This window comes from Bradyrhizobium sp. PSBB068 (genome assembly GCA_016839165.1).
In the GTDB taxonomy this organism is placed as follows: Bacteria; Pseudomonadota; Alphaproteobacteria; order Rhizobiales; family Xanthobacteraceae; genus Bradyrhizobium.
On sequence record CP069300.1, the window covers coordinates 6497759 to 6728444 of the forward strand.

At 65.0% G+C, this 230686-nt stretch carries 212 protein-coding genes, 1 tRNA gene, 1 other RNA gene, 2 pseudogenes and 1 riboswitch (2 of these 217 cut by a window edge); of the genes and pseudogenes, 111 read left to right on the top strand and 105 right to left on the bottom strand.

The window, feature by feature from the left end; genetic code table 11:
- The 3 genes from JQ507_30165 to JQ507_30175 all read left to right on the top strand — a co-directional run.
- Nucleotides 1–555 carry the 3' portion of a response regulator gene (locus JQ507_30165; GenBank protein QRI69098.1) on the top strand. 183 nt of this gene lie to the left of the window's left edge, so only the last 555 of its 738 coding nucleotides appear in the window; its start codon lies beyond the left edge, outside the window; its stop codon occupies nt 553–555.
- Nucleotides 556–684: 129 nt separating this feature from the next.
- Nucleotides 685–3732 (top strand): DNA polymerase I, encoded by a 3048-nt coding sequence (gene polA / locus JQ507_30170; GenBank protein ID QRI69099.1) that lies wholly within the window; start codon nt 685–687, stop codon nt 3730–3732.
- A gap of 237 nt (nt 3733–3969) precedes the next feature.
- Complete coding sequence (locus JQ507_30175; GenBank protein ID QRI69100.1) at nt 3970–4605, top strand: LysE family translocator; 636 nt, start codon at nt 3970–3972, stop codon at nt 4603–4605.
- 122 nt (nt 4606–4727) lie between these two features.
- Here JQ507_30175 and JQ507_30180 read toward each other — a convergent pair whose 3' ends face one another.
- The 4 genes from JQ507_30180 to JQ507_30195 form a co-directional block, all read right to left on the bottom strand.
- Entirely contained in the window at nt 4728–6122 is a 1395-nt protein-coding gene (locus JQ507_30180; GenBank protein QRI69101.1) for a hypothetical protein, read from the bottom strand.
- A 90-nt stretch (nt 6123–6212) separates the two neighbouring features.
- On the bottom strand, nt 6213–6353 hold the full coding sequence (locus JQ507_30185; GenBank protein ID QRI69102.1) for a hypothetical protein: 141 nt from the start codon (nt 6351–6353) through the stop codon (nt 6213–6215).
- Nucleotides 6354–6359: 6 nt separating this feature from the next.
- On the bottom strand, nt 6360–6653 hold the full coding sequence (locus JQ507_30190) for a hypothetical protein (protein QRI69103.1): 294 nt from the start codon (nt 6651–6653) through the stop codon (nt 6360–6362).
- Nucleotides 6654–6849: 196 nt separating this feature from the next.
- The gene (locus JQ507_30195; protein ID QRI69104.1) at nt 6850–7476 is read right to left on the bottom strand and encodes a glutathione S-transferase N-terminal domain-containing protein; all 627 of its coding nucleotides are present in this window, start codon (nt 7474–7476) and stop codon (nt 6850–6852) included.
- 201 nt (nt 7477–7677) lie between these two features.
- On the opposite strand from JQ507_30195, the gene JQ507_30200 reads away from it, so the two are divergent.
- On the top strand, nt 7678–8241 hold the full coding sequence (locus JQ507_30200) for an orotate phosphoribosyltransferase (protein QRI69105.1): 564 nt from the start codon (nt 7678–7680) through the stop codon (nt 8239–8241).
- A gap of 179 nt (nt 8242–8420) precedes the next feature.
- Nucleotides 8421–9209, top strand: a complete 789-nt coding sequence (locus tag JQ507_30205; GenBank protein ID QRI73578.1) for a DUF2865 domain-containing protein — start codon at nt 8421–8423, stop codon at nt 9207–9209.
- On the opposite strand, the gene JQ507_30210 is transcribed toward JQ507_30205, so the two are convergent.
- Complete coding sequence (locus tag JQ507_30210; protein ID QRI69106.1) at nt 9206–9637, bottom strand: hypothetical protein; 432 nt, start codon at nt 9635–9637, stop codon at nt 9206–9208. The genes JQ507_30205 and JQ507_30210 overlap by 4 nt on opposite strands.
- 194 nt (nt 9638–9831) lie before the next feature.
- Between JQ507_30210 and JQ507_30215 the strand changes: the two genes are divergently transcribed.
- From JQ507_30215 to rocF, 4 genes are all read left to right on the top strand, one after another.
- Nucleotides 9832–10122 (top strand): GIY-YIG nuclease family protein, encoded by a 291-nt coding sequence (locus JQ507_30215; GenBank protein ID QRI69107.1) that lies wholly within the window; start codon nt 9832–9834, stop codon nt 10120–10122.
- A gap of 567 nt (nt 10123–10689) precedes the next feature.
- Nucleotides 10690–13200 (top strand): glycogen/starch/alpha-glucan phosphorylase, encoded by a 2511-nt coding sequence (locus tag JQ507_30220; GenBank protein ID QRI69108.1) that lies wholly within the window; start codon nt 10690–10692, stop codon nt 13198–13200.
- Between the two features lie 175 nt (nt 13201–13375).
- Nucleotides 13376–14197, top strand: coding sequence for a thioesterase family protein (locus JQ507_30225; GenBank protein ID QRI69109.1), 822 nt, complete (start codon nt 13376–13378; stop codon nt 14195–14197).
- A 162-nt stretch (nt 14198–14359) separates the two neighbouring features.
- Nucleotides 14360–15337, top strand: coding sequence for an arginase (gene rocF / locus JQ507_30230; GenBank protein QRI69110.1), 978 nt, complete (start codon nt 14360–14362; stop codon nt 15335–15337).
- Nucleotides 15338–15561: 224 nt separating this feature from the next.
- Here rocF and JQ507_30235 read toward each other — a convergent pair whose 3' ends face one another.
- The gene (locus tag JQ507_30235) at nt 15562–17178 is read right to left on the bottom strand and encodes a phosphoenolpyruvate carboxykinase (protein ID QRI69111.1); all 1617 of its coding nucleotides are present in this window, start codon (nt 17176–17178) and stop codon (nt 15562–15564) included.
- A gap of 828 nt (nt 17179–18006) precedes the next feature.
- Nucleotides 18007–18741, bottom strand: a complete 735-nt coding sequence (locus tag JQ507_30240; protein QRI69112.1) for a HugZ family protein — start codon at nt 18739–18741, stop codon at nt 18007–18009.
- Nucleotides 18742–18982: 241 nt separating this feature from the next.
- Between JQ507_30240 and JQ507_30245 the strand changes: the two genes are divergently transcribed.
- The 5 genes from JQ507_30245 (at nt 18983) to JQ507_30265 (ending at nt 22976) form a co-directional block, all read left to right on the top strand.
- Nucleotides 18983–19684 carry a response regulator transcription factor gene (locus JQ507_30245; protein ID QRI69113.1) on the top strand — a complete coding sequence of 234 codons (702 nt, stop codon included), beginning with the start codon at nt 18983–18985 and terminating at the stop codon, nt 19682–19684.
- 110 nt (nt 19685–19794) lie between these two features.
- Complete coding sequence (locus JQ507_30250) at nt 19795–21600, top strand: sensor histidine kinase (protein ID QRI69114.1); 1806 nt, start codon at nt 19795–19797, stop codon at nt 21598–21600.
- The gene (locus JQ507_30255; GenBank protein QRI69115.1) at nt 21597–22037 is read left to right on the top strand and encodes an HPr kinase/phosphatase C-terminal domain-containing protein; all 441 of its coding nucleotides are present in this window, start codon (nt 21597–21599) and stop codon (nt 22035–22037) included. The genes JQ507_30250 and JQ507_30255 overlap by 4 nt, the downstream gene beginning before the upstream one ends.
- 214 nt (nt 22038–22251) lie before the next feature.
- Nucleotides 22252–22653 carry a PTS sugar transporter subunit IIA gene (locus JQ507_30260; GenBank protein QRI73579.1) on the top strand — a complete coding sequence of 134 codons (402 nt, stop codon included), beginning with the start codon at nt 22252–22254 and terminating at the stop codon, nt 22651–22653.
- Nucleotides 22650–22976 (top strand): HPr family phosphocarrier protein, encoded by a 327-nt coding sequence (locus JQ507_30265; protein ID QRI69116.1) that lies wholly within the window; start codon nt 22650–22652, stop codon nt 22974–22976. Before JQ507_30260 ends, JQ507_30265 begins: the two co-directional genes overlap by 4 nt.
- 26 nt (nt 22977–23002) lie before the next feature.
- Here JQ507_30265 and JQ507_30270 read toward each other — a convergent pair whose 3' ends face one another.
- The 3 genes from JQ507_30270 to JQ507_30280 all read right to left on the bottom strand — a co-directional run bounded on the left by JQ507_30270 (nt 23003) and on the right by JQ507_30280 (nt 26928).
- The gene (locus JQ507_30270; GenBank protein QRI69117.1) at nt 23003–24616 is read right to left on the bottom strand and encodes a glycosyltransferase family 39 protein; all 1614 of its coding nucleotides are present in this window, start codon (nt 24614–24616) and stop codon (nt 23003–23005) included.
- 173 nt (nt 24617–24789) lie between these two features.
- Complete coding sequence (locus JQ507_30275) at nt 24790–25557, bottom strand: M15 family metallopeptidase (protein ID QRI69118.1); 768 nt, start codon at nt 25555–25557, stop codon at nt 24790–24792.
- Nucleotides 25558–26928, bottom strand: a complete 1371-nt coding sequence (locus JQ507_30280; protein ID QRI69119.1) for a YARHG domain-containing protein — start codon at nt 26926–26928, stop codon at nt 25558–25560. It abuts the gene before it with no gap.
- Between the two features lie 161 nt (nt 26929–27089).
- On the opposite strand from JQ507_30280, the gene lepA reads away from it, so the two are divergent.
- From lepA to JQ507_30315, 7 genes are all read left to right on the top strand, one after another.
- Entirely contained in the window at nt 27090–28901 is a 1812-nt protein-coding gene (lepA, locus tag JQ507_30285; protein QRI69120.1) for an elongation factor 4, read from the top strand.
- A 209-nt stretch (nt 28902–29110) separates the two neighbouring features.
- Nucleotides 29111–29443: a hypothetical protein gene (locus tag JQ507_30290; GenBank protein ID QRI69121.1), complete on the top strand. Its 333-nt coding sequence runs from the start codon at nt 29111–29113 to the stop codon at nt 29441–29443.
- A gap of 129 nt (nt 29444–29572) precedes the next feature.
- Nucleotides 29573–30799 (top strand): MFS transporter, encoded by a 1227-nt coding sequence (locus JQ507_30295; GenBank protein ID QRI69122.1) that lies wholly within the window; start codon nt 29573–29575, stop codon nt 30797–30799.
- A gap of 140 nt (nt 30800–30939) precedes the next feature.
- The gene (locus JQ507_30300; GenBank protein ID QRI69123.1) at nt 30940–32112 is read left to right on the top strand and encodes an acyl-CoA dehydrogenase family protein; all 1173 of its coding nucleotides are present in this window, start codon (nt 30940–30942) and stop codon (nt 32110–32112) included.
- Between the two features lie 109 nt (nt 32113–32221).
- Nucleotides 32222–32485, top strand: a complete 264-nt coding sequence (locus JQ507_30305) for a hypothetical protein (protein ID QRI69124.1) — start codon at nt 32222–32224, stop codon at nt 32483–32485.
- Between the two features lie 516 nt (nt 32486–33001).
- Entirely contained in the window at nt 33002–34969 is a 1968-nt protein-coding gene (locus JQ507_30310; protein QRI69125.1) for a HAMP domain-containing protein, read from the top strand.
- Nucleotides 34970–35043: 74 nt separating this feature from the next.
- Nucleotides 35044–35499, top strand: a complete 456-nt coding sequence (locus tag JQ507_30315) for a DUF1801 domain-containing protein (protein ID QRI69126.1) — start codon at nt 35044–35046, stop codon at nt 35497–35499.
- Between the two features lie 291 nt (nt 35500–35790).
- Here JQ507_30315 and JQ507_30320 read toward each other — a convergent pair whose 3' ends face one another.
- A complete protein-coding gene (locus tag JQ507_30320) occupies nt 35791–37995 on the bottom strand; it encodes an EAL domain-containing protein (GenBank protein QRI69127.1) in 2205 nt (734 codons plus the stop codon).
- A 337-nt stretch (nt 37996–38332) separates the two neighbouring features.
- Nucleotides 38333–38812: a GNAT family N-acetyltransferase gene (locus JQ507_30325; GenBank protein ID QRI69128.1), complete on the bottom strand. Its 480-nt coding sequence runs from the start codon at nt 38810–38812 to the stop codon at nt 38333–38335.
- Between the two features lie 158 nt (nt 38813–38970).
- On the opposite strand from JQ507_30325, the gene mepA reads away from it, so the two are divergent.
- The 6 genes from mepA to JQ507_30355 all read left to right on the top strand — a co-directional run bounded on the left by mepA (nt 38971) and on the right by JQ507_30355 (nt 44125).
- Nucleotides 38971–39918: a penicillin-insensitive murein endopeptidase gene (gene mepA, locus JQ507_30330; GenBank protein QRI69129.1), complete on the top strand. Its 948-nt coding sequence runs from the start codon at nt 38971–38973 to the stop codon at nt 39916–39918.
- A gap of 146 nt (nt 39919–40064) precedes the next feature.
- Complete coding sequence (locus JQ507_30335; protein QRI69130.1) at nt 40065–40574, top strand: hypothetical protein; 510 nt, start codon at nt 40065–40067, stop codon at nt 40572–40574.
- A 189-nt stretch (nt 40575–40763) separates the two neighbouring features.
- Nucleotides 40764–41564: a molybdate ABC transporter substrate-binding protein gene (gene modA / locus JQ507_30340; protein QRI69131.1), complete on the top strand. Its 801-nt coding sequence runs from the start codon at nt 40764–40766 to the stop codon at nt 41562–41564.
- Nucleotides 41564–42259: a molybdate ABC transporter permease subunit gene (modB, locus tag JQ507_30345; GenBank protein ID QRI69132.1), complete on the top strand. Its 696-nt coding sequence runs from the start codon at nt 41564–41566 to the stop codon at nt 42257–42259. The genes modA and modB overlap by 1 nt, the downstream gene beginning before the upstream one ends.
- 2 nt (nt 42260–42261) lie before the next feature.
- The gene (gene modC, locus JQ507_30350; GenBank protein QRI69133.1) at nt 42262–42933 is read left to right on the top strand and encodes a molybdenum ABC transporter ATP-binding protein; all 672 of its coding nucleotides are present in this window, start codon (nt 42262–42264) and stop codon (nt 42931–42933) included.
- A 94-nt stretch (nt 42934–43027) separates the two neighbouring features.
- Nucleotides 43028–44125, top strand: a complete 1098-nt coding sequence (locus JQ507_30355) for a hypothetical protein (GenBank protein QRI69134.1) — start codon at nt 43028–43030, stop codon at nt 44123–44125.
- Nucleotides 44126–44233: 108 nt separating this feature from the next.
- Here the strand turns inward: JQ507_30355 and JQ507_30360 are convergent, their stop codons facing one another.
- Nucleotides 44234–46027: a potassium/proton antiporter gene (locus JQ507_30360; protein QRI69135.1), complete on the bottom strand. Its 1794-nt coding sequence runs from the start codon at nt 46025–46027 to the stop codon at nt 44234–44236.
- A 216-nt stretch (nt 46028–46243) separates the two neighbouring features.
- Between JQ507_30360 and JQ507_30365 the strand changes: the two genes are divergently transcribed.
- Entirely contained in the window at nt 46244–47560 is a 1317-nt protein-coding gene (locus JQ507_30365; GenBank protein ID QRI69136.1) for a mechanosensitive ion channel, read from the top strand.
- Nucleotides 47561–47941: 381 nt separating this feature from the next.
- The gene (gene map, locus JQ507_30370) at nt 47942–48766 is read left to right on the top strand and encodes a type I methionyl aminopeptidase (protein ID QRI69137.1); all 825 of its coding nucleotides are present in this window, start codon (nt 47942–47944) and stop codon (nt 48764–48766) included.
- A 17-nt stretch (nt 48767–48783) separates the two neighbouring features.
- Here map and JQ507_30375 read toward each other — a convergent pair whose 3' ends face one another.
- The 3 genes from JQ507_30375 to JQ507_30385 are packed head-to-tail and all read right to left on the bottom strand — an operon-like array spanning nt 48784 to nt 51433.
- Nucleotides 48784–49983: an MFS transporter gene (locus JQ507_30375; protein QRI69138.1), complete on the bottom strand. Its 1200-nt coding sequence runs from the start codon at nt 49981–49983 to the stop codon at nt 48784–48786.
- A gap of 49 nt (nt 49984–50032) precedes the next feature.
- Nucleotides 50033–50656, bottom strand: a complete 624-nt coding sequence (locus tag JQ507_30380; protein QRI69139.1) for a TetR/AcrR family transcriptional regulator — start codon at nt 50654–50656, stop codon at nt 50033–50035.
- Between the two features lie 36 nt (nt 50657–50692).
- The gene (locus JQ507_30385) at nt 50693–51433 is read right to left on the bottom strand and encodes a DNA-3-methyladenine glycosylase I (GenBank protein ID QRI69140.1); all 741 of its coding nucleotides are present in this window, start codon (nt 51431–51433) and stop codon (nt 50693–50695) included.
- A 117-nt stretch (nt 51434–51550) separates the two neighbouring features.
- On the opposite strand from JQ507_30385, the gene radC reads away from it, so the two are divergent.
- The 5 genes from radC to dapD (JQ507_30410) all read left to right on the top strand — a co-directional run bounded on the left by radC (nt 51551) and on the right by dapD (JQ507_30410) (nt 59466).
- Nucleotides 51551–52264, top strand: a complete 714-nt coding sequence (gene radC, locus JQ507_30390; protein ID QRI69141.1) for a DNA repair protein RadC — start codon at nt 51551–51553, stop codon at nt 52262–52264.
- 53 nt (nt 52265–52317) lie between these two features.
- Entirely contained in the window at nt 52318–53679 is a 1362-nt protein-coding gene (locus JQ507_30395) for a prenyltransferase (GenBank protein ID QRI69142.1), read from the top strand.
- A 381-nt stretch (nt 53680–54060) separates the two neighbouring features.
- Entirely contained in the window at nt 54061–56175 is a 2115-nt protein-coding gene (glgX, locus tag JQ507_30400; protein QRI69143.1) for a glycogen debranching protein GlgX, read from the top strand.
- A 270-nt stretch (nt 56176–56445) separates the two neighbouring features.
- Complete coding sequence (locus JQ507_30405; protein ID QRI69144.1) at nt 56446–58311, top strand: sigma-54-dependent Fis family transcriptional regulator; 1866 nt, start codon at nt 56446–56448, stop codon at nt 58309–58311.
- A 150-nt stretch (nt 58312–58461) separates the two neighbouring features.
- Nucleotides 58462–59466, top strand: a complete 1005-nt coding sequence (dapD, locus tag JQ507_30410) for a 2,3,4,5-tetrahydropyridine-2,6-dicarboxylate N-succinyltransferase (GenBank protein ID QRI69145.1) — start codon at nt 58462–58464, stop codon at nt 59464–59466.
- Between the two features lie 94 nt (nt 59467–59560).
- Here the strand turns inward: dapD (JQ507_30410) and JQ507_30415 are convergent, their stop codons facing one another.
- The 3 genes from JQ507_30415 to JQ507_30425 all read right to left on the bottom strand — a co-directional run bounded on the left by JQ507_30415 (nt 59561) and on the right by JQ507_30425 (nt 64039).
- Nucleotides 59561–60115 carry a flavin reductase family protein gene (locus JQ507_30415; GenBank protein QRI69146.1) on the bottom strand — a complete coding sequence of 185 codons (555 nt, stop codon included), beginning with the start codon at nt 60113–60115 and terminating at the stop codon, nt 59561–59563.
- 82 nt (nt 60116–60197) lie between these two features.
- A complete protein-coding gene (locus tag JQ507_30420; protein ID QRI69147.1) occupies nt 60198–61298 on the bottom strand; it encodes an LLM class flavin-dependent oxidoreductase in 1101 nt (366 codons plus the stop codon).
- A gap of 386 nt (nt 61299–61684) precedes the next feature.
- Complete coding sequence (locus tag JQ507_30425) at nt 61685–64039, bottom strand: mechanosensitive ion channel (protein ID QRI69148.1); 2355 nt, start codon at nt 64037–64039, stop codon at nt 61685–61687.
- A 324-nt stretch (nt 64040–64363) separates the two neighbouring features.
- Here JQ507_30425 and JQ507_30430 point away from each other — a divergent pair, with 324 nt between their 5' ends.
- Nucleotides 64364–66097, top strand: coding sequence for an ATP-dependent Clp protease adaptor ClpS (locus JQ507_30430; GenBank protein ID QRI69149.1), 1734 nt, complete (start codon nt 64364–64366; stop codon nt 66095–66097).
- Nucleotides 66098–66104: 7 nt separating this feature from the next.
- Here JQ507_30430 and JQ507_30435 read toward each other — a convergent pair whose 3' ends face one another.
- Nucleotides 66105–68219, bottom strand: coding sequence for a tetratricopeptide repeat protein (locus JQ507_30435; protein QRI69150.1), 2115 nt, complete (start codon nt 68217–68219; stop codon nt 66105–66107).
- Nucleotides 68220–68349: 130 nt separating this feature from the next.
- On the opposite strand from JQ507_30435, the gene JQ507_30440 reads away from it, so the two are divergent.
- Entirely contained in the window at nt 68350–68814 is a 465-nt protein-coding gene (locus JQ507_30440) for an Rrf2 family transcriptional regulator (GenBank protein QRI69151.1), read from the top strand.
- A gap of 46 nt (nt 68815–68860) precedes the next feature.
- On the top strand, nt 68861–69619 hold the full coding sequence (locus tag JQ507_30445; protein ID QRI73580.1) for a class I SAM-dependent methyltransferase: 759 nt from the start codon (nt 68861–68863) through the stop codon (nt 69617–69619).
- Between the two features lie 377 nt (nt 69620–69996).
- Here the strand turns inward: JQ507_30445 and JQ507_30450 are convergent, their stop codons facing one another.
- The 8 genes from JQ507_30450 to JQ507_30485 all read right to left on the bottom strand — a co-directional run bounded on the left by JQ507_30450 (nt 69997) and on the right by JQ507_30485 (nt 75838).
- Entirely contained in the window at nt 69997–70173 is a 177-nt protein-coding gene (locus JQ507_30450; protein QRI69152.1) for a hypothetical protein, read from the bottom strand.
- A gap of 72 nt (nt 70174–70245) precedes the next feature.
- A complete protein-coding gene (locus JQ507_30455) occupies nt 70246–70524 on the bottom strand; it encodes a hypothetical protein (protein ID QRI69153.1) in 279 nt (92 codons plus the stop codon).
- A gap of 82 nt (nt 70525–70606) precedes the next feature.
- Nucleotides 70607–71017: a DUF3597 domain-containing protein gene (locus JQ507_30460; GenBank protein QRI69154.1), complete on the bottom strand. Its 411-nt coding sequence runs from the start codon at nt 71015–71017 to the stop codon at nt 70607–70609.
- Nucleotides 71018–71289: 272 nt separating this feature from the next.
- Nucleotides 71290–71802 (bottom strand): GTP-binding protein, encoded by a 513-nt coding sequence (locus tag JQ507_30465; GenBank protein QRI69155.1) that lies wholly within the window; start codon nt 71800–71802, stop codon nt 71290–71292.
- Nucleotides 71802–73544 (bottom strand): OmpA family protein, encoded by a 1743-nt coding sequence (locus tag JQ507_30470; protein QRI69156.1) that lies wholly within the window; start codon nt 73542–73544, stop codon nt 71802–71804. Before JQ507_30470 ends, JQ507_30465 begins: the two co-directional genes overlap by 1 nt.
- A 2-nt stretch (nt 73545–73546) precedes the next feature.
- A complete protein-coding gene (locus JQ507_30475; protein ID QRI69157.1) occupies nt 73547–73909 on the bottom strand; it encodes a hypothetical protein in 363 nt (120 codons plus the stop codon).
- A 160-nt stretch (nt 73910–74069) separates the two neighbouring features.
- On the bottom strand, nt 74070–74726 hold the full coding sequence (locus JQ507_30480) for a response regulator transcription factor (GenBank protein ID QRI69158.1): 657 nt from the start codon (nt 74724–74726) through the stop codon (nt 74070–74072).
- A 41-nt stretch (nt 74727–74767) separates the two neighbouring features.
- Nucleotides 74768–75838 (bottom strand): two-component sensor histidine kinase, encoded by a 1071-nt coding sequence (locus tag JQ507_30485; protein QRI69159.1) that lies wholly within the window; start codon nt 75836–75838, stop codon nt 74768–74770.
- A 137-nt stretch (nt 75839–75975) separates the two neighbouring features.
- Here JQ507_30485 and JQ507_30490 point away from each other — a divergent pair, with 137 nt between their 5' ends.
- Entirely contained in the window at nt 75976–76395 is a 420-nt protein-coding gene (locus tag JQ507_30490) for a hypothetical protein (protein QRI69160.1), read from the top strand.
- A gap of 148 nt (nt 76396–76543) precedes the next feature.
- On the opposite strand, the gene JQ507_30495 is transcribed toward JQ507_30490, so the two are convergent.
- From JQ507_30495 to JQ507_30505, 3 genes are all read right to left on the bottom strand, one after another.
- Nucleotides 76544–76852 (bottom strand): hypothetical protein, encoded by a 309-nt coding sequence (locus JQ507_30495; GenBank protein ID QRI69161.1) that lies wholly within the window; start codon nt 76850–76852, stop codon nt 76544–76546.
- Nucleotides 76853–77065: 213 nt separating this feature from the next.
- The gene (locus JQ507_30500) at nt 77066–77884 is read right to left on the bottom strand and encodes a hypothetical protein (GenBank protein ID QRI69162.1); all 819 of its coding nucleotides are present in this window, start codon (nt 77882–77884) and stop codon (nt 77066–77068) included.
- Nucleotides 77885–77894: 10 nt separating this feature from the next.
- The gene (locus JQ507_30505; GenBank protein QRI69163.1) at nt 77895–78851 is read right to left on the bottom strand and encodes an alginate lyase family protein; all 957 of its coding nucleotides are present in this window, start codon (nt 78849–78851) and stop codon (nt 77895–77897) included.
- Between the two features lie 238 nt (nt 78852–79089).
- On the opposite strand from JQ507_30505, the gene JQ507_30510 reads away from it, so the two are divergent.
- From JQ507_30510 to JQ507_30525, 4 genes are read left to right on the top strand one after another with little or no spacing between them, the layout of a single operon-like run.
- Nucleotides 79090–79542, top strand: coding sequence for a MarR family transcriptional regulator (locus tag JQ507_30510; protein ID QRI69164.1), 453 nt, complete (start codon nt 79090–79092; stop codon nt 79540–79542).
- 53 nt (nt 79543–79595) lie between these two features.
- Entirely contained in the window at nt 79596–80171 is a 576-nt protein-coding gene (locus tag JQ507_30515; GenBank protein ID QRI69165.1) for an isochorismatase family protein, read from the top strand.
- The gene (locus JQ507_30520) at nt 80158–80487 is read left to right on the top strand and encodes a hypothetical protein (GenBank protein QRI69166.1); all 330 of its coding nucleotides are present in this window, start codon (nt 80158–80160) and stop codon (nt 80485–80487) included. Before JQ507_30515 ends, JQ507_30520 begins: the two co-directional genes overlap by 14 nt.
- Nucleotides 80484–81731 (top strand): MFS transporter, encoded by a 1248-nt coding sequence (locus tag JQ507_30525; GenBank protein ID QRI69167.1) that lies wholly within the window; start codon nt 80484–80486, stop codon nt 81729–81731. The genes JQ507_30520 and JQ507_30525 overlap by 4 nt, the downstream gene beginning before the upstream one ends.
- Nucleotides 81732–81878: 147 nt before the next feature.
- On the opposite strand, the gene phaP is transcribed toward JQ507_30525, so the two are convergent.
- The 7 genes from phaP to JQ507_30560 are packed head-to-tail and all read right to left on the bottom strand — an operon-like array spanning nt 81879 to nt 87123.
- Nucleotides 81879–82307 carry a TIGR01841 family phasin gene (gene phaP / locus JQ507_30530; protein QRI69168.1) on the bottom strand — a complete coding sequence of 143 codons (429 nt, stop codon included), beginning with the start codon at nt 82305–82307 and terminating at the stop codon, nt 81879–81881.
- Between the two features lie 15 nt (nt 82308–82322).
- Complete coding sequence (phaZ, locus tag JQ507_30535; GenBank protein QRI73581.1) at nt 82323–83210, bottom strand: poly(3-hydroxyalkanoate) depolymerase; 888 nt, start codon at nt 83208–83210, stop codon at nt 82323–82325.
- Nucleotides 83211–83265: 55 nt separating this feature from the next.
- Nucleotides 83266–83460 (bottom strand): hypothetical protein, encoded by a 195-nt coding sequence (locus tag JQ507_30540; GenBank protein ID QRI69169.1) that lies wholly within the window; start codon nt 83458–83460, stop codon nt 83266–83268.
- The gene (locus JQ507_30545; protein QRI69170.1) at nt 83457–83927 is read right to left on the bottom strand and encodes an alpha/beta fold hydrolase; all 471 of its coding nucleotides are present in this window, start codon (nt 83925–83927) and stop codon (nt 83457–83459) included. Before JQ507_30545 ends, JQ507_30540 begins: the two co-directional genes overlap by 4 nt.
- Nucleotides 83927–84955: a hypothetical protein gene (locus tag JQ507_30550; protein ID QRI69171.1), complete on the bottom strand. Its 1029-nt coding sequence runs from the start codon at nt 84953–84955 to the stop codon at nt 83927–83929. Before JQ507_30550 ends, JQ507_30545 begins: the two co-directional genes overlap by 1 nt.
- Nucleotides 84952–85428, bottom strand: a complete 477-nt coding sequence (locus tag JQ507_30555; GenBank protein QRI69172.1) for a MaoC family dehydratase — start codon at nt 85426–85428, stop codon at nt 84952–84954. Before JQ507_30555 ends, JQ507_30550 begins: the two co-directional genes overlap by 4 nt.
- A gap of 42 nt (nt 85429–85470) precedes the next feature.
- Complete coding sequence (locus JQ507_30560; GenBank protein ID QRI69173.1) at nt 85471–87123, bottom strand: fatty acid--CoA ligase; 1653 nt, start codon at nt 87121–87123, stop codon at nt 85471–85473.
- A gap of 435 nt (nt 87124–87558) precedes the next feature.
- Between JQ507_30560 and JQ507_30565 the strand changes: the two genes are divergently transcribed.
- Complete coding sequence (locus JQ507_30565; protein ID QRI69174.1) at nt 87559–88617, top strand: AraC family transcriptional regulator; 1059 nt, start codon at nt 87559–87561, stop codon at nt 88615–88617.
- A gap of 59 nt (nt 88618–88676) precedes the next feature.
- Here JQ507_30565 and JQ507_30570 read toward each other — a convergent pair whose 3' ends face one another.
- From JQ507_30570 to JQ507_30645, 16 genes are all read right to left on the bottom strand, one after another.
- The gene (locus JQ507_30570) at nt 88677–88868 is read right to left on the bottom strand and encodes a hypothetical protein (protein QRI69175.1); all 192 of its coding nucleotides are present in this window, start codon (nt 88866–88868) and stop codon (nt 88677–88679) included.
- A 100-nt stretch (nt 88869–88968) separates the two neighbouring features.
- Nucleotides 88969–89163, bottom strand: coding sequence for a hypothetical protein (locus JQ507_30575; protein QRI73582.1), 195 nt, complete (start codon nt 89161–89163; stop codon nt 88969–88971).
- 347 nt (nt 89164–89510) lie between these two features.
- Nucleotides 89511–90392: a lytic transglycosylase domain-containing protein gene (locus JQ507_30580; protein QRI73583.1), complete on the bottom strand. Its 882-nt coding sequence runs from the start codon at nt 90390–90392 to the stop codon at nt 89511–89513.
- A gap of 59 nt (nt 90393–90451) precedes the next feature.
- Nucleotides 90452–90985 carry a YbjN domain-containing protein gene (locus JQ507_30585; GenBank protein ID QRI69176.1) on the bottom strand — a complete coding sequence of 178 codons (534 nt, stop codon included), beginning with the start codon at nt 90983–90985 and terminating at the stop codon, nt 90452–90454.
- 13 nt (nt 90986–90998) lie between these two features.
- Nucleotides 90999–92048: a peptidylprolyl isomerase gene (locus JQ507_30590; protein QRI69177.1), complete on the bottom strand. Its 1050-nt coding sequence runs from the start codon at nt 92046–92048 to the stop codon at nt 90999–91001.
- Entirely contained in the window at nt 92045–92638 is a 594-nt protein-coding gene (locus JQ507_30595; protein ID QRI69178.1) for a hypothetical protein, read from the bottom strand. The genes JQ507_30590 and JQ507_30595 overlap by 4 nt, the downstream gene beginning before the upstream one ends.
- Nucleotides 92639–92640: 2 nt before the next feature.
- Nucleotides 92641–94539 carry a putative porin gene (locus tag JQ507_30600; protein QRI69179.1) on the bottom strand — a complete coding sequence of 633 codons (1899 nt, stop codon included), beginning with the start codon at nt 94537–94539 and terminating at the stop codon, nt 92641–92643.
- A 71-nt stretch (nt 94540–94610) separates the two neighbouring features.
- Nucleotides 94611–95402, bottom strand: coding sequence for a TonB C-terminal domain-containing protein (locus JQ507_30605; GenBank protein QRI73584.1), 792 nt, complete (start codon nt 95400–95402; stop codon nt 94611–94613).
- 8 nt (nt 95403–95410) lie between these two features.
- The gene (locus tag JQ507_30610; protein ID QRI73585.1) at nt 95411–95776 is read right to left on the bottom strand and encodes a hypothetical protein; all 366 of its coding nucleotides are present in this window, start codon (nt 95774–95776) and stop codon (nt 95411–95413) included.
- A 185-nt stretch (nt 95777–95961) separates the two neighbouring features.
- On the bottom strand, nt 95962–96366 hold the full coding sequence (locus JQ507_30615; GenBank protein QRI69180.1) for a biopolymer transporter ExbD: 405 nt from the start codon (nt 96364–96366) through the stop codon (nt 95962–95964).
- 5 nt (nt 96367–96371) lie between these two features.
- Nucleotides 96372–98405 (bottom strand): DUF2341 domain-containing protein, encoded by a 2034-nt coding sequence (locus JQ507_30620; GenBank protein QRI69181.1) that lies wholly within the window; start codon nt 98403–98405, stop codon nt 96372–96374.
- 5 nt (nt 98406–98410) lie between these two features.
- Nucleotides 98411–100219, bottom strand: a complete 1809-nt coding sequence (locus JQ507_30625) for a ShlB/FhaC/HecB family hemolysin secretion/activation protein (protein ID QRI69182.1) — start codon at nt 100217–100219, stop codon at nt 98411–98413.
- A gap of 179 nt (nt 100220–100398) precedes the next feature.
- Nucleotides 100399–101553 (bottom strand): DUF4880 domain-containing protein, encoded by a 1155-nt coding sequence (locus JQ507_30630; protein QRI73586.1) that lies wholly within the window; start codon nt 101551–101553, stop codon nt 100399–100401.
- Between the two features lie 295 nt (nt 101554–101848).
- Nucleotides 101849–102391 carry a sigma-70 family RNA polymerase sigma factor gene (locus tag JQ507_30635; GenBank protein QRI69183.1) on the bottom strand — a complete coding sequence of 181 codons (543 nt, stop codon included), beginning with the start codon at nt 102389–102391 and terminating at the stop codon, nt 101849–101851.
- 187 nt (nt 102392–102578) lie between these two features.
- Entirely contained in the window at nt 102579–103292 is a 714-nt protein-coding gene (locus JQ507_30640; GenBank protein ID QRI69184.1) for a TonB family protein, read from the bottom strand.
- Nucleotides 103289–104059 (bottom strand): secretin and TonB N-terminal domain-containing protein, encoded by a 771-nt coding sequence (locus JQ507_30645; protein ID QRI69185.1) that lies wholly within the window; start codon nt 104057–104059, stop codon nt 103289–103291. Before JQ507_30645 ends, JQ507_30640 begins: the two co-directional genes overlap by 4 nt.
- A gap of 416 nt (nt 104060–104475) precedes the next feature.
- Here JQ507_30645 and JQ507_30650 point away from each other — a divergent pair, with 416 nt between their 5' ends.
- The 6 genes from JQ507_30650 (at nt 104476) to JQ507_30675 (ending at nt 112023) form a co-directional block, all read left to right on the top strand.
- Nucleotides 104476–105183, top strand: coding sequence for a TetR/AcrR family transcriptional regulator (locus JQ507_30650; protein ID QRI69186.1), 708 nt, complete (start codon nt 104476–104478; stop codon nt 105181–105183).
- Nucleotides 105184–105202: 19 nt separating this feature from the next.
- Nucleotides 105203–106174: an ABC transporter permease gene (locus JQ507_30655; GenBank protein QRI69187.1), complete on the top strand. Its 972-nt coding sequence runs from the start codon at nt 105203–105205 to the stop codon at nt 106172–106174.
- 41 nt (nt 106175–106215) lie between these two features.
- The gene (locus JQ507_30660) at nt 106216–107235 is read left to right on the top strand and encodes a sugar ABC transporter substrate-binding protein (protein ID QRI69188.1); all 1020 of its coding nucleotides are present in this window, start codon (nt 106216–106218) and stop codon (nt 107233–107235) included.
- A 77-nt stretch (nt 107236–107312) separates the two neighbouring features.
- The gene (locus JQ507_30665; GenBank protein QRI69189.1) at nt 107313–109436 is read left to right on the top strand and encodes an SMP-30/gluconolactonase/LRE family protein; all 2124 of its coding nucleotides are present in this window, start codon (nt 107313–107315) and stop codon (nt 109434–109436) included.
- A complete protein-coding gene (locus JQ507_30670) occupies nt 109433–110530 on the top strand; it encodes a hypothetical protein (GenBank protein QRI69190.1) in 1098 nt (365 codons plus the stop codon). The genes JQ507_30665 and JQ507_30670 overlap by 4 nt, the downstream gene beginning before the upstream one ends.
- Nucleotides 110527–112023: a sugar ABC transporter ATP-binding protein gene (locus JQ507_30675; protein QRI69191.1), complete on the top strand. Its 1497-nt coding sequence runs from the start codon at nt 110527–110529 to the stop codon at nt 112021–112023. The genes JQ507_30670 and JQ507_30675 overlap by 4 nt, the downstream gene beginning before the upstream one ends.
- Before the next feature lie 19 nt (nt 112024–112042).
- Here the strand turns inward: JQ507_30675 and JQ507_30680 are convergent, their stop codons facing one another.
- The 9 genes from JQ507_30680 to JQ507_30720 are packed head-to-tail and all read right to left on the bottom strand — an operon-like array spanning nt 112043 to nt 121499.
- Entirely contained in the window at nt 112043–113116 is a 1074-nt protein-coding gene (locus tag JQ507_30680) for an acyltransferase (protein QRI69192.1), read from the bottom strand.
- 8 nt (nt 113117–113124) lie between these two features.
- Nucleotides 113125–114390: a cellulase family glycosylhydrolase gene (locus JQ507_30685; protein ID QRI69193.1), complete on the bottom strand. Its 1266-nt coding sequence runs from the start codon at nt 114388–114390 to the stop codon at nt 113125–113127.
- A gap of 20 nt (nt 114391–114410) precedes the next feature.
- Nucleotides 114411–115301 (bottom strand): hypothetical protein, encoded by an 891-nt coding sequence (locus JQ507_30690; GenBank protein QRI69194.1) that lies wholly within the window; start codon nt 115299–115301, stop codon nt 114411–114413.
- The gene (locus JQ507_30695) at nt 115298–116518 is read right to left on the bottom strand and encodes a glycosyltransferase family 4 protein (protein ID QRI69195.1); all 1221 of its coding nucleotides are present in this window, start codon (nt 116516–116518) and stop codon (nt 115298–115300) included. Before JQ507_30695 ends, JQ507_30690 begins: the two co-directional genes overlap by 4 nt.
- Nucleotides 116518–117747: a glycosyltransferase family 4 protein gene (locus tag JQ507_30700; GenBank protein QRI69196.1), complete on the bottom strand. Its 1230-nt coding sequence runs from the start codon at nt 117745–117747 to the stop codon at nt 116518–116520. The genes JQ507_30695 and JQ507_30700 overlap by 1 nt, the downstream gene beginning before the upstream one ends.
- Entirely contained in the window at nt 117744–118559 is an 816-nt protein-coding gene (locus JQ507_30705) for a polysaccharide deacetylase family protein (protein QRI69197.1), read from the bottom strand. The genes JQ507_30700 and JQ507_30705 overlap by 4 nt, the downstream gene beginning before the upstream one ends.
- Nucleotides 118552–119877, bottom strand: a complete 1326-nt coding sequence (locus JQ507_30710; protein ID QRI69198.1) for an O-antigen ligase family protein — start codon at nt 119875–119877, stop codon at nt 118552–118554. The genes JQ507_30705 and JQ507_30710 overlap by 8 nt, the downstream gene beginning before the upstream one ends.
- The gene (locus JQ507_30715; protein QRI69199.1) at nt 119874–121304 is read right to left on the bottom strand and encodes a GumC family protein; all 1431 of its coding nucleotides are present in this window, start codon (nt 121302–121304) and stop codon (nt 119874–119876) included. The genes JQ507_30710 and JQ507_30715 overlap by 4 nt, the downstream gene beginning before the upstream one ends.
- Before the next feature lie 45 nt (nt 121305–121349).
- Nucleotides 121350–121499 carry a hypothetical protein gene (locus JQ507_30720; GenBank protein ID QRI69200.1) on the bottom strand — a complete coding sequence of 50 codons (150 nt, stop codon included), beginning with the start codon at nt 121497–121499 and terminating at the stop codon, nt 121350–121352.
- 546 nt (nt 121500–122045) lie between these two features.
- Here JQ507_30720 and JQ507_30725 point away from each other — a divergent pair.
- A complete protein-coding gene (locus tag JQ507_30725) occupies nt 122046–123380 on the top strand; it encodes a lipopolysaccharide biosynthesis protein (GenBank protein ID QRI73587.1) in 1335 nt (444 codons plus the stop codon).
- On the opposite strand, the gene JQ507_30730 is transcribed toward JQ507_30725, so the two are convergent.
- From JQ507_30730 to JQ507_30750, 5 genes and pseudogenes are all read right to left on the bottom strand, one after another.
- Nucleotides 123303–124301: a glycosyltransferase gene (locus tag JQ507_30730; protein ID QRI69201.1), complete on the bottom strand. Its 999-nt coding sequence runs from the start codon at nt 124299–124301 to the stop codon at nt 123303–123305. The genes JQ507_30725 and JQ507_30730 overlap by 78 nt on opposite strands.
- Before the next feature lie 13 nt (nt 124302–124314).
- Nucleotides 124315–125388: a GNAT family N-acetyltransferase gene (locus tag JQ507_30735; GenBank protein QRI69202.1), complete on the bottom strand. Its 1074-nt coding sequence runs from the start codon at nt 125386–125388 to the stop codon at nt 124315–124317.
- A 437-nt stretch (nt 125389–125825) separates the two neighbouring features.
- A complete protein-coding gene (locus tag JQ507_30740; GenBank protein ID QRI69203.1) occupies nt 125826–126203 on the bottom strand; it encodes a hypothetical protein in 378 nt (125 codons plus the stop codon).
- Nucleotides 126204–126515: 312 nt separating this feature from the next.
- Nucleotides 126516–127091: pseudogene (locus JQ507_30745) on the bottom strand (sterol desaturase family protein).
- 190 nt (nt 127092–127281) lie between these two features.
- Complete coding sequence (locus JQ507_30750) at nt 127282–128184, bottom strand: LysR family transcriptional regulator (GenBank protein ID QRI69204.1); 903 nt, start codon at nt 128182–128184, stop codon at nt 127282–127284.
- 126 nt (nt 128185–128310) lie between these two features.
- Here JQ507_30750 and JQ507_30755 point away from each other — a divergent pair, with 126 nt between their 5' ends.
- Nucleotides 128311–129087, top strand: coding sequence for an SDR family oxidoreductase (locus tag JQ507_30755; GenBank protein QRI69205.1), 777 nt, complete (start codon nt 128311–128313; stop codon nt 129085–129087).
- A 34-nt stretch (nt 129088–129121) separates the two neighbouring features.
- Entirely contained in the window at nt 129122–130144 is a 1023-nt protein-coding gene (locus tag JQ507_30760; protein QRI69206.1) for a glutathione S-transferase family protein, read from the top strand.
- 146 nt (nt 130145–130290) lie between these two features.
- On the opposite strand, the gene JQ507_30765 is transcribed toward JQ507_30760, so the two are convergent.
- From JQ507_30765 to JQ507_30775, 3 genes are all read right to left on the bottom strand, one after another.
- The gene (locus JQ507_30765; GenBank protein QRI69207.1) at nt 130291–131424 is read right to left on the bottom strand and encodes a helix-turn-helix transcriptional regulator; all 1134 of its coding nucleotides are present in this window, start codon (nt 131422–131424) and stop codon (nt 130291–130293) included.
- 155 nt (nt 131425–131579) lie between these two features.
- Nucleotides 131580–132176 (bottom strand): hypothetical protein, encoded by a 597-nt coding sequence (locus JQ507_30770; protein ID QRI69208.1) that lies wholly within the window; start codon nt 132174–132176, stop codon nt 131580–131582.
- Between the two features lie 17 nt (nt 132177–132193).
- A complete protein-coding gene (locus JQ507_30775) occupies nt 132194–133513 on the bottom strand; it encodes a YadA-like family protein (protein QRI69209.1) in 1320 nt (439 codons plus the stop codon).
- A gap of 732 nt (nt 133514–134245) precedes the next feature.
- Here JQ507_30775 and JQ507_30780 point away from each other — a divergent pair.
- The 3 genes from JQ507_30780 (at nt 134246) to JQ507_30790 (ending at nt 138224) form a co-directional block, all read left to right on the top strand.
- The gene (locus JQ507_30780) at nt 134246–136252 is read left to right on the top strand and encodes a YgiQ family radical SAM protein (GenBank protein QRI73588.1); all 2007 of its coding nucleotides are present in this window, start codon (nt 134246–134248) and stop codon (nt 136250–136252) included.
- 63 nt (nt 136253–136315) lie between these two features.
- Complete coding sequence (locus tag JQ507_30785; GenBank protein QRI69210.1) at nt 136316–136969, top strand: alpha/beta hydrolase; 654 nt, start codon at nt 136316–136318, stop codon at nt 136967–136969.
- 112 nt (nt 136970–137081) lie between these two features.
- Nucleotides 137082–138224: a helix-turn-helix transcriptional regulator gene (locus tag JQ507_30790; protein QRI69211.1), complete on the top strand. Its 1143-nt coding sequence runs from the start codon at nt 137082–137084 to the stop codon at nt 138222–138224.
- A 151-nt stretch (nt 138225–138375) separates the two neighbouring features.
- Here the strand turns inward: JQ507_30790 and JQ507_30795 are convergent, their stop codons facing one another.
- The 5 genes from JQ507_30795 to JQ507_30815 form a co-directional block, all read right to left on the bottom strand.
- Nucleotides 138376–138786 carry a hypothetical protein gene (locus JQ507_30795; GenBank protein ID QRI69212.1) on the bottom strand — a complete coding sequence of 137 codons (411 nt, stop codon included), beginning with the start codon at nt 138784–138786 and terminating at the stop codon, nt 138376–138378.
- Between the two features lie 272 nt (nt 138787–139058).
- Nucleotides 139059–140348, bottom strand: a complete 1290-nt coding sequence (locus tag JQ507_30800) for a hypothetical protein (protein QRI69213.1) — start codon at nt 140346–140348, stop codon at nt 139059–139061.
- A gap of 152 nt (nt 140349–140500) precedes the next feature.
- A complete protein-coding gene (locus JQ507_30805; GenBank protein ID QRI69214.1) occupies nt 140501–141646 on the bottom strand; it encodes a LuxR family transcriptional regulator in 1146 nt (381 codons plus the stop codon).
- Nucleotides 141647–142314: 668 nt separating this feature from the next.
- Nucleotides 142315–142391, bottom strand: a tRNA-Arg gene (locus JQ507_30810).
- A gap of 151 nt (nt 142392–142542) precedes the next feature.
- Nucleotides 142543–144021 (bottom strand): HAMP domain-containing histidine kinase, encoded by a 1479-nt coding sequence (locus tag JQ507_30815; GenBank protein QRI69215.1) that lies wholly within the window; start codon nt 144019–144021, stop codon nt 142543–142545.
- Between the two features lie 363 nt (nt 144022–144384).
- On the opposite strand from JQ507_30815, the gene rpmH reads away from it, so the two are divergent.
- The 10 genes and pseudogenes from rpmH to dapE all read left to right on the top strand — a co-directional run bounded on the left by rpmH (nt 144385) and on the right by dapE (nt 153177).
- Complete coding sequence (gene rpmH / locus JQ507_30820; GenBank protein ID QRI69216.1) at nt 144385–144519, top strand: 50S ribosomal protein L34; 135 nt, start codon at nt 144385–144387, stop codon at nt 144517–144519.
- 31 nt (nt 144520–144550) lie between these two features.
- The gene (rnpA, locus tag JQ507_30825; protein ID QRI69217.1) at nt 144551–144961 is read left to right on the top strand and encodes a ribonuclease P protein component; all 411 of its coding nucleotides are present in this window, start codon (nt 144551–144553) and stop codon (nt 144959–144961) included.
- Between the two features lie 3 nt (nt 144962–144964).
- Nucleotides 144965–146825 (top strand): annotated as a pseudogene (gene yidC / locus JQ507_30830) (membrane protein insertase YidC).
- A gap of 129 nt (nt 146826–146954) precedes the next feature.
- Nucleotides 146955–147608, top strand: coding sequence for a YihA family ribosome biogenesis GTP-binding protein (locus JQ507_30835; protein QRI69218.1), 654 nt, complete (start codon nt 146955–146957; stop codon nt 147606–147608).
- A complete protein-coding gene (locus JQ507_30840; protein QRI69219.1) occupies nt 147605–147973 on the top strand; it encodes a DUF423 domain-containing protein in 369 nt (122 codons plus the stop codon). Before JQ507_30835 ends, JQ507_30840 begins: the two co-directional genes overlap by 4 nt.
- A 111-nt stretch (nt 147974–148084) precedes the next feature.
- The gene (argB, locus tag JQ507_30845) at nt 148085–148978 is read left to right on the top strand and encodes an acetylglutamate kinase (protein QRI69220.1); all 894 of its coding nucleotides are present in this window, start codon (nt 148085–148087) and stop codon (nt 148976–148978) included.
- Between the two features lie 59 nt (nt 148979–149037).
- Nucleotides 149038–150024 (top strand): DUF1036 domain-containing protein, encoded by a 987-nt coding sequence (locus JQ507_30850; protein QRI69221.1) that lies wholly within the window; start codon nt 149038–149040, stop codon nt 150022–150024.
- Between the two features lie 181 nt (nt 150025–150205).
- The gene (locus JQ507_30855) at nt 150206–150904 is read left to right on the top strand and encodes a pyrimidine 5'-nucleotidase (GenBank protein QRI69222.1); all 699 of its coding nucleotides are present in this window, start codon (nt 150206–150208) and stop codon (nt 150902–150904) included.
- 154 nt (nt 150905–151058) lie between these two features.
- Nucleotides 151059–151904 (top strand): 2,3,4,5-tetrahydropyridine-2,6-dicarboxylate N-succinyltransferase, encoded by an 846-nt coding sequence (dapD, locus tag JQ507_30860; GenBank protein QRI69223.1) that lies wholly within the window; start codon nt 151059–151061, stop codon nt 151902–151904.
- Between the two features lie 118 nt (nt 151905–152022).
- Nucleotides 152023–153177 carry a succinyl-diaminopimelate desuccinylase gene (dapE, locus tag JQ507_30865; GenBank protein ID QRI69224.1) on the top strand — a complete coding sequence of 385 codons (1155 nt, stop codon included), beginning with the start codon at nt 152023–152025 and terminating at the stop codon, nt 153175–153177.
- A 95-nt stretch (nt 153178–153272) separates the two neighbouring features.
- Here the strand turns inward: dapE and truA are convergent, their stop codons facing one another.
- From truA to JQ507_30880, 3 genes are read right to left on the bottom strand one after another with little or no spacing between them, the layout of a single operon-like run.
- The gene (gene truA / locus JQ507_30870; GenBank protein QRI69225.1) at nt 153273–154010 is read right to left on the bottom strand and encodes a tRNA pseudouridine(38-40) synthase TruA; all 738 of its coding nucleotides are present in this window, start codon (nt 154008–154010) and stop codon (nt 153273–153275) included.
- Entirely contained in the window at nt 154010–154945 is a 936-nt protein-coding gene (locus JQ507_30875; GenBank protein QRI69226.1) for a methionyl-tRNA formyltransferase, read from the bottom strand. The genes truA and JQ507_30875 overlap by 1 nt, the downstream gene beginning before the upstream one ends.
- 33 nt (nt 154946–154978) lie before the next feature.
- Nucleotides 154979–155506 (bottom strand): peptide deformylase, encoded by a 528-nt coding sequence (locus tag JQ507_30880; protein ID QRI69227.1) that lies wholly within the window; start codon nt 155504–155506, stop codon nt 154979–154981.
- A gap of 170 nt (nt 155507–155676) precedes the next feature.
- On the opposite strand from JQ507_30880, the gene rmuC reads away from it, so the two are divergent.
- From rmuC to JQ507_30895, 3 genes are all read left to right on the top strand, one after another.
- The gene (gene rmuC, locus JQ507_30885) at nt 155677–156897 is read left to right on the top strand and encodes a DNA recombination protein RmuC (GenBank protein QRI69228.1); all 1221 of its coding nucleotides are present in this window, start codon (nt 155677–155679) and stop codon (nt 156895–156897) included.
- 75 nt (nt 156898–156972) lie between these two features.
- Nucleotides 156973–157278: a GIY-YIG nuclease family protein gene (locus tag JQ507_30890; protein ID QRI69229.1), complete on the top strand. Its 306-nt coding sequence runs from the start codon at nt 156973–156975 to the stop codon at nt 157276–157278.
- Nucleotides 157279–157504: 226 nt separating this feature from the next.
- A complete protein-coding gene (locus JQ507_30895) occupies nt 157505–158881 on the top strand; it encodes an AmpG family muropeptide MFS transporter (protein ID QRI69230.1) in 1377 nt (458 codons plus the stop codon).
- Between the two features lie 193 nt (nt 158882–159074).
- Here JQ507_30895 and JQ507_30900 read toward each other — a convergent pair whose 3' ends face one another.
- The 5 genes from JQ507_30900 to ffs form a co-directional block, all read right to left on the bottom strand.
- Nucleotides 159075–159503, bottom strand: coding sequence for a hypothetical protein (locus JQ507_30900; protein ID QRI69231.1), 429 nt, complete (start codon nt 159501–159503; stop codon nt 159075–159077).
- A 147-nt stretch (nt 159504–159650) separates the two neighbouring features.
- Nucleotides 159651–160256: a recombination protein RecR gene (recR, locus tag JQ507_30905; protein QRI69232.1), complete on the bottom strand. Its 606-nt coding sequence runs from the start codon at nt 160254–160256 to the stop codon at nt 159651–159653.
- Complete coding sequence (locus tag JQ507_30910) at nt 160257–160577, bottom strand: YbaB/EbfC family nucleoid-associated protein (GenBank protein ID QRI69233.1); 321 nt, start codon at nt 160575–160577, stop codon at nt 160257–160259.
- A 21-nt stretch (nt 160578–160598) separates the two neighbouring features.
- A complete protein-coding gene (locus JQ507_30915; GenBank protein QRI69234.1) occupies nt 160599–162443 on the bottom strand; it encodes a DNA polymerase III subunit gamma/tau in 1845 nt (614 codons plus the stop codon).
- A gap of 110 nt (nt 162444–162553) precedes the next feature.
- Nucleotides 162554–162650, bottom strand: an RNA gene (gene ffs / locus JQ507_30920) — signal recognition particle sRNA small type.
- A gap of 121 nt (nt 162651–162771) precedes the next feature.
- On the opposite strand from ffs, the gene JQ507_30925 reads away from it, so the two are divergent.
- The 4 genes from JQ507_30925 (at nt 162772) to JQ507_30940 (ending at nt 165753) form a co-directional block, all read left to right on the top strand.
- Nucleotides 162772–163191 carry an HIT domain-containing protein gene (locus JQ507_30925; GenBank protein QRI73589.1) on the top strand — a complete coding sequence of 140 codons (420 nt, stop codon included), beginning with the start codon at nt 162772–162774 and terminating at the stop codon, nt 163189–163191.
- A 7-nt stretch (nt 163192–163198) separates the two neighbouring features.
- Nucleotides 163199–164149, top strand: coding sequence for an NAD(+) diphosphatase (nudC, locus tag JQ507_30930; protein ID QRI69235.1), 951 nt, complete (start codon nt 163199–163201; stop codon nt 164147–164149).
- Nucleotides 164150–164228: 79 nt separating this feature from the next.
- Entirely contained in the window at nt 164229–165176 is a 948-nt protein-coding gene (locus tag JQ507_30935; GenBank protein ID QRI69236.1) for a sugar kinase, read from the top strand.
- Nucleotides 165177–165252: 76 nt separating this feature from the next.
- Nucleotides 165253–165753: an Lrp/AsnC family transcriptional regulator gene (locus JQ507_30940; GenBank protein QRI69237.1), complete on the top strand. Its 501-nt coding sequence runs from the start codon at nt 165253–165255 to the stop codon at nt 165751–165753.
- A 143-nt stretch (nt 165754–165896) separates the two neighbouring features.
- Here JQ507_30940 and JQ507_30945 read toward each other — a convergent pair whose 3' ends face one another.
- Nucleotides 165897–167396 (bottom strand): phosphomannomutase/phosphoglucomutase, encoded by a 1500-nt coding sequence (locus JQ507_30945; GenBank protein QRI69238.1) that lies wholly within the window; start codon nt 167394–167396, stop codon nt 165897–165899.
- Nucleotides 167397–167962: 566 nt separating this feature from the next.
- On the opposite strand from JQ507_30945, the gene JQ507_30950 reads away from it, so the two are divergent.
- The 8 genes from JQ507_30950 to JQ507_30985 all read left to right on the top strand — a co-directional run bounded on the left by JQ507_30950 (nt 167963) and on the right by JQ507_30985 (nt 174347).
- Nucleotides 167963–168757, top strand: coding sequence for a hypothetical protein (locus JQ507_30950; protein ID QRI69239.1), 795 nt, complete (start codon nt 167963–167965; stop codon nt 168755–168757).
- 57 nt (nt 168758–168814) lie between these two features.
- Nucleotides 168815–169489 (top strand): hypothetical protein, encoded by a 675-nt coding sequence (locus JQ507_30955; GenBank protein ID QRI69240.1) that lies wholly within the window; start codon nt 168815–168817, stop codon nt 169487–169489.
- A gap of 313 nt (nt 169490–169802) precedes the next feature.
- Nucleotides 169803–170381, top strand: coding sequence for a hypothetical protein (locus JQ507_30960; GenBank protein ID QRI69241.1), 579 nt, complete (start codon nt 169803–169805; stop codon nt 170379–170381).
- A 613-nt stretch (nt 170382–170994) separates the two neighbouring features.
- Entirely contained in the window at nt 170995–172002 is a 1008-nt protein-coding gene (locus tag JQ507_30965; GenBank protein QRI69242.1) for a hypothetical protein, read from the top strand.
- Nucleotides 171999–172274, top strand: coding sequence for a hypothetical protein (locus JQ507_30970; protein QRI69243.1), 276 nt, complete (start codon nt 171999–172001; stop codon nt 172272–172274). The genes JQ507_30965 and JQ507_30970 overlap by 4 nt, the downstream gene beginning before the upstream one ends.
- A gap of 357 nt (nt 172275–172631) precedes the next feature.
- Nucleotides 172632–173357: a hypothetical protein gene (locus JQ507_30975; GenBank protein ID QRI69244.1), complete on the top strand. Its 726-nt coding sequence runs from the start codon at nt 172632–172634 to the stop codon at nt 173355–173357.
- A 9-nt stretch (nt 173358–173366) separates the two neighbouring features.
- The gene (locus JQ507_30980) at nt 173367–173852 is read left to right on the top strand and encodes a hypothetical protein (protein ID QRI69245.1); all 486 of its coding nucleotides are present in this window, start codon (nt 173367–173369) and stop codon (nt 173850–173852) included.
- 108 nt (nt 173853–173960) lie between these two features.
- Nucleotides 173961–174347: a hypothetical protein gene (locus tag JQ507_30985; protein QRI69246.1), complete on the top strand. Its 387-nt coding sequence runs from the start codon at nt 173961–173963 to the stop codon at nt 174345–174347.
- A gap of 30 nt (nt 174348–174377) precedes the next feature.
- On the opposite strand, the gene JQ507_30990 is transcribed toward JQ507_30985, so the two are convergent.
- The 3 genes from JQ507_30990 to hrpB all read right to left on the bottom strand — a co-directional run bounded on the left by JQ507_30990 (nt 174378) and on the right by hrpB (nt 179281).
- Nucleotides 174378–174890 (bottom strand): TIGR02281 family clan AA aspartic protease, encoded by a 513-nt coding sequence (locus tag JQ507_30990; protein ID QRI69247.1) that lies wholly within the window; start codon nt 174888–174890, stop codon nt 174378–174380.
- A 177-nt stretch (nt 174891–175067) separates the two neighbouring features.
- The gene (locus JQ507_30995) at nt 175068–176519 is read right to left on the bottom strand and encodes an NCS1 family nucleobase:cation symporter-1 (GenBank protein ID QRI69248.1); all 1452 of its coding nucleotides are present in this window, start codon (nt 176517–176519) and stop codon (nt 175068–175070) included.
- A 161-nt stretch (nt 176520–176680) separates the two neighbouring features.
- On the bottom strand, nt 176681–179281 hold the full coding sequence (hrpB, locus tag JQ507_31000) for an ATP-dependent helicase HrpB (protein ID QRI69249.1): 2601 nt from the start codon (nt 179279–179281) through the stop codon (nt 176681–176683).
- A gap of 212 nt (nt 179282–179493) precedes the next feature.
- Between hrpB and JQ507_31005 the strand changes: the two genes are divergently transcribed.
- The 9 genes from JQ507_31005 (at nt 179494) to JQ507_31045 (ending at nt 187599) form a co-directional block, all read left to right on the top strand.
- Nucleotides 179494–180561, top strand: coding sequence for an acyltransferase family protein (locus tag JQ507_31005; GenBank protein QRI69250.1), 1068 nt, complete (start codon nt 179494–179496; stop codon nt 180559–180561).
- Between the two features lie 245 nt (nt 180562–180806).
- Entirely contained in the window at nt 180807–181418 is a 612-nt protein-coding gene (locus JQ507_31010) for a sigma-70 family RNA polymerase sigma factor (protein QRI69251.1), read from the top strand.
- 402 nt (nt 181419–181820) lie between these two features.
- Nucleotides 181821–182528, top strand: a complete 708-nt coding sequence (locus JQ507_31015) for a cytochrome c biogenesis protein CcdA (protein QRI73590.1) — start codon at nt 181821–181823, stop codon at nt 182526–182528.
- Between the two features lie 18 nt (nt 182529–182546).
- On the top strand, nt 182547–183125 hold the full coding sequence (locus JQ507_31020) for a thioredoxin family protein (GenBank protein ID QRI69252.1): 579 nt from the start codon (nt 182547–182549) through the stop codon (nt 183123–183125).
- 76 nt (nt 183126–183201) lie between these two features.
- Nucleotides 183202–184608 (top strand): cytochrome ubiquinol oxidase subunit I, encoded by a 1407-nt coding sequence (locus JQ507_31025; protein ID QRI69253.1) that lies wholly within the window; start codon nt 183202–183204, stop codon nt 184606–184608.
- On the top strand, nt 184605–185606 hold the full coding sequence (cydB, locus tag JQ507_31030; protein ID QRI69254.1) for a cytochrome d ubiquinol oxidase subunit II: 1002 nt from the start codon (nt 184605–184607) through the stop codon (nt 185604–185606). Before JQ507_31025 ends, cydB begins: the two co-directional genes overlap by 4 nt.
- Nucleotides 185606–185734 carry a DUF2474 domain-containing protein gene (locus JQ507_31035; protein QRI69255.1) on the top strand — a complete coding sequence of 43 codons (129 nt, stop codon included), beginning with the start codon at nt 185606–185608 and terminating at the stop codon, nt 185732–185734. The genes cydB and JQ507_31035 overlap by 1 nt, the downstream gene beginning before the upstream one ends.
- 172 nt (nt 185735–185906) lie before the next feature.
- Nucleotides 185907–186500: a L,D-transpeptidase gene (locus JQ507_31040; protein ID QRI69256.1), complete on the top strand. Its 594-nt coding sequence runs from the start codon at nt 185907–185909 to the stop codon at nt 186498–186500.
- Nucleotides 186501–186561: 61 nt separating this feature from the next.
- Nucleotides 186562–187599, top strand: a complete 1038-nt coding sequence (locus tag JQ507_31045; protein ID QRI69257.1) for an amino acid ABC transporter substrate-binding protein — start codon at nt 186562–186564, stop codon at nt 187597–187599.
- 115 nt (nt 187600–187714) lie between these two features.
- On the opposite strand, the gene JQ507_31050 is transcribed toward JQ507_31045, so the two are convergent.
- Nucleotides 187715–188854: an acyl-CoA dehydrogenase family protein gene (locus JQ507_31050; GenBank protein ID QRI69258.1), complete on the bottom strand. Its 1140-nt coding sequence runs from the start codon at nt 188852–188854 to the stop codon at nt 187715–187717.
- Nucleotides 188855–189011: 157 nt separating this feature from the next.
- Nucleotides 189012–190196: an acyl-CoA dehydrogenase family protein gene (locus JQ507_31055; protein QRI69259.1), complete on the bottom strand. Its 1185-nt coding sequence runs from the start codon at nt 190194–190196 to the stop codon at nt 189012–189014.
- 168 nt (nt 190197–190364) lie between these two features.
- On the opposite strand from JQ507_31055, the gene JQ507_31060 reads away from it, so the two are divergent.
- Both JQ507_31060 and JQ507_31065 read left to right on the top strand, forming a co-directional pair.
- The gene (locus tag JQ507_31060) at nt 190365–190910 is read left to right on the top strand and encodes a carboxymuconolactone decarboxylase family protein (GenBank protein QRI69260.1); all 546 of its coding nucleotides are present in this window, start codon (nt 190365–190367) and stop codon (nt 190908–190910) included.
- A gap of 135 nt (nt 190911–191045) precedes the next feature.
- A complete protein-coding gene (locus tag JQ507_31065; GenBank protein ID QRI69261.1) occupies nt 191046–191540 on the top strand; it encodes a VOC family protein in 495 nt (164 codons plus the stop codon).
- 99 nt (nt 191541–191639) lie between these two features.
- Here JQ507_31065 and JQ507_31070 read toward each other — a convergent pair whose 3' ends face one another.
- The gene (locus tag JQ507_31070; protein ID QRI69262.1) at nt 191640–192143 is read right to left on the bottom strand and encodes a DUF2938 domain-containing protein; all 504 of its coding nucleotides are present in this window, start codon (nt 192141–192143) and stop codon (nt 191640–191642) included.
- A gap of 141 nt (nt 192144–192284) precedes the next feature.
- On the opposite strand from JQ507_31070, the gene JQ507_31075 reads away from it, so the two are divergent.
- A complete protein-coding gene (locus JQ507_31075) occupies nt 192285–192722 on the top strand; it encodes a helix-turn-helix domain-containing protein (protein ID QRI69263.1) in 438 nt (145 codons plus the stop codon).
- Here the strand turns inward: JQ507_31075 and JQ507_31080 are convergent.
- From JQ507_31080 to JQ507_31090, 3 genes are all read right to left on the bottom strand, one after another.
- Nucleotides 192717–193949 (bottom strand): MFS transporter, encoded by a 1233-nt coding sequence (locus JQ507_31080; protein ID QRI69264.1) that lies wholly within the window; start codon nt 193947–193949, stop codon nt 192717–192719. The two genes, JQ507_31075 and JQ507_31080, sit on opposite strands and share 6 nt — an antisense overlap.
- Nucleotides 193950–194115: 166 nt before the next feature.
- Nucleotides 194116–195360, bottom strand: coding sequence for an MFS transporter (locus JQ507_31085; protein QRI69265.1), 1245 nt, complete (start codon nt 195358–195360; stop codon nt 194116–194118).
- Nucleotides 195361–195554: 194 nt separating this feature from the next.
- Nucleotides 195555–196052 carry a type II toxin-antitoxin system HicB family antitoxin gene (locus JQ507_31090; GenBank protein ID QRI69266.1) on the bottom strand — a complete coding sequence of 166 codons (498 nt, stop codon included), beginning with the start codon at nt 196050–196052 and terminating at the stop codon, nt 195555–195557.
- 80 nt (nt 196053–196132) lie between these two features.
- Here JQ507_31090 and JQ507_31095 point away from each other — a divergent pair, with 80 nt between their 5' ends.
- Nucleotides 196133–197005 carry a methyltransferase domain-containing protein gene (locus tag JQ507_31095; GenBank protein ID QRI69267.1) on the top strand — a complete coding sequence of 291 codons (873 nt, stop codon included), beginning with the start codon at nt 196133–196135 and terminating at the stop codon, nt 197003–197005.
- 99 nt (nt 197006–197104) lie between these two features.
- On the opposite strand, the gene JQ507_31100 is transcribed toward JQ507_31095, so the two are convergent.
- A complete protein-coding gene (locus JQ507_31100) occupies nt 197105–197794 on the bottom strand; it encodes a DUF938 domain-containing protein (protein QRI69268.1) in 690 nt (229 codons plus the stop codon).
- Between the two features lie 262 nt (nt 197795–198056).
- On the opposite strand from JQ507_31100, the gene soxX reads away from it, so the two are divergent.
- From soxX to JQ507_31140, 8 genes are all read left to right on the top strand, one after another.
- Nucleotides 198057–198347, top strand: coding sequence for a sulfur oxidation c-type cytochrome SoxX (gene soxX, locus JQ507_31105; protein ID QRI73591.1), 291 nt, complete (start codon nt 198057–198059; stop codon nt 198345–198347).
- A 26-nt stretch (nt 198348–198373) separates the two neighbouring features.
- Nucleotides 198374–198868: a thiosulfate oxidation carrier protein SoxY gene (soxY, locus tag JQ507_31110; protein ID QRI69269.1), complete on the top strand. Its 495-nt coding sequence runs from the start codon at nt 198374–198376 to the stop codon at nt 198866–198868.
- 30 nt (nt 198869–198898) lie between these two features.
- Nucleotides 198899–199210: a thiosulfate oxidation carrier complex protein SoxZ gene (gene soxZ / locus JQ507_31115; GenBank protein ID QRI69270.1), complete on the top strand. Its 312-nt coding sequence runs from the start codon at nt 198899–198901 to the stop codon at nt 199208–199210.
- The gene (gene soxA, locus JQ507_31120) at nt 199207–200064 is read left to right on the top strand and encodes a sulfur oxidation c-type cytochrome SoxA (GenBank protein QRI69271.1); all 858 of its coding nucleotides are present in this window, start codon (nt 199207–199209) and stop codon (nt 200062–200064) included. The genes soxZ and soxA overlap by 4 nt, the downstream gene beginning before the upstream one ends.
- Nucleotides 200061–200375: a hypothetical protein gene (locus JQ507_31125; GenBank protein QRI69272.1), complete on the top strand. Its 315-nt coding sequence runs from the start codon at nt 200061–200063 to the stop codon at nt 200373–200375. Before soxA ends, JQ507_31125 begins: the two co-directional genes overlap by 4 nt.
- Before the next feature lie 34 nt (nt 200376–200409).
- A complete protein-coding gene (gene soxB / locus JQ507_31130) occupies nt 200410–202158 on the top strand; it encodes a thiosulfohydrolase SoxB (protein ID QRI69273.1) in 1749 nt (582 codons plus the stop codon).
- Entirely contained in the window at nt 202155–202610 is a 456-nt protein-coding gene (locus tag JQ507_31135; GenBank protein ID QRI69274.1) for a hypothetical protein, read from the top strand. The genes soxB and JQ507_31135 overlap by 4 nt, the downstream gene beginning before the upstream one ends.
- A gap of 196 nt (nt 202611–202806) precedes the next feature.
- On the top strand, nt 202807–203847 hold the full coding sequence (locus JQ507_31140) for an MBL fold metallo-hydrolase (GenBank protein QRI69275.1): 1041 nt from the start codon (nt 202807–202809) through the stop codon (nt 203845–203847).
- A gap of 190 nt (nt 203848–204037) precedes the next feature.
- On the opposite strand, the gene JQ507_31145 is transcribed toward JQ507_31140, so the two are convergent.
- The 3 genes from JQ507_31145 to JQ507_31155 form a co-directional block, all read right to left on the bottom strand.
- Nucleotides 204038–204829 (bottom strand): ABC transporter substrate-binding protein, encoded by a 792-nt coding sequence (locus tag JQ507_31145; protein QRI69276.1) that lies wholly within the window; start codon nt 204827–204829, stop codon nt 204038–204040.
- A gap of 224 nt (nt 204830–205053) precedes the next feature.
- Nucleotides 205054–205827 carry an ABC transporter ATP-binding protein gene (locus JQ507_31150; protein ID QRI69277.1) on the bottom strand — a complete coding sequence of 258 codons (774 nt, stop codon included), beginning with the start codon at nt 205825–205827 and terminating at the stop codon, nt 205054–205056.
- Nucleotides 205824–206867: an iron ABC transporter permease gene (locus JQ507_31155; protein ID QRI69278.1), complete on the bottom strand. Its 1044-nt coding sequence runs from the start codon at nt 206865–206867 to the stop codon at nt 205824–205826. Before JQ507_31155 ends, JQ507_31150 begins: the two co-directional genes overlap by 4 nt.
- A gap of 112 nt (nt 206868–206979) precedes the next feature.
- Nucleotides 206980–207178: riboswitch (cobalamin riboswitch) on the top strand.
- Nucleotides 207179–207285: 107 nt separating this feature from the next.
- Between JQ507_31155 and JQ507_31160 the strand changes: the two genes are divergently transcribed.
- Together JQ507_31160 and JQ507_31165 are read left to right on the top strand one after the other, a co-directional pair.
- Nucleotides 207286–209547 carry a TonB-dependent receptor gene (locus tag JQ507_31160; protein ID QRI69279.1) on the top strand — a complete coding sequence of 754 codons (2262 nt, stop codon included), beginning with the start codon at nt 207286–207288 and terminating at the stop codon, nt 209545–209547.
- Nucleotides 209548–209658: 111 nt separating this feature from the next.
- The gene (locus JQ507_31165; GenBank protein QRI69280.1) at nt 209659–209829 is read left to right on the top strand and encodes a hypothetical protein; all 171 of its coding nucleotides are present in this window, start codon (nt 209659–209661) and stop codon (nt 209827–209829) included.
- Between the two features lie 115 nt (nt 209830–209944).
- Here the strand turns inward: JQ507_31165 and JQ507_31170 are convergent, their stop codons facing one another.
- On the bottom strand, nt 209945–211234 hold the full coding sequence (locus JQ507_31170) for a hypothetical protein (GenBank protein QRI69281.1): 1290 nt from the start codon (nt 211232–211234) through the stop codon (nt 209945–209947).
- A 231-nt stretch (nt 211235–211465) separates the two neighbouring features.
- Here JQ507_31170 and JQ507_31175 point away from each other — a divergent pair, with 231 nt between their 5' ends.
- Nucleotides 211466–212698, top strand: coding sequence for an MFS transporter (locus JQ507_31175; protein QRI69282.1), 1233 nt, complete (start codon nt 211466–211468; stop codon nt 212696–212698).
- A 33-nt stretch (nt 212699–212731) separates the two neighbouring features.
- On the opposite strand, the gene JQ507_31180 is transcribed toward JQ507_31175, so the two are convergent.
- Together JQ507_31180 and JQ507_31185 are read right to left on the bottom strand one after the other, a co-directional pair.
- On the bottom strand, nt 212732–214300 hold the full coding sequence (locus JQ507_31180; GenBank protein ID QRI69283.1) for a CHAD domain-containing protein: 1569 nt from the start codon (nt 214298–214300) through the stop codon (nt 212732–212734).
- A 193-nt stretch (nt 214301–214493) separates the two neighbouring features.
- Complete coding sequence (locus JQ507_31185) at nt 214494–214730, bottom strand: hypothetical protein (GenBank protein ID QRI69284.1); 237 nt, start codon at nt 214728–214730, stop codon at nt 214494–214496.
- A gap of 28 nt (nt 214731–214758) precedes the next feature.
- Between JQ507_31185 and JQ507_31190 the strand changes: the two genes are divergently transcribed.
- Nucleotides 214759–216477: an amidohydrolase family protein gene (locus tag JQ507_31190; GenBank protein ID QRI69285.1), complete on the top strand. Its 1719-nt coding sequence runs from the start codon at nt 214759–214761 to the stop codon at nt 216475–216477.
- Nucleotides 216478–216537: 60 nt separating this feature from the next.
- Here JQ507_31190 and JQ507_31195 read toward each other — a convergent pair whose 3' ends face one another.
- Nucleotides 216538–217854 carry an MFS transporter gene (locus JQ507_31195; protein ID QRI69286.1) on the bottom strand — a complete coding sequence of 439 codons (1317 nt, stop codon included), beginning with the start codon at nt 217852–217854 and terminating at the stop codon, nt 216538–216540.
- A gap of 212 nt (nt 217855–218066) precedes the next feature.
- On the opposite strand from JQ507_31195, the gene JQ507_31200 reads away from it, so the two are divergent.
- From JQ507_31200 to JQ507_31220, 5 genes are all read left to right on the top strand, one after another.
- The gene (locus JQ507_31200) at nt 218067–218819 is read left to right on the top strand and encodes a class I SAM-dependent methyltransferase (GenBank protein ID QRI69287.1); all 753 of its coding nucleotides are present in this window, start codon (nt 218067–218069) and stop codon (nt 218817–218819) included.
- Between the two features lie 36 nt (nt 218820–218855).
- On the top strand, nt 218856–219509 hold the full coding sequence (locus tag JQ507_31205) for an ABC transporter ATP-binding protein (protein QRI73592.1): 654 nt from the start codon (nt 218856–218858) through the stop codon (nt 219507–219509).
- The gene (locus tag JQ507_31210; GenBank protein ID QRI69288.1) at nt 219506–221977 is read left to right on the top strand and encodes an FtsX-like permease family protein; all 2472 of its coding nucleotides are present in this window, start codon (nt 219506–219508) and stop codon (nt 221975–221977) included. Before JQ507_31205 ends, JQ507_31210 begins: the two co-directional genes overlap by 4 nt.
- Entirely contained in the window at nt 221967–223052 is a 1086-nt protein-coding gene (locus tag JQ507_31215) for an iron ABC transporter permease (protein QRI69289.1), read from the top strand. Before JQ507_31210 ends, JQ507_31215 begins: the two co-directional genes overlap by 11 nt.
- A 103-nt stretch (nt 223053–223155) precedes the next feature.
- Complete coding sequence (locus JQ507_31220) at nt 223156–223545, top strand: MAPEG family protein (protein QRI69290.1); 390 nt, start codon at nt 223156–223158, stop codon at nt 223543–223545.
- A 174-nt stretch (nt 223546–223719) separates the two neighbouring features.
- Here JQ507_31220 and JQ507_31225 read toward each other — a convergent pair whose 3' ends face one another.
- The 3 genes from JQ507_31225 to JQ507_31235 form a co-directional block, all read right to left on the bottom strand.
- On the bottom strand, nt 223720–224910 hold the full coding sequence (locus JQ507_31225) for an ABC transporter substrate-binding protein (protein ID QRI69291.1): 1191 nt from the start codon (nt 224908–224910) through the stop codon (nt 223720–223722).
- A 241-nt stretch (nt 224911–225151) separates the two neighbouring features.
- Entirely contained in the window at nt 225152–228322 is a 3171-nt protein-coding gene (locus JQ507_31230; GenBank protein ID QRI69292.1) for an efflux RND transporter permease subunit, read from the bottom strand.
- A complete protein-coding gene (locus JQ507_31235; protein QRI73593.1) occupies nt 228319–229554 on the bottom strand; it encodes an efflux RND transporter periplasmic adaptor subunit in 1236 nt (411 codons plus the stop codon). The genes JQ507_31230 and JQ507_31235 overlap by 4 nt, the downstream gene beginning before the upstream one ends.
- Before the next feature lie 799 nt (nt 229555–230353).
- On the opposite strand from JQ507_31235, the gene JQ507_31240 reads away from it, so the two are divergent.
- Nucleotides 230354–230686 carry the 5' portion of a hypothetical protein gene (locus JQ507_31240; GenBank protein QRI69293.1) on the top strand. 7116 nt of this gene lie beyond the right edge of the window, so only the first 333 of its 7449 coding nucleotides appear in the window; its start codon is at nt 230354–230356; its stop codon lies off the right edge, out of view.

Consider the following 230686-nt stretch of genomic DNA (forward strand, 5'->3'; position numbering starts at 1 on the left):
GACGGGCTGTCGATCATTCGCGACCTCAAGAGCAAGATCAACGTCCCCGTCATCATGCTGACAGCTACTGCCAGCCCGATCGACCGGGTGGTCGGGCTCGAGATCGGAGCCGACGATTACGTGGCCAAACCCTGCGAGCTGCGAGAGCTGATGGCGCGCATCCGCTCGGTGCTGCGCCGGAGCGGGCCGGCCAAGTCTGCCGCGCCGGAACCGGCGAGCGCGAAGGCCGAGAAGGAGCAATTGGTGCGGTTCGGCACCAAATGGCTCGATCTCGAGGCCCAGGCGCTACGCGACGACGAAGGCAACGAGCATCCGCTGACCGCCTCCGAATTCGGCCTGCTGAAGGTGTTCGCGGCCAATCCGAAGCGGGTCTTGTCGCGCGAGCGGCTGCTGGAACTCGCCAATGCCCGCGATGCGGAAGCCTTCGACCGCGCCGTCGACCTGCGCATCATGCGCATCCGCCGCAAGATCGAGTTCGATCCGACCAAGCCATCGGTGATCCGCACCATCCGCGGCGGCGGCTACCTGTTCTCGCCGACCGGGGACAAGGCGTAGCGTCGCGAAAATTATCCCGCCTCTCAATGTCGTCCTGGCCTTCGCCAGGACGACAAATCGTTGTGTGGCAAGAGCGAATTCATCGACACAAAGGCTGTCAATCCGCGCAAAAATCCCTAAGTTTCGGCCATGCCGAAAACAGCCTCCAAAGACCCCGCGAAGCCCACCCCGAACACCGCCCCGAAGCCCGTCGCCGCCAAACCGGTTGCAAGCAGGGCGGCGGCGAAGGGCGACCATATCTTTCTGGTCGACGGCTCGGGCTACATCTTCCGCGCCTATCACGCGCTGCCGCCGCTCAACCGCAAGTCCGACGGGCTGCAGGTCAACGCCGTGCTCGGCTTCTGCAACATGCTGTGGAAGCTGCTGCGCGACATGCCCGAGGACAACCGGCCGACCCATCTGGCGATCATCTTCGACAAGTCGGAGATCACGTTCCGCAACAAGCTCTATCCGGACTACAAGGCGCACCGGCCGCCGGCGCCGGACGATCTGATCCCGCAATTCGCGCTGATCCGCGAAGCGGTGCGCGCCTTCGACCTGCCCTGCCTCGAGCAGGCCGGCTTCGAGGCCGACGATCTGATCGCGACCTATGCGCGGCTCGCGACCGAACGCGGCGCGACCACGACCATCGTCTCGTCAGACAAGGACCTGATGCAGCTCGTCACCGACAAGGTCGTGATGTACGACACGATGAAGGATCGCCGCATCGGCATCCCGGAGGTGATCGAGAAATTCGGTGTGCCGCCGGAGAAGGTGGTCGAGGTGCAGGCGCTGGCCGGCGATTCCACCGACAACGTGCCCGGCGTGCCCGGCATCGGCATCAAGACCGCAGCGCAGCTGATCATCGAGTATGGCGATCTCGATCAGCTGCTGTTCCGAGCCACCGAGATCAAGCAGCCGAAGCGGCGCGAGGCGCTGCTCGAGAATGCCGAGAAGGCGCGGATCTCGCGCCAGCTGGTGCTGCTCGACGACAAGGTCGACCTCGAGGTGCCGCTCGACGACCTCGCAGTGCATGAGCCGGACTCGCGCCGGCTGATCGCCTTCCTCAAGGCGATGGAGTTCACCACCCTCACCCGTCGCGTCGCCGACTATGCGCAGATCGATCCCGCCAATGTCGACGCCGACGCGAGCAACAAGAGCGGCGCGAGCACGAAATCCGCTGCGGCCGACGGGCCTGCCAAGGCGGCCGGCTCGTCCGGCGATCTCTTTGCAAGCCCCGCCCCGACTGCAAAGAGTGGCAGCAAGGGCGACAAGTCCTCGAGTTTCAAGGGCACGCCGGCCGCGCTGACCGAGGCGCATGCGGACGCGATGCGGAAGCTGCCGTTCGATCGCAGCAAGTACCAGACGATCCGCAGCATCGAGGCGCTGCAGGCCTGGATCGCCCGCGTGCCCGACGTCGGTCATTTCGCGATCGAGGTGATGAGCGACCAGATTGATCCGATGCAGGCGGAGATTTCCGGCATCGCGCTCGCGCTCGCCGCCGGCGATGCCGGTTACGTCCCGCTCGGCCACAAGCAGGCCGGCGGCGGCGCCGGGCTGTTCGATGCCGGACTGGCGCCCGACCAGATCAAGGCTTCAGACGCGCTCGCGGCACTCAAGCCGCTGCTGGAGTCCCCGGGGCTTCTCAAGGTCGGCTTCAACGTCAAGTTCGCAAGCGTGCTGCTGGCGCAACACGGCATCACCCTGCGCAATACCGACGATGCGCAGCTGATGTCATACGCGCTCGATGCCGGCCGCGGCTCGCACGCGCTGGAAGCGCTCGCCGAGCGCTCGTTCGGCCATGCCATGATCGCCTATGGCGCGCTGGTCGGCAGCGGCAAGGGCAAGCTCACCTTCGACCAGGTCACCATCGACAGGGCGACCGAATATTCGGCCGAGAGCGCCGATGCGACCTTGCGGCTGTGGCGTATCCTCAAGCCGCGCCTGGTCGCCGACCGCATGGGGACCGTCTACGAGACGCTGGAGCGGCCGCTGGTCGCGGTGCTGGCGCGAATGGAGCGCCGCGGCATCTCGATCGACCGCCAGGTGCTGTCGCGGCTGTCGGGGGATTTCGCCCAGACTGCCGCACGCGTGGAAGCCGAGATCCAGGAGATCGCCGGCGAGCCGGTCAATGTCGGCAGCCCCAAGCAGATCGGCGACATCCTGTTCGGCAAGATGGGATTGTCCGGCGGCACCAAAACCAAGACCGGCGCGTGGTCCACGACCGCGCAGGTGCTCGACGACCTCGCCGAGCAGGGCCACGCGCTGCCGAGCAAGATCCTGGAGTGGCGCCAGGTCTCCAAGCTGAAGTCGACCTACACCGACGCGCTGCCGACCTATGTCAACCCGCAGACCCATCGCGTGCACACCACCTACGCGCTGGCCGCGACCACCACGGGGCGGCTGTCGTCGAACGAGCCGAACTTGCAGAACATCCCGGTTCGCACCGAGGACGGCCGCAAGATCCGCCGCGCCTTCATCGCGACGCCCGGGCACAAGCTGGTGTCGGCGGACTACTCGCAGATCGAATTGCGGCTGCTTGCGGAGATCGCCGACGTGCCGGTGCTGCGCCAGGCGTTCCGCGACGGGCTCGACATTCACGCGATGACCGCCTCCGAAATGTTCGGCGTGCCGATCAAGGACATGCCGAGCGAGGTGCGGCGCCGTGCCAAGGCGATCAATTTCGGCATCATCTACGGCATCTCGGCGTTCGGCCTCGCCAACCAGCTCGGCATCGCCCGCGAGGAAGCCTCGGCCTACATCAAGAAGTATTTCGAGCGCTTCCCGGGCATCCGCGCCTATATGGACGAGACCAAGGAGTTCTGCCGCAGGAACGGCTACGTCACCACGCTGTTCGGCCGCAAAATGTACTACCCCGAGATCAAGGCATCGAACGCCTCGCACCGGGCCTTCAACGAGCGCGCCGCGATCAACGCGCGCTTGCAAGGCACCGCGGCCGACATCATCCGCCGCGCCATGATCCGGGTCGAGGACGCGCTCGCCGAGAAGAAGCTCTCGGCGCAGATGCTCTTGCAGGTGCATGACGAACTGATCTTCGAGGTGCCCGACAACGAGGTCGCGGCGACGCTGCCGGTGGTGCAGAAGGTGATGCAGGACGCGCCGTTCCCGGCCGTGATCCTGTCGCTGCCGCTCCAGGTCGATGCCCGCGCCGCCAACAATTGGGACGAGGCGCATTAGAGTCTACCTTGCCTCGGCCTCATCGTCATTCCGGAGATCGCCGAAGGCGAGAGCCCGGAATCCATTCATCCGCACGTTATGTGGCCCGATGGATTCCGGGCTCGTGCTTCGCACGCCCCGGAATGACGGCGAGAGATCGGGGAGAGCTGCAATCCACATTGCTCCGAGAGCAATTCCAGCATGGCCGCGCGGCGGATGACGCGCTAGAAGTGCGTGCATCCCCTCGCGAGACCCATCATGCCCCACACATCCGCGTTGCTCGGCTTTGCGCTCGTCTGCCTCGGCATGGTGCTGACGCCGGGACCGAACATGATGTACCTGATCTCGCGCTCGATCACGCAGGGGCCGGCGGCCGGCATCGTCTCGCTCGGCGGCGTCGCGCTCGGCTTCGTGTTCTACATGCTGTGCGCAGCGTTCGGCATCACTGCACTCTTGTTCGCGATCCCCTACGCTTATGACGCGCTGCGCTTCGCCGGTGCGGCCTATCTGCTCTGGCTGGCATGGCAGGCCGTGAGGCCCGGCGGCCGCTCGCCGTTCCAGGTCAAGGCGATGAAGGTCGACGGCCCGCGCAAATTGTTCGCAATGGGCTTCCTCACCAATCTGCTGAATCCGAAGATCGCGATGCTCTATCTGGCGCTGCTGCCGCAGTTCATCGATCCCGCCGGCGGCAGCGTGCTGACGCAGTCGCTCGCGCTCGGCTCGATCCAGATCGTGATCAGCGTCAGCGTCAACGCGATGATCGCGCTCGCCGCCGGCTCGATCGCGGTGTTCCTCGGCACCCGCCCGACCTGGCTCCTGGTGCAGCGCTGGCTGATGGGCACCGTGCTCGCAGGGCTTGCGATGAAGATGGCGCTTGAAGCGCGGCGGGCCTAATAAGTACCCTCTCCCCTTGTGGGAGAGGATGGCACAATCGAGCGGAGCGAGATGAAGCCGGGTGAGTTTGCATCCGCGGAGAGAACTCCCTCATCCGGCTCGCATCTTTCGGACGCGGCGGATCACAATAAGCGGCGCTCGATGAGCTTCTTGACTAGGTCCTCGGTGGTGATGATGGGCACAGTTGCACCGTCAAAAGCGGCAAATAGGCGCTTTGTCGCTTCATCGACAAATTGAGGAAGAGCTGAAAGCGGCGTCTCAAGCGGGAATTGAACGCACGTTTCGACAACGTCATCGTGCGCTTTGCCACCATCCCGAAAGATGTATTGCTGGTTTGCCCAATTGGTCAGCGATCTACCTGATAGCTGGTGCCACCGGAAGGCAAAACCAAGAGTAGTTTTCTCCGGCTCGCAGCCCAAAGCTTTCGACAGCGCAATGCCGACCGCCATTGCTTCTGCCACTCGCAAGATCATTAGCGTCGGATCGAGTACACGGCCCGGCCGAATTCGGGCAGGCACGCCATCATCCTGTAAAAGCCGGTGAAGAAAGAACTCACCTTTAGGGTCAAGGCGCGCAAAATCGATGTGGTCCGAAAATTCCGGTGACGCGGACACGACGAGGTATTCAAATGCGTCCTCCCGCACCTTCGTGCGATTCTCTGCATCGGACATCGTTCTAGCGTCCATCCAGATAGGCCATCCAGTATACCGAGGATTGCTGACAGCTAAGCGATCTAGGACCTCCTGATTGGCGATGGCGTTCTGCCGAGGTGGATCAACGACGAGGGCAACACTCCAAAAGGCGCGGCCGACAAGTGGCTTCTCCTCGGCAGAAAGCTTCCGATTTTTTATGCGCTCTTTGTATCGGCTTTCACCCGCATCTATGACGCTCAACGCTCGATCACAGAGCGTGGGTGCCTGTGGCTGGCTCGTCGAAAACTTCAACAATGAACCTAAATCAAGCCCCGGCAAATGGCGGCGAATGAACCGTCCTACGTCCGCTTCTCGATTATCAAAGCAAATCTCAACTATTTCTGGCCAATCGCGTGCTAGCGCCTCAGTGGTACTTACAGTGCCATTCGATGAAAGTGACCGGAAATAGACGGTATTGTTTCTTATCAGGATTTGCGAACCGTCTTTCAACTCGCGTTTAGCCGCGACAGGTACTTTGACGCCGGATGGCACGGATAGCACTGGGTACGATGCCCCCTGGCGTTCGCTCCAATTCACCGTGACCTCAAATGGCTCAGAGGCATATTTTGAGATTATCCCCTGAATGACATCGACATGGAAAAGCGCCTCAGCGTTCGCTGGTCGCTTGGCCGTATCTGGCGTCAAGGTCTTGTCGTCGAAGCCGATAACAAAAAAGCCCCCATTACGATTGCGAAGCGCCATTGCTCCCTTAGCGATTTTTGCAATTCCTGCGGGCTGCGTCGGATCAATCCAAGTCTTGATCTCCACCGTTAAGCTCTCAGAGGGTGATGCGACTATTGCATCGACCACTGACTTTTCTGCCATGTAAATTTCCGTCCTTTGGCCAGGAGTTCGCTATCGCCTCATCGGAAAGGGCGGCATTCAAGCGTAGCACCGCCGCTCGCGCAAGGTGCATCATTCCTCTGCCACAGCTATTGTGATCCACGGATCGCGCGCCGCCCAACCCGCGATGTGCGCGAAAACTTCATCAAGTGCGTGCAGCGAGCCGAGCACCTCGCCGGTCAGCCCGCGAGCGGCGAGTAAGACAGACAGCATGGTCCGTCATCCCGGCCTTCGCGCTTTCAATTTGTCGCGCTGCCGTGCGGCCATCGCCGACAGAAAGTTTGGAGCTTCCAGATCGGTAAGACTATAACTGTGGTCGTAACCCTCGATCTCTCTTGGGCGCGCAGCAATTCTTACGTTGTCCGCAAACGTGCAAAGATAGATCTGTTTCGACTTCCAGAACCAACGTTCTTCGGCAATGCCGGTTACAATACCTGGCTGCCCCTCTTTCACAGGCCCAAAATTCCGAACTGCAATAACCCTTGCGCCGATCTCTAGAGATGTAGTGCTCATTGGTTGTTCCGCGCACCCCTATCAGGGCACTGACCTGACCATAGCAGGTTAAGTCGAGTACCATTTCCCACCAGTATCAGCGGAATTTCTGTTTTTGCACAGGCAATACATTCCGAACGACCGTAGATTGATGTTGCTAAGTTATTTCCACTACTGACTTTCCCACGGGGGAGAAGGGAAGAGCGCCCACCGCCCCTCAATCCAGCTTCGCTTCCATCCCGCGCTTGGTCGCGGGGCGGGCCATCAGCGTCTCATACCAGCGCTTGACGTTGGGGAAGTCTGATAGCTCGACCTTGTGGCGCGGATGGCGCCAGGCCCAGCCGAGGATGGCGAAATCGGCAACCGAGAGCTCGCCGGCGACGAAGTCGCGGCCATCCAGCCTGCGATCCAGCACGCCATAGAGCCGTCGCGTCTCGGCCATGTAGCGCTTCAGGCCGTAGGCGCGGTCCTGCTCGTTCTCCAGCGCGATGAAATGATGCACCTGGCCCGGCATCGGGCCGAAACCGCCCATCTGCCACATCAGCCATTCATAGACCGGAATCCGCTCGGCGAGCGGTTTCGGCAGGAACTTGCCGGTCTTCTCGCCGAGATAGAGCAGGATCGCGCCGGACTCGAAGATGCTGACCGGCTTGCCGCCGGGACCATCGGGATCGACGATCGCCGGGATCTTGTTGTTCGGGCTGATCGCGAGGAAGGCGGGCGCCATCTGCTCGCCCTTGCCGATGTTCACCGGGATCACCTTGTAGGGCAGCCCCATCTCCTCCAGCGCCACCGAGATCTTGAGGCCATTGGGCGTGTTCCAGGTGTGCAGCTCGATGGTCATTTCCGCTTCCCGTGCAAGTGTTTGGCAGAGTGTTTGGTGCCTGCTTACGGGGATTGGAACGGCCGCACAACCGCGCTTTCCGGAAAGCTCGCCCGCGGAAATCGCGGCATGGGCGCTGTTGACGGCCCGATTTCCGCGCTGGAATGTGCCGGTCAGCGTGGATAGATTGCCGCCCGCCTCAAACCCTCAAGGGAAAAGTCTTTGTCCAAATCAGCCTCCCGCGCCCGCCTCGCCGAGATCATCCGCAAGCGCTCGTTCGGCCGCGGCGAGATCACGTTGGCGTCGGGCCGCAAGAGCGACTTCTATTTCAACCTGAAGCCGACGATGCTCGATCCCGAGGGCGCAGCGCTGCTCGCCGAGCTCACTTACGAGGCGCTGAAGGACGACAAGCTCGATTTCGTCGGCGGGCTGGAGATGGGCGCGGTGCCGCTCGCCGGCGCGATCGCGCAGCTGTCCTGGCTGAAGGGTCATCCGATCGCGGCCTTCTTCGTGCGCAAGAAGCCGAAGGAGCACGGCGCGCGGCTCGCGGTGGAAGGCCTCGCCAAGGGCGAGAGCCTGGCCGGCAAGCGCATCGTGATCGTCGAGGACGTCACCACGACCGGCGGCTCGGCGCTGAAGGCGGTGGAAGCGGTGCGCGAGGCCGGCGGCGAGATCGCGCTGGTCTTCACCATGGTCGACCGCGAGGAAGGCGCCACCGAAACGTTCGCCGAGGCCGGCCTGCCGTTCCGCGCGCTGTACAAGGCCGGCGAGTTCCTGAAGGACTGAGGTTCTTTCGCAGCCGTCGCGGCCAGATGCATAGGCCGCGCCATCCCCGTTTCTTGTGACGCCGTCACGCCCGATCAATCGCTCGTTTACCATCCCACCGTAGGGTGAATCCGCCGGGGCACCTTGCCGCGGCGCGTCGGGTGGAGTTGGCGTTGCGTACAGAGTTGAGTGATCGGCGCGTGCGGCGCTGCGTGATGCTTGCCGCCGCAGCCATTGCGGGTTCCGTCCTGGTCGTGCCCGCTCCCGTCTCGGCCGAAGGGCTGTTCGACTTGTTCTTCGGCGGTGCCCAGAAGCAGCAGGGCCGGCAGGCTCCGCCGCAGGCCAATTTCTTCGCCGATCCGTTCGGCCTCAACCAGCAGCCGGAACGGCAGCAGTCCGCGCCCGCCTCGGCGCCGCGCGTCGCGGGTTCCGGACCGGCCTATTGCGTGCGCAGCTGCGATGGCAAATATTTTCCGCTGACGATGCGCGGCAACGCGACGCCGGCGCAGCTCTGCCAGGCGTTCTGTCCGGCGAGCGCCACCAAGGTCTATTACGGCAGCCATATCGACAGCTCCGCATCGAGCACCGGCGAGCGCTACACCGACAGCGAGAATGCCTTCGCCTATCGCAAGGCGCTGCGCGCCGACTGCACCTGCAACGGCCGCGACCCGGCGGGGCTCGCCCCGGTCGATCTCGCGCTCGATGCCTCGCTGAAAGCCGGCGACGTGATCGCGACCACCGACGGTCTCGTCGCCTATACCGGCGTCCGCGTCGGCAACGAGCAGTCGTTCGACTTCACGCCGGTCGCGTCCTATCCCGGGCTCACCGCAGCGGTCCGCGCGCGGCTCGGCGAAATGAAGGTTGCGCCCGTCAGCGCCGAACTCGCGAGCGACGCGCCGCTGCCGGAGACCGGCCGCGATGTCGCGCCGTCGTCCGTCGCGCCGAAGGGCAACGCGGCAAAGTCCGGCAAGCGCGCCGAGGCGAATTAACGCGCCACGATCACGCCGATAACGTTCGGCGCGGCCAGGTATTTCTCCTCGATCGCGGCCCGCGCGGCGGCGCGGTTCTCCGGGTTGAGGAGCCCGCGCTTCTCGGCGAGGATCATCCAGCAATAGCCCCACCAATCCGTCAGCATGCCGTGATCGTCGACCAGGTCGTAGCCCTGCTCGGCGGCGAACAGGCGCGCATGCGCCTCGTCGAGCGAATCGAGCCAGGCGTGATCCTCGAGCGAAAACAGCTCGTCGCTGAAATCATCCGTGGTGTAGCCCCAGATCGACATGCAGACCGCGTTGAACTCGCGATCGAGCTGATCGTCGTCGATCGGCTGGCGCCGCGAGACCTGGTGCAGTCGCGACAGCGAGCGGGCGAAATCCGCGATGCGGGTGAGAGCGAACTGATCGAAGGCGATGGTGGACATGTAGTCCTCGCGAAGGCTGGGAGACCCTAGATATTGTATCGGCGCAGCGCCGAATCATGATGATATATCAAAGACTTGCTAAAGTGTTCTTAATTCGTTCTAGTTGGTTTGCAAATTATCTGCAACGTCGCCCCGGCGAAGGCCGGGGCCCATAACCACCGCAATCCGACATCTCACGTGAGAGGTGCCGCAAAATGAACGCCACAGTCTATTACGTCTACATTCTCGCGAGCCGTCGCCACGGGACACTCTACATCGGCGTCACCAACGATCTTCTCAATCGGCTGACGCTCCATCGCTCCGGACGCGGCTCGCAATTCGTCAAGAAGTACGGCGTCACACGTCTGGTTTACACGGAGGCCTACGCTTCACCGCAGGAGGCGATCGCGCGGGAAAAAGCGCTCAAGGAATGGCGCCGCGACTGGAAGATTCGCCTGATCGAGCAAGACAATCCGGAGTGGGGCGACCTGTCCCACCTTCTCTGATGGCTGTGGTTATGGGCCCCGGCCTTCGCCGGGGCGACGAATTTGCGGTGACTGTCTTCGCCTCATGAAAAGGCGGCCGCAATGAAACTGCCAGCCCCCCAAAAGCAATTCGGGCCGCTGACTTAAGTCAGCGGCCCGTTGAAAATGGCTTCGAAATGAAATGCGTCGGAGCTAAAATATGTGCCCGCCCCACGAGCGACTGCTCTGGTTGTAAAGACCTCGTTAAACCTTGGAAATCCGTATCATCACGGTGTTTCCGACCCGCGCATGAAGCCGCGTTGCGCGGTGTTCAATTCGCCGACAGCAACCTGTCGCCGCAAGCGTTCGCGTCAAACTTGCCGCCGCATTGTCGCTTGATGGCGGCGCAGCGCGCGGCCGGCAAAATTGTCGCAAAATCTCGGCGCTCACGGACGACGACAGCACTGCAACCAGCAGGCCCGAATGCCTGAAATCGGCCCGGTCCTTGCATAAAATCGCGGCAGGTGCGGTGCATGGCGGCTCTCGACGGTTTCGGTTGCAGCGCAACGCGCGTATCATTGCGGTGAGTTTGAACGGCGGGGATTGGCGTTGCAGGAACAGACAAACTACCCGGCACTGAACCAGCCGATCGACGAGCTGGCGCTGACCGAGATCAAGGGTGCGATCCTGGCCAAGCTGCGGCTTGCGATCGGCAAGGACGCCACTGTTGCGACCAGGCGCGACTGGTACAAGGCGGCGACGCTGGCGCTGCGCGACCGCATCGTGCACCATTGGCTGACCGCCGAGAAGCAGAGCTACGATGCCGGCGCCAAGCGCGTCTACTATCTCTCGCTCGAATTCCTGATCGGCCGGCTGTTCACCGACGCGCTGAACAATATGGGACTGCTGCCGCTGTTCGAGGCCGCGCTCGGCGACCTCGGTGTCGATCTCTCGGACCTGCGCAAATGCGAGCCGGACGCCGCGCTCGGCAATGGCGGCCTCGGGCGGCTCGCGGCCTGCTTCATGGAGAGCATGGCGACGCTGGCGATCCCCGCAACCGGCTACGGCATCCGCTACGATTTCGGTCTGTTCCGCCAGATCATGAACCAGGGCTGGCAGCAGGAATATCCCGACGAATGGCTGGCGTTCGGCAACCCCTGGGAATTCCAGCGGCCGGAGGTGGTCTACAACGTCCATTTCGGCGGCCATGTCGAGCATGTCGACGACCGCGGCCGCGACTGCGCCACCTGGCATCCGGCGGAAACCGTCGAGGCGATGGCCTACGACACGCCGATCGTGGGCTGGCGCGGCCAGCACGTCAACGCGCTGCGGCTGTGGTCGGCGCATGCGCCCGACCCGCTCAAGCTCGACGTCTTCAACACCGGCGACTACGTCTCGGCCAGCGCCGAGCAGGCGCGCGCGGAGGCGATCTGCAAATTCCTCTACCCGAACGACGAGAGTGCGGCGGGCCGCGAGCTGCGGCTGCGCCAGGAATATTTCTTCGTCTCGGCCTCGTTGCAGGATCTCATCAACCGCCATCTCGCCTCCGACGGCGGCCTGCGCAATCTCGCGCAGAAGGCGGCGGTGCAGCTCAACGACACCCATCCGAGCCTCGCCGTCACCGAGCTGATGCGCATCCTGGTCGACCTGCACAATTTCCGCTGGGACGAGGCCTGGAAGATTACGGTAGCAACCCTGTCCTACACCAACCACACGCTGCTGCCGGAGGCGCTCGAGACCTGGCCGGTCGAACTGTTCGAGCGGCTGTTGCCGCGGCATCTCGAGATCATCTACCGCATCAACGTGGCGCATCTCGCGCTCGCCGAGGAGCGCTTCCCGGGCGACATCGAGTATCGTGCGTCGGTCTCGCTGATCGACGAACGCAGCGGCCGCCGGGTGCGGATGGGCCAACTCGCCTTCGTCGGCTCGCATCGCATCAACGGCGTCTCGGCGATGCATTCCGACCTGATGAAGGAGACCGTGTTCCACGATCTGCATCATCTCTATCCCCAGCGCATCACCAACAAGACCAACGGCATCACCTTCCGCCGCTGGCTGATGCTGGCCAATCCGCGGCTGACCGCGCTGTTGCGCGAGACCTGCGGCGAAGCCGTGCTCGACGACTTCTCGCTGCTCGATCGGCTCGAGGCGCATTCGAGCGACCTCGAATTCCAGAAGCGGTTCCGCGACGTCAAGCATCACAACAAGCTGGCGCTGGCGCGGCTGATCGGCGAGCGCAACCACGTCAAGGTCGACCCGTCGGCGCTGTTCGACGTGCAGATCAAGCGCATCCACGAATACAAGCGGCAGCTGCTCAACATCCTGGAGACGATCGCGCTGTATCACGCGATGAAGGACGACCCGGCCGCAAACTGGGTGCCGCGGGTAAAAATCTTCGCCGGCAAGGCGGCGGCGAGCTATCGCTACGCCAAGCTGATCATCAAGCTGATCAACGACGTCGCCGAGGTGGTCAACAACGACGCCTCGCTCGGCGGCAGGCTGAAGGTGGTCTTCCTCGCCGACTACAATGTTAGCCTTGCCGAGGTGATCATTCCGGCCGCCGATCTCTCCGAGCAGATCTCGACCGCCGGCATGGAGGCCTCCGGCACCGGCAACATGAAGCTCGCGCTGAACGGCGCGCTGACCATCGGCACGCTCGACGGCGCCAATATCGAGATCCGCGACGCGGTCGGCCCCGAGAACATCGCGATTTTCGGGCTGGAGGCCGGCGACGTCATGGTCCGCCGCAAGCAGGGGCTCGATGCCAGTGACGTGATCCGCAAATCGCCGCGGCTCGAGCGCGCGATCCGCGCCATCGAGAGCGGCGAGTTCTCGCCGGGCGATGCCGCGCGCTTCGCCTCGATCGGGCACGCGCTGCGCTATCTCGACCACTACATGGTCTCCGCCGACTTCGATTCCTACTACGATGCGCAACGCGGCATCGACGCCCGCTGGCAGGTGCCGCCGGCCTGGACCCGCGCCTCGATCCTCAACGTGGCGCGCATGGCGTGGTTCTCCTCCGACCGCACCATCCGCGAATACGCCGAGGACATCTGGCACGTTCCAGTGCATCCGAGCGCCGCGCCGCAGCTGGGTAACCAGCGCGAGGCGAAGGGGTAATCCCGGGGCACGGAAATCGATTACGTGCGACATCATTGAATTCGGCGCGACGGCCCGCGATATTCATTGTGAACGCACGCCGTCGTTGCGAGGAGCGAAGCGACGAGCAATCCACCCATCCGGATATGCGGCACGCTGGATTGCTTCGCCGCGCATTTTCGATCCAAGGATTTACATGCTCACCAAGACCCCGCACCTTTTCGATGAAGCCACCGCCGTGACTGCCGGCGACAGCCGCTGGCAGGGACGCACCAGCCCGGATTACTGGGCCTTCGTCGGCCCGTTCGGCGGCTGCACAGCGGCGACCATCCTGCGCGCGTTGATGCAGCATCCGCAGCGCGCGGGCGATCCGCTGGCGCTGACGGTCAATTACTGCGCGCCGGTCGCCGAGGGCGTGTTCGATCTCGATGTCCGCCTGGTCAAGGCCAACCGCTCGAGCCAGCATTGGTCGGTCGAGATGACGCAAGGCGGCGGTGAGGTCACGACGCTGGCGACCGCGGTGTTCGCTGAGCGTCGCCCCTCCTGGTCGCACCAGCCGGCGCAATTTCCGGGCGCCGTGCCGTTCGAGCAGCTGCGGCCCTATCCGAAGCTCGCGATGACCTGGCCCAACCAGTACGATTTCCGCTTCGCCGAGGGCGAGCCGAAATTCGCCGGTGGCGGCGGTGCAAAGGTGCCGTCGAGCCCCTATTCGAAGCTGTGGATTGCCGACCGCGTGCCGCGCAAGCTCGACGCGCTGTCGCTGATGTCGATGTCGGATGCGTTCTTCGGCCGCGTCTTCCACGCCCGGCATGAGCTGGTGCCGTTCGGCACGGTGTCGCTGACGACCTATTTCCACGCCGACGCGGCCGACCTCGATGCCGAGGATACCACCCGCGTGCTCGCCACGGCCGACGCAAAGACCTTCCACAAGAGCTATGGCGACCAGCACGGCGAATTGTGGTCGCCCTCCGGCCGCCTGCTCGCCACCACGACGCAGATCGCCTATTTCAAGGCGTAGCGTTTTCGAGCGAAGTGGGTACCGGTTCGCGTGAAGAAAACGCGTCAAGTCAAGGCGTAGTCAAATATCCACATTGGTCTGCTGGGACCGCATTGCCTATTTCAAGGGTTGGGGGAACATTGGCGCGTCGCTTCTGTTCCACACCCTTGGGAGCACTGCCGCATGTCCGAAGCCGACACTTCGAAGCCCTCGCGCATCGCGCTGCTTGGCGTTCCCATCGAGATCGGCGCATCGCAGCCCGGTCCGCTGATGGGACCGGACGCGCTGCGCACCGCAGGCATCGCGCGCCTGCTCGAGCAGCTCGACTTCCAGGTCGACGACCACGGCAACCTTGCGATCCCGGCTGTGGTCGCCGACGGCCCGGTGCCGGCCAACACCAAGTTCTATGACGAGGTGAAGACCTGGACCCGCGCGGTCTCCGAGCGCGCCTACTGGCTGGCGCATTCCGGCGCGATCCCGATCTTCATGGGCGGCGATCACTCGCTGTCGATGGGGTCGATCAACGGCGTTGCCCGCTACTGGAAAGAGAGAGACCGGCCGCTGTTCGCGCTGTGGGTCGACGCCCATGCCGACTACAACACACCGGCCACGACCATCACCGGCAACATGCACGGCATGTCGGCGGCGTTCCTGTGCGGCGAGGACGGGCTGGACGACCTGCTGGGCGGATTGCCTCGCGCCTCGATCCCATCGGATCAGCTGGCGCTGATCGGCACCCGGTCGGTCGATCCGCTGGAGCGCAAGCTGCTGCGGCAACGCAACGTCTCGATCGCGGACATGCGCCAGATCGACGAGTTCGGCGTCGCTGTGCTGACCCGCCGCGTCATCGAACGCGTCAAGGCCAAGAACGGCGTGCTGCATGTCTCGTTCGACGTCGACTTCCTCGATCCCGACATCGCGCCGGGCGTCGGCACCACGGTTCCGGGCGGCGCGACCTATCGGGAAGCGCATCTCATCATGGAGCTGCTGCATGATTCCGGGCTGGTGCGCTCGCTCGATATCGTCGAGCTCAATCCGTTCCTCGACGAGCGCGGCCGCACCGCGCGCGTCGCGGTCGAACTGACCGGCAGCCTGTTCGGGCTTCAGATCACCGACAGGCAGACGCCGAGCAACGCGGTGCTGCCGGAGATGGGCGAGTAGCGGAATAACACACTCGATGTCGTCCCGGCGAAGGCCGGGACCCATACTCCGCAGCGGATGTTGTGGGTGGGACTCGTCATTCCGCCGACGCGCAACAATGACTATCGGTGGTTATGGGTCCCGGCCTTCGCCGGGACGACAGCGGAATATTTGGCGAGCCGACTAGGCAAACAAAAAGGCGGCCACGAAGGCCGCCCTTTCCAATCGCGTATCGTTTGCGCGGCTTACTCCGCCGCGAGCTTCACTTCCGGCGCGGCGGCGCGGACTTCGGCGTCGACCTGCGCTTCGAACTTGGCGAAGTTCTTCTGGAACATGCCGACCAGCGCACGCGCGGTCTTGTCGAACTCGGCCTTGTCGGCCCAGGTCTTGATCGGATCGAGGATGTGCGGCTCGACGCCCGGCAACGAGGTCGGCACCGCGAAGCCGAAATACTTGTCAGTGCGGAAGTCGGCGTTGCGCAAGCTGCCGTTCAGCGCCGCGGTGAGCAGCGCGCGGGTCACCTTGATCGGCATGCGGCGGCCGGTGCCGTACTTGCCGCCGGTCCAGCCGGTGTTGACCAGCCAGCAATCGACATCGTGTTTTGCAATCAGCTCGCGGAGCAGATTGCCGTAGACCGACGGATCGCGCGGCAGGAACGGCGAGCCGAAGCAGGTCGAGAATTCCGGCTGCGGCTCGTTGCCGAGACCACGCTCGGTGCCGGCGACCTTCGCGGTGTAGCCGGACAGGAAGTGATACATCGCCTGCGCCGGCGTCAGCTTGGCGATCGGCGGCATCACGCCGAAGGCGTCGGCCGCGAGCATCACCACGTTCTTCGGATGCGGCGCGCGGCCGGTGCGCGAGGCGTTCGGGATGAAATCGAGCGGATAGGCCGAGCGGGTGTTCTCGGTCTTCGAGCCGTCGTCGAAGTCAGGCACGCGATCATTGACGCCGAGCACGACGTTCTCCAGCACCGCGCCGAAGCGCTTGCTGGCGGCATAGATCTCCGGTTCGGCCTCGCCCGACAGCTTGATGCACTTGGCGTAGCAGCCGCCTTCGAAATTGAAGACGCCGTCCTCGCTCCAGCCATGCTCGTCGTCGCCGATCAGCGTGCGCTTCGGATCGGCGGACAGCGTGGTCTTGCCGGTGCCGGACAGGCCGAAGAAGATCGCGGTGTCGCCGTCGGGGCCGACATTGGCCGAGCAGTGCATCGGCATCACGCCCTTCTCGGGCAGGTAGAAGTTCAGCGTGGTGAACACGCTCTTCTTCATTTCGCCGGCATAATAAGACCCGCCGATCAGGACGATCTTGCGGGCGAAATCGATCGCGACGACGTTCTCCGACTTGCAGCCGTGACGTTTCGGATCGGCGCGGAAGCTCGGCAGATCGATGATCGTGAGCTCCGGCACGAAGCCCGCGAGCTCGGACGTCTCAGGACGAATGAGCAGCGTGCGGATGAACAGAGAGTGCCAGGCGAGCTCGGTGAAGACGCGCGTCTTGATGCGATGCTTCGGATCGGCGCCGCCATAGAGGTCCTGCGCGAACAGCGTCATGCCTTCGGCATGCTTGATGAAGTCGGCATGCAGCGTTGCGAACTGCTCCGAGGTGATCGACTGGTTGCCGGCCCACCACATGCTCTTGTCGGTCAGGCCGTCGCGGACCGTGAACTTGTCCTTCGGGCTGCGGCCGGTGAACTCACCGGTGTCAGCGCAAAGCGCGCCATCGGCCGAGAGCACCGCTTCGCCATTGCGCAACGCGTGCTCGTAGAGCTGCGGCGCACCATAGTTCCAATGCACGCCCTTGAGATTTTTTAAGCCGAATTTGTCGGCGCCGAAGGCACCGTTATGCACGCCCGTCTCTTGCACGAAGAACCTCCTCGAACCCGCGTATCCTTGTTCGCGCGAATGTCGCTAGTCGCGCCCCGTCGCGGTGATGACCGTCATCAGAATATAGCCTCTCGGCCCCGGTCCGGCGACCTAATAGTGGGGATCGCCGGGCTTGCCAAGCCAGTCGATCGGCTTTTGGTTTATTCCAACAGGGGTACATCATCCGGCGCAAATACCGCAGCGCGAAACCCTTTCGCTTCGCTTTCGCTTTCGTATTGTTTTCACCGCGTTCGAGCGACGTTTCGCCGCTTTCCCGCTGCGAACGAGGCCTTGCGATGCACAAAGAGTGCCAGCGATTAGCGTGTGCGTTCGCCGATTGCTGCATAAGACAAGGGGAATGCCGGGTATGCGTTTCGCGCTGAGGATGTGTCGTTGCAATGGACTGCCGCGAGTTGACGCTGCGCTGCGCTGCCGAGGACGTCGCCCACGATCGTGGTGCACGTGGATCGAGCTGCGTTCGGTTGAGCTCAGCATGCTTCGTCGAAGCTGGGTGAGTTCAATGCCCGGCATCGGCCAATGTTCCGCAACGCCCTTTGGACAGATCGCGGGCCGTTACGATCGATGGTAACGCAATCAACATCTGACGCCCGCGTGTCGTCGCGGCCTGAGCCCCGGGGTCCGAATGATTTTCCGATGCTGCAGAAAATCCCACATGCGCATCGAGCCGATCAGCGATGACGTGCCGCGCCGGGACCGAATTGATCGCGCTATCAAAAGCCCCGCACGCAGCCTCTGCCTGCACGCATCATGCGACACGATGCCTCGCCAGGCGCAGCACCATCGTCGGCGCCGCCAGCGCGCATTCCCCTAGCCCTTGGCCCGCGCTTCGCCGGCGAGCCGCACCAGCATCTTGCGCAGCTCGGTGCCGTTGCTGACCCGCTCGGGGAAATCGAGCCGCAGCGTGGCGCGGCCGGCCTGCATGTCCATGCCGTCGGGGTCGCAGCCGGTGCACAGCCAATCGGCGCTGTCGGCGCCGAGCAGCCGCGTGGCGTAGAGGTTCATCGCCTCGCGGTGGTCCTCGTTCATGTGCGCCACCGCGCCCGGCTCGGCCTCCAGCAGCGCCTCGGCGCCGCCGAGATCGGTCAGGAATTGGGCGGGCTTGAGGTCGACGATGCGGCCGAACCCGGCGACCAGATGGGCGCCGCTCGGCCGGATCACGAAGAACGAAAAATCCTTAAATTCTACAAAGACTTCCGCCGACGGCTGGGCAGCGAGATAACGCCGTTGGGCGAGCTCACGCCCGGCCTCGGCGACCTCCTCGGCCTTTCCCGCCAGCATGATCCGGGCGCCCTCCAAGGGATCGCCCTCGGCACGCTCGTCCAGCATCAGGGACACCCGGCTGTCGGCCAGGATGTTCCTGGTGTGCAGCGCCAGCCGGGAAATCAGCAGGATCGGCGAGCCGTCCGGATGGCTGGCGAGGTTGACCAGGGAGCAATAGGGATCGCCGGAGCCGGCCGTCAGCGTGGCGAGCGCGCCCTGGCGGCTGCGCCGAAGCAGCGAGCGGGCAAGGTGGGCAGGATCGAAGTCGGTGGTCGGTTGCATAGGCCTGTCGGGTCATTTTGAGGGCGAATCGGGCCGGTTCCGCATGAAAAAAGGGCCTGTTTTCATGGTCTCAGGGTGGTATATGGGGTCCATCGCATGGGTCGCAGAAGCGTATTTTTTGCGGAACTCGGTCACACTTCAGCCCAGCTTGCATTGCTCGTTGACCGCGTTCGAAGCCCATTTCCACGGCGCGTCGCCCGAGTGCCCGCCGTTTAAGCCACTCTCATTGTGAAAGCAGCTCATGCCCACAATCGCCCTGGTCGACGACGACCGCAACATTCTCACTTCGGTCTCGATCGCGCTTGAAGCCGAAGGCTACCGCATCATGACCTACACGGACGGTGCGTCGGCGCTGGATGGGTTTCGCACGTCGCCCCCCGATCTTGCGATCCTCGATATCAAGATGCCGCGCATGGACGGCATGGAAACGCTGCGCCGGCTGCGCCAGAAGTCCGACCTGCCGGTGATCTTCCTCACCTCGAAGGACGAAGAGATCGACGAATTGTTCGGCCTGAAAATGGGCGCCGACGATTTCATCCGCAAGCCGTTCTCGCAGCGCCTCTTGGTCGAACGCGTCAAGGCCGTGCTCCGCCGCGGCCAGCCCAAGGACCCGACTGCCGCGCCGAAGGAGCCGGACGCCCGCGCGCTCGACCGCGGCCTGCTGCGGATGGATCCGGAGCGCCACACCTGCACCTGGAAGAACGAGCCAGTGACGCTCACCGTGACCGAATTCCTGATCCTGCAGGCGCTCGCCACCCGCCCCGGCGTGGTGAAGAGCCGCAACGCGCTGATGGACGCGGCCTATGACGACCAAGTCTATGTCGACGACCGCACCATCGACAGCCACATCAAGCGGCTGCGCAAGAAGTTCAAGGTGGTCGACGACGACTTCGAGATGATCGAGACGCTGTACGGCGTCGGCTATCGCTTCAAGGAAGCCTGATCTGCGCTTCCCGGGCGGCTTGTTGACTGACAGGCTCCGCACGGCTGAGGTAAGCTCGGGCCATCAAATGCTTCGCGGGACGACATCCATACCAACCGGCAGCTTTGCCAGTGCTTGATCGAACGCAGCTCGAGCAGGGCCTGAACACCGAGGACGCCTCACAGCTCCTCGATCACGAGGCCGTGGCCGACGATCCGACGGAGAAAGGCTGGCGCCGGCCGCTCGGCTGGCTGCGCCGCGCCGGCCAGTTCTTCTTCGCGCTGTCGTTCTCGAGCCTGACGCGCCGCATCGTCTCGCTCAACCTCGCCGGTCTCGTCGCGCTGGTCGCGAGCATCCTCTATCTGTCGCAATTCCGCGCCGGCCTGATCGAGGCCCGCACCCAGAGCCTGCTGGTCTATGCCGAGATCATCTCGGAGGCGATCGCGGCGTCTGCGACCGTCGAAGGCAACACCGTCACCATCGATCCCGACCGGCTGCTCGACCTCAAGCCCGGCGAGAGCTTCGGCCAGCCGGATGAATCGGCTGACTTCCCGATCAATCCCGAACGCGTCGCGCCGATCCTGCGCCGCCTGATCGCGCCGACCAAGACGCGGGCCCGCATCTTCGACCGCGACGGCGGCCTGATCCTCGACAGCCGCAACCTGTTCGCGCGCGGCGACGTGCTGCGCATGGAGCTGCCGCCGCCGTCCGAGAAGCCGTCGCTGTATGAGACGACCAAGGCCACCATCAAGACCTGGCTCAACCGCGGCGACCTGCCGATCTACCGCGAGCTCGGCCCCGAGGGCGGCAAGGGCTACTCCGAAGTCGCGCAATCGCTCGAGGGCATGAAGGGCAGCGCCGTGCGCGTCACCGACCGCGGCGCGATCATCGTGTCCGTTGCGGTTCCGGTGCAGCATTTCCGCGCCGTGCGCGGCGCATTGATGCTGACGACGCAGGGCGACGACATCGACCAGCTGGTGATGTCGGAGCGCCTCGCCATTCTCAAGATCGGCGGGGTCGCCTCCGCCGTCATGATCATGCTGTCGCTCTTGCTCGCGAGCACGATCGCGGGCCCGGTGCGGCGGCTTGCCGAAAGCGCCGAGCGCGTCCGTCACCGCATCCAGACCCGCGTCGAGATTCCCGACTTCACCGGGCGGCGCGACGAGATCGGCCATCTCTCCGGCGCGCTGCGCGACATGACCAACGCGCTGTACAGCCGCATTGAAGCGATCGAGATGTTCGCCGCCGATGTCGCCCATGAGCTGAAGAACCCGCTGACCTCGCTGCGCTCGGCGGTCGAGACGCTGCCCTTGGCGCGCAACGAGAACAGCCGCGCACGGCTGCTCGCCGTGATCGAGCATGACGTTAAGCGGCTCGACCGCCTGATCTCCGACATATCAGATGCAAGCCGGCTCGATGCCGAAATGCAGCGCCAGGATATGGCGCCGGTCGATCTGCGCCGGCTGCTGACGACGCTGACCAGCGTCGCCAATGAGACAAGGCTCGGCCACGACGTCGCCGTCGAGGTCCGCTTCGAGGGCCGTGGACCGACCGACACGCTCTCGGTGCCCGGCCATGATTCCCGGCTCGGCCAGGTGATCTCGAACCTGCTGTCGAACGCGCAATCATTCTCCAAGCCGGGCGACAAGGTGCGCATCGTCTGCCGCCGCACCCGCGGCGAGGTCGAGATCGTGGTCGACGATGACGGGCCCGGCATCGGCGAGGACGCGCTGGAGCGGATCTTCGAGCGCTTCTACACCGACCGGCCGCACCAGGGCTTTGGCCAGAACTCCGGCCTCGGGCTCTCGATCTCCAAGCAGATCATCGAAGCGCACGGCGGACGGATCTGGGCGGAGAACCGCCCCGGCCCCGCGGACGAAGACGGCAAGCCAACAGTGGCCGGCGCACGCTTCGTGGTCAGGCTGCCGACCCTATGAGCGACAATTCAAGCGTGCACGCATCCGCCGTTCTGGTCGGCGAGCGTGCGGTGCTGATCCGCGGCCCGTCGGGCGCCGGCAAGTCGCGCCTGGCCTTCGATCTGATTCTCGCCGGGCGCACCGGAGCCCTGCCGCCGGCCATTTTGGTGGGGGATGACCGTGTCCATCTCGACACAGCCGGCGAACAATTGTGGGTGCGTCCGGTGCGGCAATTGGCCGGTCTGATCGAGATCCGGGGCCTCGGAATCCGCCATTGTCCGTTCGCGGACGAGGCCGTGCTCGGCCTGGTCGTCGACCTTGCCGCCGGAGATGCCGAGCGGCTGCCGCCCCCCGAGGCGCTCCAGGCTCGGCTTAATGGTGTTTTGATACCGCGAATTCCCGTTGCGGCAGGCTTCCAACCCCTGCCGCTGGTTGTCGCTGCGCTGACGACAACCTGAAAGTTCATCGTCCCGTAATCTTGCGGCCAATTGTGGGAAGGGAATTGGTAACCATATCACATCCACAATCGCGTCGGATTTTGCCGGCGCAGCCTCCCCTCTCTACCGCCAGGAACCGGGAGACTAGCCAAGATGCCCTCTTGCGCAGGGCCTCTGGATGGTCAAAGTGGCGCGTTCGTGCGGTGCACCAATGGGCGCCCGCGAGGAGTTTCCGATGATTGGTCTAGTGCTGGTGACCCATGGGCGCCTTGCCGACGAGTTCAGGGCGGCGCTCGAACACGTCATGGGTCCGCAGAAACAAATTGAAGCGATTACGATCGGTGCCGAGGACGATTCCGATCTCTGTCGAAGCGACATTATCGAGGCGGTGAACCGCGTCGATAGCGGCGACGGCGTTGCGATCCTCACCGACATGTTCGGCGGCACGCCGTCGAACCTCGCGATCTCCTGCATGAGCCGCCCGAAGGTGGAAGTGCTCGCGGGCATCAATCTTCCCATGCTGGTCAAGCTTGCCAAGGTTCGCGAGGAGCGTTCGCTGCCCGACGCGATCGCGATGGCGCAGGAAGCCGGCCGCAAATACGTCACCATCGCCAGCCGCGTTCTCGCAGGCAAATGAGCGACGAGGCCCCGGGCGAAAACCATGTCGGCCCGGGCGTGCCAGCGGGCGCCATTTCCCGTGAACTGTTGATCGTCAACAAGCGCGGCCTGCATGCGCGGGCATCCGCGAAATTCGTGCAGCTGGTCGAGCGCTTCAACGCCGAGGTCTGGGTCACGCGCGGCGGCGAGACCGTCGGCGGCACTTCGATCATGGGCCTCATGATGCTGGCCGCAGGGCCCGGCACCACCGTCGTTGTCTCCGCCAAGGGCGAAGAGGCGCAACAAGCGCTCGACGCCATCGCTGAACTCGTCGCCAGCAAGTTCAACGAGGAAGGCACGTAACGGCGCGCTCGACCCGTGAGGAAACCCTACTTCGCCGGCGGCACCAGATAGACTTTCCACGCCGTCGACGGACCGGGATGGCCGTTGAAGAAGCGCATGGTGGTCATCACCAGCGGCTCGGCATCCTTGGCATGCTCGGCCATCCACGCCTCGCATGGTTGCAGGAACACCGGATCGGTGGTGTCGCAGATGCCGATGAAGCCGAGACGCCTGGCTTCGTCGAGCGACGTCAGCCCCGATGACCATGCTTCGCCCGGCACCAGCGATGCCGGATGATCCGGACTGTAGAACGTCATCGGCTCGCCGATGTCCGAGCGTGCGATGACCACGGCCCAGCGCGAATGGAAGTTCGCCTGCCAGGTCTGGGTGAGCTCGCGCGCCAATTCGGAGCGCGCGGCGTAGGTCGAGCCGCCGGTACGGTTGGACGCGATCTCCTGCGTGGCGATCGAGGGCGCGGCCATCAGCGTCGCGATCGTGGCCACCAACCAGACCGCAATGATCGAGAACAGCGCCATGCGGGGGAAACGCAGCGAGGGGATCGCAACCAGCGCCAGCGGCACCAGGAAGAACAGCGGAATGCCCCAGTCGGTCTTGATATAGACGGTGAATGCCAGCGCGCCGAGCGGCGGCCCGATCGCGACGATCGCCTGGATGATCCAGACGTTGAACGCCTGCGGAAGGTTGACGGCCGGATTGGGTCTGCGCGACCAGATCCGCGCCAGCACGTCCGACGGCCGCCATGGCACCGAGCCCAGCAGCAGCGCGACGAGGCCCAGCACGACGGGAATCGCGAGCAGCCCGAGATTGTGGATGATATACCCGATCACGAGCTGGACGTTGAGCTCGCGGCTCGACAGCGCATAGACGTCGCCGGCATAGGTGAACGGCACGAAGTTCACCTCCTCGAGCCACACCAGGTGCGGAATCATCGCCACGATCATCGTGCCGATCGCAACCCATGGCGCCGGCGAGCGCAGGAACTGGGCCCGCTGCGGATGGATCAACGCGGCAAGCCCGATGGCGCCGATCATCGTCACCCCCCAGTACTTGGTCATCAGCGCCAGCATGCCGGCGAAGCCGAGCCAGAGACCCGATTTGAAGCTGCGCTTCTCGAACGCGTTCAGATAGGCCAGCACCAACAGCGGCAGCGGCACCAGCTGCGCGAGGTCGGCATTGTATTTGAAGCCCTTGAAGTTGAAGATCGGGTAGAGCGCGAGCATCACCACCATGAAGAACGCGCGGCGCCGATCCACGACGCGCAGCGCGATCAGCCAGCACACCACGAGCGCGAAGCTGACGGTCGCCATCGCAAGCGCATAGGTCGACCAGTTGGTGACCGGGAAGATCCTGAACCAGACCCCGGCGATCCAGCCCGACAGCGGCGGATGCTTGCCATAGCCGAGCAGGAAACGCTGCCCCCAGGCATAGGCCTCCGCGACGTCCATATGGACGTCCTGCGCGGCCTTCAGCTTGACCAGGATAAGCGTCCAGAGAAACGCGTGGACCAATGCGAAGCCGATCACGAACCACAGGCTGGCTCTGGGATCGATGGCCCGTGAGGCAATCCAGGCCGCGATCCGGCGGATCGTCAGCCTGCGAGTGGTGCGCCGGGCGGCAGGAAGAATGGAAGCGGTCGACATGGCCTGTGCCTGAGGCATGACCCGGAAAAGGGGAGCGTGGCTTTCCGGAGGGATCATACCGAGTGGAAGCGGACGTGCGATGAGTGATTGCTCACCAGCACATCGGCGCGCTTTAGCGCGTTTTTGTGGCCAGTGAAATCAGCTTGGCGTGAGAACGCCTCCAACGAGCCCGTTCACTTCTCGAGAAGCTCAGGCCGGTACTCGAAATGCATGGTATCGTAGTGATACCACCTGCCGCCCCAGATGAAGCCGTGGCGCTCGAAGATGTCGACGATCTCTTGCGGCATCCGGTTCTTGTAGGGGATGGTTTTACCTTTGCCCGCCCACAGCCAGTAGTCCGAGACCTTCAGGTTGAGGTCGATCGCGGCGGCATAGCCATGCATGCTCATCCGCCCGGTATCGGCGACGGCGCGACAAGATAGCACACCCGCGATCGGAAACGCCGCGGCGCGCAGCGCCGGATCGAGCGCGTCGATCTCGGCGGAGACCTGCTTCAGCCGCTCGGCGACGCCGTTGGCCCGTGTGACCTGAACCGGCTTGCCCCAGGATTTCGGCAGCCAGGTGATCGTCACCAGGTTCCGCTTGACCTCACCGGTGTTGCAGTCGCCATACATCTTCTTGAAGAAGGCCTCGTTGCGGAAGCGGCCGGGATCGACATCCACAGCCGGCGGCGCCGCCGGCCCCAACGGATAGGGCAGCCGCATCTGGTCGAGGATCGATGCATTGCGCAGCATCTGATCGAACGGCTTGTCGGAGACGCCATCGTCGACCGGCATCACCGTGCCGTCCCGCCAGGTGATCGTGGTGTCGTCATGGGTGGCGAGCGCATCGGGATAGGCGCGCACCAGGCGGTCGAGCAGTTCGCTTTTGCTCTGAGCATGCGCAAGCGGCGGCAGCAGCGCCAGCAGGGCAACGATGCAGGCCGCCCCTCGCGCGGCCATTCAGCGTTTCCCGACCTGATCGATCAGCGCGACATTGGCCTCCTCGATCGCGTTCAGCTTCGGATTCCAGCTGTTCGGCGCATACCAGGGGAAGCGCGAAAAATACGCTTTGAGATCGGCGGAATCGAAATAGCGGCCCCTGCGGGCAAAGATCTCGTTGCGGGCAATCCGCAATTCATCGCGCGACAACCGCCGCAGATCGGCCGGCGTCAGCAGACGCCGGTCGGAATCCGGGAAGATGAATCCGCTTGGTGCGCCGCCGCCGGATTCAAAGCGATCGATCAGCGCGACATTGGCGCTCTCGACCGCATTGAGCGGCGGATCCCATGAGCGTGGGACGTACCAGGCGAACCTGCTGAAGCGCGCGGTCAGGTCCGGCGCGTTGAAATAGCGTCCGCGCCGCGCGAAGATCTCGTTGCGGGCAATCCGCAGATCGTCCTTGCTGAGCGCGCTGAGATCGATCTCCGACAGCAGGCGGCTGTCGGAATCCGGAATGATGAAGTCCGATTGCGTGCGCGCCACTTGCGGCGCCGACGGCGACGCACTTGGCGGCGGCAGGTTCTGCTGCGGCGGAATCACCGTTGCCGGCGGATCGGCGGTCGCGACCTGTGCCGGCGCATTGCCGGCGAAATAGAACGAGCCGTCGATCGGCGAGGTCGAGACCCAGGGCTGCTGCGCGCTGCCGGTCGCGCGCTTGACGACGAGCCCGACCTGATTGAAGGCCTGCAGCACGTCGAGCCCGGGCTTCTGCATGGTGTCGACCAGCGCGCGCGTGTAGGGGCTGTGGCCGTCATCGCCGTCCAGCGCGACGTTGCCGGGCTGGGTCGCATAGGACAACAGCGTGCCCTCGGGCGCGCGGATCTGGGCGAGGCCGCCGTCGGCGGCGCGCAGGCCGCGCCCGCCGAACGGATTGTTCCGGCAGGCGTCGAGGACGACGATGTTGAGCCGCGTGCCCGCGCCTTCCATCTGCCGCAGCACCAGGCCGACATCGACCATCTGGAAATCGACATCGGCCTCGCGTGTCGGATTGGCCGACACCGGCACCAGATAGTTCGTGCCGCGAACCTGGATGCCGTGGCCGGCGTAATAGAACAGCGCGACGTCCGCGCCCATCAGCTGGCTGCCGAAGCGCTGGATCGCGGCATCGAAGCCGGCCTTGTCCAGATCCACCTGGGCCTGCCCGCCGACCAGCGCAAAGCCCAGCCGCTGCAGCGTCTCGGCCACCAGCTGCGCGTCGCCTTTCGGGTTCTGCAGCCGCGACACGTTCTGATAGGTCGAATTGCCGACCACCAGCGCCACGCGCTTGTCGGCGGCCGCGGGCGCCGCGAACAAGATGGCGAGCAATCCGGCGGCGAGAAGGGTCCAGCGCATCGTCAGATCCACGGATTTCGGGCCGAAAGACCTAGCAGAAACATGCCCGGAAATCGATCATTGCAAGGCTACGGGAAACACCCCGTGATTCGCCGTCACATCCCTGCAAAATACCGCAATATGGTTGCCCGCGCGGGGGTGCGGATGCTATCCCGCGCCCCATGACAACTGCCCCGATTTCCAACATCCGCAACTTCTCCATCGTCGCCCATATCGACCATGGCAAATCGACCCTGGCCGACCGCCTGATCCAGATGACGGGCGGCCTGTCGGATCGTGAAATGGCGGGCAAGGAGCAGGTGCTCGATTCGATGGATATCGAGCGCGAGCGCGGCATCACCATCAAGGCGCAGACCGTGCGCCTCAACTACCGCGCCAAGGACGGCAAGGATTACATCTTCAATTTGATGGACACGCCCGGCCACGTCGACTTCGCCTACGAGGTCTCGCGGTCGCTGGCGGCCTGTGAAGGTTCCCTGCTCGTGGTCGACGCCAGCCAGGGCGTCGAGGCGCAGACGCTCGCCAACGTCTACCAGGCGCTCGACAACAATCACGAGATCGTGCCGGTCCTGAACAAGGTCGACCTGCCCGCGGCCGAGCCCGAGAAGGTCAAGCAGCAGATCGAGGACGTGATCGGCATCGACGCGTCCGACGCCGTGATGATCTCGGCCAAGACCGGAATCGGCGTGCCCGACGTGCTGGAGGCAATCGTCACCCGCTTGCCGCCGCCGAAGGGCGACCGCGACGCCACGCTCAAGGCGCTGCTGGTCGACAGCTGGTACGACGTCTATCTCGGCGTGGTCGTGCTGATCCGCGTCGTCGACGGCGTGATGAAGAAGGGTAGCCGCATCCGCATGATGGGCACCGGTGCCGCCTACGACATCGAGCGCGTCGGGTTCTTCACGCCGAAGATGCAGCAGGTCGAGGAGCTCGGCCCCGGCGAGATCGGGTTCATCACCGCGGCGATCAAGGAAGTCGCCGACACCCGCGTCGGCGACACCATCACCGACGACCGCAAGCCGGTCACCGAAATGCTGCCGGGCTTCAAGCCCGCCATTCCAGTCGTGTTTTGCGGCCTGTTCCCGGTCGATGCCGACGACTTCGAGACGCTGCGCGCAGCGATGGGCAAGCTGCGCCTCAACGACGCCAGCTTCTCCTTCGAGATGGAAACCTCGGCCGCGCTCGGCTTCGGTTTCCGCTGCGGCTTCCTCGGGCTGCTGCATCTGGAAATCATCCAGGAGCGGCTGTCGCGCGAATTCGACCTCAATTTGATCGCGACCGCACCGAGCGTCATCTACAAGATGAAGCTGACCGACGGCACCGAGCTCGAAATCCACAACCCGGTCGACATGCCCGATGTGGTCAAGATCGCCGAGATCCAGGAGCCGTGGATCGAAGCGACGATCCTCACCCCGGACGAATATCTCGGCAGCGTGCTGAAGCTGTGCCAGGACCGCCGCGGCGCACAGAAGGAGCTGACCTATGTCGGCTCCCGCGCGATGGTGAAATACGATCTGCCGCTCAACGAGGTGGTGTTCGATTTCTACGACCGGCTGAAGTCGGTCTCCAAGGGCTATGCCTCGTTCGACTATCACCTGACCGACTACAAGCCGGCGGATCTGGTCAAGATGCAGATTCTGGTCAATGCCGAGCCGGTCGACGCGCTGTCGATGCTGGTGCATCGGACCCGCGCCGAAGGCCGCGGCCGCGCCATGGTCGAGAAGATGAAGGAGCTGATCCCGCCGCACATGTTCCAGATCCCGATCCAGGCGGCGATCGGCGGCAAGGTGATCGCGCGCGAAACCGTCCGCGCGCTGCGCAAGGACGTCACCGCGAAGTGCTACGGCGGCGACATCACGCGCAAACGCAAGCTTCTGGAGAAGCAGAAGGAAGGCAAGAAGAAGATGCGGCAGTTCGGCAAGGTCGACATCCCGCAGGAAGCCTTCATCGCCGCGCTCAAGGTGGATAGCTGAGGCGACGTCACGGACTGTCGCCGGCCTGCCTGATATGATCGCGCCAGCCCGGCTCTCAGCAAAAATCTCGAAAACAACCCCATGCAAAGCAGCTGGAGGCGGATAGCGACACGCCGCCGCATGCGCGCATGTTGCCCGTTCTTGTCCCAGCAACAAAACGCACCATGATTTGAATCGCCTTCGCAGGACGGCCCGACTAAGCTCCTGCCATGTTGCGCATCTTGTCCCTCCTCGTCGTCATCCTCGCATTGCTGCAGCCGGACCCGAGTTCGGCCGCGTCCTCGAAAAAGCGGCAGAGCGCGCGCTGGCATGGCTATGGCTTCCTGCCCGGCTACCGGCAGCCGCCCAATCAGACCATTCCGGTGCTCGGCCCGCGCGGCGCCGCCCGGGGCTACCCGGACTTTTCACCGCAATATTGGTATGGCGGCGACTGGCATTACTTCGGCCGCCCCGGATTCCATGGCGGGGGACGCTACAATGGCGGCAGCTACGGCCCGTGCTGGGTCTGGACACCGATCGGGCGCGCCTGGGAGTGCGGCTAGGCTAATCGCCGTCCATGCATAGCGGGAAGTCCGGCCGTCGAGCAGGCCAGCTTGCCCGCGGCGGACGGATGCGCCACGATCACCCTAAGCGCGGACCAACAACAGCAAGACCGCGCAACGGGGAAACGCATGAGCAAGGCCGCTCGGTTCGATTATGGCTGGGTCGTCGTCGGCGCGGGCGCGCTGATGACCTGCGTCGGCTTCGGCACCATGCTGTCGCTCGCCGTGTTCCTGCAGCCGATCTCCGATGCGATGGGCTGGTCGCGCGCCGGGGTGTCGGCCGCGGCGACGCTGGATTTCCTCTGCATGGGCTTTGCGGCGTTCGCCTGGGGCGCGCTGTCGGATCGCTTCGGCACCCGCATCGTGGTGCTGGCCGGCAGCCTGCTGCTCGGGCTTGGCTTGGTGACCGCAAGCCAGGCGCAGAGCCTGTGGCAATTCCAGCTCTGCTTCGGCGTGCTGATCGGGATCGCCGCCGGCAGCTTCTATGCGCCGATGATGGCGCTTGCGAGCGCCTGGATCGACAAGCATCGCAGCCTCGCCGTCGCGCTGGTGTCGGCCGGCATGGGCGTTTCGCCGCTGACGGTCGCCCCCTCCGCAAGCTGGCTGATCACGGCCTATGATTGGCGCTTCGCGATGCTCGTGATCGGCATCGCCGCATGGGTGCTGCTGATCCCTGCCTCGTTCCTGGTGCGCCCGGCGCCGCAGGGAACGAACGTCGCGATGCCAACGGCTGCGAGCGCGCCGCAAACCGAATGGACCGTGGCGCAGGCGCTGCGCACGCCGCAATTCATCACGCTGGCGCTGGCGCATTTCGCCTGCTGCGCGGCGCATTCGGGGCCGATCTTCCACATGGTGTCCTACGCCATGGTCTGCGGCATCGCGCCGCTCACCGCGGTCACGGTCTACAGCCTCGCCGGCTTCTCCGGGCTCGGCGGCCGGCTGCTGCTTGGTGTGCTGGCGGATCGGCTCGGCGCCAAGCCGGTGCTGGTCGGCGGCCTGCTGGTGCAGGCACTGTCGATCGCGACTTATCTCGCGGTGGCGCAGCTCGGCGAGTTCTACGCGCTGTCGGTCGTGTTCGGCCTCGCCTATGGCGGCGTGATGCCGCTCTATGCCGTGCTGGTGCGCGAGTTCTTCGGCGCGCGCATCATGGGCACGGTGTTCGGCGCGGTGTCGGCGTTCGCGAGCCTCGGCATGGCGCTCGGGCCGTGGGCCGGCGGCTACGTGTTCGACACGTTCCATGGCTATACGTGGCTGCACGCCGGTTCCTTCGCGATCGGCCTCGCCGCCGTCGCCGTGGCGCTGAGTTTCTCGACCAAGCACCGACCCTCGCTCGATCTCGGCCGCGCTGCCGCCTGAGCGCGGATGCGTCAGCCGCGCTCGCGCGTCGGTGATGGATAGCCGGCCTGCATCGGCGCCGTCCCGCCTTGCCCTCCCCTGCCGGATGGGTCACCATCGCGCGCCCTCAACAAGAATGTCAGAACGGGCCGAGGACACGCATGAACAGGCCGCAGGGAGTAGACCTTGTCGAGCGGGCGCGCGCGCTGGCGCCGCTGATCATCAGCGAGGCCGACGAGATCGAACGGACCCGGCGACTGACACCTGCCGTCACGGCGGCGCTGGTCGAGAACGGACTGTACCGCGCGCTGCTGCCGAAGCGTTTCGGCGGCGCCGAGGCGACGCTGGACGCCTTCATGCAGATGCAGGAGGAGATCGCCAAGGCTGACGCATCGACCGCCTGGTGCCTCGGCCAATGCAGCGTCTGCGCCATGACCGCGGCCTATCTCGAGCCCGACGTGGCCGACGAGATCTTCAACACCGCGCCCGGGATTCTCGCCTGGGGCGCGATCGCCCATGAAGTCCGCGCCGAGCCCGGTGGCTACCGCGCCAGCGCGCGCTGGGATTTCGCCTCGGGCTCGCGGCAGGCGAGCTGGCTCGGCGCCCATGTCCGCATCGTCGAAGCGGATGGTTCGCCGCGCAAGAAGGCCGACGGCTCGCCGGAGATCCGCACCATCCTGTTCCCGATGTCGCACGCTGTGATGTACGACGTCTGGGATGTGATCGGCCTGAAGGGCACCGGCACCGATTCCTATTCGGTCGACAACCTCTTCATCCCTGAAAAATTCGCCGCGCTGCGCGACGATCCCAGCGCGTGCCGCGAGGGAGGGCCGCTCTACAAGCTCTCCACCAACATGGTGTTCAGCATGGGCTTCGCCGCGACCTCGCTCGGCGTCGCGCGCGCCATGCTGGATGCGGCGACCGAGTTGGCGCGGGGCAAGACCCCGCAGGGCCTGAAAGCGATGCGCGACAACAATTCGGTGCAGGGCCAGATCGGCCGCACCGAAGCCAGCCTGCGCGCCGCGCGCGCCTATCTGTACGCGACCGCCCACGAGGTCTGGAGCGATCTTGCGAGCGGCGGTCCCATCACCGAGGCGCACCGCATCGCGATCCGCATCGCCTCGACCTGGACCATCCACCAGTCGGCCGCGGTGGTCGACATCGCCTATCACGTGTCGGGCGCGACCGCGGTATTCGCGAAAAATCCGTTCGAGCGACGGTTTCGCGACATGCACGCGATCGCACAGCAGATCCAGGCCCGCGACACGCAGTATGAAGACGCCGGCAAGGCAATCCTGTCGGGCAATCTCGCAGCCCCGCCCACGGCGCGCTGAGGCGCGATGAAATCGGATTGAACCGGAGCGCGCGCTCATCTGCCATGTCGGCCCTGCCCCTAAATCCGAACATCGCCGGGTGCGCACGGACTACGCAGGGAGGTGCGCTATGAGCCGCGCAATCGAGCTGTCCTTCTCGGATAAGGCTGACAGCTTCAAGGTCTGGATCTTCGCGGAGGACTTGAGCCGCGAACTCGAAAGGTCAGAGCTGGGATTTCTGCCTATGACTGAGGCCGATGCTGTGACGAACTTCCTGCGAATTCGGGAGATAAAAGCGAGCAAGCTGAAAAGGTGCGTCGAACTTGTCGATAAACTTGTCGACAAACACTACATGCGTGAGCACGTGACCATTCAGCAAAGGAAGACGGACTGAGTGAGCGCTTCCGCTTCAGGTCATTTTCGAACCATATCAGCAAGCGTAGCCCGGAAGAGCGAAGCGACATCCGGGACCGGCACGCAGATCGCAAGATCAATCCCGCATATCGCTTCGCTCACGCGGGCTACTCACTAGGCGGCTGCGCACGTATTCGGCCTCGTGGTTCGAGACGCACCGCAAGCGGCGCTCCTCACCATGAGGGTCTACTACCATGCCGCAAATCCAGACCTCATCCTGAGGAGCCCGCCAAAGGCGGGCGTCTCGAAGGATGGCCACAGGAACGCTCCTCACCGATTTCTCCCATACGCGATTGCCCTGCCGCTTGCAGGGAGCGGCGAAGCGAGTCTGCCGTCCGATTGAGGCAACCGGACTCATCTCGACTCAGCCGCATGGTACGAAAGTAGGCCCCGGCGACGCTGGTCCGGGCACGAATTTCGGCGGCGCAACATACGGTTGTTAAGCTTTTTCTGAGACCTTCCCGGCGGCGCAAATGCCTGGAGTTCCGCTGGTCCCATGTTCAAGCTTCGATCGATTGCCGCTCGCCTGATTCTGGCGATTTCACTGACCGTCGCGGTCGCCTGCGCCATCCTCGGCGGCTTCTCGATCAGCCAGCAGCGTGCGCTGACCCGGCTCGCGCTCGATCAGCAGCTCAAGCTGCAATATGACAGCGTGATCGCCGCCATCGACTATGAAGGCCGCACCGCGCTTGCGGTCTCCGCCGTCATCGCTGCCCTGCCGCCGGTCGAAGAGGCGATCGCCAAGGGCGACCGCGATGGGCTCGGCAAGCTGCTCGGCGCCCCCTGGGCGGCGATCAAGGCGCAGGGCATCCCGCTGATCTCGTTCTGGCAGGCCCCGGCGACGAGCTTCTACCGGATCCACACCCCGAAAATCTTCGGCGACGACGCCTCCACACGGCGCATCACCGTGGTGGAATCGATCAAGGCCGGCAGACCGATCGTCGGCGTCGAGCCCGCCCGCGAGGCGCTTTCGATCTTCGGCATGACCCCGGTCATGCGTGACGGCAAGACGCTGGGCAATGTCGATATCGGCGTCGCCTTCGGCAAGGAATTCGTCGACCGCGCCAAGAAGCGCTTCGGCATCGACCTCGCCGTGCATTCGTTCGACGGCCAGAACTTCAAGCGGCTGTCGTCCACCTTCGGCGACAGCGTGGTCGCGACCCCGGACGAGCTCAAGAGCGTGATGAACGGCGCGGCCGTGCTGCGCGACGCCGTTCTCGACGGCCATGCGGTGGAGCTCTATCTCGGCCAGATCAAGAACTATGCCGGCGAGCCCGTCGCCGTGCTCGAGATCATCAAGGACACCAGCGACTATGCCGCCGCTGCGGCGAGCGCGCAACGCAATCTGATCCTCGGCGTGGTCGCGATCCTGGCCGCCGCCATATTGCTCGCGTTCCTGCTCGGCCGCGGCCTGTCGCGGCCGCTCACCGCGATCACCGCCATCATGAACCGGCTGTCCAGCGGCGACACCGACGTCACCATCCCCGGCAGCGAGCGCCGCGACGAGCTCGGCACGATGGCGAAGGCCGTCGATGTGTTCCGCCGCAGCATGATCGAGACCTCGTCGCTGCGCGACGCGCAGGAGGCCGACAAGGTGAAGGCCGCGGCCGACAAGCAGGCGCTGCAGCGGCAGATGGCCGACCGCTTCGAAGCCGACGTCAAGGGCATGGTCGCCGCCGTCGCGCGCTCGTCGGGCGACATGCAGCGCGTCGCAGGCGAGATCACGGCCAGCGTCAACGGCACCTCGGAACGGACTTCCGCGGCAGCCGCCGCATCCGAGGAGGCGTCGGCCAGCGTCAACGCGGTCGCCGCGGCGACCGAGGAGCTGGCGTCGTCGATCACCGAGATCGGCCGCCAGGTCACCCATTCCAGCCGCGTCGCCGACAGCGCGGTCGCCAAGGCTGCGGAGACCACCGAGATGGTGACGAGCCTTGCCGCATCCGCGGAGAAGATCGGCGACGTGCTGCGCCTGATCAGCGCGATCGCGAGCCAGACCAATCTCCTGGCGCTCAACGCCACCATCGAGGCCGCGCGTGCCGGCGAGGCCGGCCGCGGCTTCGCCGTGGTTGCCGCCGAGGTGAAGGGATTGGCGAGCCAGACCGCGAAGGCGACCGACGAGATCGCCGGCCAGGTCGGTGCGATCCAGTCCGCCACCGGCAATTGCGTCAGCGCGATCGGCGACATCAGCGGCACCATCCGCGAGATCTCCGGCATCGCCACCGCGATCGCGGCCGCCGTCGAGCAGCAGGACTCGGCGACCCGGGAGATCGCCCGCAGCGTGCAGCAGGCCTCCTCCGGCACCGTCGAGGTCTCCGCCAATATCGCAGGCGCGAGCGAGGCCGCCGGCCAGTCCCGCGCGCTCACCGGCAACGTGCTGGATACATCAGGCCAGCTCGGCGACCACGCCGCCGCGCTGTCGCACAGCGTCGACACGTTCCTCGCCGGACTGCGCAACGCGGCCTGACCGGTGGGGCTGCGCTATGTGACGTACAGGGCACTGTGGTAGATAGACGCCACACGCCCTCGCGGAGCCTCTCCATGCGCAAGCCGGCAACATCGACCAGCAAGGCGGCAGGGCGTGCGCAAGCAAGATCGGCAGATGCGCTGTTCGGCGCCTACCCTGCCCCCGTCAAAGCCAAGCTGCTGGCGTTGCGGCGGCTGATCTTCGAGACCGCGAAGGCGACCAAAGGCGTCGGGGCGCTGGAAGAGACGCTGAAATGGGGCCAGCCGAGCTATTTGACGCCGGAGACCGGCAGCGGCAGCACGGTCCGGATCGATCAGGTGAAGCCGGCCGCCGATCAGGTCGCGCTGTACTTCCACTGCCAGACCAATCTGGTCGAGACCTTCCGCGAGCTCTATCCCGAGCTCAGCTACAGCGGCAACCGCGCGATCCTGCTCGATGTCGGAGGCAAGCTGCCGGAGGCGGCGTTGCGCCACTGCATTGGGCTGGCGCTGACGTATCATTTGCGGCGGAAGGCGAGCCCCAACGAGTGATCTCGCAGGGCGGGCAAAGGAGGCAGCGACGTGCCCACCATTCACGTGGTGCTCACCATGGTGGGCGCCCACGCCTTGTTCACCCTGCAAGGTCGGCTTCGCCAGCACGACTGAGAAATAATCGTCGTCCCGGCGAAGGCCGGGACCCATACGCCGCGGCGGATGTTGTGAATGGGACTCGTCATTCCGGCGGCGCGCAACGACCGGCATTTGGGGTTATGGGTCCCGGCCTTCGCCGGGACGACGCTGAATTTGTGGCACGATCCAGCGCAACGACGTTGTGGCAGCTTCCTACGCCACCAGCGCCGTGGCGACCCGCTGCGCCTTCAAGAGGCTGATGACCTCGGCGTTCGGCCGGGCGCGGCTGAACAGGAAGCCCTGGCCCTCGTGGCAGCCCTCGGCGCGCAGGCAGCTCAGCTCCGCCTCGGTCTCGACGCCCTCGGCGGTGATGGTGACGCCGAGCCCGACGCCGAGGCTGACGATCGACCGCACGATCGCCTGCGCGTCCGGGTTGGCGCCGAGGTCGCGCACGAAGGACTGGTCGATCTTGATCTTGTCGAACGGGAAGCTGCGCAGATAGCTGAGGCTGGAATAGCCGGTGCCGAAATCGTCCATCGACATCCGCACCCCGAGCGCGCGCAGCGCGTGCAGCGTCGCCAGCACCTGGCTGCTCTTCTCGAGCAGCAGCGTCTCGGTGATCTCGAGCTCGAGCCGCCGCGCCGGCAGGCCGGATTGCCGCAAGGCATCGGTGACCAGCGCCAGCAGATTGCCGGTGCGGAATTGCAGCGGCGACAGATTGACCGCGACGCGCACGTCGTCGGGCCATTGCGCGGCGTCCATGCAGGCACGATGCAGCATCAAGCTGCCCAACGGATTGATCAGGCCGGTCTCCTCGGCCACCGGGATGAACTCTCCGGGCGAGATCATGCCGCGTTCCGGATGCGGCCAGCGCACCAGCGCCTCGAGCCCGGTGATGCGTCCGCTGCTGAGATCGACCAGCGGCTGGTAGTACGGCTGCAGGCCTTCGTTCTGGATCGCATCGCGCAGGTCGATCTCGATCTTGCGGCGGCTCTGGGCGCGCGCATCCATCTCGGCCTCGAAGAACGAGAAGGTGCCGCGGAAATCGCTCTTGGCGCGCGACAGCGCCATGTCGGCGCTCTTCAGCAGCTTTTCGGAATCCTCGCCGTCGCCGGGCGACATCGCGATCCCGATGCTGGCGCCGATCACCACCGAATGCCCCTCGAGCAGATAGGGCTCGCTGATCGCATCCAGGATCCGCCGCGCCAGCAGCACGGCGTCCTCGGGCCGCATCACGCCGCCCTGCACGATGGTGAATTCGTCGGAGTTGAGACGGGCCAGCGCATCTTCCTCGCGCAGCGTCGAGCGCAGACGCTTGGCGACGGCGCGCAGCAGCTTGTCGCCGATGCCGTGGCCGAGCGTCTCGTTGACCGCCTTGAAATTGTCGAGCCCCAGCATCAGCACCGCGACCTTGTCGGTCGAGCGGCGGGTATGCTGCAGCATCTCGTCCATCTGCTGGCGCAGCAGGTTACGGTTGGGCAGGCCGGTCAGGCTGTCGTGCTGGGCCATGAAGGCCAGCCGCGCCTCGGCGCGCTTGCGCTCGGTGATGTCCATCAGCGCGAGCAGCATCGCCGGCTGGTCGCCGTGCATCAGCTGGCGCGAATAGATCGCAAGGTCGATCAGCGTGCCGTCCGCGCGCACATGCTTCCAGGTCCGCGCCGCCTGCTCGTCGCTGCTGCGGCCGGCGGCCCAGGGCAATTCGGCGTCGAACGCCTGAAGGCTCTTGATCGTCATCTTCTCGAACTCGGCACGCACATAACCATAATGCGCGATCGCGGCGTCGTTGACCGCGAGGATCCGTTCGCCGTCGAGCGCGCACAGGATCATCGGCACCGGATTGCCGTCGAACAGCAGGCGGAACGACGCCTCGCGCTGTTTCAGTTCGGTGATGTCGACACGCAGGCCGACGATGCCGCCATCAGAGGTCAACCGCTCCTCGATCAGGACCACACGGCCATCGGCCAGGACCTGCTCGTGCCGCTCGCCCGGCTGGTACATCTTCTGCAGTCGCTCGGCGATCCACTCTTCCTCGCGCCCGGCGGCCTCGGGATAGTCGCCGCGCGCGACGCCGATGCGGATGGTGTCTTCGAGGCGCGCACCGCGCTCGAACAGGTCGGAGCTGCGCTTGTAGATTTCCGAGTATTTCCTGTTCCAGAGGGTGTAACGGCCTTCGGGGTCGAGGAACACGATGCCTTGCGGCAGGATGTCGATCGCCTCACGCAGGCGCGCGTTCGACTTGCGCGCCTCGGCGATCGCCGCCTCGGCCTGCGCGCGCTGGCGCACCAGTTCACCGATCTCGACCGCGGGACGGCGTGAACGGCCCGACATTTTCGGCACCGGCTTGGACCGGCGGCCCGGCGGGACCGACAGTTTGGCCTGCTTTGGTTTCTTGATCTTCTTCGGCCGCATCATCGGCATCGCACGCCCCACGCGCATTCCAGTTCGGCGACATTTCTGCGATAAGTCTCTGAAAAATTGGTATCTCTTGACGAATAGCTGCGCGCGTTGAGAAGCCGCAGCATGCCTGCTTAGGAGGCGAGTTCGTGCCGGGAGCGACTTGCTGCCGGTATGCAAGTGACGCACGGCGCGGATTTGCGGCGTGGCAGAGCCGGCGCGTGGTGAAGGAAGCGTAAATCCACGCGCGGCTGCACAATGAATGCACCGAAAGTGCCTCGAGCGCTCGAATGTTTGCCAATGTGTGACAGGGTTATCGCAGGGTTAAGGCAGCACCCAAGCGGCGACTTCCGATTGCGGGCTATAGCGGTTTGACCATGCGGATCGTCTCCGAACGAAAACCACCGCGCTCATAGAAATCAATCGCGCGCCGATTGTCGGCGAACACATCGAGACTGAGGAACCGATACTTCATGTCGCGCGCCCAATCCTCGGCGTGGCTCATCAACAGTTTCGCGATGCCCTGCCCCTCCGCCTCCTCCGTGAGGGCAAGGATCGCGACGTAGCCACATGCCTCGTCGGTGACGCCATCCTTTCCGGGCTGCATATGGATGTAGCCCAACCGCACATCATCGTCCGACACGGCGATGAGCGTCCGGGAGTTTTCGACGGCCTGGTTCACGGTGGCGGCCATGTAGCGGTCTTGAAACTGTTCCATCGCTTCCAAGCCATGCCACGCGGGACCGGGGACGCCTGAAAGACGCGGAGAGAGCGCGGACAGAAAGTCGCGGTCTGATCGGGTTGCCTCTCTCACTCGAACCGAACCTGTGTCAATCGGCATTTCATTCTCCCACCATGGCTCTCACGAAAGCCAGAGCAACTACAGCAGATCGCCGCAGGCAAGCTCAATCCGCCCTGTGGGCGATCAAGCAAATGGGATGGGAGTGCGGTTCGTCTGCCACGAATCCGTGCTAGCCTTGCGTGGACAGAGTGATCCAAATGACATCCTGCCTGCGTCTGATCCCGCTCCTGATCTCCGCCCTCGTCGCCTGCACCATCTCCGCGCGGGCGCAGGACAAGGGCTCGCTCAATCCGCAGCCATTGCCGCCGCTCGCCAACCCCAACGATCCGACGATCGGAGCGAAGCAGCTGTTCGCACGCAAGGTGCTGCCGGCAGCGATGCCGACGAGATCGATCGGCGGCTACACCAAGGGCTGTCTCGCCGGCGCCGCACAGATGCCGCTCAACGGCGACACCTGGCAGGTGATGCGCCTGTCGCGCAACCGCTATTGGGGCCATCCCGACATGATCGCGCTGTTGAAGCGGCTGGCCGCCAACGCGCACAGGGACGCCGGCTGGCCCGGCATCCTGGTCGGCGATATCGGCCAGCCGCGCGGCGGCCCGGCGCTGTCCGGTCACGCCAGCCACCAGATCGGGCTCGACGCCGACATCTGGCTGACGCCGATGCCCGATCGCAAATTGTCGCGCGAGGATCGCGAGGAGATGTCGGCCGTCATGATGGTGCGCGACGACCGGCTCGATATCGATCCGCGCGTGTTCACATCAGGTCATGTGCTGGTCATCCGCGACGCGGCGCGCGAGCCGGCGGTGCAGCGGATCTTCGTCAATCCGGCGATCAAAAAGGCGCTGTGCCGTGAGGCCAAGGGCGACCGCAGCTGGCTGTCGAAGATCCGGCCGTGGTGGGGCCACGACTACCACTTCCACATCCGCATGCGATGTCCGGCCGGCAGCCCCGCCTGCGAGGGACAGAAGCCGCAGGCGGAGGGCGAAGGCTGCAAGCCGTCCGATCTCGCCTTCTGGTTCAAGGATTCGGTGCTGCATCCGAAGCCGCCGCCGAAGCCGCCGAAACCGCGCCCGCCGATGACGCTGGCGCAGATGCCGGCGGACTGCAGGACGGTGCTGAACGCAGCCGACGCCAAGCAGTGACATCCAAGCAATAACATCTTCGTCAGGCGGCTATGCCGGCCGGCTGGAAGTACGTTATGATCCCGCGTCGTCGCGCCGTAAGCGCGATCGAGCCATGGATCGCGGCGCCGATCTGTTTCATCCGTCATAATTGCATTGGATCAGACATGCGCAAATCGCTCATCGCCGCATCGCTGCTGCTCGTCTCGGCTCCCGCCTTCGCGGCAGAGGAGCCGAGCGGTTGCGACAAGTTCAAATGGTCGATCGACCGCGCCCGCGCCGCGCTCACCGCGCCGGATCGCGCCAAGCTTGCCTCGGGCAGCGAACAGGCGGCGCTGCCGCCGACCGCCATCACGCTGGCGCTGGTTGCTCCTACCGATGCCAAATTGCCCTCGCCGCCGGAGCGCGCGCCGAAGGACGGCACCTTCGCCGGTTTCACCAGTTTCAAGGCCGCGCCAAAGGCCGGGCTCTATACCGTCAGCCTCTCGGCCGGCGCCTGGGTCGACCTGGTGCAGGACGGGCATGTCCTGAAGCCGAAGGCGTTCAGCGGCGCGACCGATTGCGACGGCATCCGCAAGACCATGAAATACGACCTCGCCGCCAGCCCGTTCGTGCTGCAGGTCAGCGGCTCAAAGGAGAACGCGCTGTCGATCGCGATCCAGCCGTCGAGTGAATAGGACGATCCGTTCGACAAAGAGTGGCTTTACCGTAAGCCCCAGCCTGCTATGTTTTCCGAGCGATATCCCCGAGGACCGTAAGTCCGTCGGGGACCCGCGGAACAGCGCTTCCGTGCGTCGCGCCCAGACCTCATTGAACGCCTGATTTGCGCGCGCTCGCTTGCGCGCGATCTCGCACGGAGCGCTTCCATGCCACGACTTTCCGTTTCAAGGCTCGCCGGCCTTCTCACTGCCTTCGTCATCCTGCTCGGCGCGATCGATTCGCCGGTGCGCGCCGAGGACAAGACGCTCACCGTCTTCGCCGCCGCCTCGATGAAGAACGCGCTCGACGAGATCGATGCGGCCTATACCGCCAAGACCGGCGTCAAGATCAGCGCCAGCTATGCGGCGAGCTCGGCATTGGCGAAGCAGATCGAGCAGGGCGCGCCGGCCGACGTGTTCGTCTCCGCCGACACCGACTGGATGGACTATGCGGTCAAGCAGAAGAACATCAACGAGCCGACGCGGGTCAATCTGCTCGGCAACTCGATCGTGCTGATCGCGCCGAAGGATTCCAGGATCGACAACGTCAACATCGGACCCGGCTTCGACCTCGCCAAGCTCGCCGGTGACGGCAGAATCGCCACCGGCGACGTCAAGGCGGTGCCGGTCGGCAAATATGCCAAGGCCGCGCTGGAGAAGCTCGGCGCCTGGCAGGCCGCCGAGCCGAAATTCGCGATGGCCGAGAGCGTGCGCGCGGCGTTGACGCTGGTGGCGCGTGGCGAGGCCGTGCTCGGCATCGTCTATTCGACCGACGCCAAGGTCGAGCCCGGCGTCAAGGTCGTCGGCACCTTCCCGGCCGACACCCATCCGGCGATCATCTATCCGGTGGCGGCGACCACGACTGCAAAGCCCGAGACATCAGACTATCTCGTCTTCCTGCGCTCGTCCGCGGCGAAGACGATCCTCGAGAAATACGGCTTCAAGTTCCTGATCAGTCCGACGACCTGATGTTCGAGATCTCGCCGACCGAATGGACGGCGATCCTGCTGTCGCTGCGGGTCGCCGTCATCGCAACGCTGGTGGCGACCCCGTTCGGGATTGCGCTCGCCTGGCTGCTGGCGCGGCGCGATTTCTGGGGCAAGTCGCTGCTCGATGCCGCCGTGCACCTGCCGTTGGTGCTGCCGCCGGTCGTCACCGGCTACCTGCTGTTGCTGACGTTCGGCAAGCGCGGACTGGTCGGCGGCTGGCTCGCCGATCATCTCGGCATCGTGTTCGCGTTCCGCTGGACCGGCGCGGCGCTCGCCTGCGGCGTGATGTCGTTTCCGCTGCTGGTGCGGCCGATCCGCCTGTCGATCGAAGCCGTCGACCGCCGCCTCGAGCAGGCCGCCGAGACGCTCGGCGCCGCGCCGTGGCGGGTGTTCGCGACGGTGACGCTGCCGCTGGCGCTGCCGGGCGTGCTGGCCGGCATGGTGCTCGGCTTCGCCAAGGCGATCGGCGAGTTCGGCGCGACCATCACCTTCGTCTCCAACATACCCGGCGAGACCCAGACCATCTCGTCGGCAATCTATTCGCTGATCCAGACGCCTGACGGCGATACCGCCGCGGCACGGCTCGTGATCGTCTCGATCGTGATCGCGATGGGCGCGCTGATCGGGGCCGAAGTGTTTGCACGCCGCGCCACCGCGCGCCTGCACGGGCAATAACCATGCTGCGCGTCGACATTCAAAAGCAGCTCGGCGAGTTCTCGCTCGCGGCAGCGTTCGCCAGCGAGGGCCGCGTCACCGGCTTGTTCGGCGCATCCGGCTCCGGCAAGACGTCGCTGATCAACACCATCGCGGGGCTGCTGCGTCCAGATCGCGGCACCATCATGATCGACGGCGAGACGGTCGACGATACCGCTTCCGGCATTCATGTGCCGACCTGGCGCCGCCGCATCGGCTACGTGTTCCAGGACGCGCGGCTGTTTCCGCATCTCGATATCAGGCAGAATCTCGACTACGGCCGCCGCATGAACGGCCTCACTGAAGACCCCGCGCAGCACAAGCGCGTCGTCGATTTGCTCGACATCGGCGCCCTGCTCGACCGCCGCCCCGGCAAGCTCTCCGGCGGTGAGCGGCAGCGCGTCGCGCTCGGCCGGGCGCTGCTGTCCAAGCCGCGGCTCTTGCTGCTCGACGAGCCGCTGGGTGCGCTCGACGAAAGCCGCAAGCTCGAGATCCTGCCCTATCTGGTGCGCCTGCGCGACGAGGCCGGCGTCCCGATGGTCTATGTCAGCCACGACGCGGCCGAGCTGCGCCAGCTCGCCACCCAGATCGTGATGCTGCGCCGCGGCCAGGTCACCGCGTTCGGCGGTGTTAAGGTGTTGACGGCGGGCGGGTAGCTGGCCGTTTTTCCGAAACTCGGCATAAGATAGCCCATCTTGTCTGCTAGGCCCGCGTCGGGGCATCCCGATCAGGCATGGGGAAAGGTGCATCGTGCGACTGACTGGCTGGGTATTGCTGCTGATCGGCGGGCTGCTATGCGCCACGATTTCGTGGGCAGCGCTCGGCTTCCTGCTGATGGGCATCGGCCTGATCTCGCTGCAGGTCGCCGAGCGTCGGCGACGCCGCGAGGATCGTGCCGTGCCGGCCGGGACCACAGGATTTACCCCTCCGCGTCTCAGCCCGGGGCTGCAGCCGCCCACCCTCGACCCGGTCGCCGGCCAGGACACCGGGCCCCAACGTCAGCCCCGCCGGGTGGCCTGGCCGGACAAGAAGGGGGAGGCGCCCTATGATCGGCAGGCCTGGCGCCGGCTGGTCGAAAGCGATCCCGATCTCGCCCAGATCGCCAAGGTGCTGTCCGATTACGGCCCGCAATATGTCGACGAGCTCGCGACCAGCTATCTGGCCGCGCCCGACAAGAGCCGCCTCTCGGCCATCGTCGACGGCATCATCGCGCGAGCCCGGGGCGGCCAGCCGGCCCCGCCGCCCGCGCCGGTCGAAGGATCGCGGCCACCGCCCTTGCCGCCCCGGCCGGAGCCTCAGGCGCCCGCTCCTGCCGCCAAGCCGACGGCTTCGCCGAGCAATCCTGCCGATGCGCTGGAAGCATCCCTGCTCGCCACGGTCGAGGAGGCTACCGCCAGGATCGCCGCCGAACGCGCCGGTCTCTTCAAGCCTGCCAAGGACAAGGCCAGCGACAGCCGGTCGTCGACGGCGAGCCAGCGGGAGCCGCTGTTCGGTCGTGCCCCCCGGGACGCGAAGCCCGCCGAGCCACCACCAATGCCGGCTGCACGACCGGCCATGCCGATGGAGACATCCGCCAACCTCGAAGCGTCGCCGATCGCCGCCGTCAGCGAGGCCGCCACCAGGCGGGCGGACACAACCAGCCCGGCGGCCGCGAAGACAGCGCCTGCGAAGACAGCTGCGGACAATCTCGACGAGACGCTGCTCGCAGCGCTGGCCGAGATTTCCGGCCAAAAGCTCAAGGGCGAGTCCAAGCCGGACGCCGCCTCCAAGGACCCGCCGGCCGACGACGGGCTGTCCGACATGGTCAAGAAATTCGCGCCGGATTCGAACTTCCTGCGCAAGCAGTGACGGCGACCTAAAGCGCGATAAGATTGGGTTGAATCGTCATCGCGCCTCAGTTGCTTGTTTGTGCATGATCTTGTCGGAAAACCGCTTCGCACTTTTCCGGATCATGCTCTAAACCCCCGCCACCGACGCCCAGATGTCGGCGAGCTTACGCCGCACGGTCTGCATCCGCGTCTGCGGCACGACCACCTCATCCTCCTCCGGCAGGCGCAGGCCGACGACGTTGACGCGGCCGCCGCTGATGCTGCGCGCCACCAGCACGATCTCATCGAGCGCAAGCTCGGCCCCTTCCTTCGGCGCGCGGTCGAGATTGATGTCGAAATAATCCGCGAGCGTCAGCTTGGCGGCGTTCTCGTCGACCTTGACACCGTAGATCTCGGCGAGCTCGCCGAGCGTATGCTCACCCGACACCATGAAGTCGCCGAGCAGATGCGGATCGGGCGCACTCGACGGCGCCATGTCGACGAAGAAGCGGTCGAGCGCCTCGGCGCGCTCCGGCGGCGCCAGCAGATAGATGTAGTCGCCGGGCGCGACCGGATCGGCCTCGACGGGCGTCAGGATGCGTTCCTCGCGGATCACCAGCGTCGGCTTCGACCAGGATGGGATCAGCCCGCGACGGAAATACAGGCTCTTCGGCCGCACCGGATAGCCGACCAATTGCTGCTCGAGCTGGCCGGGCAGATCCAGTTCGACGCGGCGCGGGCCGCGTTCGGCGCGCGGCAGCGCGACATGCAGACGGCGCGCCGCCGGCGCCAGGGTCCAGCCCTGCAACAATAGCGAGATGATGACGACGACGAAGGCGACGTCGAAATACAGATAGGCCTTCGACAGGCCGACCAGCATCGGGATCGAGGCGAGGAAGATCGCGACCGCGCCGCGCAGGCCGGTCCAGGCGATGAAGACCTTCTCGCGCCAATTGAACTTGAACGGCGCGAGGCAGATCAGAACCGCCAGCGGGCGCGCCACCAGCATCAGCGCGAATGCCACCAGCACCGCGCCGCCGGCGCTGGAGAGCAGGCGATGCGGCGACACCAAGAGGCCCAGCAGCACGAACATCACGATCTGGGCCAGCCAGGTCGCGGCGTCGAGGAAGGTCACCACCGAATTATGCGCGCGCGTCGGCCGATTGCCGATGATGATACCGGCGAGGTAGACCGCGAGGAATCCGGAGGCATGCACGATCTGCGAGCCGCCAAAGATCACCAGCGCCGCCGTGGTGACGAACGGCGCATGCAGGCCCTGCGGCAGCGCCACATAGTTTAGTGCGATCACCACCAGCCGGCCGCCGATCACCCCGATGATGGCGCCGAACACGGCCTCCTGGATGAACTCCATCGCGATGTGCGACGCCGAGCTCTGGCCGACCGAAATGAACTCGACCAGCATCAAGGTGAGGAAGATCGCAAACGGATCGTTGGTGCCGGATTCCGCTTCCAGGGTGGCGCCGACGCGGGGGCGCAGCCGCAGGCCCTGGGTATGCACCAGGAGGAACACCGCCGCGGCGTCGGTCGAAGCCACGACGGCGCCGACCAAGAGCGACTCGGTCCAGTTGAGGTCGAGCACATAGCGGGCGACCGGCGCCGTGATCAGCGCGGTCAGCAGCACGCCGGCGGTCGCCAGCATCATCGAGGGCGCCAGCACGGTGCGAATGCTGGCAAACCGCGTCTTCAACCCGCCGTCGAACAGGATCAGCGCCAGCGCCACCGAGCCGACCAGATAGGTGGTTCGGACGTCGTCGAACTGGAGATGGCCCGGCCCGGCATCGCCCGCCAGCATGCCGACCAGCAAGAACACCAGCAGCAGGGGGGCGCCGAACCGCAACGCCAGCAGGCTGGACAGGATGCCGGCCATCACCAGCACCGCGCCGAGCAGGATCGCTATACTGACGGAGTCGAGGGATGCCATGCGCCTTCGGAAGTCTCAAATACTTGCAATTGCATCCTTATCGTCGCCACACTGGGACGCCAACCGATTTCTGCCGTCAGCGGCAATCCGCCCGCCTTGCCCTAGGTCACCCCGACACTGTGGTGTATCGATGGTCGGGTGAGCGCCGTTGCGGGATTCTCCCCTCGCATTCGAATCACATTTGCCTGACCCGCGCTTCAAGTTGAGACTTTGCCGATGGACATGAGCTGGAAGGACATCCTGGAATCGATCCAATTGGCGGCGCGCTCGGTCGGCGCCGAGGTCGCCTCGCCGTGGTTCTATCTGCAGTTCGGCATCATCCTCGCCGCCGCTGGCCTCGCCTATGCCGCCGATACCGCCATTCATGCGCGGGTCAACATGGCGACACTGGCGAGCCGCTGGCCGCTGCCGCTCCGGCACTTCGCCCGCGTGATGGTATCGAGCGCCTCGACGGCGGTGTTCGCGGTGTTGATGGTGATCTCGCGCATCGTGATGTGGCACGCGACCTGGCCGAGCCGCAGCTATCTGATCGCGGTTTCCGCCAAGCTGGCGCTGGCCTGGCTCGTGATCCGCCTCGTGACCTCGGTGATCGACAATGCCTTCATCGTCAAACTGGTCTCGATCGCGGCCTGGGTGGTCGCCGCGCTCAGCATCGTCGGCCAGCTCGACTGGGCGGCCGATACGCTGGATTCGTTCGCCGTCGTGGTCGGCGGCCTGCGCCTGACGCCACTGCTGCTGATCAAGGCCGGCGCGCTGCTGATCGTGGCACTGTGGCTGAGCAATATCGCCAGCAATTTCATCGACGGCCAGATCACGCGCTCGACCGACCTGACCCCGTCGATCCAGGTGTTGCTGGTCAAGATCATTCGCATCGGCCTGATGGTGATCGCGGTCGCCATTGCGTTGAGCGCGGTCGGCATCAACCTGTCGGCGCTTGCGGTGCTGTCCGGCGCGGTCGGCGTCGGCATCGGTTTCGGCCTGCAGAAGATCGTCGCCAACTTCATCTCGGGCATCATTCTGCTGGTCGACAAATCGGTGAAGCCGGGCGACCTCGTCACCATCGGCGACAGCCAGGGCCGTATCAGTGCGATGAAGACCCGCTACATCTCGGTCGCCGCCGGCGACGGCCGCGAGTTCCTGATCCCGAACGAGGACCTGGTGACACAGAAGGTCACCAACTGGACCTACACCGACAAGAATACGCTGGTGAAGATCGCCTTCGCCGCCAACTACGACGCCGATCCGAGGCTGGTCTGCAAGCTCGCGATCGATACCGCGACGGCCCACGCCCGAGCGCTCAAGGGCAAGCCGCCGAACTGCATCCTGACCGAATTCGCCGAACTCGGCATGAAGTTCTCGCTGACCTTCTGGATCGCCGATCCCGATGGCATGGACGGTGTGAAGAGCGACGTCATGCTGTCGCTGTGGGACGCCTTCAAGCAACAAGGCATCAAGGTGCCCTACCCGGTGCGGGAACTCCGCATCCGCGGCGGCGCGCTGCCGGTCGAGAGCGTGGTCGAGGTCTCCAGTTAAAGCTCGGCAAGAGCCGAGCTGGAACGGCGTCGGAAGTTCACCTCTCCCTTTGGGAGAGGTCGATTTGCGAAGCAAATCGGGTGAGGGGTTGCGGCCTAACGAGAGAGCAGGTGCCCTCACCCGGATTGCTTCGCAATCCGACCTCTCCCTGACGGGGAGAGGTGAACCGAGGCCACGCCAAGCCGATTCAGCTAGACTCATCGCGCTTTGGCGGTTCAAGTGTGGCTTGTTTTGGGATGGCGGCCGCCGCCGTTCCGGTTCAAGCTGGGAAATCAAGCCGTTTCGACATTGTCCCCATGCCCAAGCTTGGCTTGCGCCGGGCGCGCCGATCATTAAATTAGAGCCTGAAATCAGCCTCTTGCCCGCAGAAACATCCCGCCCATGAGCTATATCGACGCCACCGACACCTCGCTTCGCAAGACCGGACAGATCAAGCTGCACGGACCGAGCGGCTTTGCCGGCATGCGCAAGGCGGGTGCGCTGGTGTCGAAATGCCTCGATGCGCTGACCGACATCGTCAAGCCGGGCGTTCCGACCTCCGAGATCGACGAGTTCGTCCGCAAGTTCGCCTTCGACCACGGCGCCTATCCGGCGACGCTGATGTATCGCGGCTATCGCTACTCGACCTGCACCTCGATCAATCATGTGGTCTGCCACGGCATGCCGGGCGACCGCCCGCTGAAGGAAGGCGACATCGTCAATGTCGACGTCACCTTCATCGTCGACGGCTGGTACGGCGACTCGAGCCGCATGTATGCGATCGGCGCGATCGCGCGGAAGGCGGAGCGGCTGATCGAGGTGACCTATGAAGCGATGATGCGCGGCATCGCCGCGGTGAAGCCCGGCGCCACGACAGGCGATATCGGCCACGCCATCCAGAGCTTCGTCGAACCGCAGGGCATGAGCGTGGTGCGCGACTTCTGCGGCCATGGCCTCGGCCGCCTGTTCCACGACGAGCCGAACATCATCCATATCGGCCGCCCCGGCGAAGGCGCGCCGCTGAAGCCCGGCATGTTCTTCACCATCGAGCCGATGATCAATCTCGGCAAGCCGCATGTGAAGATCCTGTCCGACGGCTGGACCGCGGTGACCCGCGACCGCTCGCTGTCAGCCCAGTTCGAGCACTCGGTCGGCGTCACCGCCGACGGCGTCGAGATCTTCACGCTGTCCGAACGCCATGGCGAGAAGCCGTGGGTTCAGGTGTAACGGCCACGCTTCGCATCTCAGTCACGCTCCGTCGCAAGATAGATCAGCGCGCATAACGGCAGAGTAGCGCCGATCGCGGTCGCGAGCATCCAGCCGCCCACGGCATAGGCCCAGGCGCCGACCGCCGAGCCCGCCGCACCGGCGAGGAAGAACGTCGCCATATAGAGTCCGTTGAGCCGGCTGCGCGCTTCGGCGCCCAGCACGAACAGCGACCGGAAGCCGAGCACGACGTTGGCCTGCACGCCGAAATCGATCGCGATCGCGCCGGCAACGAACAAGGCCAGCGAGAGCGTCGAACCCGGCCGACCGAGCGAAGTGAGCAGGAAGCCGCCGCTGGTCAGCAACATCGCCCCTGCCGTCGCCGGACGGGTCCAGCCGCGATCCGCGACGCGTCCCGCGATCGGCGCGGCCACGGCGCCGGCGACACCCAGAAGCGCGAAGATCGCGATGCCGGATTGCGACAGGCGATAGGCGGGGCCGGCAAGGACCAGCGGCACCGTGGTCCAGAACAAGCTGAAGACGCCGAACAGGCTGGCCTGATAGAGCGCGCGCCGCCGCAGCGCCGGGGTATTGCGGACGAGGTGCACCATCGAGCTCAGCAACGTGCGATAGCCGAGCCTGGTGCGCGGAACGCGCGGCGGCAAAGTCCTGCGCAGCAGCAACGCGAGCAGCACCATCAGCGCCGACGACATCCAGTAGACCACGTGCCAGGACGACGCCGAGGCGATGAAGCTCGACGCCGGTCGGGACAGCATGACGCCGATCATCAACCCGCTCGTGACGTTGCCGACCACTTGCCCCCTGATGCGCTCGGGCGCGAGATGGCCCGCATAGGGAATCAGGATCTGCACGGCGACCGAAGAGAAACCGACCGACAGCGCCGCGGCGAAGAACTGCAACGGATGCCGCGAAAGCGCCGCCGCGGCCAACGCGACCGCTGCGACCGCGATCGTGGTCGTGACCAGCCGGCGGTTTTCGATCAGATCGCCGAGCGGCACGATCAGCAGCAATCCCGCGCCGTAGCCTAGCTGCGTCATGGTCACGAGCAGGCCGGCATGCTCCGGCTGCAGACCAAGCTCGGTCGCGATCGGTCCGGCCAGCGGCTGGGCGTAGTAGATGTTGGCAACCACCAGCCCGCAGGACAGCGCCAGCAGGAAGGTGAGCCAGGTCGAGACCGAATCCGGCTCGGGCCGGGTATCGGATGTGATCGTCGTCATGGGGTCTCCAATTTGGGAATATTCATTTCCTAAATAGCCAAACCAAAAATCACCCGACCAGTCGCATCGCGACCTCGACCGCAGCCGGCGTATCCGCCGGCGCACGACCGGAGCGTCCGACGACGCGCAGGCCCTGGGTGAGACACACCATCATGCGCGCCGTGTCCTCCGCATCGATGCCGTCCACGATCGATCCGTCCGCCTGCCCTTGCCGGATCAGGTCAGCCAGGAACGCCTCGTTGCGCGCCAATGTCGCGCCGACCCGCACGGCGACTTCGCGGTCCGCGATGGCCAGTTCGACGGCGCTGCCGACAATCATGCAGCCGCGCCGTCCCTCGATCCCTTTCGCCGACTCGACATAAAAGCCGAGCACGGCGCGCAGCCGCTCGCGTGCCGATCCCTGCGTTCGGGCAACCGACGCAATCTGCTCGTTGCGCAGGCGCATGTAGCGATCGAGTGCGGCCAGGAATACCGCCCGCTTGTCCTTGAACGCCTTGTAGATGCTGCCGGAGGCCAGCCCCATCCCCGCCGCCAGATCCTCGATCGAGGTGGCGTTGTAGCCGTGTTCGCGAAACACCCGGATCGCCTTGTCGAGCGCGACGTCGACGTCGAATTCCCGCGGCCGCCCGCGTGGGCGCCGCGCCTGCTCCGACAATCTGGCCATCGTCCTCATGCTCCCATTTAGGAAAAGATCATTCCCTAAATCAATTCACATCTTTGTGCGCTGCAAGATCAATAATCGCCGCGTGCGCCGCTCGATCTCCTCGGGCGTGTGGTTGTCGCCGATCGACATCGCGCAGATCCGCGACAGGTGCAGATAGGGCAACCCGGTCTCTTCCGCCCAGGCGTTGAACTGCGCCTGCACCTTGGCAAGATCGCGCTTCGACTTGACCTCCTCGGCAATATCCACGCCTGCATCGCGCAGGCAGGCCGCGACGTCGCGCGAGGTGACAAAACCGTCCCAGCCGAGGAAACGCAGCAGCATCTGCCCGGTGTTGCCGCCGAGCCGGCTGCCGCGCTTGGCGAGCAGCTCCAGCAGCCCGATCTCGTTCGATGACGGCCATGCGCTAAGGAACCTGCCGAAGCTGCCGTGCTCGCGCGCGATCTCCTGCACGAAGCGGCCATTGTCGCGCACCGACATGATCTTGGCGCCGTTGCGCACGATCCTGGCGTCGCTCGTGAGCTTCTCCCAGAATTCATCGGGCCTGAAGGCGAGCTTGGTCGGCTGGAAGCCGAAGAAGGCTTCCTCGAAGCCCGGCCATTTGGCGTCGATCACGCTCCAGGCAAAACCCGCGCAGAACACGCGTCTGGTCATTTCAGCCAGCACGCGGTCGTCGCCGAGCTTGGCCAGTGCCTTGGCGCCCGCCGGCGGGTGCAGCAGCTTCTCCAGCGCCTTCGGTCCGCCCTTGCGCTTTTCGGCACGCGCGCGGATCACCTTGAATGACGTCACGCCGCCCTCCTCCTTTCGATCTCGCTGCAGGCAACGGTAATTCGCTCGCCGCGCGGTGGCAAATCTCGACAGCATCAGCCCTTGCAAAACGCGGCAGGCACGGCAAGGTTGTGGCCGATGCCCGCCAAGCCCGATGCCAGCACCGGAGAGCCCGACGAGACGCCGCACTATCACGGCCACCGCGAACGGCTGCGCGAGCGCTTCTACGCGGCGGGGCCCGACGCGCTGACCGACTATGAGCTCTTGGAGATGGCGCTGTTCGCCGCCATCCCACGCCGCGACACCAAGCCCTTGGCCAAGGCGCTGCTGAAGAAATTCGGCTCGTTCGCCGAGGTGGTGCACGCGCCGGTGGCGCGGCTGCGCGAGGTCGAGGGCGTCAAGGATGCCTCGATCAACCAGCTCAAGCTGCTCGCCGCCGCCGCCGGGCGGATCGCCAAGGGCGAGATCAAGCGCAGCATCGCGCTGTCGTCGTGGAACGACGTGATCGCCTATTGCCGCACCAGCATGGCGTTCGCCGACAAGGAGCAGTTCCGCCTGCTGTTCCTCGACAAGCGCAACCAGCTGATCGCCGACGAGGTGCAGCAGACCGGCACCGTCGATCACACCCCGGTCTATCCGCGCGAGGTGATCAAGCGCGCGCTGGAATTGTCCGCGACCGCGCTGATCCTGGTGCACAACCATCCCTCCGGCGATCCGACGCCGTCGCAGGCCGACATCCAGATGACGAAAGCGATCGTCGACATCGCCAAGCCGCTCGGGATCGCCGTGCATGACCACATCATCGTCGGCAAGAACGGGCATACCAGCTTCAAGGGCATGAAATTGATGTAGTCTTGCGGCGTTGAGATACGTCACACACCGGGGCGCCTCCACGGAGACAGATGATGTCGAAAGGTCCCAGCGCGGCTCTCACTTCCGACGAGATTGGTGCGATGGCACGCGACGCCATCGCAGAGGGACAGGCGGACCGCAAGCAGGCGGCATCGCAGAAAATTCAACCGCTGCGAGAGGCCCAGCGTCACCAGCCGGAGGCGGCGATGGCGCTGGTATGGATTGTCGACCAGCACAGCCTCGCAAGGGACGAGGCGGCAGGTCTGCTGCTGGAGATCGCGGATGCCCATGATGACGATATCGGTGTCCTCTCGGCGCTTGGACAATGCCTCGAAGCGGTGCGCGACATCGACGATCTGAACGCGCCGCCGCCGGACCACCCGATCTTCCGGACCATGGTCGAGAAGCTGGGCCGCCTGGCGAAGCTCCATGAGGGGCCGCGTGAACAGGAATGGATCCTGCGCGGGCTCGCCACGGCCGCGCGAATGATGGCGCGCCAGAACGATGCAATCGCCGAGCATTGTCTTCGCAAGCTGGTCGAAATCGATCCGCGCAAGAGCCCGCCGCACTACAATCTGGGCCTCTTCTACAAGACACGCGGCAGGTTCGCGGAAGGCGTGGCGGCCAACCAGGCCGCCGCAAGCCTGTCGCAAGAGGTGATCGACAGCCACCAGTGGAATCTCGGGATCTGCGCTACGGGCGCCGGGAACGCGGAGATCGCTATGGATGTGTGGAAGCGGATGGGCCAGAAAATCGAGCCTGGACGATTCGGGTTGCCAGAAGGCGGATATCCGGCCTGCAAGGTGAAGCTCGCCGAGCGGCCGCTTGCCGAGCGGGCCGCGGACTCAGACGATCCGGGCCAGGAGGAAACGGTGTGGATCGAACGGCTGAGTCCGTGCCACGGCATCATCCGCAGCGTGCTGTACGGCAAGCTCGGCGTCGACTATGGCGATGTCATCCTGACGGATGGCGCCCCGATTACGCATCACACCTATGGCGAGCAGCAGATCCCGGTCTTCCCGCATCTCGCGACGCTGCTGCGTCGAAACTACCGGTTCTTCGATTTCGCCGGCACGCAGGAGACCGCACGGCAATTGGCCGACATCACCGACGAGCTGGACGGGGACGCCGTGATCTATTCGCACTCGGAGGGCTTCAAGATCATGTGCGCGAATTGCTGGCGCAACCCGGATATCGATCACGCCGATCACGAGCAAATGGAGACGCACGTCGTCGTCGGCCGCATTGCCGCGCCTCCCGACATCGCGCCTGCGCGACTTTTGCACCTGATCGACACCGCCATCGAGAAGCGGGCAACCTGCCAGCTCTACGCGCCCGATCTTTGCGCGGCGGCCGGACAAGCGGCGCGCGAGCGGATCGACCGACGCCGGTTTGCGCTGTTGGCGAACAATTAGGCACGCCGCGGTCCTGGTGAATGCCGGACGACGGTGAAACAGCTTGTTCGGCGTCACCACCTGCGCATGCGGGCGATCCGGTATTCCAGAGGCGCCAGTGCTTGAGGGGAGAGGACGTGGCTGCTCCCGTCATTCCGGGGCATCGCAAAGCGATGAGCCCGGAATCCATTGGGCCGCAAACCAAACGGTGGAATGGATTCCGGGCTCGACGCTGCGCGTCGCCCCGGAATGACGATGGAGAGAACGATCGCGCCGACACGCCGAGCATCCCCCCACGTCATACAGCCATCGGCTCTTCCCGCTAACATCGCCCATGCAACGTTTTCCGCGCGGCGGCGTTTGTTGCAGGTTGATTTGTCAGCTCCAGACTTTGGGGGACCGATGTCCGACTATGTCATTGAGGAAGGACTACCCTACCCGTTGGGCGCCCATTGGAGTGGCCACGGCACCAACTTTGCGGTGTTCTCCGCCAACGCCACCAAGGTCGAGGTCTGCCTGTTCGACGGTGAGCGTGAGACGCACCGCTTCGAGCTGCCCGAATATACCGACCAGGTGTTTCACGGCTTCATCAACGGCGTGCAACCGGGCACGTACTACGGCTATCGCGTCTACGGCCCGTACCAGCCCGACGGTGGCCACCGCTTCAATCCGAACAAGCTGCTGCTCGATCCCTACGCCTGCGCCCATGCCGGCGGGCTCACCTGGAATCCGGCCGTGTTCGGCTACAAGATGGAGACCGGCGACGACTTGACCTTCGACGAGCGCGACAGCGCCCCGTTCATGCCGAAATGCGTGGTGGTCGACCCCAATTTCGACTGGGTGCAGGAGGCCCAGCGCCAGGACGTGCATTGGGACGAAACCGTGGTCTACGAGACCCACGTCAAGGGTTTTACCAGGCAGCATCCGGGCGTCCCCGAAAACCTGCGCGGCACCTATGCCGGCTTCGGCTCGGACGCCGCGATCGATCACCTGAAGGCGCTCGGCATCACCTCGGTCGAGCTGCTGCCGGTGCATTCCTTCATCAACGACAGCAACCTGCTGGACAAGCACCTCACCAACTACTGGGGCTACAACACGATCGGCTTCTTCGCGCCGGACCCGCGCTACGCCGCCGACGTCGCCAACAGCCTGCGCGAATTCAAGGAGATGGTGTCGCGGCTGCATGGCGCCGGGCTCGAGGTGATTCTCGATGTGGTCTACAACCACACCGCCGAAGGCAATGAACGCGGCCCGACGCTGTCGTTCAAGGGCATCGACAATGCGAGCTATTATCGCCTGCTGCCCGACAAGCGGCGCTACTACATCAACGACACCGGCACCGGCAACACGGTAAACCTGTCGCATCCGCGGGTGATCCAGCTGGTGATGGACAGCCTGCGCTACTGGGCCGGCCACATGCATGTCGACGGCTTCCGCTTCGACCTCGGCACCATCCTTGCGCGCGAGGTCTACGGCTTCGACGAGCAGTCCGGCTTCCTGAAGGCTGTCAACCAGGACCCGCTGCTCGCCACCGTCAAGCTGATCGCCGAGCCCTGGGACTGCGGCCCCGGCGGCTACCAGGTCGGCGGCTTCCCGCCGGGCTGGGCAGAGTGGAACGACAAATACCGCAACACCGTGCGCGACTTCTGGCGCGCGGAGGCAACACCGGCCGCGCTGGCGCCGCGGCTGCTCGGCTCGCATGACGTGTTCAACCGCGAAGGCCGCCGCACCTGGGCCAGCGTCAACTTCGTCACCGCCCATGACGGCTTCACGCTGAACGACTGGGCGAGCTACGACGCCAAGCACAATGAGGCCAACGGCGAGCACAACAACGACGGCTCGTCGGACAACCACTCCTGGAATTGCGGCGCCGAGGGCCCGACTGATAACCCCGAGATCCGGACTTTACGCGAACGCCAGAAGCGCAACATGCTGGCGACGCTGCTCGCCTCGCAGGGCACGCCGATGCTGCTCGGCGGCGACGAGTTCGGCCGCACCCAGCGCGGCAACAACAACGCTTATTGCCAGGACAACGACATCTCCTGGCTCGACTGGAATTTCTCCGACGACGCCGAAAAGCTGCTCGCCTTCACCAAACGAATGATCAAACTGCGGCGCGACTATCCGATCCTGCGCCGGAGCCGCTTCCTCTCCGGCGATCGCGATCCGCAGCTCGAGATCCGCGATGTGGTCTGGATCAACGCCTCGGGCGCCGAGATGTCGCAAGGCGACTGGACCACCGGCTGGATCAAGTGCTTCGGCGTCGTGCTCGACGGCCGCGCCCGCAAGACCGCGATCGCCCGCCAGGGCGAGGACGACACCGTGCTCGTCATCCTCAACAGCTATGAAGGCGAGGTCGACTTCAAGCTGCCGCCGACCACGGCAGGCCCGCATTGGTCGCTGCTGCTCGACACCAATGCGCCGGAGCAAGCCGCGGGTGCGCAGTTCGCGTTCGAGAGCACCTACAAGGCGGCCGGGCGTTCGTTCGTCCTGCTGACGGCCGGCGAGGTGAAGTAGGGACGGGCGCAACTGCCCACCCTCGTCATTCCGGGGCTCGCGAAGCGAGAGCCCGGAATCCATTCATCGGCAGAATCGGCGGCCCGATGGATTCCGGGCTCGTGCTGAGCCTGTCATCGGGCGCGCGTTCGCGCGACCCGTTGGCACGCCCCGGAATGACGGAAGGAGCACGTCTCCCCAAAGGGCCCCCTCCCCGCGACCCCGGCGGCCAATTGACATTCGCTCGCCGAGTGCCAGACTTCGCGGAAAATTAGGGGTGGAGACCGCTGGATGGCCAATCTTTCGGCCTCAAATCATGTCGCCCGTGTCTTGTCAGCGGCCAACCAGGTGGCCGGCGTCGATACCGAGGCGCGGATTGCGGCGTCCTGGCGGCGCTGCGTGGTCAATCACAACCTCGATCCGGCGCGGCGCGGGCCGCCGCAGACCCTGACCGAAGCCGAGGTCCGGCACATTGCCGAGCCGATGGAGGATTTGATCCAGGTCGCGATCCCGGAACTCGAGGATCTTGCCCGCGTGCTCCATGACGCCGGCTACTGCGTCAACCTCGCCGACCCCAACGCCACCATGCTGGTGAGCCGCCTGCCCGGAGGCGACTACGACCGGATGTTCCTGGAATGGAAGATCTACACCGGCTCGAACTTCGCCGAGACCTTCGAGGGCACCAACGGGCTCGGCACCGCGCTCGCCGAGCAGCGGCCGATCATCGTGCATGGCGACGAGCATTTTCGCGAGCAGTGGCACATGTTCACCTGCGCGGTGTCGCCGCTGTTCGATCATGCGGGCCGGCTCGCCGGCGCCGTCAACATCTCCTCATGCCGCAGCGATCTCGGCCGCAGCGCGCATGAACTGGCGCTCGCCGTCACCACGGAAGCGACGCGGCGGATCGAGCAGTCGTTCTTCCGCCGGCGCTACCGCGCCTCCTGGATCGCAACCCTGCCCGACGACGGGCATGGCATGCTGGCCTATGACGACGACCGCCGCGTGGTCGGCGCCTGCCGCACCGCGCGCGGCATGTTCGGCCTGACCGACGCGATGATCGACGACGGCATCGACCTGTCGCATCTGATTCAACTGGACGACCGCGCGACACGCGCCGCGGATGATCCGGTCACGCTGCGCCGGGCCGACGGCACGCCCTGGGGCCGCGGCCGCCTCGCACCGCCGGTACGCGTACGCTCGCCGCGTCCGATGCCTGCACCGCCGCGCCAACAACCGGCCGGACAGTTCAGCGGCCTGCACCGGCTGGCCGGCCGCGATCCCGTGCTGATGAAGGGTGTGAAGCGGCTGATGACGGTCGGCAATCTCGATCTGCCGATCCTGCTGCATGGCGAGACCGGCGCCGGCAAGGACGTGTTCGCGCGCGCCATCCACGCGGCCAGCAATCGCGCGGCCCGCAACTATGTCGCGCTGAACTGCGCGGCGATGCCGGAGAGCCTGATCGACGCCGAGCTGTTCGGCTACGAGGCCGGCGCGTTCACCGGCGCGCGGCGCGAGGGATCGAGGGGGCTGATCGTGCAGGCCAGCGGCGGCACGCTGTTCCTCGACGAGATCGGCGACATGCCGCTGACGCTGCAGACGCGGCTGCTGCGCGTGCTGGAGAACCGCGAGGTCTGGCCGCTCGGCGCGCTGAAGCCTGTCCCGGTCGACATCCGCCTGATCAGCGCCACGCACCGTGACCTGGCGCGGATGGCCGAGGACGGCAGCTTCCGCTCCGACCTGTATTACCGGCTGCGCGGCATGGAGATCCGCCTGCCCGCCTTGCGTGAGCGCGCGGATCGGCGCGAGGTGATCGCACAGATCGCCGACGAGGAAGCCCCACACTGCCGCATCGCGCCAGATGCATGGGCGCAACTGATGGCCTATCCCTTCCCCGGCAACATGCGCCAGCTTCGCCACGTGCTGCGGCTCGCCGGCGCGACCTCCGAGGACGGCGTCATCACCGAGGCCGATCTCGATCTGCCGTCTTTCGCCGCGCGCGACGTGACCGCCGATCATACCGCGGCCGAGCGCGCCGCGATTGTCGAGGCGTTACGCACCAATGGCGGCCGCGTGACGGAAACGGCGAAAGCGCTCAAGCTCAGCCGCGCGACACTGTACCGGAAGATCAAGGCGCTGAAGATCGCGCTGGACGGTTAAAGCGGGATGAGATTTGGTTGAATCGTCATCGCGCTTTAGCCCTTTGTCTGAGCATGATCTTTTCGGAAAACCGCTTCGCACTTTTCCGGATCATGCTTTAGATGACGGCTCGTTGCCGCGGCATGTTTCGACATGGCATGCCGGTCGCGAATGGAAGGATGGTCTGACGTGAAGGAAACTCACCACGAAGGGCTGGGCGCGGAAGGATATGGCGTGGCCACCGTCGCGGACAATGGCACTGTCCTTGACACCTGGTTCCCGGCGCCCAGGCGCGGCAATCCGGCCGGCCCATCAGGGTCAACGGTTCTCACAGCCGAGCAGGCCCGCGCTGCCCTGGATCCGAGAGCAGCGGCGTGTCTGCACGCTGACGCCCGCCGTGCCGTTTCCGTGATCCCGGTCAAGACCGTCATCGATGATCTGGCGCAACCCCCACATGATGCCCATGACGTCTATCTGCGGCTTCATCTGCTGAGTCACCGCCTGATCCGGCCGCACGGCGCCAATCTGGATGGACTGTTCGGTATCCTCGCAAATGTTGCCTGGACGTCGATGGGGCCATGCTTGCCCGAGCAGATTGAAGCGCTTCGCTGGGCCGCTCGCGCATCATCCTCCACCCTGGACGTCCGCAGCATCGACAAGCTGCCACGGATGACCGACTACGTGGCGCCGGACGGCATCCGTATCGCCGATGCCAATCGCGTGCGACTGGGTGCCTATCTCGGCCGCGGAACGACCGTGCTCCATGAGGGGTTCTGCAACTTCAACGCCGGGACTTTGGGGACCTCGATGGTGGAGGGACGCATCAGTGCGGGCGTCGTGGTTGGCGACGGCACGGATGTGGGTGGCGGCGCATCGATCATGGGCACCCTTTCAGGTGGCGGCAAGCAGGTCGTGTCGATCGGCGAGCGCTGTCTGCTCGGCGCCAATTCCGGCACCGGCATCGCGCTTGGCGACGATTGTATTGTCGAGGCCGGTTGCTACGTCACCGCCGGCACGCTCGTCCGCCAGCGATCGGGAGAGGTCGTCAAGGCGCTCGAGCTATCCGGCAAGCCTAATATCCTGTTTCGACGCCACTCGCAGACAGGGGCGATCGAAGCGATCCCTCGCAACACATCCTGGGGCAGCCTGAACCCAGCCCTTCATGCCGTCACTTGAGAGCAGTGAAAACGAAGCTGGCCCGACATAGGCGGACGCAGCCGTAGCGCCAACGGCGAACGACGACGGAGGTGACAGGCCGCGGCACGCCGTTTCAGGAAAACTCGTTCCAGCTCACGCGCCGCGCGTCGACGTCGCCGAGCGTGATCGGATCGTGGATGTTGCGGACGCTCTGGAAGCCCGAGCGCAGGTAGATCAACGGATCGACCGCGGTCGCGGCGCGGACATGCTGGACCTCGCCGATGAAGATCGAGTGGGTCTTGGTTTCCAGCTCCTGGCTCAGGACGCAGTCGAACGCCGCGACGGCATCCTCCAGCACCGGGGCGCCGGTCGCGCCGGTGGTCCAGCGCCCGAACGCAAAGCGATCGTCGCCGTTGACGCCCTTCTGGCCGGAGAAGGTCAGCGCCAGCAGCGCGTGCTCCTCGTTCAGGAAGTTGATGACGAAATGGCGCTCCTCGCGGATGCGCGCGTGCGCGCTGGCATTGCGGTTGACGCAGACCAGAACCGAGGGCGGATTGTCCGACAGCGAGCAGGCCGAGGTCACCGTCAGGCCGGTGCGCTGCCCGGTCTCCGAGCCGACCGTCACCAGCGCGACCGCGCCGGCGCAATGGCGCATCGCCTGCTTGAAACTCTGTGCGTCGACCGTCATGTCGCAACCTCAGTACTGAAATATATTTCCTCCAACATATGCCAGGCGGGGTGCGAGGCAAGCCCCGCACCCCGCCTAGCTGTCATGCGGCCTTCTCGAACTCGGCGCCGAGATGCTTCAGCCGCGGCATTACCTCGTTCTTGAGCAGGTCCAGCGAGTGCCGCCAGGCCTCCGGCTTGTGCTTGTAGTCGAAGCCGAACACACAGAGCACGCCGAAGCCGCCGACCTCCCGGTAGATCTGCTCGATCTTCTCGGTGACCGTCTTGGGCGAGCCGACGATCCAATTCCGGCGCGCGCAATATTCGACGGTGACGTCGCTGTCGGGAACGTCAGGCGCGTGCTTCAGATAGTCCTTGAAGCCGAAATGGCCGAGCAGAGGCAGGAAGTACTCGCCCATCATCCGGCCCATCATGTCGCCGGTCGAGAGCTTCCATGCCTCCTCGTCGGTATCAGCCACGAACACCTCGCGCACCAGCCGCCAATCCCTGCGGCTCGGCTTGCGGCCGGTCTTGGCAGCACCGGCTTCCACCGAATCCCAGTGGCTGCCGACATAGGCCGGGTTGAGGTTGAGGCTCATCGGGATGAAGCCGCGCTCGCCGGCGAGCTTCAGCGTGTCCGAGTTCTTCGACAGGCCGGCGACGCCGATCGGCGGATGCGGGCCCTGCAACGGCTTGATGTGGGGTTTGAGGAAGTCGAACATCGTGTCCGGCTTGTTCACTGTCCAGTACTTGCCCTTGTGCGTCCACGGTCCGGGCTCGGACCACATCTTCAGGATGATCTCGAGCGCTTCCCGGGTCATGTCGCGGTTCTGCCCGGACATGCCGTCGACATTGAACATCGCCCAGTCGCTCGGCAGGCCGGAGGCAGCGACGCCGAAATTGAGCCGTCCATTCGAGAGGTGGTCGAGCATCGCGACGCGGTTGGCGAGCTCGGCAGGATGATGATACGGCAAGAGGAAGCCGCCGGGCCCGATGCGGATGTTCTTGGTCTGCAACAGCGCCTGCGCCACCAGCAGATCGGGCGACGGGTGCGGCTCCCAGGGCGCGGTGTGATGCTCGCCGATCCAGGCCTCCTGATAGCCGAGCTCGTCGAGCCAGCGCAGGGTCTGCAGGTCCCAGTCGTGGCCCTCCTTCAATCCGCACTCCGGCGGGTGCGAGGGCATGGTGAAGTAGCCAAGCTCCATGTGCGTTTCCTTCCTTCGTTGGGTTCAGTCATGCAATGCGTCTTGCCGCGCATTGGCACGACAATCAGCAAGCGCTGTGCCAGCAAGGAAATCGCGGGGAATGGATCAGATCGGCCGGATTTCGGCCGGCTCTGGCCGAACGCCTGGCTGATGAGCGCTGCAAACGTCTCACCGTCGCGAGACGTGTCGCAGCCGTGAGACGCTGCGATAGCGATGACCTAGTTTACTCCCTCTCCCCGTTCTTACGGGGAGAGGGTCGGGGTGAGGGGCTGCGTCCTCATATGCGATGACAGATGAAATCGCGGAGGCTCCCCCTCACCCGAATTCGAGCTTTGCTCGAATTCGACCTCTCCCCGCAAGCGGGCGAGGTGAAGCGAAGCGCCCGATCAGCCAGCCGCGCGGCGCGGCATCGTGTTGGTATCGGGCTCGGAGGGCGCCGGGATCTGCATCAGGATGGTCTGGCCCATCGAGGCGATCTCGATGCCCTCCTCCTGGAAGCGGCGCTTCATGCGGCGGTTGAACTCGCGCTGCACCGACCAGCGGCCGCCATCGGTGCAACGGATCTGGCCAACGATGGTGACGACCGAGCCGTCGACCTTGTCGACGCCCCACAATTCGAGGTCGCCGCGGATCAGCGCGCGATACGTGGTCTCCTGGCGCATCCCCGCCACGATGTCCTTCAGCACCTCGCCGGCGCGGTCGGTGTCCTCCTTGTAGGACACGTTGACGCTGACCGCGGCATTGCCGGCGCCGCGGCTGGCATTGGTGATCGTGGTCACCGCGCTGAACGGCACGACATGCACGGAGCCGTCGCCGGCACGCAGCCGCATGGTGCGGATCGAGACGTTCTCAACCACGCCCGAGAGGCCCGACACCGTGACGGTGTCGCCGACCTGCACGGTGTTCTCGATCAGGAGGAACAGCCCGGTGATCAGGTCCTGCACCAGCTTCTGCGAGCCGAAGCCGATCGCGATGCCGACGATGCCGGCGCCGGCGAGCAGCGGCGCGACATTGACGCCGATCTCGCTGAGCGCGGTGAGCCCGACCACCGCAACGATCATGCAGAACAGCGCGGTGCGCAGCATCGGCTGGAAGGTGCGCAGGCGCGCCGCGCGGGCGTAATGCCCCTCGCGCGACAGCGTGTCGACCTGGCGATCCATCAGCGCATTGGCGCCTTCCCAGATCACGGCCGCGGCAAGCGCGGCGATGCCGATCGTCATCACCGCCGAGATCAGCCGGGAGCCGATCTGGCCGCCATAGAACCAGACGATGGCATCGACGCCCCAGACCTCGAGCAGCGCGACGAAACCGATCACGGCAATCACCGCCGTGACCACCTTGCGCAGCAGCGGCAGATAGCGGTTGGCGCGGGTCTCCAGCCCCGGGAAGCGCTGCATCAGGTCCGGGCTGATGCGGAAGCCGCGATCGATCAGGCTCAGCACCACCATGGTGACGAGGCGGGTGACCAGCAGCACCGCGACGGTGCCGACGAAATATTGCAGCAGCAGCGAATAGCCGTTGCGGATGTTGAGCGCCCACACCGCCCATAGCGCGAGGTCGAGCGCGATCGCCAGCACATGCCAGAGCGAGGCGAGACGGTTGCGCGTCCGCGCCGCAAGCCCGGTGCGATCGGCCGGGGCGCGGATGACATCGGCGACCTGCCGGCGACACTGCAGAATGATGACGACAACGAACAGATGCACGATCAGCATCACGAGCCGCAGCAGCGCGGCATAGCCGGCGCGATGCAGCCCGAGCAGCAACGCGACATTGGCAAAGCAGATGCCCGATACGCCGACCGCTACAATGCGTCGCGCCCAGATCTCGATATAGGCCGCGGTTTCGGCCCGGACGCGGAACAGGCCGAACGGACCGGCCAGCGCCCGCACCGCACAGATCAGCGCCCGCGAGAGCGCATAGGCATTGACGACCGCAAGGATCACGAGCCGGGTGGTCGACTGGTCGCCGATCTCGGTGCCGAGCAGCGCGGTGGCGACGCTGACAAAGACCACGACCGGCAACAGCTCGAGCACGAGGCGCCCGAGCACGAAGGGCAGCCGGATCACCGACTGCCAGGCCCGCGCCAGGCTGAGCCGGCGGCGATGCAGCTCGGGCTCCGGCGTGACGTCGGCGACCGACGACGGCGGATCGGCGCTGGCGAGCGCCTGCGCCGGCACCCGCGCCGTCTGCGGCAATCGCTGCTCCAGGAACGCCACCGGCCGCTTGATGAGGCGGAACACCACCCACTCGACAAGCAGCGCGCAGCCGAACACCAGCGCCAGCTTCCAGGCGATATCGATCAGCAGGCCATAGGCAGCCGGATCATTCGCGGTGCGCAGGAACCAGTAGTAGAACGACGGAAAGTTGGTCAGCGTGCGCGCGACATCGGCAACCTCGCGCGACATCTCGCCGACCTGTTCGGACACCATCAGCAGGAGCTGCGCGCCGAGACTGTCCGCGGTGAGCGGGATCGGCGAATGCTGCTCGGGCACAGGCTCCGCAGCCACCGGCTGGGCAGCAGCCTGCGGCGAGGCCTTGGCGATGGCGCGCAGCGTGTTGATGATCTCGCCGCGCTTCTTGTCGTCCTGCAACGTCTCGAGCGCGCGCTTGGCTTGCTCAGGCGTCAGCGTGTCGCTGGTAACGGGCTGCGGCGAAGCCGGCTTGGCGCCCGGCTGCGCCAGTGCGGGAGAGATGAGCAGAGTGAAGACGAGAAGAATCGCAAAACGGAGTCTGTGCGACACGAAGGCCTCATAAAAACAATCGCGCGACGGAAGATTCCTGCAAGAGAATCTGCCCCGCGCTCGCGTCATGTCGGATTATTCCTTTTCGCCCCGATGATGTGTCGGAAGTTTGCCGCTGTGGCGGCCATGTCTTGGCATTTGCCGCAACACAATCGTCACAAGTGTTGAGCGGCGTTTACGCATGCAACGCGCATCCCGCTGGGCCGGCCGAGCCGGGTCACCACACGTCAGGGATGAGACGCCGGAATCTTTCGCTTGACGCAGGCCGGCGGCCATGATGTTCTTATTTTGTTCTTTTGGTTCCGATTGCGTTTCGAGGTGATCATGCACGACGTGTTCAGCGACGACGGTCCGGTCCGGCTCTTCATTCATGATGACGACGAAACGCCGCTGGAGTTCGTGCAGGACCTGTTGCGTACGGTGTTCGGGAAATCCGAGCAGGAAGCCATTGCCTGCGCCGCCTTGATCGAGGCCAACGGCGCTATTCCCTGCGGCCCCTATCCGGGACCGGTCGCACGGGCCATCTTCAACTCGGCGAAATGGCTGATCCGCTCCAACGGCCAGCCGTTGATGATTAGCACCGAATCCGCCGACGCCAGCCGCCCCTGCGATCTCTGCGAAGCCCCGCGGGCCGTGACGGAGATTCTGATCCCCGGTACGACGACTGCATCGCTGTGCAGCGACTGCCTGCTCGCGGCACGCCGCAGTTCGGAAGACTTGCCGGGCGAGACGTTTCGATCCGCTTACGTTGCGCTCGACTGGCATTTCGCCGGCGTGCCGCGCAACCTGATCGTGACACGGGCGCGACAGTTTCCGGGCCACATGCGCGCCGATGTTCAGGTCGCGATCGACAAGCTGTTCACCGATCCGATCCATTTCTTCGGCATCCATGAGGAATATCGCTACGAGACGCTCGACTTCGCGGCGCTGATGAAGGCTGGCCGCAATGCACCGGCGATCGCGCCGCCGCAATATCGCGATGTCGATATCGGCGAGGCCGAGCCGGTGAAGTGCCTCGTCAATGGACTATGGCTGTGCCGAACCGGCGAGCTGCGCTACGCCGTGCTGCTGACATTCTATCGCGAATACAATCACGAGCCGTCGCTGCGCATTGAGATTGCGTTACCTGCCGGCGCGGCCGGCAATGCTTTCGTGCAACGCACTTTCGCCGAGCTGGAAACGGCCGTGCATGCGGCGCGCTCCTATCGCGGCAAGATCCTGTCGCTGGAGGATGGCGCCAATTATCGCGGACGTTCGCGTGGTCTGACCGTGCATCGCCTGCCGACGGTCGCCCGCGACGACGTGATCCTCCCGGACCGGACGCTGCGGCTGCTCGACCGCAACGTGCTCGGGTTCGTCGACAGCCGCGATCTGCTGCGCAAGCTCGGCCAGTCGACCCGCAAGGGCATCCTGCTCTACGGCCCGCCCGGCACCGGCAAGACCCACACCATTCGCTATCTCGCCACCAGCCTGCCCGGCCACACCACGCTGATCATCACCGCCGAGCAGGTTGGCCTGCTCGGCGCCTATATGAGCCTCGCGCGACTGCTGCAGCCGACCATGGTGGTGATCGAGGATGTCGACCTGATCGCGCGCGACCGCGAGGACATGGGCGGACCGTGCGAGGAATCCCTGCTGAACAAGCTGCTCAACGAAATGGACGGCCTGAAGGAGGATTGCGACATCCTGTTCGTGCTGACCACCAACCGGCCGGAAGAGCTGGAAGGCGCGCTGGCCGGTCGGCCCGGCCGCATCGACCAGGCGATCGAAGTGCCGCTGCCCGACGAGGCAGGCCGCGGCAAGCTGATCCGGCTCTACGGCCGCGGCCTGCCGCTCGTACCGTCCGTCATCGATGCAGCGGTGCAGCGCACCGAAGGCGTCAGCGCCGCCTTCATCAAGGAATTGATGCGCCGTATCGCCCAGGCCAGCATCGCCCGCGACGGTGGCCAGGATGTCACCGCTGACGACATCGACGGCGCACTGAACGAGATGTTGTTCGACGGCGGCCGGCTCAATCTGAAGCTGCTCGGCGGCGCGCAGGGAATGAGCGCGGGGTGATCGCCGGTCAACGCGCCAAACGAGGCGGCAGCAGCAACTCGCGCTCGCCGGCGGCAACGCGCGCGAGTTCATCCGACATCCGCGCCAGCACGCGGTCCCAGGCCTGCGGTCTGTCCTGGCGGAACAGCCGCATGGTCGGATACCAGGGCGTGTCGGCGCGATCGCGCAGCCAGCGCCAGTCGAGCGCATAGGGACACAGCATCCAGACCGGGCGCCCGAGCGCGCCGGCGAGATGCGCCACCGAGGTGTCGACGGCGATGACGAGATCGAGCGCGCAGACCGCCGCCGCGGTGTCGGCGAAATCGCCGAGCGTCGGCGCGAGGTCGACGATATCGGCGCCGAGTCGCCGCAGCACCGGCGCATCGTCCGGTCGCGGCTCTTTCTGCAGGCTGTAGAGCTGGACACCAGGCGTGACCAGCCGCGGCAGCACGGCGTCCGCCGGCAGCGAGCGCTGGCGGTCGCCCTTGTGCCTGGGATTGCCGGCCCAGACCACGCCGACCTTCAGCGCGGACACGCCGCTGAGCGCGTCGCGCCAGCGGGCAAGCTTGCCGGCATCCGCCTGCAGATAGGATGTCGCCGCCGGAATGGTCTCGACGGTGGTGCGGAAGATCCGCGGCAGGCTGAGCAGCGGCAATTGCAGATCGAACGGCGGCAATGGCTCGCCGCGGGCAAACACCACGACACCGGGCAGCATCGGCCGCAGCAGCGCGACCAGCGCCGGCTGCACCTGGAGCATGATCCGGCCGCCTTTGCCCATCAGCATCGGAACGTAGCGGACGAAATTGATGACGTCGCCGAGCCCGTATTCGGCGAACAGCAGCAGCGTTCGTCCCGCCAGCGGCTCGCCCTGCCATTCCGGCTCGTCGAACACGGGATCGCCATCGCTCAGCATCCTGGTCTTGCGGCGCCACTGATACTCTTCAAAGCCCTCCTCGAACTCGCCGTTCATCAGCAGGAAATGCGCGTGGTTGTAGTGCGCCAACGGCTGTTCGGGATCGAGCGTGATGGCCCGGCGCGAAGACACGATCGCCGCATCGATGTCGCCGGCATTGCGCAGCGCGACCGCCAGATTGGCGTGCCCCTTGGCATAGAGCGGTTCGATCTCGATGGCGCGCCGATGCGCCGCGACCGCAGCCTCGACCAGATTCTGCGCCTCGAAGATGATTCCGAGATTGGTGTGCGCGGCAGCGTAATCCGGCTTGAGCGCCAGCGCGAGCTCGGCGCAGGCGATCGCCTCGTCGACTTGCCCAAGCTCGAACAGGCAGGCCCCGAGATTGTTGAGGATGACGTGATCGGAGGGATCGCGGGCCGAGAGCTGCCGGTAGAGACGGACCGCCTCCTCGCGCTCGCCGCGTTCGTGCAGCACCATGGCAAGCAGGCGCTGCGGCGCGAGGTTGCCCGGATCGAGCGCCGTTGCGCGCCGGTAGTGCAGGATCGCGTCCTCGAGCCGGCCCAGGCGGTAGAGCGCCGCGCCAAGGCCGCCATGCAGCCCGGGATTGTCGGGATCCAAGCCAAGCCCGCGGCGATAGGCGGTGACGGCAGCGTCGTGCTTTTTCTGATCGGTGAGCGCATTGCCGAGATTGAGCCAGACGCCGCGATAGGCCGGATCGCGCGCGATCACCTCACGATAGGCTTGCTCCGCCTCGACCGGCCGCTGCTGCCCGGCCAGGGCAACGGCAAGGTTGAACCGCGCCCGCGTCAGGCCGCCGTCGAGCGCGATGGCGCGGCGGAACGCCGCCTCGGCCTCGTCGAAGCGCGACAGGTCGCACAACGCCACGCCGAGCTTGATGTGCAGGCCGGCATCCTTCGGCCGCAGCATCACGCCGCGCTGAAACGCCGCCACTGCGCCTTCGTGCTCGCCCTTCACGGCGAGCGCATCGCCGAGCGTGCCGAACGCCGGTCCATGCTGCGGATCGAGGCTGAACACCCGGTTCAGCAGCACTGCGCCTTCCGCGGCGCGATCGGTCACGAAGGCGATGACGGCGGACAGATGCAGCGCCGGAATATGGTCGGGATCGGCGGAGAGGATGTCGCCGCACAGCGTGCCGGCCTCCATCGCGCGCCCCGCGCCGTAATGCGCCACCGCATCCAGCAACATCCGATCAATCGCCACCTTGCCCATACCGCCCCCGCCTTCAAGACCCCGATGCGGATTAAACGCGCGACGTTGCCAAATCCGGCACGCGAATATCGGATCGCGGCCCGCCAACGCCCTCTTGACGCTCGCCCCATCATGTAACATATGAAGTTACATGATCCGCGATAGCCGCCTGTCCAGCGTCCTGCACGGCGTGCTCCACATGATCGGGGCGGGCGAGCCGGTCACGTCGGAGCAACTTGCACAGGCGATGGCCACCAACCCGGTGGTGGTGCGCCGCGTGATGGCGGGCCTGCGCGAGCAGGGCCTGGTCCATTCGGAGAAAGGCCATGGCGGCGGCTGGACACTGGCGCGCGCGCCCGCCGACATCACGCTGGCGGACATCTATCGCGCGGTCGGCGCGCCGACGATCGTTGCGATGGGCCACCGGTCGGAAAATCCCGGCTGCCTGGTCGAACAGGCGGTCAACGACGCGCTCTCCGGCACGTTTCGCGAGGTCGAGGCGCTGTTCCTGAAACGGCTCAATGCGGTGACGCTCGAAGCGCTCGCGAAGGATTTCAAGCGCCGGCTCGCCAAACACAAACAAGGCCTCGAGGACCAGATCCATGCAACAAAATGAGTCGGCGAAACCTCTTCCGTTCAACGATCCCGCGCACTGGGACAAGATGGTCGCCACCTATGAGGCGCAGTCGCAGCCGTTCACGACGTTGTTCGCCGATGCTGCGATCGCAACACTTCCGATCGGTCCGTCATCCAGGGTACTCGATGTCGCCACTGGCACCGGTGCCGCGGCGCTCGCCGCCGCACGGACCGGCGCCGACGTCACCGCGATCGACTTCTCCGCCGGCATGGTGGCGCGGGTCGGCGCGCACGGCCTTCCCAATATCGAGGCACGGCAGATGGACGGCCAGGCGCTCGATCTGCCCGATGCCGCCTTCGACGCCACAGTCTCGGTGTTCGGCGTGATGCTGTTTCCGGACTGGCGCGCCGGACTGCGCGAGCTGGCGCGGGTGACGCGCCCCGGCGGGTCGGCAGCGATTGCGGTCTGGAAGAGCGCAGACGGCGCCGCCCTGCATCTCTTGCTCGCGCAGGTCATCCGGCGGCTCTATCCGGACAACGTCACGCCGATGCCCTGCACCGGCCTCGCGGAACTCGCCGATCCCGGCCGCCTCTCGGCTGCGGTCGTCGCCGCCGGCTTCTCCGATCCTGTCGTCATTGAAGTCACCCATGACTTCAAGCTCAATGTCGCCAACCCTGCCGACATCGACAAACTGTTCGCGTTCATGCCGCATTGGAGCGGGCTCGATGCGGACCAGAGCACGGCAGTTGCGCGCGCCTTCCGGAGCGAGATCGAGCAACGGCGGGTCGGCGACGTCTTCTCGATTCCTTCCACTGCGCTGATCGCGACAGCCCTGCGCCGATAGCTCGCGCTGCCCGGTCCAACATGCGAGCCGGTACGTTATCGATGACCAGCTTGCGTGTGTTGAATGATAGCGATTCATCGCGCAACCGCGCGACCGTCTTCTCAAATCGTGCAATGACCGCGCGTCTGCCGGCGCCAGGCTGAGCTATCCGCTGACATTGACCGACAGTGTGGTGCTCGCGCCGTATCCGGCGGGCTGAATCCCAAACTCGCGGGCGGCACCGTGCTGGGCCTTGGGGCGGAGTATGGCGGGCTCGGCGGCACCACACGGATCTGGACGTTCTCGGCCAGGGCGCGCGTGCCGTTCAACTGATCGGAAACGAGGCCGCCGGCCCCGCAGCCTCGGCGCTGCGGGTCCACGGCAGCGCCGTTCTCGCTTCACCTGCGCCGGCGCTTGTCGTCGTCACGCTTGTCCTCGTCACCCGGCGGCTGCAGGCCGGGGCTGTTGGCCCAGCGGTCGAGTTCCTCGATCACCCGCCGGTAACTCGGCCGAAGCACGGGCGGACCGCCGGGCTCCTGCGAGAGTTTTCGGGGCAGCTTGACCTGTTCTGGCATGACGAGGCTCCAGAGCTGGGGGCTGTGCGCGGCCCGACGATTGGATCGCCGGCCACGACGGAGGGCTGAAGATTACTTGCGGCCTTGCGACTGCGCAGGCGCCACGACCGGCTGCGGGGAAGCGGCTTGCTCCCACGGCGCAGGCAGGATCACCCGCGCCGGCGGCAGGGTCTGCGACGTGCGCTGCATATTCGCAGTTGCCGGCTGCGGTGCGTCGCCGGGATTATCCGCGCGGGCGATCGCAATCGTGATGCCCAGCGCCAATGCTGCGAGCCCAAGTCCCGCGCCGATCGAAGCGGCGGTGATGCCGGGCCGCGGCCGGTTCAAGATGGCAAGATGAGATGAGGTCATCGCAACTGCTCCTCACGCAATACGCATCGCTCGGCGCCGTACAGGACGCGAAGGCCCTGCACGGCTCAAGGCAGGCCGGTCGTCAGGTCTTGATGTCGGCCGGCAGCTTGCCGCCATTGGCGGCGAGCTTGGCCATCACCTGCTGATGCAGCCAGACATTCATGGTGGCGGTGTTGTTGGTATCGCCGGTGTAGTGCAGCTCCTTCGCGAGCTCCTTGCGCGCCGCAAGGCTCGAGTCGAGGCCGAGCGCCTTCATCAGGTCGACGATCGAGGTGCGCCAGTCGAGCTTCTCGCCGGTGGCCGCCGCCGCCTTGTCGACGATCGCAGCGACATCGACCGTTTGCGCCGCCGGCGTCCCTGGCGCCGCCGAGGTGGAAGCTGGCGATGTTGATGCCGATGCCGTGCCGGGCGCGGCCGTCGTTGTGATCTCAGCCGTCTTGGCTTGTGCGCCATGGCCGAAGATTGCACCCATGATGCTTCCGAAAATGCTCATGTTCTCTCACTCCATGCGCCCGGGACGGCGTGGTCCCGTGGCTGGTTCCAGTGACGAGCAAACGATAAGCAGGCCATTGGCCGAGCGGAAGATGACCATCGTCACTATCGGAGTGTGGGACGGCGTGGTGCAATTTGGGGCGAGAATCGTGCGGTCGTGCACCGCACGTCGCGAGCGTTTCATCGTACGCCCCACGTGCGATGAAGTCAGCCGTCCCGGCCCGATTCGCCAGCCCCGAGAAGTCGGGACGGCTGACACCAACGCGCGTTGAGCTAGAGCTGGCGGCGGCGGATGGTCTGGGCGAGCTCGACAAAGCTTTCCGCGATGCCGACGCCTGTCTTGGCGCTGACCGACTTGACGCTCGACTTGGCGAGTGACTTGGCGAGCCCGGCAATCGCGCCGGCGCTGCCCGCGGCTTCCGGCAGGTCGATCTTGTTCAGCAACGCGCGGTAGGGCCGGCCCGGAAAGCGCTCCTCGAAACCGCGGACCAACTCGACCATCCGGGTCACGGTCTGCGGCCGCGTGACGTCGGAGACGATGATGGCGGCAGACGCGCCGGTGACGTAGACGGTGTCGAATATCTGCGTGCCGAAATCGCCGTCGGTATCCCACAGCACGAGGCGCATCGGATCGCCGCCGTCGGCCGGCGCCACGTCGTGGCTCAGGATCTCGACGCCCAGCGTCGATTTGTACTGGCCCTCGAACCGGTTGTAGATCAGCCGGTAGAGGATCGACGTCTTGCCGACCCCCATATCGCCGAGCAGCATGACTTTCGCGGTGAGCATCAGCGGGCCACTTCGCCTCGATAGACCGTCTCGAACGCGACGCGGCGGTTGCCGCCGACGGTGGCGTCGAGCCGGTCGGTGATCGGCATCGCCGCAGCGCGCGACACCAGGATCAGTCGCGACGGATCGACACCGAGCGCGGTCAACCTGCGCTGGACCTGCTCCGCCCGCTTGCGCCCCAGCGTCTTGTTGGTGCCTTCGGTGCCGCTCTGATCGGCGTAGCCGACGACCCGTATCTTGAGATCGCTGTTCGCCAGCAGTCCGGCGAGCTCGCGCAGCTGCTGCTCGGCCTGGTCGTTGTAGAGGACTTCATCCGAATTGTTGGCGAAGAAGATCGCGGTCGAAGAGATGAAGCGGTCGAGCCGCGCCGTCGGGCCGTCGGCGACGGATTGCAGCTTCGTAAATTGCTCACCCAGTTTCGCGTACTGCTCGCCGAGCTTGTCATACTGCGCGGTCAGCCCGGCGATCTTCTGGTCGCCCGACTTCGCCTGCGCGCTCATCGCCTCGCGCATCTGGTCGAGGCTCGCCTGCAGGCGCTTCAGGCTTTCTGCGATGCTGGCCTGCGATGCGGCAAGCTGATCCGGCGCGGACACGAGCCCGATCCGGTTGACGATCCTGTACGGCGCCGCGGCCGCAGCGAGCGCGTCGATCAATGGCGCGGTCTCGAGCTGGCTCGGCTCGATTCCCGTAACGGCCACGCTTGCCTTGCCGTGATCGAAGTCGAGCCGTAGCGGGAACGTGGCCAGCAACGGCTGCTTCGCTGCGAGCTGGTCGAGCGCCGCATGGGTCCGCCGCTCGAAAAGACTGCGCGACACCGAGGTCGCGGCAAGCCAGAGCAGCAGCGCCAGCACAGCGGCGAGCACGCCAAACAGGATCACTTTGCCGCGCCGGCCTGCGATCCGCGGCGGCGTATCATCGGTCTCGATCGCGGCTGCGAGCGAGGCAAGCATCGGGCCATCGCAATCCGCGCCCCGGTCGATGCGCTCGATCGCGTCGAAGAATAGCGAATTGATCCGGGCATTGTCCGCCGGGCGCAGCGGGCCCAGGCACTCCGCGGCCAGGATGAAGCGGGGTGAGGCGCGCAGCGCGATCTGCCGGCCGCCGAAATCGAGCGTTTGCAGATTGCCCTCGCCGGCGAGCGCCTGCACCGAGAACTCCAGGATCGCGGCCACCATCGCGCTGAGCAGATCGGCGCGCTCGTCGGGGGTCGCGTCGCGCTTCCAGTCGGCGATCAGGCGGCCGTTGCCGCGCTCGATGATCAGCAGCCGGTTGACCCGCGGCGGGCTGTCGGCCAGCACGAACTCGCTGATCGGGCGCCCCGTTGCCAGCGACTTGATCCGCCCCACCCACAGTTGCGCCGAGGTCAGCGCGTTGATGCGCTGCTCGAGCGAGGCAACCACCTCCCTGAACGCATTCGCAACCGCGGCGCTGACCAGCCGGCCGACGATCGGATAGAGCGCTTCGATCATCTGCTCGCGCGAATTCTTGATCTCACTGCGGATCGCGGAGACCACCACCGGCGCGATCGCGCTGGCGAGCTCGCGCGGCCGGTTGACCTCGGCGCGCTCCAGCGCCTCGACCAGAATGCCGGCGGTGGCCGTCTCCAGGCGATCGGAATTGCCGACATAGCGCTGCAGCGAGTCGAGGTCGGCCTCCAGCGACGACAGGCGCGTCGCCTCGGGCTGAAACAGCAATGTCTTGAGCTGCTCGATCTCGCGATTCTGGCCGGCAGCAGCTGCCATGCTTATTTGCCCGTGCGGCCGGATCCCAATCCGCTGATGACGGTGCCGAGCTGGGTGATGGCCGCGCCGACATCCTTCAGCGAGTCGAGCCGCTTCTGCTCGGTATCCCGCTCGAGGTCGGAGAGCCGCGCAGAAAGCGCGGTGAGCTCGTTGGTGAAATCCGCCTGCATCTGCTTCAGCGATGCCCGCATCTCCTCGCGCAGACCCGAAAGGTTGGTCTCGAGCGAACGTTGCGCGCCGCCAAACAGCAGGTCGCGGACCTGATCGATCGCCGCCATGCCATGCGCTGCGGCATCCGCGCCGTTGCCGGCCGCCGCGTTTGCCAGTCCATCCGAATCCTTGGTCTGGCGCTCGATACCCTTCATGGTCGTTCCCTGCTCACTCAAAGCTGCGCAATCCGGACCTGCCGTGTCGAAAAGCAAATCCGGAACAATCCTATAGCCAATTTTGTGGGCGCGGCCCAGAGAAAGGCGAGCAATTTCAGCCAGATCAGCGGCCTGGTTGTACGGACAAGGCCAATTATTTCTAGTAAGTTATTGCCTTTATTGCGAGTTCCGTGCGGTTCTTGACCTGGCATTTCTCCAGGATGGTGCTGACATAGTTCTTCACCGTACCCTCGGCCAAATGCAGCCGCTCGCCGATCTCGGTATTGCTCTTGCCCTCGACGATCAGCGTGAGAATTTCATTCTCCCGCGCGGTCAGCCCGTCGCGAACCGGCAGCTTCGCCGAGACGCGCGGGCCGCGGAGCCGCTTGAACTCGTCGAGAATGCGCGCTGCGACACCGGGCGAAAGCCCGGACTGGCCGTTGATGACCGCGCGGATCGTCGATGCGATCTCCTCCATCCTGGCATCCTTGAGCAGATAGGCCTTGGCGCCCGCGCTGACCGCTTCGAAGATCAGGTCGTTGGTCTCGAACGTCGTCAGCACGACGATGTGGGTCTGCGGCAGCTCGCGGAGAATCCGCTGGGTCGCTGCGATGCCATCGACGCGCGGCATCTGCAGGTCCATCAGGATGACGTCCGGCCGGTAGCGCCGCGCGAATTCGATGGCCTGCTCGCCGTCGGCAGCACCGGGAAGGATCTCGAAATCATCGTTCTGCTGGGCAAGCAGTGTTGCGATACCTTCCCTGATCAGGGTCTGATCCTCGGCGATCAGCACCCGTACCTTCTCAATCCTGCTCACGGGCTTGCGTCATCCTCTCGAAGGTCCTGAATGCAACGGCATCAATCGGCCAGCACACCGACCGATCCGGCCGGCGGCACCGCCACGGGGAGCGATATCCGGACCAGCGTTCCCTGTCCGGGTGCGCTCTCGACCGCGCAGCTTCCGCCGACAAGTTCAGCAAATTCGGCCATTCCGATCAATCCGAAATGTCCGGGATGAGGGACCGCGGGATCGAAGCCGTGGCCGTCGTCGCGGATCTCGACCACGAGCTTGCGGCCGACCGCCGCCGGTGCATCGAAGGCGTGAAAGGAGACCCGGCGTGCCTGCGCATGGGCCTGGACGTTGCGCAGCGCCTCGCTGAGGATGCGTTGAACCGTCAATCCGCAATCGCGCAACCCGGCACGCGCCTCTTCGTCGATCTGGATCGACACCCGGACGCCGCTGCGTGCGGCAAAGTCGCTGAGCAGTCCCTCGACATCGGGATCGAGCTTCAGGTCGTCGGGGGTGCGCAGGCGATCGATGGCCTCACGGGCGCGCGAAAGGCCGCTCGCTGCGGCATCTTCGGCGGTTGCCAGGCTGTCCGCCACGCGCGCCGGATCGGCCGAGAGATAATGCCTGATCAGCCGGATCTGGGTCAGAAGCGCCACGATCGAATGCACCAGCGTGTCGTGCAGATCACGCGCCAGCCGCAGCCGCGTTCGCGCCAGCGAGGCAAAGCGCACCTCCGCGCTCGCCGCCTCGAGCTGCTGCTCCATCAGGCGCCGCGCCCGGCGCTCGCTGCCGAGCAGCGTTTCGACCTGACGCCCGGCAAAGTCGGGCATGGCGATGACGAAGTAGTGCGACCGCGCGCCATTCCACCGCACCACCGCCGTCATCGGCTGCGCGATGCCCGGCGATGCGCCGCGCACGCCGGCCAGCGCAATGATGTCCCGCCGGCCGCCGGCAAGCGCCGCCAACTCGGCTTCCATGCCGACCAGCAGCATGCACTCGCAGCAATCGACGCCGATCGCGGGAAGCCATTCGACCAGCCGCCCGATTTTCCGCTGCATGCTCCGGTCGGCCCCGATGACGGCGAGACCGATGACATCGGCTTCTGCGGCCGCAAGCAAATCCGCGCTCAAATCGATCATGCGTTGCCCATCAACTCAGCGAGCAGCCCACTCTGGCGTAAGCCGGCTGCGGTCGTAAACGAATATGACTTTCGTCACAACCGATCTTGACTTTCGTCAGATGCCGCCGCCGCACGAAATGCGGTTCTCTCTCGGACATGAGCAAAGGCGCAATCCACGATGTGCCACATGCCGTCGCCGATGGCGACGCCAGCCGGGCCGCGCCCTGGGAGGGTCGCGCCAGTCGACCGGAGCTTGGACTGACAATGAGGGCCGCGCCACGGAAATCGTCGCGCATCGAACTGCACATGTTGGCGGAAGCAGAGAAGCCAGCGCGGCGCCGGCGCCTGAGCGCGACCCAGAAGGTCGCGTTGCGGGAAGCCCTCGCAGGCCGCTTGCAGCTCTATCCGCGCGGATATGCTGCGAGCAAGACCGGACCGTTCCACTCACGGCGCGCCATTCTCGGCCTGGTGCGCGCCGGCCTGATGAGCCTCAGCGCCACGGCGCGCTATGCGGCCGTGACCAAACGCGCCCGGGAAATCTACGCGGCTGCGGCCGACAACGCAGCGAGCGAATAGGCCGGCGCAGGTCGCGGCTGACCTCCGGCGCGCCGTTCGCGATCCCGCTACAGCGCGATGAGATTGGGTTGAATCGTCATCGCGCTTTAGCTCCTTGTTTGAGCATGATCTTGTCGGAAAGCCGCTTCGCACTTTTCCGGATCACGCTTTAGAACGGGAACGAGAACTCCCGGACCGGGGACTTGCTGTCAAAGCCCACCCCCTTCGCCGGCCCCTTGCGATAGTGGCCGTTGTAATCACCGACGCGACGCCCGTCGGTCGAGAGACAGGCGAGGTCGTCGCGGCCGGCAGCCATTGGCCGGCGCCCCTGATAGCGCGTTCGCCAACAGTTGCAGTCCTGATCGCAGACCACCCTGATCCGCTCAACCGCCGGCTGCCAGGTGCGATCCGCAGCCGGACCGGCGGGACTGATCAGGACAAGCGCGACCTGTGCGAAACCGACGATCAGGTTAACCATGACGGTATCCACCCCTTGAGAGCGCCTCGGATCGGCATGCCCACGAAAGTCGTGCCGTCTTTCATAGCAGCTTGCCCTTGAATGAACCGGCCGTCATGAGGCCGTCGCACTGCACAAACTTGTGCAGATGCTTATTTTGTTGCCGGATTCGTGCTATAGTTCGACTCGAACAGAGTGATGGCTGGCACGCCTATGCGGTTTCTCGGTCTCGTTCTAAGGACGCTTTTTCTGCTCGTCGTGGTGGTAACAACGGCCCGGGTGGCCATGCCCCAGAATGAGAGCTTTGCGACTTTGTACGACACCCCTTCTGACCTGTTCCGCATCCTGCTCGGTGCCGCCGTCTGCTTCTTCGTTTGCATCCAGATCTTCCGATATTCGCGGGATCCTGTTGACATGCGCAGATGGGTTCCGATCGGTCTTGCGGTCCTGCCGCTGGCGCTGATTTGCGCACGCGTCATCTGGTAGCGCGCAGCGTCCCGCCTCGGCGCCCATACCGCCCGCCACGCGCTGCCCTTGCGGATCATTCTCCAGATCGGACAGGCTGAGCTGGCGTGCGCGGCCGACCGGCTTGACGAATTCCGGATTGGTGCCGGAAAGATTGATCTCGTTGCCGAGTTCGAAGGCGGCCAGAACGATGCCCTTGGCTTCCAGGCGATCGAGGACCGGCTGCAATGTCGCGTGGAATTGCTCGGGGTCGGCAGCGGACAGCGGCGTGCTTCCGAACGGATCGTAGCCGCCGAAATGGTAGATCAGCCACTCGATCCTGATGCCGCGCTGCCAGGCTCGCTCGGCGTAGTCGATGCCCTTGTCGTCCAGCGTGATGGAGGCGCGGATGACCGACACGCCGGCTGCATGGATCGCATCCAGCATAGCATTCTGATCCGCGACGCTGAGCACATAGGGATTGATGACGTTGACGCCGACGGCGGCCTCGCCGGCCCGCGCCGCGGAGATCGCGCCCAGAAGAGCCGCGAGCGTAAGCAGAACGCGCGTTGAACCAAGCGCGAGAAGCAAGCAGAAAGCCCTCGCCATGACTGCTCCGTCAGCTGTTCGGCAGGGGCGCGCCCCAAACTGCCGTCACGTTGCCACCGAGCCTTGGATTGTTGAATGGCCGTCTCGCGCGGATGATCGCCGGCAAGTCCGGGCTGTGAAACCGGGCGTAGTACGGCTCCATCCAGGCGAGATCGCCCTGGAAGGTCCAGGGGAAGAGTTGCTGCTGAACCTGGGTGCGAGCGCCGAAACTGCGCTCATCCTTGACGGCGCGCACGATCAGGCCAGCGAGCCGATGGATCGCTCCATTGTTCTCGGCATAGAGGTCGATGTTCCGCCGGCTCGCGAGTTCGGCGCAGAACACCAGCGGCGTGAGCGCAAAATTGTGGTAGTGCAGCGCGCGCTCGCCGCGCTTCAACTCGCGTTCCAGTTCGCCATGCGGGCCGATATCCCTGATGCCCTGACGCGCCCGGGAGATGCCGGCATCGACCAGGTCACCGCGATCCGTCAGGGTGCCGATCGACATCAGATCGAGGCCGGCCCAATAGACCAGATTGTTGCCGAGGTGATTGATGCGATCCGCATCGCGGGTTTCCTCGGCAATCCGGATCAGCCACGGCTTGATCTGCTGGAAGCGATGATCGGCCTTGGTGGGTGCCGCCGGGAAGCGCAGCAGCGCGAGCGCGAAATCGGTCCCGGCCCAGGAGCGCTCGAAATCGCTCTGATAATTGGCGCCTGATGTCAGCAGGGCGCTTCCCCTCGCCCAGCCTGCAAGCAAGTCCATGACGCAATCCAGATCGTGTTCATCGGCGGCCTTGTTGACCTCTGCAATGAACGCGTGCAGCGGCTTGATCGCTTCCGCGTATCCGCCTGCATTCTGGTAGAAGCCCGGTGGATCGACCGACGTCAGTGCCGGTGGCGCCTCGCACGTCCTGGCCGCGGCCGGTTGCGCAAGGCAGACAAGAGCGATCGACACGCCGATCGCCGCGAAACGGACGTCATGCTTCATTGAAAGAACTCCGCGAGCCACCGCGGGAAGACACCCCACGTCGTGAGCGCGGATACAGTCATCGAGAACCGCACGCAACAAGACAACAAAATCTAAAGTGATGCGCCGCAGAACCGGGTTCAGGCACCGTTCAGATTTGAACCCCCGTTCAGCGCGAGCGCCGACGATCACGGCAATATGAAGATTAGCTGCGAAGGCAAGCTTTACAGTTTACCTGTATATGTGTCATCACACCGGCATGAACAGTTCACCGGCCCGTGCCGGCTCAGCGCGGACATCCGCGCTCGCCGAAGATCTTCGCCTGTTGATCGGAACGCTGAAGCGCCGGCTGCGCGAGCAGGGGCAACGTGACGACCTGCCGCCGTCGCAGGTCGCGGTGCTGCTGCGCCTCGAGAAGGACGGCCCCGCGACCGTGTCCAGCCTGGCGCGGTCGGAGAGAATGCGTCCGCAGTCAATGAGTTCGGCGATCTCGGCGCTCGAGGCCGCAGGCCTGGTCCGCGGTGCGCCGGATCCGGACGATGGCCGCCAGACAATCATGTCGCTCACCGACATTTGCCGCGAGCGACTGCGCACCGGCCGCGCCGCGCGACAGGACTGGCTGGCGCGCACCATCGCGGCGCGGCTGTCGGCGCGGGAGCAGGATGAACTCGCCGCCGCGGTCGGCTTGCTGAAGCGGCTGGTCGCGGACTGACGCCGGTCGCCGCCGCCAATCGCGAAGAACATCCGGTTGAAAAGGTAACAATCATGGCCCTCACGACGCTCGATCCGATCACCGCGCTCATCGTCGTCGATCTGCAGGCCGGGCTCGCCGGCGCGCCCTTCGTTCATCCGTTCGCCGACGTCGTGGCGCGCGCCCGCGCCCTGCTCAATGCGTTTCGGCGGCGTGGACTGCCGGTCGTGCTGGTCAATGTCGACGGCGTTGCCCCCGGTCGAACCGAGCGTCCGCGCCACAACAGTGCATTTCCCGACGGCTGGACCGACCTGCTCCCGGAACTTGACCGGCAGCCGGGCGACATCGTCGTCACCAAGCGGACCTGGGGCGCCTTTGCCAGCACCGATCTGGAGATGCAGCTAAAGGCCCGCGGCGTCACGCATGTCGTGGTCGCAGGCGTTGCGACCGGCACCGGCGTCGAATCCACGGCACGGCAGGCCTTTGAGGCCGGCCTCAACGTCACGCTCGCGATCGACGCCATGACCGATGCGCGGCCGAACGCCCATGACTACAGCATCGAACAGGTATTCCCCCGGCTCGGTGAAACCGGCTCGACCCAGGCGATCATCGATCTGCTCGAAAGGATCCACGCGCATGAACTGGCTTGACCTCGTCGCCTACTTCTTCGGCGGCGCCTTCCTCACCAACGCGATCCCGCATGTCGTCGCCGGCATCATGGGCGAACCGTTCCAGACCCCGTTCGCCAAACCGCCGGGAGAAGGATTGTCGACGTCGACCGTCAATATCATCTGGGGCTTCTTCAATCTTTTCGTCGGCTATCTGCTGATCTGCCGCGTCGGCGAATTCGCCCTCCGCAACACAAGCGATGTCGCGGCCGTCGGTCTCGGCGGACTTCTATTCGGTATCGTCATGGCGCGGCGGTTCGGACGGTTCCACGGCGGGAATGATCCACAGCGAACATGAGACGCGTCTTTCGATCACTCGCAAGCTTCAACTACCGGGTCTGGGCGGCCGGCGCGCTGGTGTCGAACATCGGCACCTGGATGCAGCGCGCCGCGCAGGACTGGCTCGTCCTGACCCAGCTGACACATCACAGCGCATCCGCCGTCGGCATCGTGATGGCGCTGCAATTCGGCCCGCAGCTCCTGCTGATGCCGTGGTCCGGACTCGCCGCCGATCGCTTCAACCAGCGGCGGCTGCTGATGGCGACGCAGGCGACGATGGGCACATTGTCGCTCATCCTCGGCGTTCTCACCGTCACCGGGCTGGTGCAGCTCTGGCACGTCTATGTGTTCGCGTTTCTGTTCGGCTGCAGCGCCGCGCTCGACGCCCCGGTCCGCCAGACTTTCGTGGCCGAGCTGGTCGGTGATCGGGACTTGTCGAACGCCATCGCGCTGAACTCGACCTCGTTCAACGCCGCGCGCATGGTCGGCCCCGCGATGGCCGGCCTTGTCATCGCCTCGGTCGGCACCGGCTGGGCGTTCCTGTTCAACGGGGCGTCCTTCATGGCGGTGCTGACCTCGCTGTGCCTGCTGCGCAAATCCGAGCTGCGACCGAATGCGCGCGCAGCCCGTGCCAGCGGCGGCATCATGGAGGGATTTCACTATGTCTGGTCCCGCCCCGATCTCAGGGCGACCCTGGTCATGCTGTTTCTGATCGGCACTTTCGGGCTGAACTTTCCGATCTTCATCTCGACCATGGCGGTCGGCGTCTTCCATACCGACGCGCGCGGCTTTGGCCTGCTGTCATCGATGATGGCGATCGGGACGATGTCGGGAGCGCTGCTGGCGGCGACACGCGACCAGCCGCGCTTTGTCGCGTTGATGCTGGGCTCGGCGATCTTCGGCGTCGGCTGTACACTGGCCGCGCTGGCGCCGAACTACTGGCTGTTCGCCGCCGCCCTGGTCGTGATCGGCATCGCCTCATTGACGATCCTGAATACCTCGAACGCACTGATGCAACTCTCGACCGAGCCCGCGATGCGCGGGCGCGTGATGGCGCTGCGGCTCGGCGTCGCGCTAGGCGGCACGCCGATCGGCGCACCGATCGTAGGCTGGGTCGCCGACCATCTCGGCCCGCGCTGGGCGCTCGGCGTCGGTGCGGCAGCAGGGTTTGCCGCCGCGCTCGTCGCGCTCGGCATGCTCTCGCGGGCGAACGCCGCGGCCGGACAGCGCAGCGGACATGGCAGCATGCCGCCGGCCGAATGAGCCAGGGTCGCATTCAGACGTACCCGTAGCGTGACGTCATTCACGTCATTGCGAGCCGCCGATCGGCGCGAAGCGCCGCCGGACGACAGGCTCGGCGAAGCAATCCATCATTTCCGCCCGGCCGCGCCGGCGTGCGGGCCGACGATCTCAGGCCGATTTGTTCGGACGGACGCTGGCGCGGAACTCCTCAAAACTCTCCTTCATGCGATCCTGGATGATCTTGACCGCATCTGATGTCGATTGCCGCGCGGTCGACGCGCTGTCCTGGGCACCCTTCACCGCAATGTCGAACATCTTCCGCGCGAATTCGGTCTGCAAGGCGAGGTTCTCCTGAACCTTGCCGAGCGGCTTGTACTCGCGCGCCAGCGTCGAGGCCTCGCGCAGGCCGGCCTCCAGCACCTCGCGCTGCTTCTGCGCCACCGATTGCGCGCCCTGTGCGGCGACCTTCGCGCTCTGGCCGAGCGCCTCGAGGTTCTTCTTCTGGGTCTGCAGCAATTCGTCCACGTTCAGCTTCGGCAAGCCGAGATCAGTACCGAATTTCCGCAGCATATCGATGTATGAGCTGTTATCCGTCACGATATCCTCCTGTGGTTACGAGTTCTGGCGCCGGTCTCCGGACGTTGGAATGAGATCCCTGAGGTAACTGGTGGTCCGCGAGAGCAGGGTTGGCGACGCGGCCTGTCGGCTCTCGTCGGCGAGAAACGCCTCGATCAGGCCCGCGGTCTCCGCCGGCCGCGTCACGATGAACAGGTGCCCGTCGTCGATCAAATGCAGCTCTGCGTTCGGGATCAGGCTCGCCATGATGTGCCCGTTGATCGGAGGCACCAGCGGATCGTCACGGCCCATCAGGATCAGCGTCGGCTGCGGCAGCGACCACAGCCAGGGCAGGCTGGTCCAGCCGGTCATCGCCAGCAGCTGGTAGAAATAGCCCATGCTGCGCGCGCCATGCATCGCAGCGGCGTGCCGGCCGATCAGTGAGGGATCATCGCGAAACGCCCCGCCATAGATATCGGCGGCGATCCGGTTCATGTAATCCTTGTCGGTATAGCGGCGCGGCGTCGCCATCTTCCACAACACCGACGGACTTGCCGGCACCATGGTGAAACCCGGCGCGGTCGCCGCAAGCACCAGCCGGCGGCAGCGTTTCGGAAATTGGTGTGCGAATTGCTGCGCAATCCCGCCGCCCCAGGACACGCCGGCGACGTCGACCTCGGCGTAGCCCAGCTCGGCGACGAGATCGGCGGCAAGCCGCGCCAGCGTCGACGGGCGATACGGCCACGCCGGTCTCGGCGAGCCGCCGACGCCGGGGACGTCGAAGATGATGGCTGACGTGCCGGTGAGCGCGTCGAGGAACGGCTTTGCCAGCTCCCAATTGGCGCCGATCCCGTTGAACAGCAGGAGTGGCGGCCGGCTGCCGCTGCCGCGCCTGATCGCGACCTGAAGCAGCTGGCCGTCGATCGTGACCTGCCGCGTCTCGATCGCGCCTCGCTGCCTGTCGGGCGATGGGCTTGCGGTGTCGGCGCTGGTGAGATCCTCAGTCAAAGACGTAGGTTCCCGGCGCTTTGGCGAGGATCGGATGGCGCGCGCTGCCGAGCGCGGCCGGCGCACTGACCTCCTCGCCCGAGCGCGGCTGCAGCCAGTCGCGCCAGTCGAGCCACCAGCTTCCCTTGCGCTTCTCGGCCGAGGCCATGAACGCATCGGGCTTGTTCGCGGACGCCGGCCCGATCATGAAGGAGGCCTTCGGATTGCTCGGCGGATTGAGCAGACTCTGCAGGTGCCCGCTGTTCGACAGCAGAAGGTGGTGCCCTCGCCCATGATCTGGGCGGTCTTGTAGACGCCCTTCCACGGCGTGATGTGGTCGGTCATGCCCGCGACGACGTAGCTGTCGGCCTTGACCTTGCTCATGTCGATGGTCTTGTCGTTGAGCGTCAGCTTGCCGGCGTTGACGAACGGGTTGGAGAAATAGAGATCGAGATAGTCGCCGTGCAGCGCCGCCGGCAGGCGGGTGGTATCGGCGTTCCAGTACAGAATGTCGAACGCCGGCGGCTGGTTGCCGAGCAGATAGTTGTTGACCCAGTAGTTCCAGATCAGGTCGTTGGGCCGCATCCAGGCGAACATCCGCGCCAGGTCGTGGCCGTCGACGATGCCGCGCAATTGTGACGACGCCTTCGCCGCCCGCATGGTCTCGGGCGTCATCAGGCAGCCGAACGCGCTCTCGGATCGAGCAGGCAGACCGCCAGCACGAGATTCTTGATCTTCTTATCGGCCGCGGAGCCGAGCGTCGAGAAATAGGCCGTCGCCGTGATGCCGCCGGAGCAGGATCCCATCATCGAGACGTCTTCACTGCCGGAGATCTCGCGCGCCGCGTCGACCGCCTCGTCCAGCGCGGCGACGTAGGTGTCGAGCCCCCAGTCACGATGCGCCGCGGTCGGATTGCGCCAGCTCACCGCAAAGACCTGGATGCCGCTCTCCAGCAGGAAGCGGACCATGCTCTTGTCCGGCGAGAGATCGAGCGCGTAGTACTTGTTGATCTGCGGCGGCGTGATCACCAGCGGCCGCTTCCCGACCATCGGCGTGGTCGGCGTGTACTGGATCAGCTCGAGCAGCTCGTTGCGGAAGATCACGGCGCCCGGCGTGGTCGCGAGGTTCTCGCCGACCTTGAAGGCCTTCATGTCCACCATCGACGGCATGCCGCGATTCTGCGTGAGATCGCCGATGTAGTTCTTCAGGCCGCTCCACAGGCTCTGTCCACCGGTGTCGATGAACTTGCGTACTGCCGCCGGGTTGGTGACCATGGTGTTGGTCGGCGCAACCGCGTCGATCAGGATATCCGTGATCAGATGCGCGCGCTGCTTGTCGATGTCGCTGAGGCTGGTCTTGTCGACCAGGCCGCTGACCGCCTCGCCCCAGGCCAGATAGGCCTTGAGCAGGCCCGAATGCAGCGAGCTCTCCTTCCAGGTTGGATCGTTAAATCGCTTGTCGCCCGCCTTCGGCGCTCGCTCCGACTTGCCGGCGGCGATCGAGCCGAGCTCGCTGACGAATGACAGCCACTGCTCGGTCGCGACCTTCGGTTCGTTGATGACGGCCTTGAACAGGATGCCGGCGCCCTCGACCAGATCCTGGCCCTGGATGCCGACCAGTGGATTGAGCGCCAGCGTGTTGCGCGACGCGGCCTCGGACATGTCGGAGGCCGGCTGATCCGGGGCGCTTTTTTCCGTACTCATTGCTTTGCTCCCGCTGCGGGAATCAGGAGCGCCAGCGTCTCGGCGATCAGAGCAGGCTTCTCCGATCCCTCGACCTCCAGCGTGTTCAGGGTTTTCATGATCACCTGGCCGCCGTCCCTCGGCTCGATGCCGGACAAGACAACCCGCAGCCGCACCCTTGCGCCCGCGGGCACCGGCGTCAGGAAGCGGACCTTGTCGACCCCGTAGTTCAGCCCGGCGGCGGCGTCGCGCGGAATGATGCCGACCTGCATCGCCAGCGGCGCCACCATCGCGAGCGTCAGATAGCCATGCGCAATCGGACCGCGGAATGGGCTCTCGCGCCTGGCCCGTTCGACGTCGACATGAATCCATTGGTGATCGCCGGTGCAGGACGCGAACGTGTCGATGCGTTGCTGATCGATCGCGACCCAGTCGGAGAGCCCGAGCTCCTTTCCGACATGTTCGCCCAGGCCGGCCAGTGTGAGGTTGCTCATTTTGTTGTCCTCCTCGATCGTTTCTTTGGCGTGCTTGTCCCGTCACATGTCGCCGTATTGCTCGCGCAGCTCCTTCTTGTTGATCTTGCCGACGCTGGTCTTGGGAATGCTGTCGATGAACATGATCGTGCCGGGGATGCCATATTTCGAGATCACGCCCTGGTCGGCGAATTGCTTGAGATGCTCCTTAATCGATGCATCGGTGAGGCTGTCGGCGCCGGATGGCTTCTTGACCACGAGCGCAAGCGGCCGCTCGCCCCATTTCTCGTCTTTGACGCCGATCACCGCGGCCTCGGCCACTCCGGCGCATTGCGAGATCAGGTCCTCGATCTGCAGCGAGGAGACCCATTCGCCACCGGTCTTGATCACGTCCTTGATCCGGTCGGTGATGTGAACATGGCCGCCCGGACTGATCACCGCGATATCGCTGGTGTGCAGATAGCCGCCGGCCCAGAGCTGCTCCGAGCCCTCCGGATTGTTGTAGTAGCCCTGGGTCAGCCAGGGCGCACGCAGCACGATCTCGCCGGCTGACTTGCCGTCATGCGGGATGTCCTTCATGTCGGGATCGACGATGCGCAGTTCGACCAGCGGACCGGCGATGCCGGCCCTGGTGCGGAATTCGACCTCGCCGGCGGGGTCGCCGCTGAGATCCCTGGAGCTGACATGGGACACCGCGGCGAGCGGCCCGGTCTCCGACATGCCGTAACCGGCAAAGATGTCGATGCCGGCCTCGAGCGCCTGCTTGGCCAGCGCCTTCGGCAGGGCCGACCCGCCGATCACCATCTTCAGCCCATGAAGATCGACCTTGGCCGCAGCGGCGGCGTTGAGCAGCATCTGCAGGATGGTCGGCACGCCATGGGTGAAGGTGACGCCCTCGCTCTTGATCAGCTTGACCAGCATCGCCGGCTCGTAGCGGCCGGGATAGACCTGCTTGGTGCCGGCAAGCGTTGCCGACCAAGGAAAGCCCCAGGCGTGGACGTGGAACATCGGCGTGATCGGCATATAGACGTCGTCGCGCGAGAAGCGGCCTTGCGAGCCGGCCATGCCGAACAGCGCCAGTCCCGCGATCGAATGCAGCACGAGCTGGCGGTGGCTGTAGTAGACGCCCTTCGGCAATCCGGTCGTGCCGGTGGTGTAGAAGGTGGTGGCCTGGGTGTTCTCGTCAAAGTCCGGGAAGTCGTAATCGGGCGAGGCGGCCGCCAGCAGGTTCTCATATTCACCGATGAAGGACAGGCTGCCGGTCTGCGGCATCGGCCGGTCCGACATCACGATCATCCGTTTCACATTCGGCAGCTGTCCCTTCATGCCTTCCAGCAATCCCACGAACTCATCGTTGACGAGCAGCGTCGAGGCGCTGGCATGGTTGATCGTGTAGGCGATCTGCTCCGGCGACAGGCGGACATTCACCGTCTGCAACACCGCCGCCATCATCGGGATCGCGAAGAACGCTTCGAGGAAGCGGTTGCTGTCCCATTCGAGCACGCCGACGGTGTCGCCGGGCTCGACGCCGGCCTTGCTCAACGCCGAGGCGAGACGGCCGATCCGCTCCCTGATCTGTCGGTAGGTGAAGCGCTTGAGATCGCGATAGACGATCTCCTGATCCGGCGCCTGCACGCGCGGCGTGTGCCAGAGCTGCTTGAAGATGAGCGGATATTGATATGCGGATTGGGCAGTCTGAATCAGCCTTCCGACCATGGAAGCCTCCCTCGACCTGGTATTTCCTCCGACCGTTGCGTCCGCCGTTCTAAGCGAGCGGATCGTGTGGTCTGCCGTCCTGCGCCACAACGGTTTGACGACGTGACATTAGGACGAAGCCTCGCGTGACGCCCGAGATTTGTGAAGGTCCGAATCGGACATCTGCCGGGTCTCAAGCGGACAAGCTGCCCTCATCGACAGCAACGGTCTTGACCGAAACGATCCGCTTCGCCGTCTCCAGCAGCTTCTCCCCCGCTCCGCTTTTTGCTGCTCTGCAACAACAATGCCCCATTGATAAGCCTCGGATAAGGCTTGGGTTGTGCCGTGAACCGGCTATGTTTCCGCGGTGTTGGTGGGCGGGAATCGGCTTTGCCCTGCTCTCGCGATGTCCTGCTTCCGGACCGAAGGAAAGGCTGGTTCCCTTTGCAACCAACCATGCGACTGAAGAAGCCTGGGGGCTCTCGCTCCGACATCCTGACCGTCGGCACCCGCGACAAGGTCTATGAAGCGACCAAGTTCGGCGCTGTCTTCGACATGCTGGCCGGCGCCGGCGTCCCGGCCGAGGCCATCCTGCGCGACACCAACATTCCGCTGGCCGACGTCCATTCGCCGCAGGCGCGGATTTCGTTGACGCAGTTGATGACCGTCTGTCAGAACGCGCTGCGACTGTCGCGCGACCGTCACCTGCCCTATCGCATCGGCGCGTCGATCCACATCTCGACATACGGAATGTACGGCTATGCGCTGCTGTGCTGCCCGGACTTTCGCAAAGCCATGGAGTTCGCGATGCGCTACCACGCGCTCGCGGCGCCGCTGGCGGCAATCGACTTCGTCGAGGACAAGGCCGCGGCACGATGGACCATCGAACCCAATCTGCACGCGCTTGCCGATTCGACGCTCTACCGGTTCGTCGCCGAGATGCAGATCGGCATCCACATCTCGCTGATGCGCGACATCATGGGGCCGGGCTTTTCCCCCACCGAAATCACGCTCGCCTATCCGCAGGCGACGGACTTCGATCTTCCGCTCGATCATGTCGGATGCCCGGTGCGGTTCGATCAGCCGGCCAACCAGATCGTGTTCAAGGCGCAATGGCTGGATCGCAGCGCCGATCTCGGCAACAAGACGACGTATCCGACCATCGTGGCGTTATGCGACGACTTGCTGGGAGATCTGAGATTGCGCACCGGGGTAGCCGGAAAGATCCGCGCCATCCTGCTTCGCGATATCGCAAATCCGCCGACGTTCGAGGCGATCGCAAGGCAGCTCGGCATGAACGACCGGTCACTGCGGCGCCAGCTCCGCCAGCAAGGCTTTTCATTCCGCGTACTGCACGACGAGTTGCGGACCCAGATTGCCCTGAGATATCTCCGCAACACGACGCTGGCCAATGAAGACATCGCATTGGCGCTCGGGTTCAGCGACGCGGCGAATTTCAGGCGCGCGTTCCACCGCTGGACCAACAAGGCGCCGAGCGATATCCGCGGCGAATGATTCGGACTGCGGTTTCTTGCCGGCGAGGACGCCGAAAACGGTTCTCGCGCGCATGAACGTCAGTAGGCGTAGGACGTCTTGCCCGGCTGCACAGTCAGCCGAAAGGCGACATCGGTCGAGCCGTCCATCAGCTCGATCATGTGGTCACACACCAGGCAACGAAACTCACCGGCGACGCCGCCCTTCGACGTCAATTCGATCCGGCGATAGCCGGCCTGGCAATGGGGGCACGTCACGTCAGATTTTCGCATGGAATCAGCAAACCGTTGCTCTCTCTATTTTCCATATGCCCATCGTCAGAAATGTGACGGCGTCACGATCTGTTCGAGACGGACGAGAATTCCGCGTTATCTATCGATGGCTGAAAACCGGCGCCGCCGGGCGATAGGGAATCGCCGAGATCCCGAAGTTGCGGCCATATTGCTGCTGCACTGCCGGGACGTTGACCACGCCCACCTTGAGATCCGACGATTTCGCGTCGATCGGCGGCGTATTCGTTACCGGCGGATTGACCTGATCGACCTGCTTCTTCAACCGCTCGTTGATGCAGCCAAGCGAGGCCGCATCGCCGCAGCGCTCGGTACCGCTGCCACCACTGTTGCCACCGCTGCTGCTACCTCTCGCCGCAGCCCGGCCGGGACTGCCGCTGCTGTCGCGGTTGAGATTGACTGTCGGCGGCGGCGGCGTGCCGACGACGATTTCCGGCAACGGCGTGTGCTGCGGCTGCGGTGTCTGCGCTTGCGCTTGCATCGCCGCCAATCCGGCCATGGCAATCGCCAAGGTGAATGCTTTCATCGGTGCTGCTCCTTGCAGAACCAGAACTGTTTCAAACGATAGGAAGCCGAGGGAGGATATCAAGGCAACGGAATCAGCTTCGGCGACGAGCCCGCTTGCTATTTCCCTCCCCGGGCCTGGATCACAAGCGCGTTCAGCCTGGTGTTGAGCGCGACCAGATCGACGCGCCCGATGAGGCCGCCCGCGCCGAGACATTTGCGGCCGCATCCACCGCCGCCACCAGCGCGCCCGGGCTCGCCGAAGGTCGCGACCGGTACGGTTCCCGTCACGCGAAAGCCGCGGGCAAACAGCCGCGCGCGCACTGCGACGCAATAATTCACCGACAGATACGAGAAGCGGGTCTCGCCATGGCCTGCACGGTACTTCATGACTGCGGTGCACAGGTCACCACCGGCAAGGCGCCACGCCTGCGCAAGATACATGACACCGAAGTGAATGTTGTTTTCGGGAATCGCGAGCTCGGCGAGCGAGCCGGAAAAACCGAGCATGCGCGCGGTCGAGGGCAGCAGCTGCATCAGTCCGATTTCGCCGACGCCGCCGATCACATCGGGATTATAGCCGCTCTCCACGCCCATCACCGCCTCGGCGATCTCCGGCGCAAGCCCGCTTCCCGCGGCCTCCTTCTCGATCAGTGCGCGATAGCGCATCCGCGCGTCCGAAACCGCAGGCTGGCTCACGGGTGGAGCCGGCAGGTTTTTCCCGCCGGCATCCTTCGCTGTATCCTTCGCTGAATCCCTGGCCGGCGCGGCCGGCTTCGTCGTCGCCTCAGCCGGCGGCTTTGCCGTGGTGTCGACGGAAGGTTCGGCCTGCTCGACGGCGGCGAAGCGCGTACTGAATGACGGCGCCGCGCTCTCACCCCCGGCATGAACGGGCTGCGCAAGACAGAGCGCGAGTGCAAGGCCGCCAGCCGCGATGCAGGTGCCCCGACGACGCGCAGGATCGATCAGCTTCGGCCATCGGCCAAAGCTGCTCGCCTGCATCGTGGGGGCAACATCATTCATCGATCGCTTGCGGTCCTGCTGGTCGCGCGTCAGCGCGACTACTGGATGGTGGGGACCGCCTCCGCTTCCGCGGCGCGCTCGTGCGACGGCTGCTGGACCGGCGCACCGGGCTGCGGGGCAGCAGCCGCCGCGCCGTTCCGCGCGGCGAGCTTCGGCAGCTCCTCGCGCAGATAGGCGATCAGCTCCTGAACCAGCCGGTCCCAGATCTCGATCTGCGCGCGGACGAAGTTCGGCGCCACGCCGCCGGCGACGGAGATATCCATGCAGAACATCAGGAACGGATGGCTGAACTGCAGCCGTCCGAACCGCCGCGTCGTGTTCCAGCGATTGACGAGGTCGAGCGGCAGCTCACCCTGCACCTGGAGCGTGGTGACCAGCGTGGTGTCGACAAAGCTCTGTTCCTCGCCGACCAGCTGGTTTCCCGGCCGGATCTCGAAACCAAGCCCCGCGGTCGCCGAGCGCAGATAGGTCGTGTTGGCGACCGGATCGGTCAGCGTTTCGACGCGATAGCCGACGCTCTGGAAATTGTCGCGCAATCCCTCGATGGTGAGCTTGGTGATGGTCTCGGACATTCTGATCTCCGTACTACTTCTTCGATCCGTCGAGCAGGCTCGACAACGCAAGTTCATTGAGGACGGGCGGATGCTGCTTCAGCAGCTCGGCGAGATAGGCCCGGCGCATCATGGTCGACCGCTCGGAGCGGATCTGCTGCACCAGCTGGTCGCGCACCTCCGGCAAGGTGCGGGTGTAGGACGCCTTGGTGTCGATCAGCTTGATGATGTGCCAGCCGTCGTCGAGCTTGATCGGCTCGGACACGCTGTTCTTGGCGAGCCCCATCACCTGGCTGCGGATCTCCGGACGAATCTGGTTCTCGGCAACCCATCCGAGATCTGCGGCATCCTTGGCAGCGTTGTTGTCGCCGCGCGCGATCGCCGCAAAGTCCGCTCCCGGCGCCCTCAGCTTGCGCTGCACGTCGTCGAGCTCCTGCTTCGCCTTGTCTTCGGCGGCCTTGTCGCCCTCCTTCGGAGCGGCGATGTAGATCTGCGTGAGCTGGAACTGCCGCGGCATCAGGAATGCGGCGCGGTTGGCTTCATAGACCTTCTGCAGGTCGTCTTCGCTCGGGAAGCTCGCCGGCGGCGTCGACACCGATTGCAGGTAAAGCTCGACCACCGCGCCCTCGCGGGCCCGCTCGAGCTGCGCCGCGACGCTGGGTTGCTGATCCCACTTCTTCGCAACCGCCTCCTGCAGCACGAGGCGGTTGGCAAGCAGAAGCCGCACGGTCTGGCTGAGCATGGCCGGATCCTTCGCCAGCGCAGCCTGCTCGCGCGGCGCAAGTGCCGCGACATAGCTGCGCAGGTCATCGGCCGAGATGTTGGTGTCGCCGACCCGCGCGACGACATTCTCCGGAACGGTCGCGGCCTTCGGCGCGGCCGCGACCGGAGCAGCCGGCGCAGGGGTGGCGGCGGCTTGCGCCTGCGTCGCGGGCTGGGGCTGCGGCTTCCTGACCGGAGCCTGCACCGTCCGCGGCGCGGGAGCCTGCGCTTGCGCCGACGCATCGATCGGCACAACGAAAGCCGCAACGACGACGGCGAGGCCGATCGAGCAAAGCGGCTTCACGATAGGGGCGGTCGTCATGGATTCACCTTCTGATCGAGGAACTTGTCCTGGCTTTCCTGCAGCTGGTTCTGGATTTCGACCCGGCGCTGCTGGATCATCGGCTCACGCGAAACCACGATCTCGCCGATGGTCAGGTCCTTGTAGCGCTGCACCATCTCCTTGCCGGCCTTGACCAGCAGGGTGTTCTTGGCGATGCAGCTCTTGGTGCTGGCCTTGTAGGCAGTGGCCTCACCCTCGAACTTGGCGCGCTCGGCGTCCTTGGTGCGGGCGACTGTGGCCGCCTCCTCATAGGCCGACTTCCACTTCTCCAAGGTCTCGTCGCGTTCGGCGAGCCGTTGATTGAACTCGTCGACCGCGTCGCGATGTTCCTTGTCGGCCTTCTTCAGCTGCGCCTTGAGGTCATCGACCTCCTTCTTGGCCGCCGCCTTTTCGCGATCGGCGTCGGCGACTTTCGCTTGCAGCGCCGTGCGCTGGTCTTCCAGCGCACGGGTCTGCGCCGTCGCGCTGCGCAGGGCCTCGCGCAGGCGGTCGGTCTCGGACTGGGCGGATGCGGTGCCGGAGCTCAATGCTCCGACCACCATCATCAGGACAAAGAGTGCGATGCGCATGGTCAGAACTTCGCGTTGAGGTCGACTTGCAGGACGTCGACGGCATAGGGACTGCCGGCGATGCTGTTGGCGCTCATCCAGCGCAAGCTCGCCCAGACGTTCTCGCCAAGACCGATATTGCCGCCGACGAAATAGCCCTTCAGGTTGGTGCCGCCGAGACCGAAATCGGAGTCTGCGAAGGCATCGATGGTGGCATCCGACTCCAGGTATTTGTAGCCGGCGTGGACGTTCCAATCCCAGAGATGCTTGATCTCCCGGTCGCCGACCGTGACGCGGCCGAGCCAACCCTGATTGCCGCCGTTGAAGGGACCGGGCGTGTTGCCGCCATCCGGACTCGGCCCGCGATTGTTCATCAGCACGCCGTAAGTTGCGGCCGCAGCGTTCATAGTGGAGCGGCTGAACGCGGTGTTGTTGACGTACTCGCCGTCGAGCACGATGTGGGTCGGATGGAAATGTCCGAGATCGAGCTGTCCACTGACGACCACCGGGCGATATTCGCTGACCAGTCCGAAATACTGGTACAGGAAGGAGGTACCGCCATTGTTGCCGATTCCGGGGGCGTCGGCGATGATCCTACGCAGCGGGAAATAGGTATTTCCCTTCTGCGCAAAGGACGGCCGGGTGATGTCGGTGTTGCAAACGTCGGCAGCCACCTCGACGATGCAGGGGCTGGAAAGCTGGCCCTGCACATTGTCGAAGTCGTAGTAGGCGACGCCGAACCGGAACGCGTATTCCGGACTGAAGCGCGCATTGAAGCCGACCTGGCCTCCGAACAGCCACTTGTCGTGGCTCGCGTATTTGACTGGCGCCCCGGTGGCCGTATCCCCCAGGTTCTTTCCGAAGTTGAAATCGGTGTTGTAGATCGGGAATGCGCCGCCGACCGCGAACGGCGTGAAGCCTTCCCACACCTCGTGCTTGGCCTGAACGGCGAAGCCGTCGAAGCCGAGCTCCTTGTACCAGACCAGATCGGTCGGGGACCAGAACGGGTTGTCGAAACGGCCTGCCGACAGGCTCAGATCGCCATTCCAACCCTTCCAGTTGACGTAACCGCGATCGAGCCAGAGCGAATATTTCGAGAAGTTGCCCCCGCTGCCACCAAGCGTCTGGTTGGTCGACACTGGTGAATTGTTTTCGCCGGTCGCGATGCGCAAGCCAGCCGTGAACCCGTACAGCAGGTCGGCTTCCATGCCGAGCCGGCCGCGGAAGCGGAACTGGTTGCGGTCCTGCGTGGTGTCGTAGGTCGGCCCGAAATACGGATTCGAGACGAGCGAAACGTCATACGGCGAACCGGTATTGATCGCGTTGAAGTTCGCGGCGCCGGCCTGGTCGTTGCCGGTCGGGAAGTAATTGCCCTGATAGCGCACGCGCGCGTCGCCGTAGAAGCGGATGCGCTGCGCCCACTCCGGATAGGTTCCGGGCGACGCCCAGTTTTCCTTCTGTGCCTTGGCCATCACCTCCTGCTTAATCTCTTCCCGTAACTGTCTTTTGACGACTTCGGGAACGTAGGTGACGTGCCTTGTGCCGGGCGGCTGCGCCGCCGCAGCGGCTGCGGTTGCGGCCTTGGTGGCGTCGTCGGCCTTGGTTGTGGCATCCTTGGCAGCCTGGCGGGAGACATAGGCCTCGTCCTCGGCCTGCTTGATCAGCGCCTGGGCCTGGTCCTCCTTGAGGACGCCCTGCTGCACCAGCAGATTGACGAGGTTGACGGTGGCGTTCGACGATGTCGGCTTGGTGCTCGACACCTTCGGCTTCTTGGCATCGGTACGCTTCGCCGCGGCGGCGGGAGCCTGGTCGGCAGCCTGGTCCGCGGTCTGGCCCACGGCCGGCGTTGCGCAGGCGAGCGCGCCCAGCGACACCGCAAGCGGTAACGCGCGCCATTCTGCGTGAGCTCGTTTCTTAAACATCAGTCCCCCAGTTCTCACTCGCACATTTAAGTTCGTAGGTTGGTCGTTGGTCGTCTTGTCGGTTGGTCTCGTCAGCTCGGCCGGCGCGCCGTGACGCGTGTGACCACCGGCATCGGCATGTCCTTGGGTGGCGGCTCGCGCAGCGTCAGGCTGCCGATCACCTCGTTGCGAAGCGCCGCATCGACCTCCGGATTGCCGGACGACGGCGTCAGGACGACGCGGGTGACGTGGCCGGAGCCGTCCACCCAGAGCCGCACCTGGATCTGCGTCGCCATGTTGCGCGTCTTCGGGTTGGCGCGGATCGCCGCTTCGACCTGCGAGGTGATGATCGTGGTGTACCAACCCCAGCGGCTGCCACCGCCGCCGCCGCCGCCATACGGGCTGCCGCCGGGCTTGCCGCCGAGATTGAACAGATCGCCGGGTCCGGTCGGCTTGGCATCAAGCGACAGCGGACCGGGCGGCTCGTCGTTCTTGGCGTCCTTGGCCGGCTCGTCCTTCGGCTTGTCGACCGGCTTCTCTTCCTTGAATTCGGGCTCCGCCATCTTGGGCTGCTCGATCATCTTCTGCTCGGGCTGCGGCTGTGGCGGCGGAGGCGGAGGTGGCGGCGGCAGCGTCACATTGACGATGGTGAGATCGCGCACCTGGCGCGGCGGCGGCATGTCGTCGTGGCCGAGGAAGAAATAGACGATGCCGCAGAGGAACAACGCGACCACCGCCACGACCGCGCCGTAACGCAGCAGCACACTGCGCTCGCCCTTCCGGGCGGCAGCCTTGCGGGCCGGCGCTGTGGCGGAGGCGACGGCAACCTTCTGATCGTCAGCTGCCGGCGTTGTACGCGCGGCCTGCGCGTTCTGGTCCCGCATCGGCGCGTTCATGGCGCGGCCTCCACCGAGGTGCGATCGCGCAGCCTTTCATCGACATACTGCGTGACGAAGCTGGCGAGCGCGTCGAAATCCGTGGTCTTCAGGATGACCTTGGTGTCGGGACCCGCTTCGATCGCCGCATGAAAGGTCTCGACCTCGCTCAGATAATCCACATGGGCCATCTCGTCGATCGAGAGGCGGACCCACGGGCATCGCGAGATCGTCAGCCACAACGGATCGCCAGCGGGCTCGCGGCCGGCGACGTACCTGCGCAGCACGTCCGCGAGCTTCACCAGCAGGGCCTCGCCATGAAGGGGGAATGCCACCACCTCGCCGCGCGGCTCCTCGCGCAGGTCCGCTGCAACCGGCGCCAGCGGAAGCTCGGCACTGCCGCGGATCGACACCTGCGCCACGGGATCGGTGCGCGTGACGTCTGCGGCACCGCAGCCATCATCGAATGCCCGCATCATGCTGCTCAGCCAAGACCGTAGCGTCCGGCGCTCGGTCAATGAGAAAGGTGATGGCTGCGTCGTGATCATGGCGTCGCTTCTCGGCTGCCTCACTTCACGAGCGGCTTGGTGGCGAGCCCGACCTGGCTCAGGCCGATGCGGCTGAGCAGGTCGAACACGTCCATCACGCTCTGGTACTGCGCCTGCGCATCGCCGCGCAGCACCACGGGAAATTCCGGCGTCAGCGCCTTCTGCTGGATCAGCCGCTGCTCGAGCTCGGGCAGCGTCACCGGTATCGTGTCGAGGAAGATCTTGCCGTCATTGGCGACCGTGATCGCCTTAGTGGTCTGGGTCGCAAGGCTCGGCGCCGCCGAGGCCTTCGGCAGATTGACCTTCTGGCCCTGCACGGTCGCGGTCGTCATGATGATGAAGATCACCAGCAGCACGTAGGCGAGGTCCAACATCGGCGTGATGTTGATGTCGTCATAGGGTTTGGAATCGGCCTGGATCTGCATCGCCGTTACTCCGCGGCGATGCGGCGTTCGATCGGGTCCGGCCGGTCGGCGGAATAGAATTCCGCCATCTTGGTCACGAACTCGTCGACGAAGACCTGGATGTCGCTGGTCAGGTCCTTGATCCGGGAGATCAGGTAGTTGTAGCCGAACAGCGCCGGGATCGCGACGCCGAGACCGGCGACGGTCGCCACCAGCGCTGCAGCGATGCCGGGCGCGATCGCGTTGACGTTGACGTCGCCGCTGGCCGCGATCGCCGCGAAGGTGATCATGACGCCGACCACGGTGCCGAGCAGGCCGAGAAACGGACCGCCGGAGATCGCGATCGTCAACACCACCATCAGGCGGTTGAGCCGCTGCATCTCCTTGACGACGCCGCTATCGAGCGCCGCGCGGATCGCCGCGATCGAAGCCGCCGAGAGCACCGGCACGCGCTGCGGATTGTTGCCGAAGCGGTGGCGGATTTCCGCCGCGCCGATGTGATAGATGCGGTAGAGCGAGGACGAGCGCATCATCTTGGCGTCGGCCTCGGTGAGGCGTCCGCCCAGCGTCGAGATGTCGTCGGCATCGCCGCGATCCAGCATGGTGAGATCGGCGGCGATCTCACGGAAGCCCTTCATGAACTGGGCATTCGCCTTGGCCTGCCTGCTGAGATACGAGGCCCGGTCGAACATCACCACCCAGCTGATCGCGGCCATGATCAGGAGAATGCCGATCACAACCCAGCCGTCGAGCGTCACCGACTTCAGGATCACCGCGAAGTAGCCGGACAGCCAGCTGGCGGTCTCCTCGTCGACGCTGAAGGACATCAGCTTGCCCTGGTCGGGGCCCTGCCCGATCGCCATCACCTTGATCAGTCCGGCGGGCCGCGCGACCTTGCTGATCTGCAGCTCGTCGACATCGCCGACGAAGCCGGCCATGGCGGCAGCGGGCGCTGGAGCCGGAGTTGCCGCCGCGTCGGGCGTTGCCGCAGGCGTGGCGCCACCGTCCGCAGCCGACGCATCAGGGGGCACTGACGGTGTTGCTGCGGACGGGGCCGTCGCAGGCGCGATCGGAGAAGCGCTGGAGGTCGACGTGTCTCCTCCGATCAGGCCAACAGTATTGAGAGCCGGCAGGCTCGCGCTGAGCGCGGCATAGGACACGCCGTCGAGGTAGAGCGTGACCTGGCCGTTTCCGGCAACGACGGCGACATGATGCCAGCTGCCGGCCGCCACCGGTGCCCCGGCGCTCGAGCGCTGCACCGTGCCCGCCTTGGTGACTTCGATGAACGGGCTCCCATTGTCGACGCCGATGACCAGCGCGTTGGCGCCGTCACGCCGGCTGAACAGCGCGGCGTTCGGCTGTAGCGCGGCCGGCTTGATCCAGGCCGACCAGGTCAGCGCGGCGCCATCGGGCGATGCGAGCGACGGCGAGGCGGGCACGGTCACCGGAGCGCGGCCGTCGAGCCGCAAGCCGGTCCCGATCAGCGAACCGTCCGCCGGCTGGCCGACGCTTTGGGCGTTGTTGGCCCACACCGAGGAATCGATCGCCGGCGTGCCGCGCTCGTTGAAGTGATAGACCGTCAGGGTATCCGGATCGTAGGTTCCCTTGGGGTCGCTGGTCGCGAGCGCTTTCTTGTTGCCGTAATAGAGCCAGATATCGGTCCGTGCGCCCGGCGCGATGTTCGGCACCGCAACCCAGACCAGACCCTCGCCAAGCAGCGAATCGAACTTCTCGATGTGATGCTTCAGCGGCGTCTTGTCGTCACCGGCGACGAACCGCAGGTCGCTGCCGTCATCCTTTGCCGAGCTGAAGCGGAAATTGCCGACATGCAGCCGCACCAGCACCGCCGTCGCCCCGATCGGATCGGTGACGTTGGCGCCCGACGCGCTGACGTCGACCGTGATCTTCTTGCGCAGCGACCATTCGTCGTTCCACCAGGCGTTCGCCGGCGCGAGCGATGTCACCAAGGCGACGAGCCCGAACAACAATGCCGTCGCAGCGTTCGCAATGCCGCGGCGCAGCGCCGCCCGGCGCGTGCGTCGCTCGAGAGTAAGACCCATTCCCATCAGAATTCACCCCAGATTCGAAAGTTCACGCGCGGAACGTTTGCGTGCGTACCGGTTAGCAAGACTCCCGGCAGCGCGACTCCGGGAAGTCCCGGCAGCGATTCCGGTGGAGTAGTCCCCGGTACCGCGAGCACGACCATGCCGTTGAAATATTCGAACGTCTTGAAGCGCGTGCCGACGCCATAGCTCCACGCCGCGAAAGAGGACACCTGCTCAGGCAGCGGCTGCTGGACCGCCGCGTAGCCGACGTCGGCGAAGATGAAGAAGCGCCAGTCGTTGAACGTGACGAAGCGCGGCTTGCCATCACCGGTCTCGCTCTTCAGCTCGCCTTGCAGCATGCTGCCGACGTTGGGCGTGCGCAGCTCGATATTGGCGACGGCGCCGTTGTCGCCGAGCATCTCCGATTCGAGATAACCGCGAACTGTATCGAGACCGCCGAGGCTGAACTGTTCGCTCGAGACCAGCGGACCGTCCGCCATCTGTCCCTGCACCTTGCCGTAGAGCTGGAAGCCTTCCGGCAGCTCCTGGGTATGCGAGACGTCCATATTGAAATGGGTGAAGCTCGGCGAAGCCTTGTAGCGCTTCGCGTCGAACTCGTCCCAAGGGCTGCTCAGCGTCCGGATGTTGTAGGTGATGGCGGCATTGAACTGGGTCGTGAATTTCTCTTCCTGGAACGTCGCACCATAGGTCGCGACGAGAGGATAGTAGGTGACGGGTGACGAGAAACCGCCGGTACCGACCGTCACGTTCTGGTCGAAGTGCTTGTAGTCCATGCCGAGCGACAGCGTGTGGAACAGGCCCTCGCGGGTGGGCAGCGTAATCACGGCCCGTTCGCCGATGATCATACCGGGACCGACCACATTGGTGCCGCCGATCGTCGCGACATTGCTGTTCGACTTCACGCCGTAGAACAGCAGATTGAGCCAATCGGCGTTCGGTATCCGCGCCATGTAGGAGCCGGAGAACACCTCGGCGTCGCTCGGCCGTTCCGGCGCGACCTGATAGGTGAAGCTCAGCGAATGGCCGAGCTGCCACAGATTGTCGTAGTGCACGGTGGCGGAGACGCGGCTCGCCGTAGTGGAGGGCGATTGCCGGTTGTTGACTTCGAGGCTGGCGTGGAACGGCGCCTTGTCCTCGACATTGAGATCGACGTCGACGGTGCCGGGTGTCACGCCGGCACGCAACGCCGGGGTGACACGGCGATCCGGCCACTGGTTGAGCGACACGATGTCCTTGGTGACATCGGTGAAATTGGGAACACTGCCCTCCTTCAGCGAAGGCGCGCTGTCCTTGATCCGGTCGAGATCGAAATAGCGCGAGTTCTTCACCCGCAACCGCCCGACCTTCAGCTCGGACACCTTGAGGGTGACCACGCCGCCGGTCACGTTCTGCTGCGGGACCGCGACGCTGACGGTCTGGAATCCCTTGTCGTGATACGCCTTCTCCAGCGCGGCCCGCGCTTTCTCGACGTCCTCCGAAGTCTTGCCCGGACCAAGGAACGGGTAGATCGCCTCCTCGATCTCGACCTGCGGCAGCTTTTCGGCGCCCTGTACGGCGAAGTCGTCGATGTCGAAGCGCTGCAGCGGCGCGGACGGCTTTTGCGCCGGCGCGTTCGCCTGAGCCGGCTGCTTGCCCGCTGCCGGCGCTGCGGCCGCAGCCGCGGAATCCTTCGCCGCCTCCTTCGCTGCATACACCGGAACGACGGTTGCTACGGATCCAACCACGGTGAGTGCCGCAGCCGACACACGCAACCCGCCTCGGCATCGCGAACGATACCCAAAAACCCTATGATCTCTTCGACTACGCACAGACGTCCCACTCAGTTCGCGCAGATGCGCGCCATCACGACCGGAAGGCCGTGATGACGACGCCTTACTCAGAAGACGTCTGGGCGGGTGCAAACCCGCAAAAGAATCTGCGGCGTCGCGGAATAAATTTTTGGTTTGTTAGGAAATCGAGCGCGCGGCGTCGATTCGTTCGACTTTAGTCAGCTCATCAGCACCACACCGCCTGGCAGCGATGTGATCCGCGCGCCGAACAGCTGTTCGACCTGGGCGACAAAATTGTCGAGCTTGTCGACCTGGAAGGTGCCGTTGACGAGCCGGCGCTTCAGTTCCGCATTGGTGATGATGATCTTTCCGGCGCGATACCGATTCACCTCGTCGACGACGCTCGCCAGCGGCCGGTCGCGGAAGATCAGCAATCCGGTCTGCCAGGCTGCGACCTGCCTGGCATCGACCGGCAGCGACGCCTGCAGACCGGCCCGCGAGTAGGTAACCTGCTCGGCCTTGCGGAGCTGCACGGAGCGGCCGTCCTGCTCGACGGTGACGATGCCTTCGAGACACGTTACCGAAACGACGCCGTCGAGGCAGCGCGCGTTGAAATCAGCCTGCAGCGCACTGATGCGTCCGTCGCGTGCCAGCATCACCAGCGGCGTCGACGACGACCTTCGGGCGACCACCGAGGCCTCGCCCGAGATCAATTCGACCCGCGTTTCGTTCGGCGCAGGCCGCAGCGCCAGGCTGGTCTGGGTGTTCAATTCGACCGAAATGTCGGGCGCCAGCATCACCTTGCGCTGCTCGCCCTTTCCGGTGCGGTAGTCGGCTGAGAGCTCCTCGATCGACGGCCACATGTCGAGCGGCGGGCGGATTACCAGATAGCCGGCCGCAGCCGCAATCGCACCGCCGAGCACGATACGGCGCGTCAATAACCGCGCCGGCCGAGGCGGCAATGCAACGACGGAGGCGGTCGCGGCCTGTTCGCCGGCAAGCTCCCTGGCTGCCGCGCTGGCGGTGCGAAACAGCCGAGCCGCCCTCCTGAAGGCATCCTCGTGATCGGGACTTTGCGCGCGCCAGCGTTGCAGAGCATCGACGTCGGCGCGTGTCGGCGCACCGGCTTTCAGCCGAACAACCCAGTCGAGCGCCTCATCCAGCAACGGATCGGGCCCGGAAGTGCGGGTCGGCTCGGTCACGACGGATTGCTCATCACCCAGTTCGCCAAACCTCAACCTCCCGATCGCGTCGAGCACATAGCGAAGGTCGCTATATAAACGATTCCGACGGCAGCAGGGCACCGCATTCGGCCGTTGCGCACAACACAAGCAGAAACATCCGGCAATCGCAGCTGGCGCCGCATCGCGCATGGCAAGGCAGCGCGGCGATTGCACGCCGGGCCGATCGGGTTTGAACCTGTTTTCAAGCGGCTCAACACTTCCAGCGAACCTTTCCCAGGCACCCAAACGGTCCTTATGAGATCGCTCTCTACTCTATAGACGACGGAAAGCCTGCTATCCCGCAGAACAGAGGTTGAAAATCCTGCCGCGTGTGACCGCAGATTTCAGGTCAAGCACCTGCAACGACTGGAAATAGTTCTCCGCAACAAATTTCGACGAGCCCGCCGCGCAGGACGACGCGCGCGTCAGGCCGCGGCGAATTCGATCACGAACGGGGACGAGGACCGCCGAGACGACGGATCAACGTATAGTCGAGGCAATCGGCACAATGGCTCAGGGCCAGCTTCAAATCGCTTTCCACCGTTCGCACGCTGACGCCGAGGCGAGTTGCCACATCGTGCGGCGTCCGTCCCTCGATCGCTATGCTATGGAGTACGTCGCGCGGCCGCGCCGGCAATTCGGCCAACGCCCGCTTGAAAGCATCGATATCTGATCGCGCCTCGACGATTCTCGCCGGGCTCGGTCCGTCGTCGCTGACGTCGAGCAATGAATCGATCTCGGCGGCGCTGACGCGGAGCTTCTGCGCTTTCTGGCGATCCCTGGCGATGTTGATCGCAATACGGAATATGTAGTCGGCGGGGCTGCGGATCGGAACGGCGTCCGTGACTCGCTCCAGCCGCAGGAACGTCTCGTGCAGGGCTTCGTACGCGAAGTCCGACGATCCCAGACGGCGGGTCAATTTCTTGACCAGACCGTCGTAGTTGTCTGCAAGCTGGCCCCGCAGCCGCACTCGATTGATTTCAGCCACGTTCCGCGGCCCCCCAGACACCAGCCCGATATCCAGATTGCATTGTTCTTAAAACTGCCAATCTCGTAACGGCCGGGCACAACACATTTATGACGGCAACAAGTCGACACCGAACGACACGCAAGGCTGATGCGCCGCGGTCACATCCAAGCGATGAACGGGGAAGCCAGATTGGCCCCGCCCTCGATCAGGACAGGTCGAACTCCAGCCAGATTTCGACCTTGAGGTCGTCGGGCAATCCCCATGGAATCGATGGCAGCGGCTGAGCCCGTCGAATAGCGTCCACCGCGGCCTTGTCGAGCGCGGCCTGCCCTGAACTGGTCTTGACCCAGACTTCCAGCACGGTGCCGTCCCGCTGCATGGAGAATAACGTCTCGACCGCACCGTGCAGTCCTTTCGGCGGCACCGCGTAGCGTGCCACGTGACGAAACAGTTTCTGCTGAAACTTGATGGCGACGCTGTTGGGCGGCGTATCGGCAGGCGACGGCATCGGACGCAGGCTCGGCGCCGTCGGCACTGCCGGCAGCGGCTCCAGCGCCGTTGGCGATGTCGTGTTGTCGAGGGGCGGCTCCGAGATGTCCTGGGACGCCTCGGTCCGGCTGGCGAGGGGCGCGATCTGCGGTTGCGAGACGGGTGCAACCAGGATGGGCGCGGGCGAGGGGCTCGGCAGTAACCGAACCTGTACGATCGAGGTCTCCTGCGGGCTTGCCGATCCGGCCGGCGGCCGCAGTCGGAACCAGTAGATTCCCCCGACGAACAACATGGTCGCGACGGTCGGCACCAGAAGCAAGCGGAGGACCTCGCCCGAGGTCCACGCGCTCGGATCCTCGGGATGGAACAGCAGCGTCATCGGCCTCATGCCGCGCGCGTCGCCGGGTCCGCTGGTGTTGTTGGCGCTCATTGGAACGATTTCACCCGGATCGCGATCCGCACCGGCTGCGACGCAGTCGCGGGCGTCATTCGGCTTACGGTCAGTCCCTGCAGTGCCGCGGTCACGGCTGCATCGCGCTTCTGATCGCCGGTCGAGCGCAACAGCTGGGTTCGCTGGATCGTCCGCGAGGGATCGATCCACAGATCGACCACGAGCTGGTAGCTGCCGCCACGAGGCCCGATATTCTTCTGCAGCGCCTTTTGAATGTCGAACTGCAGGCTTTCGCTGTAGTCACGCAGCGCACCGGTGTCGTTGCCGTCACTGTTCGCCCGCACCCGCAACGTGCCCAGTGACAGATCGGCGGTCGGAAGCGGGCTCGTCGGGGGACGGTCGGGGCGCGCGCTGCGCGAAGCGAGCGTGATGGCATCCGGACGAACGTACTGGACCTTCAGGTCGGACCCCTTCAGAAGCAGATTCAATGCGTCCTCAGGTGTCAGGGTTCCCTCGACCGACGTCGACGTGCGGCCGGTTGCGGAATTGCTTTCATAGAGCACCTGAACGCCGGTTCGCTCGCCATAGGCCTGCAGCGCGCTCGCAAGTTGCTGCGCGGGAATGCTGAACTCGATGGGCACGGCGGCGGTAACGGCCTGATGCTGCTCCGCGGTGACGGCGCAGATGCTGCCGATCAGCAGGACGGCACAAATCCCGAACGGAAGCCGCGACCTTGTCGAGGCCGCCGGAGCGTCGCGGCTGACCGCAGCGCCCGCACGTGCACCATATGATCCAACTGCCGTCATAACCTTGCTTCGGCCCAAAGTGACCGCGGGTGAAATTCGGCCAGCATGTCTGTGCGGGTTAGCCTTTCGGCCAGCGAACCTGCGTTCTTTATATCTGGAATGTGACGGCCGTCTAACCGGCAATTCGATCGGCTGGGTGCCTGGGATTTGTGCTGACCTTTCAGCGCGAAAGGTTCCCGGGCATCGCCAGAGCGGCGCCGAGCGTCGGCAGGCGGCACAGCGCGCCAGAAAACGAGCGAGCGCTCTCTCAGAAAATTTGCTCGGCCCCCTTTTCCGAACGCCGGTTCGTGGGTTAGGAATTAGGCAAGGGCGTAAAGCCCAGCCTGGACCGGCAACAAAATGAAACCGTCCGGGAATAGAGCCAGGGAGGCAATTTGGGTCTCGCGCGCCAGCGGCCGGGGACGAATGCGTTCGCGATGGACGTGCTTTGCGCACGCATCCTCGAACGGCATCGGGATTCCGTGCGAGTCCAGAAACCGCATCTCGCCGTCCCCAACCTCACGCGCATCATCGGCGCCACGCTGACGCTGTCCAACAAGCACGGTTTTCACGCCACCACGCTGCGCCAGCTTGCGGAGGCCTCCGGCCTCAGCATGGGCGGCCTCTATACCTATTTCGACAGCAAGCCGACGCTGCTGTCGATGATCCTCGGCGAGGTCGCCGAGACGGCGGCGGAGGTCCTCAACCAACCGCCCGCCGACGTCAAGCAGGATGCCCGCAAGCACCTGCACTGGATCATCGCCACCCATGTCCGCATGAGCGAGGCGATGCAGCCCTGGTTCGTGTTCTGCTTCATGGAAGCGAAGTCGTTTCCACCTGCGGAACGCCAGCGTGCCATCGAGATGGAGGTGATGACCGAGAAGATCATCGCCGGCGTCCTCAGGCAGGGCGTCGCCAGCGGCGTGTTCGCGATCGATCAGATCACGCTGACGGCCTCGCTGATCAAGCCGCTGCTGCAGGATTGGTACGTCAAACGCGCGAAATACCGCCGGCGCGGCACGTCGATCGAGGCCTACATCAACGCGGTCTGCGCGCTTGTCGACACTGCGGTCGCCGGCAGGACGCGGCCCGGCCGCGTCGCGAGCGGCTCCCGTACCAGAACCAGGCAGACGGCGCACCCATAGACGCAAGAAGGACGAGACCATGAAGCGGCTGCGATTCAATCAACAGGAGATCGTCTTCGCCGTATTCGCCGTGCTGTTCCTGGCGTTCTCGGTTTTCCTGCGCGGCTTCCTCACGCCGGAGAACATGCTGACGCTGCTGCAGAACGTTGCGGTGCTCGGCATCCTTGGCCTTGCCATGGCGATCGTCGTGATCGGACGCGGCATCGACATCTCCCTGATCGCAGCCCTCGCGGTGCCTCCGGGGCTGGTGCTGCAGATGGTGCAGAACGGCCACTCGCTGCCGGCCTCGCTGCTGACGGCCGTGCTGCTCACGATCGCGTTCGGCCTGGTCAATGGCTGGCTGATCGCCTACGCCGAGGTCCCTTCGCTGTTTGCGACCTTGGCGACCGGCCTGCTGCTCGCCGGCCTCGGCCAGGCCGCGCTGTTTCAGCTCGACGTCGTGCAGTGGAGCGACGGCATGAAGGGCTTCGAGCGGCTCGGACAGGGCACCATAGCAGGCATCCCGACCTCGATCGTGATGTTCGCGATCGCCTGCGTGGTGGTCGCCTTCCTGCTGCGCCAGACGCGCTGGGGCGCCTACATCTACGCGATCGGCGACAATCCCTATGCGGCTCGCGTCACCGGCATCCCCTCGCGGCCGATCATCGTGCTGCAATATGTCGTCGCGGCACTGATCGGCTGCTTTGCGGGCCTCGTGATGGCGGCGTCGGTCAACTCGATGCCGACCCGCGTCTTCAATTCGACCCTGATCTACGACGTCATCCTCGTCGTCGTGCTCGGCGGCATCGGCCTGTCGGGCGGCCGCGGCGGCGTGCTCAACGTCGTCATCGGCACGCTGCTGATCGGCACCATGCTGAACGGCATGACCATCATGGACATTTCCTACGCCGGACAAAACCTCGTCAAGGGCGTCGTCCTGCTGCTCGCCGTCATCACGGATTCATTCCTGAACCCGCGCAACGAAGAAACGGCACAGCAGGGCGACATCTGAACCAAGTCGAAGAACGATCAATCACGACCAAGGAGGAAGCAATGAAATACGCTGTCAGGAATGCAAAGGTGATCGCCGCAGCGCTCGGGCTCGCGGCCATCGCCGCCGCCCCGGCTCTGGCCCAGCAGGGCCTGGACGAGCCGTTCCAGAAGCCGTTCAAGGAGTCGCTCGCCGGCAAGACGGTGGCTTATGTTCCGGTCGCCATGAACTTCGACCTCACCGAAGGCTGGTACGCCGGCATGAAGAAGGAGCTCGAGCCTTACGGCGTGAAGTTCGAGATCCGCGACCCCAACTGGAACACCAACGCCGGCGCGCAGGCGGTGACCTCGCTGATCTCCGAGAAGCCGGCCGTGATGGTGATCCACAATCCGGACGTGCAGACCTACGCCAAGCTGCTGCAACGCGCCGAGAACGAAGGCATCTACGTGATCCAGATCAACATGGGATCGGCCTATCGCTCATCGGCCTTCGTCGGCGCCAACTGGATCGAGATCGGCGAGAAGGACACCGAAGCCGTGGTCAAGGCCTGCCAGGGCAAGTCGAACAAAATCGCCGTCGTGCAGGGCGCGCTCTCGGCAGCTGCCAGCGCCTACACGCTCAAGGGCGTCGAGAACGTGCTCGCCAGGCATCCGGAGATCAAGGTGGTCTCGAGCCAGGCGGCCGACTGGGATGCGGCGAAAGCCAAGGCGATCACCCAGACGGTGCTGAAGCAGAATCCCGATCTCTGCGGCATCGTCGGCTTCTGGGACGGCATGGACATCGGCACCGCGGCCGCGGTGAAGGAAGCCGGCCTGACCGGCAAGGTGTTCGTCGCGACCTCCGGCGGCGGCGAGCGCAAGGGTGCCTGCGAGCTCGTCAAGTCGGGCGCCTTCGACCTCAACCTGAGCTACGACGTGCCGACCCAGGCCGCGCAGATGGCAGGCACCATCAAGTGGCTGCTGTCGTCGGGCGCCAAGGCCGGCTCGATCAAGGGCTCGGAATACACCACGCTGATTCCGATCACTAAGGAGAACGCAGACAGCCAGACCGCGTGCTGGAATCTCAGTGACCTGAAGAAATAGCCCGGCCACGTCCGCTTGACGTCCCGGGTGTACCCCGCCCGGGGCGTCGATCTCCCAAAATCGAACGCCTTGCTGGAATGCCGATGCGCGACACCTTGACGAGCCTGCGTTACCGCTACTGGCCGGATCATCTCCTCGGCGAGATCCTGTCCAAGCGTTGGACCGAGACCGCAATTCCGGTGATCCTGCTCTTGATCGTCGGCTTCGCGCTGAGCCGCTCGATCGACCATTTCCTGTCGCCGTCGAGCCTTGCCGACACCGCGCGGCAGGCCGGCGAGATCGGCTTCATCGGGCTCGGCATGGCGCTCGTCGTCATCGTCGGCGGCATCGATCTGTCGGTCGGCTCGATCTTCGCGCTGACGGATTTCTGCGCGCTCTATCTGCTCGACGTGCTGAACTGGCCGGTGCCAGCGGTGGTGGTCGCCACTCTCGCCTGCGGCGCACTGCTCGGCGCCGTCAACGGCGTCCTGATCGGCTACTTGCGGCTCCGCGCCTTCATCACCACGCTGATCACCCTGATCATCTACCGTTCGGCTTTCGATCTCCTGATCCAGCGCTACTCCAATTCGATCGCCGCCGCCTTTCCCGACATCCCGTCCTGGAATTTCATCGGCGGCGGCGACGTGTTCGGCATTCCGAGCGTCGCGCTCGTCTACATCGCGATCGCGATCTTCGGCCACATCTTCATGACCCGGCTGCGCCCGGGCTGGCACATCACCGCGATCGGCGGCTCGCGCCGCTCGGCCTATAATTCCGGCATTCCGGTTCGCCGCACCATCGCGCTGTGCTATGTCGCAAGCGGCGTGCTGACCAGCATCGCCGCGCTGTTCTTCGCCGCACGCCTCGGCACCGTCGGCGGCGACATCGGCGTCGGCCTCGAGGTGATCGTGCTGACCGCGACCGTGCTCGGCGGCATCACGCTCGGCGGCGGCAAGGGCTCGGTCGCCAAGTCGCTGGTCGGCGTGCTGATCGTGCTGCTGATCACCAACGGCCTCACCACGCTCAATGCACGCGGCGGCATCAACCGCATGGCGCTCGCGGGCATCCTGCTGATCGCCGCGATGGTCGATATCCGCTGGCAGAAGAACCGCACCCGCATCATCAGCAAGGTCTATGTCGCGCCGACCTATCACGCGTTGCCGCCACCGCCTCCGACCGAGATCGGCCAGGGCGGTCCGTTCGAACAGAACGACAAGCTGCGCGACGTCGAACTGATCGGGCTCGGACGCATCGAAGCGCCGGAGGACGTGATCCTCGATCGCAACGACAACCTCTACGCCGGCTCGCGCCATGGCGACATCATGCGCTTCCTCGCGCCCGACTATCAGCGGATGGAGGTGTTCGCCCATATCGGCGGGCAGCCGCTCGGCATGGCGTTCGACCGGCAGGACAATCTCTATGTCTGCATCGGCGGCATGGGCCTCTACCTCATCAAACCCGACGGCACCGTCGAGAAGGCGACCGACGAGACCAACCGCAGCATGCATTCGGTCAATGACGACAGCCGCCTGCGACTGGCCGACGATCTCGACATCACCGATGACGGCCTGATCTTCTTCTCGGAAGCCACCGTCCGCTACGAGATGGACGAATGGCCGATCGACGGTCTCGAAGCGCGCGGCAACGGCCGCATCATCTGCTACGACACCAAGACCGGCGCCACGCATACGGCGCTGCGCGGCCTGAAATTTCCCAACGGCATCTGCGTCGCCAGCGACGGCCAGTCGATCCTGTTCGCCGAGACCTTCGGCTGCTCGATCAAGCGGCTGTGGTTCGCGGGGCCGAAGAAGGGCCAGGTCGAGGTGGTGATGGACAACCTGCCGGGCTATCCCGACAACATCAATCTCGCCTCCGACGGCAATTACTGGCTGGCGCTGGTCGGCATGCGCAGCCCCTCGCTCGACCTCGCCTGGAAGATGCCGGGCTTCCGCCGCCGCATGGCCAAGCGCGTGCCGGTCGACGAATGGCTGTTCCCGAACATCAACACCGGCTGCGTCGTCAAGTTCAACGAACAGGGCAAGATCCTCGAATCGTTCTGGGACCTGCGCGGCGAGAACCATCCGATGATCACCTCGATGCGCGAGCATCGCGGCTATCTCTATCTCGGCGGCATCATGAACAACCGGATCGGCCGCTACAAGCTTGATAACGCCGATCCGAACTTCGTGCAGTATGACAAGCGCTGGGGGAAGCTGTCGTGATCGCGGCCGTCAGGGAATTCGCCAACCGCTTTCTCGGCCGTGGCGAGGCCACCATCACCGTGCCGTCGTTCGACGGCGCGCTGAAGCCCAACCAGAAACTAGAGGCGGCAACCACACTGCTGGAATGCGAGGCGCCCGAGGACCTCGCAACCGATGGCCGCAACCTCTACGTCGCCGACGGCCGGCGCCTGCTGCGACTCGACGGCGGCACAGCTGTCGAGCTGCGCAGCTTCGAGCAGCCGATCTCGGCGCTCTGCGCACTCGCCGATGGCGGCCTCGCGGTCGCGCTCGGCGGCCGCGAGGTGCGCCTCTATGCCAATCCCTCGTCTGGCGAGCCGACCGTGACGTTCAGCGACGCCGCCTTCAATGCCGTCAATGCGCTGGCGCCGGCGGACGACGGCACGCTGATCGCGACCGACGGCTCGACAACGTGCGGCGTCGACGATTGGGCACGCGACCTGATGGAGCTCAACCGGAGCGGCCGCGTATTCCGGCTCGATCCCAGGACCAGAACGGTGAAGCCACTGGCTTCAAAGCTCGGCTACGCCTTCGGTGCCTGCGCGCGCGGCGACGGCGTTCTGGTCAGCGAGAGCTGGCGGCATCGTCTGGTCCTCATCGGAGACGGAAAAGCACCGCAGATCGTGCTCGGCCGCCTGCCGGTCTATCCGTCGCGACTATCGAAGGCCGCCGGCGGCGGCTATTGGCTCACCGCGTTCACCGCACGCACCCAGCTGATCGAATTCGTGCTGCGTGAGCCGGCCTATCGGCGCCGCATGATGGCCGAGATCGACCCGGCCTATTGGGTGGCGCCGCGGCTGCGCTCGGGCTTCTCGTTCAAGGAGCCGATGCAGGGTGCGCACATCAAGACGATGGGCGTCATCAAGCCGTGGGCGCCGCCGCGCTCCTACGGCCTCGTGATCCGGCTCGGCGAAGACGGCAAGCCGCTCTACTCGCTGCATAGCCGGGTCGACGGCATCAATCACGGCGTCGTCGCGGCGCTCGAGCTCGGCAGCGACCTGGTGCTGATCGCCAAAGGACCGGGCCGCGTCCTGAAACTGCCCCTCGCCGGGCTCGCCGAGGAGACAGGCTCATGAGCGACACCGTGCTGTCCCTGCGCAAGGCCACCAAGCTCTACGCCGGCGTGCCGGCCATCGAGGGTGTCGACTTCGACCTGCGCCGCGGCGAGATCCACGCGCTGGTCGGCGAGAACGGCGCCGGCAAGTCGACGTTGACCAAGGTGATGGCCGGCGTCGTGACATTGACCTCGGGCAGCATGACGGTCGACGGCTCCGACGTCGCGCCGCGCACGCCGCTCGAGGCACGCAACCTCGGCATCGCCATGGTGTTCCAGGAGAACAGCCTGGTGCCGACCATGACGGTGGCGCAGAATCTGTTTCTCGGACAGGAGAAGTTCTACAACCGGCTGCGCGGCATCTACATCGCCGCCCAGCAGTTCCTGCAATCGCTGAATTTCGACGTGACGCCGACCGCGACCGTCGGCGGGCTCGGCGCCGCCAAGAAGCAGATGGTGGAAATCGCGCGCGCGGTCCTGCACAAGGCCAAGGTCATCATCTTCGACGAGCCGACCGCATCGCTGACGCCGGAGGAGAAGAAGTACTTCTTCGACCTGGTCCGTGATCTGAAGAAGCGCGGCGTCTCGATCGTCTTCATCTCGCACGCGCTGGAAGAGGCGCTGCTGCTCGCGGACCGCATCACGGTGCTGCGCGACGGCAAGCACGTCGTCACCGACGACGCCGCGAAGTTCGACCGCGCCGCGATCGTGCAGGCAATGGTCGGCCGCGATCTCTCCAATACGCTATATGGGGCGCGGAAGGCGAGTGTCCGGCCGGCCGGCGCGCGCGTGCTCACGGTGCAGAATCTCAAGATGGCGCCGATGGTGAAGAACAATTCGCTGTCGGTGTTCGCCGGGCAGATCACCGGCGTATTCGGCCTGGTCGGCGCCGGCCGCACCGAGACCTTCAAGATCGTATCCGGCGTGTTGAAGCGCGACTTCTTCCACGGCGGCGAGATCCTGCTGCATGACAAGCCGGTGCGCTATCGGGTGCCGGCGCCGGCGGTGAAGGCCGGCATCGCCTATGTGACCGAGGACCGCAAGGTCGAGGGCTTCTTCGAGACCGCCTCGATCGCCCGCAACATCTATCTCGGCCTGCTCTCCAAGTTTCCCCGCGGCCGGATGCTGTTGTCGCGGCGCGAGACCAATAGCGTGGGCAAGAGCTGGATCCAGCGGCTCAAGGTGCGCGCGATCGGCGATGAGGCCAAGGTGGTCGAGCTGTCAGGCGGCAACCAGCAGAAGGTGGTGATCGCCAAATCGCTGGTGCAGGATCCGGAGCTGATCATCTTCGACGAGCCGACGCGTGGCGTCGACGTCGGCGCCATCGTCGAGATCCACGAGCTGATCAACCGGCTCGCCGACGAGGGCAAGGCGGTGGTGGTGATCTCGTCCTATCTGCCCGAGATCATGGCGCTGTCCGACCGCATCCTGGTCTCGCGCCAGGGCAAGGTGGTGGAGGAATTCTCCGCGCTCGAAGCCACCGAGGAGAAGATCATGTACGCGGCGATTCATTGATCGCCGCAACGGACATCCGTCATGGCCGACTGGCCACGCCATGGCGGAGCACGATCGCGCGGCCGAACATGATCATCGGGCGCTCCACCAGCCGGTACACCAGCCAGGACACCAGCAGGACGAGGCCGGAGCAGATCAGCATGGTGGCGATATCGCCGATCTGCCCGGTCAACGGCAGGACGCGGTAGACCGTGATGTTCACCGGCCAGTGGAACAGGTACATCGAATAGCTGATCAGCCCGATCCGCGACAGCAGCAGCGAACGCGGCCGGTCGAACCTGACGGCTGCCATGAAGATCACGAAAGCCAGCGCGTAGGCCGTGAGGACGGGTGTCAGTCCCTCCATGATGAAATTGTCGCCGCGCGCCAGCGAAAAGGCTGCAACCGACGGCACCGCGACGACCTGCGCAACAACCAGCGCCAGCGCGGCGATGCGCGCCCCCGGTGCCCGCTCGACCAGCCACAGGCGTAGCAGCAGACCCAGGAACAGGAATGAGAGGTGCATGCCGAGATATTGCACCGGCAGATTGGCGATGCCGTGGATGCGCAACTGAACCGGCAACGCCGTCGCGGCGACCAGCGCCAGGCTCAGCAGCGACAGCACCGCGACACGCCTCAGTGCGCCGGCCGAGAACAGCAGCGCAATGAGGATGTAGAACACCAGTTCGATGAACAGCGTCCAGTAGATCGGCGAGAGCCAGGGCTGGCCGAACAGCGTCGGCGCCATCGTCATGTTGGCGAGCACGGTGATCGCGCGCGGCGGCTCGCCGCCAAGCCACGCCATGGTCGCGAGCACCGCGAGCGCGAGCCACAGCGCGGGATAGAGCCGGAACACCCGCGAGACGGCGAATTGAAACAACGGCCGTTCGCCGCCGATGCTGAACGGCACGACGAAGCCGCTGATCAGGAAGAACAGCGCCACGCCGAACCGGCCGAGGCTGACATTCTGAACCAGCAGATCGCCGGCGACATTGAGCGGCCCGGCGGCAGGCGGGGTCTGCCGGAGCAGGTCGCCGAACATGTGCTCGACCATGACGCCGAGCGCCGCGATCGCTCGCAATCCGTCGATATTGGCATAGCGCTGCGTTGTCATGCCTGGCCTCACTCCGGTGCTTCTGACGGCGCGAGTCCGAGCGCGCCGCGGGTCGCCGCGTCGAAGCCCGGGCCGGCCTCGTTCTCGGCCAGTGCGAAGCCGCCCGTCGCCAGATAAGTCCAGCACGACCAGGTGAAGCCGTAAGTCTCGGCGAGCTCGCGCATGTCCCGCAACCAGCTCGCGCGCGCGGCCGCGCCCTGAGCGGTGTCTTGATAGGGCGTCTTGTGCACGCCGAACTCGCCGAGCAGGATCGCCTGCGCCGGCAGGTGCTGCGCCGTGCGCCAGGCCGCCACCTGCTGAAACGTGCGCTCGAGGTTCGATCGATTGAAGCGGGAGCTGACATAACCCGCGAGCGTCTGCCTGGCCTGCTGCGCCAGATCGAGCTCGGCGCCGGCGAGCCCGAGCGCCGTCACGCGCTGGTCGGTCGCCTGGTTCATCGCGTCGACAGATGCAGGCGCCGGATAGACGATCGCATCCAGCGCATAGGCGGGACTGCCGCGCACGCCCTGATGGGTGAACTGCCACGGCGAATAGTCGTGGTAGGTGTAGATCAGGCGTGGATCGCCGGCGAATGCGCTCATGTTGATCTGCGTGAGCCCTCCCGGAGCGTTCATCGAACCGCCGCCGAGGACGAGCGGTAGCGTCGCTGAGCCGCGGCGTGCGGCGGCGTAAGCGGTCTCCAGCATCGGCTGCCATGCTGCCGCCGATATCTCCGGCTCGTTCATCAGCTCGAGTGCAATCCGTGGCGGAATGGCATCGCCCTGCTCCGCCGCGACCTGGCCCAGACGGCCGGCCAGGCGGGTGAGCAAGGCCAGCACCGCCTGGAATTTCGGCGTGTTCACACCTGCCGTCAGCTCTGCCGGCTGATAGACCGGATTCATCGCGCTCGGATGCATATCCACGATCACGCCGAGATCGGCGGCGAGCAGATTGCGAACCGTCGTGACGACGAGATCGTCGAGTCGGTCCCGGCTCGCGCCATCAAAGGCCAGGAAAGGACCGACATCGACGACCAGACGCACGAAATCGAAACCCGCGGCACGGATCGCCCGGCGCTGGTCCGCACCGAACAGAAAGCGCGGCGCGGAAAACGGCGGATCGACATAGGAGCCGTCGGCTTGGACGTCCGCCCACCCGAACGCATGCGCGACGCCGATGCCGCGACGGAAGCTGGGAATCGGGCTGACGGGATCGGCCACCGCGCGCAACGCTGCGAAAGGGGCAAGCATCGCGACGCCGGCGATGCTGCGGAGAATGGAACGGCGGCTGGCCACGGCGCTTCTCCCGATCGCGTTCAACCGCTGCCCCTGCCCTGACGGCGCGCCGTCAGCGCACCGTCGAGCACGATCATGTCGTCCTGGCCCGCAAAGGGCGCGGCGAGACCTGCGAGCGAGATGTCGCGAAGCGCGGGCTCGATGGTTCGCGACGGTGCGAACCGGACGTCGCTCCACGCCTCGGCCTCGAAGATTGCGATGTAGTCGGCCGGGCGCAGCCGGTTCGGCTGTCCGGGAAAGCGGAATAACCGGTAGATCGCCTCCGGATAGCGATAGATGTTGTTGGGATCGTGCTCGCGAATCCAGCGCGAATGCGTCTGCAGATCGATGATGTGGATGGCCTCGCAGCCGGGTCGCGCCACCTGCGTCAGGCCGGCAACGGCAGCCGGAACGCTGTCATAATGCTCGAACGCCGCGCAGCTCACGATCAGGTCGAAGGTTCGGCCGCCGGCGAGGCGCGGGATGTCGAAGTCCCGGCCGACCGCATAGCCGAATTCGCGGGCACCGGACGCGGACGCGACGGCGCGTGCGCGTTCCCGGTCCGTCGCGGTGCCTTCGGCGAAGCGATCGAGCAGCAGGTCGTAGAAGATGGAATCCTCATCGCCGGCGAGGTTGAACACGTCGATCGCGTGATACGACCGCGCCCCCATCGCGAGAAACAGCACGCCATTGCCGCGCGATGCGCCGGGACTGAGCTCCAGCACGTCGCGCCCGCGCAGGTCGAACCCCGGCGGCATGAAGCGGCGGAGCGAGCCGAAGGTGTCGAGCAGATAGGCGATCTGGCCCTCGATATCGAATTTCGACACGGTGTTCGGCGTGGCATAGCCGCGCAGCTTGTCCTTGCTCCATGCCAGCCCGAGGAAACCGAGGCCGAGCACCGTCATTTCGAGTTGCCGAAGCGCCGGCGTCATTGTCGGCCTCCGAATCCGAGATGGTTCTTGAGCTCGGCAGCGCCGCGGTTCGCATGTCCGGGCTTCCAGGCCGCCAGCGCGCTCTCATAGACCTCGATGGTACGGTCGACGATCGGATCCCAACCGAAGCAATCCAGCGCCCGCGCGGCACGCTCGCCGCGTTCCGGTGCGCTGTCGGGTGCGGCCAGCTTGAGCCGGATCGCCGCCGCAAGCGCATCGAGGTTGCCTAACGGAAAGTAGCTGTCGGGCCCGAGATCGAGCGCGAGATTGGCGTCGATGTCGCTCGCGAGGCAAGGCACGCCGTGGCTCAGCGCCTCGAGCAGCACCATCGGCATGCCTTCATGGCTCGACGGCAGAACGAACAGCGCCGCGTTGCGGTAGAGCTGGGCCAGGCTCTCGCCGGACTGGAAGCCCGTCATCACCACGCCCGGCGTCGCCGCGGCCGCCTTCTCGACTGCGTGCAGATAGCTGCCGTTGTGATCGGCCGTACCGACGATGATCAGCTTCCTGTCGGGATCGCCCAACCGCGCGAACGCGCCGATCAGATCGAGCTGCCGCTTCTCCTCGACGATCCTGCCGACGCACAGGATGTAGCGGTTCGGGATCACCTCGATATGGTCGAGATAGGAGGTGCCGAGCCTCGGAACGCTGCGCTCCACACCGTTCGGAATGAAGGTCGCCGTAACCCCGAGCCGGGCGCGGACCTGGTCGACGATGCCCTTCGCGACGCCGATCCGCGCATGCGCAAACTTCATTCCCATCCACTCACCGGTGCGCAGCACCGACTTCGCCATCCATCCCCATTTCTGGCGCTCGTAATCGAAACCGTGATGCGTCACCACGACGCGAAGGCCGAGCAGGCGGGCGAGCGGCGTCAGAAGCGCCGGCCCGATCGCATGGATATGAACGAGATCCGGATTGCGTCGGGCGGCGGCGAACAGACCCAGGGTGGTGTGCAAAAGCGCTTCGACGTTCTTCGAGCGCGGTGCCCAGACCGGCGTCACCGTGACGTCTTTCCAGACGTAGGGCTCCGGCGACGGAAGGTACGGCTTGCGCCCGAGCACTTCGACCCGCCAGCCGCGCTGCGCGATCCGGACCGCGAGCGCGGCAACATGGGTTTCGACCCCGCCCTGAATCTCGGGGATGCCGCGCAGCCCGAGGAAGATCACCTTTCTCGGAGGACGGTCCGCTCCACCGGCTGGTATCAACGTGTACATCAGTGCACCACCGTCTCGTAGAGCGCCATCGTGCGGTCGCGATATTTCTCGGGAGAGAATTCCCGCAGCACCCAGTCGCGGCCCGCGGCACCAAGCCGGTTTCGCGCCGTCCGCGGCAGCTTCGCCATGCTCGCCAGGGCTTCGGCCAGCATGCCGACATTGCCCGGCGCCACCAGTACACCGGTCTTGTTGTGAACGATGAGCTCCGGAATGCCGCCGATCCGCGTCCCGATCACCGGGCGACCGAGCGCGTAAGCCTCAAGCACGCTGATCGGCGCGTTCTCGTACCATTCAGAGGCGAGCACCAGGGCGCGCGATTCTCCGATCAGCTGCTTCAGCTCCGGCTTGGCCATGTGGCCCGCGAAGACAATGTCGGCGTCGAGCTCGAATGCGAGCTGACGCAAGGCCGCCTCTTCGGGACCGGCGCCGACCAGGACCAGCCGCTGATGCGCGAGCGCCGCGGCGCGTATCAACGTGCCGAGCCCCTTCTCCGGCGCGAGCCGGCCCGCATAGACGAAGTAGTTGCCCTCGTTACACCAGGGCGTGAACTGCTCCGCGTCGACGAAATTCGGGATGTAGGCGATGCGGCTCGCGTCCCAACCCCATTCCACCAGCTTGTCGCGATAGAAGCGGCTCGGCGCGATCAGGCAGTCCAGCGTGTCGCGGTAGAGACCGAAGCTGCGGTGGACCAGGGTCTCGAGGAAGACGAGCCCGCTCACCACGGCGGAATCCTTGACGCAGCGCCGCAGCAGCAGGTTGTGGATCCGTCCGCCGCGGCAACGCTCGCAGACCTCGCCGTGGCTCAGCATCTTGTAGGCTGGACAGGCAAGCTTGAGATCGTGCGCCGTCATCACCACAGGCACGCCTTCGGCCTTGAGGACGTCGAAGATCGAGGGCGAGATGTGATGGTAGACGTTGTGGGCGTGCGCGACCGACGGCTGGACGCGGGCGATCAGGGCGCGGATCTTCCGGCGTGCCTCCAGCGAGAAGATGATCTTGGCCGCCTGCCTGGCCTTGGTGATCGGCCCGTTGATCCGGCCATACTCGATCTCGGAGACGAAGTAGTCGGACCACGGGCTCGGCAGATTGTCGGGATGCTCCATCGCGAAGGGCACGACATCCCAGCCGGCGGCCGCGAACAGATCGATCTGGTCGAGGAAGACGCTCTCGGCGCCGCCGCGCCGGTAGAAGTAGTTGTTGATGGCCAGCAACCGGCGCTCGCTCGTCATCGCTCGTCCTCCCGGAATCCCATGCGGTTGAGCGCGGCATCGACGGTCAACACGCAGCAGCCGCTCGCGACCGCATGCGCGACCAGCCGCTCGAAGGCAGCGGGCGTGCAGCCAAAGGGGGTCGGCGCCGGCGCGACGTCGTGCGTGAAGAAGATCAACCACCCCGGCTTTTCGACCACCGCGTCGATCCAGCGCGTCAATCCGGCGACATGCGTCTCGGGCTGGCGAATCTCGACGGCCCTGAGAAAGGTCGGGTCGGTCGGCCCGCGGTTGATCGCTTCGCCGCCTGCGCGGCAGGTCCGGTACGCATGAGCCAGCATCGGCCGCTTGCCGAAGCTGCCGGAGTTGTAGGGATAGGCGAAGTTGCGACGGCCAGGGCGCGGATCGACCGAATCGAGATAACGTGCATTGTCCGCGAGGTCCGCGGCGAGCGACGCGCGATCGACATGCCTGATATCCCGATGGCCAAAGGTGTGGCAGCCGATCTCGTGACCGCGCGCGGCAAGCTCCCTGCAGCCCGCGGCATCGATCAGGGTACGGCCCGGCTCGACGCGCCCCTCGAGACCGCCGGCGATGTAGAAGGTGCCGCGCACATCGCGCGCTTCCAGGATCGTGGCACCGGCGCGGAGTGCTGAATCCGGCACGTCGTCGAACGTGAAGGAGACGATCGGTTGCCGGGTCGGAATCGGAATCAACCGCCAGGGCGTCGCCCGGATCAGCCGGTTGGTCAGGCGGCCGGCGAGCCGATCGATCGTCCCCGGCAGACGGGACGCGGTTGCCGGTGAGCGCAACGCGACAGCGGGACTATGCATGCGCCGTCTCCCCGACATGCATCACGGTGTCCGCCTCGCGAATCTCGTGCGCGCTCGCCTGCAGGCGAAGGCCGAAGATCGAGACGATCAGCATGAACCAGACGAGACTGCCGGACTGGAAGTACAGGCTCTCGACGCAGGCAGAGAACACGCCGTAGAGCCAGATCCGGGTGAACAGACGCGTCAGCGCCGGATCATTGCCGCGCGCCTCCGCGCGCGACACGTCGCGCAGCGGCAGCCAGACGAGCAGGGCCAGCGTGAGAATCAGGCCGGGGATGCCGGTCGTGATCGCGGCATCGAGATAGGCGTTGTGGGCGTTGAAGGCGCCGACCGCCCAGCTCGCGCCGCCTCCCGCCTTGTAGACCATCTCGTCGGTCTGCCAGAACAATTGGAAGCCGTAGCCGGTCAGCGGCCTGTCCGCGACCGCGGACGCACCAACCCGCCAGATGTCGATGCGATTGGTGAAGGTCGGGTCGATCCCGAGGCCTGCGACCAGTTCCCGCATCGCCGGCGAGATCGAACAGCCGATCGTGATGACGTTGAAGGCCGCGATTCCCAGCACCACCATCGGCATCCGGATCGCCCGCCAGCGCTCGAACATCCAGGCGATCACCAGAATGCCGGGCAGCGCCGCGGTGGACGACTTGCCGCCGGTCTGGGTGAGGAACACGACCGCCAGCAGCGTGATCGCGCCGCCCATGACACGGCGCCCGGTGCCGTACAAATAGAGGCCGGCGAAGCTGATCAGCACCATCGCCGCCGCCGCGACGTTCTTGTGCGCGAAATGGCCGCGCCACAGCCCGGCGTTCATCGGCTCGCGGACCTCGCTCGCCTGATGGATCGCATGCACCGGCCACAACGCGACGCCGAGATAGGCGAACGCCAGCGTCCCGACGCAGCACATCGACAGCATGCCGGCGAACTGACGCTCCGAGCGCGGCAGCAGCAGGAAGATGCCGGCATTGACGATCGTCAGCGTCGCCAGCACGACCCGCTTCAACGCAAGGTCCGGATGTGCCGAAATGGCGGAGACGAAGGCGAACCACAGCAGCGTCGCGATCAGGACGCCGCGCGGGCGCACCGCAAGATGACGCACCGGTGAGCTGATGGCGGTCAGCCACAGACTGGCGGTCAGGCCGAGGAAAACGATCTGGTTGATGGTGTTCGACTTGTCAGCGGCGGGGTCGCCCGCATTGGCCGCCGAGAGGTCGATGAACGGCGTCAGCGTGATCAGGTAGAACAACAGCGTCGCCACGAACAGCGGCGGTCCCAGGACGCCGATCGCTCCACTCTCGCGCATCTCGCCTGACGGCATCATGTCGCCCTGCTCCTGGCGACGCGCAGCGCGTCGAGATAACCGAAGCCGGCGAGCGCGGCCGCGCAAAGCAGCAGGCCGAGCGCCGCGCCGGCGGCGGCGGCGATGATCGGACGAGGTGGCCAGGTCGGGCGAATCGGCTCGACGGCGGGCGAGATAACGCGCACGTCGGTGGCATCGATCTGTTGCCGCTCGGCGGCCTCGCCGGAGCGCGTCAGGAAGGTCTGGTAGAGTGCGGTCTTGGCGCTCGCCTCGCGTTCGAGTTCGCGCAGCTTGACCTGGGCCTGGTCATCGACCGACACATTGCCGCGCAGGGTACGGGTCTCCTCGGTCAGCGTATCGAGCGCCACCTTGGCTTGACCGACCTCAAAGCGGGCGGCGCTGCGCAGCCGCTCGGTCTCGGACTTGATCGCCTTGGTGAGGGCGTCGGATTCGGCCAACGCATTCAGCATGGCAGGATGACGCGGACCGAGGGTCTGGGTCAGGGTCGCGATTTGCCGGCGCAGGGCTGCTTCGTCGGCGAGCAAGCCGGACAAGGTCTGCGACTGCACGGCGCCTGCCTGCACGCCATAGAGCGACACGGCGCGCGAGACCTCGTTGTAGCGGGCCTCCGCCTCGGCGAGACGCGCCTTTGCATCGGTCAGCTTCCCGTTCATCCGCTCCATGGCATCGGTGCTCAGCGGCTGCTTGGACTGCCCCTGCTGAAGGCCATGGGCGCGACGGAAGGCTTCGGTGCGGTCTTCCGCCTCGGTCGCCGCGGCCTTGAGCTCGCCGAGCCGCGCCGTCAGCCCCTGGGCCACGCGTCCGGCCCGCTCGGCGTCGGCCCGAACGACCTCTTCGCGGAAGGTCGTGGCAATTGAATTCGCAAGCCGAGCCGACATCGCCGGCTCGCTCGCCCAGACCGACAGCGTCACGACGTAGGACCGCTCCTGTCGCACGACGTTGATGCGCTTGGCGAGCAGGCCCATCAGATCGTTGCGTTCGGCCGCGTCGGATGCGCGGCGATCGAACAGCCAGCCGAGATCGAACAGGCGCATCTTGTCGGCGAATTCCGGATCGTTCCTGAGGCCGAGCTTGTCGATCACGCGGCGCAGAACATTCCCGGAGGTGATCGTCCGCATCTTGCTCTCGACATCCAGGATCTGGCTGTCGCTCTGGATGTTCGTCGCGTAAAGATCGTTCGGGGTGACCATCAGGTTGGACGGTGAGATCGTGAGATCGGTGATCGCGGTGAAGCGGGGCGTCACGAGTTGCGTTGCACCGACGCCGACGATCGCGCCGGCGAGAATGGCAACCAGAATCCAGCGCCAGCCCTGCAGCAGCAGGCCGGCGACCTGCATCGGGCTGATCACGGCCGAAGCCGTTGCGCTCATCGCGCGGTAAGCGGCATCATCTCGCCGTGACCTGTTGCTGTCGGTTGCTGTGTACATGTCAGTCGACTTCACTGGGGGGCATGCCGGCCTGGCGGGGGCGGTCTAGTTGGGGCTGGACCAGGCATCGCCATCGAAAGCGATGCCGACCTTGATCCGCGCGATCGGCACGGAGCCCGATCCGCTGATCGTGCCGTCCGGCAACACGTGCCCGGTGATGGGTCTCTTGACGCTCAGAGCGGCCAAATCGTCCATGACGACCTCCGTGTCCTGTCCCGAGCATTCATTTCGCTCGGCTTGGCCCACTATCCTCGCTCCAAGAGCACAGACAACTTTAAGTGGCCTTTAGCGTTAGGTGTTAGCGTTAACCTTACTATCAATTCCTTGGATATTGGCATGCGCAGTGATAGCTCCATAAAAGCTGATGTCCGACGACGAACTGATGAGCCGCATATAATCAACCTTTGATTGCATCGGCGATCGCGCGTCGTTCACGAACACAGCGCGGGAGGATCGCACCTCACAGCTTCTTCGCCGCGCTCGCGGTTGCGCGACCTTGCGGCTTCGTTGAGCGACGGACCGCAACGCTCCGCTCGAGACCACGAGCAAGCGCTCGAGGACGCGGGCGTCGCGTCAGGCGCGACGTCGGCGTTAACGTCAATCTTCGAACGGCGCGCAGCTCACGATACGACGCGCATGCGAGCCTGATAGAGTGCGCGTGGGGATCGACCGCCAACCGGAGGCCGTGGATCATTGCTACATATCACCGCCGTTAGCCGGACATTCTCGACGGCCACGCCGATGATCGTCAGCTATCTGCTGTCGAGCGGATCGCTGGCGGCGGCGAGCCTGGCGCAGCTCGTGACGTTTGCGATCCTGGCGCGTGCGCTGGGCCCGGCTGAATTCGGCCTGTTCGTCCAGATATCGGCGGTGACCGCGATCGCGGTGCAGATCTGCGGCCTCGGCGCCTCCGACTGCCTGCTGCGCAGGGTCGCGCGCGAGCCGGCGAGTTATCCTGACCTGCTTGGCCACAACATTCTCCTGATCGGGCTCACCGGCGCGGTGCTCGTGATCGGCGGCGTCGCGGCGATGGCGTCGTGGACGCGCATGGTCTCCGGTCCCTCGATCGCCGTCTCGGCCATCGCGCTGCTGTTCCTCGGCAACGTCGTGCTGGTCCGCCTGATCCTCCTCGTCGAGACCGTATTCCTCAGCCTCGGCCAGGTTCGCTCGGCCAATCGCTCGGTCGTGGGCTTTGCGATCGCGCGCACGGCGACGGCCGCGCTTGCCTGTCTCGTATTCCATGCATCGAGCCTGTCGGAATGGGCGGCATGGCAGTTTGGCGGACACCTGCTCTATGCCCTGGTGGGACTGATGTGGCTCCGGCCGCTTGGCCGGCCGCGATTGGCGATCCTGCGCGAGGAATTGCGCTCCGGCGTTCTGTTCAGCTCCCAATTCGTCGTTCGTGCGATCCGATCCAACGTCGACCTGTTCGTGATCGGCCTGTTCACGCCGATCGAGACCGTCGGCAGCTACGGCGTCGCCCGCCGCATCATGGACAGCAGCTACCTCTCGATCGATGCGTTCAACCGGCTGATCTATCCGCGCTTCGCGCGCGCCAGCCGCGACGGCCTGCATCTGGCGCTGCCCGCGGCAAAGCGTGCTCTGGCCGCGGCCCTCGGCCTCGGCGCGGCGACCTGCCTCATCCTGTTCGTGCTGGCGCCCGAGTTGCCGCGGTTGTTCGGCCGCGAGTACCATGATCTTGCGTTCTTCGTGCGGTGCCTGTCCGGCACGGTGATCCTGATCGGCGCCTGGGCAGTCGCGATGGACTTGCTGGGGGCATCGGGACGGCAAGGCGTGCGCGCGCTGATCCTGAACAGCACCAATCTGGTCGGCAGCGGACTCATCGCTGCAGCGACCTGGCTCGCCGCTCCGATCGGGACCTTCCTGGCACTCTATGTGATCGAGGGATCCCTTGTCGTCTCCGCGTGGCTGGTGCTGCTGCGGCTCGTGCGCCGCAGTTGCCGGGATGCGGACGAGTCCGGCGCGACTGTTGCGCGGTCAAGGAATGTCCCGGACGACGCGGCTGTCGATCCAAGCCGCCGGAGCCTTCCGGCCGTGCAGGAAGCCGAGCGGTAGCGCCGCGGCGTGGAACAACCACGCAACGACAGCATAGAGACCAAGCGTCAGGCTGCGCTGGCGCAGGCTCATCAATCCGATGACGCCGGCGATCGTGGCCGCATCGATCGCAAGCCCCGATCCGGGATGCGGCGTCAGGAACGGCAGCACGACCATGGCGGCCAGCCAGAGGTAGACCGCGCCCCACAGCTTCAATTCCGGCAATTCCTGAACCAGCTGCTTCCACTGCGGCTTGCCGAACGCCGCCCGCAGCAGTTCGCCGATGCCGCGCAGATAGCCCGACTTCCAGCGCCGGACGAGCAGCGCGTAGGCGTTGATGGCATGGCCGAAATGCCGGACGAAGCTGCGGTCGAGACGGTGCAGCCGCCAGCCGCTCGCCCGCAGCCGCACGCCGAGATCGAACTCCTCGTAGCCATGCAGATTGCGGTCCGACAGATATCCGACCTGCTCGATCGCCGTCCGCCGATAAAGACCGCCGCCGTTCAAGCGGTCGATCTCCCCGATCCGGTTCTCCGGCGAGATCCTGCGGCCGCGCCGCACATATTCGAGACTGGTGTCGTTCATCTCCACGACATGCCCGGTCACACCCGCGACGCCCGGATGGTCCGCGAGCCAGGCGAGCGCGTCGGGCAGGAAGGCGGGATCAAGCAGCATGTCGCCGTCCATCAGACAGATGAACGGTTCGCGACTGTACTGGAAACCGAGCTGCGGACCGATGCCGCAACTCGGCGCGATCGCCGGTTCAAGCTGCACGATGCGGACGGGATATCTCGCCGCGACGGCGAGCGTCGCGTCGCGCGAACCGCCGTCGGCCACGATGACTTCGCCGCCGATCCCTTCGAGCGCAGCCAGCACGCTCTCGATCGCCGGGCCGATCCGCGCCTCCTCGTTGAGGGCCTTGAGGATAACCGACACTGCCATGGCGTGATCCACCTCAGCCGAAATCGCACATCAGCCGGCTCCAGTCCTCGCCGGCGAGCCCGCCGAGATAGATGTCACCGCGCGCGACGGCGTCGTTCACCTCGGCAATCCGCGTCAGCGCCATGGCGAACGCCCGGTGCCGAAACACGAGCCAGCGCTGCAGCGCCAGCCCCGGCATCAAGGCGGGCTGCGCGCGGCCGCGGGCTTCGACATGGCCGGTGCTTTCCAGATGGCGGAACATCGCACCCAGCACGACGATTTCTTGGCCGGGCAGCGACAGGATGTTCAGAACGTGCGCCGTCCGCCCCGGGGCGGCGTAGTAGACGAATGCGCCGATCGGCGTGCCGGCACGGTCTTCCACCGCGCGGATAGTGAACGCGCCGAGCCTGGTATTCTGCGCCGCCAGGGCGACCAGCCAGCCAAGTTCATCTTCCGACCACAACGGCCGCACCGCATAATGGGCGATCAGCCGCGGCGCATGCTCAAGAAAGGCCGGGACCGGCATCTCGGTCACGTTCACGCCGGCGGCCTGGTCCGCATCGTCGCCGCCGCGCAGACAGCGCAGCAGCGCGTCGAGGGGGCGCAGCAGCGTCGCGAAGCCCGGATCGTTTCGGCGCAAGAACCGCAGCGAGAAGCGTCCGGCGAGCGCGCCCAGCGGACGGAAGCTGCGCGCCCATTCCAGGTTCTGCACGGGTATCGGTTTTCCGCCGATCGCCCGCAGGTGATCGGCGCTGGTCGGCGAGGCGCTGTCGCAAAACGAAAAATCGGCGCGCCTGGGCCGCAGCGCAAGGATCAGCTGCGCCGCGCCGGCAGCTTCCTTGTTGGCGTCGGTCATGAAGACGCCAAGCAGCCGTCCGGGCACGACATTGCCACAGGCCATGAAGCGCATCGGGACAGTGAGCAACGCGCTACGGATGCGTCCGTCCTGCTGCTCGTAGACCTGCGTGCCTGCCGTCGCACTGTAGCACGGCGAGCCGAAGTTCAGGGCGGCCAGGTACGCCTCGAGGTCCGGGCTCGCCGGCTTGTCGGCATCCCTGAAGATCTTGAGGAAGAGGCGCGCGACTGCCGGCACGTCGTCGGTAGTCATCGGCCTGACGGAGCCCCTGCGCGGGGCCTGTGCATTCGCCTGCGTCTGCGGCCCGCGCTGCAGCATCTAGCGCTCGGGAATTAGCGGACGCGCCCGCGCGTCATGCGGATGGCGGGGCCGGAAAGCAATATGCGACGATGAATTCAGCATGGTCAGCCACTTGATCTGTGTCCAATCGCAGCGGCGTCGCCGGACGCCAGTATCAATGATCTTCAAAAACCGATGACCCTGTCCCTCATCGCTCACCGCGTGGTGCGCCTGGGCGGTCTTCACTGTCACTCAAGCAAATCGAGAGCATTAACCCCGATTGCGCCGACCGGGCGCCCGTCATGCGGCGACCCTCCAACTTCGGGCGCAAGCCGTCAAGAATTTCAACTTGTGGAGGTTAATGCGCGTCCCGACCGCGGTCCGTGACATCCGCATGACCGGGTGAGCCGCTACTTTGGCGCGATGGTTCCGGTTACCTTCAGTCTCGCCGACCTCACCCAACCCGAGACGTCGTTGCCCGTCCCCGGATTGAGATACATCACCGACGACCAGCCATCACTGGTCTGCGCATAGGCGACGAGCACGTCATTCGGAATCACGAACACCCCGCTGATCGGGCAGTGAAGATTGGGCGCCGAGTAGAATTGCAGCCGCCCCTTGCCCGTCACCACATTGGCAAGCGGCGGCGACAGCATCGGGACGCGACTGGTACCCGCCCGCGGCTCCTTGCAGCTCGACGGCGGCTGCGCGTGCACAGTTGCACCCAGAGCCCCCAGCATCAGGGCACTACCGGCGATGCAGGCGAGAACAAACCTGTCCGACGTCATTCACTCTCCGACCGCACGACGCAATCATCCGTCATTCCGGAGTTTGTCGCCGGACGAGGCGGGCAGGTTCTGTGCGCTCCAACGAAACTTTGCGCGCCCGCGTCGAGACGCGCGTGTCGCCGGTTCCGGCAGCGCAACGCGTGTCCGGTTCAGTTTGCGGCGATGATGACGAGGTTGTTCAAGACAGGCGTCGAACAGAAGGCGACGACGAGCGCGATGTTGTAGACATTGTCGCTGCGCCAAAGCAGCCACGTCAGGACGAATGTGAGACCGAGCTTGGGAACCAGCCATCCGCGTATCCCAGGAGCAAGGCGGATTGTTGATCCATGTCACGAAGCGGCCGAGCGGGATGCGGACGTTGAGATGCGCACAAGCATCGGGGACGAAGAAGATGAATGCCGCGGCGATCGCCATGTCCGGCGGGATCCGAAACAGGATCGCCATGATCGGAAGAAAGGCGTCGGACAGCACCCGTTCCAACCAGAAATGTCGGGCGCCGGTGATGAACGTAATGCCGTTCGCGCTGTGGTGGAACGAGTGCATCGCCCACAGCAAGGGGATCGCGTGCTGAAGCCGATGGAACGTGTATTTGTAGAGGTCGAGCGCCACCACCACGATCGCGAACGAGACGTACCACCTGTAGCCTTCGGTCGGCAGCTTGATCCAGCCAAGTCCGACATAGCTTGCAATCGCACCCGCGCTAATCGCAGCAAGTGGGGCGAACAGGTGCTCCAACCCGACGCTCACGATGACCGCGAGCCAATCAGCACGAAACTCGTCGCCGGAAACAGGCGCAATGGGCCACGTCTTCTCCAGGATGCGACTGCCGTAGACGATCCCCAGAAGGACCGCTGCGCAAAAAACGGCGTTTGAAATCTCACTCGACATGAGAAACGAACCCGCCGGTTCAAAAGGCCGGACAAAATGAATAAAACATTCCGCCGCCTGTAGACTGAAAAACCTTATTTTTTCTCAACGCCCCGACGGGCGCAAGCAGGGTTTTTACGGGCGTTCCTTCGCCTTCAGCCCTGACTTCACCACACCTTGGTCCACGCCGGCAGCGCCGTTCGATCACCCGTCAATCCCACGGCGGCTTGCCGCGGAATGCCTCGACCAGGAAGTCCACCATCACCCGCACTTTTGCGCTGACATGGCGGCGGCTCGGGTAAACCGCCAGCACGTCGATCTCGGGTGTGTGATAGTCCGGCAGCAGGCGGACCAGGCGGCCCTGCCGCAGCAGCTCCCCGATCAGGAATGTCGGCTGCAGGATCAATCCGAATCCGGCCGCTGCTGCCGCACAAGCCGTTTCGCCGTTGTTGGTATGGAAGATGTTGGAGACCGGCACGGCGTGAAGCTTGCCGTCGCCGTCGAGCAGCCGCCATTCCTCGGCCGAGGCGGAATAGGCGTAGGCAATGCAGGCGTGGTTTTTGATGTCATCCGGGGTCTGCGGCGCGCCGTGTCGCGCGACGTAATCCGGTGACGCACAGACGAAATGATGGATGGCCGCGAGCTTGCGGCTGATCAGGCTCGGCGATCCTCCGCGTGAGATGCGCACAGCCAGATCGAAGCCCTCGTCGACGAGGTCGACGAGCCGATCGACCAGGCTGATGTCGAGTTCGATGTCCGGATAGCGCGCCATGAAGCGTGGCCATAGCGGCGCGAGGTGAAGAATGCCGAAGCTCAGCGGCGCGTTGATCCGCAGACGCCCGCGCGGCTGCATTGCAGTGGACGACGCGATCGCCTCCGCCTCCGCCACCTCCTCCAGGATCGAGAGCGCGCGGTCATACAGCGTCTTGCCGGTCTCGGTCAGCGACAGGCGCCGCGAGGTCCGGTTGAGCAGGCGCGCCCCGAGCATCTCCTCCAGCTCGTTGACGTAGCGGGTCACATTGGCCGGCGAGGTCTCCAGTTTGTCCGCCGCGCGGGTGAAGGAGCCTTGGCCGACCACGGTGGCAAACACCTCGAAGGCACGCAGACGGTCCATGGCATCCTCGATCATTCATAAAAGATGAATGATACAACCATCTTCTGCACCTTCTTTCCAGTTCTGTAAGTGACTAATCAGGTTCCCATCACGCCGCGATTGGCGCGGCCGAACCGGAGAACGGACATGGCACAGGGTACGGGACGTCTTTCAGACAAGGTTGCAATCGTGACCGGCGCGAGCTCGGGCATCGGCCGGGTCACGGCCAAGCTGTTCGCGGCCGAAGGCGCGAAGGTGGTGGTCGGCGCGCGGCGGGAAAGCGAACTGGCGAGCCTGGTCGACGAGATCAAGGCCAGCGGCGGGACAGCGGTCTCGCTCGCCGGCGACGTGCGCTCGGAAGATTATGCCAAGGCCCTCGTCGCCCTGGCGGTCAAGGCATTCGGCCGATTAGACATTGCCTTCAACAATGCCGGCACCCTCGGCGAGGGCGGTGCCTCGACCGGCGTCTCCGAAGCCGGCTGGAACGATGCCGTCGCGATCAACCTCACCGGCTCGTTCCTGGGCGCCAAGCACCAGATCGCCGAGATGACCAAGCATGGCGGCGGATCGGTGATCTTCACCTCGACCTTCGTCGGTTACAGCTCGTCATTCCCCGGCGTTGCCGCCTATGCCGCAAGCAAGTCCGGCCTGATCGGCTTGACCCAGACGCTTGCGTCCGAGTTTGGCCCACAGAACGTCAGGGTCAACGCGGTGCTGCCCGGCGCAATCGAGACCGAGATGTATCGCGAGATGAACGACACCCCTGACAAGGCGGCGTTCGTCACCAACCTGCACGCGCTCAAGCGCGTGGGTCGCCCCGAGGAAGTCGCGCGCTCGGTGCTTTATTTGGCGTCGGAAGATTCCAGCTTCGTCACCGGGACCGCGTTGCTGGTCGACGGCGGCCTCTCGATCACCCGCACCTGAGGCGACCGACCAACCATCGTTCAAGGAGGCTGACATGGGATTGCTGGTCGACGGGAAATGGCAAGACGCCTGGTATGCGACAAAGCCAAGCGGTGGTCGCTTCATTCGCAAGGACAGCTCCTTCCGCAACTGGATCACGGCCGACGGCAGCGCCGGCCCGACCGGAATCGGCGGCTACAAGGCAAAGGCCGGCCGCTATCATCTTTATGTCAGCCTCGCCTGCCCCTGGGCCCACCGCACACTGATCATGCGCGCGCTGAAGGGGCTCGAGGACCAGATCTCTGTATCGGTGGTGCACTGGCTAATGCTCGAGCACGGCTGGACCTTCGCCGACGGCCCGGGCGTGGTCCCGGACACCGTCTACCACGCCCGGTTCCTGCATCAAATCTATACCGCAGCGGATCCATACTACAGCGGTCGCGTCACCGTTCCCGTACTATGGGACAAGCACACCGGCAGCATCGTCAGCAACGAATCGTCCGAGATCATCCGGATGCTGAATTCGGCCTTCGATGGAATCGGCGCCAAGCCCGGCGACTACTATCCGGCCGCGCTCCGCGAAGAGATCGACGCGGTCAACACGCGCGTCTACCACACCGTCAACAACGGCGTTTACAAGGCAGGCTTCGCCACCACGCAGCAAGCCTATGAGGAAGCCGTCGTGCCGCTGTTCGACACGTTGGACTGGCTCGAGCAACGGCTTGCCGACCGGCGTTTCCTGCTAGGCGACAGCCTGACCGAAGCCGACATCCGCCTGTTCACGACACTGATCCGCTTCGACGCGGTCTATGTCGGGCACTTCAAGTGCAACATCCGGCGGCTGGTCGATTATCCAAATCTGTTCGCCTATACGCGCGACATCTATCAGTGGCCCGGCGTCGCCGCGACGGTGGATTTCGAGCATATCCGGCGGCACTATTACGAGAGCCATCGCTCGATCAATCCGACCGGGATCGTTCCGCTCGGTCCCGTCCTCGACTTCACCGCAGCGCACGGACGCACGCAGCCGGCCGCCGCGAATCTTCCGCGAGCGCATGGGCTTCGGCACGTGGGATAGATCGAGAATCCGCGAGCACGGATGCGAGGTTGAAGCAGATACCCGGTTGAACACCAGAGATCGCGACCGCGACGAACAGCAGAACCCCAACACCACTTCGTTGGAGGACGGACGATCCGAGAGAACTGCGGCTCCGAAGCCGAATTTCATTCCTGCTCGGACGGCGCGAATCCGGCAATCAGCTTCACGAGCTCCGTCTGGCCTGCGGTGTCGGTCTTTCGAAACACGTTATGAAGGTGGGTCTTGACCGTTGCCTGCGTCAGCCCGAGCGTCTCGGCCAGCGCCCGCACGCCATCGACCTTCATGACCGCATCGACAATCCGGACTTCACTCGCCGTGAGCTTGTAGAGCTTGGCGAGCGCCTCGAGCGGCGGTGGATTCGCCGGCGATGTCTTGCGGACGAAGACGGCGGCGACCGCCGAGTGCAGCGCGCCGGTCCGCTGCCGGTCGCCCGTGGTCAGCGGTAACACGTAGGCAAAGGAGCCGCCCCGCAGCGAAGTCAGGAGCGGAATCGGACCGGGGTTGCCGGCTGCGGCATTGCCGTTCTCGGCTGCAGCAAGCGCCTCGCGCAACGCGCGCTGCGCCTGCGGCGAGACCGCCGTCAATGCGCCCATCCTCTCGGTGAGCAGCGCGCCATCGTTGAGCAGAGCGCGTCCGGGACCGTTGGCGAAGACCAGGCGCCCGTTCGCGCCGACCAGGAAAACGCCGGCCGTGACGTTGTCGAGCGTCTCTAACAGGACCGCCTGCGCGGTCCTGTTCTGGTCGAACAGCCGTCCGATCGAGACCGCACGCTGCAAATGCGGCACGATCAGCGCAAGGCGCCGACGATTCTCCGCATCGGCGAGGCCGTCCGCTTCATGCATCTGAATGGCAATGATGGATGAACTGGTCGCGCTCTTTTCCAGATTGGCGGCGACCGAATCGATGACGCCCTGCGGCTTCATCCACTCCTCGTAGAACACCGTCTCCAGCATTTCTTCGAACGGAACGAGATCGGTGGACCCGTAGACCTGACCGGCATCATAGAAGGTAGCCGCAGGAAAACATGGATTCAGGGAGAAATATTTCTCGAAGTAAAGCTTGGTGTAGTGAGGATCGTTGTTGAACAGATGCAGCTGCGCGGACTGCTCGGTTGCGGCATCGTGCCAGAACAGATTTGCCGAGGAGCCACCGACGAACCGACACACTTTCTCGATGGCACGTGGCCAGAGGGGAGGATCGAGCGCGGCATCATAAACGACGCCGATCAGCTCTGAAAGCAAGGCTGATTCAGACGTCACGGCCAACTCTTCATCGTGGCGAGCAATTCGTGGGGCATTGGCGCCTCAGTGGGACTCTACCTCTACAACACGCACCATCACGACGGCAAACGTTGCGTACACGAATATTGGGACGGCGTTGCCCCACGGAACAGCATGCCAAGACCCGTCTGCGGCTATTTCGCTGGTGTGTTCGGCTTGGCAGGCGCCGTCTGCCTCTGCGAAACGACGGCCTTTCCCGACGAAGCTTCCGGCGCGGCGGGCGCCACGGGCGCTGACTGGCCGACCGACAGCGAGACGCCGAACACGCGCCATTGTCCGTCCACCGGCGCGAACAATAATTCAAAATTCACCTGCGACGGCACCGACGGGAAAAACCCGGCCATGTGCAACAGGCCATTCGGCTCGATCTGCGGCAATAACGAGAGCTGCGGCTCGATCACGGCGACGCCGGAGAGATCGAGCTTATCGGCGCGCTGCTTGGCGAAAATCTCCGCGAGCTTGGCCGCGGTGTTGACCTGGAAACCGGAGGCGCCGAGGTCGCGCAGCACGGTGTAATTCCCGCTCTTGTTGGCATGATCGAGCGCAAGGAGCGTCGAGCGGATCAGCATCAGCACGCCGTTGCGGTCGATGTTGGCGGGCTTGGCCGCCTGCTGCTGCGCCGAAGGTTGTGACGGGGGCGGGTGCGGCTGCGGCGACGGCTGCTGCGCGAACGTCGCGACCGCGCCCAGTATCAGGAGCCCAACGCCGGCACTGACCCAACGCAGCGTCATGGCAATGCCGCTCAAGCCTACCACTGGATCGACACGGCGCCACGCCCGCCAGCGACATTGCGCTCGAGCCCGATGCCGCCGCCGGCATTGGCGACGATCGCATAGTTCTTGCTGTCATAGAGCAGCGCGGTTGCGCCGATTGCAAAGGCGTTGGCACCTTCGAAATTGCCGTAACCGGCCGACAGCGCGAATTTGCGGCCCGGTTGCAGCGCCGGCATCGATCCGGCAGCGAGCGCAACCGCGGTGCCGCTGCGCGCCTCGAAACGGTTGTCCATCACCTGCGATTGCAGCGAGGTCACCTGTGATTGCAGCGAGGTGAACTGTGACTGCAATGAGGTGAGGTTCGATGGATTGAAGCTCGAGGTCGCCAGGTTTCCGGCGGCGTCCGACGTGACGAAGGACACCGGCCCGCTCTGGGCCGCCAGGCTTGCCGCGGAGGTGACGCCGGCCAGGCGATAAGTGTTGCCTGCGGTGCCGATCGCGACCTGGTTGGCCGCCGTCGTCGTCGCGCCCGCGCCGACCGCGGTGGAGTTCGCAAATCCTGCGGTGGCGCCGGAACCGATGGCGGTAGCGCTCGCCGCGGACGCAGTGCTGCCCTGCCCATAGGCCGTCGCGCCTGCATCGGTCGCGCTGCTGCCGGCGCCCGTGGCAGTCGCGTTGGATGCCGAGGCTATCGCACCATTGCCGAATGCGGAGCTGCCTGCAGCGGCACTTGCCTTCGCCCCATCGCCCACGGCCGTGTTGCCGAGCGCCGCCGCCGAGCTGGCGCCGATGGCTATCGATCCGGTCGCGACCGCGCCGGTACCGATGGCAATGGCATTCGCGCCGGTACCGGCGGTCGCGCCATCGCCGATCGCGACGGCGCTCGCCCCGGTGGCGTGGGCATTGTTGCCGGCCGCGAAGGCATTGGCGCCGGTCGCCGTCACCGTATTGCCCAGCGCGACGGCATTTGTGGTGCTGGCGCTGGCGCCGCTTCCGATGGCCGTCGAGGACACCCCCGCTGCGGCGCTGTTGAGGCCTATTGCAACTGACTTGTCGCCGGTGGACCGTGCGCCCGTACCCGCGCTTCCGTCGCCGCCACCTCCGATCGCGACGCTGTAACTCCCGGAAGCGGTAGCAGCAAAGTTGGTACCACCAACCCCGGTAAACTCGCCGCCTCCCAACGCGGTGCTCCCAGCGCCCGCTGCGCTGCTGTTGGCACCGCTCGTCGTGCTGTAGTTTCCACGCGCCTTGCTGCCGACGCCGCTCGCCGTGCTGTCGATACCGCTTGCCCCGGCGCCCAGGCCGATCGCCATGCTGTTTTGCCCGCTCGCCGTGGTGTTGACACCGATCGCCACGCTGCCATCACCGCTCGCTTGGCTCACGGGGCCGCAAACGAACGCAAAATTCCCAGTTGCGGTGCCGAGCGGGGCACCTGTCCCGGCCGCGCCGCAAACGGTTTGCGCAGCTGCTGGCAACGGCGCAAACAGCGAAACGAACGTCGCGAGCGCGGCGGCGCCAACAGGCGCTTTGATCAAACGAAACATCGATTCAGTGATCGCATGAGGCATTTGCGCTCTCAACTCCAGAACTCCGGCCGGTCCTGACGGGTTGACCGGACGTCGCGACCGCGAATGTGGGACACGGCCGCAGGCCCGACATCAACCGTTCGGTTGAACTCGTCTTCAACGTCGTCGAGCGCCGGAGTTTTCCCGCCAAGTGTTGCCGAATTGCTTCGGGTTGCATCCTGAAGTTTCTGCACCCGGCCATCGGGCCTTGCCATCAGGCCGACAATCGCACCTCAAGGAACGCAACGCCGGATACGGCGAGCAAGTTCTACGGATGCGATCGAGCTTGAATGCCAAACTGGCACCGCCGGGTCGCCGGCCGGAAGAATGGCACGGCGCTGATCTCTTATGCCATTGAGATATCAGCATGATTCGCCAACTGCCATTCCGACCCCTTCAGTCCGATCTGGAACTCGTCGGCGATGGCAATGCGCGACCGGGCCGGACGGCATGCTGATCGGTTGAATTCGCGACGCCGGAGTCTTATGCGTGGCGGCCATGAGCACCCTTGCCAACGCCGAAATGTCCCTGACGTCGTGGCCGCGCCACGAGGCGCGCGCCGACAAGCCGGCACCGTTCCTGCCGATGAACCGTGCCGAGATGACGGCGCTCGGCTGGGACCAATGCGATATCGTGCTGGTGACGGGCGATGCCTATGTCGACCATCCGAGCTTCGGCATGGCGATCATCGGCCGCTTGCTGGAGGCCCAGGGCTTCAGGGTCGGCATCATCGCGCAACCCGACTGGCAGTCGGCCGAACCGTTCAAGGCGCTGGGAAAACCGCGCGTGTTCTTCGGCGTCACCGGCGGCAACATGGATTCGATGGTCAACCGCTACACCGCGGACCGCCGGCTGCGCCATGACGACGCCTACACGCCGGACGGCGAAGGCGGCCGCCGGCCGGACCGTTGCACCATCGTCTATGCGCAGCGCTGCCGTGAAGCGTTCAAGGACGTGCCGATCGTGCTCGGCGGCATCGAGGCGTCGCTGCGCCGCATCGCGCATTACGACTATTGGTCCGACAAGGTGCGCCGCTCGATACTGGCGGACGCCAAGGCCGACCTTCTGCTCTACGGCAACGCCGAACGTGCCGTCGTCGAGGTGGCGCACCGGCTCGCCAATGGCGAAGCGCCGCGCGATCTCGATTCGATCAGGGGCGTTGCGCTGTTCCGCCGCGTGCCCGAGGATTACGCCGAGTTGCATGCCGACGATCTCGACTCCGCCGACGAGGGCGCAGCGCGCCAGGCGGGCAACGTCGTGATCCGCCTGCCGGCCTGCGAGCAGGTCGAGCAGGACCGTGACGCTTACGCCCGCGCATCGCGCGTGCTGCATCGGGAGAGCAACCCCGGCAACGCGCGGCCACTGGTGCAGCGTCACGGTGACCGCGACCTCTGGCTCAACCCGCCGCCGATCCCGCTGTCGACGGCCGAGATGGACGCCGTCTACGACCTGCCCTACGCGCGTGCGCCGCATCCCTCCTACAAGGACGCCAAGATCCCGGCCTGGGAGATGATCCGCTTCTCGGTGACCATCATGCGCGGCTGCTTCGGCGGCTGCACGTTCTGCTCGATCACCGAGCACGAGGGCCGCATCATCCAGAACCGCTCGGAGGGCTCGATCCTGCGCGAGATCGAGCGCATCCGGGACAAGACGCCGGGCTTCACAGGCGTGATATCCGACATCGGCGGGCCGACCGCCAACATGTACCGGATGGCCTGCAAGGATCCGAAGATCGAGGCGGCATGCCGGCGGCCGTCCTGTGTCTTTCCCGAAATCTGTCCGAACCTCAACACCTCGCATGACGACCTGATCAGGCTCTATCGCAAGGTGCGCGAGGTGAAGGGCGTCAAGCGGGTGATGGTGGCGTCCGGCGTGCGCTACGACCTCGCGGTCGAGAGCCCCGAATACATCAAGGAGCTCGTCACCCATCACGTCGGCGGCTACCTGAAGATCGCGCCCGAGCACACCGAGCGCGGCCCACTCGACAAGATGATGAAGCCGGGCATCGGCGCCTATAATCGCTTCAAGAAAATGTTCGATGCCGCGGCCGAGCAGGCCGGCAAGAAATACTACCTGATCCCGTATTTCATCGCCGCGCATCCGGGCACGACCGACGAGGACATGATGAACCTCGCGCTCTGGCTCAAGAAGAACCGCTACCGCGCCGACCAGGTGCAGACCTTCCTGCCCTCGCCGATGGCGACCGCGACCGCGATGTACCACACCGGCGTCAATCCGCTGCGCGGCGTGCGCCGCGGGGCGAGCGACAAGGTCGAAGCGATCAAGGGCCTCCGGCAACGCCGGTTGCACAAGGCGTTCCTGCGCTACCACGACCCGGACAACTGGCCGGTGCTACGCGAAGCGCTGATCCAGATGGGACGCCGCGATCTGATCGGCTCGCGCCCCGACCAGCTGGTGCCCGCCCACCAGCCGCCCGGCACCGGCAAGGCCGCCGGCACGCGGCGACCGCTGCGCGACGGCGGCAAGGCGCAGCGGTTCACGACCAAGGGCGTGCGGATGGGAAAGTGAACGCTGCATCATCGACTTGGCTTCATCGCCAAATCCGCAGCCTCGAATTCAGAGACCGATCGTATGGCCACTTTCATCCTGATACCCGGCGGCTGGCAGGGCGGCTGGGTCTACCAAGATGTCGCCGAAATACTGGCTGCGCACGGGCACAAGGCTGTTCCGGTCACGCTTGCGGGGCTCGGCGAAGCGCCTGCCCCTTTGGCCAATCTTGATGCTCACATCGGCGAGGTTGCGCATGCCGTGAAGTCGCATGACGACGAACTCGTCATTGTCGGACAGTCCTACGGTGGAATGGTCGTGAGCGGCGCAGCTGACGTGGCACCATCGCAGATTCGCGCGCTGGTCTATGTCGACGCCTATGTGCCCGATTCCGGCGACTCAGTCTGGTCGCTGACGACGCCCCGTTTTCGAGATCTTTTTGTCGCGGGTGTAAAATCCGACGGACTGAACTGCGCGCCACCTCCGAACCTTGACCCGCGCTGCCGACCGCAGCCGATCGGGACGTTCCTGCAATCCATCAATCTGAGCGGGCGATGGCGTGAAGTGCCACGCAAGTCCTACGTCGGCGCATTCGGATGGGAGGGAAGTCCTTTCCTTGATCTCTATGAGCGCTTGAGCCGCGATCCGGGCTGGTCGACCATCGCCCTCGACTGCGGGCACAATGTCGCACGCCTGAAGCCCGACGTTCTGGCGCATATTTTGCTGGGTCAGGTTTGACCGTCCAACGCTTGCACCGAGGGCATTCGTCGTGATCGCCGCGTGTACCCCTGGTCTCACCGCTATCGCATTATGTCCCCGTTGACGCCTCTGACCTTCGAGCGAGCCCGGAATGCAGCAAGCTTCGGTCGAAAAGTTCTCGAACCTCATTGGTGCCATCTACGATTGCGTGATCGCGCCGGAACGATGGGCAGCGGTTCTGGACGGGATTTGCGCCGAGTTCGGCTTTGCCACCGGCGCGCTCTCGGTCGCCAGCCTCACAAACATGAAGGCGGGCGTCAATGCGGTCTCCGGGTCCAACCTGGCCCAGATGGCTCAGAACGGGATCGCGTATGGGACTGACATCATCGAACTCTGGGGCGGCGCTGAGCGCATTCAGCAATACCCGCTCGGAGAGCCGATCGTTCAATCCCAGGCCGTCCGGCAGGACGTCATCCTCGGCAATCGCTATTATCTCGAGTGGGCACTGCCGAAGGGCCTGTTCGACGCCGTTGCCGTCGGCCTCGTTCGCGACGGGATGATGGTTGGAAATGCCATATTCAGTCAGCATGAATCGGCCGGCCCGATTCGCGATGCGCAGATCACCGGATTGCGGCTGCTGGCACCTCACATTCGCCGTGCCGTGACGATCAGCAATCTGTTCGACATGAAGACGGTGGAAGCCGCAACATTCGCCGCGACCGTGGAGGCCCTGACGGCTGGTGTCGTCCTGGCGGACGAGGAATCCAAAATCGTTCACGCCAACGCCACGGCCACCGCGATGCTCGCAGCCGGTGATCCGATTGTGGTTCGACACGGCCGGATCGCCGTTCAGTCCACGATCACGACAAGCACATTGCAGTCGGCTGTCGCACATGCGGCGAAGGACGAGGCGACGCTCGGGCAAAAGGGCATCGGCATCCCGATCCTTCGTCCCGACGGAGCCCCTCTTGTCATCCACGTTCTGCCGTTGCGACGCGGCCACATGCGATCCGGTTTGATCCAGAGAGCCGCCGCCGCTCTGTTCGTTGCGTCGGCTTCCGGGCCGCCGCGATTGCCTCAGGATGCTCTCAGCCAGCTCTATGATCTGACGCCGGCCGAGATTCGTATCTTCGAGCTCGTTTGCGAAGGACAAACTCGAGCCGATATCGCGGCGATGCTCGGCATTTCGGTCAGCACCGTCAAAACTCATCTCATTCACGTCTTCGACAAGACAGGGTGCCGGCGTCAAGTTGATCTGGTCAGGCTCGCAAAGTCACTCACTTTCCCGGTGTAAGCCGCGCCAACGACGGCTCGTCCAGTCGCTGATGCCGCACGTGCCCTGTCACGCCGGCACCGACAACAAATGACTGAAGAACGATACGACGATTTCCCTCAAACAAGACCCTGCTCCAAATTCGGCGTGATCGAGTGCCTTCCAAAATCGGTTAACGCGGCCGGGCCTTCGTTTCCGGATAGTCCGGAGACGTCGCTGCATGACGCGCGCGACGATCGGAATATTCTCGCTCCACGTCGGGAGGATGGGAACGGCGTGTCAGCACGACGGGCTCGAAGAAGAAGCGCACCGCTTCAGCCTGCACTTCGGCGATGTTGAAGCCGATGTCGTGCAGCAGATCGGCATTGTCCTGGAGATCGGCGCGCAACTGCGCCCTGAAGGAAGCGCGTTGCGACCACATCGCGGGCAGCCGGAACATCTCGCGCAACGCCGCGATGAAGGCGGTCGCCGTGCCTGCCAGTGCGCCGCCCGCACGATCGGCCTTGGCTAGGCCGGGTGAGCGGATGGCCGTGCTGCCGTGTGAGCCCGTGGTTTGATTGTGGCGAGTGTATCCGGATCGCATCCGTTGCTCTCCTGTCTCAGTGACTCGATCGGAAGCTGGGGGAGATAGAGCGGCGGCACATCAACCGTTCGGCTTACACCACGTGTCACGGCCGCTTCGACGCTTCCGTCGGCGCCATGGTCGGCACGGTACTCTTCAACGCGGCCGCTTCCGCGCGCGGATCGATCCCGCCCGCGCGCGACCAAAAGACAGTTTCGGATAATGGGCCTGGATCACATCGCACGACGCGCCTTTGTGACCCTAGCTTGCGCTTCGCTGATCGGTACGGAATTCTAGAACGTCGCACTCAGACCAAGGCGAGGCCCGTGGATGTAGCGATCGAGCGTCTGCTTGGTGTCCGTGCTGAAGGCCTGGTTCAGCACATTGAAGTAGGCGTCCAGCCGGTAGCTGGCGCTGAGCTTGACGTTTGGCGTCATCCAGTACGACACGCCGACCTGGATATCCGCGTTGAACACGGTTGCGAAACGCTGGTCAGTGGATGTGCTGCTGCTGACGCTGCCGAGAGTGCTGTTGAGAACGGCCGGATCGAAGCTTCGCGCAGACGTCGACGTGTTCACCAACTTCTGGTTTCCGAACAGGACCGCGACATCGCCGAGATAATCAAACGCCCAGCTGCCCGCGAATGGAACCGCGCCCTCGATCCCCAGACGCGGCCCGGCGCCGAGAAAGCTGTTTCGTTGATTTGTCGCATCCATGGCGTTGGTCGAGATTTGGTTGGACAGAAGAGACCCGTTGCCCAAAATATCAAGGGGTTTGGTGAAGGTGCTGGTGGTGCTCGTGTTGTTCGTTGCGCTGCTTTTGCCCACGAATTCCGCCAGGCGCAGGCCGAATTTCACCTGCATCGCGGACGCGCCGCCCCCAAGAACGTCCCGTCCAACAGCGGCATCGGCCAACCAATGCGTTTCCTTGTACGCCGCCCCCGACGACGAACTCCCGCTGAAGCCGCTAACACGGAGCCCTTTGACCGATGCGAGGACTGCCGGATCTATCGCCCCCGCAGACGATGCGAAGCCGGAGGCCTTGCCCTCACCGTAACGAAACTGGCCGCTGACATGCCATGGCGAAGCCGCAAAGCGGTAGTCAAAGCCGGCCGCCGCTTCCCAGCCTACCTTGGGCGTCAAATCGAACGATCCAGGCAGACGAGCAGAATCGCTCAGCGCGTCCAGCCGGGTGAAATCGGTGAGGTTGTAATCCGACGAAACCGGATCGCCGCCGCTCCAGATCGCGCCGCCCTCACCCCAGACCCGAAACCGGCCGGGCTCGCCGACGACCGGCGCCTTGTAGGCCAACGGCAGATCGGCGGCGAACGCCTGCAACGGATCGGAGCGCCCGGCACGGGCTTTGGGAGCGGCCTGCGGCTCGACTGCCGATGCTGATTTCGGCGCCGCGTTCTGCTCGCGTAGGGACTTGTTGTGGCGCAGCGCTGCGTTCTCCTTGCGGATCGCGGCATTTTCCTTCTCCAGCGCGTTGAGCCTCGCCACCACATCGTCGTTTGGCGCCGCATGCACGGCACCGGCCGCACCGATGCCGAGCGCCAGTGCAGCAACTAGATTCTTCTTCATGATCGCCTCGCCCCATTGCCTGCTTGGCGCCGACACAGCGGCGCACGTGCAGCGAATGTTTCCGAATATGGCGGGCGCGAACACCTCGCATATGCTAGGGGCACCGGCACTTGGCGAACGGCTGTGACAAAGCCGCCACAAGGCTTTCGGACTCAGCCGCGCCGGATCAGCGGCAGTGTGCTCTTCAGCAGCGCGACGAGCTGGCTTTGCTGATTGGTCCGGGTCTTGCGGAAGATGCCATGGAGGTAGAAGCGTGCGGTGCTGAAGCGAATGCCCTGATGGATCGCGGCATCTTTCAATGTCAAACCTCCGGCAAGCGCGGCCGCGAGCCGGGCTTCGGTGGGCGTGAGGTCGAACAGCTTGCGGGCGTGATCTGCGAACCCACCGGGCAATGCCAGAGACGTCTGGTGCAGGTAGATGATAGCGTGCCGCGGACGCAGGAACCCGGATACTTCGGTGCCCGCGGTCGGCCCGACGCTCAGCACGACATCGATGCCGGCTTCATCGGCCTCGCCGGCGCGGAGCAGAAGATCGCCGCCCGGGCCGGGGGCGACACCGTCGTGAACCGTGCAGGCATCGGCAACGAGTTGCCGCAAGGCAGCCGTGCTCTTGGCATCCGCCGCTGCCAGCGTGCCGGATTTCACGCGCAACGGGCTTCTCCGGCGCATCAGGATTTCCTCGGCCACCCCATTGAGGTGGACGACGCTCAACTGGGCATCGACGAGCAGCACGCCGAATGGCACGTGCGCGTAGCCTGAAGCCAGCGCCTGCGCCAATTGAAGCCTGCGGCCGAGCTGGGCCGCGCGCGCGATGTGCCGCGCGATCAATTGCAGCACTTCGGCCTCGGCCGCGTCGAAGGCGGGTTGGTTGCGACCGCGCTGGACGTCGAGAAACCAGAATGACGGACCGGACGCCAGCAATTTGCTGCCGAGGCCGCCATACATGTCCTGCGGCGCCATCCATTCATTCCAGAAGCGGCTGCGCCGCAAGATCTCATCTCCGATCAACGCACGATCGCTGTAGATCATCCCGACAGGAGCGGCATCCAGCGCGTCGGTGTAGATGTCGGAACGCCCTGCATGTTCGTCGATATAGCGACGCTGATACGTGGGGTCGGGGTTTGCATTGATCACATCGGCCGACGCCAGGCCGGGACCGCTCCGGACGAAGCACGCAGCAGAACCGTGGAACATGACACGGACCTGATCGATGGCAGCCTGCCACTGCGATGGATCGGAAACTGTTTCGTAAATCTTGTCGATGACGCCAGGCGAAAGCTGCGGTCTGACCGATGTCATGTCCAGTTTCTTGCACTGAGGTTATTGGAAGCCGAAAAGGCCCGTGCGCATTCTTGTCCGCATTCTTGGGATCGGGCGCGCTGCCGCTCACGCCGCAAGAGCGAGCGTGCCGGACGGAGCGGGCATGCCAAATCAGATGCTGAACCAGAGCCAAACGATGACATGTCAGCCGCGCGCTGCAGGCTCGTGCATGCGACCACTCGCGTCCGGTCCGGGATGCCGCCGCCTCCAACGATCTGCAATGCAGTTCATGCATTCAACCCCGAGCCGGCGCGCATCAAGATGGTATCATCTTGAGGCTATTCGCCTAACGCTTGTGGCACGGTGGCAGGAGGTCGCAGACTGCACATCAACCGTCCGGTTGAAGCCATGCAGTTTTTGCTTCCGCCCCCGGAAACCGGTTGAACTCGTCTCCGCCAATTACCCCGACCATGTGCTGCCGAATTGCTTCTCACCACGTCCCGATGTTTCGGCACGCGGCCTTCGCCATCACGCCGACGACTTCGTCCGAGATGTCGAAACTGTTGGCGAGCAGATATCGCTGCGCCTTCGGCAGCCGATCCGACAGGCTGCGCTCGTGGTAGGTGCCGTATCGAGAACGCCGATCACATCCGCGCGTCGCCGGCAAACAGACCGAGAACGGAGATGGTCCTGGTTTTGTACGCAAATGGCGCGCCCGGAACGATTCGAACGTCCGACCCTCAGATTCGTAGTCTGATGCTCTATCCAGCTGAGCTACGGGCGCATTTTCGCGGTTGGGCTTGAAGCCCGCAAGGTTCCGGGAGCCCCGGAACGTCGCGAAAGAGCGCTCTAGCTACAGGCTCCCGGTCCGGTTGGCAAGCTCTGGAAACGCCATTTTCGGCGCGCTCCTGCCGCCCCAGAGTACCGGAACGGCGTTACGCCCTCGCCCGCTCGCTGCGGACCGACAGCAATTCCACCGGGCGATCCGGGATCGAGATCCGGAAGGTGGCGCCGATGGTACCCTCGACCAGATGGATATGGCCGCCATGGGCCCGGATCAGCTCGGCGGCGATGGCAAGGCCAAGTCCGCTGCCGCCGGGGCGGCCGGAAGTCTGGAACGCCTCGAACAGATGCTCGCGCGCCTTGGCCGGAACGCCGGGCCCAGTGTCGGAGACCTCGATGATCGCAACCGTGCCCTCGCGGCGGCCGGTGATGCGGATCTGCTGGGCGCCGCCATCGCCGTCCTGCCGGCTTTCCAGCGCCTGGGTCGCGTTGCGCACCAGATTGAGCAGCACGCGGAACAGCTGGTCCGGATCGGCGTCGATGGTCAGGCCGCGCTCGATCGCGCTGATCCAGGTGATCGAGACATCGGTCGCAAGCCCGGCCGATTCGCGCACCTCGGCAACCGCCGGCTCCACCATGATGACGCGGCGGTCGGGCGCCGCCTCCTGCGCACGGCCATAGGACAAGGTCGACTGGCAGAACGCGATGGCGCGCTCCAGCGAGCGCAGCAGCTTCGGCGCGAAGCGCTGCACCCGCGGATCAGGCACGCTGGCGAGCTGGTCCGACAGCAATTGCGAGGAGGCCAAGAGGTTGCGCAGATCGTGGTTGATCTTGGAGACGGCGAGACCGAGGGCGGCGAGCCGGCTCTTCTGATGCAGCATCGAGACGAGGTCACGCTGCATGTCCGACAGCTCGCGCTCAGCGACGCCGATCTCGTCGCCGCGCTGGCTCGGCACGATGATTCGCGCCGAACTCTCCGGATTTTCGTGGAAGCCGACCAGGCTCGCGGTCAGCCGCCGCATCGGCCGCACGAACAGATAATGCAGCGCCAGGTAGACCAGGCCTGCGGTCAGGCCGGCGATCAAGAGCGCAACGACCAGCACGTTGCGCGAGAAGCGGTACATCGCCTGCCGCAGCGGCTTCTCGTCGATCACGACCTCGATGAACTGGGCCTGGCCCGGCGCCGGGCCGACCACACGGATGGTCTGGTCGCCGTGCTCCAGCATGATCTCGAAGGCATCGACGATCGCCGACCACACCGTCATGGCCCGCATGTCGACATCATGGTCGATCGAGGCCGGCAGATCGGCGCTGGCGAGCAGGCGGCGCTGTTGGCCGAGCTTGATGGCAACCGCGCGGGCGCCGATGCTGGTCAGGATCTGCCGGGCCAGCGAATCCGGCACCAGGCCTGACGGGGCGGCATCGAGCACCAGCGCCGCGGTATTGGCGGCGGCCAGGCGGTCGTTGAGCCGGTTCATCCGGAAGTTCGCGATCGCCGGCACATAGATCAGGAGCCCGGCGATCATGACCAGCGGAATCGTCAGCAGCAAGAGCTTGCCCGACAGCCCGAGCCGGAGGGTCGGCTTGGGCCGCTGGTTCTGCGCGGTCGCCTGATCGTCGGTTAGAGCCACAAGATAAGGCCTTGTTTGGCTTAGGGGTCGGAAGATGCGGCCCGGCCCCCAAGCCGGTCAAATTACGGATCGCTAATGTCGGCGGTTCCCGGAACGCCCCCAAGGCGCTCCTCACCGTCAAAAACCCCGCGAAAACAGTTATATTCGCCCCAATTGCGACGTTTCAAAGAACCCTCTTTGCGACGCCCTGTGACATTGACGAAAACAGGGCGCTCCCTTATAAGCCGCGCCAACTGTCCGCGATGGCCCGGTTCTTGACCGGGGGCGGCTCTTTGGGGCCGTAACGGCTCGTTTGGGCCCGCCAGCATCACCGGACTCCATCTCAATACAACGGCAAATTGCCCGGTCAGCGGAGAATTACCCGTGAAGCGGACTTATCAACCCAGCAAACTGGTGCGCAAGCGCCGTCACGGCTTCCGCGCCCGTCTCGCCACGGCCGGCGGCCGCAAGGTTCTCGCTGCGCGCCGTGCGCGCGGCCGCAAGCGCCTGAGCGCCTGAGCCCGGACGTCTCCACCCGGAGATACCCATTATGGATCGGCTGAGGCAGCGGGCGGATTTCCTCGCCGCTGCCAATGGCGTGCGGGCGAATACCGCAGCTTTTGTGCTGCAGGGCCGTTGCCGCAACGATCAGGGCCCGATCCGCGTCGGCTATACCGTCACCAGGAAGAATGGCACCGCGACCGAGCGCAACCGCATCCGACGCCGGCTTCGCGAAGTGATGAGACGGGTCGATGCCGTATTCATGCGGCCGCACCATGATTATGTGCTAGTCGGCCGCCGTGACGCGCTGACCCGCGACTTTGCGACCATGATTGACGACCTGCGGTCGGCGCTGCGCCGCCTCGACCGGCCTGCGCCCAAGATCGGTACCAACAAGACGGGTGCCGACAGGGCGGGTAACACGAGCGCGCCCAATCCGAATGGAATGACGAGACCCTAAGAGATGTCCGACAACCGCAACACGATCCTTGCCGTCATTCTGTCCGGCCTCGTCCTGATCGCCTGGCAATATTTCTACAACATGCCGCAGATGGAGAAGCAGCGCGAGGTGCAGCGCCAGGCCGAGTTGCTGAAGCCGACGCCGCAGGCGACCCCGGGCGCTGCACCTGGGACCTCGACTGCCCCCCCCGGCGACGCCGGGCACGCCTGCGGTTGACGCTCCGGTGGCAAGCCGTGAAACCGTGCTCGCAGCCGGTCCGCGCATCAAGATCGAGACCCCGCGCGTGATCGGCAGCATTGCGCTGAAGGGCGCCCGGATCGACGATCTGGCGCTGGTCCATTTCCGCGAGACGGTCGACCCCAAATCGCCGGCTATCGTGCTGCTGTCGCCGTCGGGCACCGCCGAGCCTTACTATGCCGAGTTCCTGTGGCTAACGCCCACCGGCTCGTCGGTGAAGACGCCGGATTCCGAAACCGTCTGGCAGCAGGAGGGGTCGAACAGCCTGTCGCCGAGCACCCCGGTGGTGCTGAAGTATGAGAACGGCCAGGGCCTGACCTTCCGCCGCACCATCTCGATCGACGATCGCTACCTCTTCAGCATCAAGGATGAGGTCACCAATCAAGGCAGCACGCCGGTGACGCTGTATCCGTTTGCGCTGATCTCGCGCGGCGGCAAGCCGCCGGTGTCCGGCTACGCGATCCTGCACGAAGGCCTGATCGGCTATCTCGGCGAACAGGGCCTGCAGGAATACACTTACAAGAACATCGACGACAGCAAGACCCCCACGGGTCCGGACTCGCGTGGCGTTATCTTCCAGAACGTGACCGACGCCTGGCTCGGTATCACCGACAAATACTGGGCGACCGCGCTGCTGCCCGAGACCAATGCGACCTTGGAGAAAGCGCGCTTCACGAACGGCGACAAGCGCTACCGGGTCGACTACATGCTCGGCGCGCAGACCATTCCGATCGGCGGCTCCGGCGTCGCCAACGCGCGGCTGTTTGCCGGCGCGAAGGAGGCCGCGACCGTCGGCCTCAACTTCCCGCTGGTCGGCTTCGGCGGCTACAACAAGCAGCTCGGCCTCAACCATTTCGACCTCCTGATCGACTGGGGCCACTTCTACTTCATCACCAAGCCGATGTTCCTGGCGCTCGACTGGTTCTATCGCCTGGTCGGCAATTTCGGCATCGCGATCCTCCTGGTGACCGTGATCGTGAAGCTCTTGTTCTTCCCGCTCGCCAACAAGTCCTACGCCTCGATGGCGAAGATGAAGTCGGTGCAGCCGCAGCTGCAGGCGCTGAAGGAACGCTATCCCGACGACCGCGTGAAGCAGCAGCAGGAGATGATGGAGATCTACAAGAAGGAGAAGATCAACCCGATCGCCGGTTGTCTTCCCGTCGCCTTGCAGATCCCGGTGTTCTTCTCGCTCTACAAGGTGCTGTTCATCACCATCGAGATGCGGCACGCGCCGTTCTTCGGCTGGATCAAGGACCTCTCGGCGCCGGATCCGACCAACCTGTTCACGCTGTTCGGCCTGATCCCGTTCGATCCGATCGCGCTGCTCGGACCGCATTTCGGCTCGTACCTGGTGATGGGCATCTGGCCGATCATCATGGGCATCACGATGTGGGTGCAGATGAAGCTCAATCCGGCGCCGCCGGATCCGACCCAGAAGATCATCTTCGACTGGATGCCGCTGATCTTCACCTTCATGCTGGCCGGCTTCCCGGCGGGTCTCGTGATCTACTGGGCCTGGAACAACACGCTCTCGGTGCTGCAGCAGAGCTTCATCATGCGCAAGAACGGCGTGAAGGTGGAGTTGTTCGACAATCTGAAATCGACGTTCGCCAAGAAGCCGACATAGCTTCCCGGCCACCTCGCTTGATCAATGCGTCATGCCCGGCCTTGTGCCGGGCATCCACGTATTGGAGGGTGGCAAGACGTTGACCTGAACGGTCGGATCTGCTCCGGCCAAGACGAAGTGGACCCTTCGATGACCACCGAACCCGATGCGGAGCTGATCGAACAGGGCCGAAAACTGTTCGCCGGCGACTGGCGCTTCATCTGGGCCTCGCCCTCGATCGAGACGCTGCCGCCGATGGCCGGCCTCGAGGTCGCCTTTGCCGGCCGCTCCAATGTCGGCAAATCGAGCCTGATCAACGCGCTGACCGGCCGCAGCGCGCTCGCGCGTACCTCGCATACGCCGGGCCGCACCCAGGAACTGATCTTCTTCGAGGGCCCGGAGAACGCGAACTTCCGCCTGGTCGACATGCCGGGCTACGGCTACGCCTCGGCGCCGAAGACCAAGGTGGCGTCATGGACGGCGCTGATCCACAAATTCCTGCTCGGGCGCGCGACGCTGGCGCGGGTCTACGTGCTGATCGACGCGCGCCACGGCATCAAGGACGTCGATCTCGACGTGCTGAAGACGCTGGACAAGTCCGCGGTCAGCTATCAGGTCGTGCTGACCAAGGCCGACCAGGTCAAGGTCGGCGAACTGAAGACCACGATCGCCGATACGTCAGCGACGCTGGCAAAGCATCCCGCCGCGTTCCCCGAGGTGCTGGTGACCTCGTCGCGCACCGGCGATGGTATGCCGGAGCTGCGCGCGGCGATGGTGCGCCTGATCGAGGAACGGCTCCGATGAGCGGCGCGCCCCGCCTCCTGATCGTCTGTGCCGCCGTGATGGGCGCCTGCGGCGTCATGCTGGCAGCGGCCGCGGCTCATTTGCCTGATGCCACGCGGCTGGCGGCAGCGTCCTCGATGCTGCTGTTCCATGCGCCCGCCGCCATCGCGACCATTGCGGTCGCGGACCGTGCAATCGTTCACGCCAAGCTCGGAATCGCGGCGGCGTCCGGCTTCGTCATCGCGGCGTCATTGTTCGCGGGCGACCTGGTGCTGCGCCAGTATGCCGGCCACGGACTGTTTCCGATGGCCGCGCCGGCCGGCGGAACATTGCTGATTCTGAGCTGGGTGGCGCTGGCGGTTTCGGCCATGTGGCCGAGGCGATGACCCATAGCCCGTTGGCTCCAACCGGCTACGAATTGCTATCCCCGCTTTGCGCCCTGCCCGGCAATCAGATAGAACCGCGGCCGTCCCTCCGCTGACGATGAGACCAGCCCCATGACCGACCAGCACATCAGCCCGCTCGATCAGGCCCGCATCCTGTCCGAGGCGCTCCCGCACATGCAGGAGTATGACGAGGAAACCATCGTCATCAAATATGGCGGCCACGCCATGGGCGCCGAGGACACCGCCAAGGCATTCGCGCGCGACATCGTGCTGCTCGAGCAGACTGCGATCAATCCGGTGGTGGTGCATGGCGGCGGACCGCAGATCGCGACCATGCTGAAGCGCCTCGGCATCCAGTCGGAATTCGCCGCGGGTCTGCGCATCACCGACGCCGCAACCATCGAGATCGTCGAGATGGTGCTGGCGGGCTCGGTCAACAAGCAGATCGTCGGCTACATCAACGAGGCCGGCGGCAGGGCCGTGGGCCTCTCCGGCAAGGACGGCAACATGGTCAAGGCGTCGAAGACGACGCGTACCATGGTCGATCCCGACTCCCATATCGAGAAGGCGGTCGATCTCGGCTTCGTCGGCGATCCCGAGAAGGTCGACCTCACGCTGCTCAACCAGCTGATCGGTTACGAGCTGATTCCTGTGCTGGCGCCGCTGGCGACGTCGAAGGACGGCCAGACGCTGAACATCAACGCCGACACCTTTGCCGGCGCGATCGCGGGCGCGCTGAAGGCCAAGCGCCTGCTGCTGCTGACCGACGTGCCCGGCGTGCTCGACAAGTCCAAGAAGCTGATTCCGGACCTGTCGATCAAGGAAGCCCGCAAGCTGATCGCCGACGGCACGATTTCCGGCGGCATGATCCCGAAGGTCGAGACCTGCATCTACGCGCTCGAACAGGGCGTGCAAGGCGTCGTGATCATCGACGGCAAGACCCAGCACGCGGTGCTGCTCGAGCTCTTCACCAACCAGGGCACCGGCACGCTGATCCATAAGTAATGGCAGACGCGGGACACACGGCGAGGCTCCCTCGCCGCTCGCCGGCGGCGCGGCTCGCAATGTCGCTGCCGGCCGCGCTGGTGTCGTTCCTGTTCTCGGCGGCGCCGGCGCATGCCGACCTCAAGCTCTGCAACCGCATGAGCTATGTGATCGAGGCCGCGATCGGCATCGACGACAAGGCCGCAACCGCGACACGCGGCTGGTTCCGCATCGATCCCGCGACCTGCCGGGTCGTGGTGCAGGGAGCGCTGACCGCCGACCGCGTGCTGCTCAATGCCCGCGCGCTCGGCGTCTACGGCGCCTCGCCGATCCCGCAGAACGGCACCGACACGCTCTGCGTCGCGCAGGACAATTTCGTGATCGCCGCCGCGCGGCAATGCCGCTCCGGCCAGACACAAGCGCAATTCACCCAGATCACGCCGACGCAGACCGACGATGGCAATCTCGTCGCCTACCTCGCCGAGGACAGCGAATATGACGACGAGCAGGCGCGGCTCGCCGGCATCCAGCGCCTCTTGGTGATCGCGGGCTACGATGCGGCGCCGATCGACGGCGTCGACGGACCGAAGACGCAGAGCGCGCTGTCGGCCTTCCTCAAGAGCCGCGGGCTCGCCAGCGACATCGTGCAGTCGCCGAACTTCTTCACCACCATGGTCGATGCCGTGCAGAAGCCGTCGGCGTCAGGGCTGACCTGGTGCAACGATACTCAGTACAAGGTGATGGCCGCGGTCGCGACCGACGACGGCAAGGCGGTGACCAGCCGCGGCTGGTATCGCGTCGACCCCGGCAAATGCCTGCATCCCGACGTGTCGGGCACGCCGAAGCAGATCTATTCCTTCGCCGAAGCGGTCGATGGCGACAACCGCACCATCAAGATCAAGGACAAGCCGTTGAACTGGGGCGGCGCGGTGCAGCTCTGCACCCGCGACAGCAAGTTCGAGGTCAATGAGCAGGGCGACTGCGCCAGCCGCGGCCTCACCGCGCTCGGCTTCACCACCGTCGACATGACCAGCGGCGGCAAGACGCTGCGCTTTGCGGTGCCGTGATGAAGACGCTGGCGCTACAAATATCGATGTCGTCCCGGCGCAGGCCGGGACCCATAACCACCGCGCCACATGTTGTTCACTGGCGACAACCCCACAACGAAAGGCAACGCGCACCACGGCCCCAATTGCCGCCGCGGCGTATGGGTCCCGGCCTGCGCCGGGACGACGCGTTGAAAAAGCCATGACTAAAACTCCGCGCAACTTCGGCCATGTCGAGACCTGGGTGTTCGACCTCGACAACACGCTGTACCCGCATCACGTCAATCTGTGGCAGCAGGTCGATGCGCGGATCGGCGAGTTTGTCGGCAATTGGCTGAAGATCTCGCCCGAAGAAGCACGGCGGCTGCAGAAGGACTATTACCTGCGCTACGGCACCACGATGCGCGGAATGATGACCGAGCACGGCGTGCAGGCCGACGACTATCTCGCCTATGTGCACAAGATCGACCACTCGCCGCTTGAGCCGAACCCGGCGATGGGCGCCGCGATCGCAAAACTGCCGGGGCGCAAGCTGATCCTGACCAACGGTTCGGTCGACCATGTCGACGCGGTGCTCGGCCGGCTCGGCATCGGCCATCATTTCGACGGCGTGTTCGACATCATCGCCGCCGATCTCGAGCCGAAACCGGCGCCGCAGACCTACCAGAAGTTCCTCAGGCTGCACGACGTCGATCCGGCCAAGGCCGCGATGTTCGAGGACCTCGCGCGCAATCTGGTGGTGCCGCATGAGCTCGGCATGACCACCGTGCTGGTCGTGCCCGACGGCAGCCAGGAGGTGGTGCGCGAGACCTGGGAGCTGGAGGGGCGCGACGCCGCTCATGTCGACCATGTCACGGATGATCTCACCGGGTTCCTGCAGCGGTTGAGCGGAAAACGCTGATCTCTCCACGTCGTCCCGGCGAAGGCCGGGACGACGGAGCAGAGCAATCGCTCGCCAAAAGGACCGCCGGGTTTGCCTTGACTCCGCAGCCTCAAATTCCGAAAAAGCTCTGCAAAATTCCCGCCATATCCCCGATACGCCCAAGGATCGCCCGATGTCGCTGTCAGCCCTCGAAACCACCGTCAACACCGCGTTCGATGCCCGCGAAGGCATTTCGACGTCGACCAAGGGCGAGGTCCGCGAGGCCGTCGACCACGCGCTGGAGCTGCTCGACAAGGGCGAGGCCCGCGTCGCCGAGCGCGAGGCCAGCGGCAAGTGGAAGGTCAATCAGTGGCTGAAGAAGGCCGTGCTGCTCTCGTTCCGCCTCAACGACATGGGCCAGATCGCGGGCGGCCCGGGCAAGGCCTCGTGGTGGGACAAGGTGCCCTCGAAGTTCGAGGGCTGGGGCGAGAACCGTTTCCGCGACGCCGGCTTCCGCGCCGTGCCGGGCGCGATCGTGCGCCGCTCGGCCTTCATCGCCAGGAACGTCGTGCTGATGCCCTCCTTCGTCAATCTCGGCGCCTATGTCGATGAGGCCACCATGATCGACACCTGGTCGACGGTCGGCTCCTGCGCCCAGATCGGCAAGCGCGTGCACATCTCCGGCGGCGTCGGCATCGGCGGCGTGCTCGAGCCGCTGCAGGCCGAGCCCGTGATCGTCGAGGACGATTGCTTCATCGGCGCCCGCTCGGAAGTCGCCGAGGGCGTGATCGTGCGCAAGGGCGCGGTGCTGTCGATGGGCGTGTTCCTCGGCGCCTCGACCAAGATCGTCGACCGCGAGACCGGCGAGATCTTCGTCGGCGAGGTCCCGGAATACGCCGTCGTGGTGCCCGGCACGCTGCCGGCCAAGCCGCTGAAGAACGGCCAGCCGGGACCTGCCACGGCCTGCGCCGTGATCGTCAAGCGCGTCGACGAGCGCACCCGCGCCAAGACCAGCATCAACGAGCTGCTGCGGGACTGACAGGCGGCGGCCACGGCGGCGGGTCGCGCTCCACGCAGGGCTGGGATCAGCAGAGCGAGCTCGATATCGTGCCGCACAAAGCTGGTCCACCCGCGGTGTGACGTGTTAAGCGGGACACATGATTGATGCCGTCTCGATTACCCGCGATCTGGTTCGCTGCCCGTCCGTCACCCCGGCCGACGCCGGCGCGCTCGGTGTGCTCGAAAACCTGCTGAAGGCGGCCGGCTTCGACGTCCACCGCGTGACGTTCTCCGAACCCGGCACCGCCGATATCGACAACCTCTATGCCCGCATCGGCTCTTCGGCGCCGCATATCACCTTTGCCGGCCACACCGACGTGGTGCCGCCCGGCGACGAAGCGGCGTGGACGCTCGGCGCGTTCTCCGGCGAGGTCAAGGACGGCTATCTCTACGGCCGCGGCGCCGTTGACATGAAGGGCGGCATCGCCTGCAGCGTCGCCGCGGTGCTGCAGTATCTGAACGACCATGGCGGCAAGCCAAAAGGATCGATCTCCTTCCTGATCACCGGCGACGAGGAAGACGTCTCGATCAACGGCACGGTCAAGCTGCTGAAATGGTGCGCCGAGCGCGGCGAGAAGTTCGACCATTGCGTGCTCGGCGAGCCCTCGAATGTCGAGGTGCTCGGCGACATGATCAAGATCGGCCGGCGCGGCTCGCAATCCGGCACGCTGGTGGTCGACGGCGTGCAGGGCCACGTCGCCTATCCGCACCGCGCCTCGAACCCGGTGCCCGACATCTCCAGGCTGATCGTGGCGCTGGGCGACGAGCCGCTCGATCACGGCAGCGCGCAATTCCAGGCCAGCAACCTCGAATTCACCACCGTCGACGTCGGCAACACCGCGAGCAACGTGATCCCCGGCCAAGCGCGCGCCAAGTTCAACATCCGCTACAACGACAACCATACGCAGGAGAGCCTCCGGCAGCTGGTCGACGAACGGCTGGCGAAGGCCTGCGGCAACCGCATCCGCGCGCATATCGACTGGCAGCCGTCGAACTCGAACGTGTTCGTCACCCAGCCCGGACCGTTCACCGACCTCGCGGTTGCCGCGATCGAGGAGGCCACCGGCCGCAGGCCGGAGCTCTCGACCTCGGGCGGCACCTCGGACGCGCGCTTCATCTCGAGCTACTGCCCGGTGATCGAATTCGGCCTGGTCGGCCAGACCATGCACCAGATCGACGAGCGCACGCCGGTGGCTGATCTGGAGAAGCTGACGCAGATCTATCGGGGCGTGCTGGAGCGGTATTTTGCTTGATCCGGCCGCTCGGCTGGACACAAACATCGAAAACAACCCCATGCACAGTAGGGATTGGGGTCGCGGGTAATCCGCCCATACCAGATACAGTCTGCCTAGTAATCCACCCGCATCAAATAGAGCCCGTCCGGCGGCGCGACGGGGCCGCAGGCGGCGCGGTTGCGGGCGACGAGTGCGGCGAACAGATCGTCCGCGCTCCAGCGGCCCTCGCCGACCCAGACCAATGATCCGACCATCGAGCGCACCTGGCTGTGCAGGAACGAGCGCGCCGAGGTCACGATGTTGATGGCAGCGCCGTCGCGGGTGACGTCGAGCTGATCGAGCGTCTTCTCCGGCGACTTGGCCTGGCACTCGGTGTCGCGGAAGGTGGTGAAATCATGCTTGCCGAGCAGGCGCTGCGCGGCCTCGTGCATCGCCTCGGCATCGAGCGCGCGTGGCACGCGCCAGACCCGGCCGATGTCGAGCGCGAGGTTCGCGCGGGTGTTGGTGATGCGATAGAGATAATGCCGCTTGATCGCGGAGAACCGCGCCTCGAAATCGTCGGGCACGATATCGGCCGCGTGCACGGCAATCGGATTGGGCCGCAGATGCGCGTTCAGCCCGTCGCGGAAACGGCCCGGCGGAAAATGTTTGGCGATGTCGCAATGCGCGACCTGGCCGCGCGCATGCACGCCGGCGTCGGTACGCCCGGCGCCGTGGACGCGGACGTCCTCGCCGCAGATCGCCTTGACCGCCGCCTCCAGCGCGCCCTGCACGGTCGGCGCGGTGTCCTGGATCTGCCAGCCGGAGAACGGCGTGCCGTCATATTCGATGGTGAGCTTGTAGCGGGGCATCAGCCGAGCCGCGCGGGCGGCTTCAGCGGCGTGCCGCGCAGGAAGTCCGCCGCCTTCATCGGCCCCTTGCCGGCGCGCTGCAATTCGAGAATCCGCACCGCGCCATCGCCGCAGGCGATCGCAAGCTGATCGTCGAGCATATCGCCCGGTTGGCCCGAACCTTTCGCCAGCTCGCAGCGCAGGATCTTCAGCCGCACCGGCTCGCCCTCGCCGCCGAGTTCGCACCAGGCGCCGGGGAACGGCGACAGCCCGTGAATGTGCCGCAGCACCGCGTGCGCCGGCTGCGTCCAGTCGATCCGCGCCTCGGCCTTCTCGATCTTGGCGGCATAGGTGACGCCGTCCTCGCTCTGCCTGGTGAGTTGCAAGCCGCCGCGCTCGAGGCCGCCCATCGCCCGCACCATCAGGTCGGCGCCGAGCGGCGCCAACGCATCGTGCAGGTCTGATGCCGTCATGCTGTCCGTGATCGGCAGCCGCTCGGCCATCGCGACGTCGCCGGTGTCGAGCCCGACATCCATCTTCATCACCATCACGCCGCTCTCGGCATCACCCGCCATGATGGCGCGATTGATCGGCGCGGCGCCGCGCCAGCGCGGCAGCAGCGAGGCGTGCAGGTTGAAGCAGCCGAGCCTGGGCGCATCGAGGATGGCCTGCGGCAGGATCATGCCGTAGGCGACGACAACGGCGGCATCCGCATCTTGGGCGCGAAACGCCTCGAGCGCTTCGTCCGTCCGGAGCGTCTTCGGCGTGAGTACCGGAATGCCGAGGCGGCGCGCCTCCTGCTCGACCGGCGTCGGCTGCAGCTGCAGGCCGCGCCGCCCGCCCGGTTTCGGCGCGCGGGTGTAGACGGCCACGACCTCATGGCCATGGGCCACCAGCTCCAGCAGCGTCGGCACCGCGAAATCGGGCGTGCCCATGAAAATCAGGCGGAGAGGCATGCGATCAGATTCTTCCGGCGTCGGAGGGCGCGCCTACTCCGCCGCGCGCTTGGCGGCCTTCTCGAATTTCTTGAACACGCGGTCGCGCTTCAGCTTCGACAGGTAGTCTACGAACAGCACGCCGTTGAGATGGTCGATCTCGTGCTGGATGCAGGTGGCGTAGAGCCCCTCGGCATCCTCCTCGTGCAGCTTGCCGTCGAGATCGGTGAAGCGCAGGCGCACCCGCGCCGGGCGCTCGACCTCCTCGTAATATTCGGGGATCGACAGGCAGCCCTCTTCGTAGACCGACAGCTCCTCCGAATGCGAGATGATCTCCGGATTGATGAACACCCGCGGCTGCGGCGAGGTCTCGCCGTTCTCGTCGCGCTTGGCGAGATCCATGGTGATCAGCCGCAGCGGCTGCGCGACCTGGATCGCCGCCAGCCCGATGCCGGGCGCGTCATACATGGTCTCGAGCATGTCGTCGGCGAGCTTGCGGATATCCGGCGTCACCTTCTCGATCGGTTTCGACACCAGCCGCAACTGCTTGTCCGGCAGGATGATGATTTCTCTTAAAGCCATGGCGGCGATTTAAGCTGCGGGCCTGATGCGGTCAATGCGCTGAGGAGCCTGTTAAGGCAGCCTTAACCACGTTTCTTCACGCTGCATTAACCAAGAAAATCAGGGAAGCATTAACCATAAGCGTTCCCTCTTCGTTCGCGTCCGACCGCGAATCGGCTACAAGGACCGGCATGAACGAGATTCTCCTCATGATCGGCGACCTTCCGGTCCGCGTCTCCGACGCGTTGATCGGGCTTGGCGTGCTGGCGCTGATCCTGCTGTTCGCCATCGCAATGGTGATCGCGCGCGGCAGCCGGCGCGGCGCGGAACTCGCGATGGCCCAGGCCATTCGCGCCGACGAGCTGGAGGAGCGGCTCGCCGAGATGCTGCGGGCGCAGAGCGAATCCTCCGGACGGGTCGACGCCAAGGTTGATGCCTTCGCGCAGGCGCTAGCCGGCCGGCAGGCCGAGATGGCCCGCGCGGTCAACGAGCGGCTCGACTCGGTAACCCACCGGGTCGGCCAGTCGATGGAACAATCGACCCGCAACACGATGGATTCGTTGCGCGTGCTGCACGAGCGGCTCGGCATCATCGACCATGCGCACAAGAACCTCAACGAGCTCACCACCCAGGTGACGACCCTGCGCGACGTGCTCGCCAACAAGCAGTCGCGCGGCGCGTTCGGCCAGGCGCGGATGGAGGCGATCGTCCAGGACGGCATGCCGAAGGGCTCATTCGAGTTCCAGTACACGCTGACATCGGGCAAGCGGCCGGACTGCGTCGTGTTCCTGCCCGACCAGCGCCCGCTTTGCATCGACGCGAAATTTCCGCTGGAAGCGATGACCGCGCTGCACGATGCGCGCAGCGACGAGGAGCGCAAATTCGCCAGCCAGCGATTGCGCACTGACGTACTCAAGCACGTCAGCGACATCGCCGAGAAATATCTGATTCCGGGCGAGACCCAGGACACCGCGCTCATGTTCGTGCCCTCGGAATCGGTCTATGCCGAAATCCATGACGGTTTCGACGACGTGATCCAGAAGGCTTATCGCGCCCGCGTGGTGCTGGTGTCGCCCTCGCTGCTGATGCTGGCGATCCAGGTGATGCAGCAGATCCTGAAGGATGCCCGCATCCGCGACGCCGCCGACCAGATCCGCAACGAGGTGATGCACCTTGGTGATGATCTCGGCCGTCTGCGCGATCGCGTGCTCAAGCTGCAGACCCATTTCGGCCAGGTGAACGAGGACGTCAGGCAGATCCTGATCTCCGCCGACAAGATCGAGAAGCGCGCCGGCCGTATCGAGGAACTCGACTTCAGCAAGTCCGAGACCCCGATCGAAGTGCCGCGCTTCGTCAAGCCCGCGGCCACCGACCTGTTCCCCGCCCCGCGCAAGCTGCAGGCGGGGGAGTGATCGTTGCTGATGTCACCTCATAGCCGGTGTCATCGCCCGACTTGATTGGGCGATCCAGTATCCCAGAGGCCGTAGATGGGCGCACGCAGCTTCTACGTCTACATCCTCGCCAGCCACATCGGCGGCACGCTCTACATCGGCGTGACAAATGACCTCATTCGTCGCGTCGGTGAGCACAAGATCAAACTCATCGAAAGCTTCACCGAAAAATACGACGTCGTGAAACTCGTCTATTTCGAGCAGTTCGATGATCCCGAGAACGCGATCAAGCGCGAGAAGCGGCTGAAGAAATGGCCGCGCGCATGGAAGATTGCCCTAATTGAGAAGGACAATCCGGACTGGATTGATCTTTATCCGGAGATTGCGGGCGGCGGCGGATAGGCCTCTGGAATACTGGATCGCCCGGTCGAGCCGGGCGATGACAGTGTTTTTGAGGCGAACAGGGATCAACTCATCGATGACCGCGGATCGCGCCGCATAATTGCTGTCATCGCCCGACTTGATCGGGCGATCCAGTATCCCAGAGGCGGAAGTTGGGTGCGCGTACGTCTACGTGAAGCCCGGCGATGACAGTCTTTTTGTGGCCGAATCTGGTAACACCTCATTCATGACAGCCCCTGAAGCGACGTCAGACACGCCCGCGACGCCTGAGCCAAAGCCCGCCGTCACCTCCTGGCGCGACAGCTTCGCGGTGTACCTGCAGCCGCGGGTGCTGATCGTGCTGCTGCTCGGCTTCTCCTCGGGGCTGCCGCTGGCGCTGTCGGGCTCGACATTGCAGGTGTGGATGAAGGAGGCCGGGGTCGATCTCGGCACCATCGGGCTGCTGGCGCTGATCGGCACGCCCTACACGCTGAAATTCCTCTGGGCGCCGCTGGTCGATGCGCTGCATGTGCCGCTGTTCACGCAAGTTTTCGGGCGCCGCCGCGGCTGGCTGCTGCTCTCGCAGCTGGTGCTGATGGCGACGATCCTGGTGCTGGCGGTGGCCGACCCGGCGCGCTCGCCATGGTTCGCGGCCTTCGCCGCGCTGTTGGTCGCGACCGCGTCGTCGACGCAGGACATCGTGGTCGATGCCTTCCGCGTCGAAAGCCTGCCCGAGAGCGAGCAGGCCGCCGGCATGGCGTCCTATGTCGCGGCCTATCGCGTCGGCATGCTGGTCTCGACCGCCGGCGCGCTGTTCATCGTCAGCGGATTCGAATCCGCAGGGCTCGCGCGCCCGTCCGCGTGGATGTGGGGCTATGTGGTGATGGCCGCGCTGGTCGTGATCGGCATCGTCACCGCGCTTGCCGCGACCGAGCCCGCCCAATCGAAGGGCGCGGAGGCCGCAACGCACGCGCAGAACGCCGCCGAGCGCGTGCTGCACGCGGCGCTCGGCGCGTTCTCCGAGTTCCTCAGCCGCAAGGATGCCTTCGCAGCGCTCGCCTTCGTGGTGCTGTTCAAATTCACCGACGCGTTCTCGGGCACCATGACCGCGCCGTTCGTGATCGACATCGGCTTTTCCAAGGTCGATTACGCGGCGATCGTGAAGGGCGTTGGTCTTGCCGCAACCCTGATCGGCGGTTTCGCCGGCGGCTTCGTGGCGCGGCGCTATTCGCTCGCAACGAGCCTCTGGATCGGCGGCGTGCTGCAGGCGATCGCCAACCTGTCGTTCTCCTGGCTGGCGCATGTCGGCGTCGATCAATGGGCGCTGGCGCTCGCGATCACCGCGGAGAATTTCACCAGCGCGATCGGCACCGTGATCTTCGTCGCCTATCTGTCGGCGCTGTGCCGCAATCCGCTGCACACCGCGACCCAGTACGCGCTGCTGACCGCGCTCGCGGCGGTCGGCCGCACCTATCTGTCATCGGGCGCGGGCTATGTCGCCAAGGCGGTCGGCTGGCAGATGTTCTTCGTGATCTGCGTGCTGGTCGCGATCCCGAGCCTGATCCTGCTAGCCTGGCTGCAGCGGCGCGGGCATTTTGATGAGCTGGGGCCGGTGCGGGTTTAGCCCAACTGCCGTCGGCCCGAGCAGGCGCCCGAACTCTCCCCGCGTCGTCCTGGCGAAAGCCAGGACCTATAACCACCGCACCTGGTCGTGACAGGGATTCTGGCCGCAGCGTCGCGCAATAACCGACAGTTGGGGTAATGGGTCCTGGCTTTCGCCAGGACGATGATGCGGATGGTTCTCGATTCGATGAGATTTACTTCGCCACCACGCTCCACTTGGTGACGATGGCTTCGCTCATCTCGCCGGCGTCCTTGGCGCAGGTGACCTCGTCGACCTTCACCGAGATGGCCTTGCCGGAAAGGCTCTTGAGCTGCGCGGCCTGGGCATCGTTGGTCGGAATCAGCTGGAAGGTTTCCGGCCCGGTTTCGAGATTGCACAGGCCGTTCGGCGGCGGCAGGCGGCGCGGCTCGCTGGTGATCTGGTAGGTCGCGACGCGCTTGCCGCGATTCTTGGCGTCGCGCACCTTCATGACGCCGAGTTCCCCCGACAGCACGTCGCCGGCATGGATCATCTTGCCGGGCTTCTGCGGCGCATCGCTCTGCTGCGCGATCGCACACGGCGCGACCAAGGTCGCCGTCAAAAATGCAAAGCCGAACCGTGCGCCGAATCGGTGTGTCGTCATTTTCAGGTGTTCCGTATTTGATTCGTCAGAGCGTGGATGACCATCCTCGAATCGTCATCCACCCTATCATTTTGTTTCAGCGCGATCTTTTCGACTTGTGACGGATCGCTTGGCAAAATCGGCCGGGTCCGGCCCTGGACCGGTTGCTTAAAACAGCGTCCGCTGCCGCATGGCTGCGGATAGCGTACCTTCATCGAGGTAATCAAGCTCGCCGCCAACAGGCACGCCATGCGCCAGCCGCGTCACCCGCACATTGGCCTCCGACAACAGGTCGGTGATGTAATGCGCGGTGGTCTGGCCATCGACGGTGGCATTCAGCGCCAGAATGATCTCGGTCACCTCAGGCGCGTGGGCGCGCGCCACCAGCTGGTCGATGGTGAGATCCTGCGGGCCGACGCCGTCGAGCGGCGACAACGTTGCACCGAGCACATGATAGCGGCCATTGGTCGCATTGGCGCGTTCCAGCGCCCAGAGATCGGCGACATCGGCGACCACGACGATGATCGAGGGATCGCGGCGCGGATCGGTGCACACCGTGCAGGGGTTTTGTGTATCGATGTTTCCGCAGGTCTTGCAGACCTGGATCTTGTCGATCGCGACCTGCAACGCCGCGGTCAGCGGCGTCATCAGCGCTTCGCGCTTCTTGATCAGATGCAGCGCCGCGCGCCGCGCCGAACGCGGACCCAAGCCCGGCAGCCGCGCCAGCAACTGGATCAGGCGTTCAATCTCGGGGCCGGCGACGCTTGCGGCCATTTAGGTCGGACCAAATCCCGGCGGCAGGCCGAGCCCACCGGTGAGCGCCATCATCTTCTCCTGCATCGCCGCCTCGGCCTTGCGGCGGGCATCGCCATGCGCCGTGACCAGGAGATCCTCGAGCACCTCGCGCTCCTCCGGCTTCATCAGCGACGGATCGATCTTGACGCCCTTCACTTCCATCTTCGCGGTCATGCGCACCGCGACCAGACCGCCGCCGGAAATGCCCTCCACCTCGACATTGCCGAGTTGCTCCTGCATCTCCTGCATCTTGGATTGCAGCTGCGCTGCCTGCTTCATCATGCCGAGAAAATCAGCCATGCGTGCGTTCCTATGATCGGATCAATCGTCGTCGCTGTCAGAAGTTTCAATCGGGTCTTCGCCTGATACATCCGCCACCGGAACCTCGGCGGCAAGGCGGCGGACCTCGATCACCTTGGTGCCCGGAAAGCGCGCCAGCACCTCCTGCACGCGCGGATCGGCCTCGGCCGCGCGCTGATGCTCGCTGCGCGCCAATTCGTTCTGCGAACGCACCGTGGGCTGGCCGGCCTCGTTGGAAATGATCACGGTCCAGCGCCGCCCGGTCCACAGTTCGAGCTTGCGCGGCAGATCGGTGATGAGCGTGCGCTGCGCCTTCGGCTCGAGTCCGATCTCGAGCTGGCCATCCTCGATGCGCACCAGCCGCACATCGGCCTCCAGCGCGCTCTTGGTCATGATATCGCGCTTCTCGCCGGCGAGCGCGATCAGTTGCGGAAAGCTCGTGATCCGCAGCACCGGCGCGGCGTCGGTGACCGGTGAGGCCATCTGCGGACGCGCGGCAAGATCGGCCCGCGGGCCGGCCTGCGGTGCACGCATCGACGCCGACGGCATGGCCGATATCGCCGAAGCCGGTGCGCCGCGTGACGGCGATGATGCGGCGGAACCTGACGTCGCGGGCGCCGCGCCGGCGCCATTCTGCTCGATCATCCGGATCACTTCATCCGGTGTCGGCAGGTCGGCGACATAGGCGATCCGCACCAGCACCATCTCGGCAGCAGCCGCCGGCCGCGTCGCGGTCTGCACCTCGGCGATGCCCTTGAGCAGCATCTGCCACATCCGCGACAGCACACGCGTCGACAGCTTCGCGGCGAATCCGCGCCCCCGCACCCGCTCGGTCTCGCCGAATGCGACGTTGTCGGCGGTCCCCGGCACGAATTTCACGCGGGTGACGAAATTGACGAACTCGGCGAGATCGGACAGCACCACCACCGGATCGGCGCCGACATCATACTGGGCGCGAAATTCGGCGAAGGCAGCGGCGATATCGCCGCGCGCCAGCGAATCGAACAGGTCGATCACGCGGGTGCGGTCGGCAAGGCCGAGCATCTGCCGGACCGCGTCGGCCTTCACATGGCCGGCGGCATGCGCGATCGCCTGGTCGAACAGCGACAACGAATCGCGCACCGAACCTTCGGCCGCGCGCGCGATGATGCCGAGCGCCTCGGGCTCGACCTCGACGCCTTCCTTGGTGGCGATATTGCCGAGATGCTTCATCAGCACGTCGGCCTCGACGCGGCGCAGGTCGAAGCGCTGGCAGCGCGACAGCACCGTGATCGGAACCTTGCGGATCTCGGTGGTGGCGAACACGAACTTGGCGTGCTCCGGCGGCTCCTCCAGCGTCTTCAGGAAGGCGTTGAAGGCCGCCGTCGACAGCATGTGGACTTCGTCGATGATGTAGACCTTGTAGCGCGCGCTCGCCGGCGCATAGCGCACGCTGTCATTGATCTGGCGGACATCGTCGACGCCGGTGTGGGACGCAGCGTCCATCTCCAGCACGTCCATGTGCCGGCTTTCCATGATCGCCTGGCAGTGCACGCCGAGGTCCGGCATGTGGATGGTCGGCCCCTTCACCGAGCCGTCGGGCTTCTCGTAGTTCAGGGCGCGGGCGAGGATGCGGGCGGTGGTGGTCTTGCCGACCCCGCGGACGCCGGTGAGGATCCAGGCCTGCGGAATTCGCCCGGTCTCGAACGCGTTCGAGACGGTGCGGACCATGGCCTCCTGGCCGATCAGGTCCTCGAAGCTGGAGGGGCGGTATTTGCGGGCGAGAACGCGGTAGGGCTTGTTGGCCGCCTCAGGCAGCCCGCCGAGATCGAAACCGCTCTGGTTCGCACCGTCGGACGGTCGGGAGGGGTCGCCAGCGCCGTTCATGCGTCGATCCGCAACTTGGGTGTCTCTTCAGCCGGCGTGCGGACAGGAGCCGAAATCGAGCGCCGGGCGCGGAGACCGCCATTCCAGCGCGATTCGCTCGGAAAAAACAGGTAGGAGACTGACGAGCGACCCGATCCGGACCTCGTTAGGGCTGCTTCCTTCCGGACCTGACCCGGTTGGCGAGTGGCTCGTCCACCGCCAATCTCCCGGTCCCTATTTGGGGCCAAAAGCGCCGGAAAGCAAGCGGCCTGACCCGGCTTTGTGGGGCTGGCTGAGGCTGGCTTTGTGGGGCTTGTCTGGGAACACGGAAAGGCATTATTTGCCTCCCATGCCCGCCTCCAACTGGTCGCTGCATTCGCAGCTCAAAAAAGACACCATCGACGTCGGCGACCTGCCGCTGTGCAAGGTGCTCGTCATCAAGGATGCGCATTATCCCTGGCTGCTGCTGGTGCCGCGGCGCGACAATGCGGTCGAGATCATCGACCTCGACGAGGTCGAGCAGGCGCAGCTGATGACCGAGATCACCCGGGTCTCGCGGGCCCTGAAAGAGATCACCAAATGCGACAAGCTGAATGTCGCGGCGCTCGGCAACCTCGTCCCGCAGCTTCACGTCCATGTCATCGCGCGCCGCACCAGCGACGCTGCATGGCCGCGTCCCGTCTGGGGCGTGATGCCGCCGCTGGCGCATGACGCCGAGGAAGTGCAGAATTTCATCAGCGCGCTTCGCCGCAAGATCTGGTTGGGTTGAAAATTCAATGTCCGCATCCGATTCATTTCCGCTCGGCCAGCCGGCCTTCGTCACCCATGTGCTCGACCGTGCCGCGCATCTGCGCAGCAACGACGAGAAGCTGTTCGCGCTGGAGGGTCATCGCGAGGCGCGCGCCTATGTGATCTATCGCGACTCGCTGGTGGTGAAGCAGGAAGATGGCGGCGCCCGCGCGCTGCTCTCGCTGGACGAGGCGCGGAGCTACGGTGCCAATCCCGGCACGATCTTCCTGGGCTTGCGCGATGCGGCGCCGATCTTCGGCATGGGGATCGCGCCGCAGGCGGCCGAGAAGCTGGTCGGACGCAGCGATGTTGCGATCACCGAATTGCGCGGCATGGCGATGCAGGGCGTGGTGCCGCCGGAGCAGCTGTCGGCGATCGCGATGGCGAAATCGATGGTCACCTGGCACCAGCGCCACGGCTTCTGTCCGAACTGCGGCACCCGCACGGCGATGCGGGAAGGCGGCTGGAAGCGCGAATGCCCGAGCTGCAAGGCCGAGCATTTCCCGCGCACCGATCCGGTCGTGATCATGCTGGTGACGTCAGGCGACAAGGTGCTGCTCGGCCGCCAGAAGCAGTTCATGCCCGGCATGTATTCCTGCCTCGCCGGCTTCGTCGAGGCCGCCGAGACCATCGAGGATGCGGTACGGCGCGAGATTTTCGAGGAAAGCGGCATCCGCTGCACCGACGTCAACTACTACATGACGCAGCCCTGGCCCTATCCGTCATCGCTGATGATCGGCTGCACTGCGCGTGCGACCAACGAGGACATCGTGGTCGACCGCACCGAACTCGAAGATGCGCGCTGGTTCGACCATGCGGAGGCGACGCTGATGCTCAAGCGCCAGCATCCCGACGGCCTCGCCGGCCCGCATCCGTTCGCGATTGCCCATCATTTGCTCGGCCGCTGGGTGCACCACCGAAACCCGCTCGACCAATAGCGGGAACCGGACATCGTTCTGCCGATTAGACTGGACAAAGATTGTGTAAGTCGACGGAACCATTGCGACGGATCCCTGCATGAATTTTCAAGACGGCGCCCCGAAAGTCCCGCCCCGCATCCTCTGCATCGGCCTGCCGGTGCGCGACCTGACCTTCCGCGTCAACGTTCCGGCGCGCGGCTCCAAGGAGAATGCGACGCATTTCGACGAGATCTGCGGCGGCAACGCGCTGAACGCCGCGATCGGCATCGTCCGGCTGGGCGGCCGCGCCTCGATCTGCGGGCCGATGGGCGATTCGCGGGAGACCTCGAGCCGCTACATCTTCGACAAGCTGGCGCAGGAAGGCATCGAGACCAACCATCTCATCCACATGCCTGATCTGGTGACGCCGATCTCGGCAATCATGATCGACGACACCGGCGAGCGCACCATCGTCACCTTCCGCGATCCCGAACTCTGGAAGGTCAAGCTGCCGCCGACCGACCTGCTGCTGGAGGATTGCGCGGCGATCCTGACCGAGAGCCGCTGCGCGCCGTTCTGCACCGAGCTGTGCGCCGAGGCCGTCAAGCGCGGCATTCCCGTCGTGGTCGACGTCGACCGCGCGATGTCGATGCGGGAAGGGCTGCTGACCGCCTCCTCGCACCTGGTGTTCTCCAGCGAGCCGCTGCAGCAGACCGCCGACGTCACCGATGACGGCCAGGCGCTGCACAAGCTCGCCAAGCTCACCCGCTCGTTCCTCGCGGGCACCCGCGGCCCGAAGGGCACGATCTTTCTCAACGAGCAGGGCGAGCTCGAGGAGAGCCCGGCCTTCCCGGTCCATACCGTCGACACGCTCGGGGCCGGCGACGTCTTCCACGGCGCATTTGCCCTCGCCATTACCGAGAAGCAGGAATTGCGGCAGGCGCTGCGCTTTGCGTCCGCGGCCGCAGCATTAAAATGCACCCGCTTCGGCGGCGCTTATGCCGCACCGCAACGTACTGAAGTTGAAGCGTTTTTGGGCGAACACGTCGACGCCCGGCCGGCCTGACCGGTCAGGAACCGCTTGCGCGAGAAGATTTTTCTCTATATGAGGGAGTTTGATCCTTCATATGGAACTTTCTTCTATGTCCGAACTCGCTATTCAGCTTCATGACAATAACCGCCGCCTCGACGCCATCGATCGCAAGATCCTGACGGTGCTCCAAGAGGATGCCTCGCTCTCGGTCGCCGAGATCGGCGACCGGGTCGGGCTGTCGTCGACGCCGTGCTGGAAGCGCATCCAGCGGCTCGAGGCCGACGGCGTGATCCTGCGCCGCGTGGCGCTGGTCGACCAGAACAAGATCGGGCTCGGGATCTCGGTGTTCGTCTCGGTCGAGAGCGCCGACCACTCCGAAGCCTGGCTGCGCAAATTCGCCGACGCCGTCAGCGCCATGCCCGAGGTGATGGAGTTCTACCGGATGGCCGGCGACGTCGACTACATGCTGCGCGTCGTGGTCGCCGACATGCAGGCCTATGACGTGTTCTACAAGAAGCTGATCTCGGCCGTGCCGCTGAAGAACGTCACCTCGCGCTTCGCGATGGAGAAGATCAAGTCGGTGACGGCGCTGCCGGTGCCCGCGGCGTAAGCGGCGCCCTCAACTGTCATCGCCCGCGCAGGCGGGCGATCCAGTACGCCGCGACGTCTCGGCTCAATCATTGCCGTCTCTGGAATACTGGATCACCCGCCTGCGCCTGCGCGGGTGATGACACCGTGCCTGCGGCAACAAAATCAAATCTTCTGATTGTACGCGCCGACCTCGGGATGCGTGCGCAGCACCGAATCCATCGCCTCGAACATGTCGCGCATACGCTGCTCGCTGACCGGGCTTTCCACCACGACCACGAGCTCCGGCTTGTTCGAGGATGCCCGCACCAGGCCCCAGCTGCCGTCGGAGACCGTGACGCGGACTCCGTTGACGGTGACGAGATCGCGGATCGCCTGCCCCGCGACCAGCGCGCCGTTCTGCTGCAGCGCCTCGAAGTGCTTCACCACGGCATCGACCACGCCATACTTCGCCTCGTCGGCGCAATGCGGCGACATCGTCGGCGATGACCAGGTCTTCGGCAGCGCGTCCTTCAGATCGGCCATCGACTTGCCGGGGGCGCGATCGAGCATCTCGCAGATCGCGATCGCCGACACCAGGCCGTCGTCATAGCCGCGGCCGAACGGCTTGTTGAAGAAGAAGTGACCGGACTTCTCGAAGCCGGCGAGCGCGCCGAGCTCGTTGGTGCGGCGCTTCATGTAGGAATGCCCGGTCTTCCAGTAGACCGTGTTGGCGCCCTGCCTCGAGAGCACCGGATCGGTGACGAACAGCCCGGTCGACTTCACGTCGACGACGAACTGTGCGTTGGCGTTGATCGCCGACATGTCGCGCGCCAGCATGACGCCGACCTTGTCGGCGAAGATCTCCTCGCCGGTGTTGTCGACCACGCCGCAGCGGTCGCCGTCGCCGTCGAAGCCGAGCCCGACATCGGCCTTGTGCAGAAGCACCGCATCGCGGATCGCATGCAGCATCTCCATGTCTTCCGGATTCGGATTGTATTTCGGGAAGGTGTGATCGAGCTCGGTGTCGAGCGGAATCACCTCGCAGCCGATCACCTCCAGCACCTGCGGCGCGAATGCGCCCGCGGTGCCGTTGCCGCAGGCGGCGACGACCTTCAGCTTGCGCTTCAGCTTCGGCCGGCTGGTGAGGTCGGCGATGTAGCGCGCCGGATAGTTCTCGTGAAACTGGTAGGAGCCGCCGGCCTTGTTGTTGAACTCAGCATTGAGCACGATCTGCTTCAGCCGCGTCATCTCGTCGGGGCCGAAGGTGAGCGGACGGTTGGCACCCATCTTGACGCCGGTCCAGCCATTGTCGTTGTGCGAAGCGGTGACCATCGCGACGCAGGGCACGTCGAGATCGAACTGCGCGAAATACGCCATCGGCGTCACCGCCAGCCCGATGTCGTGCACCTTGCAGCCGGCCGCCATCAGGCCCGAGATCAATGCGTATTTGATCGAGGCGGAATAGCCGCGGAAATCGTGACCGGTGACGATCTCCTGGCTGACGCCGAGCTCCGCAATCAGCGCGCCGAGCCCCATGCCCAGCGCCTGCACGCCCATCAAATTGATCTCCTTGTTGAACAGCCAGCGCGCGTCGTATTCGCGAAACCCGGTCGGCTTCACCATCGGCTCGGATTCAAAGGCATAGGTGTTCGGGACCAGCGCGGATTTCGGCTTCGGAAACATCAGAGATAGCCTCGTGGAAATGCGGAGGAACAATGCTGCTGGCTTTAGCGAATGCGTCGCCGCAGCGAAAGGCAGGATTGACGGCTTGTGGCGAATAATTACGGCAGATTTGGCGTCGGCGAAATACCTGCACGCCGGCGCAATCCGCCGCGCTATTGCGCCCTGCGAGCTGCTCTGCGCATCGAACAATTGACACGTCGGGCAACTCACCGATACATTTTCATCATCGCAACAATTAAGCCCGCACCGGAAAATCCGCTGCGGGCTTTTTCAATCGGACAGGTCGCTGTCGGCCAATCCACTGCCGGGCGCACTGGAATTGGCCACCACAGCGAGCCGAACGCGCTGATAGCCAGGGCCGCTCCCGCCGACAGACGGGCGCCCGAAGACGATGGGCAAGCCGAACCGGAAGTGACGCTTCCGCGCCATCGCGCAAGCCATCCTTCAAGCACTTTGCCCTCAAGCACTTGCCTTCAAACATCCAAAGCCAACCCAGCCCTCTCCGCGAGGTGCGGTCACGCACGGGCTCGCCCGAAGCTGTCCGCAATATCTGTAGGTGATGATCAATGCCCAATTACTCTCTGGTGCCGGTGGACCATCAGCCGGACTTCGATGACTACTCGCTCGTTCCCGTTGACCACGATCCGTTCGCCGCGGATGGCGTAACTCAACTGGCGCAGTTTCAACAGCCGCCGACACCGACTCAACCGGCGCAGCCACAGCCGCAAACCCAATTGCAACAGTCTGCGACAGGAGCCGATCAACCCGGCGTCAATGGGCCGGCGACTGGCAGCAACCCCAGCGGATCGGGTGGCGTCGCCGGCGTCGGCGATGCAGGAAGCGATCCAAACAACCCGACTTGGGCTCAAGGCTGGTCGATCGAGTCCAGCCCCTTCGGCGGAAATCCGGCACCAACGCAGTCCCTGACGGATGATCAGCTCAACCTCATACGTCAGAAAATCGTCGATCGAGCTAACGCTCAAATTGGTTCAACCGCATGGACCACCGGGGTGGCAAGGGGAAATTTCGCTGAAAGAAAGAACAAGTGCAATTTGTTCGTGCATGAGATGCTGACCGATGCTGGGACGAGTCCCGGTCTCCCGAATGGGCATTGGTATTGGAAGCATTTTCCGCCCGCCGCCGGACAATGGGCAGATCCATCGTATGCAATTCCCGGATGGCGCGTCCTGGGTCCCGACGAGTCGCCCCAGCCGGGCGATGTGGCGGCGCAACCGAGAGATTATAGCGACGCGACGGGGCATGTCGTGATCGTGGGGCCGAACAACACGTTCATCGGCGTCGGGTCTCCTCCCTACGATGGGGCTCCCGAAAAGATTGAAAGCGGCCCAAAAAGGACATGATAGTACGCGCCCCTGCCAAGGGTCCGATACTGTATCGACGCTATGTCGGGCAATAACGTGCGACGTTTCATCCTGTCTTGTGTACTGTCGCTCGGCTGCGCGTTCGCGCTCTGTCTGAATGCCGCCAGCGCGGCCTCCAACGGGAGCGAAGCAAGCGCGCCGCACGATGAAGACAAGTATCAAGCCTATGTCGAGAAAGTCGCCCAGGCGACAAGAGATGATGCTGTTGACCGCATACCGCCCCAATATCCCCCGTCCGGCGACGCGTTCGAAGAGCTTGTGGCCGCCGCGCCAGAGAACATCGATTTTTGCATTCGCTATCTAACGGAAGGAAGGGAGGGCGGGCGCATCGCCCTCTATGCGATGTATCAACTCGATGTCGATGACTATGTCGTGCTTATAAGAAAATTGGTGAAACTGTACCGCAGTGGCCTGTTACCCGAACTCTCATTAGCAGGAGCGATATATTATCGCTATTCTCTTGTTGCCCGTGATCATTACGATCATCCGAAAATTCAGGCACTTTTCAAGGAATTGGCGGCACAAGACTTTCCGGACCATATCAAGTGGGAAATTAGATATATCCGTTCTGGTGAGGGGTTTGCGAAGAAGAGATGGCGGGATTTTGATCGGGAGTGCTCGCGCTGGTCGGAGATACGATCGATCTCAGCATGCGTTTCGCTGGCGGCGGAGATATTGAGGGTCTATGCGGTCTCTTTGGCGACGCGGTGATCAGAAGGCGTCTTGATGGCGCAGCCGCTTACGCTTGAACAGTTGTGGGGCCGAATGCCAACTTCCTCGGTGTTGGAGAGAGCGAAAAGATCGAGAGCGTTGCTGCAAAGATGATGGGTAAAAATCAGCCTGGTGGTCTGCTGGTTTATTCGTCGTTACGAGCCTTAGCATGCGGCGCGCTCGAATATGGCTCTTGCTATGCTTCGGATGCCTCTTCGGTTGCTGTCCAGAAATCGCTGCCGCCGAACCATCTAGTCGTAAGGCCGACGGCTCGTATGACGCTAGGAGTGATAGGGCTTTGCTGGATCGGCTCATGACCTCCGACCCACAGGACTGGTGTGCAGTCAGTTCCTGTCCTCGACCCGCTCCCCCTGAATCATCCGGCAGCGGTGCAGCGAGTAATTATGAGGGATACGCGGACAAGGTTGTTGCCACGGACCAGAACCATGAGCGTGTTGGGGTTTCAGTCTACGAGTGGCTCGGCATAAATAGCTTCCAGCAACTTGTCGATGCGAGCGCCAGGAACCCCGATTTCTGCATCCGATTTCTCTCGGAGAAAAAGTACTCAGAACGCCAGAGACACGTAGCAATTCTGTCGATGTATGGGCTTTCGATTGATCAACATGTGGTCTTCGTCAGGAAACTGATGAAATTACGTGACCAGGATTTGATATCTCCCGAGGAGCTCACGAGCGCCATGGTGCCTCGTTTATCGACGATGCTGGTTTTGGCAAACTACCAAGACGAGGGCATTCAGTCGCTTCTGAACGAGCTGGAAGCGCGGGATGATATTGGTCCTTCTCCCAAGTCCCGGATACGGAGCATTCTTTCGGGTGAGGCGCTTGAGGAACGTCGATTATTTGATTTGGAATGCTGCTCGGTGCGGCAATGAGCTGCTCCCGGTTCGGTGGACACCGGGCCAATCCCGACTGCGACAGAATCTCTTGCCAGCAAGGCCAAATGGAAGAGATGGAGTCAAAGCGCCCCTGCGCTACGCTGTTGCGCCCCACGAATTGCTTGAGCGCTATCGCTCCGACCCGGCATTGTTTCTAGGGGGCGCTAGGGATGGACAGGCAGGTATTGCCGTGCGGTTGTCATTTCAGCCGCTCCCGGCGCTCTGCAATCTGCGCAACGAATAATTGACACGTCGGGCAACTCACCGATACATTTTCATCGTCGCAACAATTGAGCCCGCACCGGAAAATCCGCTGCGGGCTTTTTCAATCGGACAGGCCGCTGTCGGCCAATACGCTGCCGAGCGCGCCGGAATTGGCCACCGCAGCGAACTGAACTCGCAAATAGCCAGGGCCACCCCCACCGACAGACCGGCGCCCGGCGAAGGCGATGGGCAAGCCGAACCGGAAGCGACACTTCCGTGCCATCGCGCAAGCCATCCTTCGAGCACTTTGCCTTCAGGCACTTAAAGCCAACCCAGCCCTCTCCGCGAGGTGCGGTCGCGCACGGGCTCACCCGAAGCTGTCCGCAATATCTGTAGGTCATGATCAATGCCCGATTACTCTCTGGTGCCGGTGGACCATCAGCCGGACTTCGATGACTACTCGCTCGTTCCCGTTGACCACGATCCGTTCGCCGCGGACGACATCATTCAACGGACAAGGACGCAACCGGCAAGCCATGCGCAAACGGATGCGGGTTTCGATCGGCCGCCGTCCGTTCCGCAAACGCCGGGGTCCGCGCCGCCACACTCGATTGCGGCGGGGGCCGCTGACTTCTTCAGGTCCATCCCTCGCGGAATCGCTTCTGGCCTGAATAGTGCGGGGAGCGCATTGGCTCGCGCCACGCAGGCCGAAATGGGGCAAGACGTGGACGCGCCGACTCCAGCACAGGGGATGGACATTCTTGAGAAGAATGTAACCGGACCCATGCACAGGCCGGAAGGCCGGGCGGGCAAACTCGGTGCATCTGTCGGGGAATTTGTCGGCAATCCCGCTTCCTATGTCGTGCCCGGAGGATTGCCGTTCAAAGTCGGAGCGGCTGCGCTGGGGGGCTTGGGGAGCGAAGCTGGCGGTCAACTTGGTGAGGGAAGCTCGCTGGAGCTGCCTCTCCGGATTCTCGGCGGCCTGGTCGGTGGCCTTGGTGCCGCCAAGATAGCACCTGCGAGCAGGGTGAGGCCGCCGACGGGTGCAGTTGAAGACGTTCCAGGCGCTGGGCTTCGTAACCTATATCACTACACCGACGAGGCTGGTCTGAACGGCATCCTGAATGAAGGAAAGCTAAATCCTTCTCTGAAAGCCCGAAGACCACGCGATGTGAAGTATGGCAACGGTCAGTATCTTACCGATATTGAGCCCGGCACAATGGAGCCGGAAAAGCTTTCGGTGGCCCTCGTACAAAATCCCCACCAAGTGAAAAAATTCACTCACTACCTCGAAATCAACCCGGCCGGTCTGAATGTCGTTGAGGGCCGGTCCGGCGTTTATGTTATCCCAAACGAAGGACCGTTGGATTTGAACAACAGGATTATCCGCAGCGGAAAGGTGTCCGACCAATGACCTATCTCAAAGTGAAGTGGATTCACGCGTACCCCGATCAACCGGTCCTGATCTACAGCGAGTTGGATCACGAACGTTGGGAGCTTCGTAAGGTCGAAATCTTTTCCGACGGAAGGATCTGGTATGCCGATGCTGAAGTTGAGGTCGGGGACACGGGCCTTGGTCAGATGCCATTGCCGTCCGTTGAAGAGATCGCCGCCGATCCCCAGTTCGTGCCGGAAGTGATATCAAAGGCCGAGTTCGAAAAAATCTGGGCAATGGCGACGGCGTGAACTGGTTTCGCCGCTGCACGGCAATTAAGCCCGCATCGGAAAATCCGCTGCGGGCTTTTTGAATCGGATGGGCCGCTGTCGGCCAATACACTGCCGAGCGCGCCGAAATTCGCCACCGCACCGAGCCGATCTGGCTGATAGCCAGGGCCGCCCCACCGACCGACAGGCGCCCGGCGAAGACGATGGGCAAGCCGAACCGGAAGTGACGCTTCCGCGCCATCGCGCAAGCCATCCTTCAAGCACTTTGCCCTCAAGCACTTGCCTTCAAACATCCAAAGCCAACCCAGCCCTCTCCGCGAGGTGCGGTCACGCACGGGCTCGCCCGAAGCTGTCCGCAATATCTGTAGGTGACGATCAATGCCCAATTACTCTCTGGTGCCGGTGGACCATCGGCCGGATTTCGTTGACTACTCGCTCGTTCCCGTTGACCATGATCCGTTCGCTGCAGATGGCGTGACTCAACAGGCGCAGATTCAACAGCCGCCGACACCTACTCGACCAACGCAGCCACAGCCGCAAACCCAGTCGCAACAGCCTGCGACAGGAGCCGGTCAGCCCGGCGTCAACGGGCCGGCGACTGGCAACAGCTCCAGCGGATCGGGTGGCATCGCCGGCATCAAGCGTTTCGGCGGCGACGAAGGTGGTGACTATCCGAGCCGCAATGCGGGGATCGGCTTCGAAAGCGCGGAGAGCGCATGGGATGCTGCCCTCAAGGAAATGAAAGACCTTGGTGCCCAATATTACCCGGAAGAGACCAAGAGGAGGGGCTTTATCCCGGAGCTGGGCGTCGAAACCTTCAAACGCAACGGACTATACTACTACGATCAGATAGCGCGCGGGTACCAAGAGGGAGCGCTGGGCGGTGGCGTGGGGTTTGGCGATAGCGGTGCGGTCGCAAGAGGGCACATGCATTGGGATAGTCAGGATGAAAGTGATGGAGATAGAGCCAACGCGCGCGCTTACACTCAGCAAGTTCCAGATTACAATGCATGGGTTGGATCTTGGTATGGGTACAAAAAGTATTGGCATAACGGCAAGCCAACGGGGCGCGGGATGCCGGATTGGAACCGATACAAATATTGAGGCCTGTCGATGAAAACAGTCGCGCTCGCTGGAGCTTTATCGCTTCTACTTGCCAGTTCAACGTTATGTATCGCGAACTCCAGTCCCTGGTGCGCAGCGGATGTTGCGATCTTGAATTTCAAAAATTACAAAGGTCAAGATCTTGCAAAGATCGAGCTTCGTTCCCTCAAAGCGGTTTGCGATCGTAACCCGGGAAAGGAAGGGTTTGGCGCAAACCTGGAACGCTCGATGCGCATCGAACACAATGGGCAATGGACTGACGTGCCGAAAGCGTGTCTGTCCGGTTTTTCTTTTGCGGTGGAGGGGCTGGCGCTATCGGGTGACGATGCCGGTCTGGGCATACTTCTTATTGGAAAATCGACGGACGACGACAAGCGTGTAAAACGCTCGATATTCAAATTGGACGATGGGATTTCCTGCTATCAGATAGAGCGCTATCCGAATGTCGACGATCAGGATCACGAAATTAGGGAGTACAATAGGGACTTACAGTAGGTGCGCCCGGAGACCGACTCGACACTCTGCGCAAGCGCTTCAGTGATCCGAGTTTCTGCCGAAATGGGGACATGATCCGCATCGCAGGGGAAGACATGGAGAGGTCTTATGAGGCTTCTTAGGACCGGGATACTCGCGCTTTCGCTAACCGTGACGGCGACCGTTGGGCTGGCTGCGGATTACGAAATTTTCGCTGAGTTTGCGACTGTGGAGACTGGGGTAAACCATTATGCCGTCGAACGCCTCGACCACAAGAACGGGAGGCTTCATCACTGCACCGCAGTCCTCGACGCCGAGACTAAGCAATTAACCGGTCAATGCACCGAGAGGCCCGGCTTTCCGGAGAAAACGACCGGCATTAACGTACAGGGAGGGATTTCAGACATTTTTGGCGGATTGCCGGTGTTAGGCTCTTGGAAAATCGATCCGACTACCGGGAAAACCGAGTTCTGTATTTCAGACCCTGGTCAGTGCGTGGAGGTAACTCCGCAATAGACTTGGATAGGGCCTTGATGCCAATCGGCCTTACTGCTCCAGCAACAATTTGCCGTTGGCATATTCGAAGCGCTTCAGCTTCGACAGGAAGGACAGGCCGAGCAGGTTTTCCGACAGCGCCTCATCCGGCAGCACCAGGGCGTCGACGTCGCGCACGGTGATGCCGCCGATCTCGACCATCGCGATGCGGGCGCGTGCGGCCTTGATGGTGCCGTTGGCGGTGGTGACGCGCGAGGTGTAGTCGCCCGGCACCGGGCGCAGCCCGAAGCGCGCGGCCGAGGTCTCGTTCAGGGCGACCACGGAGGCGCCGGTGTCGACCATGAAGTTGATGCGCTGGCCGTCGATCCGGCCGTCGGTCGCGAAGTGACCGCGCGGATCGGGCGTAATGCTGAGCGTCCGGGCGCTGGCCTGCGCCACCGTGACGGCCGGAGCGATGGTCTGCTTTGCGGTCGTCGCGGCGGCGGGCGACATCTTGCTGGCCATCTGGGCCATGAAGGTGCCCAGCCCGATCAGGATGGCCGCGAAAATCATCAGGTTACGCATGACACCATACTCGGAAAACCGAACACGCAATTTCACCACGCCGCCCGCCCCGCCGCGAGCGAGGGCGGCAGCACGAGGCTGCCATTTTGACGAAAAGGATGAGCGAAGGGTTAATGCGAGCCCGGAGAGGCGGCCGAATGACATCGGCCGCCCGATTTGCCGGCTTCAAGCAGCCTTCTAGGCCGTCCTGGCGACCGGGCTCGGCATCGCCACGCGCAGCGCGTAATAGACCGCGCCGGCGATCGCGACACCGAAGAACCAGCCATAGACCGCCCACCAGGCCGGCAGGATCGAGGTGAAGTTCGGCAGCACCGACGAGAACAGGGCGCCGACCGCGGCTGCGATCAGTGCGCTGACGTTCCAGCCGTTCTGGAAGCGATACTCGCCGTGCTCCTGGTACAGCGCCGGCACGTTCACGCGGCCCTTCGCGATCAGATAATAGTCGACCATCATGATCCCGTAGATCGGCCCCATGGTGGCGCCGATCAGCCCGACGAACGAGGCGGCGCTGCCCTCCCAGGGCGCAAACGGATACAGCGCCAGCGCGATCAGCGCCGCGATGTAGCCGCCCTTCTTGAAGTCGATATGCCGCGGGAACACGTTGGAGAAATCGAACGCCGGCGAGACGAAATTGGCGACCACGTTGATGCCGAGCGTCGCGACCGCAAAGGTGACCGCGGCGAGCAGCGCCAGGAACCAGCTGTCGAACTTCGCCGAGATCTGGTCGGGATGCAGCAGCACCTCGTGGTAGACGTTGAACGCCGCGATCGTGGTGACGCCGGCGACCAGCGAGAACAGGATCAGATTGACCGGCAGGCCCCAGATATTGCCCTTGCGCAGCGCGTTGACGTCAGGCGCGTAGCGCGAGAAGTCGCAGAAGTTGAGATAGAGCGCGGCGAAATAGGTGATCCAGGTCGCGGCGACGGCGCACAGCGCCGGGAATGAGCCGGGCACGCCGGGCACGCCGGCCTCCTTGGTCTTCTCCAGCAGCACGTCCTGCGGGATCGGCGCGGTGAGCGAGATGCCGCCGGCCGCGATGCAGAGATAGATCGCGAGGATCAGCATCATCAGCCACACCGCAGGTCCGGCCCAGTCCTGGAAGCGGCGCACCGTCTCCATGCCGCGCTGGATGATCAGGAGTTGCAGCGCCCAGATCACGACGAAGCAGATCACCTCGAGCGTGGAATGGCCGAGCATGTGGCTGGACTGGTGGAACGCCTTGAAGCTGTCGATGCGCGTCAGCAGCGCGACGATCGCCCCTGATGCCGCCGCGGTCTGCGCGCCGTACCAGAAACAGGCGACGATGGCGCGCACCAGCGCCGGGATGTTGGCGCCCCACACGCCGAACGAAGCCCGCGCCAGCACCGGATAAGGCACGCCGGTCCGCACCCCGGCATTGCCGACCAGGCTCATCAGCACGAAGATCACCAGCGAGCCGATGCCGATCGCCAGGATGAAATTGACGAAACTGCCGCAGAGCAGGAACAGGCTGGCGGCGAGATAATAGCCCCACAGACTGTGGACGTCGGAAGTCCAGACGTTGAAGATGCTGAAGGCGCCCCAGTTGCGTTCCCTGGCCGGCGCCAGGTCTTCGTTGTACAGCGACGGCGATGCGTTCTTGATCTCCACGACGGCCTCCCCAATTGCGAGCCCGTGATCCCATCCCAGCCCGCAAATCTAATCACCGTTTGCTGGCGCTCGCCAGCGGAAGAATTCATTCAGCTCGTCATCCATGGCCGCGCTCGCTTCACCTCTCCCCTTGAGAGAGGTGAGCCACGTCCGCCGGCAACTCAGGTGCCGCGCGGCTTCACGCGCCTGGTCGGCAGCGCGCTGGCGGGATCTTCCGGCCAAGGATGGCGCGGATAGCGGCCGCGCAGGTCGGAACGGACGGCGGCATAGCTGCCGCGCCAGAAGCCGGGCAGATCGCGCGTCACCTGCACCGGCCGCTGCGCCGGCGACAGCAGTTCCAGCACCAGCGGCACCGCGCCCCTGGCGATCGAAGGATGGGTGTTGAGCCCGAACAGTTCCTGCAGCCGGACGGCAATGGTCGGGCCCTGCTCGGCCTCGTAATCGATCGCAAGCTGCGTTCCGGTCGGCGCCTCGAAATGCGTCGGCGCCTCGCGATCGAGCCGGGCGCGCAAATCCCACGGCAGCAGCGCCATCAGCGCGTCCGACAGGTCACCGGCCGACAGATCCTTCAGCGCGGTCTTGTCGTAGAGCGCGGGTACCAACCAGGCGTCGGCGCGTGCAGCGAGCGCGGCGTCGGACAGATCAGGCCAACTGTCGTCCTCGGCCTTGCGCAGGAACATGACGCGGTCGCGCCATTGTTTCGCTTGCTTCGACCACGGCAGGCGGTCGAGACCCACAGCGATCAGGCCGTCGGCGAACTCCCGCGCGGTCTCGGCAGATGGCTTGAGCGGCATCGGCGATTCCGAGAACGTGATCGCATGCAGCGAACGGCGGCGGCGCGCGCGCAGTGCCATCGCGCCGCGGTCGAACGTCACCTCCTCCACATTCTCGATCTGGTCAGCGAAGCGCTGCTCGATCTCGTCCTGGGTGATCGGCGCCGCCAGCAGGATGCGGCCGCTCGCGGCCGTGCCGGTCAGCTCGGCGACCGCGATATAGGGTAGCCGCGCCAGCGCCGCGGTCTGCTCGACCGCCGCGCCGCGGCCGTTAGCGAGCACGAAGCTGCCATTGCCGCGGTTCTTCGCGACCCGGTCCGGAAACGCGAAAGCCAGCATGACGCCGGTCGAAAGGTCTGCGTTAGGGACGCGAGAGCGGTAGGGCTCCCCTCCCCCTTGCGGGGAGGGGTTGGGGAAGGGGGTGGCCCCGGGAGAAACTGCCCGTGTGGCCCCCTCTCCCCGACCCTCCCCCGCAAGGGGGGAGGGAGAAGTAAGTGCGTCCTCGTTTGCCTTCACCTGCGAGGCCCAGCGCGCGGCCATGCTGCGCGCGCTCGAGGCACGCGGCGAGCGGTCGCGGCGGAACTGGTCGAGCCTGACGTCGAGATCGACGCTGTCACCGCCGAGCCCGCGCTCGGTCAGCACGGCGGCGATCTCGGCCGCCTCCTCGCTCATGCCGAAGCGGGCGGAATCCACGATCATGCGTGCCAGCCGCGGCGGCAGCGCCAGCGCGCGCAGGCTCTTGCCTTCCTCGGTGATGCGGCCGTCTGCGTCGAGGGCGCCGAGTTCGGACAAGAGCGATCTCGCTTCCTTCAGCGCCGGTCCCGGCGGCGGATCGAGGAAGGCAAGGCCTGCGGGATCGCTGACGCCCCATTGCGCGAGGTCGAGCACCAGCGATGACAGATCGGCGGAGAGGATCTCGGGCGCGGTGTAGGCCGGGAGCGACGCGGTCTGCGGCTCGTCCCAGAGCCGGTAGCACACCCCGGGCTCGATACGGCCGGCGCGGCCGCGGCGCTGATCGACCGCGGCGCGCGAGGCCCGCACGGTCTCGAGCCGGGTCAGCGCCGTGTCAGGCTCGTAGCGCGGCACCCGCGCGAGGCCGGAATCGACCACGATGCGCACGCCCTCGATGGTCAGCGAGGTCTCGGCGATCGAAGTCGCCAACACCACCTTGCGAATGCCCTTCGGGGCTGGCGCGATGGCGCGGTCCTGCACGGCGGCATCGAGCGCGCCGAACAGCGGCACGATCTCCACTGAAGCGTCGTGCACGCGCTCAGCGAGGAAGGTTTGGGTGCGGCGGATCTCGGCTGCGCCCGGCAGGAAAGCGAGCACCGAGCCGGCATCGGTACGCAGTGCGGTCGCGATCGTCTCGGCCATCTGCCGCTCCACCGGCGCGTCGACCTTGCGGCCGACATAGCGGGTCTCGACCGGAAAGGCGCGGCCCTCGCTCTCGACCACGGGCGCATCGCCGAGCAGCTTTGCGACCCGCGCGCCGTCGAGCGTTGCCGACATCACGAGGATGCGCAGGTCCTCGCGCAGGCCGGTCTGCGCGTCGCGCGCCAGCGCAAGGCCAAGATCGGCATCGAGCGAACGCTCGTGGAATTCGTCGAACAGCACGGCGGCAATGCCGTCGAGCTCGGGATCGTCGAGGATTTGCCGCGAGAAGATGCCCTCGGTGACGACCTCGATCCGCGTCGCCCGCGACACCTTGGAGCCGAAGCGCACCCGATAGCCGACGGTCTCTCCGGGCCGCTCACGAAGCGTCTTGGCCATCCGCTCGGCACTGGCGCGTGCAGCGATGCGGCGCGGCTCCAGCACGATGATCTTTTTGCCTTTGGCCCAAGGCGCGTCGAGCAGCGCCAGCGGCACGCGCGTGGTCTTGCCGGCGCCGGGCGGCGCGACCAGCACGGCGGCGTTGTGGCGATCGAGCGTGCGGTCGAGCTCGTCGAGCACGGCGTCGATCGGCAGCGGGCTATCGAATTGGTGCGGCAAGGAGTCTCATCGCGGCGGCGCTCGGCCGGGCTTGCGTCCTGTGGTTAACGAACGTCGGATTCTCTTGGGATTTCCAAGCCTCTTAGACCATTCGCCCGGTCCAGGGAACCGGGGACAGGGCCGACGTTCGCTGGCACATCCTTTGTATTGATAAAGGAGAAAGCAACCGATCGGGCCGATGATGGCGCCGATCACGCCGAAACGGGACAAGGATGGCTACAAACGGCACAGTCGCTGCGACAGATCGTTCCACCGGGAGCGTGAGCGCGCGTGTCGATTGGGTCGATTATGCCAAGGGCATCTGCATCATCATGGTCGTGATGATGCACTCGGTGCTGGGGGTCGAGAAGGCCGCCGAGCAAACCGGCTTCATGCACTATGTCGTGATGTTCGCAAAGCCGTTCCGGATGCCGGACTTCTTCCTGATCTCGGGGCTGTTCCTGTCTGTGGTGATCGACCGCGACTGGCGCACTTATCTCGACCGCAAGGTGATGCACTTCGCCTATTTCTATGTGCTGTGGGTGACGATCCAGTTCGGCTTCAAGGCGCCGTCGCTGGCGGCCGAGACCGGTTGGGCCCAGGTCGGGCTGCAATATCTCGAGGCCTTCATCGAGCCGTTCGGCACGCTGTGGTTCATCTATCTGCTGCCGATCTTCTTCGTCGTCGCTAAGCTCACCCGCAATGTCCACCCGCTCGTCATCTGGCTGATCGCGGCAGCGCTGGAGAGCGCGCATGTCACGACCGGCTGGACCGTGATCGACGAGTTCTGCGCCCGCTTCGTCTATTTCTTTACCGGCTATGCCCTGGCCGGTTACGTGTTCGCGCTGTCGGACCGCGCGCGGGCACGGCCTGCGCTCGCCCTGCCCGGGCTTGGGCTGTGGGCCCTCGTCAATGGCGGCCTGGTTGCGCTCGGGGTCAGCGAATGGCCGGTCGTCTCGCTGGCGCTCGGCTTTGCCGGCGCCTGCGCGATCATCGTGACCGGCACGCTGCTGGCGCGGGCGCAATGGCTCGGCTTCCTGCGCTTCTGCGGCGAGCACTCGATCGTGATCTATCTGGCCTTCTTCCTGCCGATGGCCGCGACCCGCACGGTTCTGCTGCGGTTCGACGTCATCCCCGACATCGGCCTGATCTCGCTGATCGTTACCGCGGCCGGCGTCGCCGGTTCGCTGCTGATCTGGCGGCTGGCGCTGGCGGTACGGGCCAATTTCCTGTTCGAACGGCCCGACGCGTTCTGGATTGCCCCGAAAAAGGCATCGCCCGCTTTGCAGGCGGCCGAATAGGCCCAGGTAGTGCCGAAAGTCATAAGCCGGATTCGTTCCCACAGCGGCCGGATTCGGCCGCTGCTATTTTCCGTGCATTGAAATGACAGGCTTTTTGCCCGCGAATGTTTCGTCGTTCGGCCGGCGACGAAACAATTCTCCCGGTCATGAAACCATTTTCCGCTTTTGGCGCAGACATCCGGAAACCGGCGCTAACTAGCTTTCTCTCAACGAACCGCCGCCCAACGGCGAACTGGGAGCCTGTCATGCCGAACGTCATCGCCATTAACTCTGCAGCCGAGAAGCATATCGACGCTGCTCGCGCGACCTCGGATGAAATGCTGCTCGCGCGTATCGCCAAGAACAACCGCACCTCGATGCACACGCTCTATGCCCGTCACAACGTCCGGGTTTACCGCTTCGTGCTGCGCATGGTGCGCGACACCACCATGGCCGAGGACCTGGTCAGCCAGGTGTTCCTGGACGTCTGGCGCACCGCGGCCCAGTTCGAAGGCCGCTCGCAGGTCTCGACCTGGCTGCTCTCGATCGCCCGCTTCAAGGCGCTGACCGCGCTGCGCCAGCGCAAGCACGAGGACATCGACCAGGACGACGTGCTGGAGATCGCCGACGGCGCCGATACGCCGGAAACCTCGCTCGATCGCGCCACCACCAGCGAGATCCTGCGCGCTTGCGTCGCCAAGCTGTCGCCGGCGCATCGCGAGATCATCAACCTGGTCTACTACCATGAGAAGTCGGTCGAGGAGGCCGGCCAGATCATCGGGATCCCGCAGAGCACGGTGAAGACCCGCATGTTCTATGCCCGCAAGCAGCTCGCCGATCTCCTGCGGGGTGCCGGCGTGGACAGCGTCGCGGCATAAAGCGAAGCAGATACAGATAGTTAAGGGAGATCGAGGAACCCGGGCAATTGTCCACGAAGCCAAAAAAGTTCGGCGACGAAACAATTGAAACAATCGACGACATCACCCGGAAAAACACGATCCCTATACCCATATCCAACGACGCAACCCCAACCCAAGTGACTGACTCAGTTTCGAGACTTCCCTAGTTCTAACCTCCCAAGTAAACCTCCAACGACCCGGCCGGGATGCCCCCCAGCCGGGTCGCTCTGTTTTCGGCGCGTGGTCGTGAGGCCGATCACGGCACGTCTCACACGGACGTGACGGCGCTCCGCCGTAACGGCCGGACCGTCCTTTCGAAGACCATCATGCGTACCCGGCACGGCCCTCTGGCGCGCCGGGACTTCTGATGGACGGATGACGATGCTCAGCCTTGCCCCTGCCCTTACCCTGGCCCTGCTTGCCGGTGTCGCCACCGTCGCCGCCCCTTGCACCCTGCCGATGCTGCCGATTCTGCTTGGGGTATCGATAGGCCAGACCGGCAAGGCGCGGCCTGCGATGATCGCGCTCGGCTTCGTAATGTCATTCTCTGCGGTGGCATTGCTGCTGAGCGCGATCACGCGCGCCTTCGATTTCGATCCCAACCTGCTGCGCACCGGCGCGGCCGTCCTGCTCGCCGGCTTCGGCCTGCTGATGATCTGGCCGGCGCCATTCGAATGGCTGTCGATCCGGCTCAGCGGTGCCGCGGGCAGCCTCAGTCAGGCCGCGCCGTCGCAGAGCCTGTTCGGCGGCTTCGTGCTCGGCACCACGCTTGGCCTGGTGTGGACGCCGTGCGCCGGCCCGGTGCTCGGCTCGATCCTGACCATCGTCGCGACCTCTGGGGATACGGCGTGGGCGAGCCTGCAGCTCGTCACTTACGCGATCGGCGCCGCGATCCCGATGCTTGCCATTGCCTATGGCGGGCAGGCCGTCACCACCCGCGTGCGCAGCATGGCGCGGATCGCGCCGCGCCTGCAGCAAGGCTTCGGCGTCGTGATCATCGGCTTCGCCGCGCTGTCCTACCTGCAATACGACACGCTGATCGTGGCGTGGCTGACCCAGTTCTATCCCAACGGCCAGATCGGCCTGTGAGCTCACAAGGAGAGATCGATGTCCCTGCGCTTGATTGCTGTATCCGCTCTGGTCGCCGGCCTTGGCCTCGGCGGCGCCGTGATCCCCGGCCTCTGCACCGAATCCGACGCGCCGGCGCAACCGGTGCCGCGCGCGGTCGCCATGACCACCGAACAGAGCCAGACCGCGCCCGAGTTCGCCGGGATCAGCAACTGGTTCAACTCGCAGCCGCTGAAGCTCGCCGACCTGCGCGGCAAGGTCGTGGTGGTGGATTTCTGGACCTATGGCTGCGTCAACTGCGTCAACACACTGCCGCACGTCACCGAACTTTATTCAAAGTACCGGGATCGCGGCCTCGTCGTGATCGGGGTCCATACGCCTGAATTCCCGTTCGAGCATTCGGCCTCCAATTTGCAGGCGGCGCTGAAGCGGCACGGCATCCTCTATCCGGTGGCGCAGGACAACAATTCGCTGACCTGGAACGCCTACCACAACGAGTATTGGCCGGCGCAATACATCATCGACCAGAACGGCAAGATCGTCTTCCAGCATGCCGGCGAGGGGCGGTACGAGGAGATCGACCGCACCGTCGCCCGGCTGCTCAACGCCAATAGCTGATTAGACAATCCGCCCAGTGTTGTCGTCACACCTGACGTGGTAGGGTCCACGTCAGGTCGACGGCAGGTGGTGGATCATGTTCGAAGGCTGGGATGCGGTCGTACTCGCCCGCGCGCAATTCGCTTTCACGATGTCGTTCCACATCGTGTTTCCTGCATTCTCGATCGGACTTGCGAGCTATCTCGCGGTGCTGGAGGCGCTTTGGCTGATCACCAAGCGCGAGGTCTACATCAACCTGTTCAATTACTGGCTGAAGATCTTCGCGGTCGCGTTCGGCATGGGCGTGGTCTCCGGCATCGTGATGTCCTACCAGTTCGGCACCAACTGGGCGTCCTTCGCCGACAAGACCGGGCCGGTGATCGGCCCGATGATGGCCTATGAGGTCTTGACCGCATTCTTCCTCGAGGCCGGCTTCCTCGGCGTGATGCTGTTCGGCCTGTCGCGGGTCGGCCCGCGGCTGCATTTCGTGGCGACCCTGATGGTCGCGATCGGCACGCTGATCTCCGCGTTCTGGATCCTGTCGGCCAATTCCTGGATGCAGACCCCGGCCGGTCACGCGGTCAATGCCGACGGCCAGTTCGTCGCCGCCGACTGGCTCAAGGTGATCTTCAACCCGTCCTTCCCCTATCGCCTGGTGCACATGGTGCTGGCGGCCTACCTCACCACCTCGCTGGTGGTCGGCGCGGTCGGCGCCTGGCACCTGCTGCGCGACCAGCATCTGGCGGGGGCGCGCGTGATGTTCTCGATGGCGATGTGGATGGCGACGCTGGTGGCGCCGATCCAGATCCTGGCCGGCGACCAACACGGCCTCAACACGCTGGAGCACCAGCCCGCCAAGGTGATGGCGATGGAAGGTCACTTCCAGAGCCACAAGGACGGCGCGCCGCTGATCCTGTTCGGCTGGCCCGACGAACGCGATGCCAAGGTGAAATACGCGATCGAGGTGCCGAAGCTGTCGTCGCTGATCCTGAAGCATTCGCTCGACGCACCGCTCGCCGGCCTCGACACGGTGCCGCGCGAGAACTGGCCGCCGGTGCCGATCACGTTCTGGGCGTTCCGCATCATGGTCGGGCTCGGCTTCCTGATCATGGGGCTCGGCCTGTTCAGCCTGCTGATGCGCTGGCGCGGCATGATGTACCAGTCACAGCTGCTGCATCGCTTCGCGGTGCTGATGGGCCCGGCCGGCTTCATCGCGGTGCTCGCCGGCTGGATCACCACCGAGACCGGGCGGCAACCGTTCACGGTCTACGGGCTGCTGCGCACGACGGATTCCGCCTCGCCGCTGGCGGCGCCGGCCGTGGGTTCCTCGCTGATCGCCTTCATCATCGTCTATTTCGTCGTGTTCATCGCGGGCGTGATCTACATCCTGCGGCTGATGGCGCAGCCGCCGCATCCCGGCGAACAGGGCCCGACCAAGGACCTTCCCGCCCGCGCGGCCGGCATCACGCCGGCGGCAGGCGCCGCCGTGGAGGGCGCGCGATGATCGACCTGACCACGATCTGGGCCTTCATCATCGCCTTCGCCGTGTTCGTCTATGTCGTGATGGACGGCTTCGACCTCGGCCTCGGCATCCTGTTTCCGCTGTTCCCGCAAAAGACCGATCGCGACGTGATCATGAATACCGTGGCGCCGGTGTGGGACGGCAACGAGACCTGGCTGGTGCTCGGCGGCGGCGGCATGATGGCGGCGTTTCCGCTGGCCTATGCGGTGCTGATGCCGGCGCTCTACACCCCGATGATCGCGATGCTGCTCGGCCTCGTATTCCGCGGCGTCGCCTTCGAATTCCGCTGGCGCACCCAGAAGGCGCGCAACAAATGGGATCTCGCTTTCGCCGGCGGCTCGCTGGTGGCAACGCTGGCGCAGGGCATCGCGCTCGGCGCCATCCTGCAGGGCATCCATGTCGAGGGACGACACTATGCCGGCGGCTGGTGGGACTGGCTGACGCCGTTCAGCGTCCTGACCGGCATTGCGCTCGTGATCGGCTATGCGTTGCTCGGCGCGACCTGGCTGGTGATGAAGACCGAAGGCTCGCTGCGCGACCGCGCCTACCAGCTGAGCTGGATCCTGCTGGTCGCGATGCTGTGCGCGATCGGTGCCGTCAGCATCGCAACGCCGTTCCTGGCCGTACAGTACACCCAGCGCTGGTTCGCCTGGCCCAACATCGTCCTCACCGCGCCGGTGCCGATCGCGGTCGCCGCAGTCACGGCGCTGTTGCTGCGCGCGCTCAGCAACAGGAACGACCACCAGCCGTTCTTCCTGACGCTCGCCCTGTTCGCGCTGTCCTATGCCGGGCTCGGCATTAGCATGTATCCGTACATCGTGCCGCAGAGCATCACGATCTGGCAGGCGGCGGCGCCGGCCAACAGCCAGATCTTCATGCTGTTCGGAGTCTCGATCCTGGTGCCGCTGATCCTCGGCTACACCGCCTGGGCCTATTGGGTGTTCCGCGGCAAGGTGCGGCCCGGCCACGGATATCATTGATGCCGCCCGATCCCGGTCAGCGGCCGCTCAGTCAGCGCCTGCTGTGGTTCGTCGTGCTCTGGCTCGGCGGCGTCGGCACGGTGGCGCTGGTCTCGTTCGCGTTGCGGCTCTGGATCGCGCCGAAATGAGGCGGCCCGCGCCGCGCGCCGCCGTCCCCGACGACAAAAAACGGAAGCATTACAGTGATATAGTGTGACGCCCGCCCTAAACTTGCCATCAAGCTGCCGCTGAGATTTGATGCTTCCGAACCTGATTTGGGTGGAGCAACCATTGGCTGCTTGCCAACAAGGAGAGCTTTGCATGACGAAACTTCGTCACCTGGTCTGGATGTTGATTGCCACAGGTGCGCTCGTGCTGTCGACGTCGCAGGGCTTCGCCCAGAGCCGCCCCGATGCCGACGAGCCGGGCCTGATCGCCGACGACAGCTACCAGCTCGATCCGGAATGGCAGAAGCAGGTCGTGTACTACCGGACCAACGAGGCGCCGGGCACCATCATCGTCTCCACCGCCGAACGCCATCTCTATCTCGTGCAAGGCAATGGCCGCGCGCTGCGCTATGGCATCGGCGTCGGCCGCGACGGCTTTCAGTGGCAGGGCCTCGTGACCATCACCCGCAAGGCCGAGTGGCCGGATTGGGTGCCGCCGCCGGAAATGATCGCCCGCCAGCCCTATCTGCCGCGCTTCATGGCCGGCGGCCCGGGCAATCCGCTCGGCGCCCGCGCGATGTATCTCGGCACCACGGTGTACCGCATCCACGGCACCAACCGGCCCGACACCATCGGCACCGCGATCTCGTCCGGCTGCTTCCGCCTGGTCAACGCCGACGTCGCCGATCTCTACAACCGCGTTCCCGTCGGCACCAAGGTGATCATCCGCCAGAAGCCCGAACTCTGATCCCGACCCCGCCTTCGATATCCGACCCGCTTTTCCCCCGATCATTCGCGAGAGAGAACCCATGCGTACATTTCGAGGCGGCCTGACGATCGGGCTCGCGGTCGCCGCGCTCGTTGCGGCCGCCGCCATCACCTATGAGCGTTACGACACCCGCACGCTGAAGCGCACCGTCCGCCGCGGCGACGTGCTGTGCGGCGTCAACAAGGGCCTGCCGGGCTTCTCGATCCCCGACGACAAGGGCAACTGGACCGGCTTCGACGTCGACTTCTGCCGCGCGGTCGCCGCGGCGATCTTCGACGATCCGTCGAAGGCGAAGTTCGTGCCGCTCGATGCCAGCGAACGCTTCAAGGAGCTGCAGAACCGCAAGGTCGACATCCTCTCGCGCAACTCCACCTGGAGCATGTCGCGCGAGACCAATTACGATCTCTATTTCCCGGCGGTCGCCTATTATGACGGCCAGGGCTTCATGATTCCCCGCGCGCGCAACATCGATTCCGCGCTCGACCTCAACGACAGCAAGGTCTGTGTGCAGGCCAACACCACGACGCAGCTCAACCTCGCCGACTATTTCCGTGCCAACAACATGAAGTACACGGAGATGAAGTTCGACAAGCTAGACGATGTCGTGAAGGCCTATGATTCGGGCCAGTGCGACACGCTGACCTCGGACGCCTCGCAGCTCTATGCGCTGCGGCTCAACCTCTCCAAGCCGAACGACCACACCATCCTGGCCGACATCATCTCCAAGGAGCCGCTGGCGCCGGTGGTCCGGTTGCGCGACGACGACTGGATGATGATCGTGAAGTGGACGCTCTACGCCATGATCAACGCCGAGGAGCTCGGCATCACCTCGAAGAACATCGACGAGGCGCTGAAGTCGAAGAAGCCCGAAGTGATGCGGCTGGTCGGCACCGAAGGTTCCTATGGCGAGGATCTCGGCCTGACCAAGGACTGGGCGGTGCGCATCATCCGCCACGTCGGCAATTACGGCGAAGTCTACGACCGCAACGTCGGCGCCGATTCCAGGCTGAAGATCCCGCGCGGCATGAACCAGCTCTGGAACGCCGGCGGCGTGCAATACGCACCGCCGATCCGGTGACGCTATTCCGTCATTCCGGGATGCGCCGATAGGCGCAGGCCCGGAATCCATCAAGCCGCAAAGCTGGTGGCGCCATGGATTCCGGGCTCGCGCTTCGCGCGCCCCGGAATGACAATCAGTACCCTTTGCCGCTCGCCAGCTGGTCGGTGTGGAAATTGCTGTCGCCGAACAGCTCCTGGCAGACCCGGGCGCGCTTCATGAAGAAGCCGATGTCGAACTGGTCGGTCATGCCCATGCCGCCATGCATCTGCACGCCCTCCTGCACAGCCAGCGTTGCCGTGGTGCCCGCGCGCGCTTTTGCCACCGCGACCGCATGCGCGGCCTTGTCGAGATCGGTATCGAGCGCCTGCAACGCCTTCAACACCGCGGCGCGGGTGATCTCGATATCGATGTAGAGCTGGGCGGCGCGGTGCTGCAACGCCTGGAATTCGCCGATCGCCTTGCCGAACTGCTTGCGCTCCTTGAGATAGGTCACGGTGCGGCCGAACACCTCGTCGGAGAGACCGACCATTTCGGAGGCGACCGCACCGCGGCCGATATTGAGCACGCCCTCGAGCAGCCCAAAGCCCTGATCGACCTCGCCGAGCACGCTGTCGGCATTGACCTCGACATTGTCGAACACGATCCGCGCCGCGTTGTGCGAATCGACCATCGCGGTGCGCTCGACCGCGAGCCCCTTCGCCTTCGGATCGACCAGGAACAGCGTCAACCCGTTCCTGTCGCCGGCGCTGCCTGCGCTGCGCGCGGCAACGATCAACAGATCGGCAGTGTGGCCATCGACCACGAAGGCCTTGTCACCCGACAGCTTGAAGCCGTTGCCGGCGCGCACAGCCTGCAATTTGGTCTGCAGCGGACGATGCTTGGCGCCTTCATCGATCGCGAGCGCCGCGAGCAGCGAGCCGTTGGCGATTTTGGGCAGATGCTGCGCCTTCTGCGCCTCGCTGCCGCCGCGCGACAGTGCGGAGGCCGCGAGCACCGAGGTCGCAAGGAACGGCGACGGCATCAAGGTGCGGCCGATCTCTTCCATGACGATGCCGGCCTCGACGCAGCCGAGCCCGCTGCCGCCGAACTGGTCCGGCACCAACAGGCCGGAGAAGCCCATCTCGGCAAAGGTTGTCCAGAGCTCGCGCGAGAAGCCGGTCGCGTCCTTGTTGTCGCGCAAGGACCGCAGATGCGCCACCGGCGCCTTGTCGCTGATGAGACCGCGCGCACTGTCGCGCAGCATGGATTGTTCTTCGGTGAGGACGAGGGCCATGGAGAATCCGATCTAACGTTCGAAGCTGATATGTCTAAGTTCGTCATTCCGGGATGGCCCGAAGGGACAGGCCCGGAATCCATAACCACGATCTGGGGTTATGGATTCCGGGCTCGCGACTGCGTCGCGCCCCGGAATGACGGGTGGAAAGACCGCGTCACGCCCCCGGCAGATCGAGGATGCGCTTGGCGACGATGCCGAGCATCACCTCCGAGGTGCCGCCCTCGATCGAGTTGGCCTTGGTGCGCAGCCAGGCGCGCGGGCGGGCGCCGCCTTTCGAGCGATCGCTCTCCCATTCCAGCGCGTCGATGCCGCCGGCGGACATCAGGATCTCGTAGCGGCGCTTGTTGAGCTCGGTGCCGTAATATTTCATCGCCGAGGAGAATGCCGGATGCGACTGCCCGGCCTTGGCGAGATCGACCGCGCGCTCCGCGGCCGCGGCGAGCGCCGCTTCGTCGACTTCGAAATTCGCGATCTGGCTGCGCAGCTGCGCGTCGTCGAGCCTGCCTTGCGCATCCGCGCCGACCGAGTCGGCGGCGATCTGGCCGAGCGGACGGCCGACGCCGCGCTCGCCCATGCCCGAGATCATCGCGCGCTCGTGCTGCAGCAGGTACTTCGCGACATCCCAGCCGCGATTGACGGTGCCGACGACATGCGACTTCGGCACGCGGACATTGTCGAAGAAGGTTTCGCAGAACGGCGAATAGCCGGAGATCAGCAGGATCGGTTTGGTCGACACGCCCTTCGAGGTCATGTCGAACAGGATGAAGCTGATGCCGTCGTGCTTCTTGGCCGCAGGATCGGTGCGCACCAGGCAGAAGATCCAGTCGGCATAGTTGGCGTAGGAGGTCCAGATCTTCTGGCCGTTGATGATGTAGTCGTCACCGTCGCCGACCGCGCGGGTCTGCAGCGAGGCGAGGTCCGAGCCGGCGTTCGGCTCGGAATAGCCCTGGCACCAGCGGATCAGGCCCGCGGTGATCTTCGGCAGATGCTCCTTCTTCTGCTCCTCGGTGCCGTATTTCAACAGCGCCGGCCCGAGCATCGAGATGCCGAACGAGGTCAGCGGCGCCCGCGCGCCGATCGCCGCCATCTCCTGGCGCACGATCTTGGCTTCCTCGCCGTCGAGGCCGCCGCCGCCATACTCCTTCGGCCAATGCGGCACGGTCCACCCCTTGTCGCGCATCCGCTCGAACCAGACCCGCTGCGCGTCCGACGAGAATTTCGCATTGCGGCCCCCCCAGAAGGTGTCGCCATCCGAGGTCATCGGTTTGCGCATCTCGGCCGGGCAGTTCTGCTCCAGCCAGGCGCGGGTCTCTGCGCGGAATTTCTCGAGGTCAGCCATGGTGCGTTTCCAGTCAAATTCGACGAATTGGATTCGACCTTAGACCTACGCAGCCGCCGAATTCAATATGCCTCGCGGCCGCGCCATGCTCTGGCGTCGCTACTCACCTTGCGCGATCGGGTGTATCGCCGAGACGGGGTAACGGTTGAAAAACAAGAGGAAACGGACATGCGGCTGAAACTGCTTTCGCCTAGCGAAATGAACGCCGCCCAGAAAGAAACCTACGACGAGTCGATCGCCGGCAAGCGCGGCGCGCCACCGGCGCCGATGATGGCCTGGCTGAACAGTCCGGAGATGGCGCGGCACGCCACGCGGCTCGGCGAGGTCTTGCGCTTCGACACGATCTTTCCGCCAAAATTGTCGGAGATCGCGATCCTCGTCACCGCGCGGCACTGGACCGCGCATTACGAATGGTATGCCCACAAGCGCCTCGCGCTGAAGGGCGGGCTCGATCCGAAGATCATCGAGGACATCCGGGTGCGCCGGACGCCGACCTTCGACGACCCCAAGGCCAGGATGATCTACGACGTCGCCAAGGCACTGCACGAAGGTCACGGCCTGCCGAAGGCACTGTATGACGAGGCGATCGAAGTGCTGAGCCAGCGCGGCCTGGTCGAGGTGATCGGCCTCTGCGGCTACTACACGATGGTCTCGATGACGCTGAACACGTTCGAGTTCCAGCTGCCCGGCGGCGAACTGTCGGAGCTCTGCTAGATCCGGCCGGAAGTGGCGCCATCCGGAAACGCTGCGTTTCCGGATGGATTGCTCCGGCCCCGGCAAATCCGCACTATATCAGGCGGCGAAGCCTTGCCGCTGACGGCAGGGCGTTGATGCCACCGGAGCCAGCTCATGCCTGAAAATCCCCCCATCGTCGCGGGCACGCGGATCGGGCATGTCCACCTCAAGGTCGCCGATCTCGAGCGCGCGCTCGGCTTCTATTGCGGCGTGCTCGGTTTCGAATTGCAGCAGCGCCTCGGGACCGATGCGGCCTTCATCTCGGCCGGCGGCTATCACCACCACATCGGCCTCAACACCTGGGAGAGCAAGGGCGGCCGCCCGCCGCCGCCCGGCACCACCGGCCTGTTCCACACCGCCATCCTCTATCCGACCCGGCCGGCGCTCGCTGACGCGCTGCATCGGGTGCTGTCGGCCGGCATCCAGCTCGACGGTGCCAGCGACCACGGTGTCAGCCAGGCGCTCTACCTGCGCGATCCCGACGAGAACGGCGTCGAGCTCTATTGGGACCGCCCCGAAGCCGAATGGCCGCGCAGCGCGGACGGCAAGCTCTCGATGTTCACGCGACGGCTGGACCTCGAGGATTTGCTGAAGCAGCGGGCGGCATAATTCCGCGACCCGATAATTCCGTAGCTCGGATGAAGCGAAGCGAAATCCGGGATCTCGTTTCGCGGGGGCATATCCCGGATTGCGCTCAGCTCCATCGGGCTACCAGGATGACGACAGCCGCCCGATCCAGCCGGCCGCGTAGAGCCCGCCACCGAACACCGCATGTGTCACGAGACTTTGCAGCCGCGCGGCCCATGGATGGGGCGTGCGGCTCGCGGCAATGCCGGCGCCCATTGCGGGCTGCATCACCAGGAATGGCGCGGCCACGCTGCCGATCCCAACGAGCAACGCCGGACCGATGGTCGGCTGCCGCGCCCAATCGAGGCCGAAGATCGCAAGCAGCAGCCCGGCGAAGCCGATCCCTATCAGATAATGCGCGATCCATCCGATCACCCGTTCGCCGGTGACCTGCGGCGAGGCGGCGATGCGATCGTGACGCAGGCGTCCGGATGCGAGATGGCCGAGCCAGCGGCCGACCAGGGCATAGTCCAGCGACGGGACGCCAAGCAGATGCGCGCGGACCATCCCCCAGATGTCCATCACAATGGTCGCGCCGGTCCCAATCAACGCCGCGCTCGCCAGGTATTCCACGGCGTCAGCCATGAGCAGCGCCGTTCCGGCATTTGAGCTGCTCGTCGTCGACCTGCGATGCGGCATCCATGCTTCTTGATCCTGCTTGCTGCCTGCGGCGGGCAGGCGATAGGCTGCACACTGCCAGTTCAAGTGAACTTGAGGTCAAGAGGCGTGAGGGACATCGACATCGCGGAGGTTGCGGAACAGTCGGGCGTGCGTGCCTCGACGTTGCGCTTCTACGAGGAGAAGGGGCTGATCGCCTCGCATGGACGGCGCGGGCTGCGCCGCCTGTTCGATCCGGGCGTGCTGGACCGGCTGGCGCTGATCGCGCTCGGCCGCGCCTCCGGCTTCTCGCTCGACGAGATCGGACGGATGTTCGCGCCTGACGGCAGGCCGCGGATCGACCGGAAGATGCTGGCGGCCAAGGCCGACGAGCTCGACCGCACCATCCGCCGCCTCAACGCGATGCGCGACGGCCTGCGCCACGCCGCCGTCTGCCCGGCGCCGAGCCACATGGAATGTCCGACCTTCCGCCGCCTCCTGCGGGTCGCGGCGGCCGGGAAGATGGAGGCACCGAAGAAGACGAAGAAGTCACGTCGAAAATCATAACCGGCGTTGCTGGCTTCGGCCGCGGGTCATGATCGTCACCGCCGCGATCAGTTCGAGGCCGATGCAGCCGTAGAACGGCAGCGTGTAGCTGCCGGAGAGATCGTGCAGCAGCCCGATCACGCCGGGGCCGAACGCATAGGTGATCTGGTTGATGGCGGTGATCAGGCTGACCAGCACGCCGAACGCGCGCGGATCGAATTCGCGCTGCACGATCAGCGCCGGCAGCGTGATCAGATTGCCGACCGAGAAGCCGAACAGCGCGCAGGCCGCGATCTGCACGACGTCATTGTGCACGTTGATGATGAGAGCCAGCGCGATCGCCTGGCTGACAAAGGACAACGCCGACGCCAGCCGCTGGTTGAGCTGGTCGATCACGAAGGAGAAGGAGACCCGGCCGACCACGGCCATCGCGGTCAGCAGCGCCATTGCCACCGTGGCGCGCTCGCGGCCGATCACCTGGTCGAGATAGGCGATCAGATGCACGATGAAGCCGACCTGGGCGAACAGCACCAGCGCGAAAGCAATCGAGACCGAAAGGAAGCGGATGTCGCGCAGTGCCCGGGCGCGCACCTGCGTCGCCGACGGCGCATCGGCAGCCGCTGAAGTCACCGCGTGCAGATGCGCCGGTGGCCGCCCGACGAAGATCAGGATGACCGGCACCATGATCACGACCAGCAGCCCAGCTGCCGCGATCATCGCGCCGGAGAAGCCGAATGCGCCGATCCCGGCGACCAGCAGCGGCACGCCGACGATGCCGCCGAAGCTCGCGCCGTTCAGCGCCAGGCTGATCGCCATGCCGCGCTTCTTGTCGAACCACAGGCCGAGCGTGTTGGTGATGATGCCGAGGCTGGTGCCGGCCCAGCCGACCGCCAGCAGCGCGTCGGCGAGATAGAGCTGCCACGGCTCGCGCACCTGGCCGATCGCGACCGCCGCGACCGCCATCGCGAAGGTGCCGGCGATCAGGCAGCTGCGCGCGCCGAACGCCTTGATCGCCTCGCTGACGAAGGCGACCAGCGCGGCACCGAACAGATAGAAGAAGGTCGTGCCGGACGAGACCAGCGAGGCCGGCCAGCCGTGCTGCTTGTGCAGCTCGGCGACATAGACGCTCTGGCCGTAGAAGCCGAGACCCCAGCCGAAGGTCGCCAGCAGGAAGCAGACGGCGACGATGCGCCAGCCTTCGTAACCGAGCGAGGATTCGTCAGTTCGCGTGGGTGAGGATGCGTCCATTTCTTGCTCTTGCTTCCGACATCGTCAGGACCGGATTATCCGTTCTCACGATGTAAGGAGCCGCGCAAGCCGGTCACTTCGAAACGGATCGAAGTGTCAGCAGCTGGCAGGAGCATGATCCGAAAAAGCGCGAAGCGGCCTTTTGAAGGATCATGCTTGGAAAGCTTCAGATGCTTGGATCCGGGATTTCTTCCAACGCGCGCAATTTCGCCCGCCGCCTGGCGAACGAGGCGAGCGACAGCACGGCAAGGCCGAGCAGAACAGGCGGAAACACCACCCAGTTGACTGCGTTCCAGCCGTAATGCGCCAGCAGCTGGCCGGATGAGAACGAGCCGATCGCCATCATGCCGAAGACGAGGAAATCGTTGAACGCCTGCACCTTGTTGCGCTCCTGCGGGCGATGCGTTTCCAGCACCAGCGCGGAGGCGCCGACGAAAGCAAAATTCCAGCCGACGCCGAGCACGAACAGCGTCGCCCAGAAGTGCGGCGCCGTGATACCCGACAACCCGATCATCGCGGCCACCGCCTCCAGCGCCAGCCCGAGCGCGACGATGCGAGGCGCGCCGAACCGCGCGATCAGCGAGCCGGTGAAGAAGCTCGGGCCGTACATCGCCACGATGTGCCACTGGATGCCGAAATTGGAATCGCTGACCGTGAGCCCGCACATCTTCATGGCGAGCGGCGCCGAGGTCATCACCAGGTTCATCATCGGATAGGCGATCACGCCGCACAGCGCGGCGGCGATGAAACGCGGCTGTTTGGCGATCTCGAGCAGCGGACGGCCGCCATGCAGATCCGCGGCCGCGGGCTTCGGCGCGTCGACCCCCGACAGCACCGCCATCGCCACCAGCGCGACCAGTGCCTGCATCACGAAGGAGAACGCGAACAGATAGGGCGGCCAGATGTCCATGGTCCATTGCACGAGCTGCGGCCCGAGCACGCCGGCGAACACGCCGCCGGCCATCACCCACGACACCGCCTTGGGCCGGAACGCGACGCTGGCGCCGTCGGCCGCCGCGAAGCGATAGGACTGAGCGACGGCGCCGTAGAGCCCGCCGAGGAAGGTCGCGCCGCAGAACAGCCAGAACGAGGAGTGCAGGATCGCGAAGGCGCCGAGCGCGCCGGTGAGCGTGCCGCAGAAGGTGCCGACGATGAAGGCTGTGCGCCGTCCATAGGCGCGCGAGATCGCGCCGGTCGGCAGCGTGCCGGCGGCCAGGCCGAGCACATACATCGAGAGCGGCACGGTGGCGAGCGAGACGCTCGGCGCCAGCGTCGCGCCGACGATCGAGCCGGTGGCGAAGATCACCGCCGAGTTGGCGCCGGTCAGCGCCTGCGCCGCCGCAAGCCGCCAGACATTGCCGCGCGCCCGCGCGTCATCGCTGGTCTCATCCGCTGCTGTCACGTCGATCATCGGCATTCCCGCATCGAAGCCCCGGCGGGAGCCTCCAATCGCCGGCACTATGGAGAGCGGGTACGGGCCGATCAACCGGCGCAAACGGGCGCAGGCCATGCGGGAGGCGCACGCGCGATGGCCTGGTCGAATACTCTCCGACGTCGTCCTGGCGAAAGCCAGGACGACGTCAAGTGTATTCCAACGCGCGTTGCCTATCGCACAGGCTTCTTGCCCGGCCGCTTCTCGGCGCGCAGCGCGCCGGTCTTGTGCACCTTGGAGCGTGGCTCGACGAAGGTTGCTTTCGCGATGCCGGGCGCCCATTCCAGCGCCAGCGAGGCAGCGAAGCCGAAGAAACTTGAGCGGCTCATGCCAATCGAGGCCGCGTGCTTGTCGATCCGCGTGATCAGGCTTTTCGGCAGATAGACATTCACCCGCTCGGACGGATCGGGCGGATCGACGCCGACCATGAAGAAGGCGGCGACATCGGAGCCCTTGGGCGGCACGATCCGCTCGATCGGCGTCGGCTCCGGCAGCGCGCGGCCCTGCTCGGCCCAGCCGTCCACCGTCTGCGCCAGCGCATGCTCGGCGCGCTCGATCGCCTCCTCCTGCGACTTGCCGCCGGCGACGCAGCCGGGAAAATCGGGAAACCATGCCCCGAACGCGCCGCGCGGACCGCGCTCCAGCACAGCCGGATAAAGCCGCCTCTTCATTCTGGCCTCCGTCGTTTAAGTATGCTATTTCACACACCTTGGTGTGTCAAATGACACATGAAGGCAAAGGGAGCGCCGTGATGGACCCGCAAGCCGAACTCCGCATCGTCCGCGGAGCCTATGCCAAGCAGATCCTGGCCGCCGCCAACGTCGCCGATGCGCGGCTGACCGCGGCCTTTGCCGCCATCCCGCGCGAGGACTTCGTCGGCCCGGGACCTTGGCTGATGCTGCGGTGGTGGAACGGCAACTACATGCCGACGCCCGATGCCGACCCGGTCTATCTCTATACCAACGATCTGGTCGCGTTGCTGCCCGAGCGTCGCCTCAACAACGGCCAGCCGTCGCTGCATGCCTATCTCATGCACCAGGCCGCGCCAGCGGCCGGCGAGCATGTGGTGCATGTCGGCACGGGCACCGGATACTACACAGCTCTGCTCGCGCATCTGGTCGGACCATCCGGCCGCGTCACCGGCATTGAATATGACCCGGAGCTTGCAGCGCGCGCCAGCGCCAATCTCGCTCCTTACGAGAATGTCGCGATCATCGCGGGCGACGGCACGCAGGTGGAGTTCGGGCCGGCCGACGTGATCTACGTCAATGCCGGCTGCACCCGGCCCGCCGCGCGCTGGCTCGACGGCCTCGCCGAGGGAGGCCGCCTGATCCTGCCGCTGACATCGGATGAGGGCTTCAAGGGTGGCGCGCCGGAACAGGTGGCGCGATCCGGCGCCGTGTTCCGGGTCCGACGCGAAGGCGCAGGCTATCAGGCCGCCTGGATATCGCCGGTCGCGATCATTCCCTGCGATGGCGGTCGTGACGAACGATCGGAAAAAGCCTTGGCCGAAGCCTTCACCCGCGGCGGCTGGCAGAAGGTGACGCGACTGTACCGCAATGCCGACGTCCCCGACGACGGTTGCTGGCTGCGTGGAGATGGATGGTGCTTGGCTTACGATTGAGCCGGAAATCGCCCGACCTGTAGGATGGGTAGAGCGTAGCGAAACCCATCAATCGGCGCCTCAATCAAGCATGATGGGTTTCGCTTCGCTCTACCCATCCTACGCTTGAGCGGCATCCTTCCGCACGAACATCAGGATCAAATTGTTGGCCGGCATCTCGAAGCTGCCGCCAAGCTTCAGCCCGACTTGCTCCGCAAGCGCCTCGACGTCGGCGATGTCGCGCACACCCCACTCGGCGTCGCGCTCGCGCAGCGAGGTGTCGAACACGGCATTGCTGAGCGCTGTGTGCTTGCCGCCGCGCTTGAACGGGCCATAGAGGAACAGCCGGCCGTCGGCGCGCAGGTGCCGCGCGGCGCCGGCGAACAGGCCTTCGGCGACGCGCCACGGCGCGATGTGGATCACGTTGGCGCAGAAGATCGCGAGCAGCTTGTCCGGACCTTTGCCGTCTGACGGCGCCGGCGACCAGGCCGGATCGGACAAATCGATCGGCTGCGGCGGCCGGATGTTGGCGAGCCCGGCGTGGACGCGCCAGGCCGCGATGCTGCGCAGATGCGCGGCATGGAGGTCGCTCGGCCACCAGGTGATGTCGGGCGTCCGGCCGGCGAAATAGACGACATGCTGGCCGGTGCCGCTGCCGGCCTCCAGCACGTCACCGGATTGGCCGGCGAGGAAATCCTTCAGCACCGCCCAGATCGGCTGATGGTTGCGGTGGAAGGCCGCCGCATCGAGCCGCCCATCCGCTTCGACCGGCCGCCCGTCTTTGCCGAACTCCACCACGAACTCCGCCACCGCGCTCTCCTTACGCCTCAACCGCACTCAACCGCACCAACATGGCAGGTGGAAGGCTCAGGGGACCACTCCAGTTCCGGACCACCACGCTGTCATTAACCCCGTCGCAACGCGCCTATTCTCCAGATTGCCAGCCGATGGCCTTTGTGCTTTCCACTCTTTATATTGCGATGGGATCATCGAGATTGAAGCCCGGGAAACGTCCTTGATCGCCACTTTCTCCAAGCCAGCCTTCGTTCTGGCGCTGCTGGCCGGCACTGCTATGGCTGCGTCCGCGCAAGCCCAATCCGCCGCCGAAGGCCAAAAGCTCGCCTTCGACCGCGGCAAGGGCAATTGCCTGACCTGTCATGTCATCAAGGGCGGCGAGCTGCCCGGCACGATCGGCCCCGAGCTGACTGGCCTCAAGGCGAAATACAGCCGCGACGAGCTGATCGCGATCGTCACCGATGAGACCAAGCGCAACCCGCAGACCGTGATGCCGCCGTTCGGCCGCAACCGAATTTTGAGCGAGAAGGAAATCGACGCGGTGGTGGACTTCCTGCAGACCCTGTGACGCCGCGACCGCTTGAGGAGATTTCGATGAACATTGCGACCAACGAATATTCCGAAGCGCGCCGCCTGCTGCTGAAGGGCGCGGGCGTCGCCGCACTGGTCGGCCTCGGGGTGATCCCGTTCGACGTGCCGCGGGCGCTCGCCGCCGCCAACGACAAATATCCGGAAGATGCGTTCAAGCAGAAGACCGTGGCGGACGCGATCAAGGCGCTCTACGGCAAGACCGCCGAGCCTTCGGACAAGGTCAAGATGGACGCGCCGGAGATCGCCGAGAACGGCGCAGTGGTACCGATCTCGGCCACCACGACGCTATCAGGCGTCACCTCGATCTCGTTCCTGGTGAGCGAGAACCCGATCTCGCTGGTCGCATCCTACAAGATTCCGGACGGCACGCTGCCGAGCGTCGGCAACCGCATCAAGATGGCCAAGACCAGCAACGTCGTGGTGCTGGTCGAGGCCGACGGCAAGCTCTACAGCGCGACCAAGGAAATCAAGGTCACCGTCGGCGGCTGCGGCGGCTGATCGCACGCTAAACAACAAGGAAGCAAACCGATGGCATCGAGCATTCGCGTGCGCGCCACCTCGAACGGCGACACCACCGAGGTGCAGGCGCTGATCCAGCATCCGATGGATTCCGGCTTCGTCAAGGACGCCAAGGGCGAGATCATCCCGCCGCATTTCATCCAGGTGCTGACTTTCGAATATGACGGCAAGCCGGTGTTCGTCGCCGACTGGGGCGGCGGCGTGTCCAAGGACCCCTATGTCAAGTTCGCCTTCAAGGGCGGCAAGAAGGACGGCGAACTCAAGGTCAGCTGGGTCGACAACAAGGGTGCGACCGACGCCACCACGGCGAAGATTCAATGACGCGGCGCCTCGTAATCCGCGCCGCGTTCGCCGCGCTCACGCTCGGCGTGCTGGCGCTCGCGCCGGCACGCGCGGCCGACAGCGTCGATCCCACCGCCGACAAGGCCGCGTTCCAGAAATTCTTTACCACCAAATTCCCCAAGCTGAAGCTCGAGGATTTCGTCAACGGTCCCTATTCGATGAACGAGGACCTGCACAAGCAATGGGAAGAGAAGGAGCAGTTTCCGCCCTACGAGTTCTCGCTCGAAGCCGGCAAGGAGATGTTCTCGACGCCCTTCAAGAACGGCAAGACCTACGCCGACTGCTTCCCGAACAAGGGCATCGGCATCCGCCAGACCTATCCCTATTTCGACGAGAAGGAAGGCAAGGTCGTCACGCTCGAGCTCGCGCTCAACCGCTGCCGCGAGGCCAATGGCGAGGCGCCGTTCTCCTATGTGAAGGACGACATGGCGGCGCTCACCGCCTACATGGCCTTCACCTCGCGCGGCAAGCCGATGGACATCAAGATCCCGAACGATCCGCGCGCGCTTCAGGCCTACCAGAAGGGCAAGGAATATTTCTATACCCGCCGCGGCCAGCTCAATTTCTCCTGCGCCACCTGCCACATCCAGAGCCCGGGCGAACGGATCCGCGCCGAGGTGCTGGCGCCGGCGCTCGGCATCTTGAACGCGATGCCGATCTACCGCTCGGAATGGTCGGGCATGGGCACCACCAGCCGCCGCTTCACCACCTGCAACAGCCAGATCCGCGGCGTGCCGCTCGATCCGCAGGACGACGAATACCGCAACCTCGAATATTATTTGTCCTATGTCAGCAACGGGCTGCCGATTTCGGGGCCGGGAGCACGGCCATGAGGACGGTCATGCGAGCCATCTTCGCCGCATCGGCCCTGCTGACCACAGCCGGGAGCAGCGCCCTTGCCGCCTCCGAGGCCGATTACAAGGCGGCCTATGCCGCGGCTGAAGCCGCCAACAAGGAAGCCGGCTCTCTGCGCAACCAGTGGACCACGACAGCTTCGACGCTCGCCGCCGCAAAAAAGGCCGGCGAGGCTGGTGATTTCGACACCGCAGTCGCCCAGGCCAAGGAGGCCGAGGCGCTGGCAAAGGCATCGATTTTCCAGGCGACCAGCGAAAAGGAACGCTGGAAGGACATGGAAGTTCGTTAAAGGCGCGCAGGCCACGGGCCGCGCGGAGAGAGCGATGATCATCCGCCGCCGGGATTTCCTAAAGACTTCGGCCGCCGCGACGCTTGTGGCCGGCCTGCCCCGCCTTGCCCGCGGCGCCGATACCGCGAGCGTCTACGACCTCGAACGCTTCGGCAACGCCCGCATCCTGCATTTGACCGACACCCATGCGCAGCTGAAGCCGGTGTTCTTCCGTGAATCCAGCGTCAATCTCGGCGTCGGCGCGATGGCCGGCCAGCCGCCGCATCTGGTCGGCAAGGCATTCCTCGACCGCTTCGGCATCCGGCCCGATAGCGCCGACGCCTATGCCTTCACCTGTGTCGAGTTCGAGAAGGCCGCCGGACGCTTCGGCCGGCTCGGCGGCTTTGCCCATCTGAAGACGCTGATCGACAAGTTGCGCGCCGATGTCGGCGAGAAGCGCTCGATCCTGCTCGACGGCGGCGACCTCTGGCAGGGCACCGGGCTTGCCAACGCCATGAACGGCGCCGACATGGTGGAGGCCGCCAACCTGCTCGGCATCGAGGCGATGACCGGGCATTGGGAATTCACCTATGGCGAGCAGGTGCTGCGCGACAATCTCTCCCGCTTCAAGGGCGAGTTCCTGGCGCAGAACGTATTCCTGACCGAGGAAGCCGCGTTCAACGACGCCAAGGCGTTCGATCCCGCCTCGGGGCGGGTGTTCAAGCCGTCTGTTATCAAGGAGATCGGCGGCCATCGCGTCGCGATCATCGGCCAGGCCTTCCCCTATGTGCCGATCGCGCATCCCAAGCGCTTCACGCCGGACTGGACATTCGGCATCCGCGACGACGAATTGCAGAAGCTGGTCGACGGCCATCGCAACAACGACAAGGTCGAGGCGGTGATCCTGCTGTCGCATAACGGCATGGATGTCGACCTCAAGCTCGCCAGCCGCGTCACCGGCATCGACGTCATCCTCGGCGGCCACACCCATGACGCGATCCCGATCCCGATCACGGTGACCAATGCCGGCGGCGTCACGCTGGTCACCAATGCCGGCTCCAACGGCAAGTTCATCGGCGTGCTCGATCTCGACCTCGCCAAGGGCAAGGTCGCCAATCTCCGCTACCGCCTGCTGCCGGTGTTCGCCGAGCTGTTGAAGCCCGATCCCGCAATGCAGGCACTGATCGACAAGATGCGCGATCCGCATGCCGACGAATGGAGCGACAAGCTCGGCACCGCCGACCGCCTGCTTTACCGCCGCGGTAATTTCTCCGGCACCGTCGACCAATTGATCTGCGACGCGCTGCTGAACGAGCTCAACGCCGAGATCGCGCTGTCGCCGGGCTTCCGCTGGGGCCTCACCACGCTCGCCGGCCAGCCGATCACCATGGAGGACGTGCTGTCGGAGACCGCGATCACCTATCCCGAGACCTACCTCGCGACGATGACCGGCAGCCAGATCAAGGATGTGCTGGAAGACGTCTGCGACAATCTGTTCAACGCCGATCCCTATTATCAGCAGGGCGGCGACATGGTGCGCGTCGGCGGCCTCGCCTACACCTGCACGCCCACCGAGAGCGTCGGCAAGCGCATCTCCGAGCTGAAGCTCGGCAACGGCAAGCATCTCGAAGCCGGCAAGCATTACAAGGTCGCGGGCTGGGCTTCCGTCAACCAGCAGAACGGCGCGCCGATCTGGGATGTCGTCGCCAGGCATCTACGCGCCGGCCGGCCGCCGAACCGCGAAGAACCCGGCGTGACGTTGAAAGGCGTCGAGGGCAATTTGGGCATTGCGAGGCACGGATGACGCGGCGCGCGCTGATCGCGGCGTTCGGCTGTGCTCTGATCGTGCTGGCGATGCCGCTCGCCCGCGCCCAGCTCGCGCCGTTGCAGGACAAGCCGTTCGCCGAGCACAAGGTCGTGCTGCAGCTGTCCGACAACGATCCGAGAAAGCAGGGCCTCGTCCTCAGCGTCGCCAGCAATCTGATGAAGCACTACGACCCCGACAAGGTCGCGGTCGAGATCGTCGCCTTCGGCCCGGGCATCGAGCTGCTGAGGCCCGATAACGCCAATCGCAAGCTGGTCGAGAGCCTGGTCGCGCAGGGCGCGCGGATCGACATCTGCCTCAACACCGTCGACACCATCGAGCGCGACACCGGCAAGCGGCCGGACTACATCGCCGCCGCCACGCCGGTGCAGGTTGGTGTCGCACAGATCCTGCTGTTGACCGAGAACGGCTACACGCTGGTGCGGCCGTAGGAATCCCCCAAAGCGAATACCCGTCATCGGAAAGAGCCGGGTTGTCGCCCCTTCAAGACGCGCGACGCGCTGCCCAGGATGACGCTGGATCTAGGGGTGCGGGCCGGGCGCCGCGGGGATGTATTTGCTTTGAATCAACCATATTTATGGAATAATATGCTTCTAATGACTTGAATCGAAGAATAGGTAAGCCGCCATGATCTTTCGTCAGCTGTTCGACAGCGTGTCCGGCACCTACAGCTATCTGCTCGCGAGCCGCGCCGGCGGCGAGGCGCTGATCCTCGATCCGGTGCTGGAAAAGGCCGACCGCTACTGCAAGCTGCTGCAAGAACTCGACCTCCGGCTGGTGAAAGCCGTCGACACCCATCTGCATGCCGATCACGTCACCGGCCTCGGCGAACTGCGCGATCGCACCCAGTGCATCACCATCATGGGCGAGCAGAGCAAGGCCGACGTGGTCTCGATGCGCGTCTCCGACGGCGACAGGGTGACGATCGAGGGCCTCTGCCTCGAGGCGATGTACACGCCCGGCCACACCGACGATTCCTATAGCTATCTGATGGGCGACCGCGTCTTCACCGGCGACACGCTGTTGATCCGCGGCACCGGTCGCACCGATTTCCAGAACGGCAGCGCGCGGGCGCAATACGATTCGATCTTCAACCGCCTGCTCAAGCTGCCCGAGGAGACGATGGTGTTTCCCGCGCATGACTACAAGGGCGACACCGTCTCCACCATCGGCGAGGAGAAGCGCTACAATCCGCGGCTGCAGGTGAAATCGATCGACGACTATGTCGAGCTGATGAACAACCTCAATCTGCCGAGCCCGAAGCTGATGGATGTCGTGGTGCCCGCTAACATGCATGTCGGCCTGCACCAGGACGAACTTGCCAAGGAAGGCCTCTCGCTGAACACGCGCGACGCCATCGCAAGCCTCGGCCGGCCCGACGTGCTGCTGGTCGATCTGCGCGAGAGCGCCGAGCGCGCCAAGCACGGCACGCTGGCGGGCGCGCTGCATGCGCCGTATCCCGGGATTTGCGCCACCTTGCAGCCGGGAGGCATGCTGCGCGAAGTCGCCGCCGCGACCGGCCGCCGCGTCGTGTTCTTCTGCGCCTTCGGCGAGCGCTCCGCAATGGCGGTCGCCGCCGCCAAGAAAGCCGGACTGACCAACACCGCCCATATCGAGGGCGGCATCGACGCCTGGAAGAAGGCCGGCGGCCCGGTGGTGATGGGATAGGCGCCTAACCGCGCGCACACATGAATATCACCGTCACTGAGGTATTCGCCTCTTCGGCGAGCCTCGAAGGGCGACGGTCCCGCTCTCTGCACATGTGGAAATGTCCGGGCCGCGCATCCTTCGAGGCTCGCAAGAGCTCGCACCTCCAGCGACAAAGGCGAAGCCTTTGCGCGGGGATGACGGGACCGCTCTACCGCGTCACCCGCTTGAGCTCTTCCGTCAGCCGATCCAGCGCATCGGCCAGCATCACGCCGCCGCATACCGTGAGCCGCTCGGGCAACACGATGCGCTTGCCCTCCGGATAGAAGCGCTCCAGCGCCGGATGCAACAGGAAGGCGCGGCCCTCGTCCTCGGCGTGATTCCCGGCCTCCGACACCAGGATGAAATCCGGCCGTAGTTGCACGATCGCCTCCAGCGAAGCGAAGCCGCCGGCACCAAGCCCGAGCTCGCCTGCGGCATTGGTCAGGCCGGTTGCCGCCAGCAACGAGCTGATCAGGCTACTGTCGCCCGCGACGAAGCCGCGCCGCTCCAGCGGCAGCACGCGATAGTGATGCGCGCTCGCGACCGCCCGCACCTGCGCGACGGCCGCGTCGAGCCGCGCGATATCGGCTTGCGCGCGCTGCGGATGCTGCAGCACGTCGCCCATCGCCCGGATCTGGTCCTTCACCTCGTCCAGCGTGCGCGGCACGGTGAATTCGACCAAAGACAACCCGTGGGCCTTGAGCAAGTCGCGAGTCGCGCGCTTGTCGAACAGGCTGACGACGACGAGATCGGGCTTGAGCAGCAGAACGTCCTCGGCCCCGCCGGACAGGCGCGGATAGTTGCGCGCCTTTCCGGCGGTCCAGGATTGCCAGGCGTCGCGCGAGAAGCGGCTGAGACCGAGGATCTGATCCGGATCGGCCAGCGACAGCACCAGCTGGTCGCTGCAGACGTTCATCGAGACGATGCGTGGTCCGGCGGCGGACGCGGCATTACACGACATGATCCATGTCAGAAACGCGAACACCAGCGCAAGGTGAAACGAAGCGAGATGCCGGCCGCGCCGAAACTGCGCCCCCTCTCCCGCTTGCGGGGGAGGGCTGGGGTGGGGGTTCTCTCCGCGAATCGCATTGTGGAGAGAGCCCGCACCCGCATCGCATCCCTGATGCGATGCGACCTCCCCCGCAAGCGGGAGAGGTGCACCGAGTTCGTGGCAATGCCGGATCATCACACGTCCGCCCACGGCACGATCACTGTCTCGCGCCGAAATTCGGCGCGATAGGCGCTGACCCGGAACACGCTGGCGAGGACGCTCTCCGACAATGCCTCATCAGGCGTGCCCTGCGCCGCCAGCCGTCCCTCCGACAGCACCAACACATGATCGGCGAAGCGCGCGGCGAGCCCGAGATCATGCGTCACCACGATGACCAGCACGCCGGTGTCGGCGACATTGCGCAGCTTCTGCATCACGTCGATCTGGTGGCGCGGATCGAGCGATGCGGTCGGCTCGTCGGCGAGGATCACCGGCGCCTCGACCGCGAGCACCCTAGCCAGCGCTACGCGGCTGCGCTCGCCGCCGGACAGCTCGGTGACGCGGCGATCACTGAATTCGACGACGTCGACCGCCTGCATCGCTCGCAGCACGGCTTCCACATCCCTCGGCGACAGCCGTCCCGGGTCGGTGGCGCCATGCGGATAGCGGCCGAGCGCGACGATGTCCCGCGCCGGCAGCGGCCAATGCACCATGTGCCCTTGCGGCAGATAGGCGAAGCGCTTGGCGCGCTCGCGCAGAGGCAGCAACGCCAGCGCATCGTCGCCGATCCGGATCTCACCGTTCGACGGGATCAGCCCGGCCAGCGCGCGCAGCAGCGTGGTCTTGCCGGCGCCGTTCGGCCCGACCAGCGCGACCAGATGACCCGGGGCCAGCGACAACGAAATATCATGCAGCACCTCGCGACGGCCGAGCGACGCATAGAGACCACTGGTGGTAAGCAATGTCATGCCACGCCCCCACCGAGCGCGCGGCGTTCGCGCATGATCAAATAGAGGAAGAACGGCACGCCGATGATCGAGGTCAGCACGCCGACCTTGATGTCCGAGGTCGACGGGATGATGCGCACCGCGATATCGGCGGCGAGCAGCAGGGCCGAGCCGGTAAGCGCGCTCGGCACCAGAAGCCGCGCCGGATCGTGGCCGATCAGCGGTCGCATCAGATGCGGGGCGACGAGCCCAATGAAACCGATCGTGCCGGTCACGGCAACCGCGCCGCCGACGCCGAGCGCAACGCCTGTGATCACAAGGAGCCGCAGCCGGGCGACATCGACGCCGAGGCTCTGTGCGGCCTCCTCGCCGAGCGTCAGCGTGCGGAAGGCGTTCGCCTGGCTCAGCAGGATGGCGGCACCCGCGACGATGAAGGGCAGCGCCAGCGCCACGTGCTGGAAGCTGCGGTCCTCCAGCGAGCCGAGCAGCCAGAACGCGATCTCCAGCACCACGAACGGATTGCTGGAGAGGTTCATCACCAGGGCGGTCGCGGCTCCCGCAAAGCTCGAGATCGCGAGCCCCGCGAGGATCAGGATCAGCAGCCCGGCATTGCGGCCGGCGATCGCGAGCAGCGCGAACACCGAGCCGAAGGCGGCGATGATCGCCACCACCGGCAGTGCATACGAGCGTACATCGGCAAGCCCCAGCGCGATCACCAACACCGCGCCGAATGCCGCGGATTGCGGCGCGCCGAACAGCGATGGCGAGGCCAGCGGATTGCGCAGCAGGCCCTGCAGCGCCGCGCCTGACAGCCCGAGAATGCCGCCGATCGCGAATGCAAGGATGGTGCGCGGCAGGCGGATCTCGCGCACGATCACCTGCGCCACGTCGCTGCCGCCGCCGAACAGCGCCTCGATCACCGCAAGCGGCGACAACCGCACCGGCCCGATGCCGAGCGAGATCACCAGCAGCAGCGCCACGAGCGCGAGCAGCGCCGCGGTGGCACCCCACCGGCGCCGCGCCGCGACCTCGGCCGCCAAGGCAAACTCCTGCACGCTCATTGGATCCATGCTCTTACAGCGATCGCCGTGGCAGACAAGCGACACTCGACAAAAACCGTGGCCGTGCGGCGATCGCCCGACCGCCGCCGGATTGACTTTGCTGCGCGGCCGAACCCTAGATGAACATGACGGTTCTTTGATGAGATGAAAAGGGAATGCGGTGCGGGGAAACCTCCCCAAGGCCGCGGCTGCCCCCGCAACTGTATGCGGTGAATCCTTCGTCAGATGCCACTGGGAGTCTCGGTCCTGGGAAGGCGACGAAGGGTAACGACCCGCGAGCCAGGAGACCTGCCGTCAGCCGTGGTCACACGCGAGGATGCCGGTCGGGGAGTACAGGCATGAGCTTCACCTGATGCGGCAAGCACATGGTGAGACTGGTTCGCGGTGACGTGCCACTGACGTTACCGAGGTCTCGCCTATGTTCTGCTACCCTGCCCGTCGGCGCCGCGCGCTTCTGCTCGCGTCGACGATGATCGTGCCGTCAATCATCATCTCAGCCGCGCGGGCGCAGCAGGCGCCCGCTCCCGATCAGCTGCCCGCGATCGAAGTCACCAAGCCGGGCGACCAGAATGTCACGCGCGCCAAGCCGGCGGCCGACCAAACACCGGCACCGCGCCGCCCGGCGCCGGGCACCACGCAGAGCAACAACGCGGGCAGCGGAAGCGGATCGGGCGCGACCGGGACCGGTGTAGTCACCGGAACGGGCGACGCCGGTGGCGGCCGCCAGTTCGCCGGTATTGTCGGCTCCTCCTCGACCGTGATCACGGCCGACGACATCGCGCATTCGCCGGTGCAGTCGCTGCCCGAGATTCTCGCGCAGGTGCCGGGCGTGCAGTTGCAAACGCCCTATGGAGGACCGAACGGCGCCAAGACCTCGGTCGACCTGCGCGGCTTCGGCGCGTTCGCCTCCGACAACACCCTGTTCCTGCTCAACGGCCGCCGCCTCAACGACGTCGACAAGGCCGGCTTCGACCTCACCACGATCCCGCTCGATTCGATCGCGCGGATCGAGATCGTCAGAGGCAACAGCGGCGCGGTGCTCTATGGCGACAACGCGGTGGGCGGCGTGGTCAACATCATCACCAAGACCGGCGCTGGCGGTCCACCCGCCACGATCAGGGCCGAGGGCGGGTTCGGTTCCTTCAATAGCCGGATGGCGGCCGTGTCCGCGGCGCTCAATTCCGGACCCTGGTCGACCTCGTTCTACGGCAATGGCATCAAGTCCGACGGCTACCGCGTCAACAATGCGCTCGACCAGCGCAACGCGGTCGGCAGCGTCAACTACACCACGTCGGATCTAATCGCCTTCCTGACCGTCACCGGCAGCGACCAGAAGCTCGGCCTGCCCGGCGGACGGCTGGTCGATCCGTCGATCGGCGTCAACCAGCTGCTCACCGATCGCCGCGGCGCGGCGACGCCGTTCGACTACGCCAACCAGCAGACGGCAAGCGTCACGGCCGGCTTTACCAAAACATTGACCAACGGCGTCGACCTCATCGTCGACGGCGGCTGGCGGCAGCGTGAGACGCAAAGCGGCTTCTTCGGCACAGTGCCGACCATCAGCTTCGCCTCGACCTACAACGATGCGGCGCTGCAGACCTGGTCGCTGACACCGCGGCTCAGCATCAAGAACGTCGCGTTCGGAATGCCGTCGACGATCCTGACCGGCATCGACTATTACGATTCGACGTTCCGCGAGGCGCGCGGCGCCTATCAGGGCGTCGACCCCTTCCACATCTACAACATCGAGCAGCAGACCGTCGCCGGTTACTGGCAGCATACGCTGGGTCTGTTGCCGACGACCGATTTCTCCTACGGCGCGCGCGTGCAGAATACCAACGTCTCGGCGCGCGACCGCTACGACCCGAACGCGCCGTTCGCGTTCGACACGCAGGCCTCCCCGCTCGGCAGCAACGAGACGCAGTACGCTGCACATGTCGGCATCGAGCATCGCTTCACCGACACCTTCTCGGTGTTCGGCCGCGCCGCGCGTGCCTTCCGCACGCCCGATGTCGATGAGCGCGTTTTGTCAGGCCCGGGCTTCGACGCGTTCTTCAACCCGTTGCCGCAGAACTTCCAGCTCAAGACCCAGACGTCAGAGGACGTCGAGGGCGGCTTCCGGGTCAAGACCAACCTGTTTCAGGTGCAGACCAGCGTCTATCTGATGGACCTCGAGAACGAGATCCATTTCAACCCGGTGCTGTTCTACAACGTCAACCTCGACCCCACGCGGCGCTATGGCTCCGAGACCAGCGCATCGCTCAAGGTCAGCGACAGCGTCACGCTGCGCGGCGGCATGGCGATCACCCGTGCCGTGTTCCGCGACGGCATGTGGGCCGGCAACGACGTGCCGCTGGTCTCCCGCTACACCGGCAACATCGGCCTGACCTGGAATATCTGGCAGAACTATCTGGTGTTCGACGCCACGGTGCGGGCCTGGAGCTCGCGCATCATGGACAACGATCAGGCCAACACCCAGAGCCGGATCCCCGGCAACGCCACCGCCGATCTGAAGCTGAGCGGACAAGTCGACCGCTTCTTCTGGTCGCTCAGCGTCAACAACCTGTTCAACGCGCTGTACTACGACTACGCCATCGCGAGCTCGTTCACGGCCGGCCGCTTCTCGGCCTATCCGCTGCCCGGCCGCACCTACATGGTCAAGGCCGGCGCGACCTTCTAGAGCCTGACTGGCGCGGCGGAGTGTGACCGGCCGCGCCATCTCCTCACGTTACAAGCGCCAGGGAACTGAGTAGAATTCCGGCAGATGATTTGACCCGTGCAGAGGAAACGCATGGCCAAGGCAGGAAAGACAAGCAAGGGCGGCGCCACGGCTCGCGACAAGCCCGACGACAAGCCAAAGAAGCCGCCGCCGCCAGCGGCGTCTCAGGACGACGATTACGAGGATGGCGACATCGCCACGCCGAAGCTCGACCGCTACGGCAATGATGACGAGCCGTTGTGAGCGATGAACGATCCATCCCCACGGCGTCCCGGCGAAAGCCGGGACCCATACTCCGCGGCGGATGTTGGGAATGGGACTCGTTGTTCCACCGTCACTCACCAAGGACCGTTCGTGGTTATGGGTCCCGGCTTTCGCCGGGACGACGTGTTGAGGGATCGTGCAAGAAATCCTCCCCCTCGATTGTCCTGATGCTCCCGCGATCGAGCAGGTGCGCGCCGAACCCCCCGCGCGCCAGCGATGCGGCGATCGGCGGCGAGGCCAGCAGCAGCGCGGCCGTCATCCCGAGCGGCACGGCGCTGAGCCAATCGAGCCGGACCGGCGTCAATTCCTCGGCGCTGCCCCGATAGAGGCCTTCACCCGCAGCGATCCGGCCGCATTCCCGGATCAGGTCGCGCCGCGTGCCGTCGCGCGAGGCGCTGCCGAGCAGCGCCTGCATCGCAAGGTGCGTCCGCACACCGGCGCGGCTCTCCCCCAGCGGCGCCGGGGTCTCGCCGCGCGAGACCCGCAGCAAGAGATCGACCAGATCAGTGCCGGACTGGTAGGCGTTCATCGGCTCGACCAGCCGCGGATTGCAGTCGATCAACAGCGGGGTTGCGCTGTCGAGCGGCATGATGACGTCGACCGAGAGCGCGCCGTGCCAGCGAAGATGCGCACCGATGGTCTCGAGATTGGCGCGGATCGCCGGCCGGCTTACGCTCTCCTTGATCGCCTCGCCGCCGCCGACCCCGGCTGCGATCTGCCGGTAGGCATGGAAGCCGACCAGCGTGCCGCGGCAGAACACCGACTGCGCCTTCGCGACCGTACCGGTGATGAGATCCTGCGCCAGCACCTCGCCGGCAAAATCGCCTGACGATTCGAGATCGTAGAGCGCGCGATTGAGATCGCCGGCGTCGCGCACGAACCAGATGCCGCGGCTCGCGGTGCCGACCGACGTCTTGACCACGGACGGAAACTGCAGGCCGTCGCGCAGCTCCTCGGCCGAGGTCACGATCCGGGTCGGCGGCTGCGGCTGGCCGAGTTGGTCGAGCAGCCGGCTGAAGCCGGCCTTGCTGTGCACGGCGCGATAGGAGGCGAAATCCGGCAGCGCCAGACCAGTGCGCGAGGTCAGCCGCGCCGCGGCGCGGGCGAACAGGAAGCCTTGCTCATGGGTCGGCAGCAGCACGTCAAAATGCTGCGACGCCAACAGCTGCTCGACGAAGCGCAGGTAGCCGGCCGGATCCGACCGCAGCGGCGGACAATGGTGGTACTTGCGGACAAAGCGGGAATAGCGGGCCAGGCACCAGCGTGAGGGATCGCAGACCTCGACGTGATGGCCGGCCAACCCCAGGATCGTGATCGCCTCCCGGCCGGAGGTGCTGGAGCCCTCTGACACAAGCACCCGGAGCGGCTTCTTGGCGTCGATCATGGCCGATCATCACCGCAGCCCCGCACTTTGTCGCCGCCTTTAATGCCGCATGTGTCGATCCGGCACGCCCGCGCCGGGGGCAGCCATGCACCTGCGTTCATGGACAATTAGCGGCCAGCCTCTATTTTCTGGCGGCCCTGCCGGGCATTACTTTCATTTGACGCGTTTTCTTCACGCGAACCGGTATCCACTTCGCTTGAAAACGCGCTGGAAGATGGGGTTGTCTCAGCAATGGTCGACATTCTGGCCGCACCGCAGCAAGCGAGAACCGACAGCGCGCTGCGCACCCTGACCGGGATTTCGGTCGCCCATTGGGTCAGCCATTTCCATATCTTCGTGCTGCCGATGCTGTTCCCATTCCTGAAGCAGCAGCTCGGCGTCGGCTATGTCGAGCTCGGTTTCGCGCTGACGGTGTTCGCGGTGGTGTCGGGCCTGACCCAGGCGCCGATCGGTTACCTTGCCGACCATATCGGCGCGCGCAAGATCCTGCTGGTCGGGTTGACCGTCGGCGGCTGTGCGCTGATCGGACTCGGCCTGCATCTCAGCTACACCTCGCTGATCGTCTGTGCCGTGCTGCTCGGCCTCGCCAACAGCGTCTATCATCCGGCCGACTACGCGATCCTGTCGGCCCATATGGATGAGGCGCGGATGGGCCGCGCCTTCTCGATCCATACCTTTGCCGGCTTCCTCGGCGGCGCGGTGGCACCGGCGATCATCGCAGCTCTCGTCGCCTCGATCGGCGGCCACGGCGCGTTGATCGTGGCCGGCGCGGTGGGACCTTTGGTGGCGCTGTTCCTGATCGTGCTCGGCATTCCCGATGCCGGCGCCAACAAGACCAAGGCAAAGGACGATACCGCAGCCAAGGCCAGCGTGATCACGCCGGCGCTGATGGTGCTGACCGCGTTCTTCACGCTGCTGAGCCTGTCGACCTCGGGCATCAACAATTTCGGCGTGGTCGCGCTGATGGGCGGCTACGGCGCCTCGTTCTCGACCGCCAACATCGCGCTGACCGCACTCCTCGGCGCCAGCGCCGCGGGCGTGCTCGCCGGCGGCTATCTCGCCGACTGGACCCATCGCCACAGCCAGCTCGCCGCGGCCTGCTTCGCGGTCAATGCCGTGCTGGTGCTGCTGGTTACGCTGGTGAGCCTGCCGCCGGTGGCGCTGACGCTTACGCTCGGGCTCGCCGGATTCCTCGGCGGCGTGATCGCACCGTCGCGCGACATGATGGTGCGCAACGCCGCGCCTCCCGGTGCCGCCGGCCGCGCCTTCGGCATCGTCTCGACCGGCTTCAACTTCGGCGGCATCGTCAGCCCGCTGCTGTTCGGCTGGATCATGGACCAGCACATGCCGCATTGGGTGTTCGGCGCGTCGGTGGTCTTCATGGTGCTGACCGTGCTGCTTGCGTTGGTCACCGAGCGCAAGCCGCAGGCCTCCGGGTTTACGATCCAGGCGCAGCCCCGTTAGGGCAACCGCACGGATCGCCTGTGGACGCCGGCGTCACCGGCCCCAGAACGCGGGCGCCGTCTTGAACCGCCGCCAGCTCTTGCGCAGCGTTTTCGCCATCGCGATCTGATCGCGGGCCAGCCAGCCGGCCATCGCGCCGATGCCGAGATGAAGTTCAGGCTGGTCGTCCTGCCGGATGGTTTGGAGCAGCACGCGCGTGCTTCCGATGTCGCACACCCGGCCCAGACTGCTCTGCAGCCCGGCGAGCCGCTTCACGTAGCGCTTCGCCGGTGCGTGGGCTGCATAGAGCGGCAGGAAGAACTCCGCCGCATAGCGCAACTTCTTCAGGTTGATCCGCAGATTGTGCTGCGCATGGATATCGAGCCGCCGGAACCGCGCACCACGCTTCAATGTCTTGCGGTGCAAGCGTTCCAGAATGCGATCGGCAAGCACCGGCATCGGTTGCGACAGGATCGCCAGCGCTTCGCTGTCGATCTCGTTGCGCCAGCTGCGGCGCTCCACCAACTGCCCCAGCGAGAGCAGGAAGCGGCTGCAACGGGGATCGGCTAGAACGTCCTGCAAGGCGCCGTAGCTCGACTTCTGGCGCTGTTCGACCGCTTGGCGGAGACCGCCGAGATCGATATCCGGTACCGCTTTGACCAGGCGGGTGATCGTCGTTTCGGCGAAGACGTCCCAATCCCGGGTCTGGCCGAGTTTCCGCATCAGCCATTTGGCTTCGCCGTTGACCGCCAGAAATGCCGGCGATGGAATGTCGCGTCGGAACAGCGCGCAGATCGTCCGCAAGCGCCGCAAAGCCACGCGCATCTGGTGCACGCCTTCGGGATCCGAGCCCTGCTCGGCCACCGCATGATTCTTCAACAGATGATGCCAGCAGGACCCTACCAGCAGCGCGATGACGTCGTCGACCGCAAGCTCCGCGGTGATGCCCGACAACTCGGCCTTCGCCGCGGATGGCGCGACATCGAACGCGAGCGCATAGCCGCGTTCCGCCTTGCTGCGCGTACCAATCTGCAACGGCGCGGCGTCGAGCAACTGCGTTCCGAGATCGAACAGGACGCCGGCATTGCCGCTCTTCAGTTCGATCTCGATTTCCGACAGCACCTCCTGGCGTGCATCGGCCTCGATCGTCCCCTCGTCGAACGCGACTTCAACCGACGCGTCGGGCAGATCGAGTTGTCGCGCGTGCCGGCGCACCTTGGTCGCGAACACCGGCACCAGCGCGTCGTTGCTCAGCGCCGCCACGACATCGCCGACCTCGTCGGCGGGGAACAGCGCGAGGTCGGGGGTGATGCCGGCAACCGGCATCTCCCACTGGCGTCGCTTCAGGGGCTGCCCGTCATCGGGTGGAAGCTTCAGCGTCTGGATGAAGTTCTTGCCGCTGTGTCGCACGCGTAGCGACATGCCCCGCTGAAACAGCAGGCGCTCCGCCGTGTCGTAATACACGGTTTCCAGCCGGTGATATGCGCCGCGGTTGCGCGCATGCTGCACGATACAGGGCGCCTCGCGCAGCTTTTCGAGGCTTCCTTGCGGCGCAAGCAGCTTGAGCTCGAACTCCGCCTGATCGCCATGCCTGACGGCAATAGCAGTCCCTGCATCGGTCACGACCGGCCGCCGTCCATTCAATGATATCGTTCCCCTCATGGTCTATGAACGTTTCATGACAATGACAAGGCATATTGCCGTTATCCCAGCGTGTAATAGCCGTAAAATGTATCAAAAATACCGCTTTAAGTCGCATTTGTCCGGGTTGCCAGCCAAGGGCGAAGGGGCGTGCTACACGGGCGCGCGGCGTTGTTCATTCCGATCGCCGCGACAAAATCTGCTTGAGGTCGGCGTCTCGCTTCTGTCTCGCGCAGGAGGACCAGCGCGTCGTCGGCAGTATCGGCCGGAAGGACCTGGTGCGCGGGCGCGCCCGCTCGGCGGAACAAATTTCCGCGGCATGGTGGCGCGCGATCCAATCGCCGCCAGCGCATTCCAGAGCTTCATCGGCGCTGGTTGACAGCACGATGGGGTCGCCGATGATGCCGGACAATCAAAAAGCAGCCCCGGGATGAAACGCCATGACCTCGACCCCAGACCTCGTGATCCGCGGCGGCACCATCGCCGATGGCAACGGCGGCGAGCTCTATGAAGCCGATGTCGCAATCACCGGCGGCAAGATCGCCGAAGTCGGCAAGGTCTCCGCCAAGGGCAAGGAAGAGATCGACGCGCGCGGCAGGCTGGTGGCGCCCGGCTTCGTCGACGTCCACACCCATTACGACGGCCAGGTGACCTGGAGCCAGGACATCACGCCGTCATCGCAGAACGGCGTCACCACGGCGATCATGGGCAATTGCGGCGTCGGCTTCGCGCCGTGCCGGCCGAGCGATCACAACCGGCTGATCCAGCTGATGGAGGGCGTCGAGGACATTCCGGAGCCGGTGCTTTCCGCCGGCATTCCCTGGGCGTGGGAAAGCTTCCCCGACTACATGGACTGGCTGTCGAAGCGCAGCTTCGACATGGACATCGGTGCGCAACTGCCGCATGCGGCGCTGCGGGTCTATGTGATGGGCGAACGCGGCGCACGCCGCGATCCGGCAACGCCCGAGGACAACAAGCAGATGGCTGCGCTCGCCGGCGACGCGGTGCGATCGGGCGCGCTGGGGTTCTCGACCTCGCGCACGCTCAATCACCGCACCTCGACCGGCGACTACACGCCGACGCTGAAGGCGGGCGAGGACGAACTGACCGCGATCGCCGGCGCGATGCACGGCGTCGGCCGCAGCGTGCTGCAATTCGTGCTCGACCAGAGCACCGTCCACGAAGACCTGCCGATGATGCTGCGGGTCGCCGAGAACACCAAATGCCCGATCTCGTTCTCGGTCGCGCAGGCCGACAAGGCTCCGCGGCGCTGGCGGCAGACCATGGACACCATCAATGAAGCCGCCGCGCGCGGCCTGTCGATCACGACGCAGATCGCGGCGCGGCCGGTCGGGCTGTTGCTCGGGCTGGAATTGTCGCGCAACCCGTTCCAGACCCATCCGAGCTATCGCGAGATCGCGAAGCTCCCGCTGGCGGAGCGGCTGACGCATCTGCGCCGGCCCGAGATACGCGCCGCGATCCTGAGCGAGAGCGCGACGGCGACCGACGATCCGCTGTTCTTCCGGCCGAACTACGACAAGATGTACCTGCTCGGCAATCCGCCGGACTATGAACAGCCGCCGGAGAACGCGCTCGGCCCGCAAGCGCGCCGCCAGGGCCGGCAGCCGGAAGAGCTCGCCTATGATGCGATGCTGACCGACGAGGGCCGCGGCATGCTCTATGTGCCGTTCCTGAACTACGCCGACGGCAACCTCGACGCCGTGCACGAGATGCTGCGCGAGCCGAGCGCAGTGCCCGGCCTGTCCGACGGTGGCGCACATTGCGGCATCATCTGCGACGCCAGCTTCCCCACCTATCTCTTGACGCACTGGACCCGCGACCGCAGCCGCGGCGACAAGCTCTCGATCCCGTTCGTGATCGCAGCGCAGTCGCGCAAGACCGCGCTGTCGGTCGGCCTCACCGATCGCGGCGTGATCGCGCCCGGCTTCAAGGCGGACGTCAACGTGATCGATTACGATCGGCTGCATCTGCATCCGCCGAAGGTGCATTACGATCTCCCGGTCGGCGGCCGCCGCCTCTTGCAGCAGGTCGACGGCTACGACGCCACCATCGTCTCCGGCATCGTCACCCAGCGCGAGGGCAAGGCCACCGGCGCACGGCCGGGCAGGCTGGTGCGCGGCGCACAGGGATTGAACTGAGATAGGTGCGGCAATGCACCCTCCCCTGGAGAGCAGGGGAGGGTGAAGCGTGTGCCTGCCTTACGTCGACGACACCGCGCCCCTGATCGCGCCCGCCGGCTGCGACGTGCCCGTCAGCCGTGCGCGCTCGGTGTTCGGCCACAGCAGCAGCAACCCGAACACGCCCGACCCCACCATGATCGCTGCGTTGATGGTGAAGCCCGTCATGTAGCCGGCCATCACGGCTCCGGCATGCTGGATCACACTGCCCATCACCTGCGGCGCCAGAATGCCCGAGAGCGTGTACAATGCGCCGTAGATCGCGATCATCGCGCCACGCTGCGATACCGGGGTGAACTCGCCGAGCATCGCCGGACACACCACATAGATCGAGCCGCACAGCCCGGAGCCGACCACCAGCAGTGCGATCATCAGCGGGCCGGGCGCGACATGGGGCAGCGTGGCCAGAATGCAGCCACCGACGATCAGCGGCACCGAACCGAGCACGCCGCGCGCGCCGCGGGTGGTGAAGCCGCGCGCCAGCATCAGCTGCGAGATCCAGCCGGTGAGGATCACGACGACAGCGCCGAACACCCATGGCAGGATCGAGATGAAATTGGCCTGCTGCTGGGTGTAGCCCAGTCCCTCGATGATGAAGGAGGTGAACCAGGTGAGCCCGAGCGACAGCGCCCAATAGGCGCCAAAGGTCGCCGCCACGCAGCCGATGAAGGTGCGCGACGTCAGAAGCCGCCAGTAGGGAATCCGTTGCTCTTCGGTGACGACAGCCGCCGTCGACACCAACGGCCCTTCCTTGCCGAACACAAACCAGGCGACGGCCCAGAGCAGGCTGACGACACCGAGCACACCGAACGCCAGATGCCAACTGTAGCTGTTGATGACCCAGCCCAGCGCGGGCATCGTCAGGATCACGCCGAACGCCGAACCCTGCGACAGGATCGCGGTCGGCAACGTGCGCTTCTCGTCGGGGAACCATTTGTAAATCGCATGAATGGCAACCGCCGCCGCCGGTCCTTCGCCGGCGCCGAGGATGATGCGGCAGATCATCAGCGTCGTGAAATCGACCGTCCCGACCATCGGAAACTGCGTCACCGCCCAGATCAGCGCCAGGATCAGCAGAATCCAGCGCGTCGACGCCCGGTTGGCGACGAAGCCGATCACGATCGCCGAGATCGAGAACAGATAGAAGAACGACGATCCGAGGGTGCCGAACTGCTCGGGAGTGAGGCCCAGATCCTTCCTGATCGGGACGCCCGCCAGACCGACCACAATCTTGTCCGCAAAGTTCACCACCATGAACAGGAACAGAAGGAAGGTGATTTGCCAGGCGCCTTTGGGCGTGCTCTTCACCATCCCCCTGGGCATCGGTTGTGTCGTCATGTCTGGCTCCCCGTCGTTTGTTTTTTTGGCTTCGTAAGTTCGGCCCCAATCGGCGATGCTAGCCACGCCTCGCCGCGCAACGCAACAGCGCATTTTCCTATGGTCGCAGCCGTAACAGCCGATCACGATCGCGTCGGCGCGGCCGCGACACGGTGATCTGTCATGGCGGCGCTGCTATGTTCTGCGCAACGAAGAAAGCCCGGGGTTATTCCATGAGCAGATCAATCCTACGCGCAGCCGCCTGCATGGCATTGTTGTCCGCCGCGGCGCCCGCTGTCCGCGCGCAGGACGCGGCGAGCCCCGACTATGCGGCAATCGTCGCCGCACCCGATCGCAGCGACGCCGATCGCCAGACCGACCAGCGCCGGCAGCCGGCCAGGATGCTCGCCTTCGCCGGCGTCAAGCCCGGCATGACTATCCTCGATATGGCGGCGAGCGCGGGCTACAGCACCGAATTGTTGGCGCGCACCGTCGCCCCGTCAGGCAAGGTCTACGCCCAGGATTCGGCCAGTGTGCTGGAGCGATTCGTGAAGGACAAATTCGACACTCGCGCGAAGGCGCCCGCGATGAAGAACGTGGTCCATGTGGTGCGAGACTATGACGATCCGATTCCGCCCGAGGTGAAGGACTTCGACATGATCACCTTCTTCTTTTTCTATCACGACATCAGCTATCTGCCGGTCGATCGCGACGCCATGAACAGGAAGATGTTCGCAGCACTCAAGCCGGGCGGCTATCTCGTGATCGCGGATCACTCGGCCAAGCCGGGCGACGGCACCAACGTCGCCAAGACGCTGCACCGGATCGAGGAGAGCACCCTGAAACAGGAGATCGAGGCCGCCGGTTTCAAGCTGGTCGCCGAGGGCGATTTCCTGCATCATGCGGAGGACCCGAAGGACATTCCCGTCTTCAAGGCCGCAGTGCCGATCGACGAGTTCGTCCTGAAATACCAGAAGCCGCAATGAGGCATCGCCATCGCTTCGCCTGACCAGACCGCCGCGCTGCTTCGCGTCACCGGCCTGACCAAGAGTTACCGCTCCGCCGGCGAAGACGTCGCGGTGCTGCGCGGCGTCGACCTCAATGTGGCGACCGGCGAGAGCGTCGCGCTGACCGGCGAGTCCGGCAGCGGCAAGAGCACGCTACTGCATCTGATCGCGGGGTTAGACGCCGCCGACGGCGGCGAGATCACGCTCGCCGAGATCATCGTCTCCGGCCTCAATGATGCCGGACGCGCCGAATTGCGGCGCGACCGGCTCGGCCTCGTGTTCCAGCAGTTCAACCTGATCCCAAGCCTGACGGTCGCGGACAATCTCGTGTTCCAGTCGCGCATCGCCGGCCGCCACGATGCGGCCTGGCATGACGAGCTGGTCGAGCGCCTGGGGCTGAAAGAGCTATTGAAACGCTATCCCGAGCAATTGTCCGGCGGCCAGCAGCAGCGCGTCGCGATCGGCCGCGCGCTGGCGCCGAAGCCGCTGTTGCTGCTCGCGGATGAGCCGACCGGCAATCTCGACGAGGACACCGCCGACGAGGTGCTGCATCTGGCGCGTGATCTCGTTGCTCGCACCGGCTGCGGCTTCCTGATGGTCACCCACAGCGCGCGGCTCGCCGCGACGCTCGACCGCCAGGTCACCCTGCATGCTGGAGTTATTGCGTGAGGCGCCCGCTCTGGATCCTCGCCGTGCTGCTCAGCCACTGGCGACGGCATCCGATGCAGCTTGCGACGCTCTTGATCGGGCTGATCTCGGCGACTGCGCTGTGGAGCGGCGTGCAGGCGCTGAACCAGCAGGCGCGCATCGCCTATGACCGCGCGGCTGCGACCTTCGGCGGCTCGCGCACCGCGATGCTGGTGAGCCGCGACAGCGCAACCTTCCCGCAACGACTGTTCGTCGATCTGCGCCGCGCCGGCTGGCCGGTATCGCCGATGCTGGAGGGCCGGATCCAGATCGACGGCCGCAGCTTCCGCCTGCTCGGGGTCGAGCCGGTGACGCTGCCCTCCGAGGTCGGCACCGCGCCGGCGGTGGGGCGCGGCAGCCTGCAAGCCTTCGTCACGCCACCCGGCGAAATGCTGGTGGCGCCGGAGACACTGCGCGATCTCGGCCTCAAGGAAGGCGAGCGGCCGCGCGCCAGTGGCATGACTCTGCCGCCGCTGCGCGTGCAGGCCGAGCTCGCACCCGGCGCGCTGGTGGTCGATATCGGCATCGCGCAGGATATCTTGAAGCTACCCGGCCAGGTATCGCGCCTGCTGGTCGGAAGGTCCAAAGGCAAATCCGAGGCACCGCACGCCACGCTCGAAAGCGTGGCGGGCGACAAGCTTCGTTTGATCGAGCCGAGCGCCGAGAGCGACCTCGAACGGCTGACCGACAGTTTCCATCTCAACCTCACCGCGTTCGGCTTGCTGTCATTCTTCGTCGGCCTGTTCATCGTCAACTCCGCGATCGGGCTCGCCTTCGAGCAACGGCTGCCGATGCTGCGCACGTTGCGCGCCTGCGGCGTCTCGGCACGGATGCTCAACAGTGTGCTGGTGATCGAGCTGGTGTCGCTGGCCCTGGTCGCGGGCCTGATCGGACTCGTCTGCGGATATTTCATCGCGGCAGCGTTGCTGCCGGACGTCGCGGCGTCACTGCGCGGGCTCTACGGCGCGCAGATTCCGGGACAGCTTTCGCTCAAGCCGGTCTGGTGGCTCGCCGGCGTTGCCATCAGCATCCTGGGCGCGCTGGCCGCCGCGGCCGCGAGTCTGATCAAGGCGATCCGGATGCCGGTGCTGGCAACCGCGCAGCCGCAGGCCTGGCAGCAGGCGCAACGGCGCTGGCTCATGTTCCAGAGCACAGCAGCGCTCGCGGTGTTTGCTGTCGCTGCCGCCCTCATCCGGTTCGGCGATTCCCTGATCGCGGGCTTTGCCGTGCTCGCCGCGCTGATGCTGGGCGCCGCATTGATCCTGCCGATGGTGCTGCAGATCGCGCTCGCGATCGGCCAGCGCAGCGCGCGGGCGCCGGTCGGCATCTGGTTCTGGGCCGACAGCCGACAGCAGCTTTCGGGACTGTCACTGGCGCTGATGGCGCTGCTGCTCGCGCTCGCGGTCAATGTCGGTGTCGGCACCATGGTGGACAGCTTCAGCCGCACCTTCCTGGTCTGGCTCGACGGCCGCCTCGCCGCGGACGTCTATGTCAGTGCCGCCAGCGATGCGCAGGCCAAGGAGATCAAGGCCTGGCTGCACGACCAGCCGGAGGTCGAGGCGATCCTGCCCGGCGGCCGCGCCGACACGCAATTTGGCGGCTCGCCGATCGAGGTGCTCGGCCTGCCCGATCACAGCACCTATCGCGACAACTGGCCGTTGCTGGAGAGCACGGCGAATGCCTGGATCAGGCTGCGCCCGGGCGACGCCTGTCTCGTCAGCGAGCAGCTGGCACGACGGATGAATCTCGGCCTCGGCGACCACATCGAGGTGCCCACGCCCGGCGGTAACTGGTCGCTCGAGATCGTCGGCATCTACGCCGATTACGGTAATCCGAAGGGTCAGATCGCGGTCAACTTCGCTGCGCTGACGCGCCGATTCCCGCAGACGCCGCAGACCCGGCTCGGCCTCCGCGTCGCGCCGGATCGCATCGCGCCGCTGATCACGGCGATGCAGGAGAAGTTCGGTCTCGATGACCGCAGCGTCGCCGACCAGGCGACGATGAAGCGGGAATCCAAGCGGATCTTCAATCGCACCTTCTCGGTGACCGCGGCGCTCAACGCCTTCACGCTCGGTGTCGCTGGCATCGCGCTCTTGACCAGCCTGCTCACGCTGGCCAATTCGCGGCTGCCGCAGCTGGCGCCGCTATGGGCGATCGGCCTGACGCGGCGGCGACTTGCGGCGCTCGAACTGCTGAAGACCATGGCGGTCGCGCTGATCACCGCGCTGTTCGCGCTGCCGCTCGGCCTTTTGGTCGCCTGGTGCCTGCTTGCGATCGTCAACGTCAAGGCATTTGGCTGGCGGCTGCCGTTCCACGTCTTCCCGCTGCAACTGATCGAGCTGCTCGCGGTGGCGATGGCCGCAGCGCTCTGTGCCGCCGCGCTGCCGGTCGCCAGACTGGCCCGCATGCAGCCGGCCACCCTGATCCGGACTTTCGTCAATGAGCGCTAGCGGCACGATCACGCGGCGCGCGTTTGCCGGCGGCGCGCTGGCGCTGGCACTCGGCGGCAAGGGCTTTGCGCAGGGCTTTGCCGGGCTCGGCGAGAATGCCGAAGGTTTTTCCGCCGTCACGCCGGGCAAGCCGTTCGCTTTCCCTGTCGATCACGGCCCACATCCCGAGTTCCGGATCGAGTGGTGGTACGTCACGGCGAATCTTTCCGACGCCAGCGGCGCGGCCTATGGCGCGCAGTGGACGCTGTTCCGCCAGGCGATGAAGCCGGGCGGCCCCAACGAGGGCTGGGCCAACCAGCAACTCTGGATGGGGCATGCCGCCGTGACCAGCGCCACCACGCATCGCTTCAGCGAGACGTTTGCGCGCGGCGGTGTCGAGCAGGCCGGTGTCGCGGCCGTGCCTTTCCACGCCTGGATCGATGCCTGGGAGATGCGCGGGCTCGATGGATTCGACGCGCAGCGGGTCGCGCCGCTCGAGCTCAAGGCCTCCGCCGCCGACTTCTCGACCACGCTCCGGCTCGACGCCGACCGTGCGCTGGTTTTACAAGGCGACCACGGCTACAGCCGCAAATCGGATCGCGGGCAGGCCTCATACTACTACAGCCAGCCGTTCTACACGGCGTCCGGCCGCATCGTGATCGACGACAAACCGGTCGACGTAACCGGCACGGCGTGGATGGATCGCGAATGGAGCAGCCAGCCATTGGCGGCCGACCAGACCGGCTGGGACTGGTTCTCACTGCATCTGCCCGGCGACGAGAAGCTGATGCTGTACCGGCTGCGCCAGCAGGACGGCCGCGAGAACCTGTTCGGCAACTGGATCACGCCGGACGGCCGCTCGACCGAGATCGCAGCCGCCGGCAATAGCCTCACCCCAATCGCGACCACCGAGATCGCCGGCCGCAAGCTGCCGACATCATGGCGCGTCGCTCTGCCGGCGCGCGGCCTCGCCATCGAGACCACGCCGCTCAATCCCCGGAGCTGGATGGGCACCAGCTTCCCCTATTGGGAAGGCCCGATCCGCTTTTCAGGCAGCTATGCCGGAATCGGCTATCTTGAGATGACGGGATATTAGGACGTCGACGGAAGATCGGCGCCGCAAAAGAAGCCCTGCTTGTCACACTGCGCGGCGCCGCCGCGTCATGACATCGGAGCCAACAGAAGAGGATACGCCTGCCATGTACCATTACACGGCCATCGTCACCTGCCTTGCCGTTGCGTTCTACTTCTTCACCTCGACACAGGTTTCGCGCGCCCGTGCCGCCTACGGCGTCAAGCTGCCGGCGATTTCTGGCAATCCGGATTTCGAGCGCATCTTCCGCATCCAGATGAACACGCTGGAATGGATGCCGATCTTCCTGCCGTCGCTGTGGCTGTTCGCGATCTATGTCGGCGACGCTGCCGCGGCCGCGATCGGCGCGATCTGGGTGATCGGCCGCATCGTCTGCTTCATCGGCTATCGCGAGGCGGTGGCGAAACGCAGCCCCGGCTTCGCCATCCAGGCGGTCGCCTCCATCGTGTTGTGGGTCGGCGCGATCGGCGGCGCGGCGTGGCGTCTGGCGCATTGAAGGCGCGATCGCGCCACAACCACCGCTGTCGTCCTGGCGAAAGCCAGGACCCATAACCACAGCAACCAGTTTTGCGAAGGCTGGGGCCACAGCGCAGCAGGGTAGCTAACATCGGTGGTTATGGGTCCCGGCTTTCGCCGGGACGACACCGATACTTGTTGCCCCAGCGACGCATCACTTCGTCAGCGGGCAACCCGAGTCCTTGGCCTTCGGGAAAGCCTGGTCGCCGGGCACCACGGCGAGCTGCTTGTAATAGTCCCACGGCTTCTTCGATTCCGACGGCTTCTTGACCTCGAACAGATACAGGTCGTGGACCATGCGGCCGTTCTCCTGCACCTTGCCCTGGGCAAAGGCGTCGTCGACCGGCAGCTCCTTCAGCTTCTTGGCGACCGCATCCGAGTCCTTGGTGCCGGCGGCCTTCACCGCCTTCAGATAGCTCAGCGTCGCCGAATAGGTGCCGGCGTGGATCATGCTCGGCATCCGTCCGGTGCGCTTGAAGAAGCGCTCGGAGAAGGCGCGGCTCTTGTCGTCATGATCCCAGTAGAACCCCTCGGTCAGCACCAGGCCCTGCGCGGCCTCGAGCCCGAGACCGTTCACCTCGGCGAGCGTCATCAGGAGGCCGGCGAGCTTCTGGCCGCCCCTGACGATGCCGAACTCGGCGGCCTGCTTGATCGAGTTGGTGGTGTCCTGGCCGGCATTGGCGAGGCCGATCACCTTCGCCTTCGAGCTCTGTGCCTGCAGCAGGAAGGAGGAGAAGTCCGACGAGTTCAGCGGCACGCGCACCGAGCCCAGCACCTTGCCGCCGGCAGCGGTGACGATCTCGCTGGTGTCCTTTTCCAGCGCGTAGCCGAACGCATAGTCGGCGGTGAGGAAGAACCAGCTGTCGCCGCCGGCCTTCACCAGCGCGCCGCCGGTACCGACCGCGAGCGCATGGGTGTCGAACGCCCAGTGGAAGCCGTAGGGCGTGCAGGCCGCGCCCGTGATCGCCGAGGTCGCTGCGCCGACCACGATGTCGACCTTCTTCTTTTCCTTCGAGAGCTCCTGGACCGCGAGCGCCACCGACGAGGTTGTCAGCTCGGTGATCATGTCGACGCCATCGGCGTCATACCAGCGCCGCGCGATCGAGGTCGCGAGATCGGGCTTGTTCTGGTGATCGGCGGTGATCATCTCGATCTTCTGGCCGAGCACCTCGCCGCCGAAATCCTCGATCGCCATCCTGGCGGCTTCGACCGAGTATTTTCCGCCGTAATCCGCGTAGACGCCCGACTGGTCGTTCAGGATGCCGATCTTGACACCCTGGGCCATCGCCGGCGCCGCCAGCATCAGGCTGCACGCCGCTACCGCGGCCAAAAATCCCGACTTCATTGTTATGCTCTCCCAGCAGTTTTTTGATCAGGAAAAATCGACGCGACATTATTTTATAACCCGGCGCCTGCCCATCGATTTCAGTTCAGCCAAAAGTATGGGCTTGCGGTGCCTTACCCCTGTCATTCCGGGGCGCGCGCAGCGCGAGCCCGGAATCCATCGGGCCGCAGTCCAGGTGGATGAATGGATTCCGGGCTCGCCGCTACGCGGCGCCCCGGAATGACGGAAGAGAGATCATGGCTCACCCCGCCGCAGCAGCCGTTTCCTTCGGCTTGCCCTCGTTCTTCCCTTCCGCGAGGTTGCGCACCACCATGTAGAAGATCGGGGTGAAGACGAGGCCGAACAGGGTGACGCCGAGCATGCCGAAGAACACGGCGACGCCGACCGCCTGCCGCATCTCCGAGCCCGAGCCGGTCGACAGCACCAGCGGCAGCACGCCGAGGATGAAGGCGAACGACGTCATCAGGATCGGCCGCAGGCGGAGCCGGCAGGCTTCGATCACTGCCTCCAGCCGCGGCCTACCCTCGAGCTCGATGTCGCGCGCGAACTCGACGATCAGGATCGCGTTCTTGGCGGCGAGCCCCACCAGCACCACGAAGCCGATCTGGGTCAGGATGTTGACGTCCTGGCCCATGATGCGCACGCCGATCGTGGCCGCGAACAGGCACATCGGCACGATCAGGATCACCGCGAACGGCAGGGTCCAGCTGCCATATTGCGCGGCGAGCACGAGATAGACGAACAACACGCAGATCGGGAACACGTAGAGGCCGGCATTGGCGCCGTTGACTTGCTGATAGGACAGGTCGGTCCATTCGAACGAGAAGCCGCTTGGCAAGGTCTCGTCGGCGATCTTCTTGATGGTGTTGAGCGCCGTCGTTGAGCTGACGCCCGGCGCCGGCTCACCCTGTAGTTCGGACGCCGAGTAGAGATTGTAGCGCGCGACACGGTCGGGGCCCGAAATGTCCTTGAAGTCGACCACGCTGCCGAGCATCACCATGTCGCCATTGGCGTTGCGGGTCCGCAGCCGCGACAGGTCGGTGGCCTCCTTGCGGAACGGCAGGTCAGCCTGTGCGGTGACGTGGTAGGTGCGCCCGAACAGGTTGAAGTCGTTGACATAGGTCGAGCCGAAATAGGTCTCGATCGTGTCGGTGATGTTGGCGATCGGCACGCCGAGCTTCTGCGCCTTGACCCGGTCGATATCGACGAACAGCTGCGGGGTGTTCGCAGAATACGGCGAGAACACCGATGTGAGGCTCGGCGACTTGCGCGCGGCCTGCACCAGCTCGTCGGTCGCGGACGCCAGCAGTTCGGGGCCACGCCCCTGCCGGTCCTGGACACGGATCGTGAAGCCACCGCCGGTGCCGATGCCGGGCACGGCCGGCGGCGGAATCACGATGATGAAGGCGCCCTGGATCACCGCCAGCCGCTTGCGCAGCTCGGCGGTGATCGCGTTCGCCGTCAGCCCCTTCTTCAGGCGCGCCTCGGGCTCGTCGAACACCGGGAACAGCGCCGCGGCGTTGCCCGCCTGGGTGCGCGTCGCGCCGGAGAAGCCGGCGAACGCCGCGACGCGAACGATACCCGGCGTATCCAGCGCGATCCGCTCGATCTCACGCACCACGGCCGTGGTCCGCGCCAGCGACGCCGCGCCCGGCAGCTGCGCCGAGATGATGACGTAGCCGCGATCCTGCGCCGGGATGAAGCCCTGCGACGTGGTCGCCAGCAGCCAGCCGGCACTGCCGATCAGTGCGAGATAGATCACGACCATCACCACGGTGTGCCGGATCACGAAGTCGGCGACACCAGCATAGCCATGGGCCAGCCGGTCGAACACCCGGTTGAACAGCGCAGTAAAGCTGTCCCAGCCGCGCGCGATGATGTTCCAGCGTGCCGGCGGTCGCTTCTCCTCGTGCGGCACCAGGATCTGCGAGGCCAGCGCCGGTGACAGCGTCAGCGAGCAGAAGCAGGAGATCGCGGTCGCGACCGCGATGGTCACGGCGAATTGCTGGAAGAATTGCCCGGAGATGCCACCGAGGAACGCAGTCGGCACGAACACCGCGCACAGCACCAGCGCGATCGAGACCAGCGCGCCGCCGACCTCCTCCATGGTCTTCAGCGCGGCGTCGCGCCTCGACATGCCGTGCTCGAGATGCCGCTCGACGTTCTCGACCACCACGATGGCGTCGTCGACCACGATACCGACTGCAAGCACCAGGCCGAACAGCGTCAGATTGTTGATCGAGAAGCCGAGCGCGGCCATCACCGCGAAGGTGCCGACCAGCGACACCGGGATCGCGATGATCGGGATGATGGCAGGCCGCCAGCCCTGCAGGAACACCAGCACCACGATGACGACAAGCGCCATCGCCTCGTAGATGGTCTTGATCAGCTCATGCACCGATTGGGCGATGAATTCGGTCGGGTTGTAGCCGATATTGTAGTCGAGCCCCTTCGGGAAGCCCGCCTTCATCCGCTCCATCGTGTCGGTGATGCCCTTGGCGGTCGCGAGCGCATTCGATCCCGGCCGCTGCGTCACCAGCAGAGCGACCGCGGACTTGCGCAGCAGGAAGCTGTTGGTCGCGTAGGACAGTGCACCGAGCTCGACGCGGGCGACGTCACGCAGCCGCACGGTGCGGCCGTCGGAGCCGGCCTTGACCACGATGTCCTCGAACTGCCTGATGTCCTTGAGGCGGCCGGTGAAGACGAGGTTGGGCTGGAACGCGCGATCGGCGATCGGCGGCTCGGCGATCTGGCCGCCCGCGATCTGCAAATTCTGCGCCCGGATCGCCGCCAGCACCTCGGCCGAGGTCAGACCGAGATTGGCGATCCGGTCGGGATCGAGCCACAGCCGCATCGAATAGTCGCGCGCGCCGAACATCTGGATGTCGCCGACGCCGTCGAGCCGCAGCAGCTGGTCGCGCACCTGCAGCAGCGCGTAGTTGGAGATGTAGAGCTGGTCGAACGTGTCGTCGGGCGACAGCATGAACACGACCATCAGGATGTCGGGCGAGTTCTTGCGCGTGGTGACGCCGTTGCGCTGCACCTCTTCAGGCAGCCGCGGCTGCGCAATCGCGACGCGGTTTTGCACCAGCACCTGGGCCTTGTCGAGGTCGGTGCCGAGCTTGAAGGTCGCGGTGATGGTCAGCTGGCCGTTCGAGGTCGCCTGGCTGTAGAGGTACAGCATGTCCTCGACGCCGTTGATCTCCTGCTCGATCGGGGCGGCGACGGTGTCGGACACGGTCTGCGCCGAGGCGCCCGGATACTGCGTGGTGACGACGACGGTCGGCGGCACCACCTGCGGATATTCCGAGATCGGCAGCGTCGGATAGGCGATCGCGCCGACGATCAGCAGCACGATCGACAGCACCATCGCGAGGATGGGCTGGTTGATGGAAAGCCTTCCGAGATTCATGGCTTCGCACCTGCCGCCGGCTTGGCATCTGCGGGAGCTTTGTCACCCGTCGGGGCCTGGGCCATTTTCGGCGTCACCTTGGCGCCGACGCGGGCGCGTTGCAGTCCGTCGACGATCACGTGATCTTCCGGCTTGAGGCCCTCGCGAATCACGCGCAGGCCGTCATCCAGCGGCCCGAGCGTGACCGCGCGTGCCTCCACCGTGTTGTCGTCCTTGACCACGAACACGATCTTGCGCGACTGGTCGGTGGCAATGGCGGTATCCGGGATCAGCAGCGCCTCATAGGGCGAGGAGCCGATCAGGCGGACGCGGCCGAACTGGCCGGGCAGGATCGACAGGTCCTTGTTCGGAATCACCGCGCGGCTGCGCAGCGTTGCAGTGGAGACGTCGAGACGGTTGTCGATGAAGTCCATCTTGCCCTCATGCGAGGGCTTGGTCTCGCCGGTCAGCGTCACCTGCACCGGGTTCGCCGTATCGCGCGAGCTCGGGCGCCGGCCTTCGAACCACAGCTTGCTGTTGCGCTGATAGGTCGCCTCGTCGACGTCGAAATAGATGTAGATCGGATCAAGCGACACGATCGAGGTCAGCAGCGTCGCGCCGCCCTCGCTGCCCTGCACGAGGTTGCCGGGGGTCACCAGATGCCGGCTGACGCGGCCGGTGATCGGCGCCAGCACGTGGGAGAACTCGACGTTGAGCTGCGCGGCCTTCAGCGAGCCCTCGGCCTGCGTCTCGGCGGCGCGCGCCGCCTGCAATGCCTGACGGCGCTGGTCGACGACCTGCTCCGAGACCGCGCTGGTCTGCACCAGGTTGAGCCCGCGCTCGAGATCGCGCTTGGCAAGCTCACCCTTGGCCCGCGCGTCGGCGAGCTGGCCTTCGGCCTGCAGCACCACGGCCTCGAACGGCCGCGGATCGATGATGTAGAGCAGATCGCCGGCGTGGACGATCGCACCGTCCTTGAACTCGACGCTGTTGACGAAGCCGCCGACGCGAGCGCGGACCTGCACCTCCTCGATCGCCTCGAAGCGGCCGGTGAATTCGTCCCAGTCGGTGACGGTGCGCTTGACCGGCTGCGCGACGGTCACGGGCGGCGCCGGGGGCGCGGTCTGCGACTGCGCGGCCTTCTCTTCGCAGCCGCCGAGCGCCAGCGCGGCCAGCAGCCCGAGCGGCGCCAGGCCGCGCCAAAGGCCGGGCGATGCTTGGCGTCGAAGCGAATGGCGCCCGACGCCGCTCACCGGAGCCAGACGGTCCGTTCTGTCAATCGACCTCAATTCCCTCTCCCCCAAAAGACCACGAAGCACGCCGACCAATGCAGGGCTACGAAAGTCGCAACTGAATTTGCGGTGTTTCAACGCGGATGGACCACCGCGATGCCGCGGCGGCGGACGTCACAGATGTAGCCGCCCCTCAGTGTGTTCAAGATGGCCGCCGGATCAAGAAAATAGTTGCGTAGTCTGAAAGCCTTACGACGCGCTCGCGAAACCGTGACGACGAAAAGGGGCAGATTGGCTGGCCTATCGGACGCGCGAGATCACAGACGAATGGTCCTTAATCAATCACAACGCGAATTCGTATCACAGATTCGTCACACCACGTCGAACTCGACTTTTGGCACGGAAACCTCCGCCCCGCAGCCGGCACGTCCGGCCGGATTCCCCCACTCTACCTCCCGCTGTAGGACAGGAATCGTCGTTAATGGCGCGGTTGTCATCCGTGCGCACATTGACACTCGGTTGTATCGCCAATACGGTCATGGTTGCCAAAGCATGAATTTTTTTGGCCGCCGCCTATTTCTCGAACATTCATCGTATTTTGTCGCGGCGCGAGTGTGTGAAGGCGACTACGTTATGGCAAGCGCATTTGATCTTGCTGATGTCACGGCTCCGCGGACATCGCGGCTTTCCCGTATTGCAGGCGGCTTGGTGCCGACCCCCGTCGCAAGCGGTCAACTTCAGCGTGTGAACGGCTTCACACGTCATCGTTCCCAACAAATGTAATTCTTGATCGGCTTGCACGCCGATCGCAGGAGTGCTCATGACGACCATACCTGCTTATACAATCGGTGGTTTAACTCGCCCCGAACTTCAGCTCGATTCGACCGGCCATATCGTCCTCGATTCGGCCGCGTTGTCGTTCGCTGACACGTATGGTCTGCAATATCTCTACCTCGGCTGTCCTCCCGGCACGCCGTGGCCGCCGGTCACCGAATCGCTGGCGACGCCGGTTGACGCCAATCCAGGAAGCGGCACGGTCAGCGAAGGTGCCGCAGCCAACACCCTGGTCAACATTACCGCGCAAGCCGTCAGCAGCAGTGGCAATCCCGTCACCTATACGTTGACCGGCGATAGCTCCAATGGCGGCTTCAAG

Bases quoted from the DNA above. Each gene is read 5' to 3' on its own strand.
- JQ507_30785 (QRI69210.1), top strand. From the start codon at position 136,316: ATGGCCACTTTCATCCTGATACCCGGCGGCTGGCAGGGCGGCTGGGTC.
- JQ507_30710 (QRI69198.1), bottom strand. From the start codon at position 119,877: ATGATGCCGTCAGGCGAGATGCGCGAGAGTGGAGCGATCGGCGTCCTG.
- JQ507_30565 (QRI69174.1), top strand. From the start codon at position 87,559: ATGCGACTGAAGAAGCCTGGGGGCTCTCGCTCCGACATCCTGACCGTC.
- rocF (QRI69110.1), top strand. From the start codon at position 14,360: ATGTCCGAAGCCGACACTTCGAAGCCCTCGCGCATCGCGCTGCTTGGC.
- JQ507_31135 (QRI69274.1), top strand. From the start codon at position 202,155: ATGACGCGGCGCGCGCTGATCGCGGCGTTCGGCTGTGCTCTGATCGTG.
- JQ507_31055 (QRI69259.1), bottom strand. From the start codon at position 190,196: ATGGCTGACCTCGAGAAATTCCGCGCAGAGACCCGCGCCTGGCTGGAG.
- JQ507_30890 (QRI69229.1), top strand. From the start codon at position 156,973: ATGGGCGCACGCAGCTTCTACGTCTACATCCTCGCCAGCCACATCGGC.
- JQ507_30450 (QRI69152.1), bottom strand. From the start codon at position 70,173: ATGCCAGAACAGGTCAAGCTGCCCCGAAAACTCTCGCAGGAGCCCGGC.
- nudC (QRI69235.1), top strand. From the start codon at position 163,199: ATGTCCGCATCCGATTCATTTCCGCTCGGCCAGCCGGCCTTCGTCACC.
- JQ507_30185 (QRI69102.1), bottom strand. From the start codon at position 6,353: ATGCTGTCTGTCTTACTCGCCGCTCGCGGGCTGACCGGCGAGGTGCTC.
- soxA (QRI69271.1), top strand. From the start codon at position 199,207: ATGACGCGGCGCCTCGTAATCCGCGCCGCGTTCGCCGCGCTCACGCTC.
- JQ507_30630 (QRI73586.1), bottom strand. From the start codon at position 101,553: ATGCGCGATGCGGCGCCAGCTGCGATTGCCGGATGTTTCTGCTTGTGT.
- JQ507_30475 (QRI69157.1), bottom strand. From the start codon at position 73,909: ATGAAGGGTATCGAGCGCCAGACCAAGGATTCGGATGGACTGGCAAAC.
- JQ507_30515 (QRI69165.1), top strand. From the start codon at position 79,596: ATGGCCCTCACGACGCTCGATCCGATCACCGCGCTCATCGTCGTCGAT.
- JQ507_30580 (QRI73583.1), bottom strand. From the start codon at position 90,392: ATGCAGGCGAGCAGCTTTGGCCGATGGCCGAAGCTGATCGATCCTGCG.
- JQ507_30990 (QRI69247.1), bottom strand. From the start codon at position 174,890: ATGCGTAACCTGATGATTTTCGCGGCCATCCTGATCGGGCTGGGCACC.
- JQ507_30650 (QRI69186.1), top strand. From the start codon at position 104,476: ATGGACGTGCTTTGCGCACGCATCCTCGAACGGCATCGGGATTCCGTG.
- JQ507_30795 (QRI69212.1), bottom strand. From the start codon at position 138,786: ATGCGATCCGGATACACTCGCCACAATCAAACCACGGGCTCACACGGC.
- truA (QRI69225.1), bottom strand. From the start codon at position 154,010: ATGCCCCGCTACAAGCTCACCATCGAATATGACGGCACGCCGTTCTCC.
- JQ507_30970 (QRI69243.1), top strand. From the start codon at position 171,999: ATGACCTATCTCAAAGTGAAGTGGATTCACGCGTACCCCGATCAACCG.
- JQ507_30900 (QRI69231.1), bottom strand. From the start codon at position 159,503: ATGACGACACACCGATTCGGCGCACGGTTCGGCTTTGCATTTTTGACG.
- lepA (QRI69120.1), top strand. From the start codon at position 27,090: ATGACAACTGCCCCGATTTCCAACATCCGCAACTTCTCCATCGTCGCC.
- JQ507_30835 (QRI69218.1), top strand. From the start codon at position 146,955: ATGACCACCGAACCCGATGCGGAGCTGATCGAACAGGGCCGAAAACTG.
- JQ507_31165 (QRI69280.1), top strand. From the start codon at position 209,659: ATGGCCAAGGCAGGAAAGACAAGCAAGGGCGGCGCCACGGCTCGCGAC.
- JQ507_31170 (QRI69281.1), bottom strand. From the start codon at position 211,234: ATGATCGACGCCAAGAAGCCGCTCCGGGTGCTTGTGTCAGAGGGCTCC.
- JQ507_30415 (QRI69146.1), bottom strand. From the start codon at position 60,115: ATGACGGTCGACGCACAGAGTTTCAAGCAGGCGATGCGCCATTGCGCC.
- JQ507_30665 (QRI69189.1), top strand. From the start codon at position 107,313: ATGCCGATGCGCGACACCTTGACGAGCCTGCGTTACCGCTACTGGCCG.
- map (QRI69137.1), top strand. From the start codon at position 47,942: ATGAGCTATATCGACGCCACCGACACCTCGCTTCGCAAGACCGGACAG.
- JQ507_30320 (QRI69127.1), bottom strand. From the start codon at position 37,995: ATGCCGATGATGCGGCCGAAGAAGATCAAGAAACCAAAGCAGGCCAAA.
- JQ507_30455 (QRI69153.1), bottom strand. From the start codon at position 70,524: ATGACCTCATCTCATCTTGCCATCTTGAACCGGCCGCGGCCCGGCATC.
- JQ507_30800 (QRI69213.1), bottom strand. From the start codon at position 140,348: ATGAAGAAGAATCTAGTTGCTGCACTGGCGCTCGGCATCGGTGCGGCC.
- JQ507_30440 (QRI69151.1), top strand. From the start codon at position 68,350: ATGATCCGCGATAGCCGCCTGTCCAGCGTCCTGCACGGCGTGCTCCAC.
- JQ507_30510 (QRI69164.1), top strand. From the start codon at position 79,090: ATGAACAGTTCACCGGCCCGTGCCGGCTCAGCGCGGACATCCGCGCTC.
- dapE (QRI69224.1), top strand. From the start codon at position 152,023: ATGATTGATGCCGTCTCGATTACCCGCGATCTGGTTCGCTGCCCGTCC.
- JQ507_30880 (QRI69227.1), bottom strand. From the start codon at position 155,506: ATGGCTTTAAGAGAAATCATCATCCTGCCGGACAAGCAGTTGCGGCTG.
- JQ507_30590 (QRI69177.1), bottom strand. From the start codon at position 92,048: ATGACGACCGCCCCTATCGTGAAGCCGCTTTGCTCGATCGGCCTCGCC.
- JQ507_30210 (QRI69106.1), bottom strand. From the start codon at position 9,637: ATGTCCACCATCGCCTTCGATCAGTTCGCTCTCACCCGCATCGCGGAT.
- dapD (QRI69145.1), top strand. From the start codon at position 58,462: ATGGAAGGATGGTCTGACGTGAAGGAAACTCACCACGAAGGGCTGGGC.
- JQ507_30335 (QRI69130.1), top strand. From the start codon at position 40,065: ATGCGCAAATCGCTCATCGCCGCATCGCTGCTGCTCGTCTCGGCTCCC.
- JQ507_30265 (QRI69116.1), top strand. From the start codon at position 22,650: ATGAGCGACGAGGCCCCGGGCGAAAACCATGTCGGCCCGGGCGTGCCA.
- JQ507_30850 (QRI69221.1), top strand. From the start codon at position 149,038: ATGTCGCTGCCGGCCGCGCTGGTGTCGTTCCTGTTCTCGGCGGCGCCG.
- JQ507_30660 (QRI69188.1), top strand. From the start codon at position 106,216: ATGAAATACGCTGTCAGGAATGCAAAGGTGATCGCCGCAGCGCTCGGG.
- JQ507_31190 (QRI69285.1), top strand. From the start codon at position 214,759: ATGACCTCGACCCCAGACCTCGTGATCCGCGGCGGCACCATCGCCGAT.
- JQ507_31060 (QRI69260.1), top strand. From the start codon at position 190,365: ATGCGGCTGAAACTGCTTTCGCCTAGCGAAATGAACGCCGCCCAGAAA.
- JQ507_30380 (QRI69139.1), bottom strand. From the start codon at position 50,656: ATGAGGACGATGGCCAGATTGTCGGAGCAGGCGCGGCGCCCACGCGGG.
- JQ507_30190 (QRI69103.1), bottom strand. From the start codon at position 6,653: ATGAGCACTACATCTCTAGAGATCGGCGCAAGGGTTATTGCAGTTCGG.
- JQ507_30690 (QRI69194.1), bottom strand. From the start codon at position 115,301: ATGACGCCGGCGCTTCGGCAACTCGAAATGACGGTGCTCGGCCTCGGT.
- JQ507_30245 (QRI69113.1), top strand. From the start codon at position 18,983: ATGCCCACAATCGCCCTGGTCGACGACGACCGCAACATTCTCACTTCG.
- JQ507_30735 (QRI69202.1), bottom strand. From the start codon at position 125,388: ATGACTACCGACGACGTGCCGGCAGTCGCGCGCCTCTTCCTCAAGATC.
- JQ507_30360 (QRI69135.1), bottom strand. From the start codon at position 46,027: ATGGCATCCCTCGACTCCGTCAGTATAGCGATCCTGCTCGGCGCGGTG.
- JQ507_30195 (QRI69104.1), bottom strand. From the start codon at position 7,476: ATGACCATCGAGCTGCACACCTGGAACACGCCCAATGGCCTCAAGATC.
- rmuC (QRI69228.1), top strand. From the start codon at position 155,677: ATGAACGAGATTCTCCTCATGATCGGCGACCTTCCGGTCCGCGTCTCC.
- JQ507_30595 (QRI69178.1), bottom strand. From the start codon at position 92,638: ATGCGCATCGCACTCTTTGTCCTGATGATGGTGGTCGGAGCATTGAGC.
- JQ507_30715 (QRI69199.1), bottom strand. From the start codon at position 121,304: ATGTACACAGCAACCGACAGCAACAGGTCACGGCGAGATGATGCCGCT.
- JQ507_30790 (QRI69211.1), top strand. From the start codon at position 137,082: ATGCAGCAAGCTTCGGTCGAAAAGTTCTCGAACCTCATTGGTGCCATC.
- JQ507_31225 (QRI69291.1), bottom strand. From the start codon at position 224,910: ATGAAGTCGGGATTTTTGGCCGCGGTAGCGGCGTGCAGCCTGATGCTG.
- JQ507_31025 (QRI69253.1), top strand. From the start codon at position 183,202: ATGTTCGAAGGCTGGGATGCGGTCGTACTCGCCCGCGCGCAATTCGCT.
- recR (QRI69232.1), bottom strand. From the start codon at position 160,256: ATGGCCGCAAGCGTCGCCGGCCCCGAGATTGAACGCCTGATCCAGTTG.
- JQ507_30985 (QRI69246.1), top strand. From the start codon at position 173,961: ATGAGGCTTCTTAGGACCGGGATACTCGCGCTTTCGCTAACCGTGACG.
- JQ507_30500 (QRI69162.1), bottom strand. From the start codon at position 77,884: ATGGCGAGGGCTTTCTGCTTGCTTCTCGCGCTTGGTTCAACGCGCGTT.
- JQ507_30495 (QRI69161.1), bottom strand. From the start codon at position 76,852: ATGGTTAACCTGATCGTCGGTTTCGCACAGGTCGCGCTTGTCCTGATC.
- JQ507_30255 (QRI69115.1), top strand. From the start codon at position 21,597: ATGAGCGACAATTCAAGCGTGCACGCATCCGCCGTTCTGGTCGGCGAG.
- JQ507_30420 (QRI69147.1), bottom strand. From the start codon at position 61,298: ATGGAGCTTGGCTACTTCACCATGCCCTCGCACCCGCCGGAGTGCGGA.
- JQ507_31145 (QRI69276.1), bottom strand. From the start codon at position 204,829: ATGTCGTGTAATGCCGCGTCCGCCGCCGGACCACGCATCGTCTCGATG.
- JQ507_30770 (QRI69208.1), bottom strand. From the start codon at position 132,176: ATGACGCTGCGTTGGGTCAGTGCCGGCGTTGGGCTCCTGATACTGGGC.
- JQ507_30855 (QRI69222.1), top strand. From the start codon at position 150,206: ATGACTAAAACTCCGCGCAACTTCGGCCATGTCGAGACCTGGGTGTTC.
- JQ507_30445 (QRI73580.1), top strand. From the start codon at position 68,861: ATGGTCGCCACCTATGAGGCGCAGTCGCAGCCGTTCACGACGTTGTTC.
- JQ507_30485 (QRI69159.1), bottom strand. From the start codon at position 75,838: ATGATCGATTTGAGCGCGGATTTGCTTGCGGCCGCAGAAGCCGATGTC.
- glgX (QRI69143.1), top strand. From the start codon at position 54,061: ATGTCCGACTATGTCATTGAGGAAGGACTACCCTACCCGTTGGGCGCC.
- JQ507_30720 (QRI69200.1), bottom strand. From the start codon at position 121,499: ATGGACGATTTGGCCGCTCTGAGCGTCAAGAGACCCATCACCGGGCAC.
- JQ507_30640 (QRI69184.1), bottom strand. From the start codon at position 103,292: ATGAGCGCCAACAACACCAGCGGACCCGGCGACGCGCGCGGCATGAGG.
- JQ507_30525 (QRI69167.1), top strand. From the start codon at position 80,484: ATGAGACGCGTCTTTCGATCACTCGCAAGCTTCAACTACCGGGTCTGG.
- modB (QRI69132.1), top strand. From the start codon at position 41,564: ATGTTCGAGATCTCGCCGACCGAATGGACGGCGATCCTGCTGTCGCTG.
- JQ507_30925 (QRI73589.1), top strand. From the start codon at position 162,772: ATGCCCGCCTCCAACTGGTCGCTGCATTCGCAGCTCAAAAAAGACACC.
- JQ507_30240 (QRI69112.1), bottom strand. From the start codon at position 18,741: ATGCAACCGACCACCGACTTCGATCCTGCCCACCTTGCCCGCTCGCTG.
- JQ507_30310 (QRI69125.1), top strand. From the start codon at position 33,002: ATGTTCAAGCTTCGATCGATTGCCGCTCGCCTGATTCTGGCGATTTCA.
- JQ507_30585 (QRI69176.1), bottom strand. From the start codon at position 90,985: ATGTCCGAGACCATCACCAAGCTCACCATCGAGGGATTGCGCGACAAT.
- argB (QRI69220.1), top strand. From the start codon at position 148,085: ATGACCGACCAGCACATCAGCCCGCTCGATCAGGCCCGCATCCTGTCC.
- JQ507_30175 (QRI69100.1), top strand. From the start codon at position 3,970: ATGCCCCACACATCCGCGTTGCTCGGCTTTGCGCTCGTCTGCCTCGGC.
- JQ507_30975 (QRI69244.1), top strand. From the start codon at position 172,632: ATGCCCAATTACTCTCTGGTGCCGGTGGACCATCGGCCGGATTTCGTT.
- JQ507_30680 (QRI69192.1), bottom strand. From the start codon at position 113,116: ATGACAACGCAGCGCTATGCCAATATCGACGGATTGCGAGCGATCGCG.
- JQ507_31090 (QRI69266.1), bottom strand. From the start codon at position 196,052: ATGAAGAGGCGGCTTTATCCGGCTGTGCTGGAGCGCGGTCCGCGCGGC.
- JQ507_30405 (QRI69144.1), top strand. From the start codon at position 56,446: ATGGCCAATCTTTCGGCCTCAAATCATGTCGCCCGTGTCTTGTCAGCG.
- JQ507_30545 (QRI69170.1), bottom strand. From the start codon at position 83,927: ATGACGCCCGAGACCATGCGGGCGGCGAAGGCGTCGTCACAATTGCGC.
- JQ507_30695 (QRI69195.1), bottom strand. From the start codon at position 116,518: ATGTACACGTTGATACCAGCCGGTGGAGCGGACCGTCCTCCGAGAAAG.
- JQ507_30505 (QRI69163.1), bottom strand. From the start codon at position 78,851: ATGAAGCATGACGTCCGTTTCGCGGCGATCGGCGTGTCGATCGCTCTT.
- JQ507_30560 (QRI69173.1), bottom strand. From the start codon at position 87,123: ATGGTCGGAAGGCTGATTCAGACTGCCCAATCCGCATATCAATATCCG.
- JQ507_31220 (QRI69290.1), top strand. From the start codon at position 223,156: ATGTACCATTACACGGCCATCGTCACCTGCCTTGCCGTTGCGTTCTAC.
- JQ507_31200 (QRI69287.1), top strand. From the start codon at position 218,067: ATGAGCAGATCAATCCTACGCGCAGCCGCCTGCATGGCATTGTTGTCC.
- JQ507_31005 (QRI69250.1), top strand. From the start codon at position 179,494: ATGGCTACAAACGGCACAGTCGCTGCGACAGATCGTTCCACCGGGAGC.
- JQ507_30875 (QRI69226.1), bottom strand. From the start codon at position 154,945: ATGCCTCTCCGCCTGATTTTCATGGGCACGCCCGATTTCGCGGTGCCG.
- JQ507_31015 (QRI73590.1), top strand. From the start codon at position 181,821: ATGCTCAGCCTTGCCCCTGCCCTTACCCTGGCCCTGCTTGCCGGTGTC.
- JQ507_30655 (QRI69187.1), top strand. From the start codon at position 105,203: ATGAAGCGGCTGCGATTCAATCAACAGGAGATCGTCTTCGCCGTATTC.
- JQ507_30940 (QRI69237.1), top strand. From the start codon at position 165,253: ATGTCCGAACTCGCTATTCAGCTTCATGACAATAACCGCCGCCTCGAC.
- JQ507_31215 (QRI69289.1), top strand. From the start codon at position 221,967: ATGAGCGCTAGCGGCACGATCACGCGGCGCGCGTTTGCCGGCGGCGCG.
- JQ507_30305 (QRI69124.1), top strand. From the start codon at position 32,222: ATGAGCCGCGCAATCGAGCTGTCCTTCTCGGATAAGGCTGACAGCTTC.
- rnpA (QRI69217.1), top strand. From the start codon at position 144,551: ATGGATCGGCTGAGGCAGCGGGCGGATTTCCTCGCCGCTGCCAATGGC.
- JQ507_30965 (QRI69242.1), top strand. From the start codon at position 170,995: ATGCCCGATTACTCTCTGGTGCCGGTGGACCATCAGCCGGACTTCGAT.
- JQ507_31050 (QRI69258.1), bottom strand. From the start codon at position 188,854: ATGGCCCTCGTCCTCACCGAAGAACAATCCATGCTGCGCGACAGTGCG.
- JQ507_30895 (QRI69230.1), top strand. From the start codon at position 157,505: ATGACAGCCCCTGAAGCGACGTCAGACACGCCCGCGACGCCTGAGCCA.
- JQ507_31160 (QRI69279.1), top strand. From the start codon at position 207,286: ATGTTCTGCTACCCTGCCCGTCGGCGCCGCGCGCTTCTGCTCGCGTCG.
- JQ507_30915 (QRI69234.1), bottom strand. From the start codon at position 162,443: ATGAACGGCGCTGGCGACCCCTCCCGACCGTCCGACGGTGCGAACCAG.
- JQ507_30605 (QRI73584.1), bottom strand. From the start codon at position 95,402: ATGCGGGACCAGAACGCGCAGGCCGCGCGTACAACGCCGGCAGCTGAC.
- JQ507_31150 (QRI69277.1), bottom strand. From the start codon at position 205,827: ATGACATTGCTTACCACCAGTGGTCTCTATGCGTCGCTCGGCCGTCGC.
- JQ507_31040 (QRI69256.1), top strand. From the start codon at position 185,907: ATGACGAAACTTCGTCACCTGGTCTGGATGTTGATTGCCACAGGTGCG.
- JQ507_30540 (QRI69169.1), bottom strand. From the start codon at position 83,460: ATGATCGGGCCGGCGTCCGCGAACAAGCCCGATGCGTTCATGGCCTCG.
- JQ507_30960 (QRI69241.1), top strand. From the start codon at position 169,803: ATGACCTCCGACCCACAGGACTGGTGTGCAGTCAGTTCCTGTCCTCGA.
- JQ507_30740 (QRI69203.1), bottom strand. From the start codon at position 126,203: ATGACGTCGGACAGGTTTGTTCTCGCCTGCATCGCCGGTAGTGCCCTG.
- JQ507_30935 (QRI69236.1), top strand. From the start codon at position 164,229: ATGAATTTTCAAGACGGCGCCCCGAAAGTCCCGCCCCGCATCCTCTGC.
- JQ507_30910 (QRI69233.1), bottom strand. From the start codon at position 160,577: ATGGCTGATTTTCTCGGCATGATGAAGCAGGCAGCGCAGCTGCAATCC.
- JQ507_30950 (QRI69239.1), top strand. From the start codon at position 167,963: ATGCCCAATTACTCTCTGGTGCCGGTGGACCATCAGCCGGACTTCGAT.
- JQ507_30365 (QRI69136.1), top strand. From the start codon at position 46,244: ATGGACATGAGCTGGAAGGACATCCTGGAATCGATCCAATTGGCGGCG.
- JQ507_30280 (QRI69119.1), bottom strand. From the start codon at position 26,928: ATGCGCTGGACCCTTCTCGCCGCCGGATTGCTCGCCATCTTGTTCGCG.
- JQ507_31080 (QRI69264.1), bottom strand. From the start codon at position 193,949: ATGGACGCATCCTCACCCACGCGAACTGACGAATCCTCGCTCGGTTAC.
- JQ507_31175 (QRI69282.1), top strand. From the start codon at position 211,466: ATGGTCGACATTCTGGCCGCACCGCAGCAAGCGAGAACCGACAGCGCG.
- JQ507_30275 (QRI69118.1), bottom strand. From the start codon at position 25,557: ATGGCCGCGCGAGGGGCGGCCTGCATCGTTGCCCTGCTGGCGCTGCTG.
- JQ507_30260 (QRI73579.1), top strand. From the start codon at position 22,252: ATGATTGGTCTAGTGCTGGTGACCCATGGGCGCCTTGCCGACGAGTTC.
- JQ507_30675 (QRI69191.1), top strand. From the start codon at position 110,527: ATGAGCGACACCGTGCTGTCCCTGCGCAAGGCCACCAAGCTCTACGCC.
- JQ507_30460 (QRI69154.1), bottom strand. From the start codon at position 71,017: ATGAGCATTTTCGGAAGCATCATGGGTGCAATCTTCGGCCATGGCGCA.
- JQ507_30435 (QRI69150.1), bottom strand. From the start codon at position 68,219: ATGGGCAAGGTGGCGATTGATCGGATGTTGCTGGATGCGGTGGCGCAT.
- JQ507_30300 (QRI69123.1), top strand. From the start codon at position 30,940: ATGAACAGGCCGCAGGGAGTAGACCTTGTCGAGCGGGCGCGCGCGCTG.
- JQ507_31070 (QRI69262.1), bottom strand. From the start codon at position 192,143: ATGGCTGACGCCGTGGAATACCTGGCGAGCGCGGCGTTGATTGGGACC.
- mepA (QRI69129.1), top strand. From the start codon at position 38,971: ATGACATCCTGCCTGCGTCTGATCCCGCTCCTGATCTCCGCCCTCGTC.
- JQ507_31230 (QRI69292.1), bottom strand. From the start codon at position 228,322: ATGAATCTCGGAAGGCTTTCCATCAACCAGCCCATCCTCGCGATGGTG.
- JQ507_30705 (QRI69197.1), bottom strand. From the start codon at position 118,559: ATGCATAGTCCCGCTGTCGCGTTGCGCTCACCGGCAACCGCGTCCCGT.
- JQ507_30490 (QRI69160.1), top strand. From the start codon at position 75,976: ATGAGCAAAGGCGCAATCCACGATGTGCCACATGCCGTCGCCGATGGC.
- modA (QRI69131.1), top strand. From the start codon at position 40,764: ATGCCACGACTTTCCGTTTCAAGGCTCGCCGGCCTTCTCACTGCCTTC.
- JQ507_30270 (QRI69117.1), bottom strand. From the start codon at position 24,616: ATGTCGACCGCTTCCATTCTTCCTGCCGCCCGGCGCACCACTCGCAGG.
- JQ507_30615 (QRI69180.1), bottom strand. From the start codon at position 96,366: ATGCAGATCCAGGCCGATTCCAAACCCTATGACGACATCAACATCACG.
- JQ507_30555 (QRI69172.1), bottom strand. From the start codon at position 85,428: ATGAGCAACCTCACACTGGCCGGCCTGGGCGAACATGTCGGAAAGGAG.
- JQ507_30295 (QRI69122.1), top strand. From the start codon at position 29,573: ATGAGCAAGGCCGCTCGGTTCGATTATGGCTGGGTCGTCGTCGGCGCG.
- JQ507_30315 (QRI69126.1), top strand. From the start codon at position 35,044: ATGCGCAAGCCGGCAACATCGACCAGCAAGGCGGCAGGGCGTGCGCAA.
- JQ507_30725 (QRI73587.1), top strand. From the start codon at position 122,046: ATGATCGTCAGCTATCTGCTGTCGAGCGGATCGCTGGCGGCGGCGAGC.
- JQ507_31085 (QRI69265.1), bottom strand. From the start codon at position 195,360: ATGATCGACGTGACAGCAGCGGATGAGACCAGCGATGACGCGCGGGCG.
- JQ507_30805 (QRI69214.1), bottom strand. From the start codon at position 141,646: ATGACATCGGTCAGACCGCAGCTTTCGCCTGGCGTCATCGACAAGATT.
- modC (QRI69133.1), top strand. From the start codon at position 42,262: ATGCTGCGCGTCGACATTCAAAAGCAGCTCGGCGAGTTCTCGCTCGCG.
- JQ507_30600 (QRI69179.1), bottom strand. From the start codon at position 94,539: ATGTTTAAGAAACGAGCTCACGCAGAATGGCGCGCGTTACCGCTTGCG.
- JQ507_30645 (QRI69185.1), bottom strand. From the start codon at position 104,059: ATGACGGCAGTTGGATCATATGGTGCACGTGCGGGCGCTGCGGTCAGC.
- JQ507_31065 (QRI69261.1), top strand. From the start codon at position 191,046: ATGCCTGAAAATCCCCCCATCGTCGCGGGCACGCGGATCGGGCATGTC.
- JQ507_30430 (QRI69149.1), top strand. From the start codon at position 64,364: ATGCACGACGTGTTCAGCGACGACGGTCCGGTCCGGCTCTTCATTCAT.
- JQ507_31020 (QRI69252.1), top strand. From the start codon at position 182,547: ATGTCCCTGCGCTTGATTGCTGTATCCGCTCTGGTCGCCGGCCTTGGC.
- JQ507_30375 (QRI69138.1), bottom strand. From the start codon at position 49,983: ATGACGACGATCACATCCGATACCCGGCCCGAGCCGGATTCGGTCTCG.
- JQ507_30325 (QRI69128.1), bottom strand. From the start codon at position 38,812: ATGCCGATTGACACAGGTTCGGTTCGAGTGAGAGAGGCAACCCGATCA.
- soxZ (QRI69270.1), top strand. From the start codon at position 198,899: ATGGCATCGAGCATTCGCGTGCGCGCCACCTCGAACGGCGACACCACC.
- JQ507_31095 (QRI69267.1), top strand. From the start codon at position 196,133: ATGGACCCGCAAGCCGAACTCCGCATCGTCCGCGGAGCCTATGCCAAG.
- JQ507_30755 (QRI69205.1), top strand. From the start codon at position 128,311: ATGGCACAGGGTACGGGACGTCTTTCAGACAAGGTTGCAATCGTGACC.
- JQ507_31045 (QRI69257.1), top strand. From the start codon at position 186,562: ATGCGTACATTTCGAGGCGGCCTGACGATCGGGCTCGCGGTCGCCGCG.
- JQ507_30290 (QRI69121.1), top strand. From the start codon at position 29,111: ATGTTGCGCATCTTGTCCCTCCTCGTCGTCATCCTCGCATTGCTGCAG.
- JQ507_30570 (QRI69175.1), bottom strand. From the start codon at position 88,868: ATGCGAAAATCTGACGTGACGTGCCCCCATTGCCAGGCCGGCTATCGC.
- JQ507_30980 (QRI69245.1), top strand. From the start codon at position 173,367: ATGAAAACAGTCGCGCTCGCTGGAGCTTTATCGCTTCTACTTGCCAGT.
- JQ507_31035 (QRI69255.1), top strand. From the start codon at position 185,606: ATGCCGCCCGATCCCGGTCAGCGGCCGCTCAGTCAGCGCCTGCTGTGG.
- dapD (QRI69223.1), top strand. From the start codon at position 151,059: ATGTCGCTGTCAGCCCTCGAAACCACCGTCAACACCGCGTTCGATGCC.
- JQ507_30840 (QRI69219.1), top strand. From the start codon at position 147,605: ATGAGCGGCGCGCCCCGCCTCCTGATCGTCTGTGCCGCCGTGATGGGC.
- JQ507_30395 (QRI69142.1), top strand. From the start codon at position 52,318: ATGTCGAAAGGTCCCAGCGCGGCTCTCACTTCCGACGAGATTGGTGCG.
- JQ507_30550 (QRI69171.1), bottom strand. From the start codon at position 84,955: ATGAGTACGGAAAAAAGCGCCCCGGATCAGCCGGCCTCCGACATGTCC.
- JQ507_30225 (QRI69109.1), top strand. From the start codon at position 13,376: ATGCTCACCAAGACCCCGCACCTTTTCGATGAAGCCACCGCCGTGACT.
- soxY (QRI69269.1), top strand. From the start codon at position 198,374: ATGAACATTGCGACCAACGAATATTCCGAAGCGCGCCGCCTGCTGCTG.
- JQ507_30760 (QRI69206.1), top strand. From the start codon at position 129,122: ATGGGATTGCTGGTCGACGGGAAATGGCAAGACGCCTGGTATGCGACA.
- JQ507_30470 (QRI69156.1), bottom strand. From the start codon at position 73,544: ATGGCAGCTGCTGCCGGCCAGAATCGCGAGATCGAGCAGCTCAAGACA.
- JQ507_30700 (QRI69196.1), bottom strand. From the start codon at position 117,747: ATGACGAGCGAGCGCCGGTTGCTGGCCATCAACAACTACTTCTACCGG.
- JQ507_30730 (QRI69201.1), bottom strand. From the start codon at position 124,301: ATGGCAGTGTCGGTTATCCTCAAGGCCCTCAACGAGGAGGCGCGGATC.
- JQ507_31140 (QRI69275.1), top strand. From the start codon at position 202,807: ATGATCTTTCGTCAGCTGTTCGACAGCGTGTCCGGCACCTACAGCTAT.
- cydB (QRI69254.1), top strand. From the start codon at position 184,605: ATGATCGACCTGACCACGATCTGGGCCTTCATCATCGCCTTCGCCGTG.
- JQ507_31010 (QRI69251.1), top strand. From the start codon at position 180,807: ATGCCGAACGTCATCGCCATTAACTCTGCAGCCGAGAAGCATATCGAC.
- JQ507_30215 (QRI69107.1), top strand. From the start codon at position 9,832: ATGAACGCCACAGTCTATTACGTCTACATTCTCGCGAGCCGTCGCCAC.
- JQ507_31195 (QRI69286.1), bottom strand. From the start codon at position 217,854: ATGACGACACAACCGATGCCCAGGGGGATGGTGAAGAGCACGCCCAAA.
- JQ507_30780 (QRI73588.1), top strand. From the start codon at position 134,246: ATGTCCCTGACGTCGTGGCCGCGCCACGAGGCGCGCGCCGACAAGCCG.
- JQ507_30180 (QRI69101.1), bottom strand. From the start codon at position 6,122: ATGGCAGAAAAGTCAGTGGTCGATGCAATAGTCGCATCACCCTCTGAG.
- JQ507_30520 (QRI69166.1), top strand. From the start codon at position 80,158: ATGAACTGGCTTGACCTCGTCGCCTACTTCTTCGGCGGCGCCTTCCTC.
- JQ507_31155 (QRI69278.1), bottom strand. From the start codon at position 206,867: ATGAGCGTGCAGGAGTTTGCCTTGGCGGCCGAGGTCGCGGCGCGGCGC.
- soxB (QRI69273.1), top strand. From the start codon at position 200,410: ATGATCATCCGCCGCCGGGATTTCCTAAAGACTTCGGCCGCCGCGACG.
- soxX (QRI73591.1), top strand. From the start codon at position 198,057: ATGGCTGCGTCCGCGCAAGCCCAATCCGCCGCCGAAGGCCAAAAGCTC.
- JQ507_30620 (QRI69181.1), bottom strand. From the start codon at position 98,405: ATGGGTCTTACTCTCGAGCGACGCACGCGCCGGGCGGCGCTGCGCCGC.
- polA (QRI69099.1), top strand. From the start codon at position 685: ATGCCGAAAACAGCCTCCAAAGACCCCGCGAAGCCCACCCCGAACACC.
- JQ507_30750 (QRI69204.1), bottom strand. From the start codon at position 128,184: ATGGACCGTCTGCGTGCCTTCGAGGTGTTTGCCACCGTGGTCGGCCAA.
- JQ507_30945 (QRI69238.1), bottom strand. From the start codon at position 167,396: ATGTTTCCGAAGCCGAAATCCGCGCTGGTCCCGAACACCTATGCCTTT.
- radC (QRI69141.1), top strand. From the start codon at position 51,551: ATGCCCGCCAAGCCCGATGCCAGCACCGGAGAGCCCGACGAGACGCCG.
- JQ507_30465 (QRI69155.1), bottom strand. From the start codon at position 71,802: ATGCTCACCGCGAAAGTCATGCTGCTCGGCGATATGGGGGTCGGCAAG.
- JQ507_31125 (QRI69272.1), top strand. From the start codon at position 200,061: ATGAGGACGGTCATGCGAGCCATCTTCGCCGCATCGGCCCTGCTGACC.